Here is a 224714-nt window from a genome sequence, read left to right on the forward strand (position 1 = left end):
GATCGAGCGCTTCTTCTGCAAACTCAAGCAGTTCCGCCGCATCGCCACGCGCTTCGAAAAGCACGCAACCAACTTCCTTGCCGCCGTCGCCCTCGCCTCCGCAAGGATTTGGCTGCGCGCAATTGAGTCCGCGCCCTAGGCGGCCCTTCAAACCCTTGGCGACTGCCATATATCGCGTGGCGGGAACGACGGACTCCACCTCTGAAGGACCCTTCGTGCGACCGGCCGCTACCTCATCTGCTACCCGGACGCACGATCTCGAAAACAGACCCAAGAAAATCAACAGGATCGACAAAGTAAGTGGCGGAGGCGGTGTCCTACGAATATAACTCGTATTTTACTGTATTTATTACATATTTTTCTACTTCACCAACTTGCCCCCACATTTTCCCCCACAGCCGGAAGGTCGTCTTTGTTTCTCTGGACCGGCTTAGATGCTCGCCTCGCGACCGCTGTGCCGCGAGGCTCTGGAGCTGCTACTCTGCTATTCGAAGGGTGGCCCGCCGCATCAAGCAGCGGGCCAAGGTCAGATCAGAGTCTTGAGGTTCGGGTGGAGTTCGTAAGCAAGCTGGCGCGGTGAGCCATCCACAACCGTCCCCGGAGGAAGGAACCTGATCCAGCCGGAGGAGGCCAAGGTGTCCAGCGCAGCCCTACGCACCGCATGATTGCGGAAAGCCGCCGGACCCATCTGCGCGACCTGATTGTCATGATGAGCCGTCTGCCCCGGTTTAAGGTTCCCGTAGAGCCATCGCCCCAGCTCTTCGGCGTGCGCGTTATGGCGGCCTTCTCCGGCTACCCGCGTGATGTGCTCGAAAGACGCAAGATAGAAACGCATCAGTTCGCAGCCATTGCGCGCGGCCGCCTCACATACTTCCGAGGCCGTCTCGTCGTCAAAGAGCGTTCCAATCCCCGCCAGCCGAGTGGCGTTCTCAGTGGCGCGAGATGCGAAAGAACAGATACGATGATACTTCCCGCCATTCCCGATTTCGCTCTCAATCTCATTATAGAACTCGACCAGAACTTCGAGCGCATCCTTGGAAAGGCGCAAAACAGGGCGGGGATGCGCCAAAAAGTCATTTCCAGGCACGAAGGTTTGCCTTGCGAGACCGAAAAATTCCAGCAGTTCAACGCAGCGGAGAGCGAAGGCTTCCACAGTCGCCTTGTCCTTCGGATCGGGTGGAGCGAAGTAGCGGGTGCCCATTGTGGAAGGCGGGAACGCCGGAAGAATGCGGGGAAGAATGCCCTGTTCCAGCAATTCACGATCGCCATAGATCGACGAGAGCATATAAGGCTGGAACATCAGGTGAGCCGCCAAAGGAATGCCCTCGATGTAGTCTCCAGCGCCATTCGCCCGCGGTCGCCCGTATGGAGTCCCACTGAACAAGTGCGCGAAGAAGCTAATTGTTTTCTTGCGGTTCTCGGGTTTCATCGCGTGCCCGCCGAAGAAGCCGGCAGCGTCATCGTTGGCAAGAAAAGCCGTGCCCGGACCGTTCTTCATATGACTGATTAGACCTTCAACGGTCGGCTCAGAGCAGATAATCTTGGCAATCCTATGCGGCTCCTCGGGCTCCTTGCGGCGCTTCCGGGACTTCGGCTCGGGCACCGAATGGAGGACTTCTGCCTCCTCTGCGAGCTGCTTTCCCAGCTTCCGTTCGAAGAACCGGATGCCCCCTGTTGCCCGGTCGTCTGCGGTGCTCTTGCGTTCGCCGCTCAGGGCGATGGTGGACAGCATCACGGCAAGCGGCATCGGGCTGCCCATGATGGTTTCGACGTCTCCACTCAAGGCGCTCACGGCCGACATGGCGCCGAGGGTGCTCTGGGCACAAATGCCCATCGGGGCCTGCGTGAGAGCATGGATCGCCCCGGCCGCAGCCGCGCCGGTGTTTCCGAGAGCATGAACGGGAAACCCAATCGGGCATGAATCCCCCGATTTCAGGAGCTGGAGTTTCTGCCAGCCAATCCGCTGCGCATCATCTAATAACTGGCCGGAGCCAACCGTCTCTTGCTCAATGAGCGTTTCCGCGAACGAGGCGGGCTTCGTGTGCTGAACCATTTTCCGTCCTTTCGGTTTGTAGCGGGTTCGAGAAGGACTTGGAGTTTTTCAGCGGACCTCGGAAACTTTTGAGCAAACTTTTTTTCGCGTCGGGTTGGCCCCATGTTCTCGGGTTTGAGGGTCGCCTGAGTCGCTACCCGCAACCGCCTTCTTGTGCTTCTGCGGGGTGATGGCTTGAAGCTGGTGCTCAAGGTGGTCCAGCACCCCTTCCGACACCTTCACCAATTGAGCGTCAGTGAAGTCTCGTCCGTGGTAAGGTGCGAGCTTGAAGACGCGGATGTGCGTGATCGCCATCATCATCAACATCATTGCTGATCGCTCAATTTCAGATCGTCGGTGCATTTCCCTATCTCCTTTTTGAAGGCGCACAACGGACAAAATAGTGATTTTGTCCTCACTCTCAAATGCGACACATGGCTCTGTTTTCACTGCGACACTCGGTCAGAACATTCTCGGACAAGAGGCGGGCCGAAGAGCGCGCAGCTGTTCCGGGTCAAACAGCGGCACACCTGCGCTAAATCACTCGCAGTTCGGCTGCCCGCGAAGTGCTGCGGAGCCGGATCGTCGGCACCGATGCCGAGGTAGCGCGGGTCGCAGAGGATGCCGCCACGAAGCGCAGGGGGCGGGTCGCAGTACGCTTCATCATCGCCTTGCCCGTTGAGGCCACCCCGGAGCAGCGGGTCGAGCTGACGCGGGCTTTTGCCGAGGCGCTTACCCACGGAACGGCCAGCTATGTCGGAGCGATCCACGACAAGAAAGGCAACGACCGAAGTAATCCTCACTTCCACCTCGTCGCGTTCGACGCCTTCGAGAAGTCAGGGGGACGGGGACGCCCCCGGAGCGTCATGGGCATGGCCCGGAAGGGCGCTGTGGAGGCTGCTGCGGCCCTGTGGGCGCGCATCCACAACGAGAGGATGACTGCCTGGGGCTATGGCGCGTCCTCGCTCATCTCGGAACTGTCCAACGAGGCGCGGGGCATCGACCGCATTCCTACCATCCATGAAGGGCCCGGCGCGCGCCAGATGGCCGCGCGCGGCGCGGTCCCTGCGGCAAAGCCGGCATGGCGCAGGATCGACGCCGGGCAGACCCGAAGCGCCGCAAACAAGATCATCTGCGAGATCAACCAACTGAAAGAGGAGGAGACACATGGCAACCAACCCGATGGATTGGGAAGCCGCGATGACCGCGACCCGCACGAGCGCCGAGAAGGCCGCCCTGTATGCGGATCGGACCGTGGGAGGGGTCGCGCAGATGCTCGACCAGCAGCGCCGCCTTTCGTCGCTGATGGCCGACCTGACGAAGGCGCAGACGAAGGCCGAGTCCCGCCTTTCCGAACTGCTGGAGCGGACCCGGACGGTCCAAGCAGCCCGCCGTTTCGCCAACCCGAGCAGGCTCCTCCTCCTCGCCTGTGGCTCCTCCTTTCTGTGTCGTCGGTCCTGTCCGCCGCCGTCGCGTCCGCCGTCTGCTTGCTGAGTTGATGATGATCCGCGACACCCTTCGCGCCCGGCTGGCCGCGGCGTCGAGGGCCGCGTCGGCCAGGATGGCCGACGCCGACGAGCCGACGCCCGAGAAGGAGCGTCGGCCGCCGGAGCGTGCCAGATAGCAGAATAGCAGTTCCCCGGATCAGGCTGAGACTCGCGCCCCTCTCCGCTTCGGCTTCGGTGCGGCCGTCAGGGGCGCAATCATCTTCTCGTAGAGCCCGAAGAGGTGTTCCGCCCTTTCCCGGTCGCTGGTGAAGCCCTTGGGTGCGTAGAGGCGATCAACCGCTCGGTCGAGCGCCTGATGAGCGCGACGGAGATCAAGCGGCATCAAATCGGGATCATAGAGGTCCGCAAGCGTTGAGTCAGGATACGAGGCGCGCGCGACGAGAACCGCCTCTGCTAATGACGTCAGCTTAGACATGTCAGCGCTCGCAGGCGGTGGCGGGAAGGTATGATAAACAACCCCAATTCCATATTGGTATCTACTTTCCAGACGCCCCCCAATATAGCGGACCCAAGCCATATGCATGGCAGAAGTAAGCAATGCGAATAGCGGCTTTGTTGCGCCCGGGAGGATTTGAATTTTATTGCTCGGGATCGCCGGGGGTTTCAGCCGCGCAATCGGAATGTAATCCCGGCGCTCCGAGCTAACTTCGGGAATCACCAAGAAGGGTTTGTCCGGGATGGTCTCAACATTGAACTTCGTAGGCTTTTCTGCGATGGCAAGCGTGCTCGGCCTCTTGCTTCTCAGGCGGGAGGCCTTCACGGCACGCAACCTTTCGACAACTCGCGGCATGGCCTTCAGCTCAGCCGGCGTCGCGGATTGAAGTGCCAAAATCGAGCGTTCGGAATCGTACAGAAGCTCTTCTGTGCCAATGAATGGGCGCATGTATCGCTTCGCCGCGGGTTCCAGAGCAAGGAAAGCTGTTCTCTCCTCCTTGTTGAATATTAAGAACCCTCCATCAATAGGTTGTGATCCGCTAATGATTGTTGGTAGTGAATTAAGGGGCTTAAAGGCCTCGCGGACCACCAAGTGCGGATCATTAAGCCTGCTTGCGTCGAAAAGATAGGGAGACAAGGCAGAATGGCGGCTTTCGACAGGGTCGCCATTGAGATCATCGTATGAGAATAGCCGCTTTTCTTTTGCAACGCCGCCAGCAGGATCGAGACCGAGAATGACAACATGCACGCGGGCTTTTCCGCGCGCATCGGAGCCCCAAGCGAATGTCCGATGCGCAAAGGCGATTTCTAACCTACATTGGTTGAAAAGGATAGGCCAAAGCTGGGCTACCTGCTCGCCCTGCGTAAGCGAGTTTGTTGAGACAAATCCAATGCGTATTTTTCTTGCCTTCGCATAACGGCCAGCAAGAATAAACCAAGCCGCCACAAAATCAAGAGTCCCTCCCGATTTGCCGAGTGTAGCAATTCTGCGCACCTGTGCGCGCTGCTCATGAGATTGATACTTCGACCCTATGAAGGGCGGATTGCCGAGAATGAACGAGCAGCGCTCAGGCGGCAGCAGAGTCGCCCAATCGGTTTCCAGCGCATCAGCATGGAGGATGTGCGGCGACTGCCGCAATGGAATACGACTGTATGATTGTCCGAACGCCAGACTCAGCCGGGTATTCATGATGTGGTCCATCATCCACATCGCGGTCTCGGCAATACGCGAGGCGAACTCACCAATCTCGATCCCGTAGAACTGGCCTACATCGACCTTGCTCAGGTCGGCCGCGTCCAGCTCCATCGTTCGATCATCCTCCCGGTAGGCGCGCAGCTCCAGAAGAAGCTCCTGTTCAAGCTGGCGCAGCTCGCGGTAGGCGATGACAAGGAAGTTGCCACAACCACAGGCCGGGTCGAAGAAGGTCAGCTTCGACAGCCGGTTATGGAAGGCTTGCAGCTCTACCCGGCGACGGCTGTCCTTTCGCGCTCTGAGCCGCGCGAACTCGGCTCGAAGGTCATCGAGGAACAACGGCTCGATGACCTTCATGATGTTCTTTTCGGTCGTGTAGTGCGCCCCGGAGGCGCGGCGCTCCTTCGCGCTCATGACCGACTGAAATAGCGAGCCAAAGATTGCGGGAGATATGCCAGACCATCGAAGCGGCAGGCTTCAAGCAACCTTTCACGCATTCCGGAGGTGAAGTCTGGAATACGCAGAGGGTCCTTGAATAGATCACAAGATCGCGTCCGATGCTCTTCTGTTCTACGAGCAGGACGCCCTTCCAGAAGAGGTCGATGAAACCGGCCTTATCGCCGAGTTTCCTCACCGGCTCCTCAAACGAGGCGACCTTGCGAATGGGAACCCCAAAAACATCAAAAAAATCGCGATAGAAAAGCTGAGTCTGCCCTTTCTCGTAGCCCTCGCCGGCCCACTCCTCCGCAAACGCAGCAGCGCGGGCGCGAATCTCATTCCAGTTCAACCTCATGGCCGCTCATCCCCATACCTTCAGTGAGAAACAGCCTTAAGCCAGAGCAACACCCTTCACCATCCGGTCCGTCGCCAAACATCTGCCCCGTTGCGCGGCCGCAACCTACGCGCTGGCCGCCTCACCGACCTCCTCAAACCGCTCCTTCCGGAACTGGTTGAGAATATCCGCGTAAGTGCCACTGGCACCCGTGGCCCAGAGCCCCCAGACTTCGATCAGCTCCTCACGTTCGTTCCAGTAGATCGTTCGCAAGTAAGCCGACTCGGTCTTGTTCTGGTTGATATGGGAAAAGGCGTATTCCTTCACCTTGTCCCGAGCCTCAGCGAAAGTCTCTGCCCAGTCTCGGAACGCGCTGCGCATACCATGAACCGTCGCGTCGGGATAGAATCCATGAAGGACCTTCGCCATCGTGTTCTCTGAGATGGGCTGTTTCGGCTTGCTTGGCGAGGCAAACACGAACGGCGAAGCGTCGGACCGCCGCTTTTCAAGTTCCCGGAGAATTTCCATCGCTGCGAGCGGCAGCGGCACCTCAAACACCCGGTCGCCCTTCATGTTCTCCGCCGGGATCGTCCAGCGATCAAGGTCGGGCGAGAACTGTTCCCATGTCGCTTTGCGCACGGGGCCGGAGCGCAGCGCCGTCAGGATCGTGAAGCGAAGAGCAAGCGCGCCAACGCCCGGCACCTGTTCGAGCCGCCGCATCAGGTCGGCGGTTTCTTCCCACGGGATGGCCGCGAAGTTCTTGACGGCTTTCCTCTGGCGCGGAAGCGCAAGGCGAACGCCATCAACTGGGTTCCCTTGCGTCCGATGGCCCTTCACGATGGCCCACTCGAAGACGACCTGGAGGCGTTGAAGGACGCGCCGGGCGGTTTCCTGCTTGGCGATCCAGATCGGCGTCATGACTGTGATGATGTCGTTGCGCGTGATGTCATTGACTCCGAGATCGCCAATCGTCGGGAAGGCATAGGTGGCGAGCGTGTTCAGCCATTGATCGACATGCTTGCCGTTTCGGCTCGTGCTCTTGATGTGAGTCCGATGAACCTCGGCCGCGAGAGCCCGGAAAGGGATGGACTTTGGCTCAACTCGCCGGACGGTCGGATCGCCACCCGTCCGGGCAATCTGGCGGAACTCGTGAGCCTTCGCGCGCGCATCGGCAAGGGAGACTACCGAGGCGGAGCCAAGTCCAAGGTCGCGCCGTCTGCCCTTAATGACGATGCGCAACAGCCAGCGCCTTGCCCCGGTCGGATGGACTTCCAGATACAAGCCGCCACCGTCAGTGTGTCGGCCGGGCGGTGCGCTCTTCACGAACGCGGCCTTGAGCCTCTTCTCGTAGTGGGGCGCGCTGGCCTTTCGTCCGGGAACAGGACTCGGAACATCAGTCATCAGTCATCGTCCCCACATTTATTCAGGGACGAACCGGGGTCGTCAAGCTGCCAACACAGAGTTGAGGCTTGTTTATGCTGATATTTTTCCAGATCAGGGACTGTCGTCGAGCCGTGATCCTAAGAAAATGGCGGAGGCGGTGCCCGCCATTTTTCTTTGCTATCAGGCGCAATCGGTCGCACAAGTGGCTTTCCCTCAAGCGCTTAGGCACAGCTTCCGCTGTGTGGCATTGCAATCACTCGCGTCCTGTCGCATCCTTGTTGGAGGGTATTAGTCAGGGTGTCATATGCCGCGTCTAGCCAAGGAACTCACGGCACTAGACGTGAAGCGGCTGCAGCATCCGGGCAAGGGCCGGAACGTGACATTCAATGTGGGCGGGGTCGCCGGGCTGGTGCTGCAGATTACCCCGAGCGGCGGACGCACATGGCTGTTGCGGGTGCAGGTCGGAGCGAAGCGCCGCGAAATTGGCTTGGGCGGCTATCCCGATGTGACCTTGGCCATGGCCCGCGACCGGGCGCGCGATGCCAAGGACAAGATCCGGAGCGGCATCGACCCCGTGGAGGATCGCAAGGCCGCGAAGGCCGCCCTGGTCGCGGCCCAGCATCGGGGCCTGTCCTTTGCGGAGGCCGTGGAGCGCTATCTTGCCACAAAGCTGGAAGCCTTCCGCAACCCCAAACATCGCCAGCAATGGCGCAACACGCTCAACAGCTACGCGCTGCCGGACCTGGGCCCCATGCTGGTTCAGGACATCGGCACGCAGGACGTACTGCGGGTGCTGGAACCCCTCTGGCAGAGCAAGACCGAAACCGCATCCCGCCTTCGCGGGCGCATTGAGGCGGTCCTGTCCTGGGCCACGGTGGCCGGGCACCGCGCGGGCGATAACCCGGCGCGCTGGGCCGGCAACCTGAAGGAGTTGCTGCCCGCCCCCTCCAAGGTGGCGAAGGTGGGCAATCAACCGGCGGTGCAGATCGACGATGCACCGCGCTGGTTCGCGGCGCTGCGCCAGCGCGAGGGCATGGGCGCGCGGGCGCTGGAGTTTGCCGCCTTGACAGCCGCCCGCTCACAGGAAGTGCGGGGCGCGCTCTGGGATGAGATCGACTTCGAGGCAGGGCTTTGGATTGTCCCGGCGGTACGGATGAAGATGGAACGTGAGCATCGCGTGCCGCTGACGCCGGACGCGGTGGCACTGCTGAACGCCCTGCCGCGCTTTGCAGACAATCCGCAGGTGTTCCCGGCGGCGCGCGGGGGCGAGTTGTCCGACATGACTCTGAGCGCGGCCATGAAGCGGCTGCATCAGGCGGATGTGGACGCTGGTGGCACGGGCTTCGTGGACCGCGTTAGCAAGCGCCCCGCGGTGCCGCATGGGCTGCGCTCGACCTTCCGCGACTGGGTGGCCGAGCGCACGGACTATCCCGGCGACATGGCCGAAGTCGCGCTGGCGCATCGCATGGCAAGCGCGGTGGAGGCCTCCTACAGGCGCGGCGACATGGTGGAAAAACGCCGCGCGATGATGGTGGCATGGGCCGAGTTCTTGAAATCTCGGACCGGCGACTCCCGTGCACCGGGAGAGAGATAATGGCCCGATATAAGCCATGCTCATGTGATCATCCGTATCGTGGATGCTTCTCCTGTGCCGTCGATTACGTGATCAAGCAAGTCCGCACACATCCAGACTGCGAGTGCCTTCCTCAAAGGTCTTTGTCCTGCGAGCTCTGTGGTTGCGCGTTGCTTCCTGATTGGGAAAACGCGTTGGCACTGGCGTCAGCAGCCTATGAGCACTTGCCCAAGGCTCGCGCGCGATCGCGTGGTTTGAAGTTCGAGCGGCTCGGGGAAAGAGCATACATTTCCAACAAGACCGAGATCAGGCGGCGCGGGAGCTTCTGGCGGAGGTAGAAAACGATCCTGTTAGCCATGATGCTGCAATGTGGTTCGTGCTCAGTGTATAGAAGAGCAGACCACCGTCCCCAAACCGCTGCGCGCTTGGGCTGTGAGTGCAATCCGCGGCGAGATCAAGCGACCGCGCTACAAGGGAAAATATCCAGGAGCAACCCGATGGCGGGATGTCCTAATCGTAGGGCTTATTGACACTATGGTTGAAGGCATGGGCCTGAATGCAACCAGCGGTATCCACGACGAACCTCGGAGTGCCTGCCACGCAGTAGCGGCAGCGTTCGTCGCGCTGCGGCAGCACCCGCAGAGTTACGAAGGCGTCGTGAAAATCTGGGCACGTCGGTCGGATCTTAGAGAGCGATCCATTCCGGAGCGTATGTAAGACCACGGGCGAGTTCTTACTAATGAAGGGCGCAATTAGGTGCGCCAATCTAGCACCCAACGCAACCCGTTGGAGTGCATTGCATGTCCCCCATCTACATCGCGGTCGCCCAGATTGCCGCTCGCTATGACGTCCACCCGTCTACCGTGTGGCGCTGGGCCAAGGTCGACCCGAACTTCCCGCAGCCGATTACGCTGACGCCCGGCTGTACCCGCTGGAAGCTCTCTGATCTCGAAGCGTGGGAAGCAGCTCGGGCCGAAGCCATCTGAAACCGAACCGCCGCCCGGCAAAGGGCAGCGGCGCTGGTCGTTTCGGCTGTGTGGATGCTCCGAAGACTAGCGCAAAGCCCTCCCGCCCGAAAGGCTGAAGGAAATTCGCTATGACCGAGCTTCATGGATTGGAGCGGGTTGAGCCCGTCGAGGGCCCCCACCCCACATTACCGTACATCGCGGCCCCACGGGAACTGCCAGCGATCGTTTGCCGCCCTGACTGCGCGGAGTTTCAGGCGCCGAGCGCGGTCAGAGTCGGACCGCCGTCAGTCCTCCAGCTGGGTGGCTGCCGTGACTGATGCGCGCTCCTTGACCGCAGCGCTCGGCGGCAGGTGGCATGGCCGCTACGGACTGACCTGCTGTCCCGCGCATGCCGACCGCAACCCCAGCATGACTTTGGCGGACGGTAGCAACGGACAGCTGTTGCTCCACTGCAAGGCGGGCTGCGCCTTTCGCGACATCGTGGCCGCGCTGCGCCGCCGTGGCCTTCTAGACGCGCGAGATCGCCTCCCGCCGCCGGATCCTCACGAGATTGTTCGCCGCCACGCCGCGGATGAAGCCGCGGCCGCGAAGCGAGAGCGGCAGGCGCAGGCCATCTGGACCGAGGCGGTTCCGGTTACGGGCACGCCTGCAGAGGCCTACCTGCGCGGGCGCGGCATCACTGGCGATCTGCCCAAGACACTGCGCTATCATCCCGAATGCTGGCACGGCGCAACTGCAAGCCGAATGCCGGCTATTGTGGCACGGGTCGATGGGCTCGAGCGGCTGGCCGTGCACCGGACTTACCTGCGCCTGGACGGACGCGGCAAGGCTGACGTGGCGCCGAACAAGGCCATGCTCGGCAGGGTGGCGGGCGGAGCGGTGCGCCTGGCCCACGGCGCAGGGCCGCTCGTGGTCGCCGAAGGCATCGAGACCGCGCTGAGCCTTGCATGTGGCCTGCTTCGCAGTCCGGCGATCGTGTGGGCGGCGCTGTCCGCCGGGGGCATGGCCAGGCTGTGCCTGCCGCATCCTCCGCACGAGTTGCTGATCGCGGCTGATGGCGACGATGCCGGCTGCGCGGCGGCCGAGGCGCTCGGGAAGCGAGCAGCAAGCCTTCGGTGGGTTGTCCGGCTGCGCACCGCGCCGGATGGGCGCGATTTCAACGATGTCCTGCGCGCAAGGAGGGGCTGCTGATGGTGCACGCGATTAACACAACGTCCGAGCGTCCCGAGCTGCCCGACGGGTTTCAGTTCCGGACCGACGGTCTCTATCGCTGCGTCCGCAGCGGCGGTGACGTGAAGTGGGAATGGTTCTGCTCGCCTCTCCAGGTTTTGGGACTGACCCGCGATGCCGGCGGCGGCGGCTGGGGGACTTACGTGAAGGTCATCGACGGCGATGGTCAGGCACACTTCCGCGCCTTCCCTGCCCGCATGCTGGCGGGAGACGGTGCCGAGCTGCGGGGCGAGCTCCTGGACATGGGGCTGGTTCTGGCGCCCGGCCGGGAAAGCCGCGACGCCTTGGCGCGACTACTTTCGGCATGGCGGCCGCCGGTCCGGATCCTGACGACCGAACGGCTGGGCTGGAGCGACGCCTCCTGCACCGCCTTCGTCCTGGGAAATGGGTGTGTGCTCGGTGCGGGTCGTGTCGTGTTCCAGCGCGAGGCGCCCATACCTGCTGCGGCTGCCCTGCGCTCCGCGGGCAGCCTGGATGGCTGGCGCTCGCAGGTGGCGGCGCTCTGCGTGGGCAATCCCCTAATGTTGGTCGCTGTATCTCTGGCCTTCGCGGGTCCCGTGCTCGAGCCACTCGGCGCCGAAGGCGGCGGGTTGCATCTGCGCGGCGCCTCGTCGCGTGGGAAGTCCACCATCCTGCGGGCAGCAGGCTCTGTGTGGGACGACAGCCGGCTCGAGCAGACCTGGCGCGCCACCACCAACGGGCTCGAGGGCATCGCCAGCGCCTGCAACTCTACCCTGCTGCTGCTCGACGAGCTCGGCGAGGCGCACGGGTCCGCCGTCGGCGAGGCGGTCTACATGCTGGCAAACGGGCAGGGAAAAACGCGGGCGAAGCGCACGGGCGTCGCACGTGCGACGCAGCGGTGGCGGCTCATGGCGCTGTCTACGGGCGAGGTGGGCCTCCGCGACAAAATGGCCGAAGCGGACCGGCGGGAGACGGCCGCGGCATGAACGTCTTTGCCACCTTGGGCGCGCAGAGCGCGGCCAACCGCGCCGATATTGGCTTCCGCCCGCAATCCCGCCTCTCCGGCCGGCCCGCCGACCTCGCCCACGCGCTGCGGCCACTGTATAGCCTTCACCCGGTGCTGTCGTCGCGCTACGTGGTCAAGGGCTGGCTGGATCGCGGCGCGCTGTCCGTCCTCTACGGCGAAAGCAACGTCGGCAAGACCTTCCTTGCCTTGGATCTGGCGATGCACGTCGCGGCCGGGATGGACTGGCACGGACATCGCGTCCCCTCAGGGGAGAGATGGGCTGGGCCGGTGATCTACATCGCCGGCGAGGGCGGCACGGGCCTGCACAACCGCGTCGAGGCGATCCGCTGCGAGAACCCTGAGCTGATGGAGCACATCGGAAACGGCGGCGACTTCCTGCTGCTGCCTGTGGCGGTGGACCTCTGCACCAGCGAAGACGCCGACCATCTGCTGCAGGTCATAAAGAGCAGCATGGACACCATGCCTGCGCTGATCGTGGTGGACACGCTGGCACGCACCATGGGCAACGGCGATGAGAATGCCGCGAAGGACATGGGCCAGTTCGTCCGCAGCGTGGACCGACTGCGAGTCGAGACCGGTGCACATGTCATGGTGATCCACCACAGTGGCAAGGATGCATCCAAGGGCGCACGCGGGTCGGGCAGCCTGCGCGCGGCGGCGGACACCGAGATTGAGCTGACGCGCAGCGATGGCGTCGTCATCGCCAGAGCACGCAAGCAGCGCGACATGCCCTGCGACGGCGCCTTTGCCTACCGCCTCAAGAACGTGTTCCTCGGCTTTGATGAGGACGGCGACGCGGTTACGTCGGCAGTGGTCGAGCCCGCTGAGATCGAGAAGGCGGACAAGCGGAGAAGGGCATCCGGACGGACGGAGGCCGCACTGTCCGCGCTGTCCAATGCGCTGGCCGAGGGTGGCAGAATCATCAACTCGCCTGACCTGCCCAGCGTCCCCGTAGTCGAAGTCAAAACGTGGCGGACCTATTGGGCCCGCCTCGGCCTGACAGATAGTGATGACCCGCAGACCAAGGGGCGGACCTTCCGGCGACACCGCGATGCTCTGATAGCCCAGGACCTTGTCCGCGTCTCGGACGACTTCGTCTGGCGATTGGACACACCCCGAACGGACAAGGCAGACACACAGCCGGTAGCCGCTGTCAGAGCGGACAAGGCGGACATGGCCGTAGCCGAGACGCGACATGATGTCTCACCGAACCATGCCCTCAGAGGGCAACTCCCTGCCTACGCGGAACACCAGCAAATGTTGGCAACGGACAAGGCGGACAGGCAACGGACACAGGCGGACATGTCCGCGCCGCAGACGGACGGACACGGACACCCCCTATAAGGGGTGTCCTTGGCCCGTCTGCGACCGCCCGTCCGAGCGGCGCAGAGTCCGGCAACCCGCCACACCCTCCTTCACCTGCAACGGCTCTGCCCAACACGGATGCATTTGACCCGGAGATGTGGCGATGAGCGAAACCTGTCCCGGGACCTGTGAGCTCGTTTCTTCTCTGGAGCGGGCAAGGCTCTGCTCCTCGGCGCTTGAAAGGAGTGCCGAGTTCTTCGCGGAGACCACCCATTGCCGCTCCATCGGCCATCCTCGAGCAGGGCAGACCTACGCCCCCGATCGTGCCCGACGCGTCAATTCCGCTTCCCGACGCGAGCAGCAATACCAGCGCAGTCTGAACTGTCGGAACTGTCCAAGCGATTCTCGACGGAGACCATCATGACGAACAGAGCGCGAGTCCCCAGCGCGACAGCACAAGTACCCACCGCCGCCTTCGCGGAACACACCACCGAGGAGCAGAAGGCCTTCATCTGCAGCATCCTGACCGACTACTTCGGCGAGGAGCCCGCGGAGATGCTGTTCGCCTATCTGGCCCACTGCGGGATTCCGATCCATGCCATCCGCTCGGCGCACGACATCGTCCCGGCATTCCTCGGCCTCTATCGCATCCGCCCCGGCGCCTACGACGTGGATGCGGCCTTCAAGCACCTGCGCTGGTGGCCTCCGATCGCCGCGCGCATCGCCGAGCTGGAGGCGGAAGCCGAAGCAGAGACACAAGCAGACGCGGAACCCGCAGCGGAGACTTTGACACGTGATTTGTGACGGCAAGGCGACCCGCAACATCCGCAGATTCTGGTGCAAGGATATCGGCGCGCTCATCGTCGATGGCGTGCGGATCCCGATCGTGCGCACCTGCGGGCCGCTCGGGGGCATGCGCAACTGGTGGCTCTGCCCGCAGTGCGGGCGCCGCTGCGAACTGCTCTATGGCGAAACCTACATCTGCCGGATCTGCGCCAAGGGCCGCTACCGCTCGGAACTGGCCTCGCCGCGCGAGCGCAAGCTGCTCAAGGCATTCAAGATCCGTGAGCGTCTCGGCCAGACGTCAGGCGGCATTATTGCGCCATTCCCAGCCAAGCCGAAGTACATGCACTGGAACACGTACCTCCGCACCCGAGCCGAAGCCGAGCAGAACGAGCTACGCATCCTTCAGGACGAGCTGGCCGATCTGAAGCGCACATCGAAGGTCAGGCGGTAACTTTGCTCGGCGAAACCACCTGAAGGAGTAGCCTGAAGTGTCAGGCTTCAGATCTAGGAGTGCTTCCCGTCGCGCCGGTCAGAGGAGAGCTCGGCGAGGCTGACGCGGTCGATGGTATTCTCGCTAAGGTCCAGCACGGTGTCGTCGCGGAACTTGTTCACTCCGATTTCCAAGATCGGCACCGGCGCCGCGTGCCGAACCAGACGAATGCAATCGCATCAAAGACGAAGGTTATCGGCGTCGGCGCCGCCGTCAACAGGTCGTCTCGGCCGGATCGATCCGGTCGGCGTCGCCAATTCCTTCGATCCGGTCGCGGCGGCCGGACCTGTAAACCCGCATACGCGCCCTGGCCGACACTTCGTCGTTGACCGACGACCCGTCCGAGACGACCTTTGGACAAGCGCAGGAGGAGGTAGAGGAGCAAGGCGATGACCCTGTTGAGCGTGAAGGCAGCGATCCGCGACCACTGGAAGCAGTATCACCGGAAGGCGGTGAAGGGCTGGAGCCCGGAGGAACTCGACCGGCAGGCGGAAGCGCGGGCACGGATGGTGATGGACGAGGCCGCGACATTCCGGGCGATGGGCCTGGATCCGCTCCAGGCCGAGGGCGAGGCAATGCGGACGACGGGCTACGTCGGCCCGGCGTAACCGATACCCCGCCGCCGGCACCAACCCCGGCAACTTCCACATCGGCCCCAGGTTCGGGCTCGGCAAGGGCAGTTCTTCGTGCCTAGTTTTCATGGTAACGTGGTCAAGACTATCGCCGACATTCTCCATATGGGCGCGTCCCGGTAAGCCGGGACCAGGCTTTAGCTCCAACCGCTGAAGCGGTTTCCACCCTAGCCGCGCGTGCGCGTCTCGGCCCATGCGGGTGACGATCCTTCGCGCGGGAGCTGCGGAACCGGCGCCTGACCGACCAAAGCGTCGACAGGCAACCGCCGTAACCTACCCACCTTGGCATGCAATGTGTAGGACACCGTAGTGCGTGCCCGCTCCGAAGAAGTGCGGCATCAGCGAACGGCTGCCAAGCAACACACCCTGTCATCGCATGCCCAGAGGCCCCGCGAAGCCCGCCGATCGGCGCGTCCTAACTCGACCATAACCACCCATCACCTAAAACCCGGATCCCAAGAGCGAGCATGAGCTTCAACGAATCAACATCATACTATATGCTTCCGGCCACAGCGTGAAAACAAACACGGAAGCCAACGTGCTCGGCAACACCACCAAGGTCTCCGTGACTATGTCTAACTAAGTGTCCGGCCAAAACAGGGATCAGTTCAACCATGACTCACGTGTCAGGACATCTGAGTTAACGCGGGCATGCAGATCTCAGGCCACAGTACGCTTTGGAGGTCATATGACAGTAGAGACATTAGAATGGGCCATCAGGTTAGACAATGCGCCTCTGGTGAGGAGTGACATTGAAAGCGGAACCCCGCTCAATGATTCGCTGATGTGGCGTACTCGTGACGGAGGATGGAGGTGGCCTCGACAGTGCACGCCGCTTGATTATGCACTCTGTTTGAATAGCCTCTCAGCAGCAACCGTTCTTTACGAACTCGGCGCGCTTCCTGATCACCCTAACACTGATCGGCCGGCGCTCCATTCTGCCTTAATTTATCGACATCTAGATTGGGTCAAGCAATTAGTTGCACGAGGCGCTGACGTAAACAAGCCCACCCCATATCGGGGCAATCGCACCCCCCTATCGTATGCGGCATCGCAACTGCCAGAAAGCATTCCCCTTCTGCTCTCAAAAGGCGCTCTTGCTAATGTAACTGACCCTAAGGGACGTACACCTCTCATGTTAGTCGCGGCGCACGCTGATGTCGTTGCGTGGGACGCGCTCATATCGGCTGGCGTTGCGGTAACTCAACCAGATCACACTGGGCATTCTGCACTGCACTATGCCTCTTTTCACTCGGTGCATCGTACTCAGGACTGCGCTGAAATTATCAGCAGTTGCTTAGACCTCGGGCTGGACCCAAATCGTCCCAGTGAAAATGGATTAACTCCCGTTCTTTCGGCTGCTCGATTTGGAGGGCGGTGTGTGGAGCAGTTGCTCGATGCAGACGGAAACCCAAACGCTATTGATGAGCATGGGCAAACTTTTCTTATCCACGCCGCCCGATCAACTTCATACTCCCTTTCAGAAGCCCTGCTAATCGACGACAATGTGTCAGCGACGGATATCGCCGGGAGATCTCCAATATTTTGGGCGGCCTTGTCCAGAACTGATCCAGAAGCACTTGAGAGACTAATCGATGCTGGTAGCGATTTCGAGGAACTAGACGCACTCGACAGAACACCACTTATGTATATCCTTAGGAAGCACGAAAACGGAGGTGCCGAAACGCTAGCACGGTTTTTCTTAGATAAGCTTCCGGATATGTACCGCAAGGATCATCACGGAAACGGATACTGGCATCACCTCACAACGCGAACACGAATACGCAAAAACGCCCTGGCAATCCCGCAGGATTTTTGCTCCGAGCTGATAAATTGGGGTAAATATGTCGAACTCGGGCCGCCGGAGGAATCACTGAATTTCCCAAAGGAGAACGACGCCTTCCCATTGGCCGGCGAGAAGACTAATGCCCCGTCGCTTGCCAGAATACTGCTTTCCTTCAACGGTGGCGACACTGGAATAGACGATCGGAACGGCAGGTCCCAGACGGCATTCCTAAACTGGTGCTCCAGCCAGGACGTGGCAGGTTCTTTTGCACCATCAGATACTGAACTAGTAAAAATCTTTGTCTCTAGAAACGTGGATTTGAATACCGCCGATGAAGAGGGAAATAGTCCGCTCATCCTGTTGTGTCAAAGGCACCCTTTCAGTGAGTCGAATCTAGTCGAGGCGGTCGAAGCCATTTGCCTCAAAGGGGCTGATGTTAACGCTAAGAACTTCGCGGGGGAAACGCCCATAGACTTGGCAATGCGCGGCGGCTTGAGGCTCGTCGCAGCAGCTCTCCGAAGGTATGGCGCTGGAGTTCCGCATGTCGTGATCGAGGATCACGTTAATGACGTGGAGCTGCCTGTGGTCGAGTCGCTGACGTTGCCTAAGCTTTCGGACTCTGGCTCTGTGCCCTTAGTGGCAGAAGAGTTTCAGGAACAATCAACAGCCCCAATTGTAACGCGCTTGGAACCCACAGAGGGGTGCGCTATTGCAGCTTGCAATTCTGAGGTCGGCCCATGGAGACACCCCATAGGCACCGGCGGAGAAGACCCGAAAACAAGTTTGCTCCACTCAGAAGCCTCAGCGATGTATCGCGCCGCCAATACCGCATATCAACAGGACGCCCAAAGGCAGTTTGCCTACATTCAGCTTGAATCCGGCAAGAGGACTATTCAGAGACAAGTCCAATTCTACCGAGACTATATTGAGTACAAGGATTGTGACGGGCCCAAGAAAAACGCTGCAAACTGGCCCGGGAAGTCTTGGCATAATTATGGACTTGCTATTGACGTAATACGGGGCAACGATGAACGAAGGATAAAAACGGCTCTAATCGACGCAGGGTGGGAAGCCAATGTAGACGGCGAGGGATGGCACTTCGAGGCAAAAGGGGCGCACTCTTGGGATACGATAAAGGGCGACATTGCTGAACGAGCTGAGCCTCGAGCAAAGGATTGTGCATTCGCGATAGTAGAGGATGTACTGTATGGATGCTATATCAAGAGAAACGAGGAGAAGTTTCGCGAACAGCAGCGAGAAATCAGTGAATTGCGGCGTGAGCTAGACCAGAAGCGACGAGACCTTGATCGACGTCGAAGAGATCTGCAGTCGAGAGCAGAGTCGTTGAGAAGGGAGCAGGCAGAGATAAACGAAGAGCAAGCATATATCGCATCATTAAGACGTGAATACGATGGGATGGTGTATGACTTATGTCCAAATAACCAATCATACAATGAGTGCACCCACATTGAGTTAAAACAGCGTTGGGACCAGCAACGGCAAGATCTTTGGAGGACCTGTCAGAGTCGCGCGACAGCACTTAGATTGCGGAGGTCACGGCTCCAACGAGAAATAATGACCCTACGGGGAGATGAGAGGGCGTGGCAGCGTGACAAGCAGGTCTTTCAGGACGAAAACCGCGATTATTCACTGAAAGTTCGTGACTACAGGCAGCTTGAGCAACGCATGAATCGTTGGCGGAGACTTCAGAATGAAAGAAGGCGGGCAGTCTCTGCTCTTGCCGCGCAAATTCAAACAATCGCCGATGAAATCGCGAACGGATGATCCGCAACTAACGCCAATTTGATATTTGCTCGCCCTGGATGATGACATGGGCGCGCGCTGGAACGCGTTCTTTATGGCAAGGTCAATCCTGCACGCCGCCTGAGAAGAGCGCCGACCATATTGATTTCTCTGCACCGGAGGCGACCAGGGAGCGTGCCTCGATGGTTGCTGAGCGCTGTAGCATCGCGGAACTCGTTGAGCTGGACTCGGCTCTGCGTCGCGTGATCCATCTCGTTTCGCTTGCACTTCGGAGGTTTGTCAAGCTGCCGATCCTTATGCCAGATGTGGGCGGAGATGGCCTTTTACGACGGATCATCGGATCTCTCGCAAAACGAGGACTGATTGAGCTAACCTCGCGCGAACCCGCTACAGGCGGTCCCTTGCAGTCCGCGGCGGGGAGGGCCGACGTGTCGTCCGTGCGATCGCGTCGGGTATATAGCCGTCTGCGACAGGAAGGCTCGTGCTCCCATCGTCGCGCCCTCTTGTTCCCATAGTACTTTCACGGGCTGGAAACGCAAAGGCCGCTCCGCGCGGCGGCGCACGAGCGCCTGGCAACGTGGAGGGAGTTGATTGCGGGCGCGCAACAACCGTAAGCTATCTCGATTGCAGATAGTACTGTGACAGTGAGCAGCCTTAACGCGAGCGCCGTGACCGCTAGGGGTGTCGTAGGCGCCATCGGCGGAGACGCTGCCGATCTCCTGATCGGGTGGGATCTGGTCGAGCAACTCGGGCAGCATGGGCGCGTCGCCCACGTCGCTGCTGGTGAACTCGACCGCCCTGACCTCCAACGTCTGCTCGTCGATGCCAAGGTGGATCTTGCGCCAGACGCGGCGCTGGGAGCCGCCGTGCTTGCGCGCGTTCCACTCCCCTTCCCCCTCGACCTTGATGCCGGTGCTGTCGATCAGAAGATGCAGCGGGCCTTTTGAGCCGCGGTAAGGGATGCTGACCTTCAGGGTCTTCTGGCGGCGGCAGAGCGTGCTGAAGTCCGGCACGGCCCAGTCCAGCCCGATCAGCCGGAGCAAACTCTCGACGAACCCTGTCGTCTGACGAATCGCCATGCCAAGGAGCACCTTCATCGTCAGGCAGGTCTGGATGGCGGCATCGCTGTAGCACTGCTGTCGGCCACGCCTGCCTGAGGGCGCGGCCTCCCAGGTCATCTCAGGGTCGAACCAGATCGTCAGCGAGCCACGGCGCTTGAGCGCCTCGTTGTAGGCTGGCCTCCAAGTGGGGTGGCCGCCATGCCTGATACCCTCCCCCTTGTCCTGCCGTTCGCCGACTGGCCGAGCGCTGACCAGGCCGCATGGCAGGCGCTCTTCGAGTGCGGCGGCTTTCTTGACGATGATGGACTGGGCGCCCGTTGGGCGCCCGGCACGCGGCAGAAGCGCGCCCAGGGGTATGGCCAGTGGGTGTCCTTCCTGCTGCGGCGCGTCCCGGACGCAATCAAGGAGGAACCGGCGGCACGGATTGGACCGGACCGGGCGAAGGCCTATCTGGACGAATGCCAGGAACGCCTGGCCCCGAGATCCGTCTCCAACCTCTTCACCGATCTCCTCGCCGTTGCGCGCGCCATGGCGCCGACGCGGGACTGGGCCTGGCTCGACCTCGTGACCGGGCGGCTGATCGCCCGGTCCAGCACGATCTCCCTTCCCGCAGCACCCGCCATTTCGGCGCGCAAGGTCTTCGGTTGGAGCCTGAGCCGGATGCAGGTCATTCATGACAGTCATGATGGGACCGAACTCGCCCGGGCCGTCGAGTTCAGGCGCGCGCTCATGATCGGCTTCCTCGTCGCCCGGCCCGTCCGCCGCCGTGCACTCGGCGCCATGCGCGTGGGTCATCACCTCGTCGAGGGCAATCCCGACTTCCTGGTCCGCTTCGACGCTGAGGACATGAAGGACGGCCGCAGCCGGCAGTTCCCTCTGCCCCGTGCACTTACCGAGCCCATGGGGGCCTATCTCAGCACCTACCGTCCCATTCTTCTGGGAGGACGCGACCATGATCGGCTGTGGGTCACGGCGCGCGGCCAGCCCCTAAGCGACGACGGCATTGCCGGCGACGTGGAGACGGTCTCGGCCCGTCACCTCGGGCTGAGGCTGCATCCCCATGCCTTCCGGCACATCGCCGCGACGTCCATCGCCGAGTCCGATCCAGAGCATATCGGCATCATCCGAGACATCCTCGGCCATGCCACGCTCGACATGTCGGAGCGCTATTACAACCGCGCAACCGGCGTCTCCAGTTGCAACATGTTGCAATCGATTGTTGAGGACATCCGCAACGATATGCCTAGAATACGGAGGGCCAAGCCGAACCAGCGGACGCCCCAAGCCAGGAGCGGTCGCCATGTCTAGGACCCGCCCATGCGCGCCGCCATCTACGCCCGCTATTCCTCCGTCCTGCAATCGGCCGCCTCGATCCCGGATCAGGTGCGTCTCTGCCGGGCGCTGTGCGCGGAGCGCGGCTGGGATATCGTGGACGTCTTTGCCGATGAGGCCATGAGCGGGGCCTCCCACTTGCGGCCCGGCTTTCAGGAGTTGCAGCGGGCGGCCATGACCGGGCGGATCGATGTCATCGTGGCCGAGAGCCTGGACCGGCTCAGCCGCGAGATCGTGCCCCGGGGCGTGGTGTAGGAGGGCCGGGCCTTCGGAAAGGTCCGAGCCTGATCAGGACGCCACGGCGGGCAGCCTGACGGTGGGATTGTCTGTGACGCGCGCGAGCGTTTCAAGGCTCATGTATCGGCGCGCCACGGCCCATTCGTCGTTGGTCTCCAGCATCAGCGCGCCGACAAGCCGGACGATGGCTTCGTCATTGGGGAAGATCCCGATGACGTCTGATCTCCGCTTGACCTCTCGGTTGACCCGCTCGAGTGGGTTCGTCGACGCGATCTGCGTCCAGTGCTCGCGCGGGAACGACATGTAGGCCAGGACATCGTCGCGGGAGGCGTCCATGAGAGCGCCGAGCTTCTCGTTCTTCTCGCGTAGGGCGTCGGCTACGGTGTCCCACTGAGCCTCGGCTTCCGTCTTCGTCTCCTGAGCGAAGATCGTCTTCAGCATCGCCGCAACCGCCGTGCGGCTCTTGGCCGGGGCGTGCGCCAGGGCGTTCCGGAGCCAATGAATCCGGCACCTTTGATGCGTGGCGTTGAATACCCGGCGAGCTGCCGCGCGCAGGCCCTTGTGGTCGTCGGCGATGACCAGCTTCACGCCGCGCAGGCCGCGGTCGGCGAGGCTGCGCAGGAAGTCGGTCCAGAAGGTCTCGGCTTCAGAAGGCCCTGTGGCCACGCCAAGAACCTCGCGCTTGCCGTCCTCGTTGACCGCGACAGCGATTATCACGGCACGGCTGACGATGCGCCCGCCCTCGCGGACCTTGAGGTAGGTGGCATCGAGCAAGAGGTAGGGCCAAGCTCCCTCCAGGGGCCGGGAGAGGAACGCGTTCACGCGCTCATCAATCTCGACGCAGAGACGGCTGACCTGGCTCTTCGACATGCCGCCCGCGCCCATGGCCTTGACCAGGTCGTCCACGGACCGGGTCGAGACGCCATGGACGCAGGCTTCTTGAATGACGGCCACGAGCGCCTTCTCGGCCGTTCGACGCGGCTCGAGGAAGCTCGGGAAGTAGCTGCCCTTGCGCAGCTTCGGGATCTCCAGCGCGATCCGTCCGGCGCGGGTGTCCCAATCGCGGTCGCGGTATCCGTTCCGCTGGACTTCGCGCAGAGGCGAACGCGCGCCCTTCGCCGCGCCCGTCCGTGCCTCGACCTCCACATCCATGATCCGCTCGGCCGCGAAGGCCAGCATCTCGCGCACGAGGTCGCAGTCGGCCCGCTTCTCAACCAGCTCGATCAGCGCCATTCTCTCGTCGGTCATCGTCGTCTCCGTTCCGGTTCCAGGTCTTGCAACCCGAACCTTCTCCGAAGACCGGCGATGGCCGCCAGCGTCACCCCGGCCGCGCGCTGCGCTACGCTGGGGCTCCGCGCGCGGCCTCCTACACCATCACCCGGGGCACGGCCCAGCCGCGACCAGGAACATGTCGCCGCGCTCCACAAGCGCATGCGATTTCTCGACGTTCAGATCGTCACCAAGGCCGAGGGCGAGATCAACGAGATGCACATCGGCCTCGGTGGCACCATGTCGGCGCTGTTCCTGAAGAACCTCGCGCAGAAGACGCATCGGGGTCTCGAAGGGCGGGTGCGCGACGGCAAGTCCGCCGGCGGTATCAGCTATGGCTATCGCGCGCTGAGGACCTTGCGAGCGGACGGCACGCTGACCAGGGGGCTGCGGGAGATCATCCCTGCAGAGGCCGATGTCATCCGGCGCATCTTTGCGGACTATGCGGCGGGCCTCTCGGCCCGCAGCATCGCCGCGGCGCTGAACGCCGAGGGCATCCGCAGCCCGGAGAACGGCAAGGGCGCGGGCACCTGGGGACCCTCGACCATCTCCGGCAATGCCGCCCGCGGCACCGGCATCCTGAACAACGAACTCCACGTCGGAAGGCTGGTCTGGAACCGGCAGCGCTTCGTCAAGGATCCAGCATCCGGCAAACGGCAGGCGCGGCTGAACCCACCCGAGGCCTGGATCATCGAAGAGGTGCCGGACCTGCGCATCATTGAGGACGCGCTGTGGCGCCGGGTGAAGGAAAGACAGACCCTCATCCGCCACGACATGAACCCGGCCGGTATTCAGGGTGCCGCGATGCGGCCGGAGCGGGCGAAGCGGCCCGTCTATCTCTTCTCCGGACTTCTGACCTGCGGCTGCTGCGGAGCGGGCTATACGCTGATCAACAAGGCCCGGCACGGCTGTGCGGCGGCGCGGGATAAGGGTGCCTCCGTCTGCACCAACCGGGCCACGATCCGGCGCGAGGAGGTCGAGGCGCGCGTTCTTGAGGGGCTGAAGGCACGGCTCCTTCACCCCGACCTCGTCGCAGCCTTTGTCGAGGAGTACCGCCGCGCCTGGAACAAAGCGCAAGCCGGGGCCAGTGCCGGGCGAACCAGGGCGCAGCGTGAACTGGTGCAGGCCGAGAAGAAGATTGCCGGCCTCTTGCAAGCCATCGAGGACGGCATGTACCACCCGTCGATGAAGGCCAAGATGCAGGACTTGGAGACCACGAGGACCCGCCTGTTGGATGAACTGGCCGAGAACCCCGAGCCCCCTGCCCTGCGCCTGCACCCCAGCCTGACCGAACTCTACCGCGAGAAGATCACCGATCTGGCTGCGGCCCTGTCGGACCCGGCGGTGAAGCTTCAGGCCATCGAGACGCTGCGCAGCCTGATCTCGGAGATCAGGATGATCCCGGACGCCTTGGCACCCGGCGGTCACCGCATCGAACTCGTGGGGGAACTTGCGGCGATCCTGGCCTTGGAGGGTGCAGACATGACAAAGCCCTCGCGAATGGCGAGGGCTGGGTCGGGAACGGTGGTTGCGGGGACCCGAGTTGCATCCGTTATGATCAGACAGGAGAAGCTCGCGCGTACGCGCGCTACTGAGACCTGTTGCCGTGCCGGGGGATCGACGGGCTTTCGCCCGCTCACCCCCGCCCCGACGACCTGGACACCTCCGCTTACCTTCCGAACCTCGGGCAGGGGCCGCAAGAAGCCGCGATCGTCCGGCGTGGCGGGTGGCGGGCGGGTCGTTCTGCCTGCGGAAGTGTCGGCTTCTTGACGGATGGCTGCTGTCAGGCGGCCGCAGCCCGGCCGTTGAGCCAGCGCCAGCGCGTCATGTTGTAAGCCATGTTCGCCAGCGTGATCGCCGCCTCGGCCCGCGCGATGCCAATGGTCCGGATCGTCAGCCGCATGCGCGCTTTCTGGTGCGCGAAGACGTGCTCCACCTTCGAGCGCAGCGCCGACTTTGCGGCATTGGCCCGACTGGTCCGTTTCGGCATCGGACGGCCGCGCGGCTTCTTGCGATGGATGCGGCTCGTCATCCCATGGTCCGCCAGCCAAGCCTCGTTCTCGACTGAGCGGTAGGCACTGTCCGCCCACACGTCCCGCGCAGTGTTGGCACCCTGGATCAGCCCCTCGCGTAGGCGGGCGCCGTCGTGCCTGGCGGCATCGGTCACGACCTGGCGGCGGATGACCCCGTGCATCCGGTCGATGGAGATGTGACTCTTGTAGCCGAAGACGGGGATCGCGATGTCGATCGGCTTCGAGCCGTCGGCACGGAGCTTCGCCTTGGAATACTTGACGGTCCAGCGACCGTCGACATCCTTCTGCCGCGCCCGCGCAGGCTTGTCGGGCCAAATCTCGGCGGCGGTCCGGCCCTCCCTGATCTGCGCCTTCTCCCCGTCGGTGTTGCGCTGCCGCGGGGCGGCGACCAGCGTTGCGTCGAGGATCTGGCCGCCGCGCGGCAGATAGCCCGCCGCCGTGATCGCCCGGTCGAGCCTGGCGAACAGCGCCTCCAGCACCCTCGCCGCGATCAGCCCCTCGCGAAAATCCCAGAGCGTATCCGCATCCGGCACCCGGTCTTCCGGTCCGATCTGGCAGAACCGCATCCACGACAGCCGGTCGCGGACCAGATACTCGGTCTGCTCGAGCGACAACCCGTGCAGCGACTGCAGCACCAGCATCCGGAACTTCAGCACCGGGTCGAACGGTGGCCGACCGCCCTTCCAGCGCGGCGGCCGGCCGAGCGCACCCTCCAGCACCGGCCGGAACATCTCGAAGTCCACCGTCGCTGCCAGCGTCTCGAGCGGATCACCCTGCGCCGAGATCTCCGCCAGCCGCTCCGTGATCGACCAGAACCCCAACTGACCCGCCATGACCATCCCCCGCCGCTGTCAGGCCCAGTGAATCACGATCCGACGCTCAGGGCGAGGTTTCCGGAGGTGTCCACCTTTCTGTTCGTTTGGTCCGCCACGCATCCCCGGCCGGGCCGGTCAAGGGACACGCGCCGCCTTCGGCGTCGTCGTTCAGGCGGGCCGTGTCCTCGCCTGCGGCTGCGGGCCGCACGACCCCGCCTTCCCGACCCGTGACAGTCCCGGCCGCGGCCGCGGGGAAGGCTTGCCCATCGGCGGAACGGGCAAAAGACCCGGCCGCCCCCGTCGCGAAGGAGAGCGCCAAGAACGGCAGCGCCCTGGATACCTATGTCTGCGGCTACTGCGGGTCCGAGCAGTCAGCCGAGGTTCAGCCCTGCACTTGCCCGCGCTGCGGCCATTTCGGCCCGGTGCGCGACTTCCCGACCCGCAAGACCCTCACCATCCGCAAGCAGAACGACAGCTTCCGCGTGGGCATGATCGTCGGCGGAACCCCTTCCCGGGCACCGTGGTCGTGACCTCTGTCAAACGACATCAGGAACTGGACTGGCAGCGACAGCGGGAACTGGACCCCCTTTCGATTTCACGCGGTTTCAGGGTTCTCGGGCGCCGCTCCGGCCTTCTGCAGAAGGCCGGAGCGGCGCTTTTCGCGCAGTCGGAGTATCCCAGCCGGATCGCCTCGCGGCCGAGTCCGACCGCCAGGTGGGTCTTGCCGACGCCCGGCGGCCCGAGCACCAGCAGCGCATCGCCGTTGGCGATCCAGCGGCAGGCGGCGAGGTCGCGGACCTGGCCCGGGTCGAGCGAGGGCTGGGCGGAGAAGTCGAAGCCCTCCAGCGTGCGCACGAAGGGGAACTTGGCGATGCCGGTCGCCATGCGCATGCGCCGCTCCTCGCGGTGGCCGATCTCGGCCGCGAGTAGCCAGGCGAGGGTCTCGCGCAAGCTCATCTCCCGTCGGGCGGCGTGGCCGTGACTTCGAAGACCGACGCATATCTGGCCGCCGCCTTCGACAGCGCCTTCACCGAGGACAACAACCCGTGGGGCACCCACGATTTCGGCACCGTCACCGTGCAGGGCGAACGGCTTTACTGGAAGATCGACTACTACGACGCCGACCGGGAATACGGCTCCGACGATCCCGTCGACCCGGCCCGGACGCACCGCGTCCTGACCATCCTGTTCCCCTCCGAATACTGACCGGGACAGCCGCCTCGCCCCCGCGAGGGGCCGGGCACCCCAACCATAAAAAAACCGTCGCACACAAGGAATACGCCCATGTCCAATGTCACCGCCCTGCCCCGTGAGGCTCGCACCGTTGGTGCCCCCGCCGTCGAGGGCATCCCGCTTGTCGACCTCTACCTGTCCGACATGAACCCGCGTCAGGAGGCCGACCTCGCGGGCATCGCCCTTCTGGCCGACAGCATCGCCATGATCGGCCTGATCCAGCCCGTCGCGGAGTTCCGCGATCCCGAAGGCAAAGTCGGCATCGTGGCGGGTGGCCGCCGCTGGCGCGCGATCAAACTGGCGATCGAGCGCGACCCAGAGCTGATCGCACAGCGCCCGTAACTGGCCTGCGTGCCTGTCCGGCTGGCCCCCGACGAAGCAACCGCCCGCACATGGGCGGCGGTCGAGAACACCGCCCGCGAGGACCTGCACCCCGCCGACGAAATCCGCGCTTAGGCCGGATGCGCGAGGGCGGCGCCGATGTGCCGACCATCGCCCGGACCTTCGGCATCACCGAGGCGCATGTCTACCGCCGCCTCGCGTTCGCGGCCTGCCCTGCCCCGTGCTGGACGCCCTGAAAGCCGGGGAGATCACCCTTGGCACCGCCAAGGCGTTCACCATCGTCGACGACGAGGCCCTTGCCTCACCGTGCTGGACCAGATCAGGGGCCGCGAGATCGGCGAACACCGCGTGAAGCAGATGTTGCAGCCCGAGGCGATAAACGCCGCGACCGACCGTCGCGCCCGCTTCGTGGGCATCGACGCCTACCGCGCCGCAGGCGGCAAGGCGACCGCCGACCTCTTTGCCGATGCGACCCTGCTGCATGACGGGGACTTGCTGGACCGGCTATTCCGCGAGAAGCTGACCACGGACGCCACTGCTGCTGCCGAGGCCGAGGGTTGGGCCTGGGCCGAGACTCTGGATGCGGCGTGGACCGGCTACGAGGGACCGCACGCTTCGGCCGGGTCTATCCGGTGGACGGCGAACTGACCGAGGAACAGGTGGAACGCTACGACGAACTGGCGGAACTGGCCGAGGCCGAGGTTCTGGACGCGGACGGGCAGGCGGAACTGGACGCCTTGCAGGCGATCCTTGATGGTGGATTCACCGCCGAGCAGAAGGCCCATGCCGGGATCATCGCCCATGTGAACAACGAGGGGCACCTGATGCTGCGCTACGGGATGGTCCGGCCCGAGGACATGGCCGCCGCCGTCGAAGCCGGGATCATGCAGGAGAGCCGGCACGCCAACGGCAGCACCGGCAGCGCCGCTGCGGCCGACAAGCCCGGTGCGCTTGCCGAAGACATGCGGGCGATCCGCCTTCATGCCGTCCAAGCCGCATTGCTGGCGAAGCCGGAGCTTGTGCTGGACCTGCTGGCCTTCGGCCTGTCCGGCGAAGCCGGGATCGACCGCGTGTTCGGCATCCGTCCCCAGACGGGCCAGAACACCCCGAGCGTCACCGATGGACTGGACGCGGGCCCGCGCCTGTCAGACCCGGCGCAGAGCGGCGGCGGATGGCTGGACGACGACGAGCTGCTGGCCGCGTTCCGCGCATTCACCGACAAGGGCAAGAAGCACCGCAAGGCCACCATTACGGCAGGGCTCGCGCGCACCCTGCCCTATCCCGGCACCCGCGACGGCTTCTTTGCCGCCATCGAGGACATGGCCGGGGCCGATCTGCGCAAGGTCTGGACGCCCACCGCCGAGAACTTCTTTTCCCGCGTCAGCGCTGGCTATCTCGATGCGCTGATGCTGGACCTCACCGGCACCGACCCGCAGGGGTCCGGCTTCAAGGCGTTCAAGGCGCAGAAGAAGGCCGCCAAGGCCCTGTCGATGGAAAAGCTGTTCAGCGAGGCCGACTATCAGGCCGCGTGGCGCATCGACGCCGAGAAGAAGGCCCGGATCGACGCATGGGAGCCTGACTGCTTCTGACCTCGGCACCAGGGGCGGCGCTGCCGTGTCGCCCCCGGCTTCCCATGAGCGGCACGATCGGAGGGCGGGACCATGACCGACTTCACCGCGTACGAGCATCCCGTTCTCGCCGTCGCCTGCCCAACCTGTCGCGCCAAGGCGGGCGCGTGGTGCCGTCGCCCGAGCGGGCACGCCGCCAGCGATCTTCACAAGGCTCGCCGGATCGAAGCCGACCGGTTGTTTCATAGAGCAGCATGGCGAGCTTGCCGCGATGATCCGCACCGCGCCCGGCTGGCTGATCGACCGCGTGGTCGCGGTCGTGATTGAGGCGCGCAGCCGTGCAGACGTCCAGTCGTGGGGATGCCCTAACTGAGCCCGGACCGTCTGGATTGCCCAGGTGTGGACGCCCGAACATAATCCCCGGCCGCATCCAATATTTCAGGTCACAGTCAAACTCGAGACCGCCGCACTTCGCGGCGCAACGCCGCCCGACACCCCCTTCCTTCAGCGACGAATGACAACTGGCCCCGTCTCGTGCGGGGTCTCTTTTTGCTCCAGGCTTGGTAGTCCCGCCCGCCCACGGGCCGTGCCCGCGGCCGAGCAGGACGTTGCGCTTCGCGCTGAGCCGCTGCGCGGCGCTCGTGCCCATACCCATACGATCGATATGCTGTCGTCGCGGCCGTCAGGTGAGAAGATGCTCAACCGCGAGCGCGGCGAAGCGGCCCGGAGCGCAGTCGAGGGCACGAGCGAGCCGCACTAGGTCCTCGATCCGAGGCTCGGTTGACGCGCCCGCGACGATTGAATCCGTCCAGTCAGGCGGCGTACCTGCCGTCTCTGCGAGCCCCGCCGGGGTGAGCCCGCGGGCCGCGAGGAGGCGCTTGAGCCGGTCCGGGAAAGGGCCGCTTCCCTCGAAGAGGATGCGCTCGGCAATTGCGGCGGGCGGCTCCACGCCGGTGCTGCGGCTCGGGATGAAGCCGCGCCGGCGCGACAGGAAATCGCGCGCCTCGGCGTTGCTAAGCCCGTTGATCTCCGCCGCCTTGCCATCGTCGCTTCGGCCCCGGCCGCCTGACTCCCGAGGCGCCGTCCGCAGGCCCTCCTTGCTGATTGTCGTGCGGACGGTCTCCTCGCCGAGTCCTGAGAGGACCGCGATCTGAGCGATGGTGAGCCAATTGCCCTGGTCGAGATCCCAGCGCGCCTCGAACATGTCGATCACGCGACGGAGCCGGCCAACCTCGCGCTTCATTTCCGGAGGGTCGCTGGGGAAAGGTGAGAGAGGACCCAAGGAGCGGCGCGCCGGCGTCGGAAGGCCATTTACGTCCGATCGGGGCAGATGATCGGTGATCGGGGCGATCTCGTCCCAGATATTTTTGAGGCCCTCCTCGTCGGGCCACTCCCCCTCCTGGAAGGCATAGTCGCGCGCGACACGCAGGACGCGCGTCAGGGGATGCTGCTCGATTGGCATATCCTGCCAGAGATGGTCGTCCGGCCAATCCGTGTAGGTGCCGGGCAGCCAATCTTCCTCGGAGATGTCGACTCCGAGGAACTCGTCCCGCATGGGCTTTGGAAAGTGATAGAGGGCGCCGAGGATGCCGGCCGTCGCCATGATTACATGGCGGATGTCGGCCTCGAGTTCTTCAGGAGAGATATAGTCGGGGTGCTGCTTCATGGTGGCCTCGCTCATGCCCGGCCGAGTTGCGCCACCTGCGCGCCGAGGCGCTCGGCGGCAGCGAGGAGCGGGGCCGCGCGCGTCTGGCGCGATGCGAGATGGGCCGGCTTGCGGCCGAGGAACACCGCCACGCGCTCGGCATTGGCGCCGCTCGGATGCGGCAGCCCCGAGAGTATCCGCGCCGGATCGATCTCGCCCTGGCCGACGAGATGGGCCAGCGCTTTCCCGGCCTGTGGGCCGAGGGGCAGCCAGAGCGCGTCCGGCAGGAGCCGCACCTCCTCGGCGAGATGAGTCTCGATCATGGCGCGCAGCACCGGTGTCCCGAGCATGTCGGGCGTGCCGTTGTAATTCCGCCCGCCCATGAAGACCGGATATCGCAGCGCCGAGGTGAGATGGACCCGAGACGCACCCGGAGCAAAGAGTTCCGCGGCGCTGCCGAGCCCGAGATGGGTGGCGACCCCGATCCGGTCGAGCATCGCGACGAGGTTCGCGCGCATCGCCCCCGAGAAGCTGGCGGTAAGCTTGGCGCGGGCGAGCTGTGCTTCCAAGCCAAGACGGCGCGCCTCATGGGCAGCGCGCAACGCATTCGCGGCCTGGGTGAGGCCTGGAGTGATGCCGAGGATCGCGAGCTTCGCGCCGCGCTCGATATGGTCGAAAGGCGCGTAGACCACGTCGATCTCGCCCTCGCGGCGAATGCGGAGCCGATCGCTCCGGCGCGGGTCCGCGAGAGCGGCGGCATCGACGACGGGCAGAAAGCGACGGGCAATGGCAAGGTGCTGCTGCATGGGCAGGACAAGGCTCCGAGGGCTGCGGGACAGGGTCAGTGAAGGAGTGCGGGTCACAGCGTAGGCTCAGCAGAGCCGATTGCGGCGGCTGCCGCGACCGGACCGGCGCCTGCTGCGAATGACGGTGATGATCACGCCGTCATCGCCCTCGACTACGCGGACGTGACGGTAGCGACGCAGGTCGGCCGCGATGCGGCGGTCGCCATCCGCGGCGAGCGCAATGGCGTCGTCGTCGAGCGAGAGGCAGGTGGCGCCGCGCCGGAAGGACGGGGTGCCGCAATCGATGATGGTCTCGATCACTGCAACCGGCAGGCTGCGCTGCCGGCGGCGGTCTTCGGCGTGTCGGGTGAGTTGCATGGTTGATTCTCCTCTCTACGAATCTACTACACCGTCGTAGACATGGACCGCAAGAAGAAAATACATCTATGCTGTAGTTGTGGATATTTAACCGCTTAAGCCCGAGCGGACGGGTTGCTGCGGCGTGCGTGTATGCCCGTCAGCAGCCATCCTCGGACCCAAAACGTTCATGCGTGCCAGGAGGGCCATTGCGCCCTCGCCATGCCGCCCGTGATGGTCTGGATGAAGCAGCCGGAGCCCCAAGGATCATGTGCAACTTGTACAGCCAGACGCGCGCTCAGGAAGCCATGCGCCAGCTCTTTCAGCACCGGGGCTGGACCGACCGCACAGGAAACCTCGAACCCGGCGACATCTATCCCGATCAACTGGCCCCCATCATCCGCAATGCCGCCGATGGCGGGCTGGAACTCGTCAAGGCCCGCTGGGGGATGCCGACCCCGCCGCAGCACCTCAAGACCCAGCGCGACCCCGGTGTGACAAATATCCGCAACACGGCCTCGCGGCACTGGCGGCGATGGCTGGACCCCGCACACCGCTGCCTCGTGCCGCTGACCGCCTTCGCCGAACCGCTCGGCAAGGGCCGCGGCAATCAGTGGTTCGCACCTGACGACGACGGTCCGGCTTTCTTCGCCGGGATCGAGACGCGCGCTTGGCGCTCCGTCCGCAAGGTCAAGGACGGCGATACAATCGACGACCTGTTCGGCTTCCTGCCCACGAGCCCCAACGCCGAGGTGCGCCGATCCACCCCAAGGCCATGCCCGTGATCCTGACGCGGCCTGACGAATGGGAGGCATGGCTGATCGCACCGTGGACGGAGGCTCGCGCCTTGCAGCGACCTCTGCCGGATGGCGCGCTGCGGTTGATCGACCAGCCGAACTAACGGATTGCGTCCGGCGGCATGTTCCTGCGGGAACAATCCCGGTTCCAACTGCAGTTTCCGCACTTGGGAGTCCGTTTCAGTCCGGCGCCGAGAGCTCCAGTCGTCCCGGCGTCACGTTGAACAGCTCCAGCCGCGCCGGGCCCTTGCCGAGGCGCAGCGCCGTCAGGCTCGCGGGACCCACGGGGATGATCCGTGCCGGGGCAAGCTCCAGGAAATGCTCGATCAGCGCGCGGATCACGCCGCCGTGGCATACCACGAGGAGGTGGTTCGTCCCCTCGGCCGCGCGCTCGACCGCCGCGGCCACGCGGCTGCGGAAGGCGGCCCAGGTCTCGCCGCCCTCAGGGGCGTGGGTGCCGGCACGCCATCCGGCATAGTGCTCGGGCTCGCGGGCAATGATCTGAGTGATCGGCTCGCCGGTCCAGTTGCCGACGTCGATCTCGCGCAGCGCCGGTGTGAGGGCGGCGGTGTCGGCGCCGAGGATGCGCGCGGTCTCGGCCGCGCGGGCGAGGTCGGAGGCGATGACAGCGTCGGGTGCGAGGGCCTCGATCATCGGGCGCAGCAGCCGCGCCTGTTCACGGCCGCGGTCGGAGAGCGCGATGTCGGCCTGCCCCTGCAGGCGGCGGGAGGCGTTCCATTCGGATTCGTCGTGACGGACGAGAAGGATGCGCATCAGCCGATCCTCTCGCCGGTGGGTGCGAACCAGGCCGAGGGGGCCTCGGGCAGCGCTAGATGGATCGTGTCGCCCACGCGCGCCGTGGGAATGGCCTCGGTCACGGCCGTCAGGCGTAGGCCCCCGGCGCCGAGGCCGGTGACCATCGTGCGCCCGGCGATGGTGCTGACTTCGGCCATCTCCAGCGGCAGGGTGCGCGGGCCGGAGGCGGGAGCGAGGCCCAGCGTCTCGGCCCGGAACATGGCGAGCGCGCCGTCCTGCGGCGGCTCGATTGCGATGTGCCGCCCGCCGACCGTCCAGCCGGTGCCGTTGCGGAGGACCGGCACGAGGTTCGAGGGCGGGGTGCCGACGAAGGTGGCGACGAAGGCCGTGGCGGGCCGGTCCACGAGGTCCTGCGGCGTGCCGAACTGCTCGACGCGTCCGGCGTTCATCACCGCGACATGGGTCGCCATCGTCATCGCCTCGATCTGGTCATGCGTCACATAGACGGTCGTGGCGCCCGTTGCGCGGTGCAGCCGCATCAGTTCGGTTCGCATCTCGACCCTGAGCTTGGCGTCGAGGTTCGAGAGCGGCTCGTCGAAGAGGAGCACGCCGGGCTTCGTGACGATGGTCCGGGCGATTGCCACGCGCTGCTGCTGGCCGCCCGAGATCTCGTTGGGGTAGCGCCCGGCGAGGGCGTCGATGCCCAGCATCCGCAGCACTTCGGCGGTGCGGCTTTCGCGCTCCGCCCGCGCCACGCCCGCGACCTTCAGCGGCCATTCGACGTTGCCGCGCACGGTCATGTGCGGCCAAAGGGCGTAGGACTGGAACACCAGCCCCGAGTTGCGCTTCGCCGGGTCGGCCGACCAGCCGCGGTCGCCGTCCGACACTGCCGCCCGCAGGCCCGTGGTGGGATGCCATCAACGCCCATTCGCTGAGGGTCCTTTCGTGGACCGGTCCAGTCCGCGTCCTTCCGGCGCCTATGGAGGCGCTCGTATGGGATGAAGCGGCGGGATGCTGGGCGCAGCGAGAAGGCGTTGGCGGAGATCGGTCATGGCGGAGTCAAGGCGGATCACGTCAGCCGTGGCGAGCACCTGAAGCGAGCGTCGCGCATTGGTGGGGTGGTTGTCCTGCTGACAGAGGAGTGGCGGGACTGGCACCAGCTTGCCGAAGCGCATGGCATTGTGCTTCGCCCGCTCGTGGAGGCACTGCCTGTCGAGGAGGCCGCGAAAGAGTCGGGAAGGTAGTCGAGCTGTCTCTGGAAGAGCGCAAGCGCGTGCGCCGCGTCCATGTCGGCGCGGTGCGTGCCGCCCAACGCGTGAGAGACCGCGCGCGGGTTCAGCAGCGTCTCAACGAGAAGCGTGTCCCAGACGAGGCCAGTCGCGAGCGGGTCGATGCCCTCCTGCCGGAGGACCGCGAGGTCCCAGGCGAGGACGTTCTGGCCGACGACGATCGACCCCTCCGAAAGGCCACAGCTTAGCGCCGCGAACGCCTCCGCCTGCTCCTCGGTCCCGCCCCCGTCGAGCAGCAAGCGGCTGCCGGATACCCTGGCTATGCCGATTTGCCGCGTTCTGCGCCCATCAGTCTCCAGATCGAAGGCGACAGCAGAGCGCCCTAGGAGGTCTGCCGCAAGGTCAGGCCTAAGCGCGACCGCCTCCACACGCGACTTGTCCTTAGCGGCCGCTTCGCACAAAAGAGCGTCCCGCACCTTCTCGGAGAGAAGTTCCGCGTAGCAGAGGGCCTGCACCCCGTCTGCCTCAGCGGCCTCGTCGGCGAAGCCCTCGGGTAGGAGGCCCTCTTTGCGCAACGCCCTGAGCCAACGCACGTGCCCCGCCCCTTGTGGCGGGCCGGACGCTAGCAGGCGCGATGCGGCCTCAGCCTCCCAAGGCGCCCGGCCGGTGAGCATGGCATCGCGCTCCTCCGCATGCGCCTCGGCCCCTCCGGCGCGGACGAACCACGACACGACCTCCGCGCGCCGCGCCTCAGACGCGCGGGCTAGCACGCGCGGTCCGGGGGGTCCGAACAGCGGCAGGCGCTCCGCCGGGACGTGATCGAGCAGGACCACGGCGTCCGGATGCGCCCTATCGAGACATGGCGCGAAGCTGTAGAGCGCGGATCCCGACAGGTTCAGGAGATCGAGCCGCTCGAGCTCGTCAGAGTCCATGCTGGCAATGCGCGCTAGCACGAGCTCGTGCAGAAGATCGTCCTGGAGGTCCGCCGGGGCGGGCTTTGATTCCCACTTATGGACGTACCAGTCCGGACGAAGTATCGAGCCCTGCGGCTGAAGACGCTTCACCAGCCATGCCCGCCGTATCTCGTCCCAGGAGGCCTGATCCTTGGGCGCATCGTCATCCCAGGTGATGCGATCCGACGCGGCCCAGCGGACGATCTCCTTCGAACGCGGCCGCCTTGGGTCGCTTCCCACGATGGCGAGGATCTTGTCGTGACGCTTCAATGCCTCAAAGTGGCTTGGCCGAAGGCCGGCGCTTCTGTGGAAGAAGAGGCGCTGCCCTGCGGCGGACGCAGCGAAGCCGAAGCCGCGGTCGGTCAGCTCGATGACTTCCGTGAACAGCGGCAAGACAGCTGCCTTCCCCAAAGTAAATTTTCTATCCTGCGGCCGACCGGCTGACTGATATTCGCGCAGGCCTGCGTCTCGGCCACCGCGCCCTCGAGCGGGGCTCATCAGCGCGTGAATTTCATCGAAGGATTTGGCCGTGGGGTTTCGCGACGTGGCGTCTTTACTCATCCTGCAACGCTCCGAGTCCCGCCCACTTCGAGTCGAATGGCCTTGCAGCGAACACGCAAACAAAATCGCTCAAACCCAAGAGGCCCTTTCGTGTTTTAGTATTAGACAGAGCTGACGCGCCCTTACAGAACAGCGTGAGCTCGTGCGCGCACTTCGAGGGATTACCCGAGATGCTTGTCGATAAACCCCAATGTTGTCGCGTTTTCCACCAGTGTCCTCACCCTTGCACGGTCCAGACCAGCCGAGACCTCGGCATCGATCTCGAGCTTGATCGTGACATCCGCACCCGGAAGCGTTGTCAGTTGCTCGATGATGGCTTCGACGATCTGGTGTATATCCCGCGCAGGGCGTTCTGGCGAAATCATCACCGTACCGCGGAACCTGGTGGGCTTATGCTCTTCCGGAACCTTGGATGGTGCTCCTGGAGTAGACTGTTTCGTCTCTTCCGGCCCAGAGGTTTCGACAGGTGAGGAGGCCTCGGGAGCGGCAGCCATTTGCTTCTGCCGGCACTGATCCGCAATCTCCGGCCTTATAATGACGGATTCACTGTCGATCACAACGTGAGCGCTCGAAGCACCGGAGATCGCCAAGCCGACGTAGCTTCCCGCTACCTCGTCCCTCCGCTCTGCGTAAGCGAATGGCCCCGGAAGCATGCCGCTGACAGCCGCGTGCACTGCCTTCGACAGAACGGCTCTGTTTTTCACACGTGGAAGATAGGTGTACCGGTTCATATACTCCCACAAATCCTTGAGATGCAGATGCGGCTTGCCGTTCCAGATGTACTTTTCGAGCTGACGGTTGAGGTTGTCCGGTCCGAGCTCGGGCCAGATCCCTTGATCACTGACCAGTTTCTTGCTGGCGCGAGCCAGCAGGCCATCCTGGGCCGGAACCTTGGCTGACGTCCACTCGACGTCGGACTGAGCGCTCTCCTGCACCGGATAGATCAGATAGCACCAAGCTTCCTTCGTCCGCGTCTTCAGGGTCTCGGTGGCCTCGTTGAGTTTGACTTCCGCCATGGCGCTGTCGCTCTGGGTCAGGTTGAGGCGCTTGGTCTCGCGAACGATCTCTGCCCAGGCAAGTGCGGCACGTTGAGCGGACTTCAGATTGTCCAGCTGACGCTGCTCAGCGGCGAGGAATACCAGCATGTTGCGGTAGACGCGGGGTGTGCTGCCGCGCTGCATCATGATGTCCCTGGCCTCCGCTAGAGCTTCTGACCCCTCCCTGCCGGTGTGAGGGTGCGCGACGCCGAGAACCACTGCTCGGACACCGCCGGGCTCGTCGGGGATATCCGCCGAACTGCCAGGGGCGACCTGAACGGTGTCGAAATGCCCGCGATCTGCGAGGCCGTTGATGTAGCTGCCGAGCGCCTTGTCGATCTCGTGGAGGACGAGCGCCTCCTCGAACTGGGCCGCGCGGTCAGCAGCCAGTCGATTGAGGCTGGCAGACATCGAGTACCAGTATCGGCCGAGGTCGCTGTGCATGAACTTGGCCTGGTTCGCGAGCCGGCGCAGCGCGTCGCCGAAGATGGCTGGGCGTTCGCCCGGCTGAACGACACCGAGGTTGATCTGCTTGTCGTCCAGCCCCTTGTTCTCCTGACTGTGCGTCGGGGCGGTCGCCATGAACACCGCGCGCGCAACGCGGCGCGTCGCGGAGTAGCGGTTTAGATTCGGGGCCGACTGGTCGATCTTGTATGGTGTCGACGTCACGCCATCCACGTCGCCTGCGATGATCGATTGCCAGCTGGGGTCGAGATAGTGCAGCAGCTCCGGCTCGACGCGCGCAGAGCTTATTGCGACGCTACCGGGCATGATTATCACGGACGGATCGTTGCCCATCCACAGTTCGTGGATCACCTGCGCCATCAGGCGAAGCACGCCGCGGGTGCGCTGGAATTTCTCGAGCGAGCCCCAGCTGGTGTAGAGCTGGTCGAACAGCTCCGGGTGGATGGGGTAGGCTTTTTCCAGCTTCCGCCGATAGTCCTCATCGGAACAGCCGTTGGGGAAGTCGTTCGCGTTCTCCCGATACAGCTTGGCGAACTGCTTCAACGTGTTGTCGCGATGATGGAACTTGTCGCCCGGGATGTCCTTGAACAGGCGCCGCCGGACAATCTCGTAGCTTTCCTCCTGGCTAGCCGGGCGCCATGACGACTCCACGCGGCTGAAGGTCTGCTTGAGCCGCGCCAGCGCCTCCTGACCGCCTTCGCCGCCGACTTCGATCTGCGAGGCAGGCAGCGAGGCCACCAGCAGCACGCCAGGGCTCGCCTTTACGGCCTCGGTGAGCGACTGGACGAACGACAGGTTCGCGTCGAACGACCCTGACGGCAAACCCTCGACCTTGTAGATCTGGCGCAGGTAGGCGACCCATTCGTCGATCAGGATGAGCGCGGGCGCGTACTTCTTGAACAGCGCCTCGAGCAGGTTCGAGCCCGGCGCGATCCCCCGCTCGTCGTTCTCGGCCACCATCCCGAACGCTTCCGCACCGCCCAGTTGCCACGCCAGCTCGCCCCAGGTCGTGCGGATCTTCCGGCCGCCCTCCAGCGAGATCACGTCCTGTGGCCCGCGAGACGTGCCCACCAAGACCGCGCGATTGACTTTAGCGGGCACCGCAAGCCTGCTGCCCGACATGAGCTGATCCAGCCCCGGCAGGTCCTCAGCCGGCGTGCCGCCCACCATGTGGTAGAGCGCCAGCATCGAGTGCGTCTTGCCGCCGCCGAAGTTCGTCTGCAATTCGACGACCGGATCGCCCCCGCCGCGGCTGAGCCGCTTGGCCGCGCCGATCAGCAGCGTGCTGAGCCCCTCGGTCAGATAGGTGCGGGCGAAGAACTCCCGCGGGTTGCGGTACTCGGAGGGCGCGCTGCCGTTGTGGACCTTGGCGAGGTCGGCGGCGAACTCGGCCTGCTGGAACTCGCCCGTCGCCACGTCCTGGTGCGGCTCCACCACCTCGCGCCAAGGCAACAGCCCGCCGACGGTCTCGACGGAGATGTCCAGCCGCGCTGTCTTCCGCCGCTCCTCGTTCCGGGCCAGCTCGGCATACTTTGTCCGAAGGATCGTGTCGCGCGAGGCGCTGATCTTCTCGGCAGTTTCCTTGGCGCTGATCGACTCCAGCAGCCGCCGCATCGTGTCGAGCGCGCGCTCGGCGTCGTCGTAAGTGAAGGTCTCGTTGTGCGCGATCTTGTTGCGCACCTCGAGCAGCTCGGACACGTAGGACCGCTCCGGATGCCCGAGAACCATCGAGAAGGCTTCCTTCCAGAAGGCCATCATGGTCTTCAGCAGTCCCTGCTGGTCCCATCCGACCTGTCCGGAACTGTTCGGACGCAGCCCCTGGACGCGTTCGATCACCTGCAGCTGCCAGTGACCCTTGAGCGAGCTTTCCAAGCGTTTCTCGACAAAGGGGATCAACGCCTCGGGCAGAAGCTCCATGCCCTCGAACACATGCTGACGGGTAGATTTGGCCATCGAGGGAATCCTTACAGTTCAAATCGCGTTTGCCGGTTCCGCCCTTCAAGCGAAACCGTGGCGGCCATCTGGCTCAGTTCGGACCAGTCGGCAATTAGGGCGTTGTAGACCGTGGCCTCGGAGGCCTCGCGCCGCTTGTTGGCGGCGATGTCGTAGAGGCAATAGGCCAGATCCTTCACCGCCTCGGCCTGGGGCCCGAAGCGTTTGAGCAGCGCCGCGCTGTCGTGCGACAGGCCCGTCCGCTCGTGCAGGCGCACGAGGTGCTGCAGGCATTCCCAGACGGTCAGATGCCCGTCCTCCTCGGGCGCCCAGTCGGGGTCGAGCTCGTTGCGTTTCAATAGCCGCACCTTGCCCGCCGCGCTTTCGACGATGTTGGCATGCTTCACGCTGTCGACCGAGATCCCGCGGGCGCGGGCGAGGTTGTCGGCCACGCCATAGTCGCCCTTGCCCATGCCGTGCTGCTCGAACCAGGTGATGGCGAAGCGGGTGTCAACGTCGAACTCGCCCCGGATGCCGCCGAGATATTCGTCGAGTTCGGCATTGATCAGCTGCAGCGCGGTCTTGACCGTCATCGCGCTGTCGTCGGCCTCGAGCACGGCGCGGTGGCGTGAGAAGACGCCCATGCCGGGGCCGATGGCCGATTGCGGCATGTCGGCCGGGGCGATGTTGGCGGCCTGAAGCTCTGCGATGGCCGGGGGCAGTTCGCGTTTCAGCGCGCGGATGAACTCCGCGCGGGTGACGGTGTCGGCTGTCGCTTCCTTCTTTCGGCAGACAAGGACGACCGAGTTGGCGAGGGCGTTGGTGCCAGCGGCTACCATGCGATTAGACATCTCTGTCCGCATAGGCCACGTTCCCACAATCGAAAATCCCGCCTGAACGACGGCCTGCAAGAAGGTTGCCCATCCAGTAGAGCTTATTCCCTCGCTCTCCATCTCGCTTTGCTTAAAGGCGTAATAGATCGTTGCCGGAAGATGTGGTCCAATCTGACTGGTCATTTTCTCGAGGGCTTTAGTCATTCCATCAAGGAAGAAAATATCTGCTTCGTCTTGCCCGCCATGGCGATACCGGGTTGCGACCAGCTCTTCGCTCTTTGGAGTGGACAAAAATCCAAAGCTATCAGGATATATATCGGCACAATTCTTTTTGAGCCAAACATAGAAAAAATCTGACAAATCAGAATACTCAATGTTGTCATAATAGGGCGGATCAGAAGAAATCACGACCGAGGGGGGGTAAGCGACTGTCTGAGCATCGTGTTGCGTAATGTGGCCGTCCGATGCTGGAACGATGAGCTCAACAGCCCTCGCGACCCAATCTACGTTACTGCTGAAATTTCCACTTGATCCTGAGAACGGGTTGCCTTCTGCAAAATCCCAAGTCATCGGGATAGCTTGGCGTGCGAAGGTATTCCTAAGCGCTTCCATTTTGGGCGACGAGTCCCAAGAACAAATGGTAGAGCCACGGTCAGCGGAGCGATCGATTGCGAAAGCCAAATACACCCTCACGGCTTCCGCATAAGCTTTGGCTCCGCGGCCCCCGTCGGCAAGGGGGATACCGTCATCAGCAATGCCGGCCTTGATACAATCGGCGACCATCTCGGCCTGAAGCTCTCGAAGGACATCGGAGAGAGTCGTTAGACTAGCAAGCTGACGGGGCAGGAAGTAATCCTCGAATGTCTCGAAGCCGTACCTTCGACCTTGAGCGTTACTTGCAAAGGTTCCGCGACAGGGCACCTTCAGGAAAGCTGTATTAAGTTCCCCAATTTCCTCATTCGCGCTTTCAACGGCGGCCAGCTGTTGCGCGGTTGGGCTTAGATAGACCCGCCCCCTTTTCCCTTCCGCGGCGACCGCAAGAAGTACTCGCCCCATCTTCCCTCTCGATGCGGCTGCATCAACATAGGCCCCAGAAATGGGCGCATCAGAAATAATACAGCGGAAATTTGCTTGGCCAGATTTGGTGCCCTTCTTGGCCTGTTTAATTTCCTCCTTTGTCCCTTTCCGCTTGACCTCATACGAGACACTCCGGGCCATTCGGCTCGGTGTGGCCTCTATCCACGCTTCGCGGCCAGGCTTTGTTCCCAATGTAAAACTAGACGTTACAGGAACCTGCACATCTGAAAACGCGGGGTCCGGACTTGGCACCGTCCGCGCCCAAATCCAGGCGATCACCGTCGCCTTGCCGCCGCCATACTCCTTGGGCAGGTCCACCTGCGGGTAGAGATGCCCGATGCGCTCCCACGCCTTCTCGCGCACCCAGTTGCCGTAGTATCTCACGTCCTCGGCCAACCCCTCGGCGTTGCGGTAGAACGACCGCTCCTTGATGCCGGGGTGGATGGGGGGCATGTCCTTGAATTTTGGCGGGATCTCGATCATCGCCTTGCCGATCATCACCGCCACCGGGTTCAGGTCGGACCCATAGGCGGGCAGACCCAGCCGCTGCGCCTCGAGCGGGATCGACCCGCCGCCCGAGAACGGGTCATAGACCGGGGGCAGCACGCCGCCGCAGCTGCGCCGGATCTCGGCCCGCGCACGTTCCAGCACCTCCTCGTTGGTCGAGTTCTCCCACTTCACCAAGTCCTCGATGATGGCAAAGAGCCGTTTGCGCTCGATCTCGACCGCCACATCCTCCAGCGTCGGCTTGGGCGCATTCGCCGCCGCGCCCTTGGCCGCCGCCTTGCTCTTCTCCCAGGCCGCGACCCGCCCGGGCAGCTCCCCCTCGGCCCGCGCCCGCAGTTGCGGGTCGGCCATCAGCTCATCCACGCAGGACGAGGGATCGTCCACCAGCTGCGCGAACAGCACTGCACGGCACGCCGCCAACGGCCGCCGCGCCCACCACAGATGCAGGGTCGAGGGATGCCCATGCCGGATCGACTTCTCCCGCGCCGAGGCCGCGTTGATCGCTTCCAGCGGGATGGCGACTTCGATGAGTTTCTTCTTGTAGGTCTGGGGCATTGTCTCTTTCTGCGGTATGGTTTAGGCGCCGTGCCTAAATGAGGTCATTAGCTCATCATCGGTGACGTCGGAAAAATCGGCTCCTGCAGAACTCGCGACTTCGCGCAAAAGTCGGATGAGATCATCGTTTTCAATCGTCTGACCCTTGGAAATCTTTAGAAGCATGGATTTCCACGAGCTCATCACTCGCTTGTCTCCCGCAAAAGTTGCTGGAATCTCATTCAGAGCGTCGAAAAACGTGTCCTTGAGGGGCACGGAGCGAGAAGCCATGAGACGCGCAAACAAGGCGCGCTTGCTTTGCATCCGGTGCTGCCATCCGGCAATCAGCCACGTCAGGAGTCCCGAGACCGCGGCCGCCAGAACGCCGGAAAAGATGATGTTCCAGATTTCCAATTGCTCTCCTCCGCCGGGGCACGCTGGGCTCACCGCGGAACCTCCGCGCGCTCGAGCAGGCTCCTGATGCTGAACTGAATGGCGTTGTGCTCGAAGGGCGGCTCGCGCGTGTCCAGAGCTCCGCGGACGTAGCGCGGCTCGCGCGCGAAGCCGTCCTCGACCTGGACGACTGCGAGGATGAATTTGTAGGGCTCGTGCAGCGAGGTGATAACCTCCTGCCGCGTGATCATCACGGTGTCGGCCCCGTCGATGCGGCCCTTGACCTCGATGAAGCGCAGATGGTCCGCCTCGGGATCGTAGGAGGCGATGTCGTAGCCGACTTTCTGCGCGGAAACGTCGGTGGGCGCGTTCCCGAGCGCGCGCTCGACTGCCATGACCGCATCCATCGCCGCGATCTCGATATTGCGCCGGGCGACCGGATCCTCGGAGAAGCCGTTCGCCGTTGCGGCAAGCTCGTCCGCCGGTGTGCGAGAGATCAGCAGACCGCGCGGGATGACGACCATGCCACCGCGCACGCGGGGCGGCTGGGCGGAGATGAAGCGTTCCTGATCGAGTGCCTCCAGCCGGCGCTTCAGACGCTCGGCCAGCTCTTCGGCCCGACGCTGGGCATTCTGCCAGTTGAGCCGCGTCTTCTTGCCGGCGCGCTCTTCCTCCTTCAGCTCGAAGGCGCGCGCGTCCCAGTAGTTGATCTCTTTCTTGAGCCGCGCCTTCACCTCCTGTTCGACTTTGTCGATCTCGGGGATGCGGCGCGCCTTCACCTCGGCGACGTGTTTCTGGGCGAGCTCGACTGTGGCGAAACGTACGGCGGTCTTTTCGAGGTCGGTGCGCAGCCAGTCGGCCTGGAGCAGGTCCTCGACGCGCGCGATCTCTTCGGGGCCCGCCGGGCGGAGGTTCAGGTGGGGTGCAATGCCAGCGTTGGTTGCCACACCGTTCCGATCAATCGCGGCGAACTGGAGACGCTCGGAGACGATGTGAGACCCCGTGGCCGTGGGTCGGCCGTCCTGAACGCTATGCTCCAGCAGGAAGATCGCCGCGATCTCCTCGCCCGGATCCGTGTCGTCTACCAGGATGGCCCCGCGCTTCATGAGATGATCGTACTGCTCGCGAACGAGGCTGATCACGGCCTCAAGCAGCGGGTGGCCTGGGCAGATGAAGGCTGCGACGGGTTGCTGGTTGATCTTGCTCTTCTCGAAGCAGATCCGTTCGTACTTCTTCTGGATCGGCGCGCCTATGCCGACCTGGCGATCCCGCTCGCGGATGCTGAGCGGGACGTGGGTGATCTCCCAGCGGCCTTCCTCACGGCGCTTGATCTGGCCACCGAGGTGCTTGAATGCCTCGACAAAGAAGCTCTGGATATGGTGCGGCTGGAGGCGCTGCGCCTCGGCCCGCTCCATCTCGATCCGCAGCTCGTGCACGCGGGCGGCCGGCATGGTGTCGTTGGTGAGAGCCCGGCGCTCCAGAAGCTGAAGAAGGTGCCGCTGATCGACCGCGCCGTCGACCGCCTTAAACAGCCTCGCCTTGACATCCTCTTGCTGGCCGTACCGGATGGCTTCTACCAGTAGATCGCGCAGTGCCGTTCCCTCGAAAAGCTCGCCCAGCACGTCGTAGACGCGGCCGCCGAGGGCTTCCCGCGCCGCCTCGAGCTTCTCGAGGAGACGAGCATAGACCTCTCCTTCACGGGTATCGGCAGCGACAAGGTTCCAGAGATGGCAGACCTCGGCCTGGCCGATCCGGTGAATCCGGCCGAAACGCTGCTCGATCTTGTTCGGGTTCCAGGGCAGGTCGTAATTGACCATCAGATGACCGCGCTGAAGGTTGACACCCTCGCCTGCGGCATCGTTCGCTATCAGGACCAACATGTCCCGATCCTGCATGAAGCGCTCGACGACCTTACGCCGCTCTTCCCGTGTCACGCCCCCATGGATGACCTCGACGGCATCTGGCTTTCCAAGGCGCGCTCGCACTTTTTCGAGCAGGTAGTGCAAGGTGTCCTTGGGCTCGGTGAAGATGATCAGCTTGCGTCGGTGTCCGTCGCTGTCGATCATCAGCTCATCGTCGAGGATGCGATCGAGCTGCGTCCACTTGGTATCCTTGCCCGAGCGGAGGACGTCGAGCGCCATGATCTCCAGCCCCTTCAGGGTCTGCACCTCGATCTCGAGCTGCTCGACCGTTTCAGCGGTTGTGGCGCCGGTCGAGATCAGATCCTCAAGCTCGTCAACCTCGTCCTGACCGTATTCGTCGATGTTCTTCAGCACTTCATCCGGGACGCTCGGCTCGTGAAAATCAGCGCGCCCCTTGCCAGCCAGCCTGGCTTCACCCAACTCAGCCTCCAACCTCTCTCGTCTGCGCTTGAGGGACTGGTAGATTGCGGCAGGCGACGAGGCGAGACGACGCTGGAGGATCTGGAGCGCGAAGCCGACATTGTTCCGTTTCTTGCCATCCTGCTCGGCGAACCGCTGCACCCGGTTCATTTCAGTGCGGACGTACTCCGTGACTGCGCTGTAGAGTGCGGCCTCAGCAGGGGACAGGGCGTATTTCACAGTGTAGGCTCGACGTTCAGGAAACAGCGGCCTGCCGTCGAACTTGAGCAGTTCTTCCTTGGTCAGGCGGCGCATCATGTCGGCGCTGTCGGCGTAATGCACGCCGTCGCGGAAGCGGCCTTCAAAGCGGTCGCCATCCAGCAGCGCCATGAAAAGCTGGAAGTCCTCCTCCTTGCCGTTGTGGGGCGTGGCGGTCATCAGTAGCAGGTGGCGGCAGACCTGCCCGAGTTGTTGGCCCAGCTGGTAGCGCCTGGTGTATTTTACGTCGCCACCGAAGTAGCTCGCCGACATGCGGTGAGCTTCGTCGCAGATGATCAAGTCCCACTCTGGGGCGGATGCCAACTTGTGTTGAAGATCCTCGTTGCGCGCGAGTACATCCAGACGGGCGATCAAGCGGTTTCGATCATTGAAGACGTTGCCGGACCGGGAGGTCTCGATCATGTCGCGGGAAAGGATGTCGAACTCGAGCGAGAACTTCTCCCCGAGTTCGTCCTGCCACTGCTCGACGAGGCTGCCGGGTGCAACGATAAGGCAGCGTTCCAGATCGCTGCGCGCGATCAGCTCCTTGATCAGGAGGCCCGCCATGATGGTCTTGCCGGCTCCCGGGTCGTCGGCAAGCAGGAACCGGAGCGGCTGCCGCGGCAGCATTTCGCCATAGACCGCGGTAATCTGATGCGGAAGCGGATCCACGAGGCTCGTGTGAATTGCCAGATACGGATCGAAGTAATGCGCGAGCTTGATCCGGTTCGCTTCGGTGACCAGCCTCAGAAGGCTCCCCTCGGCATCAAAGGACCATATCCGGCCCCGTTGCTCGACGGCGAGGCGATGCTCGTCATCACGATAGAGTGTGGTTTCCGCAACGCTTCCGCCCGGCACCCGGTAGACGAGGTTGATCGCTTGATCCCCGATCCATTCGACCGAAACCGCTTCGACCATCTGGTTTGGGATGACGCCCGCGACCATTGCCCCACTCCTTAGGTCTTCCAGCTTGCTCACGTGCGGTCCTTTTCGGCTCAGGTTGAAAAAACCGCTAATCGAGAAGCGATTTCCCCGAACGGGTTGCCTCAAACTAGCCGAGATATCGCATGGAGGGGAAGAGACAGACCTGTCGCACCACGCAGCATCCAAGTGCTTTCTGTATGGCGGGGATATTGGTGGGTAGCCGGAAAAGCGATCAAAAAAATACTAATAAGTCAAGGGTACTTGGCGGAGGCGGTGGGATTCGAACCCACGGTGGGCTTTCGCCCACGTCGGTTTTCAAGACCGGTGCAATCAACCACTCTGCCACGCCTCCGGCAGGAGTCAGCCGTACCGTGGCGTTGCCGCTGCTGCAAGGGCGGGATCAGGCGCGCAGGGCGTCTGCGATGGCGGCGAGGGCGCGGTCGACGCCTCCGCCTGTGGTCATGATCCCGGGCGACAGGCGCAGCACGGGACCGCGGGCGTCGGCATGGGTGCCGGCGGCGCGCATCGCCGCCAGCACCGCGGAGGTCCCGTCGTCGGGAATGCGGGCCATGACGCTCCCGCCCCGCGCCTCGGGGTCGGCCGGGCTGACGAGTTGCAGGCCGATCCGGTGCAGCCCGTCGGCCAGTTGCTCCGAAAGCGCCCGGTTCTGCGCCAGCAGCGCGCCCGCCTCCTGCGCGGCGTGCCAGTCGAGCGCCGGCAGCGAGGCGGCGGCGGCCATCACCGAGGGCGTGCCGCTGTCGAAGCGGCGCGTGTCCGAAGCATAGGCGAACCCCTCGAGATCCCAGTTGAAGGGGTCCGGCTGGCTGAACCAACCCCGCACCGCCGGGGTGCAACGGCGTGTCAGGTCCGGCGCGACATGCAGCATCCCGGCGCCCGGCGAGCCGCAGAGCCACTTGAGCGAGGTCGAGACGGTGAAATCCACCGCCGGGGCCATGACGTCGAAGGGCAGCAGCCCGGCGCCCTGGGTAATGTCGACGCCGATGACAGAGCCTCGCGCGCGCCCATGCGCGACCAGCCCTTCCAGGTCGATCCGGTGCGAACTGGTCGAGCTGATCCAGGTCAGAAGCGCCACGCCGACCTCCGGCCCCCAGGCGGCGGCGAAGTCCTCGTCCTCGACCCAGGCGGCCCCCTGGCGCATCGGCACCGTCTCCAGCGTGAAGCCGAGCCGCGGCGCGAGGCCCGAGAGCAGGAAATGGACTGAGGGGAAGCAGTCCGCCGCGACCAGCACCTTGCGGCCGCGCAGGACCTCCTCCGGCAGGCCGAGCATCAGCGCGGCGACGGCGGCGGTGACGTTTTCGGCGGTGGTCAGGCTCGCCTCGGGCGCGCCGATCAGCGCCCGCCAGCGGTCGAGGAACCGCGCCCGGAGCCCGAGAACCGCGGGCCACTGGCCGTCATCGGGCCGGGCCCAGATTTCCGCGAACGCCGCCGTTGCGGCGGCGAGATCGCGGGCCTTTCCCGGATATTGCCCGATCGAGTGGTAGAGGAGATAGCCCGAGCCGTCGTCCATCTCAGTCCTCCCAAGCAAAGGGCGAGGTCCAGTCGGCGAAGGCCGGCGCGGCGCGGTCCTTGTCCGACAGCACCGGCGCCTCGACGCCCCAGTCGATGCCGAGGCTGTCCCAGGCGACCGCCCCGTCCGCGGCGCGGTCGTAATGGGCGGTGCATTTGTAGAGTATCTCGGTGTCGTCCTCGCGCGTCACGAAGCCATGCAGGAAGCCCGCCGGCACCCAGAGCTGGCGGCCGTTCTCGGCCGAGAGCTCCACCCCCACATGCCGCCCGTAGGTGGGCGAGCCGCGCCGCGCATCCACCGCCACGTCCCAGAGCCGCCCGCGCCCGCAGCGCACGAGCTTGCCCTGCGCGTGGGGCGGCGCCTGGTAATGCAGGCCCCGCAGCGTGCCGGCCCGGGCCGAGAGCGACTGGTTGTCCTGCACGAACTCGGGCAGCTCGAGCCCGGCCTCGGCCAGCGTCCGCCGGTTCCAGACCTCGGAGAAGAAGCCGCGGGCGTCGCCGTGGCGGGCGGGGGTCAGGATCACCACCCCGGGAAGGGCGGTCGGCTCGATCTGCATGGCGGCTCCTTCGCGGCGCGGGACGGGACGGGCGCACCCTCGCCAAGCGGCGCGGCCGGCGCAAGCCCTGCGGGAAACGGGGCTTCAACGCTCGGAAGAATCTGCTAGGGCTCGGCGGCCCGTGGCGGAGGCGGGCGACCGGCGCGGCGCGGTTGGGACGGCATGACGGAGACGGCGATGACGGATGGCGGCAGCACGGCGGGCGCGCGGGTGCAGGGCACGGCGGCTCCCGCCGCACAGCGGCTCTGCCTGCTGGTCCTCGGGATGCACCGCTCGGGCACGAGCATGCTGACGCGGGTGCTGAACCTCGCGGGGTTCGGGCTGCCCGAAGATCTGGTGGGCGCCAGCCCCTCGAACCGCCTCGGCCATTGGGAGCCCGAGCGGCTGGTCGCGCTGCATGACGACCTGTTGCACGGCGCGGGCGCGTCGTGGCGCGAGTGGCGGCCGCTGAACCTCGCGCAGATGCGCGAGGGGGCCGGGGACTACGAGGCCGCGATCCGCGACTTCCTCAAGCGCGGAACGAAAGACGAGCCGCGACTGGTCCTCAAGGAGCCGCGAATGTCGCTGACCGCGCCGCTGACGCTTGCCGCGCTCGACGCGGCAGGCTGCGATTCGCGCTGCGTGCTGCCGTTCCGCAACCCGCTCGAAGTCGCGGCCTCGATCGAGCGGCGCAACGGCATTCCGGCCAGCCAGGCGGTGCTGATCTGGCTGCGCTTCACCCTCGAGGCCGAGCGTCACAGCCGCGGGCGGCGCCGCAGCTTCGTCTCCTATGAGGCTCTGCTGTCGGACTGGCGGGGCGAGCTGGCGCGGATCTTCGACCAGCTCGAACTGGGGCCGCCCCCGGGCGCCGAGACAGACGCGGCGGCCGGGATCGCCGCCTTCGTGCGGGCACGCGAGCGCCACGAGCGCGCCGATGCTGCGGCACTCGCCACCGAACCCGCGACCAGTGGCCTCGGGCGGGAGGTCCTGGACGGGCTGCACGCGTTCGCCTCGGCGCCGGACGACCCGGCGCTCATGGCCCGTTTCGATGCGGCCCGCGCCCGCCTTGACGAGATCGCGGCCCTGACCGCCCCGACGATCGCCGCCATCGAGGCCGAGCGCGAGGCCGCGCTCAGCCGTGCGTCCATCCTCGCCAATGATGTGGCGGTCGAGCAGGCCCGCAACCAGCGCCTGCAGTCGGCGGTGGACGGCATCGGTCAGTTGCATCACCAGATCGTCGCCCTCAACAGCAAGAACGACGACTTCATCGCCGAACTCCGCGGCCAGCTGGAGCATGCCCGCGGCGAGGCGGCCGCGCGCGAGGCCGAGCTTGCCGCCCAGCGGCCGCTGGTGGCTCATGTCGCTGCGCTGAACGCCGAACTCGAATCGGTGCGCGCCGAAGCGACACGACTGGAGTCGGAGGCCGCCTCCGGCTGGGATCGGGCCAGCGCCCACGAGGCGGAGCTTGCCGGGCTGCGGTCGCTGGCAGCCGATGTCGCGGCCCTCGGCACCGAGCGCGACAGCGCCCGCGCCCAGGCGCTCCGCCTCGAGGCCGAGCTCGAGACGGTTCGGCAGGACGCCGCCGCCGGCTGGGAGCGCGCCCAGGCGCTCGAGGCCTCGACCTCCTGGCGGGTGACGGCGCCGCTGCGCGCGGTTTCCGGCATGGTCCGCGGCGAGCGTCCGCGGATCGCCTCCGGCGCCGCCGCCCGCGCCCTCTGGCTGGCGCTGCCGATGGGCAACGCGACCCGCGCCCGCGTCAAGTCCACGGTCTTCACGCGCCTCGCACCGATCATGCGCCGCAGCCGCCTCTGGCAACGCTGGGCCGAGTTCAACGCCCTGCCCAACGCCGCGCGGCTGGCACTCCCCGGACACGACCCGCTGGCCGGCGCCGACCCGGTCCTCGGGCCCGCGCCCGCCTTCGAGCCGATGCGGATGGTGGCCGACCTCGCCGCGCCCAAGGCCCGCGCCGTCGCCTTCTACCTGCCGCAGTTCCACCCGATCCCCGAGAACGACGCATGGTGGGGCGAGGGCTTCACCGAATGGACCAATGTCCGCGCCGCCGAGCCGCAGTTCCCCGGCCACGACCAGCCCAAGCTGCCGGGCGAACTCGGCTATTACGACCTGCGCGACCCGGAGGTGATGCGCCGCCAGATCGAGCTCGCCCGCCGCTACGGGATCGGCGGTTTCTGCTTCTACTGGTACTGGTTCGGCGGCCACCGGCTGCTCGAGAAGCCGGTCGAGAACTGGCTCGCCGATCCGACGCTCGACTTCCCCTTCTGCATCGCCTGGGCCAACGAGAACTGGTCGCGCCGCTGGGACGGCAAGGACAGCGACGTGCTGATCGCGCAGGCGCATTCGCCCGAGGACGACCTCGCCTTCATTGCCGAGCTCGCCCCCTACCTGCGCGACCGGCGCTACATCCGCGTCGGCGGCCGGCCGCTGGTCATCGTCTACCGCCCTTCGCTGCTGCCGGACCCGAAGGCCACCGCCGCCCGCTGGCGCGACTGGTGCCGCGAGAACGGCGTGGGCGAGATCCACCTCGCCTACACCCAGTCCTTCGAGAGCGCCGACCCGGCCGCCTACGGCTTCGACGCCGCAATCGAGTTCCCGCCGAACAACGCCAGCCCGCCGGAGCTGTTCGATGAGGTTCAGGGCAAGCGCGAGGGCTTCAGCGCGCATGTCTACGACTGGACCTCCTACGTCGCCCGCAGCCGCGCCTATCCGAGCCCTGGCTACCGCCTTTACCGCTCGGTCAACCCGGCCTGGGACAACACGCCCCGTCGCAAGGGCAACGGCGGCGCGGTCTTCCTGCGTTCCAATCCCGGCCAGTATCGCGAATGGGTCGAGAACGCCGTCGCCCGCACGCGCCGGGACGCGGTGGACGACAGCGACCGGCTGGTCTTCATCAACGCCTGGAACGAATGGGCCGAGGGCGCGATCCTCGAGCCGGACCAGAGCTGGGGCTACGCCTGGCTGCAAGCGACGCGCGATGCGCTCGATCCCGGCGCGCGGCCGCGGCATGTGTTGCTCGTAGGCCACGACGCCCATCCGCATGGTGCGCAGATGCTGCTGCTGGCGCTCGCCCGGACGCTGCGCGCGAACGGCATCTGGGTCACGATCCTGCTGGGCGAGGGCGGCCCGCTGCTGGACGACTACCGCGCGCTCGGCCTGACGCATATCCTCGACCCGGCCAAGAGCGCCGAAGCCCGCATCGCCCGCCTGACGGCGCTGCGCCAGCAGGAGGGGCAGGTCGCGATCGTCAACACCGCGGTCACGGGCGGCCTCCTGCCCGAACTCAAGGCCGCGGGCTACCGCTGCGTGTCGCTGGTCCACGAGATGGCCTCGGTCCTGCGCGACTTCGGCCTCGCCCCGCAGGCCCGCGCGATCCGCGAGCATGCCGATGCGGTCGTCTTCGCGGCGACCGCCGTCCAGCGCGACTTCGAGGCGGCGGCGGGCGGGCCGGTCCCGCAGGCGGTGATCCGGCCGCAGGGCCTCTATCAGCGCCGCGAGGCCCGAACCGCATCCACCGCAGCCGAGGCCCGCCGTGCGGTCCGGGCCGAGTTCGGCGTGCCCGCCTCGGCCCGGCTGCTGCTCGGCGTCGGCTACACCGACCTCCGCAAGGGTGTGGACCTCTTCATCGACGCGGTCGCGGCCATGCATGCCTCGGGCGAGGATATTCATGCGATCTGGCTCGGCCATCACGACGGCTCCACCATCGACGCCCTGCGCGACCGCATCGCCCGCCACGGCCTTGGCGACCGGCTGCACCTGCCCGGCCGCCGCGACGATCCGCGCCCCTTCTACGACGCCGCCGACGCCTACCTTCTGACCTCGCGCGAGGACCCCTACCCCTCGGTGGTGCTCGAAGCGATGGCGGCAGGCGTGCCCGTGGTCCTCTTCGAGGGCGCGACCGGCGCCGGCGACCTCGCCCATCGGGGCCTCGCCGTGGCGGTCCCGCGCGGAGATACGGGCGCCATGGCCGAAGCCGCCACCCGCCTGCTCGCCGCGCCCGAGGCCACCGCCGCCATGACCGCCGCCGCGCGCGATGCGGTCGAGGCCGAATGCGGCTTCACCGACTACGTCTTCGACCTCCTCGCCCTCGCCGGGGCGCCGGTGCCGCGCATCTCGGTGATCGTCCCGAACTACAACTACGCCCGCTACCTGCCCGAGCGGATCGCTTCGATCATCGCCCAGGACTTCCCGATCCTCGAGATCATCGTGCTGGACGACGCCTCGACCGACGACAGCCTCGCCGTGCTCGAGGAACTGGCGGCGGACAGCCCGCGTCCGATCCGCATCGTCCCGGCCGAAGCGAACTCCGGCAACGTCTTCCGCCAGTGGCGGAAGGGCGTGGCCATGGCCCGCGGCGACTACGTCTGGATCGCCGAGGCAGACGACCTCGCCGCGCCCGACTTCCTCACAACGGCCATGGCGGGCTTCGAGGCCGAGGGCACGGTCCTCGCCTACACCGACAGCGCCCAGATCGACGCCGACGGCCGGATGACGGCCGCCGACTACCGCTACTGGGTGGACACGGTGGACCCGCAGAAATGGGCCACGAGCCACGCCAGCACCGGTCCCAAGGAGGTCGCCGCGGCGCTCTATCTCAAGAACACCATCCCCAATGCGAGCGCCGTCGTCATGCGCGCCGACGCGCTGCGCGGGGTGCTTGATGAGCAGGGCGAGGCGATCACCGCGCGGCGCTTCACGGGCGACTGGCTGGTCTATCTGGCGCTGATGCGAAAAGGAGGGGCGGCGTTCATCGCCGCGTCGAAGAACCTGCACCGCCGCCACGGCGGCAGCGTGACGGTCGCCGGCATGGGCGCGGCGCAACTGGCCGAGATCGCCGCGGTGCAGAAGGCCCTGGCGGAGGAATACGGGCTCGACGCGCGGCACCGTCAGGCGGCGCGGGCCTACCGCGCCGAGCTTGCGGCGCAGTTCGGCCTGCCCGGAAACGCCGCCGACTGATCCTCCGCCGCCCCTACGGCACCGGCACCCACTGCACCGCCTCGAGCGACGGCGCCGCCGTCGCCAGCATCACCAGCCGGTCGAAGCCGAGGGCGATCCCGCTCGCCTCCGGCATCGACCCGAGCGCGGCCAGAAAATCCTCGTCCAGCGGATAGCGCGCCGCTTCGCCATAGACCCGCGCCCGCTCGTCCATCTCGGCCTCGAACCGCCGCCGCTGCTCCGCCGGATCGGTCAGCTCGCCGAAACCATTCGCCAGCTCCACCCCGCAGGCATAAAGCTCGAACCGCTCCGCCACCCGCGGATCGTCCGCGGCCCGTCGGGCAAGCGCCGCCTCCGGCGCCGGGTAGCGGTCGAGGATCGTGGCGCGGCCATGCCCCAGATGCGGCTCGACCCGCGCGACCAGCACCCGGCTGAGGATGTCCGACCAACCGTCATCCGCTGCGACCGTCACGCCCGCTGCCTCCGCCTGCCGCGCCAGCCCGTCGCGGTCGGTCGCGCCGTCCGCCGCCACCGTCGCCAGCAGGTCCACCCCCGCGAACCGCGCGAAGGCCTCCGCCACCGACAGCCGCTCGGGCGCCGCGAGCGGATCGCACACCACCTCGCGAAACTGCAGCGCCCGGCTGCCCGCCGCCTCCGCCGCCAGCCGCAGCAGCGCGGCGCAATCCGCCATCAGCGCCTCGTAACCCTCGCCCGCGCGATACCATTCCAGCATCGTGAACTCCGGCTCGTGCAGCACGCCGCGCTCGCGGTTCCTCCAGACATGGGCGAAGGCGGCAATCCGGGTCTCGCCCGCGGCCAGCAGCTTCTTCATCGCGAACTCGGGCGAGGTGTGCAGGAAAAGCCGCCGCCCGACCCCGTCATTGCCAATCGCCTCGGTGGCGAAGGCGTGCAGATGCGCCTCGTTTCCCGGCGAGACGGCGAGCGCCGCCGGATCGACCTCGACGAACCCCTCCTCGGCCAGCCAGCCCCGCACCGCCGCCTGAATCCGGTTGCGCGCCAGCAGCGCCGGGCGGCGGTCGGCGTGGCGGCCTCTGTCCCACCAGGTCATCGGGCTTCCGTCTGGCGATCCGCCGCGCCATGCGCTAGGGCGTGCGGGATTTCATGCCCGCGCGCGCCTATCCCGCGCGCCATCCGACCACAAGGACCGCATCCCGTGAAAGTCATCGCCTCCACCCTCCGCAAGGGCAACGTCGTCGATCTCGACGGCAAGCTCTACGTCGTCCTCACCGCCCAGAACTTCCATCCCGGCAAGGGCACGCCGGTCACGCAGGTGGACATGCGCCGGATCTCGGACGGGGTGAAGGTCTCGGAACGCTGGCGCACCACGGAGCAGGTCGAGCGCGCGCATGTGGACGAGCGCGGCTACGACTTCCTCTACGAGGATGGCGAGGGCTTCCACTTCATGGAGCCCGAGACCTACGAGCAGATCACCGTGGGCGGCGACGTCGTCGGCGACCAAGCCCCCTACCTGACCGAGGGCATCCGCGTCTTCCTGCAGGTCCATGACGGCGTGGCGATCGCCCTGGAGCTGCCGCAGAAGGTGACCGTCGAAGTGACCGAGACCGAGCCGGTGGTGAAGGGTCAGACGGCGTCCTCGTCCTACAAGCCCGCCATGTGCGACAACGGCGTACGCGTCATGGTGCCGCCGCATATCGGCGTCGGCACCCGCATCGTCATCAACACCGCCGACAACACCTATGTGGAGCGGGCGAAGGACTGACCCCCGCCGCCCCCCTGCCCCATGAAGAAGCGCCGCGTCCACCAGGGCCGCGGCGCATCGCTTCGCCTTGACCCAAATATCCTCCGGGGGTCCGGGGGTGGAAAACCCCCGGCAGCCACGCCTCAGCCGCGCCCCGGCTTCAGCGTCAGCACCACCTCGGTCGCCGCCTCCACCGCCTCGCGCGTATAGACCATCGGCACATACTCGCCCTTTGCCCAGATCGCCGCCAGGTCGCGGGCGTGGGGCGAGGTCATGTCGCCCGACTGGCCGGGCGTATTGATCCAGCGGCTCTCGTCCCAGGCGCCGACATCGACCACCATCCGCATCGAAGCGCCGAAGCGGGGCGTGAAATCCGGCGGATCGTAGTCGGTCAGCATCACGGTGGTGCCGCTGCCGCCGACCGGCAGCGCCTCACCGCCGTCGGTCAGGTCCGAGGCGGGGCGGAAGCGGATGCGGTGCGCTTCGCCCCAAGTCCAGTCCTCCGGGTCGCCGTGGCTGACGCGCAGTTCCTCCCAGGCGATGGCGAGGGTGCGGTTCAACAGCAGCGCCTGCGCCTGCGGGCTGTCGAGGCCGCACGCCGCCCCGAGGCGGGGGGCGCGGTTCTCGAACAGCGCCAGCACCGCGCCGATGTCGCCCATGTCGAATTCGGCCCGCAGCGCCCGGGGCGCGCATTCCATCAGCGCCGGGCGCAGCGAGCGCGAGAGCCAGGTCTCAAACAGCAGCGCCGCCGCGCTGTCGGCGTCGAGGCGGAAGTTCCAGCCCCGCAACATCGCCACGGCGGCAGAACCATCCTCGGCGAGGCAGCCGGTCAGCCGCCGTGCGAGGTCGGAGAAGGTGTCGGTCTGCAGCGCGCAGGATTTCTCGACGCTGGTCGGCCCCTCGCCCAGCACCCCGGCGACGCGCGCGGCGCGGCCGTCGTTGTACCACTCGAAGCTGACCGGCCGGGCGTCGTGGTCCCAGCCCTCGGGCAGGTTGAACTGGTTGGCCGAATGGACGAAGCCGCGCGCCGGGTCGGTCTCGCCCGGCAGGTCGGCGGCGGTCATGAAGCCCTCCCATTCGAACCGCCCGTCGCCCGCCACCGGCACGACCCCGCGCCAGCCGGTGCGGCGCGGCACGAAGCCCGCGGGTTGCCAGGCGATGCGGCCCTCGGCATCGGCATAGACCATGTTGACCGTGGGCGCGCCCCAGCCCATCAGCGCCTCGCGGAACGCCTCGGGCGAGGTCGTGCGCGACGTGGCGAGGGCGGCCATGTAGGGCGCGGTGCCCGGCTCGGTCATCACGGTGCGGAGCGCGAGCGCGACGCCGCGGCCTTGCCACAGCACCGGCGCCTCGCCCCCGAAGCGCAGCTCGACGGTCTGGTCGGGATGCCCGGCGCAGGGGACCACCTCCTCGACCACCCGCATCTCGCGCCAGCCGTCGCCGTGGCGGAACTGCGTGCCCTCGGTCTGAAGGACCATCAGGTCCTCCTGATCGGCCGGAAAGATCGTCAGGCTGAAGGCGGCCGTTCCGTTGTGTCCCGCCATGATGCCGGGCGAGGACGGCTCGCCGCCGCCGATCAGGCTCAGCCCCGGCGCCTCCAGATGGACCAGATAGCGCAGCGACGGCGTGCCATAGGCGCGGTGCGGATCCGAGGCCATCAGCGGCCGCCCGCTCTCGGTCCGGTTGCCCGCCACGGCCCAGTTGTTGGAACCCTCGGCCACCACGAGGCCGGACTCGACATCCACGCGGCCCCATCTGCCCGCCTCGGCAAGGGTGGCTTTCAGCCGCTCGGGGTCGAAGCTCACCGGGCAGGTGGCCAGCCGGTAGGCGTCCATGGCGTTCTCGGGCAGGTCAAGGTCCGGGATCAGGTCGAACTCGGCCTCCGGCACCGCGGGCCGCAGCAGCTTCCGCAGCAGGTCCACGTCGCCCGCACCGGCGCGGTGCGCGCGCATCCGCGTGAACTCGGACAGCGCGTTGCGCGACAGGGCATGGCTGCGGATGCGGACCACGTCCTCGGGCGCCCAGCGGGCGGGCCGGGTGCCGAAGCGCGAGAACTCTGCCGGCAGCGGCATCCTGCCCGCCTCCACGAGGTCGATCGCGGCGTTGATCCCCTCGGCGAAGGCGGTGCAGATGGCTTCGGCGTCGGCGCCATAGCTCGCCCATTCCGGGGCCATGTCGCCGCGGTAGAGCAGCAGCCGCGAGGCGCGGTCCTGCATGAGGTAGCCGGGCCCGAAGTCGCCCGCCAGCAGCCCCAGGCCGCGCTTGCGCCAGAGGTCGATCTGCCACAGCCGGTCGCGCGCCGCGTTGAAGCCCTGCAGGAACCATGCGTCGCGGGTCGATGCCGCCTCGATATGCGGGATGCCCCAGCGATCGACCCGGATCACCGCATCATGCTGCAGCCCCGCCACCTCTAGAGTCCCGTCTGGGTTCATCGCCCTTTCCCTCGCAGGTTGTGCCCGATTCAAGCTGCGCATCCTGCATAGACTGCTTGCGTTTGCAATCGAACTGCCGTGCGGGGCCGGTGCCTTCGGCTGCCGCGATTGCGGGGGAGGATAACATCGATAGCCACCCAACGGCACTGACGCTCTCGGGCTGCGGGCTGTGTGCCGCTATCGAACCGCAGTCCCGCGTCCGATCGAACTGGACGCGTCGCCCCGCGCCCGCTTAGGCTCACCGAAAACAAACCTCAGGGAGCCGTCTCGATGAAGACCACGATGCTGACCGCCTCGACCCTCGCCCTCACCCTCGCCCTCGGCGCTGCTGCCGCCTCGGCCGAGACCTGGGACATGCCGGTGGCCTACCCGGCCAGCAACTTCCACACCGAGAACGCGGTCGAGTTCGCCGCCTGCGTGGGCGAGCGCACCGGGGGCGAGCTGGAGGTCGTGGTCCACCCGAACGGCGCCCTCTTCTCGGGCACCGACATCAAGCGCGCGGTGCAGACCGGGCAGGCGCCCATCGGCGAGCGGCTGCTCTCGGCCCATGAGAACGAGAACAAGCTCTTCGGCATCGACGCGGTGCCGTTCCTCGCGACCTCCTTCGAGGCCTCCGACAAGCTCTGGAACGCCGCCCGGCCGAAGCTGGAGGAGGCGCTCGCGGCGCAGGACCTCGTCTATCTCTACGCCGCGCCATGGCCGCCGCAGGGCCTCTACACCAAGAAGCCGGTCGAGAGCGTCGCGGACCTGCAGGGCGTCAAGTTCCGCGCCTACAACGCCGCCACCTCCCGCATCGCAGAGCTTGCCGGCCTGATCCCGGTGCAGATCGAGGCGGCCGAGCTGAGCCAGGCCCTCGCCACCGGCGTGGCCGAGAGCTTCATCTCCTCGGGCTCCACGGGGGTGGACAGCAAGGTCTGGGAGAGCCTGACGCACTGGTATGACGTGCAGGCCTGGCTGCCGCGCAACGTGGTCTTCGCCAACAAGTCGGCCTTCGAGGCCCTCGACGACGCCACCCGTGCGGCGCTGACCGAGTGCGGCGACGAAGCGGCGGCGCGCGGCACGGCGGCTGCGATGGCGATGGCCGACGACATGATCGCCGAGCTTCGCGCCAACGGCATGACGGTCGAGCCGCCCTCGGACCAGCTGCGCGCCGAGCTCGAGGGCTTCGGCCAGACCATGACCGACGAGTTCCTCGCCGAGACCGGAGCCGACGGCCAGGCGATCATCGACGCCTACCGCGCCGAGTGACCGGCACGCATGACGCGAGGTGGGGCGGGCGGTCCGCGCCGCCCGACCCCTGCCCGGCGCGCTTCCGCGAGGACCCACCCGCATGACCCGCCTGCCCCCGCGGCGCCGCGGCCTCGGCCGCGCGCTCGATCTGCTCTATGACGGCGCGGCGGTCCTCTCGGCGCTCTGCATGGTCGCGATGTTCGTCATCATCCTCGCGCAGATGATCGCCCGCTGGTCGAGCGTGATGATGCCGGGCGCCACGGAATACGCGGGCTACCTGATGGCCGCGGGCTCGTTCCTCGCCTTCGCGCATACGCTGAACCGCGGCGCGCATATCCGGGTGGGGCTGCTTCTCGTCGCCCTCGGGCGGCATCGCCGCTGGGCGGAGCTGCTGTGCCTCGTGATCGGCGCCACCGCATCCGCATATGTGGCGTGGTTCGCGGGCCGCCTCGTCTACTGGAGCGGGCGGCTGGGGGATGTCAGCCAGGGTCAGGACGCCACGCCGCTGTGGATCGTGCAGGCGCCGATCGCGATCGGCGCGGCGATCCTCGCCATCGCCTTCATCGACAACCTCGTGACCTTCCTGCGCAGCGGCCACGACAACATCCTGAGCGAAGACCTTGCCGAGCAATCCCATGCCGAGTGATCCGCGATGACCGCCGGGTTCCTGCCGATCATGATCTTCCTGCTGGTCCTCTTCGGCCTTCTGGGCCTCGGCGTCTGGGTCGGCCTCGCGCTTCTCGGCGTGGCCTGGGTCGGGATGGAACTGTTCACCTCGCGGCCGGTGGGCGATGCGATGATGACGGTGCTGTGGCGGTCGTCCTCGTCCTGGACGCTGACGGCGCTGCCGCTGTTCATCTGGATGGGCGAGATCCTCTACCGCACGCGGCTGTCGGAGGACATGTTCCGCGGCCTCGCGCCCTGGATGACGCGCCTGCCGGGGGGGCTGCTGCACGTCAACGTGGTCGGCTGCACGGTCTTCGCCGCCGTCTCCGGCTCCTCGGCCGCGACGCTGACGACCGTCGGCAAGATGTCCATCCCCGAACTGCGCCGCCGCCACTACCCCGAGCGGCACCTGATCGGCACCCTCGCGGGGGCGGCGACCCTCGGGCTGATGATCCCGCCCTCGCTGACGCTGATCGTCTATGGCGTCACGATCAACGAGTCGATCACCAAGCTCTTTATCGCGGGGATCCTGCCGGGGCTGGTCCTCGCCGCGATGTTCATGGTCTATATCGCCATCGTCTCGCGGCTGGACCCCAACTACCGCCCCGACCCCGAGCCGCCGATGAGCTTCCGCGCGAAGCTGCGGAACTCGCGCTTCCTGCTGCCGCTCATGCTGCTGATCGCGCTCGTCATCGGCTCGATGTATCTCGGCTTCGCCACCGCGACCGAGGCCGCCGCCCTCGGCGTCGCCGGCTCGCTGCTGCTGGCTGCGGCGCAGGGATCGCTGACCCTCGCCTCGCTGACCGCGAGCCTCATGGGGGCGGTGCGGACCTCGGCCATGATCGCCTTCATCCTCGCGGGCGCGGCGTTCCTGTCGCTGGCAATGGGCTTCACCGGCCTGCCGCGGCATCTGGCCGAGTGGATCGCCTCGCTCGACCTCTCGCGGTTCCAGCTGCTGATGGCGCTGCTGGTGTTCTACATCATCATCGGCTGCTTCCTCGACGGAATCTCGGCCGTGGTGCTGACCATCGCCGTGGTCGAGCCGATGATCCGGCAGGCCGGCATCGACATCATCTGGTTCGGCATCTTCATCGTCGTGGTGGTCGAGATGGCGCAGATCACGCCGCCGATCGGGTTCAACCTGTTCGTGCTCCAGGGCATGACGCGGCTCGAGATCTCCACGATCGCCCGCTACGCTTTCCCGATGTTTCTCATCATGGTGCTGATGGTGTTCATCCTGATCGCCTTCCCCGGCCTCGCCACCTGGCTGCCGGAGCAGATGCGCCAGCCGTTGAGGTGAAGGGGATGGTCGCCGTCCTCGGCGCCGCGGCGCGATATGGACGGGTGATCCTGGTCCTCGGGCTGCTGGCCGGGATCGCGCTGCCGGGCCTCGCGGCGGTGCTGGCGCGGCACCTGGCCGAGATCGCCGCGCTGCTGATGTTCCTCGCGGCGCTTCGCATCGGCGCGCGGGCGGCGCTCGGCTCGGTGGCCGAGGTCGGCGAGACGCTGCGGATGGTGGCGGTCCAGCAGGTCGCGCTGCCGGTCGGGCTGGCGCTGATGTTCCTCGGGCTCGGCTGGGGCGGGCCGCTCGCCACGGCGCTGATCCTGATGGCCTCGGGCGCGCCGATCTCGGGGGCGCCGAACCTCACGCTCCTCTGCGGCGGCGACCCGGCGCCGTCCTTGCGCCACTACGTCGCCGCGACCGTGGCTCTGCCGCTGACCATCATGCCGGGCTTCTGGCTCTGGCCCGCCTTCGGCGAGATGGGCGAGGTGCTGGCGGCGGCCCTGCGGCTCGTGGCGATCCTCGCCGTGGCGGGCGGCACCGCCTTCTGGCTGCGCGCCCGCTTCCTGCCCGCGCCGCGCCCTGACACCGTGGCCGCGATCGACGGCCTCGCCTCGCTGGCCATGGCCTTCGCCGTCATCGGCCTGATGGCCGCCTTCGTTCCTGCCCTGATCGAGCGGCCCGGCACGCTGCTCCTGACCCTCGCGGCCGCTTTCGCCGCCAATTACGGCCTGCAGGCGGCGACCTACGCCGCGACCGCCCCCGCGCCCGCCGCCACCGCCTTCGCCATCGGCGCGGGCAACCGCAACATCATGCTGTTCCTCGCCGTCCTGCCGCCCGCCGTCACCGACGAGCTGCTGGTCTTCGTCGCCTGCTACCAGATCCCGATGTATCTGACCCCTCTCCTCATGCGCCGCCTCTATGCGCGGCCCGCGCGGGCCTTGGCGCGGCCGTGAGCCCGCGCTACTGCTGGACCGGGCAGGGGAGGAGTTCACCATGCGCGTCCTGACGCGGCCTTGGGGGGCCTTGCACTACCGCGTGGACGGCCCGGCGACCGGCCCGGCGCTGCTGCTGGTCAACTCGCTCGGCACCGACCTGCGCCTGTGGGAGCCGGTGCTGCCGCATCTGCCCGATGCCTGGCGCATCATCCGCTACGACAAGCCCGGCCACGGCCTCTCCGACCGAGGCCGCCCGAAGACCGAGGACGACCTCGCCGCCGACGCGATCGCGCTGATCGAGGCCGAGGCGCCGCAGGGCGCCGTGGTTGCGGGCGTCTCCATCGGCGGGCTGGTCGCGCAGACCGCGGCCGCCTTGCGCCCCGACCTCGTCCGCGCGGTGGTGCTGTCGAACACCGCCCTGACCTTCGGCGATCCGGCGACCTGGGAGGAGCGCATCGCCAAGCTCGAGGCGGGCGGCATGGAGGCTCTGGTGGATGGCGTCATGGAACGCTGGTTCGGCCACGCCTTCCGCGCCACGCCGGAACTGGCGCTGTGGCGCAACATGCTGCGCGCCTGCCAGCCCGAGGGCTATGCCGACTGCTGCCGGGTGCTGTCGCAGGCCGACCGGACCCACGCCTCGGCCGGGCTGACCCTGCCGGTCCTCACCGTCGGCGGCTCCGACGACCAGTCCACCACGCCCGCGATCGTCCGCAAGCTCCACCACGCCATCCCCGGCGCCCGCTGGGCCGAGGTCGACGGCGCGGGCCACCTGCCCATGGTCGAGCGGCCCGAGGCCTGGGCCGAGGCAGTCATCCCCTTCCTGCAGACGCATATGGGATGAGCGAGCTCACCGACACCGGCACCGCCACCCGCCGCCGCATCCTCGGCGACGCCCATGTGGACCGCGCGCAGGCGGCTGCCACGCCCTTCGACGAACCGTTCCAGGCCCTCATCACCGACGCCGCCTGGGGGCACCTCTGGTCGCGCGACACCATCACCCCGCGCGAGCGCTCGATGCTGACCATCGCATTGCTGGCGGCCCTGGGGAACGATGAGGAACTGGCCCTGCACCTGCGCGCCACCGCAAACACCGGCGCCTCGCCCGAGGACATCCGCGAGGCGCTGCTGCATGTGGCGATCTACGCGGGCGTGCCGCGCGCCAACAGCGCCTTCCGCCTCGCCCGCGACATCCTCGGCCTTGCCGGGAAGGAGCCCCAATGACCCCCGCCGAATACCATGCCTGCGACCGGCGCCGTCACCCGCCGGCGCTGACGCCGAACTACAAGACCTCCGTGTCCCGCAGCCCGCGCTTCGCCGCGCTGAGCCTGCAGAACTCGCTCTCCGAGATCACCGGCCCGGTCTTCGGGCACAATGACATCGACCCGATCGACAACGACCTGATCCGCAACTACGCCAAGGAGGGCGAGCCCATCGGCGAGCGGATCATCGTCCACGGCCGGGTGCTGGACGAGAACGCGCGGCCGGTGCCGCAGACGCTCGTGGAGATCTGGCAGGCCAATGCGGGCGGGCGTTACCGGCACCGGAAGGACACCTATCTCGCGCCCATCGACCCGAACTTCGGCGGCTGCGGGCGGACGCTGACGGATGCGGACGGGCACTACTTCTTCCGCACCGTGAAGCCCGGCGCCTATCCGTGGCGCAACTGGGTCAACGACTGGCGCCCGGCGCATATCCACGTCTCGGTGTTCGGCCGCGCCTTCGCGCAGCGGCTCATCACGCAGATGTATTTCGAGGGCGATCCCCTGATCCCGCGCTGCCCAATCGTGCAGACGATCCCCGACCCGGCCGCCATCGACCAGCTGATCGCGCCCTTGGACATGAACGCCGGCGTGCCGCTCGACTGCCTCGCCTACCGCTTCGACATCGTGCTGCGCGGCCGCCGCTCGACCATGTTCGAGAACCGGCTGGAGGGGAACTGATGCCGCAGCCCCTCCACTACCTGCGCGAGACCGCCTCGCAGACCGCCGGGCCCTACGTCCACATCGGCCTCGCGCCGGGCGCGGCGGGTTTCGACATCTACCGCGAGGAACTCGGCTGGGACATCGCCGGGCCGAACGCGGAAGGGCAGCGGATCATCGTCGAGGGCGTGGTGATCGACGGCACCGGCGCGCCGGTGAAGGACGTGCTGCTCGAGGCCTGGCAGGCCGACGCCGAGGGCCGCTACGCGCACCCCGATGACCCGCGCCATGCCGAGGTGGCCGAGGACTTCCGCGGCTGGGGCCGGGTCATCACCGATTTCGAGACCGGCCTCTGGTCCTTCCAGACCGTCAAGCCCGGGCAGGTCCCCGCCCGCCGGCCGCTCGGTCCCGCCGTGAAGGTCCGCCCGCAAAGCGCCGGGGAACGCACCGACGCCCTCGGCCGCGGCCATCAGGGCCCGCGCCGCCAAGCGCCCCACATCAACCTCTGGATCGTCGCCCGCGGCATCAACCTCGGCCTCAACACGCGGATGTATTTCGCGGACGAGGCGGAGGCCAACGCCGCCGACGCGGTCCTGAACCTCGTCGAGCAGGTCCATCGCCGCGAGACCCTGATCGCCCGGCCAGCGGGCGAGCGCGACGGCCTGCCCGTCTGGCGCTTCGACATCCGCCTGCAAGGCGACGGCGAGACCGTCTTCTTCGACATCTGAGGCCCGCATGACCGACCCTGCCAAGAACCCCTGCATCATCTGCGTGGCCATCACCGGCTCGTTGCCGACCAAGGACAACAACTCGGCCATCCCGATCACCATTTCCGAGCAGGTCGAGTCGACGCAGGAAGCCTTCGAGGCCGGCGCCACCATCGCCCATTGCCACGTCCGCGACGACGCCGGAAAGCCCAGCTCCGACCCCGAGCGCTTCGCCCGCCTGCGCGAGGGCATTGCTGCGCATTGCCCCGGCATGATCGTCCAGTTCTCGACCGGCGGCCGCTCCGGCGCGGGCCGCGAGCGCGGGGGGATGCTGGGGTTGCGGCCCGACATGGCCTCGCTCTCGGTCGGGTCGAACAATTTCCCGACCCGCGTCTACGAGAACCCGCCAAACCTCGTGGACTGGCTCGCCGCCGAGATGCTGGCGCATGATATCAAGCCCGAGATCGAGGCCTTCGACCTCAGCCATATCGTCCAGGCCACGCGGATGGCCGCGGGCGGGCAGCTGAAATCGCCGCTCTATGTCCAGTTCGTCATGGGCGTGAAGAACGCGATGCCCGCCGACGAGCCGATCTTCGACTTCTACATCGAAACGCTGAAGCGCCTCGCCCCCGACGCGCAGTGGTGCGGGGCCGGTATCGGGCCCGAGCAGCTGCGCGTCAACGAGTGGTGCATCGCCAAGGGCGGCCACACCCGGACGGGGATGGAGGACAACGTGCGCCTCGATCGCGACACGCTGGCACCGTCCAACGCCGCGCTCGTCAAGCGGGCGGCGGAGCATTGCGCGAAATACGGCCGCCCCGTGGCGACCTCGGCGCGGGCCCGCGCGATCCTCGGCCTGCGCCCCGCCTGATGCCGGCCGCGCCCGCCGACAGCGCGGTCTACCGCCGCCTCTTTGGCGACGAGGAGGTGGCCGCGCTCTTCACCGACAGCGCCGAGATCCGGGCGATGCTGCTGGTCGAGGGCGTGCTCGCGCGGGTGCAGGGGCGCTTGGGGCTGATCCCGCAGGACGCGGCGGCGCTGATCGACCGTGCCAGCCGCGAGGTGCAGATCGACCCGGCCGGACTGGCGGCGCAGGTGGCGCGGGACGGGGTGCCGGTTCCGGCGCTGCGGGCGGCGTTCCGGGCCGCGGTGCCGGGGGACGCGATGGGCTGGGCGCATTGGGGCGCGACCTCGCAGGACATCGCGGACACCGGCCTCGCGCTGCGGCTGCGGCGGGTGCTGGCGATCTGGGAGGGGCGGCTGGCGGCCTTGACCGCGGCGCTGGGCCGGCTGGCGGAGGAACAGGCCGAACTGCCAATGGCGGCGCGGACTTACGGGCAGGTGGCGACACGGACCAGCTTCGGGGCCGTCGCGGCAGGCTGGGGCTGGCCGCTGCTCGAAGCCCGCGACGGACTGGAGGCCCTGCGCCCGCGCCTGCTGCGCGTCTCGCTCGGTGGCGCTGCGGGCACGCTTTCCGCGATGGGGCCGCGTGGACCGGAGGTGCGTGCGGGCGTCGCGGCGGAACTGGGTCTCGCCGATCCGGGGCATGGCTGGCACCCCGACCGCAGCGGCATCGCAGCGCTTGCGGGCTGGGCCGCGGGCCTCGCCGGAACGCTCGGGCGGATGGGCGAGGACATGATCCTGATGACCCAGTCGGGCATCGGCGAGCTTCGCCTGCCGCAGGCCGGCGGCTCCTCCACCATGCCGCAGAAGCAGAACCCGGTCGGCCCCTCGGCCCTCGTGGCGCTCTCGCGGCAGATCATCGGCCTTGCCGCCACGCTGCAGGGCGCGGGCCTCCACCGCCAGCAGCGCGACGGTGCGGCCTGGTTCCAGGAATGGCTGACGCTGCCGCAGCTCTGCCTCTCGACCGGCCGGGCGCTGTCGCTCGCCGCCGAGCTGACCGAAGGCGCGCAGCCCGTCGCCGAAGCGATGGCGGCGGCCCTCGCGGACGGGTTCGCCGATGCCGAGGCGCTGTCCTTCGCGCTGGCTGAAACGATGCCGCGAGACGCGGCGCAGGCCGCCGTGCGCCGCCTCGCCGTGGAGGCCGCAGCCACCGGCACGCCCCTCACCACCCTCGCCGATCGCGACCACCCGATACCCGGCGGCTGGGCCGCGCGGCTGGGAGGGGCGCAGGCCCTCGGCACCGCGCCCGAGGAGGCCCGCGCCTTCGCCGCAGCAGCGGCGGCGAACGGCCTCAGCCTTCGATCAGGATCGCCCGGAAGTCGTTGACATTTGTCAGCGTCGGCCCGGTCACGACCTGCCCGCCCACCGCCGCGAAGAACCCATGCGCGTCATTGCGCGCGAGCGCGGCTTGCGGTTCCAGCCCCGCAGCCCGCGCCGCCGCCAGCGTCCCCGGCCCGATCAGCGCGCCCGCGACCTCGGCCGCGCCATCCACGCCGTCCGTGTCGCAGGCGATCGCATGGACCCCCGGCGCGCCGCCAAGCGCAATCGCGAGCGCGAGCGCATATTCCGCGTTCGGCCCGCCGCAGCCGTCGCCGCGCCGCGTCACCGTCAGCTCGCCCCCCGAGAGGATCACCCGCGGCCCCTTAGCGGCGAGCGCCAGCCGGGCATGCTGCCGCGCCACCTCCCGCGCCTCGCCCTCGAGCCCGTCTCCCAGAAGATCGACCGCATAACCCGCAGCGCGCGCCAGCTCCGCCGCGGCGGCCAGGGACTGCGCGGGGGCGGCGATCACCCGGTTCTCGACCCGCCCGAGCCGCGGATCGCCCGGCGCGATCACGCCGGTCGGCCCGGCCAGCACCCGCGCCACCGCCTCCGGCACGGCGATGTCGCGCCGCGCGAGGATCGCCGCTGCCTGCTCCGCGGTCCCCGCCTCGCCCACGGTCGGCCCCGAGCCGATCACCGCCGGATCGTCCCCCGGCACGTCCGAGATCATCAGCGCCAGCATCCGCGCTGGCCAGGCGGCGGCCGCAAGCTGGCCGCCCTTCACCTGGCTCAGGTGCTTGCGGATCAGGTTCATTTCGCCGATTGGCGCGCCCGACGCGAGAAGCGCCTCGTTCACCGCCTGCTCGTCCGCCAGCGTCAGCCCCTCGGCCGGTGCCGTCAGCAGCGCCGAGGCCCCGCCGGAGATCAGCGCGAGAACGAAATCTCCCTCCCCGAGACCATCTAGCAAGGCGAGCATCCGCCGAGTCGCGGCCTCGCCGGCGGCATCAGGCACCGGATGCGCCGCCTCGACAATCTCAATTCCTTGCGTCGGGCGGCCATGGCCGTAGCGTGTGATCACAAGCCCGTCGCTTGGCCCCCAGACACTCTCCAAAGCCTCGGCCATGCGCGCCGATGCCTTGCCCGCGCCGACCGCCAGCACGCGGCCCGCCGGTCTGGGCGGCAGCAGCGCGGGAAGGCGCCGCATCGGGTCGGCCGCCGCCACCGCCGCGTCGAAGAGCGCGCGCAGCAGCCGCGGCGGGTCTTTTTCCGTTTCCATCGGTCCATCCCCCTCCTGCCGAGGGGTGGCGCGCGCGTGCACTTGCCGTCAAGTCCCGGTTATCGGGCTTGATCTTCGGCGGCCTGGCGGTCAGCAGGGTTGCATGACAGCCGACTGGATCGCCATCGACCGGACCGAGGGCCGGCTGCACGCCTGGGCGCTCGGCGAGGCCGGGATTCTGGCCGAGACCGCCGGGCGCCCGGCGGATGCACCGCTGAATCTGATCGCAGCCTGGCTGCCGGAGGGGCGCGTGACCCCGGTCATCGTCGGCGGCTCACCGGAGGCGCCGCTCCGCGCCGTCCCCTGCCCGCCGCTCGGCCCCCTCGTGCCTGCGCCGCCCGCCGACCCGCGCGTCGAGATTTCCCTGGTCCCCGGCCTCTCGCAACGCCGCCCCTCGCCGGACCTGACGCGCAGCGGCGCGATCCGCATCGCAGGGGTGCTCGCATTGCGGCCCGGCTTCGACGGCACCATCTGCCTGGCGGGCGCTCATTCCGTGTGGGCCGAGGTCTCGGCGGGCGAGGTCGTCAGTTTCCGCGGCTTTCTCACCGGGGAGCTCGACGCGCTGCTCGCGACCCGCTCCACCCTGCGCGACGCCCTGCGCAGCGAAGGGTTTGACGATGCCGCCTTCGACGCCGCGGTAGCCGACGCCATCGCCCGGCCCGAGGCGCTCGCCGCGCGGCTGCATGGGCTGCGGGCCGAGGCGCTGCTGGATGACCTGCCCCCCGACGCCGCCCGCGCCCGCCTCTCGGGGCTGCTGATCGGCGCCGAACTCGCCGCCGCACGGCCGTGGTGGCTGGGGCGCGAGGTCGTCATCCTGGGTGACGAGCCGCGCACCCGCCTCTACATCCGCGCCCTCGCGACGCTGGGCGTTGAGCCCGACTGCCTTGCGGAAAGCGACGCCACGCTGGCCGGCTTCATCGCCGCCCGCGCCCTGCTGCGGGGCGAATGATGCGCAGCCGCGCTCCCCGGCGGAACCGCCGCGCCGCGGCCTTCGTTCGGCCGCAAGCCCCTGACCCTGCTGACGAATGATAAGGATGCCCCGATGCTGAAGCCGCTCGCCTTGTCCGCCGCCGCCCTGGCCCTGCTCGCCGCCTGCGAGCCCGTGCCTTCCGCGACCACGCCGCTGCCCGTCTCCGCACCCGCGATCAATTCCAGCCACCCAGTCGCGCTCGTCGGCACCTCCTGGCACTTCGCCACGATCGGCGGGACGAAGGTCGAGGACCCACTCGTGACCCGGATCACCTTCGGCGACGGCGCCGTCAGCGGCACTTTCGGGTGCAACGAATGGACCGCGCCCTACCAGATCGAGGGCGGCCTGCTGCGGATCGGCATGCCGGGCGGGACGCAATACGACTGCCCCGGCAAGACCGACTTCCAGGAGCGCGAGGGCGTGCGCCGCATCCAGATGCCGATGCAGGTGGTCCAGCAGGGCGGCCGCACGGTGGTCCTGAGCGGACGCGAGGGGCAGAACTTCGTGCTGGAGCTGCGTCAGTAACGCCCGGCGGGGGTGGCCTGCGGCAGGGCGCTGCAGGCAGCCCCGATTGTTCATACGAACAATCGTTGCGAATTTTCGTACGAAAATTTGGCCTAGCGGCGCCGCCTGTCGAGCCAGCCCCGCAGTCCCCGCCGCCGCTCCGCCATCCGCTCGCGCGCGGCATCGGCCCGCGCATCCACCCGGTCCCAGGCCGGCCCGAGCGTCCGCTGCCGGAACTGCGCCCACATCCGCCAGAACAGCAGCAGCAGCAGCCCGAGCAGCGCCAGGATCAGCAGCGCGGCCCAGTTCAGCGGGTCGGAGTCGGGCCCGGCGACCGGGGTGATCGCCACGGCATTGGGATAGATCGTCATCCAGGCCACCCGCCAGCCATAGCTGGTCACGCTGACCCAGCGGGGGTCCCCGGCCGTGGATTGCAGGTCGGTCGCCACCGCCTGCAGGTTCGAGCTGTCGTATTTGAAATAGGGCGGCCAGATCCAGCCGGTGTCCTCGTTGCGATAGACCCGCGGCCGGCCGTTCGGCTTCACCGTGTCGATGAAGCGGATGTCGCGCTGGCCGGCGGCGTTCTCGACCGCGCCGGTGCCGGTGTCGGCATAGAACATCCGGTTCGCCCCGAGATCGGTCAGCCGGTTGTAGGTGTTGGTGATCCTCACCGTCTCGCGCGAGGGCAGCGTGTAGTCGAGAAACAGGAAGACAAGGAGCACGAAGAGCCCCTTCAGCACCAAGCCCGCATAGCGCATCGCAGCCTCCGCTCTCAGTTGTGGTTCACGAGATAGACGATCAGCATCACCGCCACAAAGGGCAGCACCAGCACGAGCGCGACGAGCCGCGCCCTGAGGGTCCGATGGAACCCCTGCATCCGCCGCCCAACGAAGGCTGCTCGCGCTGCTCGAGCCCCGCCGGGATTGTCGCGCTCCCAGACGCCTTCCAGCCGCTCCCGCTCCAGCGAGCGGAGATAGATCGTAAGCGACAGGTAGGAGACCCCCTGAATGACGAGCAGGATCGCGGCGAGGCGCAGCATGGCCATCAGCCGCGGCGCCCGCATCGGCCCGGCTTCCTCCGCCGGAGCGGCCATGCTTTAGTCGCGCCCATGACCGAGTTTCTCACCCAGATCGACAGCCGCCGCAACGCCCTCATCCAGCTCACGCAGGATCTCGTCCGCATTCCGACGCTGAACCCGCCGGGCCGCCATTACCGCGACATCTGCGCGTTCATCGAGGCCCGCCTCGCACCGCAGGGGTGGCGCTGCGAACTGATCCGCGCGCATGGGGCGCCGGGCGACTCGGAGGCGTATCCCCGCTGGAACCTCGTCGCGCGGCTCGAGGGCGCGCGGCCCGGCCAGACGGTACATTTCAACAGCCATCACGACGTGGTCGAGGTCGGCCACGGCTGGACCCGCGACCCCTTCGGATGCGAGCACGACACGGCCGAGGACCGCATTTACGGGCGCGGCACCTGCGACATGAAGGGCGGCCTCGCGGCGTCCATCATCGCGGCCGAGGCCTTCGCCGCCGCGCATCCGGAGTTCGCGGGCGGGATCGAGATCTCGGCCACCGCAGACGAGGAATCCGGCGGCTACGGCGGGGTGGCCTACCTCGCCGAGCAGGGCCGCTTCGCGCATGTGGACGCGGTCCTGATCCCCGAGCCGCTGCACAAGGACCGCATCTGCCTCGGCCACCGCGGCGTCTGGTGGGCCGAGATCGAGACGCAAGGGCGCATCGCCCACGGCTCGATGCCCTTCCTCGGCGACAGCGCCATCCGCCACATGGGCGCGGTGCTGGAGGAGATGGAGCGGACGCTCTGGCCGCTGCTCTCGACCAAGCACACCGCTATGCCGGTGATCCCCGAGGGCGCGCGGACCAGCACGCTCAACATCAACTCGATCCACGGCGGCGAGGCGGAGCGGCAGGCGGGCGACACCGGCCTGCCCGCGCCGAACGTCGCCGACCGCTGCCGCATCGTCATCGACCGCCGCTTCCTGATCGAGGAGGATCTGGCCGAGGTGAAGCGCGAGGTCACGGCGATGCTGGAGCGCGTCCGGGCCGAGCGCCCGAGCTTCCGCTCCGAGGTGCGCGACCTCTTCGAGGTGATCCCCTCGATGACCGAAAAATCCGCGCCCGTGGTGCAGGCGACCGCCGCCGCCATCGCCGAGGTGCTGGGCGTCGAGGCCGCCTATGTCGTCAGCCCCGGCACCTACGACCAGAAGCACATCGACCGCATCGGCAAGCTGAAGAACTGCATCGCCTACGGGCCGGGGGTGCTGGATCTCGCGCATCAGCCGGACGAGTGGATCGGCGTTCAGGACATGGTGGACAGCGCGAAGGTGATGGGCGGGGTGCTCGGGCGGCTGCTGGGGGTTGATGAGCGCGCGCGCCTCATGTCCGGGCCCCGGTAGCGGCCGAAGCCCGACGGCACCCGTAGGGTGCGTGCTCCGCACGCACCATTGGAGGTGGCCCATGACGGTGCGTGGAAACCACGCACCCTACCCGCGGCGCACCAAGCCCGTCCTCAGCGCTTCTGATCCGCGGGCTTGCCGCTGTTCTTGTGGTGCTGGCTCTCCTGGTTCTCGCCCTGCGGCGCCGGGTTGCCGTCCTCGCTCGCGACCGGCGTGGGGTCCTCCGGCAGGTCGGTTTCGTCGATCCGCGCGCGGACGCCCTTCGAGGCGTTCAGATAGGGGCGCGGATTGAAGTCCTTGTCCTCGTTGCTGGTGTCCACGCGGCCCTCGATGATGTCGAGCTGCTGCTGGTGGGTCTTGGTGCCCTGCGGCGGGCCGCCCTTGGTGCTGGCCATTTGGGCCTCCTTACTTGTTGGTGCGCCCGCGCTGGTTCGGGTCGATTCCGCCCTCGGGCGTGGTGTCGTTCATGACGTCGCCCTCGAAGGTGTTCTCGCCCCCGATCGGCGGGTCGTCGGGATCGACGCCCTTGGAGCGGCCGATGCCGGGATCGTTCCGCAAATTGGCGTCAGACGGGGTCTTCGTCTTCGGGTGCTTGCTCATCGGCCTTCCTCCGTCTCCGGCCCGGCTTCGGCGAGGTTGCCGTCGCGCGGCATCCCCTCGCCCACGGCGGGGCGCTCGTCGGCGAGCTTCTCGCGCTTGACGTCGCCGGCGGCGCCCTCACCCGGCGCGTGGCTGCCGACGTGATCGTGGTGCTGCTGCGACTTCACGTGGCGCGAATCGAGACCGCGCTGCTCGGAATGGCGCGAGGTGTCGCGATTCGACAGGATCTCGTTGTCGGGCAGTGCCTCGACATCCGCCGGGCTCATGCCGCCGGTGCCGTCGCCCTTGCCCTGGTCCTGCTGGCCGGGGCCGTACTTCTTGCTGCTTGCGTTTGCCATGAGGGTTCCTCTGCTTGCCCATCCTCGGGGCTGTCGCAGGTCAACGAATGGCAAGGCGCGATGTTCCGTCTGCGGCCCGTCTGCCGGGGATTCCCCCTGCCCGCGCCGCATGGCATGATCCCCGCCGACCCGGCGCATGCGAGGCCCCATGAACCAGAACCGCCTCTCCCTCGGCGCCGTCGTCTTCGTCGCGCTGATGATCCTGCTCGGGCTCTACTTCGCCTTCGCGGCGGTGCAGGGGCCGTCGGGCATCCTGCGCCGGGTGCAGCTCGAGGCCGAGACGCGCACCCTCGAGGCCGAGCGCGACCGGCTGCAGGGCGAGGTGGACCGGATGACGAACCTCACGCAGCGGCTGTCGGACGACTACCTCGACCTCGACCTGCTGGACGAGCGGGCGCGCCAGGTGCTCGGCCTCGCGCGGGCCGACGAGATCGTGCCGCCCTGAAGGCGCGAGGCCTCAGGCCTTGCCGCTCTCGATCAGCCCGCGGGCGAGGCGGGCATAGGCCTCGGCCACCGGACCCTCGCCGCTCGCCACAGGAACGCCGCGGTCGCCGGCGAGGCGCACCTCGAGGGCGAGCGGGATCTCGCCCAGGAACGGCACCCCGATGCGCGCGGCCTCGTCGGCGACGCCGCCATGGCCGAAGGGATGCGCCTCGTGGCCGCAGTTCGGGCAGATATAGGTCGACATATTCTCGACGAGGCCGATGATCGGCGTGTTGAGGCGGCGGAACGCGTCCATCGCCCGGCGCGCGTCGATCAGCGCCACGTCCTGCGGGGTCGAGACGACGATCGCACCGTCCGACTTCGTCTTCTGCCCCAGCGTCAGCTGCACGTCGCCGGTTCCCGGCGGCAGGTCGATCAGCAGCACGTCGAGTGGCGCCCAGTTCACCTGCCCCAGCATCTGCTGCATCGCGCCCATCAGCATCGGCCCACGCCAGATGATCGCCTGCCCTTCCGGCAGCATCAGCCCGAGCGACATCAGCTTGACGCCGTGCGCGGTCAGCGGCTCCAGCGTCTTGCCATCGTTCGAGGGCGGCTTGCCCGAGGCGCCCATCATGCGCGGCTGCGACGGCCCGTAGATATCGGCGTCGAGCAGCCCGACCCGCCGCCCCTGCCGCGCGAGCGCCACGGCGAGGTTCGAGGTCAGCGTGGACTTGCCGACCCCACCCTTGCCCGAGCCGACGAGGATGATCCGGTCCACGCCCGCTACCGGCTCCGGCCCGGCCTGCGGCGTCGGGTGGCGGCCGATCTTGAGGTCGGGGGCAGCGCCGCGGCTTGCCTCGCGGACCGAGGGGGCGGTGGTGGCGATGCTGACCTGCGCGACGCCGGGCAGCGCGCCGATGCGCCGCTTGGCCTCCGCCTCGGCCTCGGACATGGCGGCGGCGGAAGCGGCGTCGGCGGCCTCGATCACGAAGCGCACCACGCCGCCCTCAATGGTCAGCGCCCGCACCATGTCGCGCGAGGCCAGCGTGCCGCCCCCCGGAGCCGGCACTTCGGCAAGGCTCGCCATCACCATGTCTGACGTGAGTGCCATGAAACCACCTCTGCAATCCCGTTCCCGCCCGCTGGCGGCGTCCGGCGAAGACCATGAACCGTGCGGCGGAGAGGGACAAGCAGATGACGGCTCCTCCGGGAAGTCCGGCAGGGCGTCACCGGAGAGCCCGCGGAGGCTCCCCGCGGAGGTTGGTTGCGGCAGGTTGCCGCAGTGCGGCGTTCCTGACGACAACGCTGGTTCCGCACGGAGCCGGGATGACGTTGCGTCAAGCGCATGACTTTGGCGTCATACCCCCGGATTGTGGCCTTGATGAACCGGAAACAACGGACATGGCGGCCACTAAGCATCATAAAAGTGTCACAAACAGGCCTCGCTATGCGCTGTGCACATACCACCAATGAGCGAGCGGCTATTGTGCATCGGCAGCGAATGGGCCATCTCTCCCTCACCGAAGCGCGACACCCCGCTCGGCAGGAAATGAAGGCAGGACCATGACGACGCTCGATTTCGCCCGCAACCAGGATGGCCGCCGCGCCGGGCTCGGCGAGTTCTTCGCTTCCGCTCGTGCTGCGATGCAGCGTCGGGCGCTCTACCGCGCGACCGTGCGCGAGCTGGGCGCCCTGGGCGATCGCGAGCTTGCCGATCTGGGCCTGCACCGGTCGATGATCCACCAGACCGCCCGCGACGCCACGCGCGTCTGAGACATTCCCATCCGGGTCCGTCTCCTCCTCCCTGCGGACCCGGCCAGCGGCGCCCCGACCTCCTCCCCAGGGGCGCCGCTCACCAGACCGCCGGCGTTCGGTCCTCCCCCGAACCCGGTGTAGCCGGCCTCTCCCCTCCTCCCTGAGGGCCGGCTGATTGCGGCGGCGGCCGACTCCTCCCCGAGGGCCGCGCCGCAGAGACCCGCGCTCCGTCCTCCCCGGACGCGCGTCTGGCGGCGGTGCCCCTCCTCCCAGGGGCGCCGCCGCTTTCATTTCCAGCCCCCCTCAGATGTCGATCTGCTGGCCGAGCTCGACCACCCGGTTCGAGGGCAGGCGGTAGAAGCTCGTCGGCTCCGACGCCTGCCGGTAGAGCCCGCCATAGAGCCGCGCCGCCCAGCGGGGCATCAGCCGGCCCCGGCCGATCCGCAGCGTGCGGCGGTTGAGGAAGAACGAAGTCGTCATGGCGTCGAAGCTGTGCCCCTGCGCCTCCGCCCGCGACAGCGCGCGGGGCACGTTCGGCTGCTCCATGTAGCCGAAGCGCAGCCAGACGCGCCAGAAGCGCGGTCCGATCGCCTCGATGCGCAGGCGCTCCTCGGGCGCGACGCGGGGCGTGGTCTGGACCTCCACCGTGACGATGAAGTTGCGCTCGTGCAGCACGTGGTTGTGCTTGAGGTTGTGCATCAAGGCCGGCGGCGCGGTCGTCGGGTCGGCGGTCAGGAACACCGCCGTGCCGCGCACGATCACCGGCGGGCGCGCCGCCAGCCGGTCGGCGACGAACTGCATCGCCACCGCCTCGCCCGAGAGCCGCCGCTGCAGCAGCGTCGTGCCGCGAAGCCAAGTCACCATGAACGTGATCACCGTTCCGGCGAACAGCAGCGGCACCCAGCCGCCGTCCAGCACCTTCAGGACGTTGGCGACGAAGAACACCAGCTCCAGCCCGAGGATCGGCAGCATGACCGCCAGCACCGGCACCCACCGCCACCGCCACGCATGGCGCAGGACGATCACCGCGAGGACCGAGGTGATGACCATGTCGCCGGTCACGGCGATGCCGTAGGCGCTCGCCAGCCGGGCCGAGGAGCCGAAGGACAGGACCAGCGCGCAGACGCCGGCCATCAGGATGAGGTTGACCTTGGGCAGGTAGATCTGCCCGCGCTGCGTCTGCGAGGTGTGCCGGATCTCGAGCCGCGGCAGCAGGCCCAGCTGCACCGCCTGCGCCGCGACCGAGAAGGCGCCCGAGATGACCGACTGGCTGGCGATTACCGTCGCCGCCGTCGCCAGCAGCACCAAGGGCAGCGTGAACCACGGCGGCGCCATCAGGAAGAACGGGTTTGCGGCCGCCTCCGGGTGCGACAGCACCATCGCCCCCTGCCCCAGATAGCTCAGCGTCAGCGCCGGGAAGACGATGGCGAGCCACGAGATGCGAATGGGTCGCCTGCCGAAATGGCCCATGTCGGCATAGAGGGCCTCGGCCCCCGTCACGGCGAGAAACACCGATCCCATGACCGGCAGCGCGCCGAACCCGTTGCCGGCGATGAACCCCGCCGCGCGCAGCGGGTTCAGCGCCTGCAGGATCCGCGCGTCGTCCAGCATGTGCGAGGCGCCCAGGCCCGCCATGACCACGAACCAGACGAGCATGACCGGCCCGAACAGCCGCGAGACCGCCTCGGTCCCGCTCCGCTGCACCCAGAAGAGCGCGATCACGATCAGCAGCGTGACCGGAACCACCCATCCCTCGAAGCCCGGCACGACCAGCGTCATGCCCTCGACCGCCGAGAGGACCGACATCGCCGGGGTGATCATCGAATCGCCGAAGAAGAGCGACACGCCGACGATGCCCGTCAGGTAGAGCCACCACGCGCGGCGTTGCAGCACGCCCTGAGCCATGGCCACCAGCGAGAGCGTGCCGCCCTCGCCATTGTTGTCGGCGCGCAGCATCAGCACGACATATTTCAGCGTGACGATCAGGCAGACGGTCCAGAACAGCAGCGAGACGATGCCGATCACGGCGGTCTCGGCCATGTGGTGCTCATGCGCGTGGACCAGCGACTCGCGCAGCGCGTAGAGCGGCGAGGTGCCGATATCGCCATAGACGACGCCGAGGCAGGCGAGCATCAGCCGCGGATCGGACGTGCGCGGATGGGCGGGATAGGCGGTGGGGGAGTAGCCGGACATGATGCGTCTGCCCTGGGGCGCTGCCGCGGATGCGGGCGCCCGGCGGCGACAACGGCCGAAGGGCGATCCGGTTCCGGCGGGCTTCCGCTTCCGCAGAGCGCAGGATACGTCAGGTCATGCTCTCCTACCAGCACGCCTATCACGCCGGAAACCTGGCCGACCTGCACAAGCACGCGCTGCTGGCGCGGATGCTGGCCTATGTGACCGCCAAGCCCAAGCCGCTGAGCTATCTGGAGACCCATGCGGGCCGGGCGCTCTACGATCTGGGCGCGCCCGAGGCCCGGCGCACCCGAGAGGCCGAAGCGGGGATCGAGCGCGCGCTGGCCGAGGGCTGGCTGCCGCCGGGCGAGCCGCTGCTTCAGGTCCTCGGCCGCGTCCGCAAGCGCGAGGGCGCGCGCGCTTATCCGGGATCACCCCTGATCGCGGCCGAGATGCTGCGGCCGGGCGACCGGATCGACCTCGCCGAACTGCACCCGGCCGAGGCCGAAGCGCTTGAGGCCGCCATGTCCGGCCGAGCCCGCATCCACCGCGAGGACGGATTCGGCATGGCGGGCCGCCTCTGCCCGCCCGAACCGCGCCGGGGGCTCATGCTGGTGGACCCGAGCTGGGAGGTGAAGGCCGATTACGACCGCCTGCCGGCTTTCGTGGCGCGGATCGCGCGCAAGTGGAACGTGGGGGTGATCGCGCTCTGGGTGCCGATCCTTGGCGACCTGCGCCATGCGGGGATGCTGGCGGCGCTGACGGCCGGGCATCCCGAGGCGCTGTGGTCGGAGGTGCGGTTTCCGCCCGCGCGCGAGGGGCACGGGATGGTGGGGTCCGGGATATTCGTGGTGAACCCGCCCTGGGGGACGGCCGAGGCGGCGGCGGCGATCGAGGGGATTTTCCGGGCCAGGGTGTAGGGCGCGCTACACCCCGCGCAGCGCCGCCCGAAGCTCCCGGTCGAGCGCCTGCAGGAACCGCGAGCGGTCCGCCTTCGAGAACCCCCCGCCGCGCCCCTGATGGAACGGATCGGCCGCGCGGATGTCGCGCATCAGGTCGCGGGTGGCGAGGACGCTGCCGATGTTGGCCTGCGTCAGCGCCTCGCCGTCGGGCTTGAGCACCCGCGCGCCGGCCTTCACGCAGCGGTCGGCCAGTGGAATATCCGCCGTCACCACCACATCGCCGGGGCCGCATTCCTCCGCGATCCACAGGTCCGCGACATCCGGCCCCTCGGGCACGATCTTCAGCGTCACGAGCGGGTTCGGCGAGGGCCGGATGCCGCCGTTGCAGACCAGCACCATCGGCACCCCCAGCCGCGTCGCGACGCGCTCGGCCTCGGCGCGGACCGGGCAGGCATCGGCATCGATCAGGAGCCGCGTCACCGGATCACGACCAGCGTTTCGGGCGTGGGGCCTTCGGCGGCGGCGCGCGGAACGGGCGCGAGGGCCGCGCGGCGGGCTTCGCGACGGGCTGCGGCTTCGGCACAGGCACCGCCTCCACCACCACCGGCTTGCCCGTCGCTTTCCCCTCCGCCTTCAGCGCCAGTTCCTTCGCCACGGCAAAGGCGCCCTTGATCCGTTCGGCATCGCTGCCCCAGGCGCGCGAGACGACGATCTTGTTGTCCTTGATCGCCACCTCGCCGCGGTTCTCGTGGATGAACTCCACCAGCCCCTCGGGCCGCGCGAACCTGTCGTTGTGGAACGTCACCGTCGCACCCCTCGGCCCGGCATCGAGCCGCGCGATCCCGGCGCGCTTGGCCATGCCCTTGATCCGCATGACCAGCAGCAGCGTGTTCACCTCGCGCGGCAGCGGCCCGAAGCGGTCGATCAGCTCGGCCGCGAAGCCCTCCATCTCGGTCTTGCCCGAAAGCTCCGCCAGCCGCCGGTAGAGGCCCAGACGCACGTCGAGATCGGGGATGTAGCTCTCGGGGATCGTCACCGGCACGCCGAGGTTCAGCACCGGCGCCCAGTCGTCCTCCGGCGCGGCCTCGAGCTCGCCCGATTTCAGCTTGGCGATCGTCTCCTCCAGCATCGCCTGGTAGAGCTCGAACCCGACCTCCTTGATATGCCCCGACTGCTCCTCGCCCAGCAGGTTGCCGGCGCCGCGCAGGTCGAGGTCCTGGCTGGCGATGTTGAAGCCCGCGCCAAGGCTGTCGATCGCGCCGAGGAACTTCAGCCGCCGTATCGCCTGCGGCGTCAGCGGCGCGCGCGGCTTCGTCGTCAGATAGGCATAGGCGCGGGTCTTCGAGCGGCCCACGCGGCCCCGGATCTGATAGAGTTGCGCCAGCCCGAACTGGTCCGCGCGCCAGACGATCATGGTGTTCGCGGTCGGGATGTCGAGGCCGCTCTCGACGATCGAGGTCGCGAGCAGCACGTCATGGCCGCCGTCGTAGAAGGCGTTCATCCGCTGGTCGAGATCGCCCGCCGCCATCTGCCCATGCGCGACGAGGTAGCTGACCTCCGGCACATGCTCCTTCAGCCAGGCTTCCACCTCGGGCAGGTCGGCGATGCGGGGCACGACGAAGAAGCTCTGCCCGCCGCGGTATTTCTCGCGCAGCAGCGCCTCGCGCACCGTGATGCTGTCGAACTCCGAAACATAGGTGCGGATGGCGAGGCGGTCGACCGGGGGCGTGCCGATCACCGAAAGGTCGCGCACGCCCGAGAGCGACAGTTGCAGCGTCCGCGGGATCGGCGTCGCGGTCAGCGTCAGGACGTGGATTTCCGAGCGCAGCTCCTTCAGCCGCTCCTTGTGGGCGACGCCGAAATGCTGCTCCTCGTCCACGATCAGCAGGCCGAGGTTCTTGAACTTCACCTGTTTTGCCAGAACCGCATGGGTGCCGACCGCGATGTCCACCGTCCCGTCCGCGAGCCCCGCCCGCGTGGCCGCCGCGTCCTTCGCACTGACGAAGCGTGAGAGCGGTCGCACCCGAACGGCGGTCCCTCGGAAACGGTCGGCGAAGCTGCGAAAGTGCTGGCGCGCGAGCAGCGTCGTCGGCGCGACCACGGCCACCTGCTGGCCCTGCGAGGCGGCAATGAAGGCCGCGCGCATCGCCACCTCGGTCTTGCCGAAGCCCACGTCGCCCACGATCAGCCGGTCCATCGGCCGCCCCGCGGCGAGGTCGCCCGCGACATCCTCAATGGCGGCGGCCTGATCGTCGGTCTCGGTCCACGGGAACCGGGCCGAGAACGCCTCCCACTCGTGATGCTCGGGCTCCAGCACCGGGGCGGCGCGCAGCAGCCGCTCGGCCGCGACGCGCATCAGGCGGTCGGCGATCTGACGGATGCGCTCCTTCAGCCGCGCCTTCCGCGCCTGCCACGCCCCGCCGCCCAGCCGGTCAAGAAGGCCCTCCTCATGCCCATAGCGGGTCAGGAGTTCGATGTTCTCGACCGGGACATAGAGCTTGGCGTCGTCGGCATAGAGGAGATGCACATAGTCATGCGGCGGTCCCATCTTCCCGTCCGGGCGCGGCACCTGCATGGTCTCGACGCCCAGGTAGCGGCCGATGCCATGCTCGACATGCACCACGAGGTCGCCCGGGGTGAGGGTTTGGGTGTCCTTGAGGAAGTTCTCTGCCCGCCGTCGCTTTCTCGCGCCGCGGATCAGCCGGTCGCCCAGCACGTCCTGCTCGGAGATGACCGCGATCTTGCCGAGCGCGCGCCCGTCCGCCGTGAACCCCTCCTCCAGCGGCCAGACCGCAAGGCCGAGCGCGCCCTTGCCCTCGGCCAGATCGCCAAGCCGCGCCACCGGCACCGCGCCCTCGACGCCTTCATCAGCGATCAGCCCTGCCAGCCGCTCGCGCGCGCCCTCGGAGAAGGAGGCAACGACGACGCGCCCCTCTTTCCGCAAGGCGCGAAGGTGGTCGGCGAGGGCACCGAAGAGGTTGATCTTCTCGCTCTGCCGCTCGGGCGCGAAGTTACGCCCCGCCCGGCCGCCCGCGTCCAGCACCCCGGGGCCCGGCGGCGCAGGCAGCGCGGCGAGGCGGATGACGCGACGCGGTGCCAGCCATGCAGCCCACTCCGCCTCGTCGGGAAACATCTCGGCAGGCGGGATCGGCTTGTAGACCGTATCCGCCCGATCCTTGCGCGCCAAAGCCTCGCGCCGCGCGTCGTACTGCTCCGTGATCGTCTCCCAGCGGGCGGCGCGGACCTGCTCGATGCGGTCGTCCAGCATCACCGAGGCCTGAGGGAGGTAGTCGAAGAGGCTCCCCATCCCCGCGTGGAACCAGCCCAGCCAGTGCTCCACCCCCTGCGCCTTCTGCCCGGCGCTGACCGCCTCATAGAGCGGGTCGCCTGTGCCTCCGGCGCCGAACTCGGCCCGGTAGGACTGGCGAAAGCGGGTGATGGCGGGCTCGTCGAGGATCACCTCGGACATCGGCGCCAGCTCGATCCGGTCGAGCTTCTCGGTCGTGCGCTGCGTCTCGGGGTCGAACCGGCGGGCGCCGTCCAGCACGTCGCCGAAGAGGTCGAGGCGCACCGGCCCGCCCGCTCCGTCCGGGCCGTAGGGCGGGAAGATGTCGATGATGCCGCCGCGCACGGCGTAGTCGCCGGGTTCCGTCGCGGTCGGCGCCTGCGAGAAGCCCATCCGCACGAGGAAGGCGCGCAGGGCGGCCTCGTCCATCCGGTCGCCCACGCGGGCGGCGAAGCTCGCCCCGGCCACGGTGGCGCGGGGCGGCACCCGCTGCATGGCGGCGTTGAGCGTCGTCAGCACCACGAACGGCCCCTTCAGCACGCCCGAGGCGAGCGCCGCGAGGGTCGCCATCCGCGCCGCCTGCAACCCGGCGGCGGGCGAGACCCGGTCGTAGGGGGTGGTATCCCAGGCCGGAAACTCCAGCACCGGCAGCGAGGGCGCGAGGAAGGCGAGAGCCGCGCGGGTCGCGGCCATGCGGCGGTCGTCGCGAGCGACATGGATGACCGGCGCGGCGCGGGTTTCCGCCTCGCGCGCGATCAGCGCGGCGTCGTAGCCCTCCGGCGCGCCGGAAAGGGTGATCTGGGCGGGACTGTCGGCCATGCGCGGCTCACCTAAACCCGCGCAGGGCGGAGTCAAGGCAGCGCGGCGTCAAGTCAGACCCCGTAGGGATGCATCAGGTTCCACAGCGTCCCCCAGGCGGCGGCGATGGCGACGGCCATGATCGACAACGCCGCGACAATCCGGCGGTGCCGCGTCATCAGCCGCGCGGCCTGCGCCGCGGCTTCGGCGGCCGGAAGCCCGCCGCTCTCGGCCGCGCCCATCACAGCGGCCAGCCGATGCGCCAGCCGCAGCCGCATCAGCAGCAGCAGGCCGAGAGGCGTGAAAAGCAGCACGAGCGCTTGCGCCGTCTCCAGCCCGTAGCCGAAGCCGAGGACGCCGAGCGCGACCAGCACGAAGGCCGTCACCCCCACCAGCACCGCCCCCTCGCCGCGCCCGATGCGCCAGCGCGGCAGCGTCAGCGACAGCCAGTCGAGCAGCAGCAGCCCCTCGGGCCTCTCGGCCTCGCCCGCGGTCTGCCGGGCGCGGATCACGACCTCGACCGGCACGCCCAGCACGCTGCGCGTGGTGATCGCCCAGACCGCGCAGAGCGCGAGCCAGTACCACAGCGACGGGAAGGAGCGGGTGTCGAGAAAGCGCAGCAGGCCGTCGAATGAGGTCACTATCGGGTCGCGTCCGAACGAATGTCGCGCCACCGTAAGGCAAGCCGCGGCAAAGGGAAACGCCTCCCGCGTCCGGCTTCTTCTGTCCCGAAATATCCTCCGGGGGTGCGGGGGTGGAAAACCCCCGCGTCGGAACGCCCCGGACTTGCGACCGCCCCTCCCCCATGCGACCCAAGGCGCAAAGGAGCCCGCCCATGTCCGCCACCCCGATCGTCGCCCCCTTCCCCGCCACCCGCCTGCGCCGGTTGCGCCGGACGGAGCGGCTGCGCGCGCTGACGGCCGAGGTGAACCTGACGCCCGCGAACCTAATCTGGCCGATCTTCGTCACCGAAATTGCCGGCGGCGAGGGCGAGATCGCCTCCATGCCCGGTGTCCACCGCCTGACGCTCGACGGCGCGAAGCGGGCGGCCGAGCGGGCGATGGACCTCGGCATCCCGGCGATCTGCATCTTCCCGCACAGCGACCCGGACCTGAAGACCGACACCTGCGAGCGCGCCTGGGACCCCGAGAACATCGGCAACCGCGCCATCCGCGCGATCAAGGAGGCCGCGCCCGAGCTTGCGGTGATGACCGACATCGCGCTCGACCCCTACAACGCCAACGGCCATGACGGGATCGTGCGGGACGGCGTGATCGTGAACGACGAGAGCGTCGAGTGCCTGGTGAAGATGGCGCTGACGCAGGCCGAGGCCGGGGCGGATATTCTCGGGCCGTCGGACATGATGGACGGCCGCATCGGCCGGCTCCGCGCGGCGCTCGAGGAGGCGGGGCATCAGGACGTGGCGATCCTGAGCTACGCCGCGAAATACGCCTCGGGCTTCTACGGGCCGTTCCGCGATGCGGTCGGCGCGTCGGGGCGGCTCGTGGGGGACAAGAAGACATACCAGATCAACCCCGCCAACCGCGACGAGGCGATGCGCTGCGTGGCCCGCGACCTCGCCGAAGGGGCGGACATGGTGATGGTGAAGCCGGGGATGCCCTACCTGGACATCTGCCGCATGGTCCGCGACCAGTTCGCGGCGCCGACCTTCGCCTACCAGGTCAGCGGCGAATACGCGATGATCGAGGGCGCGGTGCGGCAGGGGTGGCTCGCCCGCGAGGTGGTTATGGAGAGCCTGCTCGCCTTCCGCCGCGCCGGCTGCGACGGGGTGCTGACTTATTTCGCGCCCGAGGTGGCCGAACAACTCGGCTGACTGCCGCCGGTCGTCGCCGCCGTGCTCGCAAGCCGATGCATGGCAACGATCTTTCCGCTACACTCGCGCGCATGAGGGGCCGCGACGAGCCCCGCGAGGGGACAGGAGATCGGGCAGATGGACAGGAACACGCGCGACGGCTGGTCGCGGCGCGGGGTGCTGCTGGCGGGGGGCGCGGCGGCGCTGACCCTCGGCGGGTGCGGGCCGCAGGGCTTCGACGTCCAGAACTTCTACGGCATTGGCTCGCAGTCGGGGATCGACCGGCGGGTGGACGTCACCCGCGACTACCTGCTGGCGAACTATCCCGCCGCCGCGCCGATGGTCCAGGGCGCGCGCGGAGTCCTCTACATGCCGCTCGTGACCGAGATCGCGCTCGGGCCCGGCGCCTCCTATGGCGAGGGGGCGCTCAGGGTGATGGACCAGACGGTGAATTACTACTCGGCCGCGCAGGCGTCCTTCGGCGTGCAGGCCGGCGCGCAGCAGTATTCGCACGCGCTGATCTTCAACAGCGACGAGGCCTTGGCGGCGTTCCAGTCGTCGCCCGGCTGGGTGGCGGGGGCGGATGCCTTCTATGCGCTGCCGAACGGGGGCCTCGCCATGGGCGTGGACACGCTGACGGCGATGCATCCGATCATCGCGATGATCTTCGGCCAGTCGGGGCTGATGGCCGGCGCGGCGATCGAGGGGACGAAGTATACGCGGGTCACTCTGAACCGGCCGTAAAGGTACCCTCAAGTCAACGCGACGTTCACATCCGCTTCCGCGCGAGGGATTGGGGCGCGTGACCCAATCCCGCTCAGTCCGATGACGCAGCGAAACAGAGGGTCCGCGCACGCACGAAGGTGGGCGCGGACGCGCCCGCCTTGGCGGCGTGCGGGAGGTAGCGGGAAGGTCAGGATCGGCCAGACCGCATCCTCACCCCCCCGCGATCACCCGGACATAGTTCCGCGTCTCGCGATAGGGCGGGATGCCCTTGTATTTCGACACCGCCCCCGGCCCCGCGTTGTAGGCCGCGAGCGCCAGACGCCAGTCGCCGAAGGTGTTGTACATCATCCGCAGGTAGCGGGCCCCGCCGTCGAGGTTCTGGACCGGGTCGGCCGGGTTCACGCCCAGCTTCGCGGCGGTGCCGGGCATCAGCTGCGCCAGCCCCCGCGCGCCCTTGTGCGAGACCGCGTTCGGGTTCCAGCCCGATTCCTGCTGCACGAGGCGCAGGAACAGATCCTCGGGGATGCCGTGCTTGCGGGCCGCCTCGCGGGCATGGGGCAGGTAGGTCGAGCGCCGCCCGGTATAGGCCGGGATCGCCGCCGGAGCCGCGGCCTCGATCGCGACCTTGCCGCCGCCGGGCTGATAGCGGGCGCTGCCCTGGTATTGCGCCGCGAGGCGGCTGTCCATCAGGCGCGTCTGCCGCTGGAACTGTGACATGCGGCTGTTGCCGCCGCCCATCGACAGCCCCTGCGCCGCCGCGGGCGCCACCGTCACCGGCGCCGCCACCGCGCCCAGCGCAACCGCCGCCACGGCCGCGCGCACCACGCCAGCCGCCGTCGAAACCGACCGAACCCCCATCACCACTGTCCCCGTCGTCCCCGTTGTTAAGGGGACGATAGCCAAAAAAACCGCCTGTCGCCACATGCCCCTGCGCGGAGAACCGCAGAGATGGCCGATGCGCGGAGTCTCGCCGATCTTGCCGCCCGCCGTCCTCGCGCGCTAGAGCGGGCACAGACAAGCATGGGAGGCGGCCAGAATGGCAGGCAGCGTCAACAAGGTGATCCTGATCGGCAATCTGGGGCAGGACCCGGAGATCCGCAGCTTCCCCAGCGGCGGCAAGGTGGCGAATCTGAGAATCGCGACCTCCGAAAGCTGGCGCGACAAGGCCTCGGGCGAGCGGCGCGAGCGGACCGAGTGGCACAGCGTGGCCATCTATTCCGAGCCGCTGGTCCGGGTGGCCGAGCAGTATCTGAAGAAGGGCGCCAAAATCTACGTCGAAGGCCAGCTCGAAACCCGCAAGTGGCAGGACCAGTCGGGCAACGACCGCTACTCGACCGAGGTGGCGCTGCGCCCGTTCCGCAGCGAGCTGACGATGCTTGATGGGCGGGGCGGCTCGGGTGGCGGAAGCGGCGGTGGTGACTTTGGCGGCGGCGGTGGCTATGGCGGCGGGCGCGGGGACGACCGCGATCAGGGCCGCGGCGGCGGAGGCGCGGCTGGTGGAGGCGGCTCGTCGCGGGCGGATTTCGACGACGACATTCCGTTCTGAGACCCCAACGGCGCCCTTCCACTTCGCCTTGATCCAAATATCCCGCGGGGGTGCGGGGGCGCGAAGCCCCCGCCTCGCCGCCCCTACCGCGCCGCCCTGAGCGTCGCCCGCACCGCCTCCATCGGCACGTCCTGCGCCACGAAGGCCTCCCCGATCCCCCGCGCCAGAACAAACCGCAGCCGGCCGTCCTGCACCTTCTTGTCCTGCCCCATCAGCGCGATCAGCGCCTCGTCGTCCGGCAATCCCGGCACGTCGCCCAGCCGCGAGGGCAGCCCCACCGCCGCGAAATGCGCCGCTACCCGCGAGGGTAGCTCCTGCGCCACCAATCCCAGCCGGGCCGAGAGGTCGAAGGCGAGCGCACAGCCGATCGCCACCCCCTCGCCATGCAGCAGCCGCTGCCCGTCATAGCCGGTCGCGGCCTCCAAGGCGTGCCCGAAGGTGTGGCCGAGATTGAGAAGCGCGCGCTCGCCCTCCTCGGTCTCGTCCCGCGACACGATCCCGGCCTTCATCCCGACCCCGCGGGCGACGGCGTGGACGATCCCCTCGGGATCATCCGCCAGCCCCGGCCCATGCGCCTCGAGCCACTGGAAGAAGCCCGCGTCGCCCAGCAGCCCGTATTTCGCCACCTCGCCATAGCCGGCGCGGAAATCGCGCGGGGCCAGCGTGCCCAGCACCGCCGTATCCGCCAGCACCAGCGACGGCTGATGGAACGCGCCCACGAGGTTCTTCCCTTGAGCCGAGTTGATCCCCGTCTTGCCGCCGACCGAGCTGTCCACCTGCGCCAGCAGCGTCGTCGGGATCTGCACGAACCGCACCCCGCGCCGCAGGATGGCCGCGGCAAAGCCCGCAAGGTCACCGATCACGCCGCCGCCGAAGGCAACGACCACATCGCGCCGCTCGACCTTCCCGGCGACCAGCCACTCCACGACCCGCTCGAGCGCGGCCCAGCTCTTGGTGCCCTCGCCCGGCGGCAGGGCGAGGCTGGACGCCGCGATTCCCTCCGCCTTCAACGCCGCCTCCAGGGCAGGCAGATGCAGCGCCGCCACCGTCTCGTCCGTCACGATCGCGACCCGCGGGCGGGCCAGCAGCGGCGCGATCTCGGCCCCGGCGCGGGCGATCAGGCCCGGCCCGATCCGCACCTCGTAGCTGCGCGCGCCGAGCGCGACGGGCACGATGCGCGCGCTCATGCGAGGAACCCCGGACGATGCGCCTCGACGGCGCGGCGGACGGCGGCGGCGGTGTCCTCGACGCTGTCGGCGGCGCTCACCGGCACGACGATGTCGGCCTCGGCATAGACCGGCCGCCGGGCCTCCAGCAGCGTCTCGAGCGTCCCGCGCGGGTCGTCCGTCGCCAGCAGCGGGCGGTTCGAGCGCATCCGCACCCGCTGCCACAGCACCTCCAGCGGTGCGTCGAGCCACACGACCACCCCCGCGCCGCGAATCGCCTCGCGGTTGCCCGGTCGGAGCCAGGCCCCGCCCCCAACCGACAGCACCGCGGGCGGTCCGGAGAGCAGCCGCGCCAGCACTTCGGCCTCGCGCTCACGGAAGAAACCCTCGCCATCGCGGGTGAAGATCTCGGGGATGGTCATGGCGGCGGCGCGCTCGATCTCGTGGTCGCTGTCGACGGCGGGCACACCGAGGGTGCGCGCCAGTTCCGCGCCGACGGCGCTCTTTCCGGCGCCCATCATGCCGACCAGCGTCAGCGTCCCCTGCATGCCCCCTCCCGTTCGCGCACGACCGCGCGAGCGCGGTCCGCGGCCTGCTTCTGCATTCCGTCATGGGCAGCTATAGTGCCGCGCGAGACCGGCACAAGACCGGGGAAAGGGCAGTGGTGATGCGTCTGTTGAAGGTTCTGGTGGTCCTCGTGGTGCTGGCCGTGGCGGGCCTCGCGGGCTACGCCTATCTGGGCGACATGGCCCCCGAGCGGCGCGAGACGCGGGTGCCGATCACGCTGGGCGAGGGCGGCGCGGTCGCCGGGCGGCCCGTCAGCGTCACCGCCGCGTCCCCCGCGGATGCGCCGCCGACGGAAGATGCGGCAGCCGTGGACGCGCCCCCGCCCGTCGCGGCCGGGGACCCCGATGCGCAACTCGACTGAGCTTCGCCTCGCGTTCGCCGCGGCGCTGATTGCGCTCGGCGGCTCGGGCGCGATGGCCGCACCGCCGCTCTCGGCCAACGAATGGCTCTCCGGCGGCGCCGCGCCGCCTGCCGTGGGGGCATGGCGGCCGGGCGACGCGATCCCCGCCGACGCGGCGCGGGCGCGGGACGCCGGCCGCCGCCCGCCGCAGGCGCCGGCGTCGTGGCGCAGTGCGCCCGGCGATGCGGCGATCGGCGTCACCCGGCTCGAAGCGCCCGATCCGGACCGCGCGGGGCTGCTTTCACCCGCCGCCGCTGGCCTGCCCCCCGGCCTCTGGACCGGCGCCACCGCCGCCGAGGCCACCGCCGCCATTGCGGCCAGCGATCCGCGCCTGCCCGCCAACAACCGCCTGCTGCGCCGCCTGCTGCTGGCGCAGCTCGACCCGCCCGAGGGAACCGAGGGCGCGGCGCTGTTTCTCGCCCGCGTCGACCGGCTCATGGCGCTCGGCGCGGTGGACGCGGCGGCGCGGCTGCTCGACGCCGCCGGGGCGACCGGGCCGGAGGCCATCCGCCGAGGGATCGACGCCGCCCTGCTGCTCGGGCAGGAGGACGAGGCCTGCGCCGCCCTCGCCGCCGCCCCCGGCGCGGCCCTCGACCTCGCACCCCGCATCTACTGCCTCGCCCGCGCGGGCGACTGGGACGCGGCGGCGCTTGCGCTGACCGGCGGCGAGGCCATGGGCGCGCTGGATCCCGGCCTCGCGGCGCGTCTCCACGCCTTCCTCGACGACGCCGCCGTGGACGAGGGCCTCGAGCCGCCGCAGCCCGAGGCGGTCACGCCGCTCGACTACCGGCTGCTCGCCGCCATCGGCCAGCCGGTCCCGACCGCGCCGCTGCCGCTGGCCTTCGCCTGGGCCGACCTCGGCCAGGACAGCGGCTGGAAGGCGCGGGTCGATGCGGCCGAGCGGCTGGCCCGCGCCGGCAGCCTCTCGCCCGCCCGGCTGCGCGCGATCTATGCCGAGGAGCCGCCGGCCGCCTCGGGCGGCGTGTGGGAGCGGGTGGCGGCGGTGCAGGCGCTCGACGCCGGGCTGCGGGCCGAGGACGCCGAAGCGGTCGCCGCCGCCCTGCCGCGCGCCGCGGCGGCGATGGCCGCCGCCGGGCTGACGCCGGCGCTGGGCGAGATGTTCGCCACCGACCTCGCCCGGATGCCGCTGCCGGAGGAGGCCGCGGCGCTCGCGCTCGATCTGTCGCTGACCGCTGCCGACGTGCTGCCACCGCAGGCCTGGGAGGGCCTCGCGGCGCCCGCCGACCCGCTCCGCGCCTGGCAGCTCGCCCTGGCGCGCGGCGAGGCGGTGGCCACCGCCAACGCTCCGCCCGGCGGGCTGGTGGGGGCGCTTGCCGTTGCGCTCTCGGGCGAGGCGCGGGCGCTGCCGGAAGGGCGCGCGACGGGGCTGCTGCTCCTCGAGGCAATGGCGGATGCCGACGCCGGGCTCGAAGGCGACGACGTCCGCGCCGCCCGCGGCATCGCCGCGCTGCGCGCCCTCGGGCTCGAGCGCGAGGCCCGTGGCGCGGCGCTGCAGCTGATGCTGCTGCGCCGCCAGCCCGGCGCCGCGATGCCATGACCCGCGCCGAGGGTCCGTCAGCCGACGACGCCCGCCGCATCTCGGCCTTCCTCGAGGCGCAGGCGGCCGAAGCTGGCTCGGCCCGCAACACGCTGCTGGCCTATGGCCGCGACCTCGCCGACGCCGCCGCCTTCTGCGCCCGGCGCGGCACCACGCTCGGCGCCATCACCCGCGACGAGGTCGAGGCCTGGCTCGCGCAATGCGAGGCCGCGGGCCTGTCGCGGGCGACACGGGCGCGCAGGCTCTCCTCCATGCGCCAGTTCACCCGCTTCGCGCTGTCGGAAGGCTGGCGCGAGGACGACCCGGCGATCCGCATCCGCGGGCCGGGGCGGGCGCAGCGGCTGCCGAAGACGCTGAGTCAAGCCGAGGTGGAGGCGCTGATCGCCGCAACCGGCGCGGTCGGCCGCGACGAGACCGACCGGCTGCGGAACGCCTGCCTGCTGGAACTGCTCTACGCCACCGGCATGCGAGTGAGCGAGCTCGTCGCCCTTCCCGTGGCGGCCGCGCGGGGCGACCCGGAGGCGTTGCTGATCCGCGGCAAGGGCGGGCGCGAGCGAATGGTGCCGCTGACACGTCCTGCCCGCGCGGCACTGAGCGCTTGGCTGGCGCGGCGCGACAGCGCGGCCGAGGCCGAGGCCCTCGGCCGGCTTGTCCGGGGCCGCGGTGGCCGCTGGCTGTTCCCGGCGCCCGGGGCCGAGGGGCACCTGACGCGCCAGGGCTTCTCGTTCATCCTGCGCCAGCTTGCCCTCGCCGCCGGGGTTGCACCCGAGCGCGTCACCCCGCATGTCCTGCGCCACGCCTTCGCCACGCATCTGCTGGAGGGGGGCGCGGACCTGCGCTCGATCCAGGCGCTGCTGGGCCATGCGGACCTCTCGACAACCGAGATCTACACCCATGTCCTCGACGCGCGGCTGCGGGAGCTGGTGCTGACGCGCCACCCGCTCGCGCGCGGACGGGACGAAGCTTGACGCAGCCGACGGCAGCTGCCCGGCGAGCGCGGCTTGAACCCGTCCGCGCGACTGTCTAGGTCGGACCCGTCCGTCAGGAGGCCCTCCCATGACCTATGTCGTCACCGAGAACTGCATCATGTGCAAGTACACGGACTGCGTCGAGGTCTGTCCGGTCGACTGCTTCTACGAGGGCGAGAACACGCTGGTCATCCACCCGGACGAATGCATCGACTGCGGCGTCTGCGAGCCGGAATGCCCCGCCGACGCGATCCGGCCCGACACCGAGCCCGCGATGGAGCAATGGGTGGAGTTCAACCGCAAGTATGCGGAGCAGTGGCCCGTCATCACGCGGAAGAAAGACCCGATGCCCAACTATGCGGAGATGGACGGGCAGACGGGCAAGCTGGAGAAGTACTTTTCCGAGGCGCCCGGCGAGGGGGACTGACCGCGCGCCTCGCGCTGCCGGAGGGGAGGGCAGCGCCCTCCTGCATGACGGCGGTGGATTGCCCCACGCAGGGCTGGCACGGGCATCCGAATCCACTCACCCGAGGTGATTCGCAGCGCCCCTCCCCTGCACCCGCGCAAAGCCGTCCGGCAGCAAGCCCTGCTGGCAGAACAGCACCCTTCTTTCGGGCAAGGTTTTGTGATATGTTCCTGTCACATCGCCGTTTGACCCGGCCCACCCCGTGGGCGATCCGGACAGCGGTAATGCCGTCCGGATCGTCTGCCCGGTCCGGGGAACAATGACAAGACCCCAACGGACCCGAGGCGGAGCTTCCGCGGCGGGGCCGTTTTGCACTCCCGGCCTGGGACGGGGGTAGCCGAGGAAAGTAGAATGACCAAGACCAAGAAATCTGAGTTCCGCCCCGACGATTTCGTCGTCTACCCGGCGCATGGCGTCGGCCGCATCGTCTCGATCGAGGAGCAGGAGGTCGCCGGCCTGCGCCTCGAGATGTTCGTGATCTCCTTCGAGAAGGACAAGATGACCCTGCGCGTGCCGACCGCCCGCGCGACCGAGATCGGGATGCGCCAGCTCAGCTCGCCCGACCTGATCGACCAAGCGCTCGAGACGCTGAAGGGCAAGGCCCGCGTCAAGCGCGCGATGTGGTCGCGCCGCGCGCAGGAATACGAGCAGAAGATCAACTCGGGCGAGCTCATGTCGATCGCCGAGGTCGTGCGCGACCTGCACCGCAACGACGAGCAGCGCGAGCAGTCCTATTCCGAACGTCAGCTCTACGAGGCCGCCCTCGAGCGCCTGACCCGCGAGGTCGCCGCTGTCGGCGGCACCGACGAGGCCACTGCGCAGCGCAAGGTGGACGAGGTCCTGCTGAGCCGCGTCGCCGCGTAAGCGCGCCCGCTTCCCCTCACGGGCGTCCCTCGCGGACGCCCGTTTTCCGTTCCGCCACCTTGCCGCCGCCCGCCGCCCGCCCTAGCCTCCGCGCGATTTCATTCCCCGGAGGCTGAAGCCATGAGCGACGACTGGCATTTCGACACGCAGGCGATCCATGCGGGCGCCGCGCCCGACCCCGCCACCGGCGCACGGCAGGTGCCGATCTACCAGACCACCGCCTACCAGTTCAAAGACGCCGACCACGCTGCCCGGCTCTTCAACCTGCAGGAAGTGGGCTACATCTATTCGCGCCTGACCAACCCGACCGTGCAGGCGCTGCAGACCCGCCTCGCCGCGCTCGAGGGCGGGGCCGGGGCGGTCGCCTGCTCGTCGGGCCACGCGGCGCAGATCATGGCGTTGTTCCCGCTGATGGGGCCGGGGCGCAACCTGATCGCCTCGACCCGCCTCTACGGCGGCACCGTCACGCAGTTCTCGCAGACCATCCGCCGCTTCGGCTGGTCGGCGAAATTCGTCGATCTCGACGACCTCGACGCGCTGCGCGAGGCCATCGACGACGACACCCGCGCGATTTTCTGCGAGTCGATCTCGAACCCCGGCGGCTACGTCACCGACCTCCCCGCCGTGGCCGAGGTCGCCGATGCGGCCGGAATTCCGCTGATCGTGGACAACACGCTCGCCACCCCGGTCCTCTGCCGGCCGCTGGAGATGGGCGCCACGCTGGTCGTGCACTCGCTGACCAAATACCTCACCGGCAACGGCACCGTCATGGGCGGTGCGGTGATCGATTCAGGCAAGTTCGACTGGTCGGCCTCCGACAAGTTCCCCTCGCTCTCGGCCGAGGAGCCCGCCTATCACGGCCTGAAGTTCCACGAGACCTTCGGCCCGGCGGCCTTCACCTTCCACTCCATCGCCATCGGGTTGCGCGACCTCGGCATGACGCTTAACCCGCAAGCGGCCCATTACACGCTGATGGGGACCGAGACGCTTGGCCTCAGGATGCAGCGCCATGTCGAGAACGCCGTGAAGGTGGCGGAATGGCTGGAGGCCGATCCGCGCGTGACCGAGGTCAGCTATGCCGGGCTGAAGTCCTCGCCCTACAACGACCGGGCGCAGCGGCTCTATCCCAGGGGGGCGGGCGCGATCTTCAACTTCAAGGTGAAGGGCGGCTACGAGGCCTGCGTGAAGCTGATCGGGGCGCTGAAGCTCTTCAGCCATGTGGCGAATCTCGGCGACACGCGGTCGCTGGCGATCCACTCGGCCTCGACCACGCACCGGCAGCTGACGCCGGAGCAGCTGGAGGCGGCGGGCGCGCCCCTCGATGCCGTGCGGCTGTCGATCGGGATCGAGAATGTCGAGGACATCATCGCCGATCTGGACCAGGCGCTGAGCACCGCGACGGCCTGATCATCGGAGTTCGGATGAAGGCTCGGGCGTCACGCCCGAGCCTCTTTGCGTTTCACTGGCCGGGCGGCGTGGGGTTCGGCCCGAGCAGCCAGTCGGGCACTTCGATCATCCGCCCCCGCATCGGCATCCCGTCGCCAGGCGGCGGCTCGCCCGTCACCACGGCCGGTCTGTCACCCGCGGCCGCGGAGGCGGGATCGGCCGGCAGCGGCATGGGCTGGCCGCCAAGGTCCGCGCCATCCGGTCCGACCGGGCGCGGCGGCTCGCCGGGGCGGCTGCGGTCGCGGCGCATCGGGATCAACTCCCACACGGCATTGACCTGCGCCTGCACCTGCAACTCGCCCGCGGCGACCGGCGTCGAGGCCTCGGCATCGGCCGCCATCGCGCGCATTATGTAGGGCTGCGGCGGGCCGAAGCCCGGCATCGGCTGGTCGGTGATCGATACGAGCCGCCCGAGCCGCTGCCCCGCCGCCGCAGCGATCGCCTCGGCCCGTTCGCGCGCGCTCTCGACCGCGCGCTGCCGGGCGGTGATCTCGGCCTCCGAGGCGTCCTCGCGCAGGAAGCTGATGCCTTGGATCTCGTTCGCGCCGGCGCCGATCACGCCGTCGATGACCGGCCCGAGGCCGGCGAGGTCGCGCACCCGGACGGTGACGATGTTGCTGGCCTGGTAGCCGGTGATGACCGGCGGGCCGCCCTCGCGCGAGTAGTCCTGGATCGCGTTCAGCGCGAGGCCCGAGGTCTGGACGTCCCGCGCCTCGATCCCGGCGGCCTCGAGGGCGCTGAACACGCCCTGCTGGCGGGCGGCGTTCTGCGCCATCGCCTCGGCTGCCGTCGGCGCCTGCACCATCACGCCGAGGCTGACCACCGCGACATCCGGCGCGATGCTGGCCTGACCCTCGCCGATCACGGTGATCCGGCCGCGCTCAGCCTGCCCGCGCTCGCCGCGCATGGGGGAGGAATGGCCCATCTGCCCGCCGTGATGCATGCCGCCATGTCCGTGCATCCCGTGGCCGCCGTGATGGCCGCCCATGCCGGGCGTGGCCGAAGCCGGAGCGCCGAGCGCGAGAGCAAGCGCTAATCCCGGTGCAAGGAGCCGGGCCGCGGTTGGGCGGAGTGTCAGCTGGGGGCGGGTCATCGGCAGGCTCCTTTGGCGAGGCGGAAACGGCCGGTGCGAACGCGGCGGCACCGGCGGCGGTTTCGGCATCATCCCGCAGGACGGCACGCGAATCCCCTCACGATCTTGTGTTCCGCTTCCCTCGCAGCCGAAAATCCAGTAGGTCTGGGGGCAATAAAGAGCAGCACCCGCGCCCAACGCGACGCACCGAAAGCCCGTCCATGATTGCAGATTCCGCCGCCCGGCTCGCGTCCCCGCCACCGCCTGCGGAGGACCGGCCCCGCCACGCCCTCGCCTTCGACCTGGACGCCGTGCACCTGATGGAGGACGAGGAGGGCGCCTGGGTCTGGCGCGGCGCGGCGCGCTATGACGCGCCCGACCTGCAGCGGCGGCTCGACACCCTGCGGCGCGGGCTCGAGGGTCCGAGCGACGAGGTCGCGCTCCTCATCCCCGAGGATCAGGTCCTCTTCACCAACCTGACGGTGGACCCCGCCAAGCCCCGGCGCGAGGCCGTGGCCCGCGCGCTCGAGGGGGTGACGCCGTATCCGGTGGCCGAGCTCGCCTTCGACTGGGTGGACGACGCGCCCGACCGGGTGCGGGTGGCGACCGTCTGGCGCGGCAGCTTGCGCGAATACACCGATTTTGCCAGCGAACACGGCTTCACTCCGATGGCGGCGCTTGCGGAGGGGGATGGCACCGCCTTCCCGGGCGAGGCGCGGTTCTGGGAGGCGCTCGAGGGGGAAGGCGCGAAGCCGCGGCCGGCTGTTGAGACGGGGAGGGCCGAAGAGGCGACCGCCGAGGCTGCGCCCGAGATTCAGGAATCGCAGGCCGACCTGGCTGCCGCTGCGGATACCCCTGCTGCGGAGGTCTCCGAGGACGCCGCTGCCGATACCCCTGCGGCCGAGGCATCCGAAGCCGCCGCTCCGCCGCCCGAGCCTGCGGCTGTCGCGCCCAGGGTCGAAGCGGCCAGCCCGGCAGCGCCGCGCCCGCGCCGCAGCCTGCGCGCCACCGAAGCGGCAGGTGGGCGTGAGCCGGAGTCCGGGGCCGAGCTGCTCGCGACGGCGATCGCGCGCATCCGCTCGCTCTCGCCCGGCAACGGCGCGGCGGTGAACGATCCCCGCGCGCTGCCCGAGGATGCGGAGGCGGAGGAGCAGGCGGCGCCCGTTGCCCCGGGCGAGGAGGAGGCCGAGGCGCAGCGCGCCCGCGCCCGTGCCCGCCGGGGGGTGGCGAGTCGCGAGCGGCGGCAGGGAGAAGCGCCGGCTGGCCGGCACCCCGCCCCGCTCGTCGCCCACCGCGCGGCGCCGGCTCAGGAGCCTGCCCTCGCCCCTCGCGCCGAGGCCTTCCACGAGCGCGCCCGGGAGGCTCGCGCCTCAACCGCGCCGCGGCCCGATGCGGCTCCTCAGCCCGGCGGGCGGGCGACGGACAGCCGCATGCTGGGCATCATGCTCGTCCTGCTGCTGGCCGGGATCGCCGCCGTGTTCCTGTTCGGGGGCCAGGGAACGCCCCCGGCCCCCGCGACCGAGGCGACCGCCCCCGTGACCGCAGCGGCGCCCGCGGTCGCGGAGCCGGGCGCCGCCGCCCCTTCCGAGCCCGTCGCGCCCGCGCCGATGCCGCCAGCAACCGTTCCGCTGACGGAACCCTCCGCGAGCAGCGCCGCTCCCGCGTCCACAGCGGCAGAAGCCACCGCGCCGCTCCCTTCTGCGTCCACTGCGACGGTTCCGGCCGCGCCGTCCGAGACAACGGAGACCGAGCCCGCCGTGCCGGAAGCCGTCGGGGCCACCGGCCCCATGCGGCCAGCCCCGGTGCCGTCCGAGCCTTCCGCGACGCCCCCGGCCGAAGCCGCCTCGGGCCCGGCAACCGCGCCGCCCGCGGCAGGTCGCGAGAGCGCCATCGAGGCGGCCGTCGCCCTCGCCAATTCCGAGGCGCCCGCCGTGCGGCCCGCGGCGCCTGCCGCCGATGCCGCGCCGGAGCTGCCGCAGGACCCCCTGCCCTTCGACCGCGCGGCCGAGCCTGAGCCCTCACCCGTGACCGGCATCCGCCCGCCGCAGAGGCCTGCCACCTCCGCCCCGGCGAGCGGCGTGTCCGCGCCGCAGGCCGCCGCGCCGGTCCCCACGTCGCAGCGGGCGCCGCCCCCGCCGCTACAGGCCACCCCGCTGGCGCCGCAGGCCGCAACGCCCCCGGCGACGACGCCCGCGCCGACCACTTCACCGCGCCCGCCAGAGCGTCCCGCGACCCTCGGGCAAGCGCCCGCCGCAGCCCCGGCCAGCCCCGCGCCACCGCCCCGGCGCGGGGCGGCGCTGTCCACCGACCGGCGGACCGCGCAGGTGGGGCGGCTGGTTCTCGCCCCAGCCGATCACGCGCTTTTCGCCGCGGCGCCCGCCTCGCTCGCGCGCGGTGCGATTTCCGTCGCGCCGGCGCTCGACCGCGCCATCGTCGCCATGCCCTCGGCGGCCGGGCCGCGCTTCGCGCAAGCCCGTCCGCCGAGCCGGGGCGAGCGGCCGCAGGCCGCGTCCTCGGTCGATGCCGCCGTCGCCGCGGCCGTTGCCAGCCAGTCCGCCTCGACCCCGAACCGCCTGCTCCCCTCCGACCGCCCCTCGCCCCGCCCGCGCAGCGCCGCCGCGTCTGCCGCCCCGGCCTCGACGAGCGCCGTCGAAGGCGCCATCGCGGCCGCGATCCGCGCCTCCCCCGCCGCGCCCGGCGGTGTCGCGCTGACGGCGCTGCGCAGCTCGCCCTTCCCGCAGCCCGCGCCGCGCGACCGCCGCCCCGCAGCGGCCGCGCCTCAACCGCCTGCCGCCGCCGCGCCGCAGGCCGCCGACCAGACCGCCGCCGCGGTCGCCGCCGCAGCCGCCGCACAGGCCGAGCAGCGGCGCCTCGACGAGCAGCTTCAGGCGCAGGCCGAGGAGCGCGCCCGCGCCGCATCCGCCGCGCAGATCGAGGCCCAGCAGCGCGCCGCCGCCGAGGCCCGCGCCCGCGCCCAGGCCGAGGCCGAGATGCGCGCCGCCGCCGCCGCCCGGCAGCCGCTGCGCCATGTCGAGAGCGACAACGAGCCGGAGCTTTCGCGCCCCGTCGGCGGCGGCACGACCTCGGCCACGGTCGCGTCGGGCGCCACGGCGAGCGGGATCGACCTCAACCGCACGACGCTGATCGGGGTGGTGGGCGCGGGCAAGGCCTCGCGCGGGCTGATCCGGCTCCGCAACGGGCGGATCGTCACGGTGCGCCTTGGCGACCGGATCGATGGCGGGCCGATCACCGAGATCGGCAAGGGGGCCGTCACCTATGTCCAGAACGGACGGCCGCAGCAGCTGCGGATTCTGGAAGGGCGGTGAGGGGGCCTTGCGGCCCCCGCAGCCTTACTCCTGACCCTTGTAGATCGAGACCAGCTTGCCCAGCATCTGCAGCGCGTCCTCGCGCGACCGCTGGAAGCTGTTGCGGCCGATGATCGAGCCGTTGCCGCCGCCGTCGCGGATCGCGCGGGCGTCCTCGTAGACCGCGTCCGCGCCCTTCGCGGCGCCGCCCGAGAAGACCACGATCCGCCGCCCGCCGAAGGCCGCCTGCATGCAATGCGCCACGCGCGCGGCCTGGGTCGAGATGTCGATGCCCTGCTCCTGATAGACCTTCTTGGCTTCCTTGTTCTCGAGGAAGTCGGTCGAGAGCTTGATCTTGATGACATGCGCGCCGAGCAGCGCCGCGATCTGCGCGGCATAGGCGGCGATGTCGATGGCGGTCTCGCCGTCCTTGGTGATCGCCTCGCCGCGCGGATAGGACCAGATCACCGTCGGGATGCCGTAGGCCGCGGCCTCGGCCCGCATCTCGGAGATCTCCTCGAACATGTCGAGGGCCATGTCGGAGCCCGGATAGATGGTGAAGCCGATGGCCGAGCAGCCGAGACGCAGCGCGTCCTGCACCGTCGCGGTCACCGCCTGGTTCTTGCCGGCGCTGTCGCTCATCAGGCTGTTGGCGCTGTTGCATTTGAGGATCGTCGGGATCTGCCCGGCGAAGCTGTCGGCGCCGGCCTCGATCATGCCGAGCGGCGCGGCGTAGGCGTTCAGGCCCGCGTCGATGGCGAGCTGGTAGTGGTAATGGGGGTCATAGCCCAGCGGGTTCTTGGCGAAGCTGCGCGCCGGGCCGTGCTCGAAGCCCTGGTCCACGGGCAGGATGATCATCTTGCCGGTGCCCGCCAGTTCGCCGGTCATCAGCATGCGGGCGAGATTGCCCTTCACGCCGGGGTTCTCGCCCTCGTAATTGGCGAGGATCTTGCGGACGGTGTCGGTCATCTTCATGGCGGCGCTACCTCATGCGTGGGGGATCATGCGTGGGTTGACTAGGCCAAGCGCCGCGGGGCGGCAACCGGTTGGCTCACGGCCCCCCGGCTTCCGCGCGACCGGCGAGGTCCTCGTAGAGGGTCTGCGCCTCGGCGGGAGGGCCGCGGCGCGCGCCGGGGGCGACGACGCGCAGCGCCCGCACGCGCGGGCCGGAGCCGACCGTCACCACGTCGCCGGGGCCGACCATCTGCGCGGGCTTCTGGCAGGGCGCGCCGTTCACGCGGATGCCGCCGGCTGCGATGCGGTCGGCGGCGAGCGTGCGGGTCTTGAAGACGCGCGCATGGCAGAGCCAGCGGTCGAGGCGGATGCGTCCGCCCTCCGCCGGCGCATCCTCGTCCCTGTCGCGCCTCACTGCCGGTTCTTGAGCGCGGCGAGGACCGCGAAGGGGCTGTCGGGGTCGATCGGCTTCTCGGTCCGCGGCGGGCGGGCGCTGTAGGCGCGCGAGCCCTCGTTGCGGGGACCCTGGCCGGGCTTGCCCTTTGGGCCGCCCTTGCCGCCGCGCTCGGGCCGTTCGCCACGCTCGCGCGCGGCCTCGCCCTCGTTGCGGCGGGGCTGCCCGTGCTTCTTCGGGCCGCGCTCGCGCTTGCCCTCGCCCTCGTGGCGGCGATCGCCGCCCTGCCGCGCCTCGCCCGCCTGCGTCGCCTCGGCGGCGGGGGCACCCTCGCCCGCCACGGCAGGCTCGGGCGCGCGGCCACGCTGGCCGTCGCGGCGCGGGCCGCGCGGACCGCGGCGCTCGCCCTCGGCCTCGGGGCGCGGGCCGCGGCGGGCCTGGCCACGCGGCTTTGGCGCCCAGGTGAAGGTGTAGAAGACCTCCATCTCGACCGGCTCGGCCTCTGCCGTCTCGGCGGCTTCACCCTCGGGCGCGGCCTCGGGCTCGGTCGCAGCCTCTGCCGCCGCCTTCTCCTCGGCCTCGCGCCTGGCGGCCTGCTCGGCCTCCCAGCGGGCGCGGGTCTCGGCGGCGAGGACGCTCTCCTCCTCGGTCAGCGGGTTCGCCGACTCCGGTGCCTGCTCCTCGCCCTCGGGCGCGGCCTCCGGCACCCCGGCCTCCACCGCCTTCGCGGGCTTCGGCCGCTCGCCGCGCTCGGCCGCGTAGCCCAAGCCCTGCATCAGCGCCGCGAATTGCTCGAGCGTCATTCCGGTGATCGACAGCATCTCCGGGCTCGCCTCGAAGCCCGCGCGGCTGTCCTTCTGCCGCACGAGGTCGGCCAGCCGCTCCAGCATGTCGATGCGGATCGCCCGGTCGCCCGCCGGGTGGTAGCCCGAGAGCGTGTAGTGCTGGCGCGGCACGTCGGGCAGGTTCGGGATCGTCACCAGACCGGGCGGCGGGCTCTCGGGGAACTCGTCCAGCCCGGCGAAAAGGCTCCACAGCACCAGCCGCAGGCGGGTCGGCGCGGGCTTCAGCAGCGCCGGCTGGAAGATCGTGAACTGGCCGAAGCGGACGCCGTGCTTGCGCAGCGCCGAGCGCGCCTCCTGGTCCAGCTCCTTGACCTCGTTCGTCACGCCCGCACGCGGCAGCACGCCCATCGCCTCGACCAGCCGGAAGGCCATGCCGCGGGCGAGCCCGGTCAGCGTCTCGTCGTCGCGGAGCGCCATCAGCGGCTCGAACTGCGCCGCGATGCGGCGGTCCATGAAATGCTGCAAGCGGCGGCGGACCTTCTCGGCGATCTCGGGCCCCGCCTCCTCATCCACGAAGACCTCGATCTTCGGCTTCATCGGATCGTCGCCCTTTGCGAGCTTCCCCACGGCCGAGGAGCCCCACATCAGCCCGCCCTGCTCGGTCAGGTCGAGCTCGGTGTCGGGCGCGTTGTAGAAGCGGTCGGCGCGCAGGTGAAACTCCGGCCGCAGCGCCTCGTAGGCGGCGCGGGTCAGCATCTTGGCCTCGTCGCCCTGCGCCGATGGATCGGTGCGGAACCGGAAACCGTCCAGCCGCCCGGCGAACTCGCCCTCGACGCTGACCTCGCCCTTGTCGTTGACCTCGGCCACGAGGCTCTCCTTCTGCTTCAACCGGCGCAGCAGAACGGAGGTGCGCCGGTCCACGAATCTCTGGGTCAGTGCCGCGTGGAGCGCGTCCGACAGGCGGTCTTCTACAGCGCGGGTCTCGCCGCGCCAATGGTCTTCATCCTGCACCCATCCGCGGCGCTGCGCCACATAGGTCCAGGTGCGGATATACGACAGCCGCTTGCTGATCGCGTCGATGTCGCCGCCGGTCTTGTCGATGCGCGCGACCGACCGGGCGATCCAGTCCGAGGGCACGCCCCCCTCCTGCACGAAGCCGAAGATGCGGGACAGCAGCGTCGTGTGCTCGACCGGCGAGATGCTGCGGAAGTCGGGGATGCGGCAGACGTCCCAGAGGAGGCGCACGTCCTTCGGATGCGTCGCGCGGGCCCGGATCTCGGGCAGGTCGCCAAGCGCCTTGAGCGCCCGGAGGTCGTCGGCCTCGCGTCCTCGGGAAAGCCATTCGCTCGACGGCGCGACCTCGAGCGAGGCTTGCAGCCGGTCGATCGTGCCGAATTCAAGCGCGCCGTTCCTCCACATCAACCGGCTGATCGGCTGGAAGCGGTGGTTCTCGATCGCCGCGATCAGCCCCTCGTCCAGCGCGGAGGCCTCGCCGGTGACGCCGAAGGTGCCGGGCTCGGTGTGCCGCCCTGCCCGGCCGGCGATCTGGCCGAGTTCATGCGGGAACAGCGGCCGCATCCGGCGGCCGTCGAACTTGTGCGTGGCCTCGAAGGCGACGTGGCGGATGTCGAGGTTCAGGCCCATGCCGATGGCGTCGGTTGCGACGAGATAATCGACGTCGCCCGCCTGATACATCGCCACCTGCGCGTTCCGGGTCCGCGGGCTGAGCGCGCCCATCACCACCGCACAGCCGCCCTTCTGGCGCCTGAGCAGCTCGGCCGTGGCATAGACGTCATCGACCGAGAAGCCGACCACGGCCGAGCGCGCGGGCATCCGGCTGAGCTTCTTCGACCCCGCCCATGACAGCGTCGAGAACCGCTCGCGCCGCATGAAGGTGGCGTCCGGGACGAGCGCGGCGATGGCCGGGCGCATGGTGTCCGAGCCGAGGAACAGCGTCTCGTGCAGGCCCCGCGCGTTCAGCAGGCGGTCGGTGAAGACATGGCCGCGCTCAGGGTCGGCGCAGAGCTGGATCTCGTCGATGGCGACAAAATCGGCGCCGATCGCCTCGGGCATCGCCTCGACCGTGGCGACCCAGTATTGCGCCCGGTCGCCGACGATCCGCTCCTCGCCGGTGACCAGCGCCGCGACCGAGGGGCCGCGGGCCTTCACGATGCGGTCATAGACCTCGCGCGCGAGCAGCCGCAGCGGCAGGCCGATGACGCCGGTGCGATGCGCCAGCATCCGGTCGATGGCGTAATGGGTCTTGCCGGTGTTGGTCGGCCCGAGGACGGCCGTGACGCGGGTCATGGCTTCAGATCGCCGTGCCGCCCAGCGCGCGGGTGAGGCGGGCCACGGCGTCAAGGGCCTCCTGCTGGTGCGGGTGGATGGCGAGGCTGACCTCGAAGGCGTCGAGCGCGGCCTCGGTGTTGCCGATCTCCTCCAGCATGGCCCCGAGTTGCGTCAGCGCGAGGAAATTGCGCGGCTCGAGCGTCAGCGCGCGGGCGAGATCGGCGGCGGCGGGGCCGAACTCGCCAGCGAAGGCGTAGGCGGCCGCGCGCAGCTGGAAGCCGGGGGCGTAGTCGGGGGCGTGGTCCGTGAGTGCCGTAAGGTGGCCGATGGCGGCGGCGAGGTCGCCTGCGTCGAGCGCCGCCTCGCCCCGCTGCCGCAGGTAGTCGATGCTGGCCGAGCCCGAGCGCGACCAGGCCCGCAGGATGTCGGCTTCGGCCCCGCGCCAGCCCTCGCCCGGCGCCTTCAGCGCGGCGAAGAGGGCGTCAAGGTCGGTCGTCGCTTCCGCGGGCGGGGTCGCGGGCGCCTCCTGGCCGGCCGCCGGGACGGCCAGACCAAAAGCGCAGAAAATTGCCGCGACGAAAGGCTGGAAGGGGCGCGCGCGGCGGGTCATAGCTGCAATCTAGGGACAGCGGCGGGCCTCCGCCAGCCGCGAGCGAAAGGAAAGACGCATGAGCGACGTGGTCAAGGGTGCCGTCAGCGCGCTGAACGACAAGGTCAAGGGCTTCGACGGCACCGCCAAGTTCGTGATCGAGGGCGAGGGCGCGATCATGCTCGACGCCTCCGGCGCGCGCGAGGGCGACGAGGCGGCGGATGTGACCATGACCGCCAGCCGCGAGACCTTCGAGGGCATCCTCGACGGCTCGGTCAACCCGACCATGGCCTTCATGTCGGGCAAGCTGACGGTGGACGGCGACATGGGCGCCGCGATGCGGCTCGGCTCGGCGCTGAGCTGATGCGCCCGGCGCCGTTCCGGCAGCTGCCGGGCGCGGCGCAACCGCCGGCCGAGGCGTTTCTGACCGAGGCCGCAGACGGGGTGGCGCTGCGGCTCGCGCTGTGGCGGGGGGATGACGCGCGGGGCACGGTGCTGCTGTTCCCCGGCCGCACGGAATACTGCGAGAAATACGCGCCGGTCGCCGCCCGGCTGACGGCGGCGGGCCATGCCGTCCTCGCCATCGACTGGCGCGGTCAGGGCGCGTCGGAACGGCTGATCGACGATCCCCGCCCCGGCCATGTCGAGGATTTCGCGGAGTATCAGCGCGACGTCGCCGCCCTCGCCGCGGCGGCGCGCGACCTGAACCTGCCCCGGCCGTGGCGGCTGCTCGCCCATTCGATGGGCGGCACCATCGGCCTGCGGGCGCTGACCGAGGGGCTGGAGGTCACCGCCTCCGCCTTCTCGGCCCCCATGTGGGGCATCCGCCTCGGCAGCTTCCTCCCAGAGCCGGTGGGCGCCCGCGTGGCCGAGGGCATCACGCTGGCCATCGGCCGCAGCGGGCGCGGCGCGCGGCCGATCCCCGGCGCGTCGAGCGTGCTGGACGTGCCGTTCAACGGCAACCGCCTGACCTCGAACATCGACGAATACACCCGCTTCATGCGCGAGGCGGCGAACTGGCCGGAGCTCGCCCTCGGCCCGGCCAGCTACGACTGGGTCCATGCCGCGATCGAGGAATGCCGCGCGCTCGCCGCCATCCCGGCCGACCGGCTCCCCAGCCTTCCGGTGCTGATCGCGGTCGCGGGCGAGGACCATATCGTCTCGCCCGCCGCGATCCATCACCGCGCCGAGGGGTGGCGGGAGGCGCGCTTGCTGGACCTGCCCGATTCGCGCCACGAGGCGATGTTCGAAGCCCCGCCGATCCGCGAGCGGTTTCTCGCCGCGATCCTGGAACACTTCGCCTGACTTCTTCTGTCTGAAAATATCCGCGGGGGTCCGGGGGCGGCAGCCCCCGGCCTTAAAGGTAATCCCCGCGGCTCAGCCCGTATTTCGCCATCTTCTCGTTCAGCGTCCGGCGCGGCAGGCTCAACTCCTCCATCACCGCGCTGATCGAGCCCTTGTGGCGGCGCATGGTGTTGTCGATCAGCATCTTCTCGAAGCTCTCGACATATTCCTTCAGCGGCTTGCCCTCAGTCGTGGTCGCCTGCTGCCCCTCGTCGCCATCGGCCATCAGCAGCGAGGCGATGGAGCCAGTGCCGCGGCGGTTCTGCAGCACCGCGCGCTCGGCCACGTTGATGAGCTGGCGGACGTTGCCGGGCCAGGGGGCCTGCAGCAGCTGGGCCGCCTCCTGCGCCGTGACCTTGGGGGCCTCGCAGCCGTATTCCTCGGCGAACTGCTCGGTCATGCGGGTGAAGAGGGTGAGGATGTCCTCGCCCCGCTGGCGCAAGGGTGGCACCGTGATCTTCAGCGCGCCGAGGCGGTAGAAGAGATCGGGGCGCAGGATGTCCTCGAGCCGGCGCCCCTCGCCGCGGACGTTGGTGATGGCGATGATGCGGGTCTCGGCCCGGTCGCCCTGGTCGGCAATGAAGGCCAGCAGCCGCGCCTGCAGCGAATCGGACAGCGCCTCGATGTCCTCGAGGACCAGCGTGCCGCCCCGCGCCTCCTCCACCGCGGGCAACCCGTCCTCGACCGGCCCGAAGAGCCGCAGGCCGAGCGCCTCCTCCGAGAAGGCGGCGCAGGAGATCGGCACGAAGCGGCGCGAGGCGCGCGGGCCGACGGCGTGCAGCGCATGGGCCACGAGGGTCTTGCCGGTCCCGGTCTCGCCGTCGATCAGCACATGGCCGTCGGCCTGGCCGAGATCGAGGATATCCTCGCGCAGCCGCTCCATCGCCGGTGAGGCGCCGAGCAGCTTCGACATCACCGGCTGGCCCTCGGAGAGGTCGCGCCGCAAGGCGCGGTTGTCGAGCGTCATGCGCCGCGCCTGCGTGGCCTTCTTGGCCAGTTCGGTCAGGCGGTCCGGGTTGAACGGCTTTTCCATGAAGTCCATGGCGCCCATCCGCATCGCCTCGACTGCGATGGGCACGTCGCCGTGGCCGGTGATCATGATGACCGGCAGCCCGGAATCGATGCCCATCAGGCGCTTGAGGAAGGCCATGCCGTCCATGCCCGGCATCCGCATGTCGGTGATAACCACGCCCGGCCAGTCGGGGACGATCTGCTTCAACGCCTCCTCGGCCGAGGCGTAGGTTTCGGTGTCGAAGCCCGACAGGACCAGCCACTGGCTGATCGACTCGCGCATGTCGGGCTCGTCGTCCACGATCGCGATCTTCATCGGCCGCGTCATCAGGCGCCTCCGTCCATTCTCATTCCGCGGCCCGGATGGGCCGCGCCGTGTCATGCCCGCGCGCCGCGCTGCGCAGGCGCGGCGCGTGGAGCGGCAGCTGAACCTCGAACACGGCGCCCGGGCCGTGCTCGGCATTGTGGGCCGTCAGGCGGCCGCCGAAATCCGCCACGATCTCCGACGAGATCGCAAGCCCGAGGCCGGTGCCCTCGCCAGGCTTCTTGGTGGTGAAGAACGGTTCGAACAATTTGTCCAGATCGGCGATGCCGGGGCCGTTGTCACGCACCGACAGGATCGCGTGAGCGCCCGAGCGGACCTCGATCTCGATCTGCGGCTGCGCCGTCTGGCGGGTCGCGTCGACGGCGTTCGTGAGCAGGTTGATGATGACCTGTTCCAGCCGGATGCGGTCGCAATAGACCATCACCGTGCCGCGCGGGACCATGCGCGTGACCCGGATGCGCCGGGCGCGCAGCTGCGGCTCGACCAGCGTGAGCGCGCTGCTGATCGCGTCGCGGAGGTCGAACGGCTCGAAGGCCTCGCCGCCCTTGCGGGCGAAGCTCTTCAATTGCCGGGTGATGGCGGTCATGCGCTCGATCAGGTCGTCGATCCGCTGGAACGAGGACAGCGCCTCCTCGGGGCGGTTGCGTTGCAGCAGGAGCCGCGCCCCGGCGAGATAGGTCTTCATCGCCGCCAGCGGCTGGTTCAGCTCGTGACTGACGCCCGCCGACATCTCGCCCAAGGCGGCCAGCTTCGAGGACTGCTGCACCGACTGCTCGGCCACGCGCAGCTCGCGCTGCACCCGCTCGCGCTCGGCGATCTCGCTCGTCAGCCGGGCGTTCAGCGCCCGCAGATCGGCGCTCTCGCGGCGGTATTTCTCGGTCCGGTCGAGGGCGCGCCGCGAGGTGAGATAGAAGGCCAGCGCCAGCAGCAGCGCGAACCCCATGATCTCGAGCGCGAGCATCAGGTTCACGCGCTGCCGCACCGAATCATAGGTGGTGAAGGTGATCATCCGCCAGCCGCGGAACGGCACCCGCGTCTCGGTCTGCATCACCGCCTTGCCGCGGATGTAGGCGTCGGCCGGCGAGCTGGTCCAGTCGGCGGTGACCTGGAAGGCGCGCTCGATGGCCGACGGGGCCGAGCGCGCGGCGAGCGCCTCGGGCAGCGTCAGCCCGCGCCAGCGGGGCTCGGTCGCGAGGATGATCCGCCCCTCGCTGTTGGTGACGGCGACCGCGTCCGAGATGCCCGCCCAGCTGCGCTCCAGCCGGCCGAAGTCGCCGGCGACGACGATCACGCCGAGGGTGCGCCCGCCATGGCCGACGACCGCGCGCGAGTGGCTGAAGGCGAAGCCGGTGGCGGAGTTCGGGGTGACGGTGAAGACCGTGTCGCGGCCGCGCACGGCATCGACGTAAAACGGCTCGCCCGCGAAGTTGCTGCCGAGGAGCCGCCGGTCGGTCGCGCCGACGACACGGCCGGAGGCGTCCAGCAGCAGCATGGCCGATGTCTCGATCTCGCGCTGCGCCGCGATCAGGCGGGCGGAGGTGGTGGTGTAGTCCTGCGTCTCGAGCGCCGAGATCAGCGCCGGGTCGCGCGCCAGCAGCAGCGGCACGACGCCGTTGCGCTGCAGTTCCGAATGCAGGTTGCCGGAATAGAGCGCCGAGCGGACCTCCGCCCGCGCCCGCGTAGTCTCGGTGAAACGCTCGGTCAGCCAGATGTTGGTGGCCCAGATCGTGCCCATGGCGAGGCCGAGGATCAGGACGATCAGCACCCGCAGCACCCACCGCTCCGAGCGGTCCCGCTCAGGGGCGCCCTCGGCGATCTCGTCGTCCTGCAGCTCGTCGTCCGCGGCCTGCATCGTCAGGGTTTACGGCCCCGCGGGTTGCGAGGCAACTCCCGCCTCAGGCGGCAACGAGGCTGCCGACCAGCCGGCGCAGCATCCGCGCACCGTCCGCCGGGCCTAGGGCCGGGTCCGCGGCCCGCTCGGGATGGGGCATCAGGCCGAGCGTGCGACGGTTGGCCGAGAGCACTCCCGCGATGTCCCCGGCCGAGCCGTTGAGGGGCGTGGCGTAAGTCAGCGCGATGCGATCCTCGCCCGTGAGCCGCGCGAGGCCCTCCGGGTCGATCTGGTAGTTGCCGTCGTGATGCGCGACCGGCAGCGAGATGCGCGCGCCGCGCGCGTAGCCGCAGGTGAAGGCGCTGTCGTCGGTCTCGACCGTCAGGGCGGCGTCGCGGCAGATGAAGCTGAGGCCCGCGTTCCGCATCAGCGCGCCGGGCAGCAGGCCGAGTTCGGTCAGCACCTGAAAGCCGTTGCAGACGCCCAGCACGTAGCCGCCGCGTCCGGCATGCTCGCGGATCGCGCCCGCGACCGGCGAGCGCGCGGCGATGGCGCCGCAGCGCAGGTAGTCGCCATACGAGAAGCCGCCCGGCACGGCGACGAGGTCGGTGCCCTCCGGCAGCACGGTCTCCTTGTGCCAGACCCGCGCCACCTCAGCGCCGGCGGCCTCAAGCGCGACGGCAAGGTCGCGGTCGCAGTTGGAGCCGGGGAAGGTGATGACGGCAGCTTTCATGGGGCCAGGCCTTCATGCGGGGGATTGCGCCCCAAGTAGTGCCGCCGCGCCGGGCGGGCAAGAGGCGGAACCGATGCCGCGAGGCGTGGTTGTGGTCCCGGATCAATCCCGAAAAGGAGCCCCCTGATGATGACACGACGCGCGACCCTCGCCCTCGCCGCCGCCGGCCTCGCCGCAGCCACCCTGCCCCACCGCGCCGCGGCGCAGGAGGCTTCCTTCGCCGTGCCGGGCGGCCAGATGACCTTGCGGCCGGTCGAGCACGCCTCGTTGGTAATCGAGCTGCCCGAGGCACGAATCGCCGTCGATCCGGTGGGCGCCGCCGACCGCTACGGCGCCACGCCCGACCTCATCCTCGTGACCCATGAGCATGGCGACCATTACAGCGCCGAGACGCTCGCCGCTCTGATGGGCGAGCAGACGCGGCTGATCACCAACCCGGCCGTATTCGAGATGCTGCCGGAAGACCTGAAATCCCGCGCCCTGGCGATGGCCAATGGCGAAAGCCACGAGGACGAACTGGGCCTCACCATCGACGCGGTCCCGGCCTACAACACCACTGAGGACCGCCAGCAGTATCATCCCAAAGGGCGGGACAACGGCTACGTCCTGACGCTCGGCGAGCAGCGCCTCTACATCGCCGGCGACACCGAGGACACGCCCGAGATGCGGGCACTGACCGGCATCACCCTGGCGCTGCTGCCGATGAACCTGCCCTACACCCAGACGCCCGAGCAGGCGGCCTCGGCCGTCGCCGAGTTCCAGCCGCAGATCGCCATTCCGTATCACCACGGCGGCACCGACCCGGCCGAGTTCGCCCGCCTCGTGGAGGAGCAGGGTGGCGGGACCCAGGTGGAGATCCTCGACTGGTATCCCGCGAGCGACGACCCGGCGGGCGGCGACGACTGATGCGCCTCAGGATCGTTGCTCCGCTGGCCGTGGCCGTCGCCCTCGCCGTCCCCGCGCAGGCCGACGAGATCGAGGGCCACGCCACCAACGCGTTCCTCCCAGGCTTCCCCGAGGAGATCGACAGCCTGACCCGCGCCGCGATCGAGAGCGAGCCGGACGAGGGGCGGATCACGGCCGTCTACGGCAACGCCGACGACAGCCGGAACCTGCAGGTGCTGCTCTACCGCCTGTCCGACGACGGCATCGCCGGCAATGTCGAGCGGGCGGAGGCCTTCATGGCCGGCGGCGAGATCCCGGTCGCGCAGGCGAGCGTCGAGAGCCCCGGCGGCGCCGCGATGGAATGCATGGCGACCCGCGTGGGCGAGCTGGCCTACAATCTTTGCATTGCGGAGGTCCGCGGGCGGGCGCTCAACGTGCAGGTCGGGGATGTCATCGACCCGCAAGCGAAGGAACTGCCCGAGGCGGTCGTCACCGCCGCCCGCGATCTCGCGGGCCGCATCGTCGATTCCATCGCCGCCGCGCCCGAAAGCTGAACGACAAAGGGCCGGACATCGCTGCCCGCCCCTCTTCGCCTTGATCCAAATATCCTCGGGGGTCCGGGGGCGGAAAGCCCCCGGCCTTGGCCTCAGCCGGCGAGCGCCTTGCCCAGATACTCGTCCACCTTCTCGAGGTAGCCCATCGTCGTCAGCCACTTCTGCTCCGGCCCGGCCAGGAGCGCGAGGTCCTTGGTCATGAACCCGTCCTCCACCGCCTGCACGGTCACGCGCTCGAGCGTCTCGGCGAAGGTCTTGAGCTGCTCGTTGCCGTCCAGCTTCGCGCGGTGCTTCAGCCCGCCGGTCCAGGCGTAGATCGAGGCGATGGAGTTGGTGGAGGTCTCCTTGCCCTTCTGATGCTCGCGGTAGTGGCGCGTCACCGTGCCATGCGCGGCCTCCGCCTCCACGGTCTTGCCGTCCGGCGTCATCAGCACCGAGGTCATCAGGCCGAGCGATCCGAAGCCCTGCGCCACGGTGTCGGACTGCACGTCGCCGTCATAGTTCTTGCAGGCCCAGACATAGCCGCCCGACCACTTCAGCGAGGCCGCGACCATGTCGTCGATCAGCCGGTGCTCGTAGGTGATCCCGGCGGCCTTGAACTTGTCGGCGAACTCGGCCTCGAACACCTCCTGGAAGATGTCCTTGAAGCGGCCGTCATAGGCCTTGAGGATCGTGTTCTTGGTCGAGAGATAGACCGGATAGCCGCGCTGCAGCCCGTAGTTCATCGAGGCCCGCGCGAAGTCGCGGATCGAGTCGTCGAGGTTGTACATCGCCATCGCGACGCCCGAGCCGGGGGCCTGGAAGACCTCGTGCTCGATCGTCTCGCCGTCCTCGCCGACGAACCGGATCGTCAGCTTGCCCTTGCCGGGGAAGCGGAAGTCGGTGGCCTTGTACTGGTCGCCGAAGGCGTGGCGGCCGACGATGATCGGCTGGGTCCAGTGCGGGACCAGGCGCGGCACGTTCTTGCAGATGATCGGCTCGCGGAAGATCACGCCGCCGAGGATGTTGCGGATCGTCCCGTTGGGCGAGCGCCACATCTTCTTCAGCCCGAACTCCTCCACCCGCGCCTCGTCGGGGGTGATGGTCGCGCATTTGACGCCGACGCCGTATTGCTTGATCGCGTGGGCCGCATCCACCGTGATCTGGTCGTCGGTGCGGTCCCGCTCCTCCATGCCGAGATCGTAGTATTTCAGGTCGATGTCGAGATAGGGCAGGATCAGCTTCTTCTTGATGAAGTCCCAGATGATCCGGGTCATCTCGTCGCCGTCGAGCTCGACGACGGGGTTGTCCACCTTGATCTTGGTCATGGGCGCCCTCTCAAAGCCAGTTTCGCGTGATGGCGGGGGGATAGCCGATGCGGCGGCGATTGGGAAGACGGTATGCAATGGCATACCGAATCCGCCTGTCGCGGACCGTCACGACAGACGGCAGCGTCCGCCCTGGTGGACGCGAAGCGTCCGCCGCGGGGAGGGCGGACGCTGACCGATCCGCGGGGCGGATCGGTCGTCTCACGGCTGACGGTGCGCGCAAATGGGCACAGGGTCCCATTTGCGGACGCGGCACGGCAGGTGCGTGAGGATCACGCACCCTACGACGCGGCGGAGGCGTGGGTGCGGTGCGTTCTATGAACGCACCGCCCCCGGCCCTCACGTCACGCCTCGACCTCGACCCCCAGATGCCGCGCGACCGTGAAGATATCCTTGTCGCCCCGCCCGCAGAGATTCATCACCACCAGCTTGTCCGCCCCCATCCCCGGCGCCATCTTCGCCACCTGCGCGAGCGCATGGGCGGGCTCGAGCGCCGGGATGATGCCTTCCGTCTCGCAAAGGAGCTGGAACGCCGCCAGGGCCCCGTCGTCGGTGATGGCGACGTAATCCGCCCGCCCGCTCTCCTTCAGCCAGGCATGCTCCGGCCCGATGCCGGGATAGTCGAGGCCGGCGCTGATGGAATGCCCCTCGAGGATCTGGCCGTCGCCGTCCTGCAGCAGATACGTCCGGTTGCCATGCAGCACGCCCGGCCGCCCGCCCGAAAGGCTGGCGCAATGCTCCATCCGGTCGTCAACGCCATGCCCACCGGCCTCCACCCCCACGATCCGCACCGAGGCGTCGTCGAGGAACGGGTGGAAGAGGCCCATCGCGTTGCTGCCGCCGCCCACGGCCGCCACCAGCAGGTCCGGCAGCCGGCCCTCGCGCTCCAGCATCTGCGCGCGCGTCTCGCGGCCGATGATCGACTGGAAGTCGCGCACCATCGCCGGATAGGGATGCGGCCCGGCGACCGTCCCGATGCAGTAGAAGGTGTCGCGCACATTCGTGACCCAGTCGCGCAGCGCGTCGTTCATCGCGTCCTTCAGCGTGCCGCGGCCCGAGGTCACAGGGATTACCTCGGCCCCGAGGAGGCGCATGCGGAAGACGTTGGGCGCCTGCCGCTCGACATCGGTCTTGCCCATGTAGACCACGCATTGCAGCCCGAAGCGGGCGCAGACGGTGGCGGTCGCGACGCCGTGCTGGCCCGCCCCGGTTTCGGCGATGATGCGGCGCTTGCCCATGCGGCGGGCGAGCAGGATCTGGCCCAGCACGTTGTTGATCTTGTGGCTGCCGGTGTGGTTCAGCTCGTCGCGCTTGAGGTAGATCTTCGCGCCGCCCAGCCGCTCGGTCAGGCGCGGGGCGAAGTAGAGCGGCGAGGGGCGGCCGACGTAATGGGTCCAGAGGTCATCCATCTCGGCTGCGAAGGCGGGATCGGCCTTGGCGCGGGCGTATTCGGCCTCCAGTTCAAGGATCAGCGGCATCAGCGTCTCGGAGACGAAGCGGCCGCCGAAGATGCCGAAGCGCCCGGCCTCGTCGGGACCGTTGCGGAAGCTGTTGGGGATGTCGTCGGGCATGGTCGCCTCCGCTGTCCCGCAGGCGGGCGCGCAATGAACGGGATGTCAGAGAGGCTTCTTAAAGCCGATGCGGGATGGGGTGAAGCCCGGCCGCTCCGAGATGATCGGGTGATCGTCGTCGCGGGTGGCGGGCCGGCAGCGCGGGGCGGTCACGGCACCGCGGCGCAGAAGGCCCGGATCAGCGCCTCGTCCTTCACGCCGGGGGCCGATTCGACGCCGGAGGAGACGTCCACCGCCGGCGCGAAGGTCAGCCGCACCGCCTCGGCCACGTTGTCGGGCGTCAGCCCCCCGGCCAGAAACCACGGCTTCAGGAGCCGCCGCCCGGCGAGCAGCCGCCAGTCGAAGGACAGACCGTTGCCGCCCGGCAGCACGGCATCGCGCGGGGGCTTGGCGTCCACCAGCAGCAGATCCGCCGCCAGACCGTAGTTCCAGAGCGCGTCGAGGTCCTCCGTCCCGGCCACGCCCACCGCCTTCATCACCGGCAACCCGGTCCGGGCACGCACCTCGGCCACGCGCGCGGGCGTCTCGGCGCCGTGGAGCTGGATGATGTCGAGCGGCACCGTCGCCAGCACCGAATCGAGCATGGCGTCGTCGGGGTTGACGAAGAGGCCCACGCGGGCGCGGCCCGGCGGCACCGCGGCGGTCAGTTCCGCGGCGCGGTCGGGTGACACGGCGCGGGGCGAGCGGGGGAAGAACACGAAGCCAAGATAACCCGCCCCCGCGTCAAGCGCGGCCGCGACCTCGCCGGGGCGCGAGAGGCCGCAGATCTTGATCCCGGTGCGACGCTCGGAGGTCACCGGGCGGGCAGACGATCGGCCGCCGGCGCAGGCAAGCCGGCCTGAGCCTGCGCGGCGGCGGTTGCGGCCGGGAACTGCTCGGCGACGGGTCGCTGCACCGGCCGGTCCACGAGCGCCAGCACGTCGTCGCGCGGCGGGGCGCGATGGGTGACCTCGCGCTCGAGCACGGCGACCTCACGGGCGCGGCGCGCGGCCTCGCGGCGGATATGCGCCTCGCGCAGCCACTCGTAGACAAGGCCGATCACGATCCCGACAAGCAGCGAGATGAGGATGACGAGGTAGAGCGGCACCATGATCGTGGTCGAGCCGAGCCACGGGTCGAGGCCCGCGGGCGTCGCGCTGAGCGCGACCGGCTGACGGTTGGCGAGCGCCACGCCCACCAGCACGAGGGCAAGGAACAGGAGGGCTGCGATCTTGATGTAGCGCATGGTGGTCTCGGCCTTCCCCGTCAGCCGGGACCGTGTGCCCGGCGGAACCGGGTTTGACCTATTCGGCCTGCCCGTTCAAGCGATCGCGCAGAAGCTTGCCGGTCTTGAAGAACGGCACTGCCTTCTCCTCGACCTGCACCGCCTCGCCGGTGCGCGGGTTGCGGCCCACCCGCGCCTCGCGCCGCTTGACCGAAAAGGCCCCGAAGCCGCGCAACTCGACCCGGTCGCCGCGCGCCATGGCGTCGATGATCTCCTCGAACACCGTGTTCACGATCCGCTCGACATCGCGCTGCACGAGATGGGGGTTTTCGTCGGCGATCTTCTGGATCAGCTCGGAGCGGATCATGCGCCTTCCTTACTGCTGACGCGGGTCGAGGACCGGCCCCGGCCCTGAGTAAAACCGAAACAGTGCCAAAGGCCTGCGAACTTGTCAGGCAACGCGGGCGGCCGCGATTGGTTGCAGCGCCGCCCATATTGCCGCGGGCCCGGCTGCACGGGAAAATCCCCGCCCGGAGGGAAACTCCGGGCGGGGATGGTGTCGGCGTCCTGCGGACCGATCAGCCGCGGTTCTTGAGCGCCGCGCCGAGGATATCGCCCAGCGAGGCACCGGAATCCGACGAGCCATACTGCTCGACCGCTTCCTTCTCCTCGGCGATCTCGCGAGCCTTGATCGACAGGCCCAGACGGCGGGTCTTGGCGTCCACGTTGGTCACGCGGGCGTCCACATGGTCGCCGACCTGGAACCGCTCGGGACGCTGGTCCTGACGGTCGCGGGCGAGGTCCGAACGGCGGATGAAGGCCTTCATGCCGTTGTATTCGACCTCGATGCCGCCATCCTCGATCGCGGTGATCGTAGTCGTCACGACCGAGCCGCGCTTCACGCCCTCGACCGCCTCGGCCATGCCCTCGTTCTCGAGCGCCTTGATGGAGAGCGAGATGCGCTCCTTCTCGGAGTCGACGTCCTGCACGACTGCGCGGACGGTGTCGCCCTTGCGGAAGTCCTGGATCGCGTCCTCGCCGCGCTGGTCCCAGCTGATGTCGCTGAGGTGGACCATGCCGTCGATGTCGCCCTCGAGGCCGACGAACAGGCCGAACTCGGTGATGTTCTTGACCTCGCCCTCGATCTGCGTGCCCGGCGGATGGGTCTCGGCAAAGACCTCCCACGGGTTGCGCATGGTCTGCTTGAGACCCAGCGACACGCGGCGCTTCTGCTCGTCGATCTCCAGCACCATCACGTCGACCTCCTGCGAGGTGGACACGATCTTGCCGGGGTGGACGTTCTTCTTGGTCCAGCTCATCTCCGAGACGTGGACGAGGCCCTCGACGCCCGCTTCCAGCTCCACGAAGGCGCCGTAGTCGGTGATGTTCGTCACCCGGCCGCGATGCACGCTGCCGATCGGGAACTTGCGGACGACGGTATCCCACGGGTCGGCCTGCAGCTGCTTCATGCCGAGGCTGATGCGGTGGGTTTCCTTGTTGATCTTGATGACCTGCACCTTCACCGTCTCGCCGATCGAGACGATCTCGGAGGGGTGGTTCACCCGGCGCCAGGCCATGTCAGTGACGTGCAGCAGGCCGTCCACACCGCCGAGGTCCACGAAGGCGCCGTATTCGGTGATGTTCTTGACGACGCCGTCGACCGCCTGCCCCTCATGCAGGTTGGCGATGACCTCGGCGCGCTGCTCGGCCCGGCTCTCCTCGAGGATGGCGCGGCGCGAGACGACGATGTTGCCGCGGCGGCGGTCCATCTTGAGGATCTGGAACGGCTGCTTGAGACCCATCAGCGGGCCGGCGTCGCGCACCGGGCGCACGTCCACCTGCGAGCCGGGCAGGAAGGCCACGGCGCCGCCCAGATCGACGGTGAAGCCGCCCTTGACGCGGCCGAAGATGGCGCCCTCGACCCGCTCCTCGGCGGCGTAGGCTTTCTCGAGACGGTCCCAGGCCTCCTCGCGGCGGGCCTTCTCACGGCTGATCGAGGCTTCGCCGCGGGCGTTCTCGACCCGGTCGAGATAGACCTCGACCTCGTCGCCGACGCTGAGCTTCGCCTCCTCGCCGGGATGGGCGAATTCCTTCAGATCGACGCGGCCTTCCATCTTGTAGCCGACATCGATGATGGCCTGGCCCGCCTCGATGGCGATGACCTTGCCCTTGACGACCGAACCCTCGGAGGGGGTGTCGATCTCGAGGCTCTCGTTGAGCATCGCCTCGAAGTCTTCCATGCTTGCTAGCTTCGCCATGCGGCTGACAAATCCTTCAGTTGGGTTGCTGTTCCGGCCTGGCGGTTGTCTCCGCCGGTCTGTTGTCGGGTCAGGGCAACGACGAAAGGCCGCGGCATGACGCCCGACCTGAGGATGGTGGCCTGTTGTGGCCGTATCGTTGCCGAAAACACACGGCCGGTTCTATAGCGGCCGCGCCCGCGCCTGGCAACCGCCGCGAACAGAAATGCCTGCGCCGCCGTCGAACCCGAGGCCGACCTGCGGGTTGAGAGGCGCCGGGCCAAGCCGGCGCCTCTGAAAGGACATTCATCATGGCGACCAAATCCAGCGAAACCAAGACCCTCGAGGACCTGCTCGAACATGGCCTCAAGGACATGTATTACGCCGAGAACAAGATCGTGAAATCGCTCGAGAAGATGGTGAAGGCGGCGGAGGACGAGGACCTCAAGGCCGCGCTCGAGGAGCACCGCGGGGAGACCGAGGGCCAGATCGCTACGCTGGAAAAGGCCTTCGAGGCGCTTGGCAAGAAAGCCCAGGGCGAGAAATGCGACGCGATGGACGGCATCCTGAAGGAGGGCGACCAGCTCCTCGCCGACTTCAAGGGCTCGCCCGCGGGGGATGCAGCGATCATCTTCTCGGCCCAGGCGGTCGAGCATTACGAGATCGCCCGCTACGGCTCGCTGAGGAACTACGCGGAGCTTCTGGGCGAGGACGAGGTGGCCGAGATGATGCAGCAGATCCTCGACCAGGAGGGCGCCGCGGACGAGAAGCTGACCGACCTCGCCGACGGCGGCATCAACGACGCGGCGGCCGAAGGGATGGAAGAAGACGACGAGGAGGACGACGGGGCCTGACCTGCCCGGTTGTTCGCACGAACAACCGGAGACCGGATTTTCCCGCCCATACGGCGGCTCAGCCCGCGGCCGCCCGCCTCTCGCTGACGAGGGCCACGGCCGCGGCCACCGCCTGCGCGATGGTCATGGCGGTGGTGTCAAGGATCACGGCATCCTCGGCCGGCCGCAGCGGGGCCGCGGCGCGGGCGCCGTCGCGGGTGTCGCGCTCGCGCAGTTGCGCCAGCATCTCGGCGGGGTCCGCGCCAAGTTCGGCCGCACGGCGGGCGGCGCGGGTCTGGTCATCCGCAATCACGTAGATCTTAACCGCCGCATCGGGACAGATCACCGTCCCGATATCGCGCCCGTCCAGCACCGCCCCCGGTTCCTGCGCCGCAAAGCGTCGCTGGAATGTGGTCAACGCGTCGCGCACCTCGGGGATCGCCGCCACGCGCGAGGCCAGCTGACCCGCTTCGGCGCTTCGCAGGTCGCCCCGCTCAAGGTCGGCGGGCGTCAGCCCCGCCGCCGCCGCAGCCGGATCGCCCCCCTTCACGCCCACGGCACGGTAAAGCAGCCCGGTGTCGAGATGGTGGAAACCAAAACGCTCCGCGACGGCGCGGGCGATGGTTCCTTTTCCCGCCGCTGCCGGGCCGTCGATGGCAACGGTGAAACTCATACGATCGCCGCCTCCGCGAAGGGTTGTCCGTCCAGCACCCGCTGCACGCCGAGGGACGACAGGTCCAGCGTCACCCAGTCGCCATGCACGATCTGCTCGGCGATGCCGCGTCCCACCGCCGGGGCCTGTTGCAGCCCGTGCCCGGAAAAGCCGTTGGCGTGGTAAAGGTTCGGCGCCTGCGGGTTGCGGCCGAGGATGGCGTTCTGGTCCAGCGTGTTGAAGGCGTAGTGCCCGGCCCACATGCGGGTGACGCGGGCCTCGGCGAAACCCTCGGCGCGGGTGTAGAGGGCGGGCCAGACCGCATCCTCCCACAGCGCATGGTCAGGGTCGAAGTCGTCCTCGGCGCAGGGACCGTCGGTCGCGGGGACGGTTGCGGCGAGCCACTGGCCATGCTCGGGGCGGAACCAGATGCCGGTCGGGTCGACGATCAGCGGCGCGTCCGGGTGGCGGGCCTTGGGCGCGTCCACGACGAAGACGGTGCGCTTCCTCGGCTCGACCGGGAGGTTCAGCCCGACGCTCCGCATCAGCGCCGCGCAGCGCGGCCCGGCGCAGTTGACGAAGACCTGCGCCTCGCGCCGCCCGCCCTGCTCCAGCAGCGCCGCGGTGATCGGGCCGTCCCCGCGCTCGAACGCCGTCACGCGGTCCCGGAGCCAGACCGCCCCGGCGGCGCGGGCCGCGTTCTTCAGCCCCGCGAGCAGGCCCATGTTGTCGAAGAACCCCTCGTCCCGCGGCCCGAAGCTGCCCGCGCTGATGCCGTCGAGGCTCATCCACGGGAAGCGCGCGCCAAGCCCGGCGGGGTCCAGCACCTCGGTCCCGGCGCCGAGCGAGCGTTGCAATTCCGCGAGGCTCTCCAGGGTCGCCGCGCCGGTCTCCGTCGAGGCGAGGAACAGGTAGCCGTTCTCGCGCAGGCCGAGGTCCGGCACGCCGCCCTCGGGGCCGGTGTAGCGGGCGAAGTCGCGGATGAAGTCGATGCCGAAGCGGCTGATCTCGATGTTCACGGCATTGGTGAACTGCGAGCGGATGCCAGCCGCCGAAAGCGCGGTGGAGGACGTCGCGTAGCCCGGGTCCGGCTCGATCACGGTGACCGACAGAGTTGGGTCGAGGCGCTTGAGCCAGAAGGCGACCGAGGCGCCCATGACGGCGCCGCCGGCGATCAGCACGTCGGTCATTGCCGCCTCGCGGGGGAAAGGGAGTTTGCCATGCTGCCTCGCCAAGCCTCCGGACGCGGCTAGCACGCGCGCGCGGGCTTCGCCAGCAGGCCGCGGGACGCTTCTTTACAGAACCCGACAAAATCGCTCATCTACCTTCCATCGCCGTATCCCGGCGCGAGAGAACCCCGATGCTCCGCATCACCACCGCCCTGCTGCTTGCGGCTACGCCCGCCCTCGCCCAGACCGACGCGGCCGCGCCCCTGCCCATGACCTACGAGATCTTCGAGGGGACGGTCTTGCATGCCGACCTGGCCGAATGCCCCGCCGTGATGGAGGCGGGCGAGGGCGTCTTCTGCCGCCTCGCGGTCGCGGGCGAGAACGTGGCGGTCTTCGTCTTCAGCGAGGCGGGCGACCAGCCGCTGGTCGGAATGCGCAACTGGCCCGCGGACGCGCTGATGCCGCTGCTGAAGTGACGCCCGGCCCGCGCGGGCCGCGTTGACGCGCGGGCCCGCGTCGGGCATGGCCGCGCGATGCTGCGGATCGACGACATCTCCTTTTCCATCGCCGGAAGGCCGCTCTTCGAGAACGCCTCGGCCACGATCCCGACCGGCCACAAGGTCGGCCTCGTCGGCCCGAACGGCGCCGGCAAGACAACGCTCTTCCGTCTGATCCGGGGCGAACTCGCGCTCGACGGCGGCGAGATCGCGCTGCCGCCCCGTGCCCGGATCGGCGGCGTGGCGCAGGAGGCGCCGGCTTCCGGCGTCTCCGTCCTCGACACCACGCTCGCCGCCGACACCGAGCGCGCGGCGCTGATGGCCGAGGCGCAGACCGCGACCGACCCGCACCGCATCGCCGAGGTGCAGACCCGGCTCGCCGACATCGACGCCTGGTCGGCCGAGGGCCGCGCCTCCGCGATCCTGCAGGGCCTCGGCTTCCCGACCGAGGATCAGGCCCGCCCGACCTCGGATTTCTCCGGCGGCTGGCGGATGCGGGTGGCGCTCGCGGGCGTGCTGTTCGCGCAACCGGACCTGCTGCTGCTGGACGAGCCGACGAACTACCTCGACCTCGAGGGCGCGCTGTGGCTCGAGGGCTACCTCGCCCGCTACCCGCACACGGTCATCGTCATCAGCCACGACCGCGACCTGCTGAACCGCGCGGTGGGCGCGATCCTGCATCTCGAAAACCGCAAGCTCACGCTCTACACCGGCACCTACGACGCCTTCGCCCGCGCACGGGCCGAGCGCCGCGCGCTGCAGGCGGCGGAGGCGAAGAAGCAGTCCGCGCGGCGCGAGCATCTGCAGAGCTTCGTGGACCGCTTCCGCGCCAAGGCCACCAAGGCCGCGCAGGCGCAGTCGCGGCTCAAGATGCTGGCGCGGATGGAGCCGATCACCGCGCCCGAGGAGGCGCGGCTGCACCGCTTCACCTTCCCGCAGCCCGACCAGCTCTCGCCCCCCATCGTGTCGATGGAGGGGGTCGCGGTCGGCTATGAGGGGCGCGCGGTGCTGCGGCGGCTGGACCTGCGGATCGACCAGGACGACCGCATCGCGCTGCTGGGCCGCAACGGGCAGGGCAAGTCCACGCTCTCGAAGCTGCTGGCCGGACGACTGGAGCCGATGGAGGGGCGTGTCACCCGCTCGAACAAGCTCCGCGTCGGCTATTTCGCGCAGCATCAGGTGGACGAGCTGGAGCTGGGCGAGACGCCGATCGACCACGTCCGCCGGCTACGGCCGGACGAGGCGCCGGCGCGGCTCAGGGCGCGGCTGGCTGGCTTCGGGCTGATGGAGGCGCAGGCCGGGACGAAGGTCGGCAGCCTTTCGGGCGGGCAGAAGGCGCGGCTCAGCCTGCTGCTCGCGACCATCGACGCCCCGCATCTGCTGATCCTCGACGAGCCGACCAACCACCTCGACATCGAGAGCCGCGAGGCGCTGATGGAGGCGCTGAACGACTATTCCGGCGCCGTGGTGCTGGTCAGCCACGACATGCACCTGCTGGGGCTGGTGGCGGAGCGTCTGTGGCTGGTGCAGGACGGCGCGGTGAAGCCCTGGCAGGGTGACCTCGACGACTACCGCCGGATGCTGCTGGCCGAGCCGGAGGCCCCCTCGCGCGCCGCGGCCGCGCCGAAACGGCCCCCGCGCGAGGCGGTGCTGGACCTGCGAGCCGAGGCGCGGCGGGCCGAGGAGCGGGTCGGCAAGCTGACCGGGATGCTGGAGAAGCTGGACGCCAAGCTCGCCGATCCGGCGGTCTATGGCGACCCGGCCGAGGCCGAGAAATGGGGCCGCAAGCATGCCGAGGCGCGAGAGGCGATGCTGCGGGCCGAGGCGCTGTGGCTGGAAGCCCTCGAGGCGCTCGAAACCGCGGAGGGCTGAGGCCTCGCGGCAATGTGGCCACAGCCCGCGGGCCGCACTGACGCTGCATCTTGCGAGGCCGCCGGGCCGGGTGCAAGAGGGAGTGGAGCGCGCCCTGCGCCGACTCGCCCCTCCCGAGGAATCGCCGATGCCCCTGCCCCGCACCCTCGCCGCCGCGTTCGGCCTCGCCCTCGCGGCGACCCTGCCGGCTGCGGCGCAGGAGGCGGGTGGTCCGGTGCTCAGCTTCGACCTCGGCCTCGGCGTGAACATGGGGCCGACCTATCCCGGCTCGGATGACCACGAGGCGAGCCCGTGGCTGATCCTGCGCGACCTCAGCTTCGGCGCCGACGCCGCGCCGGGTCGCCCGGCCGACGGCTTCTACCTCTCGCCCTCCTTCGACTATCTCGGCGGCCGCGACACCGGCGACGACCCCCGGCTGCGGGGCCTCGACGAGATCGACCCGGCCGTGGAGCTGGGCCTCAGGGGCGGCTACCGCTTCTCGGGCGTGGACGCCTATGCCACGCTGCGCCAGGGCTTCGGCGGGCATTCCGGCATCGTCGGCGAGGTCGGCGCGCGTTACACGACGCCGCTGACCGACCGGCTGTCGCTGACCAGCGGCCTCGCCACCACCTATGGCGACGACGATTACATGGGGACGTATTTCGGCGTCACCCCCGGCGAATCGGCGGCCAGCGGCTATGACGCCTTCGATCCCGACGGCGGCGTGAAATCCGCCATCGCGGGTTTCGAGATGCGCTACCAGGCGACCCCGCGCACCGCGGTCCTCGGCCGGCTCCAAGCCGAGCGCCTCCTCGGCGACGCGGCCGATTCGCCGCTCGTGCGCGACGACACGCAGGTCACGGTCGGCGTCGGCCTCGTCCGCAGCCTCAGCTTCGGCTTCTAGCCCACGGCCACGAGCGCCCGCAGCAGGCGCTTGCGCGCCGGCGGGATGGCCTCGATCTCGAGGCCGGTGAAGACGTGGAACGTGCCGAGCGCGGCGTCGATCACGGCATGATCGCTCACCCAGCCGCCCATCGAGAGATAGCTGCGCAACAGCGGCGGCATCGCCGCCTGCGCCCGCGCGGGGTCCGGGGCGACACCGTCGAGCGCGCAGGCATAGGGGAAGACGTCCGCCGCCTTGATGCCGGGCCGCCAGCGGGCGGGGGCGAGGTGGCGCTCCTTGAGCAGCGCCAGGGCGTCGGCATGGGGGGCGGGATCGGTGCCCGGAAAGGACGAGCAGCCAAAGAGCATGCCGATGCCTTCGGAATCCACCATCGCCGTTAGCCCGGCCCAGGCGGCGCGCAGGATGTCGGGGTCGGCGAGGCCCGGACGGATGCAGAACCGGCCCACCTCGGCCATCGGGCCGGGCCAGTCGTGGAGGCGCGACAGGTCGTAGAACTGGGCCGAGTAGCTGCGCTCGATCCCGGCGCCGGAGGCGAGCGGCAGGACGCGCAGGCAGCACACGAGGGCGCCCGAGTCGCGGTCCTCGACCAGCAGATGGCGGCAGAGCGCGTCGAAGGCGTCGGCATCGACGCCGACCTTGCGGAAGCATGCCCCCCTCAGCCGCTGCGCCGCGAGGAGATCGCCGGGGCTTCGGGCCAGCCGCACGACATGGCGGCCCCTGCTCAGTGGCAGCATCCTCGATCCCCGCTCGATCCGGCGGCCCCGCCGGGTCTTGCAGGGGCGCGTCCTGCCACTCATCTGTGGTGCAAGCGACGAACTGTCCAGAGGAAGCGGAACATGGTGAAAGTGGAGAAGATCGATCAGGAATGGCGCGAGCAGCTCTCGCCCGAGGCCTACCGCGTCACCCGGCAGGGCGGCACCGAGCGGCCCTTTTCGCATCCGGGCTTCCCGAACGGCCCCGGCCACTACACCTGCGTCGGCTGCGGCGCGCGCCTGTTCGAGGGCGACGCCAAGTTCGAGAGCCATTGCGGCTGGCCGAGCTTCGACCGCAAGGGCGGCGCCATCGACGAGTATCGCGACACCAGCCACGGCATGATCCGCACGGAAGTCCGCTGCGAGGCCTGCGACGCGCACCTGGGGCATGTGTTCGACGACGGCCCGACCGCGACGGGGCTGCGGTATTGCATCAACGGGGTGGCGTTGGAGTTCGTGCCGGAGTGAGTGGCGGCGGGTGTTGCGGCAGGCAATTCCTGGCCGTTTTGGGGCATAACCTGGCCATTCTGCAGCCATGAACTGGCCATCTCACCATAACGTCACTTTTCGTGGGGAAATGCCAGCCGGGGTCGGGGTTCGGGGGTTCGTGGACCGTGGACCTGACGTTGTGGGAAAGCGGCGAAAGGGGCCGGGCTCCGCTTCGCACCTTCCCACGGGTGATCAGGGCAGCACTCCGCCGGCCGCAACGATCTTCTGCGTCGCCGGCGGAGTACGACCATTCTCCCCGGTGACGATCCCGCGTGCTGCCGAAGCCGCCGCGCTGCGCACCCAAACGGCCCACATCGCAAGGAGCCGGACGAGGGAGGGCAAGATGCCGGCTACCCGCTCTCAAACCCCTGATCGCGCATACGCCCAAGTGTGCCCAGCGCGTGGCGCGACTGCAGGTCGGAAGGGAGGCGACGCGGCATGGAGGCGCAGACCTCGAGGATCTGCAGGTCCTTCGGCGTGAGGCGCTTCCGTTCGCGCCCCCAGGCGAGGACCTCCTTCCAGAAATCCGGCCCCAGCGTCACGACCTCAGACTGGGCGTTGATGCCCTCTGTCATCGTCCTTTGCGCCTTCTCGTCGCGTCCGGCTGACCGCGCCGTCTCGACCAACGTCAAACAGGTGTCGAAGTCGTCGTCATAGTTCAGCGTACGGCTCTTCATCCCGTTCCAGCACGCCTGCTGCTTGGCCCATTCGGACATGTTCCGAACGCCGGCCGGGGGATCGGTGATGACGTTGTGTGCCTCCGCCGCGGCAAGAAGGAGGGCGCGCTGCAGTGCGTCCGGAACTGACTGCCGCCGCCAGATCGTGTCGAGGTCGATCACCTGCTTCTCGCTCGTGGCGTCGTGAAAGACCTTGGCCATGGCATAGGTCACGATGTTGGCTCTGTAGCCACCTTCGTACCATGGCTGTTTCGGCACCTCCGTCTCGAGCCAGCGAAACACGATCGCCTTCGAGATAAGTCGCTTGTACCAGAGCTCGTCGTATCTGGAATCGCTCTTGGACCATGTCTCGCCGATGTCCTTCGCGAATTCTGCGAAGTTCTTCTGTGCTCCTCGCGAAACGATATGCGGTTTGCCGGACGCCGAGAACTCGAACTTGGCAAGATCGGTCTTGCTGAAGAGCTGCGACTTCGGGAATTCCAGATCGAACTTCTTCTGCTGGGCGGTCGTGAGGCGGGCACGGGCGTTGATGAACTGCCCGCGGGACCGTTCGTAGAACCACTTGCTGTCGTGGCGTTCGCCGGCACGTGCGGTGAAGATCACGTTGCGAGAGAACTGCTCGATCCGGATGTGGAACGGGTGATTCGAGAAGAAGTCGGCCGCGTTGACCTTGTTCTGGGTGTTGGCATACTCCGAGATCTTCGGAACGATGTCCTCTGACCGGTCCGAGGGAACTACCGTCAGCTTCATCTGCACGAACACCCGGGGAAGTTGCTCCCTGGCGGCTTTCAGCGCCGCGTGAATCGAGCCTGTCGTCTGGGCGCCATTGACGATCTGCAGATTGCTGATCGAGTCAATCGCCATGCCGTCGTCCGTCCTGACGCAGGACACGGCGTCGGCCGTGGCCGACAGCCCGTTGTTGTAGGGGAAGAAGAGCTCGGGCTCTTCCTTGATGGTCTTCTGGATGCCCTTGTTGGTCTTGGCTCGTGCCTGCAGGAACGAACGGACATTGGCTTCGAGAAGGCGCGCGCCCCACCTGTCGTAGATTCCGGCCAGCTGCTCGCCTGGAATGATCAGCAGATAGCTTTCGAGGGCCGCCCCCGTCTGTGAGGCCTTCAGCGCGGGAAGCGGTGCGCCGAAATCCTGTGCGAAGTCGATGACCATGTCCTCCCGGGCCTGGCCCGAGCGGTCGAACCGTTCGAAGCGCGCCAGATCCCAGACCGACCAGGTGATCGGCACATCACCGATCTCCGTAAGCTTCACCGTATCCCCGCGGCCGATGTACTGCCGGTTGGAGATAAGGATCAGCTTGACCTTTGTGACCTGTGGCCACGTGGCAATGATCAGGTCCGAGACCTGGAATGCGGGGTTCGCCTCGTTCAGCGAGTCCCGGAACTCTTCGGTTCTGGCCTTCTTGAGAAAACGGATCAGCGGGTTCAGGATCGGGGGAACATCCCCTTTGCCGAAGGTCTGGACCTTGTCGCTGTCCGCGAAGTCGCAGACGATCAGGCCCAGAACACCTTCGCCGTCGCGTGGGTCGCCCGCATAGCCATCGATCCGCAGCCTCTGACCGCCCTCTCCGCCTTGGTAGTAGGCACGATCGGCGACATCCAGTTCGCCTGCCTCGGTCAACCGCTCGGCCATCCGGTCAAAGAAGGCTTCCACAGGGAAGATGCCACTGGCGTCTGCCTCGCGGCGGATATCGGCCATGAGGTTTCGATGGTAATCCTCGAGCTCGTTCAAGCCTGGACCTCCTCGATCAGACCCGCTCGAACGTCGTCCCATTCAGCCCGGAAGGGGGTGCAGGCAGACAGCGCAAGCGCATAGGACACGGACGACACGCCGAGGGGAACCGTGGCGGCGATCCTCGGGAAGACCTCGGGCACGGCATGGAAGTCGGGTGCCGAGACAATCCATCGCCACGCCGAGTAGTCGTGCAGGACGTCATAGCCCGCATCGGCCAGGTGCAGGTCCCAGTCCGTGATGGCGGATGGCTCACGCTGTTCCAGCAGCCCGGTGACCTCCGACACGTACTCAGTCAGCGTTCGGCCATGCGGCGGCTGCACCTGGTCAACGGCCAGCACAGCCAGCCACAAGCGCCGATCCGGCACGTCCGCCAGCTGGTGTTCGTTCGCGATCTTTACGAAGGGCTGCGACGCTCCGCGTCTTGCCTTCACCTCGATGCAGTCGGCTTTGAGCTCGAAGTCCTTGGGTGACCCTGAAGGGCCAGTCCATGCGGTCAGGGCTGGCTTCGCTCCGATCGTCCCGATCAGCAGCTTCAGCACCTCGATTTCGCCGATCAGGCCCTTCTGAGCCTCCTCCGACAGGACTTCCGGCTTTCCGCCGCGCAGCAGGTAGTGCCAGCGGAAGGTGCGGCCGATAGCGCGCTCCAGTACCTCGGCTTCGGTCTCGGCAAGCTCGCCCGCCGCCATCACATCGCGGCAGAGGGTCTCGAACAGCTCACGCTGCGCGTCGTCCTTGAGCCGGATGTAGAGAATCGGTCCCCCGGGCAGAGTCTGGAACCGGATCTCGAGGTTCCGGAGGCTCGGCAGTTCCGGTGCCGGTTCCGGCAGTTCCGTCAGTTGCAGAACCAAGGCAGCATCGGCGCGCGGCATTACCGCCCAGAACCAGTTCCATCGTGCGGAGGCCGCAACCCGGCGTGTGTCCACCTTTCCGGCCTCGAGGCCGGACCATGGCGTGTCATTCGGCATCGCCAAGCGCCTCCTCGTCGATCTCTTCCTCGCCGAACATCTCTCGCATGCGGATCGTGTTGACGACGTATTCCACGGTTCCGCCATCGATTGCGCTTGAAGGGAATGACAATCCCCACGTGAGAATACCCTTCGGCACATGCGGCAAATCCAGCTTGGGCTTGACAAGCCGAAGGATCAGCAACGGGCGTCGGCCGGGAACTTGCCTGTATATCCGCGGGTTGACGGTCTTGGGAAGTCTCTGATCAGGCCGTGAAAGGCGAAATGCTTCCCGTGCATCCGCAATCTGAGTGTCAGTCAACCCTTCACTCTCATCCTCAGCTGAGCCAATCCGGCGGCTGGCGCCGCTGAACGCAAGAACGCCCTCCCTGGCAAGGTCCGGATCCACCGACAGTTCATTAGGCAAGATTTCGAGACCCGCAAAAGGAAGGGGGTGCATGTCCTTTCGTGTAGAACTGGCGATAAAAACGTCCCATTCTGCAAGTTCGCTTTCTGCACGGACGTCGATGTAGTCATTGATCAGCTTCGGATCGGTGAGAGGATTGACAGGCCGAAGACCGGGTTCGGCGCGATATCCGCGCAGGAAATCCATGATCAGCTTCACGGCCACCCCTTGCAGAAGGTGGCCCCTCGGCCGCTCTGCGAGCGAGATGCCTGCCGAGATTGAACGAGACACGAGTTCCTCTCCCGCACGAAGGTTCGCGCTAAGCTGAGCACTGTCCAGAACGATACGGGTGGTCTCGATCAGGTTTTCGGCGAGCCCAACCCTGACGGGCAACTCCTTTCCGGTCCCCATCTTGTTGCGTGCCGTCACGATGAGCGCTTCCGGGTGACTGCGAACCGCCAGACCGAACTGCTCCGGTGTGGCCTTTGCAAGTTCCATGCGCTTCAGCTGGGCTTGAAGGTCGTCCATCGCCTCATGGATGTGGGCATACCAGCCGACCCCGTCCGCCGGCATCCATACTCGACACAGATCCTCGTAGCCCGGCCGGTACCCGAACCAGCGCCCCATCTGCATGAGCGTGTCGTACATCATGGAATTGCGTAGGAAATAGCTGACGGTCAGCCCCTCGAGCGTCAGCCCACGCGAGAGGGAGAAGCCTCCGACGGCGATCACCGTCACACCGTGTTCGCCGTGCTGATCATAGTCGAGCGGCTGCGATCGCCTCGACGCGTTGACCTCGATCACACGGGCAGCGACCAGAACCTCGTGCAGGCGTGCCTGGACAGCAGGCCAGTCAGCACCATCCGCTTCCGCGTATTCGGCCGTCCAGACCTCATGCAGGACCGCAATCTCAGGGTTGCGCAGGGCGGCACGGCCTTTGCCGGCATCGACCGCAACGGCGTCCCGGATGCGGCCAACCACATCCGCCACCCGCGACCGCAATCGTCCTTGGACGTCTGTGAAGCGCGAGGCGTTGATCAGCATCGAGGCATGCGCGGCTTGCTGGCCCCGCGCATTCCGGATGGCACGTGCGATAATGAAGGCTCGAACGGCACGAACAAGGCTTTCTGGCAGCACTTCGACCGGATGGTCGATCTTGTGCTTCATCGGCAGGATATCCTCGTTGTCGTCGATCAGGCGGACGTGCTGATCACGGGCATCGAGGAACACCTTCTGCGCACCGAAATAGTTCGATGGTGCGTCGAGGCCGATGATGAAGTGCCGCGGGAACAGGTCCTGCTTCAGCGTCGCGTCGTCGGTGTCGGGATCGATGAAGATGTTGGCGAAGGGCGTCGCCGTGTAGCCGACATAGCAGCTGCGGTGAAACAGCGAGAGCAACTCGCGGATCTGGCCATTGATGCGCGTGACCTCGTCGCGGGCGTACGCCGTGTTGATCGAGGCGTTGTCGGCCTCGTCGTCGATCAGCAGCATCGGCTGGCTGACCATCTGCGTTCCTTGATGGACGGAATGCTCCCTCAGCCACTCGAGCAGGTTCTTCAGCGTGCTCGAATTCTTCTTGATGACCAACACCACGGGCACGCTGTATGAGCCGATCTGGCTGGTGTTCGTGGTGGCCGTCGCCTTGTTGAAGTCGCGCAGGGTGTTGGTTAGAGAGACCGGGAACTCCCGCTGATCGAACTGGCCGACGCCAATGATCTTCTGGCGCTGTCCCCTGTTGGCATGGGCCAGCCGCCCGGTATCTCGGCCGATGAAACCCTCATCGATCCTCGCTTGAGTCTGGTTGCGCAGGTTGTTGTGGATGCCTGCAATGACGACGATCAGGCGATAGCCTGCATCCGCCGCCTTGCAGATCAGTCCGGTGTAGTTCGCGGTCTTTCCGCTCTGAACATGCCCCACGACCATGCCCCGGCGCCTCCACGGGCTCGAGTCGCGCGGATCACCAAGGCGGTCCAATATTTGATCCGTCACGCCGTCAGTAGCGTCGATCACTGATTTCGGCAGCCCGTTGAGGCTGAGAAGCCTTCGGTAACGGCTCCAGTAGAAGTCACCGACTTCGCCGTTGATCCTGGCGTCCTTTAGCCAAGGCCGAAACTCTTCCGCCACCACGGCGCCAAGGCCCATGCTGATGCCGTGTTTCTCCTCGATCAGGCGAGCGAGTTCCTCAGCGTCGTCATCTTCGACTTTTCCAGCGAACATTGGCAGGACGCGCAGCTGGGCTATGATCTCCCGGATCGACTGTGCGGTATGAGGGCCGGGCTGAGACGCCATGAACACGGATGTCATGCCCTCAAGGCTACTCAGAGTCTGATTCATTTGTCTTCCTTCGTCTCGATCGTCGCCGCGATGATGCGCTCGGTATCCTCCCAAGCCGATCTGAACGGATCGACGTCCTTCATCAGTGAAGTGATTTCCTTCAGGTCCTTGCCCGACGCGAGGAGGACGGAGAGGGTTGCTTGCACGGCCTGAGTCAGCGTGTCCTCATCAACCCGGTCGGGAACGATCTGTTCGGCCGTGCCAGCCATGTCGGCGTGGAGCGTCTCGATTGGTAGCGACGCCCCGACCAGCGCAATGCAGTTGAAGAAGCCGCGCCTCAGGTCCTGCGGCAGCCTTTCGGCAAAGTCGGCGAATGCCGGATGCTCGACATTCGGTCGGTAACGGATCTGTGCGTCGGCCTGTATCCGGTGCCAAATTGGCAGCCGCTCGTGATCAACCAGCCTCTGGCCGCGCTTTCTGTAGGTGCGCTTCGATCCGGCATGGATACGTTCGATGACCTTCTTCAGGCGGTCGCGAACGACAGGCGGGAGCTGTGCCGAGGATTTCTTGACGTCGATCTTCCAGTCGGCATCCATGCTGTTGGGAATGTCGATCCTGACACGCGACAGCTTCGTCAATTCCGATTGTCGGCACAGGCCGAACCAAGTGCCGTGGAGAATCAGCCGCTTGCCTCGATACAGATAGAATCCTTGAGACTTCAGGTGACCCTCCGGCCCGCCGATATCCTCCCAGTTCGCCTTCGCCATCTGCTTGTGATGCGGAAGGGTGAAGCTCTGGATCTCCACATCGCCCCTGATCAGGGTCAGCTTCTCTTCGGGGTCCGCGATGGTGGCCGGGTTCTTTCGCGCGAAGGGATCGAGCGGGCGCAGCAGCCGCCCGTTCAAGAAGATGCGCAGCGGCTTCGGATCCTCCATGAACCGATGGAAGATGAGGCGGAGGTGGCGTTCGGTTTCGGCGATCCGCTGATTGATCACCTCGGCACGCTTGGCAGCATTGTGTGAATAGCCGCCAGTGAGTCGGTCAAGCTTCTGCCAGAGAACAAGGGTGCCGTTCACGCCCAGCCTTTCGATTCCGGGTATCCCCTCGAAGCTGTCGGGCAGTTGCACCGTCCACTGGTTTCGATCGGCAACCTCATCAAGATCCCAGATGGCTGCACTGGTCTGCCCTGATCTTCGCGAGACGACCGTGAGTCGGCGGCACTGGGAGAAGCTTGCGCTCTTCAAGCCCAAGCCGAACCGCCCGAGATCTGGCTCATCGCGTGTCGCCAAAGGGTTCCGGCTGCCCGGGCGCATTGCGGCGACCAGTTCTTCCTCCGTCATACCCCCGCCGTCGTCTATAACTGCGATGTAGGGCTCGTCGGCGTAGGTCTCAGTGACGATGTCGATCTGGTGAGCACCGGCCGTAATCGAGTTGTCGATGATGTCGGAGATGGCCGTTTCAAGGGAATATCCGATATCCCTGAGCCCCTCGATCAATGCCGCCGCGTGAGGGGTGGCATCTGCCCATCTTGAAACAGCGATCTTGTCCATGCGCAACCCTTGCGAGGTTAACTCCATCTACATTGAGACGAAGTGGCTGGTGGTCACAAGGCACCCTGAGGACGAAAGCGAGGCGCTGCGACCTTTTGGCCGTCGTGCGTCAGGGACGCGTGGAGTAGCGCTGCGATCTGGCGTGCCAGGAACGGCGGCACCGCATTTCCGACCTGGACATACTGCTGGGTCCGATTGCCGAGGAACAGGTAGTCGTCGGGGAATGTCTGAAGCCGAGCGGCTTCCCGCACCGTCAGACTTCGGCACTGCCACGGGTCTGGATGGATGAAATAGTGTCCGTCCTTGGAGATGTGGCTGGTCACCGTTGTCGCAGGCTCGTCGGCGAGTTGAACTCGAAAGCGGTCGTTGAAGGCACCACTGTGCCAACTCCTGTGATCGGGGCTGAGCACAGAAGGGAAGTCAGCCGCCTTGGGGCTGTAGCGACGCTCCCGTCCGAACACTGCGGCGAACAGGTAGCGGCCAAGGTCGGTCGCCATGTGACCCCTCGTTCCGTGCTGGGCCAGCCCGCGCAGTTCCGGATGCTCCAGCCAACGCATCAGGCCGTTGTTCGAGGTTCCATAGCCGGCTGGAAGCATCGTGCTCACACGCCCGATGGGCGCGCTGCCCTCCAGGAGTTCAGCAACTTCGCGGAAGGCATCCTGCAAAGCGCCGTGCTCCTCGTTCTTGCTGATCCTGGCGAGGAGTTTCGCGGAACGCACGACCTCCCTGCGCCACGCGGCAGCGCTGTCGGCTGTGCGGCTCATGCCACTGCGCAGAGACGGCATGTTGCCGATGGTCTCCCCGACCGTGCGAGTGGTGTCAGGGACCAGGATGCTGGCACCGGCTGCCCGGGCTGCAACATCCGCCCGAAGCCCGACGATGATGACGCGATGGCGACGTTGCGGGACTCCGAACTCCTCCGCGCGCACGATGAAGTCGGATGGTCTGGCTGCTTCCCGCAATGAGGCCTTTCCATCGGCGATGCGGATCGCGCGGAGCTCGTACAGATTGCCATGCCCCGTGCCGAGCGAGGCGAGGTCTTCCATCAGCATCTCGAAGACCAGTCGGCTCTCGACAGTCGACGACAGCATGCCCTTGACATTTTCCATCACAAAGGCCGCGGGGCGAACCCTGTCCAGTACCCGGATGTATTCCCGAAAGAGAAAGTGACGCGGGTCTTCCTCCGGGACGTAGTGCGCATTGCCACGGGACCGAGCTCGCCCCACCAAAGAGTATGCTTGGCAGGGCGGGCCACCGATCAGGATGGTGTCGTCGAATGTTCGGCTCAGCTTCCCAACAGCCTCGTCGACGACCTCGGCTGCCGGATCGACACCCAGCTCGAGGCGGCGTGCTTCCGCCGTCGCCCGGGCCCAAGAGGCGGCGTCGACCTCGGCCCAGTCAGGCTCGTCCGTCAGCCCGGCATGGTACTCTAAATAGGAGGCCGGCAGGGCACCGTGACGCGAACGATACGAGCGAAGAAAGGCCCGCAGCGTCAGCGTTCGATGGGCCGATGCCTCCTTTTCGACCGAGACGCCCATGTGAAACGGCGCTCGGCCGCCTATATCATGGGAGGCAAACCCCTCACCCAGTCCACCCGGGCCTGCAAACAGATCGACGACGCCGAAAGTGGCTGGCAAGTCAGAAACCCCTCGAATTCAGATCAATGGCTCTATACCAGGTCCATAGGCCGAGGCCAGGCGGCAAGTGCCCGACGTAGTCGACAGTCAGACCCGCTCGCGCATGATGGCCGGGATCCGCGGGAAGGACACCAAGCCGGAGCTGGTCCTCCGCCGAGCCCTGCACGGACTGGGGTTCCGCTACCGCCTGCACGCCAAGGAGATCCCTGGAAAGCCGGATCTCCTGTTGCCGAAGTACCGGGCAGTCATCTTTGTTCACGGTTGCTTCTGGCACCGGCATTCAAAGTGTCGATACTCCACGACGCCAGCGACGCGGCCCGAGTTCTGGGCAGCGAAGTTCAAGGCGAACGTGGCGCGAGACGAGGCAGCGCGATCCGCGCTGCTGAGTGGCGGCTGGCGAGTTGCAACGGTCTGGGAATGCGGATTGAGGAATCAAGAGAGTGTTGCGGCCTCACGGGATATCGTCGCGGCATGGCTTCATGGCAGAGAAGTCGAGCTGGCAGTGGGCGAGGCCGACATCAGGATGGACGAGGTACCCGCCGGGTCGAGCATCCACGCTGTGAAGTTGCCCAAAGCCGGCCCGGCGGGCTGACGCGAAGTGGGTCCACCCCACATCGATGATCCGTTGCCAGCCGCAGGCCTTAGAACCCGAAAAGCGACACGTTTGGCTGTTTACCAAGCGCGATGCTGGAATACCGGTGCGATTTGTCGAACGGCGCCTGCGACATACCGGCTATTCTGAAAGCTCCGTGGCGCGGATCAGCTCATAGTGAAGTCGGGCTGGTTCCGCCCCGCACCTGCCTCGGCGTGTCCCCCAGCCGCACTGCTTGCGGAGCGGGCTTCGAGTGCCACCCGGTACCTGTAGGCGCCGATTTCCTCGACGACGACCGTATCACCTGCGCGGATTTCGTTCCGTTCGAAGAAGTCCCGGATCCAGGCCCGCTTGCGGAAAAAGCGCTTCGGGCCGTCAAGGTCCGTCATCACCATCGTGCTGCCACCCCAATCAACGGCGATCTCGCGCGACGCCGCAATAGCCCGGCTCGATCCCCCAATCGCATCTGCAGGAAACATCTCGAAGAAGCTCCTGAGATAGATGTGGCTGTTATCAATATTGCCTTGGGTGATTACCGTTTCACCGATGCGACGCGAGGCGAGCGCAGGCTGCTCGAAGACTGGGACAGGAGCTGCTGGCGAGGGATGAGCGGGAATCGCTGCCTCCTCAAGATCCTCGATCAGGTCGAGATCGTCGCCGTTGCCAAGCCACGTCGGAGCCGGATGCACCGTCGGCCGAAACCTGACCCGTTGGATATTCTCTGCCCGAATGACCACCTCAGCGCATGCGCGGGCGTCTTCGCCCGCATCATGATGATCGAACACAAGCCCGAGATGCCGCTTGAGGCTTGCGAGTCCATGGCCACCATTGCCTCGCAGCTCGGGCCAGGCGGCGCGGGCCACATGAACACTGTCGCGCCAATCCCACTGCGGAAGCCGAAGGCCGCAGCGCCCACATGCGGCCGCGATCGCGGTGCGATCAAAACCTGAGTGCTGATAAACAATGTGGCCTTCCAAGGCTTCCCGCAGGACCGACAGCACCTCGGGAAAGGTTGGAGCCCCCTGAACCGTGTGGACGCTGATCCCGTGCAGCCAGGTCAGTACCCAGCGGTCCACCTGCGGATCGACATAGGTCAGCCAGGTCTCGATGGAATTGTCGGGCCGCGCGCAGGCGACGCCAATCTGGCAGATGCTGCCGCGGTCGTTGTTGGCTGTCTCCACGTCCAGAGTGAAGAAGCGGAAAGGCCCTTTCGGAAAACTCGGAATGTTCACCTGCAGGACGGCTGCCGGCTTTGGCGCAGGTGCCGTGGCGGCGCTTGGCTTGGCGCCAAGAAAGCGCTCGCGCTGGCGTTCGATGGCCGCCAGTTCGCGCTCACCCCATCTGAGCCGGAACAGCGTGGCTTCGACGAGATCGGCCGGTTCATCGTAGGTCGGCATCTTGCGCCGGTTCCATGCGATGGCGTGATCAGGCGCAAGGGAGAGCACCTCGGCCTCCAGGCGCGGAATGTCCGCCGTATCCGGCAGCGGCAGCCAGACCGCGCGACAGTGATCGACGACAAATTCATTGCGCAGCGCCTTGGCGAGGTCGCCATCGGCCTTCGTCATCGGATCCTTGCGGTCGCGCCACATTCGGCCGGTGTTGTACATCTGCGAGAAGTAGTGGCTCATGCCTTCCGAACCGGTGCGATGGCGCCGGTGGATCCGCTCGTAGAAGGTCTGGGCGGTCGAACTGGTCGAGCCAATGTAACGAAGGTCTCCAAGATGATCGACGAGGCCATAAAGTCCGCGCCCGTCGCGCGGCGCCTGTGCGGTCGGGCGAGGCGTGGTCTCGAGAAGGGCGGCAAGCAGATCCTCTGCAACGAAACGCATCATGAACTCCGAATTACATCAGCATCAGCTGGCGGCGCTCGATTCGCTTCCAGTCGCGCCCCGAGACGATGCCCCAGTTCCCGGCCTCGTTCGGACGGCGCCAGCGCGGCGTAGCCATCTTCTGCAAGGCAGCAAGAGCATCGTCGAAAGACGGACGCTGAACCTCCTCTCCCTTGGCCCCGATCATGAACTTGCCGCCCCGCGCGAGGCCGGGATGGAAGATGCTGCCATCCGCGGCTACCGGCACGAACACCACATCGTCCGAGAAGTCGGCGCTGTGCGCCTCAGGCGCGGCCTCATCAGGCCTCTGCCAAATCGACGCAAAGAACTCCTTGCGCCCCTTCAGCCACCCCGCGGCGCTGACAGCCGTCACGCGCTGCCCAACCTTCTCCAACCCGCCATCGCCGCTGGAAAGGATGTTCCGGATCCGACCTTCCGTAACGCCGCCGAGCAGTGCGAGCGACTGCAGCTCGACATCACCCTCACCAGTGTCAATCGCGTGACGGGAAAGGGCGAGATTGATGATCCTGGCGATCACTCCCTGTGGCTCGGGCTGCGTCACCCGCCGGAACTGATCAAGCTGCTGAGCCAGCGCATCAATCCATGTCGCGCGGCCCTCCATCGGAACATTGGCCGGAGTGACACCGTAAAGGCCATAGATGCCCGCGTTGTCGATCAGCTTGGTGCCGGTCCAGTGCGGCGTCAGGACAGGATCATAGGTTTCAAACGCTTCCTGCCATGTCTCGCCCTCGACGTCAGGCCCGTGCAGCATTGCAAGGAGATGTGGCGCGACTTCCTCTGTTCCGAGAATCAGTTCGATCGCACGAAAACGGGAGGCGAGAAGTTCCAGAATCTCATGTCCGTAGTCCCAGGTGGCAGAGTAATCGCTGTTGGCGGCCAATCCATAGCCGATAAGCTCGCGCTGGAACCAGGCGTCACGGCGGTCCTGCGCCGTCATCATTTGGGGGGTGAGGGCGGGCATGTTCATGGTCTGACCTCACGCCTGCAGACGGCGGATCGCAGCGCACAGACTGTGAGGCGGGCGGTGACGAGAGGGCGCGAAAGCCGCAACAAGGGGCGCCCGTCCGAGATGAAGGGTGCGGTGGCCACCACTCGGAGCGAGGACACGCCCCGCGAATGGCACAGCTGCCGGTGGTCTCGGGGAATCTTACACATGAGGCGAGTTCCGTGAGAAGGTGATTGTTGACGTAACGTTTACTGCCTCAAGATGATACAGTCAAGACGTGAACTCACGATTCACCTGTACCGCCCTTCTCCGGCAGTGCCACTCTGTGCCAGCTGTCCCGTGGCGGGCGGCCGCCCGAGACTGGTTCGCTCTGGGGAGCGGACGAGTGCGTTCCAAGACATGGCGTAGGAGTGTCGGATTGGTCCGCGCCCGATCAGGGTGCCACCTGGGTAACCTGATGTCGGTCCCGTCGATGGATACCCATCGCGTGGCAGGGGTGACCAAACCCGATGCTTCCCCCGCATCACCGACGAACCGCGATGGGTCTCGCTTTGGTCGAGCACCGTCGTCCGGCGAAAACGCCTTCGTCGAGCGCAACGAAACTGGAAGACGAGTACCTCTACCTCCAGTCGTTCAGGCCCTGCCTGAATGTAGGAGTCAAGCCCAAGTTCGCGCGCCATACAGACGCTCATCCAAATTTTCTTTTGCCTTTCGCAAGAAATGCGCTTCGTTCTCCGAACAACCAGCCAATATGAGTTTTAGACATCGACCAACCGCCCGCAGGAAGGAGCGCGAAGGGCAACTTGAAGCTGCCGCACTGGTGCAGCGTATAGAGCAAGAGCGAAGCAATGTTCGACTCTCTCACCACGGAAGACACCCGCGACGTCCTCGGCCGGGTTCGGTCCTTCTTTCTCGATCACGGTCATCAAGTTGCCATGGCGGCATCGATGATCGGGGGCGCGGCCGCCGAGGCGCGGGTCGTCTCCTGCGCCCTCCATCTCGAAGGAGCGACGCGTATCGATCACCGCATCAAGCGGGACCTGGCCGGTTTTCACCGGTTGCTCAGCCTCCACGACGTGCAGGACCTGGATGATTTCGGTATCGGGCTCTTCTCGGAGCTTCATCCGGCTTCGGCGGAGGTCGAGACAATCTGCGTGCTCACGGACCTGCTGGAAGACCTGCTGCGCGAAATCGACACCGCGGCGGATCGGCCGGGACGGAACGACACCACAGGCGCCTCGATCGCGGCCTGATGGCTCTCTCTCTCTCGATCCCGCCAGGGATCGAGCCTTGACGCCCGGCCGCCATTGCCGGGCACTGCTGAGAGGCTGAAATGACGATCACCCCTGCGACCGCCCCCTCGCTCGATGAACTGGCGACCGAGGCCGTCCGTCTTGGACGCGAGCTCAGCGCCATGGCGCACGCCGTCTATGTTGGTGGCAACATCCGCGACTTCGGTTTCGCGAAACGGACCCTGTGCCGGCTGGCCGAGCGGGATCCTTTCGATGTTCGTGACGCGGACTCCTTCGAGGTGCTGCGCGGAATCGTCGAGACTGACCTCGGTCGAGAGATCGTCACTCGCGAGCGGCGCTTCGTGGAGACGCATTACGATGCCGACGGCCAGCAGGGCGAGGTGCGCGACATCCCGGTCTACAGCCCGCGCGGCGAGGCGCTCCTGCGCCTGCAGGAGACGCTCCACGGCTTCCTGCTCGCCCGCGATGCGACGCTGGATCGGGTTGCGGCCGAGCGCGCCCTCACCCGCCTGCTCCGCGAGTAGTCGCACGGCCCGAGACCGCCGGAGCGCGCTCGCCGACGGGTTCAACCGCGCTCTGAGGGAAAAGAAGCAATTCGTAACAAGCGCTTCAAAGAAAGTCGCGCGCTTCCGCTTTGCAGGGCGGCAGATGGCGCAACGTTCTTGGCACGACGACGCAACCCTCACCTCTCCCGCCGGCCCGCAGGACCCAGAAGCCCCCACCGGCTTGGGCCGCAGTACACCTCGAAACGGAAAACGGCCACAATGAACGCCCAATCAGACCAATATTTGCAGCTACCGGAACCCCCCTCCGCCGCCCGCAGGATCGCGATGGGTGCGAAGCACCACTTCTCCGGCACGCTCGTGTTCGGAGAAGGCGCAGGCAGGACGATGCAGGTCGAGAGCCACACCGAGATGCAGGTCGCGCTCGTCATGCTGGCTCGGCCGGAGGTGATCGATCTCGAGAACCAGCTGCCGCATCGATGGACCGACCGGGATGGCGCGTTGCGCACGCATTTCTTCGACTTCCGGGTCTCGCTCCGGAACGGCAGCCGAATCGCGTTGATTGTAAGGTCGGCGCGGAAAGCCGCGAATCTCGACTTCCGTCAGACAGTACGCCTGATCGCGTCACAAGTGCTACCGGAATTCGCGGATCAGGTCGGTGTCATGACCGAGAAGCATCTCGATCCCATCGAAGTTCACAATGCCGAACTCATCCAGTCGGTGCGACAGTCTGACCCGGAGGCAGATGCGGAGGTTCGATCCGTGATCAGCGGAATGGTTGGCGCGGGACGGATCGGTGATTTGGCAGAGCGGACCGGTCTTCGTGGTCGCGGCTTCCGGGCTGTCGTCCGCCTGATCCGCCGGCAGGAGCTCGTGCTCGCCACCCACGAGCGCATTACCCATGACGCACTTGTTCGAAAGAGGGCAGCCTGATGCTCGATATCCTGCCCAGCCCGACCGTCCCGCACTATGCCTTTCGCAGGCACGATGCCGTACACATTCACGGGATCGCGTATCGGCCTGTCACGAAACCGAAAACGGGTACGTCCTGGTGCGCTCAGACGGTCAGGGAGTCGCCGAGAGCTTCACTCGGACTGAAATGGCGCGGCTGGTCGAACGTAACGTTCTGGTGCATGAGAGGAACGCATTCCTTCCCGAGAGCGAGAAGAGGCGCCTCGACTCCCCCAGCAGCCCGCTCTCGACGTTCAGCGACAAGAAACACCGCACGGCGAAGTCTCGCGAAGCAGTAGTACAAGCATTCCTGATGCTTGAGAAGAAAGGCAGGATCAATCGCACCGACGCTTCGATAGTGGCTGCGCTGGCAGAAATCAAGATCGAAGCCGCGAAATTCTATTCACAGCCGAGTGCGTTCGACGAGCACCCGATCATTCGGGGCGCCCAGATTATCCCCATGAACGTCAGCGCTCGATCGGTCAGGCGGTGGGTCAAGGCCTATGAGGAACTCGGGCTTGCCGGCCTCTACGATGCGATCGAGAACCGCGGCAACCGCCAGCGGCGTCTGGGGCCCGACGAGCTGGTGCTCATGTCGCAAGTAGTGAGCCGCTATCTCGATGAGCGGAAGCCTTCGATCTCCAAGATCTACAACGATGTGCGGGCGAGTTTCGAGGCAGAAAACCTGCTGCGCCGGGAACGCGGCGCGCGCGAGCTCGTTCCTCCATCGCGTGAAACCGTGCGGCTGGCAATCCGGGAACTCGACCCGTTCCGGTGCGATCTTGCACGCGAGGGCGTCGCCCGCTGCAGGCGCTCGAAATGATGCTGCGGGACAAGGGTGTCTGGTCCGACGCCGTCGGCGCACTCAGCCCGTGGTCGTACTACGGTCTGCCCGAAAGCGTCGTGACGGACTGCGGCAGCGAGAATATGGCGTACGATGTGCGGCTCGCACTGCGAGACCTCGGTATCGGTGTCGAGCATGCGCCGGCGGGGATTCCGGAGATGCGAGGATATATCGAGCGGTTTTTCCGGACGATCTCGGTCGGCCTCATGCCGCGGCTCACCGGACGGACCTTCAGCAGCATGATCGAGAAAGGTGACTACGATCCGGAGGCGCGCGCCGCGCTGACGGCAGGCGACCTCTGCGCCGCAATCATCCGCTGGGTCGCCGACATCTATCATCGGAGCCCCCACGCGGGGCTTGGCGGCGAGACACCTGCGAATTGCTGGAATCGGCTCACAGACCAGTTCGGCGTGTGTCCGCCTCCCGATCTGGCACGGCGGCGGCTCGCTCTGGGCACACGCTTCAAGCGCACGGTGGGCAAGTCTGGCATCACCGTCTTTGGCGTCCGCTACCATTCGGAAGTGCTGGCGCGGTGGATGCTGCGCGCGAAGAACCGCGAGGTGAACCTGCGCTGGTACAGCGAAGATCTGGGAGCAATCGTGGCTGAGCTCGATGGCCAGTGGTTCGAGGTGCCCGCCGTCTTCGATCGCTTCAAGGGCGTGCGGGCGGAGGTGTGGCTGGCCGCCGCCCGGCAGCTCCGCGACCGCTTCAAGCTCGAGGCCAGCCTCGACGAGCAGGTCGTCTTCGACGCGATCCGGAGCATCGACGAAATCAATGACAACGCGATGAGGCGTCAGAGCCTTCTGGCCAACGATTGGTCGGTGACCCGGATCCAGCACGAGGAGACGGGGGTCTTCATCGGGTTCGAGGTGTCGGAACGTTCCGTGTTGGTGAAGGATCTCGCTGACACTCGCTTTGGGGAGGAGGTGCCGGTCGACGTGATCGCTGCCGATCCTTTCGTCCCCGGCCTTGGGAAGCCTAGCGAACCCGCGAGCCTGAACTCGCAGGTTCCGGTTTCCGGAACCGCAGCATCGACCACAGATCCCGTGGGTAACGGATGCGCGGCGTCGAACAGGGACGCTGACGACGATCCTGGGTTCGAATTCGAGGACAAGTGGTGAAGACGGAACTGCAGGGGGCTCGCAAGGACATCCACGTCGTGATGGAGAGCCTGCGCTCGAAATACGTGAAACTGGCACGCGACGACGAGTTTCGCGTGCACCTTGATCGGCTTCTCAAGTGTGACGCGGCCGGACGCCCGATCCCTGCACCGGCAGTGTTCACGTCGACCGGTGAGACGCGGGGCATCGCGCTGATAGATGGCGCGGGTGGTGGGAAGACCTCGCTCGTCCACCACGCCCTCTGCCGGCACCCAGCGCTTCAGGCAACCGAACCGGACAAGATGCTCTGGATCGGCGTGCGGGTGCCCAGTCCGGCCAGCTTGAAGTCGTTGGGGCTCGAGATCCTCAGGCAGAGCGGCTACCCGGAGGTCGGCGACCGCACGAAGGTTTGGGACATCTTCAACAAGGTTCGGCATCGCTTCCAGCAGCTCGGAACGGTCGTTCTCTGGATCGACGAGGCCCACGATCTGTTTCGTACCGGTTCTGCCGTCGAAGTCGAGACGACTCTGAAGATGTTGAAGTCGCTGATGCAGGGCGAATGGCCCGTTATCGTCGTCCTCACCGGCATCGAAACGCTTTGGGAAATCGCCTCCTGTGATGATCAGGTAAAACGGCGCTATTCCCGGATCGAACTGCCGTCGGTCACACGTGCGGCGGACGGCAAGACACTCTGGAAACTGATCGACAGCTTCTGCGTTCGTGCAGAGCTTGTACCGCCGGAACGGGGCGACCTTGTCGACCGTCTGATCCACGCGGGCCGCGCCCGCTTCGGCCGCTGCATCGAGCAGATTCTCAATGCCATCGAGGTGGCTCTGCACGACGGTGCGACCACGCTGGAGACCGAACACTTCGCTCGCAGTTTCGACATGCAGGAGGGCTGCAGGCCCGGCGAGAACATCTTCCGCTCGCCGCGCTGGTCCCAGATCGACGTCAACGCGCTCGGCCGCGCCTGATCCCCCGTCTTCCAGATCACCCCCGGGAATGCATGCCAATGCCGACTCTCTTTCCCGTCCTTCCCTTCGATCCCGTGGAGACGCCGATCTCTTACGCCACGCGTCTCGCCGCGTTTCATACGGGAGGCCGGCTGCTGCCGTTTCTCCATGACATAGGTGTGAAGCCGAAGGCGTTCGCCGCGGGCGACACTGAGGCAGTCGAGCGTCTCTGTGCTGTAGCCGGCATCCACAGCGCGCCCGTGCTGCACAACACGGCGCGGACCGTCGGAAAGCGACGTTCTGACCTCCGCGGCGAGGAGCTCTCGGCCGAGTTCCTTTCAGGCTCGGACACGGTGTTCTGCCCCCTCTGCCTCGCCGAGGACGATGCCGCCGCGAACGGCAACCCCGGCGGGCGCCGCCAACGACTTTCCTGGGCGCTGCGGGTCGTGCGCACCTGCCCGCAACACCAGATCGCTCTGCTGCGTCGCAAAAGGCAGAGCGAGGACAACCGGTTCCACGAACTGGCCGTTCGTGCCGGAGCGCGGGGAGACCCTGGTCGCGCTCGTGGAGAGTTGCGAACGCCGGCCTGTCTCACCGCTGCAGGATTATGTGATGACGCGGCTCGAGGGTGGAGCTGGGCCTGAATGGCTCGACCAGCATCCGATCGAGCAGGCCGTGCGGGCAACCGAGATGCTCGGGCTTCTGATCGCGTTCGGCCCCGTCGCAATGCCCAGCGAACAGGGAGTATCGGACTGGGATTGTGCCGGTCGAATCGGGTTTAACTACACCAGCGCAGGAGAATCCGGAATCCGCGAAGCCCTCCGACAGGCGCAAGCTGCGTATCGGGGCAAGGGTTTGCCGAAACGGTTCAATGTCTTCGGAAGTTTCTATAGATGGCTCGCGTCGCCGAAAACAAGAAAGGAGGTGGGCGACATCAAGAGGATCATGCGCGAGCACATTCTCGAAACCATGGAGGTTGCGCCCAATGAAATCATCTTGGGCGGGTCGATCCCACAGCGTCGTCTCCACAGCGTGAAGTCGCTCGCCCTCGAGGCCAAACTGCAGCCACGCACCTTGCGCAGACTACTCGCCGCCCGCGGTGTCATACCCTCGGATGAGAAGATCGACGAATATCATGTGTTCGATGCGGAGGTGGGGAGAGCCGTCGCCGCCTCAGCTCACCGGTTGATTGATGTGCAGGCGCTGCCCAAGACGCTGAACTGCACCCGGCCCCAAGCAGGCCAACTCCTTGACGAGCAGCTTCTCGTGCGGGTGGGAGGCGCACCAAGTGATGCACCGGGCCGGAAGCAGAGAGCTGTAGACGGAAGACAAGTGGAAGCGTTTCTCGCGACGTTCGGGAAGGATGCCAGGCGCGTCGACACGCCGCCGGAAGGCTTCCTGACGATCTCGAAAGCGGCCGAGAAGGCGGGCGTGCCTTGCTACGCCATCGTGCACCTCATTCTCGGAGGTTTTCTGGACGGCGTCGCTCGTCTCGCACAGGTCGAAGGCTATTCTGGCATCCTTGTGGATCCGAACGAAGTGCGGGCCCAAGCGCACAGATTTCAGCAGGGTCTGTCGCCTGGGGAAGCGTTCGGCAAGCTCAAGGTACCGAAGGACACGGGCTGGGCCCTGGTCCATCGCGAGGGCGAGGTCGCCCTGAAACCACTCGTGACCATCGGCCCGAGCGGACACCGCTTCTATCGCTTCGACGAAGCTGAGGTTTCGGGGTTCGCTCGCCGGTTTACGACGGAGATCCGGATCGCCAATGGCTTGGAGGTCCAGTGCAACGAGGTCGTCTCACGCCTCAAGAAGGATCGCATCCGGCCAGTGCTCGCCCGTCGTGAGATCGGACTTGATCTCTACCGTACGGCGGACTTGCCGGCCTCGTACTTCCCCTGACAGGCGTTGAACCTGCGCCAACCCGATCTGCACGATCGCTCCTCATGGCCGCCCGCTGGGCGGCTTTTTTCGTTTGGAAATGCGTCGTCCAGGGTCTAATTGTACCATACACAGCGTGCGGCGTGACCGGATAACGGAAAAAGCACGTCGGCTTTGGAATGGACTCGTTATGGCTGCATAATGTCCAAGTTCGCCGCCGATGAGCGTTACAGATCAAAATAAATCAATGCGTTAGATGAGCGAAGCGGCCAAGTTATGCCTGCCGCAACAGTTGCGACGACCCCATCCGTCCCTGCGACTGCGCCAGGCGAGCGGACGATTCCCTTGTTCCGGGTCGCCATGACCTTCCCTCCGACAAATCGTTCAGAATGGCGACGGCGCGGGTGAAGCCGCCGATCCGCCCCTATCGCGCAGTGGGGAACCCGGACGAGCCGGATTCCCCGCGGCGTGTCACTGCTGCCAGCTCTGCACCAGCTCGTCATAGCTGACGGTTTCCGGATGCGGATCCTCGTTCTCCAGCTTCAGCTGGGGTGCGATCGTGCCGTGCTCCTTGGCGTAGGCGTTCCACCATTGGAGGTCATGCTCCTCGGCCAGCTTGGGGCCGATGTCGCCCTGAACGCCGGCACGCTCCAGCCGCTCCATCACCTTCTCCTGCTCGGCGCAGAGGCTGTCCATTGCCTCCTGCGCGGTCTTGGCGCCGGAGGAGGCATCCCCGATCGCCTGCCACCAGAGCTGCGCGAGCTTGGGATAATCCGGCACGTTGGTGCCGGTGGGCGACCATTGCAGGCGGGCGGGCGAGCGGTAGAACTCGATCAGCCCGCCCAGCTTCGGCGCGCGGTCGGTGAAGGACTGGTGGTCCAGCGTGGACTGGCGGATGAAGGTCAGGCCGACGTGGCTCTTCTTCACGTCCACCGTCTTCGAGGTCACGAATTGCGCGTAAAGCCAGGCGGCCTTGGCGCGGTCGTCGGGCGTCGATTTCATCAGCGTCCACGAGCCCACGTCCTGATAGCCGAGCTTCATGCCGTCCTGCCAGTAAGCGCCATGCGGCGAGGGGGCGAAGCGCCATTTCGGGGTGCCGTCCTCGTTCACGACCGGCAGGCCTTCCTTGACGAAATCGGCCGTGAAGGCCGTGTAGGTGAACATCTGCTGCGCAACTTCGCCCTGGCTCGGCACCGGGCCGCTCTCGCTGAAGGTCATGCCTTGCGCCGCGGGGGGCGCAAAGGCCTTGATCCAGTCGAGGTATTTCTGCAGCGCATAGACTGCCGCCGGGCCGTTGGTGTCGCCGCCGCGGGCAACGCAGCTGCCGATGGGACGGCTGTTTTCATCCACGCGGATGCCCCATTCGTCCACCGGGAGGCCGTTCGGGATGCCCTTGTCACCGTTCCCCGCCATCGACAGCCACGCATCGGTGAAACGCCAGCCGAGGCTGGGGTCCTTCTTGCCATAGTCCATGTGGCCATAGACCTTCTTGCCGTCGATCTCGCGCCCGGTGAAGAACTCGGCGATGTCCTCGTAGGCCGACCAAGTGATCGGCACGCCCAGGTCGTACCCGTATTTCGCCTTAAAATCGGCCTTGTTGGTCTCGTCGTCGAACCAGTCGGCGCGGAACCAGTAGAGGTTGGCGAACTGCTGGTCGGGCAACTGATACAGATCCCCGTCCGGCGCGGTCGTGAACGACTTGCCGATGAAATCGTCGATGTCGAGGTTCGGGTTCGTCACCTCCGCCCCGGCATTCGCCATCCAGTCGGTCAGGTTGCGCACCTGCTGATAGCGCCAGTGGGTACCGATCAGGTCGCTGTCGTTGACATAGGCGTCGTAGATGTTCTCGCCCGACTGCATCTGCGTCTGCAGCTTTTCGATCACGTCACCTTCGCCGATCAGGTCATGCGTGACCTTGATCCCGGTGATGGCGGTGAAGGCGGCGGCGAGAGTCTTGGATTCGTAATCGTGGGTGGTGATCGGCTCGGACACCACCTTGATCTCCATCCCGGCGAAGGGCTGGGCGGCGTCGATGAACCACTGCATCTCGGCCTCCTGGGCCGCGCGGTCGAGGCTCGACAGGTCGCCGATCTCGCTGTCGAGGAAGGCCCGCGCCTCCTCCATTCCGGCCTGCGCGCCGGTCGCCATCAGCGCGAGCGCCATCGCCGTGGTCAAGTGCAGTCTCATGTCGTCTCCTCCCCAGGATGGGCCTTGCTGGCCCGGTTTTTACACCCAGCGGAACACCGCCGCGGCGTAGATCAGTGACACGAGCAGACCTCCCCAGAGCGGCTCCCCCCAGAGGCCGAGCCAGGCGAGGTTGATGAAGGCCGAGCCGAGCAGGCTGATGAACAGCCGGTCGCCGCGGGTAGTGCGGATGCCGAGGACACCCCTGCGCGGGGTCTCGGGGAAGCGGATCGCAAGCCAGATGAAGGTGAGCAGCAGGGCGGCGATGATCCAGAAGAACAGGGCGGTCGGGAAGGTCCAGGCCATCCAGCCGCCGGGATCGAGGCTGCCGGTCCATTCGCGGGCGCCGTCCTCGACCGGGACGAGGGCGACGAGCCAGCCGAGCAGACTGAGCGTGAACAGGGCCGCGAGGGCGAAGCCTGCGGAGACGGAGCGCGAGCGCATCACACCCTCCCCAACGCAAAGCCCTTGGCGATGTAGTTCCGCACAAACCAGATCACCAAGGCGCCGGGGATGATCGTCAGCACCCCCGCCGCCGCCAGCACGCCCCAGTCGAGGCCCGACGCGCTGACGGTGCGGGTCATCGTCGCGGCGATGGGCTTGGCGTTGACGCTGGTCAGCGTGCGGCTCAGCAGCAGTTCCACCCACGAGAACATGAAGCAGAAGAACGCCGCCACGCCGATGCCGCTCGCGATCAGCGGCATGAAGATGCGAACGAAGAAACGCGGGAAGGAGTAGCCGTCGATATACGCCGTCTCGTCGATCTCGCGCGGCACGCCCGACATGAAGCCTTCGAGAATCCACACCGCCAGCGGCACGTTGAAGAGGACATGGGCCAGTGCCACGGCGATGTGGGTGTCGAAGAGGCCGACGGCGGAATAAAGCTGGAAGAACGGCAGCGCGAAGACGGCGGGCGGGGCCATGCGGTTCGTCAGCAGCCAGAAGAACAGGTGCTTGTCGCCAAGGAAACGGTAGCGGCTGAAGGCATAGGCGGCAGGCAGCGCGACGGCCAGCGACAGGGCCACGTTCATCGCCACATAGGTCATGCTGTTGACGTAGCCCATGTACCAGCTCGGGTCCGTCAGGATCGTGCGGTAGTTGTTCAGCGTGGGATTCTGCGGCCAGAGGCTGAAGGTGCCGGTGATTTCGGCGTTGGTCTTGAAGCTCATGTTCACGAGCCAGTAGATCGGCAGCAGCAGGAAGGTCAGGTAAAGCACCATCACCACCGCCGAGGTCCGGGAGGCGCGCATCACGGCGCCCTCTCTGCCGTCATCACTGTATAGAAAACCCACGAGATCACCAGGATAACGAGGAAATAGATCAGGCTGAAGGCCGCAGCGGGGCCGAGGTCGAACTGTCCGATGGCCATCTTCACGAGGTCGATGGAGAGGAAGGTGGTCACGTTGCCGGGCCCGCCTCCGGTGACGACGAAGGGCTCGGTATAGATCATGAAGCTGTCCATGAAGCGCAGCAGCACCGCGATCAGCAGCACGCCCCGCATCTTCGGCAGTTCGATGAAGCGGAAGACGCTCCAGCGGCTCGCCTGGTCGATGCGGGCGGCCTGGTAATAGGCGTCGGGGATCGATTGCAGGCCCGCATAGCAGAGCAGCGCCACGAGGCTGGTCCAGTGCCACACGTCCATGACGATGATCGTGGCCCAGGCGTCGATGGGATCGTTGACGTAGTTGTAATCGACGCCCAGAGCCGCCAGCGTATGGCCCAGCAGGCCGATATCGACCCGGCCGAATACCTGCCAGATGGTGCCGACCACGTTCCACGGGATCAGCAGCGGCAGCGCCATGAGGACCAGCACGAGGCTGGCCCAGAAGCCGCGCCGGGCCATGTTCAGCGCGATGAAGATGCCCAGCGGGATCTCGATGGCGAGGATGATGCCCGAGAACAGGAGCTGGCGCCCCAGCGCCGCGTGGACGCGGTCGCTATGCAGCACGTCCTGAAACCAGCCGAGGCCGTTCCAGAAGAACTGGTTGTTGCCGAAAGTGTCCTGCACCGAATAGTTCACCACCGTCATCAACGGGATCACCGCCGAGAAGGCGACCAGCACCAGCACCGGCAGGACGAGAACCCAGGCGCGGTTGTTGACCGGCTTGTCCATCACGCGGCCCGTTCCAGCGGTGCAAGGCGCCAGTCATCGACGAAGACCCCGATGCGGGCGGGGTCCAGCGCGACGCGGTCGAAGCTCGCGGGGATCGGCTGGTCCTCGGAGACGGCGAGGTTGAAGGGAGTGCCCGCAACCTCGCCCCTGAGGATGCGGTGATGGCCCACGTCCTCGGTGCGGATCAGGCGGAAGGGCAGGCCCTCGGTGGCGGGACGGACGGCATCGGGGCGTACGCCGATCTGCACCCGGCCAGCCCCCGGGGCATAGGCGGCGCCCAGCGGGATCGTCGCTCCGGCGACGAGGGCGGCCGCGCCCCGCACCTCGGCGTCCAGCAGGTTCATCCCCGGCGAGCCGATGAAATAGCCCACGAAGGTATGCGCGGGGGCGTCGAACAGCGACTGCGGGGTGCCGGCCTGCACGATGCGGCCCTCGGACATCACCACCACCTCGTCGGCGAAGGTCAGCGCCTCGGTCTGGTCGTGCGTGACGTAAATCATCGTATGGCCGAACTCGCGGTGCAGGGCCTTGAGCTGGGTGCGCAACTCCCACTTCATCTGCGGGTCGATCACCGTCAGCGGCTCGTCGAAGAGGATCGCGTTCACGTCCTGCCGGACCATGCCGCGGCCGAGGCTGATCTTCTGCTTGGCATCCGCCGTCAGCCCGCGCGCGCGGCGGTCGAGCGTCTCCGCCATCCCGATCATGCGCGCGACGGCCTCCACCCGCTCCGCGATCCGCGCCGCCGGAAGGGCGCGGTTCTTCAAGGGAAAGGCGAGGTTCTGGCGGACGGTCATCGTGTCGTAGACGACCGGGAACTGGAACACCTGCGCGATGTTGCGCGCCGCCGTCGGCAGATCGGTCACGTCCTGCCCGCCAAACAGCACCCGTCCCCGCGAGGGGCGCAGGAGCCCCGAGATGATGTTGAGCAGCGTGGTCTTGCCGCAGCCGGAACTGCCCAGCAGCGCATAGGCGCCGCCGTCGTTCCAGGTCAGCGACATCGGCTTCAGCGCCCAGTCGGCCTCCGTCGTCGGATTCGGGCTGTAGCTGTGGGCGAGGCTCTCGAGGCTGATCCGCGCCATCACGCGGCCCGCGAGCGAGGGGCGGCGCGCGCCAGCCGGCCGCCCTCCTCGAACAGATAGACATGCGCCGGGTCGAGCCAGACCGTCAACGCCGCGCCCGCGGGAAGCGGGCGGACGCCCGGGACCAGGCCGATCCAGCGGTCCTCGCCGTGCCGGAGATGCAGAAAGGTCTCGGCCCCGGTGACTTCGGTCGCCTCTAGCCGCGTTTCGAGCGGCACGGCGCCCGGCTGCGGCTCGAGCCGCAGATGCGGCGCGCGAAAGCCCGCGGCATAGCGCCCATCGGCCAGATCGACCGGCCAGCGGGCGCGGTCCAGAACCGCCTTGCCGCCCCGCACCTCGATGCGCTTGAAATTCATCGGCGGGTCGCTGAAGACGCGCGCCGTCACGGCGTCCTTGGGGGCGCGGTAGACCTGCGGCGTCGGGCCGAACTGCGTCACCCGGCCCTGCCACAGCGTCGCGGTATTGTTGCCCAGCAGCAGCGCCTCCTCGGGCTCGGTGGTCGCATAGACGAAGATCGCGCCCGACGCCTCGAAGATGCGCGGGATTTCCGCCCGCAGCTCCTCGCGCAGCTTGTAGTCGAGATTCGCCAGCGGCTCGTCCAGCAACACCAGCCCCGCGCCCTTGACGAGCGCGCGGGCAAGCGCCGTGCGCTGCTGCTGCCCGCCCGACAGCTCCAGCGGCCGGCGGTCGAGCAGCGGCGTCAGCCGCATCATCTCGGCGGTCCCGCGGACGCGGGCGTCGATCTCGGCCCGCGGCACGCGCTGCAGGCGCAGGGGCGAGGCGATGTTCTCGTAGACGCTCATCGAGGGGTAGTTGATGAACTGCTGGTAGACCATCGCCACGCCGCGGTCCTGCACCCGGCGCCCGGTCACGTCCTCGTCCTGCCAGAGGATGCGTCCCGCGTCCGGCTGGTCGAGGCCCGCCATCAGCCGCATCAGCGTCGTCTTGCCTGACAGCGTCGGACCCAGCAGCACGTTCATGCTGCCGGGCGCGAGGGTCATGTCGGTCGGGTGAATCCAGACCTGACCAGCAGCCTGCCTGGCCACGCCCCGAAGCTCCAGCGTCATGTGCCGCGACCTCCCCCCCGAAACACAAAGCCCGCGCGCGCCGCCACCGGCCCGGAGGGGGCGCGCCGCCGTCCCCTCCCGGACCAGCGTCACGCCCGCTCGCGCGCCCTGCGCCCGCTCGCGGCCGATCATCAAGCGCCGTTCGGGTTCCGTCAATGACGCTCACGAGCGGATCAAGCCTCTGACCTTGCGTCCTTGCGCGCCACGGTGACGGCGTCGCCAGCCCGTCAGAGAAGCATCAGCCTTCCTCGGGCGGCATCACCCGCCCGGCGCCTTCGTGATCCCGGCCTGTGGGACGCCAGCTCCGTCCGCATGCTGACGGGGCGGGGTTCGAGGCATCCGCGACCCCGAGCGGGGACTTTCGCGGCGCCGCCGCGCGACCGTCGAGAACGGCGCAGAGCGGCGCGGCCCTTACCCGTCGAAGAACTGATCCGCGCGGAACCGGCCGAAGTTGCCGAGGATCTGGCGCAGCGCGCCGCCGGCGGTCACGCCCGGATCGGTGACGCGGCGCGACAGCACCACCACCCGCCCGCGCTCGAGGCCGAAATGCTCGACATTCGAGACCCGGCCGTCCTCGGCGAAGCTCACCGCGATGATGTCGCGATCGATTTCCTCGGGGCGGCGCGGGCCGTAATGCTCGAAGCGCGACTTGACGTAGAACCAGGCCGAGCCGGTCAGCAGCCCCTCGGCCGAGGGCTGGCCGATCAGCGAGGGCAGCTCGTCGCGCGAGGTCTGGCCGACCTGCACGAGCGACAGCGATTCCGCATCCGGGAGATAGCCGTGGTTGCGGTAGACCGGCACGCAGGCGGCAAGGGCGGCGGCGAGGGTCAGGGCAAGGACGGGTCGCAGAAGGCGGCGGGGGTGGAGCATTGACACCTGTTCTTCCTGCCTTCCGTTGTGCCGGCCCGGGGGCCGCGCGCGCTGGCGGTTGACGCGCCTCGCCTGCCTTAGCAAACTCGGACGGGCCGCTCAAGAATGTCGCCCAAGGCCCCGCGGCCCAGCACCGGAGTCCCCTCATGGCCGCTTCCCCGCCTTCCACGGACCGCCTTCGCGTGTCGCAGCTCTCGCGCCGGACGCCGACGCAGGTGGACCTCGCGCCCGACGCGGCCGCCCGCAAGCGGATCGCCGCCGCCCTCGACCTCGTGGCCCTGCCCCGGCTGCGGCTCGAGGGCCGCATCGCGCCCTCGGAGGGGGACGCCTTCCGCTTCGAGGGGCGGCTGACGGCCGAGGTCGTCCAGCCCTGCGTCGTGACGCTCGCCCCGGTGACCAGCGGCATCGACGAGCCCGTGGCCCGCACCTGGTCGCCCCACGCGGCCCGGCCCGAGGGCGGCGAGGAGGCCGAGATGGGCGACGACGAGCTCGAGCCGCTGGGCCAGGCGATCGACCTCGGCGCTCTGATGGAGGAGGAGCTGTCGCTGGCGCTGCCGCCCTATCCGCGCGCGCCGGGGGTCGAGGCCGAGGAGGAATGGTCAGCGGGCGACGACGCGGAGGAGCCGGAAACGCGGCCCTTCGCCGGGCTTGCGGACCTGCTGAAGAAGGACTGAGCCTGCGCCGACGCGCCGCGGGCGGCGGGGCTTGCCGGGCGACGGGCGCCGGGGCATGCCTCACTGACCCCCGGCAGAAGCCCGCATGACACGACCTGCGTCCTCACCACCGGAAACACCGCCGCCCGAGGCCACCATGCCCGGCGCGGCCACCATCGGCGCCGACCGGCTGCCGCCGCCCGGCGTCCGCCACAGCGCGGCCGAGGACGCGCAGGGCATCGCCTTCGGCGCCGGCATGGCCGCCTTCGGCATCCTGATCCTCACCCATCTTGGCCTCGTTACCGGCCAGACAGCGGGCCTCGCGCTGCTGATCGCCTATGCCACCGGCTGGGGCTTCGCGCCGCTGTTCTTCGTCGTGAACCTGCCGTTCTATGCGCTCGGCTACCTGCGCTTCGGTCTGGGCTTCACGCTGAAGTCCTTCGCCGCCGTCGCCGTCCTCTCGCTGCTGGTCGCCTGGCTCCCCGGCCACCTTTCCTTCGAGCTCCTCGACCCGGCCGTCGGCGCGGTCCTCTACGGCTTCGTCACCGGCGCGGGGCTGCTGGCGCTGTTCCGCCATGGGGCGAGCCTCGGCGGCATCGGCATCGTCGCGCTGATGGTGCAGGACCGCTGGGGCTGGCGTGCGGGCTGGGTGCAGCTCGGTTTTGACGCGGCGCTGTTCGCCGCGGCGCTGACGGTGCGCGAGCCGGTGCAGGTCGCCTGGTCCTTCCTCGGCGCCGCGGTCCTCAACCTCGTGATCGCCGTGAACCACCGCCGCGACCGCTATATCGCCTGAGGGCGGAACCCCGCCCTGCCACGGGCGTTCCCGGATCAGACGCCAAATCACTGGCGGTATTGGTCAAACGGGGAACCCTCTCATGAACTCCATCATCTATCTCGTCGGCCTCGTCGTGGTCGTGCTGTTCATCCTCTCGCTCCTGGGGCTGCGCTGATGGCACAGAGGGAAACCACGGTCATCCGCGCCGGAGAGGGCGTGGGCACGGTCGGCGGCGGGGAGCGCGGCTATGTCGACTGGGGCGCGATCCTCGCGGGCGCAGCCATCGCCGCCGGGGTCTCGGTGGTGCTGACCGGCTTTGCCGCCGGGCTCGGGCTCGGCGCGATCTCGGCCGACCCGGACGAGAACATGATCTCCGGCTGGGGCGTGGCGCTGACGGGCCTCTTCACCGTGATCGGAATGGTCGCCGCCTATATGCTGGGCGGCTATATCGCAGGCCGCATGCGCCGGCCCGCCGGATCGGCCGACCGCGACGAGCTGACGGCGCGTGACGGCATCCACGGCCTGGTGGTCTGGGCGCTCGGCATGATCCTGGGCGGCATCCTCGCGATGGGCGCGGTCACGGGAACGGCGCGGGCGGTCGGCGACGCAGCGGGCACGGCGGTCGAGGCCGCGGGCGCGGCGGTCGGCGGCATCGCACAGGGCGCGGGCCAGCTCGCGGGCGGCATCGCCTCTGGCGTGGGCCAGGCGGCGGCACCGGCGATCGAGCAGGCACAGGCGAGCCCCGGCAATCCGCTCGACTACATTACCGACCGGATGCTGCGCCAGACGCCGCCTCCTGCCGCCGCCACGCCGCAGGGCGCGGCCGATCCTGCCACGATGCGGGCCGAGGTCTCGGCAATCCTCGGCAATGCGCTCGTGACCGGCGAGATGTCGGAAGCCGACCAGGCCTATCTGCGCGACGTGATCGCCGCCCGCACCGGCCTTCCCCCCGCGCAGGTAGAGGCCCGCGCGGCGGAAGCCGTCCAGTCGGCGCAGCAGCTCCGCGCCGAGGGCGAGCAGCGTCTGGCCGAAGCGCAGCAGGCCGCGCAGGAGGTCGCCGACCAGGCGATCGAGGCCGCCGAAGCTGCGCGTCACGCGGCGATCCTGTCCGCCTTCCTGCTCGCCGCAGCGGCGCTCGTGGCGGCAGTCGCGGCCTATATCGGCGCCGTGAAGGGCGGCCGTCACCGCGACGAGGGGCGCCTCTGGGGCGGGCTGCGCTACCACCGCTGAGCGCCATGTTATCGAGGAGGGGCCGGCCGCCGCGCCGGCCCCTTCGCATGTCCTCGCCTTGCATCCGCGCGCGCCGGTGGCCAAGTCCTGCCTCGACACCGAAAATTCCGAGGAGCCCCCGATGACCGACGCGCCGCGCAACCTTCCCGACCTCGGCACGCTGCCGGAATGGGACCTCTCCGCCCTCTACGCCGCGCCCGACGACCCGGCGCTCGGCGAGGACGTGCGCCGCGTGACGGAAGCCGCGGCCGCGTTCGCCGGCCGCTACGAGGGCAAGCTGGCGGAGCTGTCGCCCGTCGAAATGCTGGAGGCGATCCGCGCCTATGAGGAGATCGACATCCTCGCCGGGCGGATCATGTCCTATGCCGGACTGCGCTACTACCAGAACACGACCGACGCCGGTCGCGCGAAGATGCTGGGCGACCTGCAGCAGAAGATCACCGACGCGACCACGCCGCTCGTGTTCTTCAGCCTCGAGTTCAACCGCATCCCCGACGACCGCTATCAGGCCGTGTTCACCGCCGAGGACGGCCCGGCGCGCTACAAGCCGGTGTTCGACCGCATGCGGGCGCTGAAGCCCTACCAGCTCTCGGACGAGCTGGAGCGGTTCCTGCACGACAACAGCGTCGTCGGCGCGGCGGCCTGGAACCGGCTCTTCGACGAGACCACGGCCGGGCTGACCTTCGAGGTCGGGGGCGAGACCCTCGGCCTCGAGGCTACGCTGGACCGGCTGACCGACCACGACCGCGCCCGGCGCGAGACGGCGGCGCGGGCGCTGGCCGAGGTCTTCACCCGCAACGTCAAGCTCTTCTCGCGCATCCACAACACGCTGGCCAAGGAGAAGGCGGTCGAGGACGGCTGGCGCAAGATGCCGACGCCGCAGACCGCGCGGCACCTGTCGAACGATGTCGAGCCGGAGGTGGTGGAGGCGCTGCAGAACGCCGTGACCGCCGCCTATCCGCGGCTGTCGCATCGGTATTATCGCCTGAAGGCGAAGTGGCTGGGGCTTGAGAAGCTGGAAGTCTGGGACCGCAACGCGCCGCTGCCGACCGCCGCGCCGCGGCTGATCGGCTGGGACGAGGCCCGCGCCACGGTCGAGGAGGCCTATGCCGGCTTCGACCCGCGGCTGAAGGAACTGGCGCGGCCCTTCTTCGAGGACGGCTGGACTGATGCCGCAGTGAAACCCGGCAAGGCGCCCGGCGCCTTCGCGCATCCGACCGTGACCACGGCGCATCCGTTCGTGATGCTGAACTACCTTGGCAAGCCGCGCGACGTGATGACGCTCGCGCATGAACTCGGCCACGGCGTCCACCAGCGGCTCGCGGCGGCGCAGGGCGAGCTGCTGGCCTCGACGCCGCTCACGCTGGCCGAGACGGCGAGCGTCTTCGGCGAGATGCTGACCTTCCGCGCGCTGCTGGAAAAGACCACCGACCCGGCGCAGCGCAAGGCCCTGCTGGCCGGCAAGGTCGAGGACATGATCAACACCGTGGTCCGGCAGATCGCGTTCTACGACTTCGAATGCCGCCTGCACGCTGCCCGCGCCGAAGGCGAACTCACGCCCGAGGACATCAACGCCCTCTGGATGGCCGTCCAGACCGAGAGCCTCGGCGACGCCTTCGCCTTCATGCCGGGCTACGAGACCTTCTGGACCTATGTGCCCCACTTCGTGCACTCGCCCTTCTACGTCTACGCCTATGCCTTCGGCGACGGCCTCGTGAACGCGCTCTATGCCGCCTACGAGGACGGCTTGCCGGACTTCCAGGAGAAGTATTTCGACATGCTGAAGGCCGGCGGCTCGAAGCACCACAAGGAGCTGCTGGCGCCCTTCGGGCTCGACGCGGCGGACCCGGCGTTCTGGGACAAGGGGCTGTCGATGATCGAGGGGTTCATTGACGAGCTGGAGGCGATGGAGGGCTGAGTCCTCCCTCTGACACGGCGCGTCCGCTACATCCCGCCGTCCGCCAAAGCGGACGGGTCCGCGCCCGCCCGCCCCACAGGCGGGCGCGATTGCGCCCACATTCGTGCGGGCGCGGACCCTCTGTTTTGCTCCGTCGCCGTATCGAGCGGGATTGGTTCACGCGCCCCAATCCCTCGCGCGGAAGCGCTGCTATCCGGCGATCCGGTTCACATGCCCCATCTTCCGCCCCGGCCGGGTTTCGGCCTTGCCGTAGAGGTGGAGCTGGCATCCCGGCGTGGCCAGCAGCTCCGGCACCCGGTCCATGTCGTCGCCGATCAGGTTCTCCATCACCACATCCGCATGCCGCCGCCCGTCGCCCAGCGGCAGGCCCGCGACACAGCGGATATGCTGCTCGAACTGGTCCACCACGCAGCCCGCTTGCGTCCAGTGGCCCGAATTGTGGACCCGCGGCGCGATCTCGTTCACGACCAGCCCCTGCCGCGTCACGAACAGCTCCACCCCCATCACGCCCACATAGTCGAGCGCATTGACGATCCGCCCGGCCAGCAGCACCGCGTCGGTCGTCACCCGCTCCGGCAACCCGCAGGGCACGGTCGTGGTCCGCAGGATGCCGCCCTCGTGCAGGTTAAGCCCCGGATCATAGGCCGCCACCCGCCCGTCCGCGCCGCGCGCCACGATCACGCTGATCTCGCCGGAGAAGCGGACCAGCCCCTCGAACACGGCGGGGACGCCCATCTGCCCCCAGGCCGCCACCGGATCGTCGCCCGGCGCGAGGCGCAGCTGGCCCTTGCCGTCATAGCCGAACCGGCGGGTCTTGAGGATGCCCTCGCCATGATGCGCCAAAGCCGCTGCGAGGTCTTCCGCCCCATCCACGCGCGCATAGGGCGCCACGGCAAGGCCCAGCCCCGAGAGAAAATCCTTCTCGTCCAGCCGATCCTGACTGACCACGAGCGCGCGGCGGCCGGGGCGCACCGGAGCAACCGTCTCGATCAGGTCGAGCGCCGCGGCGGGGACGTTCTCGAACTCGTAGGTGACGACATCGACGCTCGCCGCGAAGGCGCGCATGGCGCCCTCGTCCTCCCAGGGGGCGGTGGTCAGTCGGTGCGCCACGTCGCCTGCGGGCGCAGGCCCCGGCTCGTAGATGTGGCAGCGGTAGCCGAGCCGGCTCGCCGCGACCGAAAGCATCCGGCCGAGCTGGCCGCCGCCGAGGATGCCGATCACCGAGCCGGGGGGCAGCGCCTCAGTCATCGGCAGGCACCTCCGGGATCGAGGCCGAGAGCGCCGCGCGCCAGTCATCCAGCCGCCGCGCCAGCCCCTCGTCCGAGAGCGCCAGGATCGACGCCGCCATCAGTCCGGCATTGGCCGCCCCCGCCGCCCCGATCGCCATGGTGGCAACTGGAAACCCCTTCGGCATCTGGACGATGGAATAAAGGCTGTCGAGCCCGCCGAGCGCCTTCGTCTGCACCGGCACCCCGATCACCGGCAGCCGCGTCTTGGACGCCATCATCCCCGGCAGATGCGCCGCCCCGCCCGCGCCCGCGATGATGACCTTCAGCCCCCGCCCTACCGCCTGCCGCCCGTAGTCCCACAGCCGGTCCGGCGTGCGATGCGCGCTGACGATCCGCGCCTCCCAGGCCACGCCCAGTTCGTCCAGCACCGCCGCCGCTTCGCGCAGCGTCGGCCAGTCGGACTGGCTGCCCATGATGATGCCGACCGGGGGTGTCTCGGGCATCGCGGCCTCCTCGCGCGGGAAACCCGGCCCTTATAGCCGTGCCCCCACGCCCCGCAACCGCGCGTCTCAGGCGATGATGTCCGGCGTCAGCCGATCCTCGAGCCGCGCGATGCGGTCCTTCAACCGCAGCTTCTCGCGTTTCAGCCGGCCCAGCGTGAAGCTGCAGACCGGCAACCCCTCGACGCCGAGCGCGGCGATGCGGGCGTCGAGACGGCGGTGGTCGTCGCGCAGGCGTGCGAGTTCGGCGCCGGCGACTTCCTCGGGGGACATGACGTGGTCGGTGGGCATGGGCGTTCCGCAACTGGTCAGGCGCCCGTCGGCGATTCGCCGCGGGGGGCCTGCGCGCCCATACTGCCGTCAACCCGGCCACCTGACAAACAAGGCTTGAGGAGTTGGCGCTTCGTTCCCATATCTGGTGCCGGAGATTGCCGCTTGAGGGATCTCCGGCAGTCGCTTGTGATCGAGGACGCACGCCAGAGATGACCAGACCCGGTTTCGGCACCCATCCGTTCCTTCTGGGCTTCGACCAGATCGAACGCCTGGCCGAACGTGCCGCCCGCGGTGCCGAGGGCTACCCGCCCTGCAACATCGAGCATCGCGCGCCCGACGGCTTCCGCGTCACCCTCGCCGTCGCCGGCTTTGCCGAGGACGAGCTGTCGGTGACGATGGAGGCGCGGGAACTGGTGATCCGCGGCCGCCGCTCCGAGACCGGGGCCGAGGAGCGCGTGTTCCTCCACCGCGGCATCGCCGCCCGCGCCTTCCAGCGCAGCTTCGTGCTGGGCGAGGGGCTGGAGGTGACGGGGGCGCGGCTCGAACACGGGCTGCTGCATGTGGATCTGGAACGGCATGCGCCGGACCAGATCGTCCAGACCATACCGATCAGCCGCAGATGAAGGGGATCGACGCCATGAACATGAAACACGATTTCGCGCCCGAAGAGATGGGCAACACCGTCTATGTCCGCCCGGTGGCGGTCGACACGCTTCCCCAAGAGGTGCAGCAGCAGTTGGTCGGGCTGGAGACGCTTTACGCGGTTCACGGCGCCGATGGCGAGCGGCTTGCATTGGTCCGCGACAGGGGGCTGGCGTTTGTGCTGGCGCGGCAGAACGATTTGGCGCCGGTCAGCGTGCATTGACCGCGGGTTGAGAGGGTTGTGTAGCCCCGGCTGCGGCCGGGGCTTTTTTGCGACGGCCGACTATCGATCTGCGTGCTTCCGCCACCCCGTTTCTGCCGCACTCATGAAAAAGGCACGCGCCCCGGCCAGAGCGCGTGCCTTCAACTGTTCGCCTCTTGGGCGTCCCTCAATTCAACCCGATCAATCCCATCCCCTCCAGCTTCAGCAGCACCTGATGCGCGGCGTTGTCCACGTCCACGCCCTCGGTATCCACCCGAAGCTCCGGGGTCTTCGGCTCCTCATACGGGTCCGAAATGCCGGTGAATTCCTTGATCTTGCCCTCGCGCGCCAGCTTGTAGAGGCCCTTGCGGTCGCGGCGTTCGCATTCCTCCAGCGAGGTGGCGACGTGGATCTCCACGAAGGCGCCGTATTGCTCGATCATCTCGCGCACCGAGCGCCGGGTGGCGGTATAGGGCGCGATCGGGGCACAGATGGCGATGCCGCCGTTCTTGGTGATCTCGGAGGCGACATAGCCGATGCGCTTGATGTTGATGTCGCGGTGCTCCTTGGAGAAGCCCAGCTCCGAGGACAGGTGCTTGCGCACCACGTCGCCGTCGAGCAGCGTGACCGGGCGCCCGCCCATCTCCATCAGCTTGACCATCAGCGCGTTGGCGATCGTCGATTTGCCCGACCCTGAAAGCCCGGTGAAGAACACCGTGAACCCCTGCTGCGAGCGCGGGGGCGAGGTGCGGCGGAGTTCGCCCACGACCTCGGGGAAGCTGAACCACTCGGGGATTTCCAGCCCCTCGCGCAGGCGGCGGCGGAGTTCGGTGCCGGAGATATTGAGGACGGTCACGCCCTCCTCGATCTCGTCGGCGGGCTCGTATTGGGCGCGCTCCTGCACATAGACCATGTGCTTGAAGTCCACCATCTCGAGGCCGATCTCGGCCTCGTGCTCGCGGAACAGGTCCTGCGCGTCATAGGGGCCGTAGAAATCCTCGCCCTGGCTGTTCTTGCCCGGCCCGGCATGGTCGCGGCCGACGATGAAATGCGTGCAGCCGTGGTTCTTGCGGATCAGCCCGTGCCACACGGCCTCGCGCGGCCCGGCCATGCGCATGGCGAGGTTCAGCAGGCTCAGCGTGGTGGTCGAGGATGGGTATTTGTCCAGCACCGCCTCGTAGCAGCGCACGCGGGTGAAGTGGTCCACGTCGCCGGGCTTCGTCAGGCCCACGACCGGGTGGATCAGCAGGTTCGCCTGCGCCTCGCGGGCGGCGCGGAAGGTCAGCTCCTGATGCGCGCGGTGCAGCGGGTTGCGGGTCTGGAACGCCACCACCCGGCGCCAGCCGAGCTTGCGGAAGAGCGCGCGCATCTCGTTCGGCGTGTCGCGGCGGCCGCGGAAATCGTAATGCATGGGCGGCTGCAGCCCGGTGACGGGACCGCCGAGATAAACCGGCCCGGCGGAGTGGTGCAGGTAGTTGACCGACGGATGCGCCAGGTCGTCGGCGCCGAAGACCTTGGCGGCCTCGTTCGACTTGTCGGGCGTCCACTTGTCCGTGACCGACAGGATTGCGAGGATCACGCCCTCGGCATCGCGCAGCGCGATGTCGGTGCCTTCCTCGATCTTCTCGGCGAAGGCTTCGCTCACGTCGAGCGTGATCGGCATCGGCCAGAGGGTGCCGTCCGCGAGGCGCATGTTCTCGACCACGCCCTCGTAATCCTCGCGCCCAAGGAAGCCCTTCAGCGGGTTGAAGCCGCCGTTCATCAGCAGCTCGAGGTCGCAGACCTGGCGCGGGGTCAGGTCCCAGCTCGGCATCGAGCCGGCCTGGACCTTGAGCTTCTGCGCCGAGTCGGGGCTGACATAAAGCTCGGGGATGGGCGTCAGGATCTGCATGTTCATCGGGTCATCCGGGAATGGAGGGCAAGCGCGGGCGCCATACGCGCCCCACCGTCGGGATACAACCCGAGGCCGTCACTCGGCCGCGGCGATCGCGTCCGGGGCCACGGCGGCAAGGAACCGCTCGGCGTCGAGCGCGGCCATGCAGCCCATGCCCGCGCTCGTGACCGCCTGGCGGTACACATCGTCGGTCAGGTCGCCCGCGGCAAAGACGCCGCGGATGGCAGTGCGGGTGGAGCCGGGCTCGACCTCGACATAGCCGCCCTCGCGGAGCGGCAGCTGGCCGCGGACGAGTTCCGAGGCGGGGACGTGGCCGATGGCGATGAAGACGCCGTCGGCGGGCAGCACGCGCAGGCCGCCGTCGGTGGTCGAGCGCAGCCGCACCCCCGTCACCCCGCGCGGGCTGTCGGTGCCGAGGATCTCATCCACCTCGGCATTCCAGGCGAGTTCGATCTTCGGGTTGCGGAACAGGCGGTCCTGCAGGATGCGCTCGGCCCGCAGGCTGTCGCGGCGGTGGACCAGCGTCACCTTGCTGGCGAAGTTGGTCAGGAACAGCGCCTCCTCGACCGCGGTGTTGCCGCCGCCGACCACGACCACTTCCTTGCCGCGGAAGAAGAAGCCGTCGCAGGTGGCGCAGGCGCTGACGCCGAAGCCCTGGAACAGGCCCTCGGACGCGATCCCGAGCCAGCGGGCCTGCGCCCCGGTGGCGAGGATCACCGCATCTGCCGTGTAGCGCGCGCCCGAGTCGCAGACCGCCGTGAAGGGCCGCCGCGACAGGTCGAGCGCGGTCACGATGTCCGAGACGATCTCGGTCCCCATCTCGCGCGCATGGGCCTCCATCCGCAGCATCAGGTCGGGGCCTTGCACGGTGGTGTCGCCGATCCAGTTCTCGACGTCCGTTGTGATGGTCAACTGCCCGCCGGGCTGGCCACCCTGGATCAGCACCGGCCGCAGCATGGCGCGCGCGGCATAGACGGCGGCGGTGTAGCCGGCCGGGCCGGAGCCGATGATGAGCACATGGGCGTGACGGGGGGCGTCGGTCTCGGGCATCGCGGGTCTCCTGACGGGTCGCGCATCTGCTAGCGGAGGCAGGCGCAAGCCGCAACGCAGGCGCCGGGTCGAGGACGGACCGCGAAAGAATGTTGCGCGGAGCGCGCCCCTGGGATAGCGTCCGGCATCTTCCTGCACCGGGGACGCACCGAATGGCTGCCGCCAAGCTCGACGACATCGACCGCCGCATCCTCAGCGAGTTGCAGGACGACGGGCGCATGACCAATGTCGAACTGGCCCGCCGCGTCGGGATCTCGGCCCCGCCCTGCTTGCGCCGCGTCCGCGCGCTCGAGGAGATGGGGCTGATCCGCGGCTACCACGCCGACATCGACCCGCGCGCCCTCGGCTTCGAGGTCGAGGTCTTCGCCATGGTCCGCCTCGTCAGCCAGTCCGAGCGCGACCTCTCGGCCTTCGAGGCCAGGGCCCGCGCCTGGCCGCTTGTCCGCGAATGCCGGATGCTGAACGGCGAGATCGACTTCATCCTGAAATGCGTCGCCCCTGACCTCGGCACCTTCCAGCGGTTCCTGACCGACGAGCTGACCGCCGCCGACAACGTGGCCAGCGTCAAGACCAGCCTCGTGATCCGCTGCGCCAAGGACGAGCCGGGCGTGCCCTTCGAGATCGTCGAGACCCGCGCCCGCGCCGTGGGGTGAGGCCTCAGAGCGCGATGGCCGAGATCAGGCGGCCGTAATCCGGCTCCTCCCGGTGGGTCGAGCGGCGATAGCTGAAGAACCGCTCCGGGTCGCCATAGGTGCAATGCCGCGACCACTCGGCTTCCACCCCCGCCGCGCGCAGCCGCGCGACGCCGAGGCCGGGCAGGTCGAACATCGGCCGCCCGTTCGGCCCGCCCGCGAAGAAACGGGCAAGGTCGGGGTCGTCGTCGGTGAACTGCTCCATCAGTTCGTGGCCGACCTCATAGGCCCGCTGGCTGATCGTCGGCCCGACCACCGCGCCGATGTCGCGCGCGCCGAGCGCGCGCATGGCCTCCACCGCCGCCTCGATCACCCCGCCAAGCGTCCCCTTCCAGCCCGCATGGACCGCCCCGATCACCCCGGCCCGCCTGTCCGCCAGCAGGATCGGCTGGCAGTCGGCGGTCAGCACCGCGAGCGCGATGCCCGGCTCGGCCGTGACGAGGGCGTCGGCCGGGGTCCCGCGCAGCGCGGCGAGGTCGGTGTCGGGTCCGACCGTGACCACATTGGCCGTATGGCTCTGATGCAGGTTCACCAGCCGCTCCGGCGCCACGCCCATCGCCTCGGCCACCCGGGCGCGGTTGACGGCCACCGCCTCGCTCTGGTCCGACGACCCGCGGCCGCAGTTCAGCCCGGCATAGAGGCCCGACGACGCCCCGCCCTTGCGGGTGAAGAACCCGTGTCGCACGCCGTCCAGCAGCGGATGCGTCAGGATCTCAAGCATCACCTGCATCTAGGGTCCCCTCGTCCGGCCGGCGGAGCGGCGTGAAGCCCGGAGGCGGCGGCGCGGCACCCGGCCAGACGGCGAGCGCCTTGAACAACTCACCCATCTGCGCGGGATCGGTCAAGCGGTGAACGGCGGCCTCGATGGTCGCGGGCTGCGCCGCGGCGAGGCGCGCGGCGCGCTCGGCGATGCCGAGGGAGGCCAGAAGCGCGCCCTGCCCGACGGGGGCGGAGACCGCCGCACCTGCCTCGAGCGCGGCGACGGCGAGGGGGGCGAAATCGACATGGCTGGTCAGGTCGGCCTCGCCGGGGCGGGCCAGCGGGTCCTCCGGCGCATGGCCGCGCAGCGCCTGAAAACTGTCGCCGCGCCCGTCCCAGGTGCCGTAGTCCACCACGATCGCCGCCCCGCCATGCCGGGCGATGCGCCCGGCCAGTTCGGCCATGATCGGCGGCGCGGCGTCGCGAACCTCCCAGACCTCGCCCAAGGTGGCCTCACGCGGCATCGGCAGCGGGGTGCCGAGGCCAAGGCGCAGCCCGCCGGTCTTGGGATCGAGCCCGATGAGCCGCTCGGCCCAGCCGCCTGCCACGCGCTCGAACTGCCGGATCGGCAGCGCGTCGAAAAACTCGTTCGCCAGCAGGAACAACGGTCTCTGCGGCAAACCTGCGACGCTGTCGAGATGCGTTACATCGCCAAGCCGCTGCCTCTGCACCCCGCGCAGATGCGGCGAGGCCTCGACCAGCACCACCTCCGGCCGCCAGCCGAGCGCCCGCCTGAGCACGCGGCGCACATCCGCCATCAGCGTCCCGCGCCCCGGCCCAAGCTCGGCCAGCACCGCGCCCTCGGGCCGGCCCTGATCCAGCCACGCCTGCCCGAGCGCGAGGCCCAGCATCTCGCCGAAAAGCTGGCTGATCTCCGGCGCCGTGGTGAAATCGCCCGCGCGTCCGAAGGGATCGCGGGTGGCGTAGTAGCCGTGCTCGGGGTCGAGCAGGCAGGCCTCCATGTAGTCGGCGAGCGTCAGCGGCCCGGTCATGCGGATGCGCGCCGCGAGGCGGCGGGCGAGCGGCGTCACCCGCGAACGGGGCGGCGGAGCGCCCACCATGCGACCAGCAGCCCGACGACGATCATCGGCAACGACAGCAGCTGCCCCATCGAGGCGCCCCAGACCGGCCCGCCGATGACATGGCCCAGCGGGTTCTCGGGCGTGATGAACTGCGCGTCGGCCTCGCGGAAGAACTCGACGAAGAACCGCGCAATGCCGTAGCCCGCGAGGAACACCGCGCCCGCAAGGCCCGGCCGCGCCAGCCCGCCGCGGCGGACCAGCAGCCACATGACGAGGCCCAGCAGCAGCCCCTCAAGGCCCGCCTCGTAGAGCTGGCTCGGATGGCGGGCGCAGAGGCCCTCGACGCCGGGGCAGTCCTGCGCCGCGGGGCCAGGGAAGACCACGCCCCAGGGCGCATCGGTCGGCCGCCCCCAGAGCTCGGCGTTGATGAAGTTGGCGAGGCGGCCGAAGAACAGGCCAAGCGGCGAGACCACGGCGATGGCGTCGATCACGCGGAGCGCCTCGATCCCGGTCCGGCGGCACCACAGGAGGGTGGCGAGGAGGACGCCGAGAAAGCCGCCGTGAAAGCTCATCCCCCCCTGCCAGACCTTCAGGATGTCGAGCGGATTGGCGAGGTAGTAGCCGGGCTGGTAGAACAGCACGAAGCCCAGCCGGCCGCCGAGGACGACGCCCGCGACGACCCAGGTCAGCAGCTCCTCCACCTGTCCGGGCCGCATCGGCGCGCCGTCGCCCCAGAGGCCCTCGCGCCGCATCAGCCGCGCCATCAGCCACCAGCCCCCGGCGAGCCCGGCGAGATAGGCGAGCGCATACCAGCGGATCGGCAACCCGGCCCCGCCCGGCAGCGGGATGGTGACGGCGACCGGGTCGATGGCGGGAAAGGGGATCATGGCCGGGTGGTGGCCCGCGCGTGCAGGGCTGTCAACCGGCGGGCGGGGCCGCCAACGGCTCCGTGACTACTGCGCCCAAGCAGGCGGGCGCTTCTCGAAGAAGGCGGCGATGCCCTCGGCGGCCTCCTCGCCCTCCCAGACGGCGATCAGGCGGCCGATGGAATGGGCGATCACCTCCGCGTCGATGCGGGGCCCGAGGGCGCGGGCGAGGCGCTTGGCCTCCGCCACTGCGCCGGGCGCGACGGAGAGATACGGCGCGACCTCGTCCTCCACCGCGGCGTCGAGATCCCCGGCGTTCACGACGGCGGCCAGCAGGTTCAGCCGCACCGCCTCCGCGGCGTCGAAGAGCCGGGCCGACATGAACACCCGCCGCGCCTTGTCCTCGCCCATGCGCGCGAGGACATAGGGGCCGATGGTCGCCGGGATCAGGCCGAGCTTCGTCTCGGTGAAGCCGAAGCGGGCGCCATGCACGCCCACCGCCACGTCGCAGACCGACATCATGCCGACGCCGCCGCCGAAGGCGTTGCCGTGGACGCGCCCGATCAGGGGCTTCGGCATCTCGTTAAGCGCATTCAGCATCCCCGCCAGCCGCTCCGCCCCCGCGCGCCTCGTGGCGGCGTCGGCGCGCATCTGCTCCTGCATCCAGCCGAGATCGCCCCCGGCGCAGAAGCTCTTTCCCTCGGCCGCCAGCACCACCACGCGCACCGCCGGATCGGCGCCGAGTGTGGCGGCCGCCTCGGTCAGCTCGTCCATCATGGCCGCCGAGAGCGCGTTGTGCTTGTCGGCGCGCGCGAGCCAGAGCGTCGCCACGCCGCGGGCGTCGGTGTCGATGCGGATCGTTTCCATATGTCCTCTCACCCGCGCATCCCCCGCGCCATCGCCGCCGCCTCGGCCAGCACGCCCGCGTCCAGCCCGGTCTCATACCCCGCCGCCGCCAGATGCGCGGCCACCGCCTCGGTCGCCACGTTCCCCGCCGCGCCCGGCGCGTAGGGGCAACCGCCGAGCCCCCCCACCGCCGCGTCGAAGACCCGCAGCCCGCGGGCAATCGCCGCATCGATATTGGCGAGCGCCCGGCCCCCGGTGTCGTGGAAATGCCCGGCCAGCCGCTCGGGCGGCAGTTCGTCCAGCACCGCGGCCAGCATCGCGTCCACCGCCTCGGGCGTGCCGCGGCCGATGGTGTCGCTGGGCACGACCTCGTGGCAGCCGAGGTCGCGCAGCGCCGCCGCCACGCGCGCGACCGAGGCGGGCGGGGTCGGGCCGTCGAAGTGGCAGTCGGTCGCCACGCTGATGTAGCCGCGCACGGGGATGCCGTCGCGCCGCGCGGCCTCGGCCACCGGGGCGAAACGCTCGAGGCTCTCGGCGATGGAGGCGTTGAGGTTGGCGCGGCTGAAGCCCTCGGAGGCCGAGGCGAAGACCGCGACCTGATCGACGCCCGCCGCGCGCGCCGCCTCGTAGCCCTTCAGGTTCGGCGTCAAGGCTGCATAGGCAACGCCGCCGCGCCGCGCGATTCCGGCCATGACCTCGGCTGCATCCGCCATCTGCGGCACCCATTTCGGGCTGACGAAACTCGTGACCTCGATGCGGCGGAAGCCCGCCCGGCTCAGCAGGTCCACGAGGGCGATCTTCTCGGCTGCAGGGATCTGCCGGGCCTCGTTCTGAAGCCCGTCGCGCGGACCCGTCTCGAAGATCTCGACGAACTCAGCCATCCGGCAACTCGTAGAAATCGCGGTCGTAGAGCACCGGCTGATCCGCCCCCGGCAGCGAGGCCCGGAAGGCAGGGCGTTCGGCGCAGCGGGCGACATAGGCCACCAGCGGCTCGCTCAGCCGCACGAAGCGGCCGGCGGTCCAGACCGACCAGCCGACCGCGCAATCCACGCCCGAAAAGCCGCCGGCCATCAGCCAGTCCTGCCCCTCGACCGTCTGCTCGACCAGCCGCAGCGTGCGCCCCAGCCGCGCCGTCTCCAGCTTCATCACCGTGAGCGAGCGCGTGGCGGGATCGCGCAGCATCAGGTGACTCTGCGTCAGGGCGGCGATGTGCTGGCCGATGGTTTCCGCGAAATGCAGCCAGTCGAGCCAGCCGAGCCGCCCCTCCTCCCCCGGCGCGCGCCAGAGGTGCTGCCCCCGCGTCTCGCAGAGATATTCGATCATGGCGCCGGATTCGTGGATGATGGTGCCGTCCACCTTCAGCGCCGGGGCGCGGCCGACCGGGTGGATGGCGGCGTATTCCGCCTCGCGCATCTGCTTGCTCGTGATGTCGAGCAGCTTCACTGCGAACGGCAGTTCCAACTCGTTCAGCAGCCACATGACCCGCATCGAGCGCGACAGCGGGACGTGCCAGAGGGTGATGCCGCCGTCGTCCTCGACTTGGCCGCCCTCGGGGGATGCGTCACTCATCCTCGTCCTCCAGCCGGATCAGCGGCGCGCCTGCCTCGACCTGCGCGCCCGCCTCCGCCAGCACCTCGGCCACGGTACCGTCGCGGGCGGCGGTCAGCGTGTGCTCCATCTTCATCGCTTCGAGGATCGCCAGCCGGTCGCCCGCCGCCACCTGCTGCCCGGCTGCGACGAAGACCGCCTTGACCAGCCCCGGCATCGGCGAGAGCGTGAGCGCAGCCCCCGCGGCCTCGGTATGGCGGTCGAGCGGGTCCTGCGGCACCAGCGTCAGGCTGCGGCCGCCGAAGACGCTGACGCCCGCGTCATGGGTCACGATCCGCGAGCGGCGCGGGCTGCCATCCACCCACCAGCGGCCGCCCTCCCAGGCGATCTCATGCGCGGCGCGGTCGAGCGTCACGCGGGCGCGACCGGGGCCGAGAACCTCGACCACGCCCTCGCCGCCCTCCCATGTCACCGTGCGTCTGAGCGGTGCCCAGAGCGTGACGCCACCCCGCACCTCCGGCGCGTGCAGCCCCGCGACGCCCAGCAACGCGAGCGCCTGCGTCTCGGGCGGCGGCTCGGCCTGATCCAGCAGCGCGTCGAGGTCGCGGGCGATGAGGCCGGTGTCCACCTCGCCGCGGCGGAAGCCGTCGTGTCGGGTGAGGGCGATGAGGAAGTCGAGGTTGGTGACGGTGCCCGCGACCTCGGTGTCGGTCAGCGCGGTTTCGAGCGCGCGCAACGCGATGGCGCGGGTCGGGCCGTGGGTGATGACCTTGGCGATCATCGGATCGTACCACGGGCTGATGCTGTCGCCCTGCCGCACGCCGGTCTCGTTGCGGGCGTTCTCGGCGAAGCGCAGATGCGCGAGGCGGCCGGTCGCGGGGAGGAAGCCCGCGGGCACGTCCTCGGCATAGAGCCGCGCCTCGAAGGCGTGGCCGGTGATCGTCAGCTCGTCCTGGCGCTTCGGCAGCGGCTCGCCCGAGGCGACGCGGAGTTGCCATTCCACAAGGTCGATGCCGGTGATCGCCTCGGTCACGGGGTGCTCGACCTGCAGGCGGGTGTTCATCTCCATGAACCAGAAGCCGTCCGGCCGGAGGCCGCGCGAGCCGTCCACGATGAACTCGATCGTCCCCGCGCCGCTGTAGCCAATCGCCTCCGCCGCGCGGACGGCGGCCTGCCCCATCGCGGCGCGCATTTCGGGCGTCATGCCCGGCGCGGGCGCTTCCTCGATCACCTTCTGGTGGCGGCGCTGCAGGGAACAGTCACGCTCGAACATGTGGACGGCGCGGGTGCCGTCGCCGAAGACCTGCACCTCGATATGGCGCGGCTGCTCGATGTATTTCTCGATCAGCACGGCGGGGTTGCCGAAGGCGGTCGTGGCCTCGCCCCGGGCCGAGGCGAGGGCGTCGGTGAAATCCGCCGGCCGGTCTACGCGGCGCATGCCCTTGCCGCCGCCGCCCGCCACGGCCTTGATGAGGACCGGCCAGCCGATCCGCGCGGCCTCTTGCGCGAGCCGGCCGGCGTCCTGATCCGCGCCGTGGTAGCCGGGGACCACCGGAACGCCTGCCTCCTCCATCAGCGCCTTGGCGGCGTCCTTCAGCCCCATGGCCCGGATCGCGGCGGCCGAGGGACCGATGAAGACCAGCCCGGCGACGGTCACGGCATCCACGAAATCCGGGTTCTCGCTGAGGAAACCGTAGCCCGGATGGATCGCCTCCGCGCCGGTCGCCTGCGCCGCGGCGATGATCGCCTCGCCGCGCAGGTAGCTGTCCTTCGGCGCGGGGCCGCCGATATGTACCGCCTCGTCGGCCAGCGCGACATGCCGCGCGGCGCGGTCGGCGTCGGAATAGACGGCGACCGTCGGCACGCCGAGGCGGCGGCAGGTGTCGATCACCCGGCAGGCGATCTCGCCGCGGTTGGCGATCAGGATCTTGCTGAACATGCGGCGCCTCTCTCGTGGAAAGGCCGGGGGCTGCGCGCCCCCGGACCCCGCGGGATATTTTCGGACAGAAGAAGGGGCACGGGCGTCACATCCTGAAGACGCCGAAGCGCGTCGGCTCGATCGGGGCGTTGAGGCTCGCTCGCAGGCTCAGCGCCAGCACGTCGCGGGTCTTGCGCGGGTCCACCACGCCGTCGTCCCAGAGGCGGGCGGAGGCGTAGAGCGGATGCGACTGGCGCTCGAACATCTCGATCGTGGGGCGCTTGAATGCGGCCTCCTCCTCGGCGGACCAAGTGCCGCCCTTGCGCTCGATCCCCTCGCGGCGGACGGTGGCGAGCACGCCCGCCGCCTGCTCGCCGCCCATGACGCTGATGCGCGAGTTGGGCCAGGTCCAGAGGAAGCGCGGCGAATAGGCGCGGCCGGCCATGCCGTAGTTGCCGGCGCCGAAGCTGCCGCCGACCAGCATGGTGATCTTCGGGACCGAGGTGGTGGCGACCGCCGTCACCATCTTGGCGCCGTGGCGGGCGATGCCCTCGTTCTCGTATCTGCGGCCCACCATGAAGCCGGTGATGTTCTGGAGAAACACCAAGGGAATGCCGCGCTGCGAGCAGAGCTCGATGAAATGCGCGCCCTTCACGGCGGATTCGCTGAAGAGGACGCCGTTGTTGGCGACGATGCCGACGGGGCAGCCCTCGACATGGGCGAAGCCGGTGACGAGGGTCTCGCCGAAGCGCGCCTTGAACTCGTCGAAGCGCGAGCCGTCCACGACGCGGACGATGACCTCGCGGATGTCGTAGGGGGTGCGGAGGTCGGCGGGAACGATGCCGAGGATGTCATCGGGGTCGAGCGCGGGCGGCTCGGGCGATTGCCACACCACCGTCTGCGGCATGCGGCGGTTGAGATGCTCGACGGCCCGCCGCGCGAGGGCGAGCGCATGGGCGTCGTCCTCGGCCAGATAATCGGCCACGCCCGAGAGCCGCGTGTGGACGTCGCCGCCGCCGAGGTCCTCGGCGCTGACGACCTCGCCGGTGGCGGCGCGCACCAGCGGCGGGCCGGCGAGGAAGATCGTGCCCTGCTCGCGCACGATGATGGTCACGTCCGACATGGCCGGAACATAGGCCCCGCCCGCGGTGCATGACCCCATCACGACGGCGATCTGCGGGATGCCCTTCGCGGACATATTGGCCTGGTTGTAGAAGATGCGGCCGAAATGGTCGCGGTCGGGGAAGACCTCGTCCTGCTGCGGCAGGTTCGCGCCGCCCGAGTCCACCAGATAGATGCAGGGCAGGTGGCAGGTTTCGGCGATCTCCTGCGCGCGGAGGTGCTTCTTCACCGTCATCGGGTAGTAGGTGCCGCCCTTCACGGTGGCGTCGTTGGCGACCACCATGACGTCGAGGCCATGCACCCGCCCCACCCCGGCGATGATCCCCGCGCCGGGGGCATCGCCGTCATACATGCCATGCGCCGCCGTCGCGCCGATCTCGAGGAAGGGCGAGCCAGGGTCGAGCAGGTTCGCCACCCGCTCGCGCGGGGGCATCTTGCCGCGGGCGGTGTGGCGGGCGGTGGCCTGCGCGCCGCCCCCGGCCGCGGCGGCGTCCACGGCCTCCCGGATGGTGGCCAGCATTGCCAGATGCGCCTCGCGGTTCTGGCGGAAGGCGTCGGAGGACGGCAGGGCGGCGGAGCGGAGTTTCATCGCGGGAACCTCATGGATGCGGTCACGGCCCCTGCTCCGCCATGCGCGCGGCGTCGAGCGAGAGCGCGCGGCGGGCGGTCGCCTCCATCGCGCATTCGGCCTCCGCCGCGGCGGAGGCCTCGCCGTGGAAGCCCTGCGCGAACCAGGCGCATTCCGCTTCGCGCCAGGCGGCCCAGGAGGATTGCGCCGTCTCGAGGGCATCGGCGCGGCGCGGCCCCTCGGGCGCGGCGTCGTCGGTCGCGGCGGCGGAGGCGCGCAGAGCGGCCAGGGCCTCGTCGAGGCGAGCCTGCCATTGCGCCCCCTCGGCCGCGTAGCAGGCGGCGACGGCCACCGCGGTGCCGTTCAGCGCGCCCTCGAGGCAGAGCGAGGCGGCGATGCCGATGCAGTCGGCGCGCGCCTCCCCGTCGCGGGCGGCGTGGCAGGCGTCGAGGACGCGCGGGTCGTAGCCGTCCGGGGCGGGTGCGTCCTGCGCCGCCGCAGGACCGGCGAGCGCCGCGGCCAGCAGGGCCATTCGCACGACCGCCATCACCCGCCTCCCCCGGCAACCCGGCGCTCGGTCTCCGCGCCTTCGTCCGGCCCGCGCTCCAGCGATCTGCGGACGCCCTCCAGCTCGCGCTCGAGGAAGAACGAGATGACCGAGCGGACCACGACGAGCAGTCCCAGGAACACCAGATCGGCCATCGCCAGGCTGATCGCGGTGTGGATGATGTCGGCCACGATCAGGATTTCGAGCCCGGCGAGGATGTAGCGCCCAAGCCCGATCCTTGCGGCGTTGACCCCGCGCACCCGCGCCTCGGGGCCGCCGATCTCGGCCTTGAGGAAGCCCGCGACGAAGCGCAGCGCCCCGACCAGCAGGACCGCGACCGCGAAGAGGTTGATCCCTGTGGCGGCCCATTCCAGAGCCTCGACCAGCCAGTCGAAGCGCTGATGCAGGATGCTGCCCTCGCGCACATAGTCGAAGAAGCCGGTGGTCTCGCGCTCCATCAGGCTGCCGCCGCGCCGATCATCCGGCCGCCATCATTTCGCGCCCGATCAGCATCCGACGGATTTCCGAGGTGCCGGCGCCGATCTCCATCAGCTTGGCATCGCGGAACAGGCGGCTGACCGCGCTGTCGTTGAGGAACCCCGCGCCCCCGAGCGCCTGCACCGCCTGATGCGCCTGCACCATCGCCTGCTCGGAGGCGTAGAGGACCGCCGCCGCCGCATCCATCCGCGTCACCCGCCCGGCGTCGCACTGGCGCGCGACCGCATAGACGAAGGCCCGCGCGGTCTGGAGCGCGGTATACATGTCGGCGATCTTGCCCTGCATCAGCTGGAAGCTGCCGATCGGCTGGCCGAACTGCAGCCGCTCGCGCAGGTAGGGCATCACCTCGTCGAGGCAGGCTGCCATGATGCCGGTGCCGATGCCCGAGAGGACCAGCCGCTCATAGTCGAGGCCGGACATGAGGACGCGGACGCCGCGCCCCTCCTCGCCCAGCACGTTCTCGATCGGGACCTCGGCCTCCTCGAAGATCAACTCGCCGGTGTTCGAGCCGCGCATGCCGAGCTTGTCGAGATGCGGTCCTTGCGTGAAGCCGGTCGTTCCCTTCTCGACCAGGAAGGCGGTGATGCCGCGGCTGCCCGCCTCCGGGTCGGTCTTGGCATAGACCACCAGCACATCGGCGTCAGGCCCGTTGGTGATCCAGTATTTGGAGCCGTTGAGGATGTAGCGGTCGTTGCGCTTCTCGGCCCTGAGCTTCATGCCGACCACGTCCGACCCGGCGCCGGTCTCGGACATCGCCAGCGCGCCGACATGCTCGCCCGAGCAGAGGCCGGGCAGATACCGGCGCTTCTGCTCCTCGGTGCCGTTCAGCTTGATCTGGTTCACGCACAAGTTGGAATGGGCGCCGTAGCTGAGGCTGACGGAGGCCGAGGCGCGGGCGATCTCCTCGGTGGCGATCACATGGGCGAGGTAGCCCATGCCGCTGCCGTCGTATTCCTCAGGGACGGTCATTCCGAGGAGGCCGAGCTCGCCCATCTCGCGCCAGAGTTCATGGGGAAAGACGTTTCCGGCATCGATGGCTGCGGCCAGGGGCTTCACGCGCTCCTGCGCCCAGCGGTGGACCATGTCGCGCAGCGCCGTGACATCCTCGCCCAGATCGAAGTCCATCGCCGGCGTGAACATGCAGCCCCTCCCAGGGTAATTGAACGCCCGTTCAGTTCCTCGGGCTTATGCCGCGCATGCCGCCGCCGCGTCAAGCGAGTCGCTCGGGAGCTTAACGGCCCCACCGGCGCCGGTCATCTCTCCGGCAGCATCCGCCCGAGGCGCCGGCCGCCGAGGATGTGCAGATGCAGATGCGGCACCTCCTGCACGCCGTTTGTCCCGGCGTTCGAAATGACGCGGAACCCCTCCTCGGCCACCCCCGCCTCGCGCGCCACGCGGCCGGCGGTGCGGATGAAATCGACGATCTCGGCCTCGCTCGCGTTCTCGGCGAAGTCGGTGAAGTCGCGATACGCCCCTTTGGGGATCACCAGCACATGCGTCGGCGCCTGCGGCCGGATATCGCGGAACGCGAGGCTGTGCTCGGTCTCGGCGGCGGTGTCGTTGGGGATCTCGCCGCGCAGGATGCGGGCGAACACGTTCTCGTCGTCATAGCTCTCGGGCATCGGTCTCTCCGGTCAGTCGGCGAACAGGGCGGGCGCCGCGTCCAGCACATTCTGCGCGGCTTTCGGCGCAATATCGAGGAAGGCGGCGAGGGCGGCGGCGTTTTCCGCGGCACCGGCATCGCGGCCGATGGTGTGGAAATGCGCAAGGTCAAGGTCGCGCAGCCGCTCGACCTCGAGTTCCAGCTCCGTCCGCGCAGCGGCTATGAGGCCGTCCATCACCTCGCGCGGCGCATCAGCGGCGGCGAGGCCCGCGCGCACGATATGCCCGCGGAGATAGGCGTCATCGAAGGGCGTCTCGATCAGCAGCAGCCGAGTCTCGACGCGGTCGGCGGCGAGGTCGGTCACGACGCCATAGGCATGGGGATCAAGGCAGATCACCAGCCGCTTGCGGCCGAACCGCTCGAACAGCAGCCGGATCAGCGCCCGCCGGTGCCGCTCGCGCTTGGGCAGGCTGGTCTCGATCCCGCCAAGGTCGGGCAGATGCGCGTCGAGTTCGTTGAAGAGGTAATCGACGGCGGGCAACCGGGTCTCGGCCCGGATCGCCGCCGCCAGGCGCTTGGCAATGTGCCATTGCTTGCAGACCACGATCAGCAGCCGATGGCTGCGTCGCAGGTTGTCGGCCCGCTCCCAGAAGCGCGGGGCGAAGCGACGCCCCTCGCGGCCCCGGCGGGTGAGAAAGCGGTAGAGCGCCGGTCCCTCGCCCGAGATCGGGAGGCTGCGCCCGGTCTCGGTCCAGAGCGCGCCGAGACGCGCCCGCAGGTCCTCGGCCTCGGGGCTGATCTTGCGGGCGAAGAGGTAGTCCTGTCCCAGCAGCAGGTCGTGGTGGTCGTCGTGGAAGACCACGGGCATGCCGTAGTCGGTGAACATGAGGAACGTCAGCGTCCGCCGCCGGATCTCCTCGCGCGGGACGAGGTGGTTCACGAGGCTCTGGAAGAAGGTCTCGTCGGGGATCCAGGTGGTACGAAAGAAGCGCGGGATGTCGGGCCGTTCGGCGCAGAGGGCGAGGATCTTCTCCACCGTCGCGCGGCGCAGGCACCACCATTGCGAGCCGATCATCATCCTGAGCCCCTGCGGCAGCGGCCGGGTCAGGCCGAGGCGGCGCTGAACCTCGTAGAAGAGGTAGAACAGCCGCTTGTTGGTGCGCTCGTTGAAGGGATGGCGGTAGATCAGCCGCTCCTCGCGGAAGCCGGTCTTGATCCAGCCCGAGGTGAAGAAGTCGAAGCTCTCGATGAAGTCGGCGTCCTCGCGGTCGAGCCAGGCATGGACGTATTCGGCCGGCTTGATCGGCATGCAGTCGCCGGAGAGCATGTAGAAATGCGTCGCCGCCGGAAAACCCGTCAGCGCCGCGCGCAAGGCCGCGAGGGTGGCCGCGACCAGCGACCACTGGCCCCAGCCGCAACGGTGGCGGCGGGCGGCGAAGGCGACGTTGGGGTTGTCACCAAGCGCGCCGCGGATCGCGGCGAAGTCCTCGGGTCTCGCACGGCGATCGAAATGGATCGCGACGAAGTCTCCCGTCGCGGTCAGCCGCTGCGCCTGCGCGATCACGCCGCGGGGGTCCTTGTGGGCGAGGAGCAGGAAGGCGATCTTCGCCATGAGAAATCCCGGAGGAGGCGGTCGCACTGCGTCTTGGCCGATTTCCGGCGGCGCGGCAAGCCGGCGGGCTGGACCGGGGCCGGGTCAAGACCTATATGATCGGTCGGATATTGCGAAGGAGCGGCAGATGCAGCCTCAGACCGCCGCGGCGCCCGCCGAGGGCAAGCCGCTCATCGAACCCTCGACCGTGGACCATCCGCTCTACGACAGCGTGGTGGAAGCCTGCCGGTCGGTTTACGACCCCGAGATCCCGGTCAACATCTATGACCTCGGCCTGATCTACACGATCACCATCGACGACGCGAACGAGGTCACGATCCGCATGAGCCTCACGGCGCCGGGCTGCCCGGTCGCGGGCGAGATGCCCGGCTGGGTCGCGGATGCGGTGAACGCGATTCCCGGCGTGAGGCAGGTGGACGTGCACATGACCTTCGACCCGCCCTGGGGGATGGACATGATGTCGGACGAGGCGCGGCTGGAACTCGGGTTCATCTGACCGCGGGGCGTCAAGGCGTGAGCGCCGCCTCCCCCGCCAGGATCAGCCCCGCGGTGAACTGAGGCGCTTCCATGGGCAGGAAATGCGTGTGCTGCGGCAGCGGCAGGTCGCGGCCGTAGGGCAGCGCCGCCGCGAGGTCGGGATCGGTCGGCGAGAAGCGGAAATCGCGGCTGTCGGCCTCCGTTTGCGGCGGCATGGCGCGGATGACCAGCGCGGGCTGACCCACCTGTGGCAGCAGTTCGTGGACATGCGCAAAGCCCAGCATCGTGTCATAGACCCGCGCCTCCCATTCCGGCGCGCAGGCGAGGGTGACGCCGCCGTCCTTGGCCGGGCGGGTGCCGTGGGTGCAGTAGTCCCTGAGGACGGCGCGATCGAACAGCGCATAGGGCACCCGCGCGCCCAGCGCGGCCTGCATCGCGGCGGCGTCCTCGAAGCGGGCGCGGCGGCGGGCGATGGGGTGGGTGCCGCCGGGAGGGGTCGCCATCGGGTTGATGCCTTCGCGATAGTGGCGGATCGGGGGCACCACCGGGTCGATCAGGATCAGCCGGCCGATGCGCTCCGCCGCCCGCCCCGCGGCGGCGATCAGCGCCGCCGCGCCGCCCATCGAGTGACCGACCACCGTCGCATCCCCAAGGTCCAGCCGCTCCAGCACCGCGGCAAGGTCGTCCGCGAAGTCGCGCCAGTCGGTGAGTGGCGGCGCGTCGCTGCCGCCGTGGCCGCGCTGATCGACCGCGATGACGCGGCGCTGCCCCAGCCCCGCGACCACGCGGTCCCAAATGCGGCCGTGAAAGCCAGTGGCATGGAGCAGCACCAGCGGCGGCCCGGCCTGCGCCGCGCCCCATTCATGCAGCGCGAGGGTCACGTCGCCGCGTGCCAGCCGCGTGCTGACCGGCCCCTTCTCCGTTCCGGTCATGCGAGTCCCTCCTGCGAAACCGACGCGACTAGCAACGCGAGCGCGCCGCAAGTCAACCATGCCCGGCTTGCGGCAGAGGCCCGCCACCCCTACCTTGAGCCCAAAGGAGCGCGTCCATGTTCTCGATCCCCGGCAAGTCGCCCGTCACCATGACCCCCGCCGCCGAGGCGCGCATCGCCGCGCTGATGGCGTCGAAGGGGGCCTTCGGTCTGCGCATCGGCCTCAAGAAGGGCGGCTGCGCGGGCATGGAATACACCATGGAACTGGCCGAGACGGCGAACCCCTCCGAGGAGGTGATCGAGCAGGGCGCCGCCCGCGTCCTCGTCGCGCCGATGGCGCAGATGTTCCTCTTCGGGACCGAGATCGACTTCGAGACGGGCCTGCTCGACTCTGGCTTCCGCTTCCGCAACCCCAATGTCACCGACGCCTGCGGCTGCGGCGAGTCGGTGGCCTTTTCGGTCGAGGGCAGCCGAGCGCCGGCGTGACGCCGCGCCCTTGATCCCCGCCTCACGCTCGCCTACCCCCGGTCCCGCACCAGACAGGAGGGCGACATGGCGCCGCGGAAACTTGCAGCCGGCAACTGGAAGATGAACGGCACCACGGCCTCGCTGGCCGAGGTTGATGCCCTCACCGCGCCCGAGGGCTGCGGCGTGCTGATCTGCCCGCCCGCGACCCTGATCGCCGCCATGGCCGCGCAGGTGCAGGGCGGCGTCATGGTTGGCGGACAGGACTGCCACGCGAAGGCGTCCGGCGCGCATACCGGCGACATCTCGGCCGCGCAGCTGAAGGACGCGGGCGCAAGCCATGTGATCCTCGGCCATTCCGAGCGCCGCGCCGATCACGGCGAGACCGACGCCCAGGTCGCCGCCAAGGCCGGGGCGGCGCATGGGATGGGCCTGACCGCGATCATCTGCGTGGGCGAGACCGACGCGCAGCGTGACGCCGGCGAGACGCTGGACGTGATCGCGCGCCAGCTTGCCGGATCGGTTCCGGAAGGGGCCAGCGCCGGCAACACGGTGATCGCCTATGAGCCGGTCTGGGCCATCGGCTCGGGCCGCACGCCGACCGCCGAGCAGATCGCCGAGGTTCACGCGCTGATGCGCGAGAGGCTTTCCGCGCGCTTCGAGGATGGCGCCGACATGACACTGCTCTACGGCGGCTCGGTGAAAGCCTCGAACGCCAGGGAAATCTTCGCCATTGCCCATGTGAACGGCGCGCTCGTCGGCGGGGCCAGCCTCAAGGCGGCGGACTTCGCCCCGATCGTGGCGGCGCTCGCGGCCGCCTGACGCTAGAGGTCCGACATCATCCGCCGGGCGGCCTCCAGCCGCTCCTTCGGGGCGAGCGGGAAGACCCGGCCGTCGTTCACCTCGACCATGCGCCGCAGGACGGTATCGTGCTCGAGCAGACGACCCAGCACCTCGCGGGTGAATGGCGCCGCCGCGGCCTTCATCGTCAGGACCGCGTTGGCGCGGTCGAGCAGGTTGGCGATCATGTCGCCCTTGCCGACCCAGTAGCAGATCACCCCGTCAAACAGCGGCCCGCCAGCGACGAAGGCCCGCTCCGGCGGCCAGGGGCGCGGGGCGGTGAACATCCGGCGCTCGGTCTCGGCCAGCTTGACGAAGTTGGCGATCAGCGTGCCGGACAGCCCGATGGCCCGGTCGCGCGGCGTGCCGAAATCGCAGAAGGTGTCGCAGACGGAGGTGAGCCAGCGCAGGTTCATCTCGGGCGCGACCACCGGCCCGTGCTCGGCGGTGATGCGGTGGAAGAGGGTCAGTGCGGCGCGGCTTTTCGGCTGACGGCGCAGGGCGACGATGCAGCAGGCGAGCAGATGCGCGATCCGCAGGCGGCCCGCGAACTCGGGCTGCAGATCGCGGAAATGCCGCGCGAGGTCGCGGCGGCGACCGGCCCAGGTCGGACCCTCGGGCCCGGGGATGCGGGCCTCGAGGAACGGCGCGAGGTCGGCATCGGGCGGGGGCAGCGCAGCCGCCGACGACTTCGGCGGCGTGGTCGCGGAGAGCCCGGGCCAGACCGCGCGCACCGCCTCCTCTGGGGCGTCGCTCATGCGCCGGTCCAGTCGATCGCCGGGGGGCGATGCTCTGCCAGCCAGGCATTCACCCGGCTGAACGGGCGCGAGCCGAAGAAGCCGCGCCGGGCCGAGAGCGGCGAGGGATGCGGGCTCGCGGCCACGAAGTCGGCGGCGCGCGGCAGGCCCTCGACGGCTTTCGCCGCCTGGGCGCCCCAGAGGACGAAGGCCAGCGGCCCGTGGCGCTGCGTCTCGGCCACGGCCTCGCGCGCGAGCGGCTGCCAGCCGAGGCGCGCATGGCCGCCGGCGGCGCCGGCCGGCACCGAGAGGCAGGTGTTGAGAAGCAGCACCCCTTGCCGGGCGAGATGGCCGAGATGGCCGTCGCGGGGGCGCGTCCCGAGGTCGGCCTCCATCTCGGCGAAGATGTTGGCCAGCGAGCGGGGCGGCGCGATCCCCGGCGCGACCGAGAAGGCGAGGCCGTCCGCATGGCCGGGCGTCGGATAGGGGTCCTGCCCGAGGATCACCACGCGAACCGCAGACGGCGGAACAGCCTCGAACGCGGCAAAAACCCGCGCGGGGCCGGGAAGCCAGGCACCCTCCCCCGCCAGCCGCCGGGAAAGCGCGGGCCAGGTGTCGTGGAAGAACGGCAGATGCGCCCATGCCGCGGGCGGGATCGGCGCGCTCGCCCGCGAGGGCGCATCCCCTTGCGACACGGCGGCTCGTCCGGCCTGCATCAATCCTCGCGCGGCGCAGGCTGCGCCGTTGCGAGCGCCCGGAGCCGCGCGAGCGCCGCGCCGGAATCGAGGCTCTCGGCCGCCCGCGCCGCGCCCTCGCGCAGGTCTGCCGCCACGCCCGCCACCACCAGCGCACCGGCCGCATTCAGCAGCACCGCGTCGCGATAGGCGCCGCGCTCGCCGTCGAGCAGGCGGCGCAGGGCGGCGGCGTTCTCGGCCGGGTTGCCCCCGACGATCCGCTCGAACGGATGCTCGGGCAGGCCCGCATCGGCGGGCGTCACCTCGAACTCCGTCACCGCGCCGTCCTTCAGCGCCGCCACCTGCGAGGGGCCCGCGATCGACAGCTCGTCGGTGCCGTCGCGGCCGTGGACCAGCCAGGCGGCCTCGGAGCCGAGCGCATCCAGCACCTCGGCCATCGGCCGGATCCAGTCGGCCGAGAACACGCCCGTCAGCTGCCGCCGCACGCCTGCGGGGTTGGTGAGCGGGCCGAGGATGTTGAAGATCGTGCGCGTTCCCAGTTCGGTTCGCGCCGGGCCGACATGGCGCATGGCGGGATGGTGGCTGGTCGCCATCATGAAGCAGATGCCGCAATCGGCGAGGACCTGCGCCGCGGCCGAGACGGGCGCGGCGATGTCGATGCCGAGATGGCTCAGCGCATCGGCCGAGCCGGATTTCGAGCTGAGATTGCGGTTGCCGTGCTTGGCGACCGGCACGCCCGCGCCCGCGACCACGAAGGCCGCGGCGGTCGAGATGTTCAGCGTGCCCTTGCCGTCGCCGCCGGTGCCGACGATGTCGATGGCCCCCTGCGGCGCTTTGACGCGGTGCATCCGGGCGCGCATCGCGCGGGAGGCCGCGGCGATCTCCTCCACCGTCTCGCCGCGCACGCGCATGGCCATCAGGAGGCCGCCGATCTGGGCCGGGGTCGCGGCGCCGTCGAAGAGGGCGCCGAAGGCCGCCTCCGCCTCGTCGCCCGTAAGGGGCCGGGCGGCGGCAAGCCCGATGAGCGGGCGGATGTCGGTCATGCGGCGGCCCTCTCGGGGCCGTTGCAGCGGGACAGGAAGGTCTCGATCATGGCGCGGCCGTGCTGGCTGGCGATGCTCTCGGGGTGGAACTGCAGGCCCTCGACGGGGAGGCTGCGGTGGATCAGGCCCATGATGGTGCCGTCGTCTGCGGTGGCGGTCACGCGCAGGCAGTCGGGCAGGCTTCCCGGTTCGACGCAGAGGGAATGGTAGCGCGTCGCCTCGAGGGGCGAGGGCAGGCCCGCGAAGACGCCGCTGCCGTCATGGGCGATGCGGTCGGTCTTGCCGTGGACCGGGCGGACCGCCGGGACCACGCGGCCGCCGAAGGCCTCGCCGATGGCCTGATGGCCGAGGCAGACGCCGAGCACGGGCAGCCCCGCCTCGGCGGCGGCGCGGATCAGCGGCACGCAGATGCCGGCGCGGGCCGGGTTGCACGGGCCGGGCGAGATGACCAGCCCGGATGCGCCGAGGGCCAGCGCCTGCTCGACGGTCAGGCTGTCGTTGCGGTGGACGGCGACCTCGGCCCGGGCCGCGCCCAGCAGGTGGACGAGGTTCCAGGTGAAGCTGTCGTAATTGTCGATCAGCAGGATCATGACGGATGTCCGGTCGCGGGTTGTTACCCCGGCGGGGCGATCGCTATAGATGTGCCGGAACGCGCCGGAGGGTCAACCCGGCGCCACCGGGAGGGCAGGATGGCGGGCGGCTTCGGCACGGGTCTGGTGCACGGGATCGTGCTGTGCGGCGCAACGCTTGCCGCGGTGTCGCTGGCAGCGCCGCAGCCGGAGCGGGCGGTGGCCGAAGCGGCGCCGGTGGGGGTCGTGGCGGAGTCCGAGGCGACCGCTGCGGAGAATGCAAGGCTGGTGGAGGCGGAGAGCGAGGCTGCGGAGGCTGTGCCAGCCGCGACCGAGGTCGTGGAGGCAGAGCCGCCAGACGCCGAGCCGGAGGCGGTCGCGCCGCCCGCCGCTCCCGAGACTGCGGCCGCCGATGCGGAGGCGGATGCCCCCGCGCCGGCGCCTGACACCGGAGCCGAGCCGTCGGAAGCCCCAGCAACCACTCCCGAGGCAACCACACCGACTGACGCCGCCGGTCAGGCAATCCAGCCAGAGACAACGGACAACGGCGCGGGAGCAGGCGATCCACCTGGCGAAGCTGTTGAGGACCTAACGGACGCACCGCAGGCCCCTGCCCCAGCGGCCGAGCCGGGCGAACCGTCCACGGCTTCGGACGTGGCACCGTCCACTCCGGCAGCCGCCACATCCTCGGCCTCGGAACCGAGGCTGACGACACCAGAGCCCGCCGTGTCTCCGACCGCAAACGAGCCTGCGACCTTCACCGATCCAACCGCAGCCGCAGAACCCCCGGCGCTCGCCCCAATCGACCGCCTCGCCCCGGCCCCCGGCGGCCTGCCCGAAGCGGCCCCCGTGCCGCGGGGCGGCCATCCCGCCCCCGACCTCGCCATCCCTGCCGACCTCGCGCGGCCCGCGGCCCGATGACGACCGCGCCGCTCAACCCCGCCCTCGCCGCGACCTTCCGCCCGCCGGTGATGGAGGCCCGCCGCTGGCTCGCGGCCACGCCGCCGGACCTGACGCGCCCCCTGCTCAACGTCAGCCAGGCCGCCCCGGTCGAGCCCCCGCCCGAGCCGCTGCGGCAGGCCATCGCCGAGGCCGCCCTCACCCGCCCCGAGGCGCATCTCTACGGCCCGGTCCTCGGCAACCCCGACCTGCGCGAGACCGTCGCCGCCGAGTGGTCGCGCGCCTATGCCGCCGACATCCGCCCCGCCAACGTCGCCATCTCGCAGGGCTGCAACCAGGCCTTCTGCGCCGCCATCGCCACGCTCGCCGGGCCGGGCGACGAGGTGATCCTGCCGGTGCCGTGGTATTTCAACCACAAGATGTGGCTCGACATGCAGGGGATCCGGGCGGTGCCGCTCGCCTGCGGGCCGGGCATGGTGCCCGAGGCCGAGGCAGCCGCGCGGCTCGTGACCGGCCGCACCCGCGCCATCGTGCTGGTGACGCCCAACAACCCCGCCGGGGCCGAATACCCGGCCGCGACGCTGTCCGCCTTCCACCGCCTCGCCCGCGCCCGCGGGCTGGCGCTGGTCCTCGACGAGACCTATCGCGACTTCGACAGCCGCAGCGGCGGCCCCGTCCACGACCTGCTCCGCGATCCCGACTGGGGCCGGGATGTGATCCAGCTCTACAGCTTCTCCAAGGCTTACCGCCTCACCGGCCACCGCGTCGGCGCGCTCGTCGCCTCCGAGGCGCGGCTGGTCGAGGTAGAGAAGTTCCTCGACACCGTCGCCATCTCGACCTCGCAACTGGGCCAGATCGGCGCCCTCTGGGGAATGCGGAACCTCGGCGACTGGCTCGCGGGCGAGCGGCGCGAGATTCTAGCGCGGGCGGAGGCCACGCGGCGGGTCATGGCGGCGCTGTCCGGCTGGCGCGTCAAGGGCTGCGGCGCCTATTTCGCCTGGGTGGAACACCCCTTCGCCGAGAGCGCGGCCGACCTCGCGCCCCGTCTCGTGCGCGATGCGGGCGTGTTGCTGCTGCCGGGCACGATGTTCATGCCCGTGGACGACCCCGCCGCCGCGCGCCATCTGCGCATCGCCTTCGCCAATATCGACGCGCAAGGCATCGAGGAACTCGGCCGCCGCCTCGCAACGGTGCCGGGCGCGAGGGTTGCCGCGGCGGGGGCCGCTGGCTAGGACGGCGGCGGAAACGAGGAAGGAACGGCAGGCATGGTCAGGCGCCGCGGAAAGTCGCTCATCAACTGGATCCTCGTGGGCCTGCTGCTGCTCGGCCTCGGCGGCTGGGGCGTCACCAGCTTCACCGGCGGCTCGCGCCAGGCGATCGGCAGCGTCGGCAGCGTGGACATCACCGCGGGCGAATACGCCCGCGCGCTCGGGGCCGAGATCGACGCCATCACCGCGCAGACCGGGGAGCGCCTGACGGGCGAGGAGGCGCGCGGCTTCGGGCTGCCGCAGGCCGTGCAGTCGCGGCTGATCGCCTCGGCCGCGCTCGAGGCGGAGGCGCGCGAGATCGGCCTCTCGGTCGGCGATGCGCGCGTGGCCGCGCAGATCATGCAGGCCCCGGCCTTCAGCGGCTTCGGCAGCTTCGACCCGGCGGTCTATGCCGACGTGCTGCGCCGCCAGGGAATGACCGTGGCGGATTTCGAGCAGAACCTGCGGATGGACGAGGCCGGGCAGTTGCTCCAGCAGGCCATCGCGGGCGGCGTCGCGGCCCCCACGGGCGCGGTCGAGGCAGCGACGGGCTGGCTGACCGAGACCCGCGACCTGTCCTGGATGGAGATCACCCCCGCGCTGCTGACCGAGGCCGTGGCGCCCCCCGACGAGGCCGCGCTGCAAGCCTGGTGGCAGGCCAACCCCGAGCGCTTCACCGCATCCGAGACCCGGACCATCACCTATGCCTGGGTGACCCCCGAGATGCTGGAGCCGACGGTGCAGCTGGACGAGGAGGCGCTGCGGCAGGTCTATGAGACCAACCGGGCCGAGTTCCAGCAGCCCGCGCGGCGCATGGTGGACCGGCTGGTCTATCCCTCCGCCGAGGCCGCGGCCGAGGCGAAGGCGCGGCTCGACGCGGGCGAGGTCGATTTCGACGGTCTCGTGGCCGAGCGCGGCCTCACCCGCGCCGACATCGACCTTGGCGAAGTCACCGAAGCCCAGCTTGGCGCGGCCGGTCCGGCGGTCTTCGCCGCGCCCGACAACGGCGTCATCGGACCGGTCGAGACCCCGCTCGGGCCGGCGCTGATCTCGATCAACGCGATTCTTGACCCGATCGACATCCCCTTCGAGGCCGCTCGCGACGACCTGCGCACCGAGGCCGCCGCCGACCGCGCGCGCCGCGACATCGTGGCCCTCGCCTCCGAGGTGAGCGACCATCTGGCCGGCGGCGCGACCCTCGAGCAGCTGGCCGAGGAGACGCCGATGGAACTCGGCACCATCGAATGGCAGGCCGATGCGGCGCCGGAGGCCGGCAGCATCGCGGCCTATCCCTCGTTCCGCACCGCCGCGGCGGCGGTGACCGAGGGGGACTATGCCGAGGCGATGGAGCTCGAGGACGGCGGCATCTTCGCCCTGCGCCTGGACGCGCTGACGCCGCCCGCGGTGATCCCCTTCGAGGAGGCTCGCGAGCAGGTGCTGGCCGACTGGACCGCCGCCGAGACGAAGAAGCGGCTGCTGGCCATCGGCGACGAGCTGCGCCTTGAGGCGATCAGCGCCCATGCTTTGCCCCAGGCGCAGCAGGCGACCGGCCTCGGCCGTGACGGGGTGATCGAGGGCCTGCCCGGCGCGGTCGTGACCCGCGCCTTCGCGCTCGACGAGCCTGGCGAGATCGCGCTCGTGGACGAGGGCGAGCGGGTGTTCCTCGTCATGCTCGACGCCATCCACGGCGCCGACGAGACCGCGCCCGAGACCGGCATGGTCCGCGCCGCGGTCGAGCGGACGCTCTCGCGCTCGATCGCCGAGGACGTGTTCACCTATCACACGCAGGCGCTGACGCAGGCGCACGGCCTGCGGCTGAACCCGCAGGTCGCGGCGGCGGTGGACGCGCAGCTCTGATGGAACTCGCGCCCGCCTTCGAGGCCTTCGAGGCGGCCTGGGCGCGGGGCCAGAACCAGCTCGTCACCGCGCGGCTCGCCGCCGACCTCGACACGCCGGTCAGCCTGATGCTGAAGCTGGCCGACGCCGGGCCGATGAGCGTGATGCTGGAGAGCGTGACCGGCGGCGAGGTCCGCGGCCGCTATTCCATCGTGGCGATGAAGCCCGATCTGGTCTGGCACTGCCGGGGCGAGACGGCCGAGATCAACCGCAACGCCCGCTGGGAGGACCGCTTCGAGGCGGACAGCCGGGCGCCGCTCGACAGCCTCCGCGCGCTGCTGGCCGAGAGCCGGATCGAGATGCCCGAGGGCATCCCGCCGGTCGCGGCGGGCCTCTTCGGCTATCTCGGCTACGACATGATCCGGCAGGTCGAGCACCTGCCCGACTGCCCGCCCGACACGCTGGGCGTGCCCGACGCAATGCTGATGCGGCCCTCGGTCGTGGCGGTGCTGGACGGGGTGAAAGGCGAGGTGACGCTCTGTGCGCCTGCATGGCACGATCCGGGCGTGCCCGCCCGGGCGGCCTACGCGCAGGCGGCCGAGCGGGTGATGGAGGCGCTCCGGTCGCTCGACCGGCTCCCGACCGAGCCGCGGATGCTGGGGGATCGCGCGGAACTCGGCGCGCCGCGGTCTAACTTCGCACGGGCGGATTATCTCGCGGCGGTGGAGACGGCCAAGGCCTACATCCGCGCCGGCGACATCTTCCAGGTCGTGCCCTCGCAACGCTGGGCGATGGATTTCCCGCTGCCGCCCTTCGCGCTCTACCGCAGCCTGCGCCGCACCAACCCCTCGCCCTTCATGTTCTACCTCAACCTCGGCGGCTTCCACATCGTCGGCGCCTCGCCCGAGATCCTCGTGCGGCTGCGCGACGGCGAGGTGACGATCCGCCCCATCGCCGGCACCCGCCCGCGCGGCGCGACCCCGGAGGAGGACCGCGCCCTTGAGGCGGAGCTTCTGGCCGACGAGAAGGAGCGGGCCGAGCACCTCATGCTGCTCGACCTCGGCCGCAACGACGTCGGCCGGGTGGCGAAGATCGGCACGGTGCGGCCGACCGAGAGCTTCGTGATCGAGCGCTACAGCCACGTCATGCATATCGTGTCGAACGTGGTGGGCGAGCTTCGCGGGGGCGAGGACGCGCTCTCGGCGCTACTGGCGGGGCTGCCGGCGGGGACCGTCTCGGGCGCGCCGAAGGTCCGGGCGATGGAGATCATCGACGAGCTGGAGCCGGAAAAGCGCGGCGTCTATGGCGGCGCGGTCGGCTATTTCGCGGCGAATGGCGAGATGGACATGTGCATCGCGCTCAGGACCGGGGTGGTGAAGCACGGCGTGCTGTATGTCCAGGCCGGCGGCGGCGTGGTGCTGGACAGCGACCCCGAGGCCGAGTTCGCCGAGACCGAGAACAAGGCGCGGGCGTTGATGCGCGCGGCCGAGGGCGCGGCGCGGTTCGTGCGGGGGAACGGGTAGCGCCGGAACCCCCACCGCACCCTGTCCGTTGATCCACGACAGGAGGACATCCCATGACCCGCATCAACCCCGCCCATGTGAACCCGCCGGAGGAGACCACCCCGGAGGAGGCCGAGCGCAACAAGCGCATCGAGGGCAAGAACCGCGCCGCGCGGGAGCGCAAGCAGCCCGATGACGTGCCGGGGACCGACAAGTCGGTCAATACGCCAGATCCCGGCAAGACCACCGCCTGAGCCCGGAGGACAGGATGGCCCGCAACCCGGTCCAGCCCGAGCGCGACCCGCGGGAACGCCGCCCGGAGGAGCCACGCGACGACCGCATTCCCGGCACCGAGGATGACGGTCCCAATCCATTGGACACGCCGCCGCGGATGCCGCCAGACTGAGGGGGCCAGAGGACGCGAGTCGCCCGCGCGAAGGAAGGGAGAGCCATGCACCAGAACCTGCGCGCCTACGAGATGGTCGAGACCAGTTCGCCTGACGAGATTTCCGCGATGAAGCAGCGGGCGCGCGTCGAGCACGCGCAGCGCCTGCGCCGCGAGAAGAAGGCGGCCGAGGCCTTGCGCGCAATGGCGGCGGCGAAGGAGCCTGCAGCCCCTCGCCGGTGAACCGATCCGCTCCGCCCGAGGGAACCGGCATGACGGTACCCGGCCGCGTGGCCGTCTGGTCCGTCCCCGCGCTGCTGGTCCTGCTCCCCGCCCTCCTGTCGGGCGTGGTTCCCGGCATGGACTGGGGCGCCGAGGACTACCTCGCCGCCCTCGCGCTCGGCGTCGCCTTTGTGCTTGCGGCGGAGGCGGTGCTACGACGCGCGCGGCGCACCATCAGGCGTGTTGCAGGTGTCGCCGCCTGCGTCCTCGTCCTGGCGGTCGTCTGGGGTGTCCTCGCGACCGCCTGAGCCGGGCTCAGAACGGGTAGTGCTGCGCCGGGTCCTCGATCGTGACCCAGCGGAGACTGGTGAACTCGGCGATCCCGGCCCCCCCGCCGAAGCGCCCGAAGCCTGAGCCTTTCACCCCGCCGAACGGCATCTGCGGCTCGTCATTCACGGTCGGGCCGTTGATATGGACGATGCCGCTCTCGATGCGCTCGGCCACCCTCATGGCGCGGCGCACATCCTGGCTGAAGACGGCGGCGGAGAGGCCGTATTCGGTGTCGTTGGCCACACGGACCGCCTCGTCCTCGTCGCGCACCCGGATGATCGGCTTGACCGGCCCGAAGGATTCCTCGGCATAGCCGGACTTCGCATCCATGATGTCGGCGGTGCGGTTGAGCAGCCTGCGCCGCTCGGTCGGGGGCGTCGCGGCCCAGGCGGGAAAGGCGGCCTCGGCCGCGGCCACCGCGGCGAGCGCATCGGCCACGCTCGCAGCGGCGGCCTTGCCGGCCGGCTGGCCGTTGGCGGGGTTCTCGCGCGCGGTAATGTGCCCACTGCTGGCCGGGCGGGCCTCGCCCTCGATGAGCAGTTCGGTCAGCCTTCCGTTCTCCGTCCTTGCAGTCAATCGCTGCCCCGGTAGGGCTCGACATATTGCAGCGCCATGTCCCAGGGGAAGAATATCCAAGTGTCCTGGCTCACCTCGGTCACATAGGTCTGGACCATCGGCTTGCCCTTGGGCTTGGCGTAGACGGTCGCGAAATGCGCCTTGGGATAGAGGCTGCGGACCAGCTCCAGCGTGCGGCCGCTGTCCACGAGGTCATCCACCACGAGAATCCCCTCGCCGTCGCCCATCAGCCCGGCGTCCGGGGCCTTCAGCACGCGAAGCTCGCCCTGCTCGCCCTTGAGGTAAGACTTCACGCTGATCGTGTCGATCGTGCGGATGTCGATCTCGCGCGCCACGATCATCGCCGGGACCATGCCGCCACGCGTGATCGCCACCACCGCGCGCCAGCTGCCGCCCTCGCCCGGCCCCTCGCCGTCGAGCCGCCAGGCGAGCGCGCGGGCGTCGCGGTGGAGCTGGTCCCAGCTGACATGAAAGCCCTTCTCATGCGGCAGGCGGTCGGGGCGGGGTCGGGCCATCGGGTGCTCCTTGTGTCAGTGGCGGAGGATCAGCGTCACGCCGAGGGCGCCGATCAGCCCCGCGGCGATGCGGTCGATCCAGGTCTTGGCGCCGAAATAGCGCCGCCGCATCGGGCCGGTGGACATCAGCAGCGTGACGAGAACGTAGAACACAAGCTCGCAGGTCAGCGACACGAGGTAGATCAGCGCCGGCCCGGCAAAGCCGTGAAGGCCGGGGAAGATCGACAGCAGCACCGCCCCGTAGAAGAGCGCGGGCTTGGGGTTCGACAGGTTCAGCGCCATGCCCGAGAGGAAACCCGGACCGCCCTGCACCGCCGCCAGGTCGGGCAGCGGATCGGCCGCGTGGCGCCACATCTTCCAGGCGACCCAGAGCAGGTAGACCCCGCCCGCGATCTTCATCAGAACGAGAAGCTGCGGCACCAGCCGGAACAGCACCGACAGCCCAAACAGCGCCAACAGTCCCCAGAGCGACGCGCCGAAGGCGAGGCCGAGGGCGAAGGGCATCGCCCGCTCGCGACCCCGTGACATGGCGGCCTGCGCGCAGGCGATGATGCCCGGCCCCGGCGACAGGATCGCAAGCGCGAGGGTGCCCGCAAACAGCGTCAGTTGCGCGAGGCTGATCGCGTCCATGTCAGTCGGGCCGCGTCACTCGTCCTTGCCGCCAGGCGCGGCGATGTCGGGCGCGTCCACGGCCTTCATGCCGACCACGTGATAGCCCGCATCGACGTGATGCACCTCGCCGGTCACGCCCGAGCCGAGGTCCGAGAGCAGGTAGAGCGCCGACTTGCCGACATCGGCCTGCGTCACGTTGCGGCGCAGCGGCGAGTTCAGCTCGTTCCACTTCATGATGTAGCGGAAATCGCCGATGCCCGACGCGGCCAGCGTCTTGATGGGCCCGGCGCTGATGGCGTTCACGCGGATCCCGTCCTTGCCGAGGTCCTCGGCCAGATAACGCACGCTCGCCTCGAGCGCCGCCTTGGCCACGCCCATCACGTTGTAATGCGGCATCACCCGCTCGGCCCCATAATAGGTGAGCGTCAGGATGCTGCCGCCCTCAGGCATCAGCGCGGCGGCGCGGCGGGTGACGGCGGCGAGGCTGTAGACCGAGATGTCCATCGTGATACGGAAGTTCTCGCGGCTCGTATCGGCGTAGCGGCCGCGCAGCTGCTCCTTGTCGGAATAGGCGATGCCGTGGACGATGAAGTCGAGGCCGCCCCACTCCTCCTGCAGCCGCGCGAACAGCGCGTCCATCGAGGCGTCGTCGCCGACGTCACAGGGCAGGACCAGCGGCACGCCCAGCGAGGCGGCCAGCGGCTCGACCCGCTTCTGCAGATGCTCGCCCACATAGGAGAAGGCCAGGGTCGCGCCCTCGGCCGCGAGGGCCTGCGCGATCCCCCAGGCGATCGAGCGCTCGTTGGCGACGCCCATGACGAGGCCGCGCTTGCCCTGCATCAGCGGGGTCCGTTGCCCGCCCCCCCCGTCGCTTGACATGCCCTGCCCTCGCTGATCCTTCAGGTTCGGCACGATTAGGCGAAAGGCCGGGAGGCATCAAGCAATGTCCGAACGCAGCGGGATTTTCGCGGGCGACGACCCGTTTGCGATTGCGCAGGCCTGGCTAACCGAGGCCGAGATCGCGGAGGTGAACGATCCCTCGGCCATGGCCCTCGCGACGGTGGATGCGGACGGCATGCCGAACGTCCGCATGGTGCTGCTGAAGGAGATCGAGCAGCCGCGCGGCGGGCGCGAGGGCGGCTTCGTCTTCTACACCAACTACGAGAGCGCGAAGACCATCGAGATCACCGCCACCGGCAAAGCCGCCTTCGTGCTGCACTGGAAGTCGCTGCGCCGCCAGGTCCGCGTGCGCGGGACCGTCACCCGCGAGGAAGGCCCGCAGGCCGACGCCTATTACGCCTCGCGCGCGCTCGAGAGCCGGATCGGCGCCTGGGCCTCGGACCAGAGCCGCCCGCTCGAGAGCCGCACCGCGCTGATGGCCCGCGTCGCGCGGGAGGGGCTGCGGCACGGGCTGGCCCCGTCGCGGCCGCCGCACTGGGGCGGGTTCCGCATCCGCCCGGTCGAGATCGAGTTCTGGGCCGATGGCGCCTTCCGGTTGCACGACCGGTTTCGCTGGTCGCGCGCTGCGGGCGACGCATCGGCGGAAGCTGGCGAGCGGGTCGACTCGGGTGCGGGCGCCTGGAGGATTCAGCGGCTTAACCCTTGAAACCCGGCCCCGCCTCCCGCAGAGCTTGAGAAATGTTACCGCCGAGTGACGATTGCAGCGGGTTGGGGAAATGGAAGCCGTCGGCGAGCCTTGTGAGATAACCGGGCAGATCAAGTGGTTTGACCCGGACAAGGGCTTCGGCTTCATCCTCGACGCCGCGGGCGGGCCCGACATCCTGCTGCACGCCAACGTCCTGCGGAACTTCGGCCAGAGCTCGGTTACCGATGGCGCCCGCATCCGCGCGACCGTGGTGCCGACCCGGCGCGGGCGGCAGGCGGTGGCGGTGCTGGAGATCACGGCGCCAGCCCCCGACGCGCAGCCCGCGATCGCCGATCTCGCGGGCTGTGATCAGGCGGCGCTTGCGCTGCTGCCCTGGCGTGCGGCGCGGGTGAAATGGTTCGACAAGGCCAAGGGCTTCGGCTTCGCCACCCTGTTCGGCGAGACCGGCGACGTGTTCCTGCATGTCGAGGTGCTGCGCCACGGCGGCTTCTCCGACCTCGCCGTGGGCGAGGCGGTGGCGCTGCGGGTGGTGAGCGGCCAGCGCGGGCCGATGGCGGCGCAAATCGGCGCCTGGGACCGCCCGGCGGCAACGGCCGGGGACGCTCCTCTGCCCGTGGCCGATGACGCCGCGCATCTGGACGGGCGCCCGCGCCTCGTGGCGGGATCGGCATGAGACGCCCGCTCTGCCTCGCGCTCGCGCTGCTCGCCGCCCCGGCCGCCGTCGCGGCGACGGAGCCCCCCGCAGCCGTCGCCTGCGCCGAGGATCGCGCGGTCTTCGCCCTGCCCGGTGGCGAGCGCATCGAGGTCGCGGTCGAACTCGCCGACACGCCCGAGACGCGTGCCCGCGGGCTGATGTTCCGCGAGCATCTCGACCCCGGCACCGGGATGCTCTTCATCTACGAGACGCCGCAGCCGGTCGCCTTCTGGATGCGCAACACGCTGATCCCGCTCGACATGGTCTTCATCGACGCGAGGGGCGAGGTGCGGCACGTCCATGAGGGCGCCGTCCCGCATGACGAGACCCCGGTGCCCGGCGCCCTGCCCGGCGACCCGGAGCCCGCGCGGCTGATGGTGCTGGAGGTCGCCGCCGGCGAGGCCGACCGCCTCGGCCTCGCGCCCGGCAGCCGCCTCGCCCATCCGCGCTTGCCGCAACAGGACGCCACCCTCCCCTGCGAATGAGGCTTCCGGCGCGGCGGCCCTTGGGCTAGAGCGGGACCCGGTCCGGGGCGTAGCGCAGCCTGGTAGCGCGACGGCTTTGGGTGCCGTAGGCCGCGAGTTCGAATCTCGCCGCCCCGACCATGCCGTCCCGTGCCCAACTATGTCAGCCCCGCCGAACCGCGCCACGCCCGGAGGGTTGCACTGCCGTAACGGCGGCCCGCGGCGGGCCGCCCCAAGCGACAGGAGCGACCCATGGCCGTCATCAGCCAGGACATCCAGACTCTCGACGAACTCTTCCTCCACACGCTGCAGGACGTCTATTACGCCGAGAACCAGATCCTGAAGGCGCTCCCGAAGATGAGCGCCAAGGCCTCCGATCCCGACCTCAAGGCCGCGTTCGACTCGCATCTGCACGAGACCGACGGTCATGTCCGCCGCCTCGAGCAGGTGTTCGGCATGCTGGGCCTCGCGCCCAGGGGCGTGGACTGCCCCGCGATGGACGGCATCATCCGCGAGGCCGACGAGATCGCGGCCGAGATCTCGGACAAGTCGGTCCTCGACGGCGCGCTCGCGGCCTCGGCACAGACGGTCGAACATTACGAGATCGCCCGTTACGGCACGCTGATCGCCTGGGCGCGCGAGCTCGGACGCGAGGACGCGGCCGCGGTGCTGCAGCAGAACCTCGACGAGGAATACGCCGCCGACCGGAAGCTCACCCAGATTGCCGAGGCTCGGGTCAACCGGCGGGCGCGATGACGGAGAGGGGGCGGGCGGATGGCCCGCCCGCCCCCCAATGGCGAAAATCCGCCGAGACAGAATGAATAAAATGCACAGGCTAAAAGGGCTTGAAATCAAATCTATTCTTTATCCGCCCGTGCAAGATTGAGGTAGCACACAACTCTGGACAGGCCTGCCTGTCCTTTCCGACAGGTTTGAAGAGCCTCATACGCGAGTAGCACCGCCTAGATACAACCTACCCGCTCAAGCCGTTGAATTAGCGACATTCCGCCGACGGCTTGGCGGGACTCCGCTCGCCTCTTCGAGACTGCCATGGACGCTGCGTCACGGGAAGGTGTGACAGCTGACGCGTCGAATCGGCCGTCAGGGAACCGGCTGCTCGTCCTCGCGCATCGGCTTGGCCGGCCGCCCGCTCGGCGGCGCCTTGCCCGGATCGCGGCGATAGGCCGCACGGCCGAGGAGCAGCAGCGCGATCGGCATGGTCACCATCACGAAGACGCCGATCGCCAGCTCGTGGACGACCAGCCGGCTGCCGAGCGAACTGAAGATCAGCGCCGATGCGATGATCGTCGAGGCGGTGCCCCAGCTGGTGCCGAGGGTGGGCGCGTGCAGCCGCTCGTAGAAGCTGCGCAGCCGCACGAGGCCGAGGTTGCCGATCACCGTCAGCGTGGCGCCGATGATCAGCAGTACGGCCGCGATCAGCGCGATGGCGGGGTGGAGGCTGTCGAGATGTGTCATTCGATCACCTCGCCGCGCAGCAGGAACTTGCCCAGCGCCGCGGTGGTGGCGAAGCCGAGGATGGCGATGACCGCCGCCGCCTCGAAGAAGAACGGGCTGCCGCTGCGGATGCCGATGACCAGCGTCAGCAGCATGATGTTCATGTAGAGCGTGTCGATCCCGAGGACGCGGTCATGCGCCCGCGGGCCGCGGATCAGCCGCCAGCTCGCCAGCACCGAGCCGAGGCCGAGGGCGACCGACGCGTAGTCGAGCGCGAAGACGAGCAAGGCATGGATCATTCGAATGTCTCCCGCAGCAGCCGCTCGTAACGCCCCTTGATGATGCCGCGCCATTCCTCCGGCGAGGTGAGGTCGAGGACGTGGAGCAGAAGCCGGTTTTGCACCGGATCATAGTCGATCCAGGCGGTTCCGGGCGTCGAGGTCACGATGATCGCCAGCAGCGCGAGGGCGTTCGGATCGCGCAGCTCGAGGTCGAGGTCGAGAAAACCGGACCGCTGCGAGGCCGAGTCCGGCCCGGCGAGGATCACCTGCGCCACGCCGATGTTGGACTTGATGATGTCCACGAAGACGACGCCGATGAGGCGGATGAAGGGCCGCCAGCGGCGGATCGGGCTCAGCGGTAGCTCCAGCGGGCGCATCGCGAGGGTCGCGAGCCAGGCGATCAGGACGCCGAGGATCAGGTGGCCGATGCTGAAGCCGGCCAGCACCAGCCACAGCACCACGAGGCCGAGGGAGATCAGCGGGCGGCGCAGAAGCTCGTTCATGGCGCCACGTCCCGGCTGTCATCCTCGGGCGCGGCGGCGGGATCGACCGGGCGCACGGCCATCACCGTGGCCGCGTAGCGCCCCTCGAGCAGCCCGTCCGCGGCCGTCAGCGTCAGCGTCATCGCCCGGTCGGCCAGCAGCGTCATCATCAACAGCCCGGCCAGCAGGATCGCCACGGGCGCGATCTCCAGCACGAGGATCCGCGGGCGATCCTCGATCGCGACCCAGAACCGCGCCATGCCGAAGCGCAGCAGCGCCAGCAGCACCGCGAAGCCCGAGGCGAAGAGGACGAACACGAAGATCCACGCCACCGGCGGCACGCTCGTCGCCTCGCTCGCGCCGCCGATCAGGCCCGAGACCATCGCGAACTTGCCGATGAAGCCCGCGAAGGGCGGAATCCCCGCCAGCACGGCGGCGAGGGCGGCGAACAGCGTCCCGACCGTCACCAGCGATCCCGGCAACGCCACCGCCGGGGCGTCGTCGTCCTCGACCGCGCCGAGGCCCATCGGCCCCCATTCCAGCTCCTCGGCCGCGGCGATGCGGGCGGCGTCCTCGGCCTCCTCGCGCGCGGCATCCTCGGGATCGGCCTCGTTGCTGCGTGTCACCATCTCGTCGATCAGGAACAGCGCGCTCACCGCCATGGTCGATCCGGCGAGATAGAAGAGCGCGCCGCCCAGCATCCGCGGCCCGCCGCCCAGCAGCGCCACCCCGGTCGCCGCGATCAGCGTTCCCGACGAGATCAGCGCGATATGGCCCGCCTTGCGCGCCAGCCCGTCCACCGCCAGCACCCCCGCCGCGCCATAGACCATGGTCGCCATGCCGAAGGTCAGCAGGACCGGCCCGCCGAATCCCGCCGAGGCCCCGCCCTGCGGCGCGAAGAACAGCAGCGCCAGCCGCAGGACCGCATAGACGCCCACTTTCGACATCAGCGCCAGGATCGCCGCCACCGGGGGCGATGCCGCGGTATAGGTCCGCGGCAGCCAGAAGCAGAGCGGCCAGATCGCCGCCTTGGTCACGAAGGCCATGCCGAGGATCGCGGCGCCCACATGGAACAGCGGCCGCTCGGCCGTGGTCAGGTGCGGGACCAGCTGCGACAGCTCGGCCATGTTCAGCGTGCCGGTCACGCCGTAGATCAGCGCGACGCCGATCAGGAACATCAGCGAGGCGGTCAGGTTGATGGCGATGTAGTGCAGCCCTGCGCGAATGCGCGCCGCGCCCGAGCCGTGCAGGACGAGGCCGTAGGAGGCCGCGAGCATCACCTCGAAGAACACGAACAGGTTGAAGATGTCGCCGGTCAGGAAGGCGCCGTTCATGCCGAAGAGCAGGAACTGGAACAGCGAGTGGAAATGCTGCCCCTTCCCCTGCCAGCCGGCGGCGGCATAGATCAGCGCCGGCAACGCCAGGAACGCCGTCAGCATCACCATCATGGCCGAGAGCCGGTCGAGGACCAGCACGATCCCCATCGGCACCGGCCAGTTGCCGAGCAGGTAGACGCGCAGCAGCGCGTCCTCGCCCGCGCGGCCCAGCAGTTGCCAGGAAACCGCCCCCATCGCCAGCACCGAGATGAGGCCGAGGCCGAACTTCATCCAGCGGCGGCGGTCGTCGTAGAACAGCATGAACGCGCCCGCGATCAGCGGGATCAGCAGTGGCGCGATCAGCAGATGCTCGGGGGTGAGCTGGACGGAACGGATCATGGCCGACGCTCCCGGCCGTCGACGTGGTCAGTGCCGGTGGCGCCGCGGGCGGCGAGCAGCACGACCAGAAACAGCGCCGTGGTGGCGAAGCTGATGACGATCGCGGTCAGCACCAGCGCCTGCGGCACCGGGTCGGCATAGGCGGAAGGATCGACGAAGCCCGCCTTCTGCATCACCGGCGGCGCGCCGACGACCGGGCGGCCGACGCCGAAGATGAACAGGTTGACCCCGTAGGACAGCAGCTGCAGCCCGCAGATCACCTGAAAGGTCCGCGGCCGGAGCAGCAGCCACAGGCCCGAGCCGATGAGGACGCCGATGGCGAGGGCGAGGATCAGGGTCATGCCGCCGGCTCCGCCTCCTGCTTCGCGGCGGCCCGCGCGGCGGCGATATCGGCCGCCTGGGCGGCCGCGATGTCGGCCGGCGGGCGCGAGCGGTGGCCGCCGACGCGCAGCGACTGGTGGGCGATGGAGATCACGATCAGCGTCACCGACCCCAGCACCACCGCGAAGACCCCGAGGTCGAAGACCATCGCCGTCGCCGCCGGCACCCGGCCGACGATGGGGAAGGTGACGTATTGCGCATGCGCGGTCAGGAACGGGTAGCCGAACAGCCACGAGCCGCAGCCGACCACCGCCGCGAGGCAGACGCCGAAAGCGATCCAGCGGATCGGCAGCACGACCATGCGCGCCTCGATCCAGCGCACGTCGGTGGCGATGTATTGCAGCGTCAGCCCGATGGCGAGGGTCACGCCCGCCGCAAAGCCGCCACCCGGCAGGTCATGCCCGCGCAGGAAGAAATAGGCCGCGAGCATCACCGTCACCGGGAACATCCAGCGCATCAGCAGCGCCGGGACGAAGATCATGTCCTCGAGGCTGACATCGCCCTCCTGCGGCTTGGGCGGATGCGCGCTCTCGGGCGCCGGGCGGAAGCGGCGCAGCAACGCGAAGACGGTCAGCGCGACGATCCCGAGGACGACGATCTCGCCCAGCGTGTCGAAGGCGCGGAAGTCGGTCAGGATCACGTTGACGACGTTGGTCCCGCCGCCCTCGCCATAGGCGTTCCTGAGGAACCAGTCGCCGACGCTCGGGACTGATGGCGCGGCCATCACGGCGTAGGAGATCGCGGCCATGCCGCCGCCGCCGATGATCGCGATCACCAGATCGCGGCTGCGCCGCGCGCGCGAGGGCCAGTCGTTGTCGCCGGGGATGTCGGCGTTCCTCTGCGGCAGCCAGCGCAAGCCCAGCAGCAGCAGGATCGTGGTCGTGATCTCGACCACCAGCTGCGTCACCGCGAGGTCGGGGGCCGAGAGCCAAGCGAAGCTCATCACCGTCATCAGCCCGACCCCGCTCAGCATGACGAGCGCGGCGAAGCGGTGATACTTGGCCTGCCAGGCGGTGCCCACGGCGCAAAGCGCGCCCAACCCCCAGAGCATCGCGAAGACGCTCTCCGGCAGGCCGAAGACCGGGCTCGAAGGCCACCAGACGGTGCCGGGAATGACCGCCACCGCGGCAGCGATGGCTATCAGCACCACCGCGAGCAGCTGCCCCTGGAGGCTGGTCGCGGTGGTCAGCGCATGCAGCCGCCGCGGCATGGTGACGGTCACGGCCTGGATCACCCATTCATAGGCCAGCAGCGCCTCGAACCGCCCGGGCCCGGCCTCGTCGCCGGCCCGGCTGTTCAGCCACGAGCGGCCGAGGACATAGATCAGCGTCCCGGCGATGAAGGCCGCGAGGCTCATCATCAGCGGCACGTTGAACCCGTGCCAGAGCTTGAGGCTGAACTCGGGCGTGGCCTCGCCCAGCACGGCAAGCGCGGCATCGCGCAGCACGCCGCCCAGGAGCAACTGCGGGAAGATGCCGACGCCGAGGCAGATCAGCACCAGCAGCTCCAGCGGCCGGCGCATCGCGGCGGGCGGCTCGTGCGGGGGCATCTTCGGCAGGTCCGTGGCCCTGGGGCCGAAGAAGACCGTGTGGATGAAGCGCAGCGAATAGGCGACCGAGAACATGCTGGCGAAGGTGGCGATATAGGGCAGCGCCGCGTCGAGCAGGCTGTCGTTGTTCCAGGCCGTCGCGGCCTCGAAGAACATCTCCTTGGACAGGAAGCCGTTGAGCAGCGGCACCCCGGCCATGGCGGCGGCCGCGACCACCGCCAGGACCGTCGTCTCCGGCATCCAGTGGCGCAGCCCCGAGAGGCGGCGCATGTCGCGAGTGCCGGTCTCGTGGTCGACGATCCCCGCGGCCATGAAGAGCGAGGCCTTGAAGACGGCATGGTTCACGATGTGGAAGATCGCCGCGACGATCGCGGCCGGACTGCCGATCCCCGCAAGCGCCGTGATCAGCCCCAGATGGCTGATGGTGGAATAGGCCAGCAGGCCCTTCAGGTCCTGCTTGATCAGCGCCACGATGCCGCCGAGGGTCATGGTGATCATGCCAGTGCCGACGACGACAATGAACCACGGCTCGGTGCCGCCGAGGACCGGGAAGAAGCGCACCAGCAGGAAGACGCCCGCCTTCACCATGGTCGCCGAATGCAGATAGGCCGAGACCGGCGTCGGCGCCGCCATCGCGTTCGGCAGCCAGAAGTGGAACGGCACCTGCGCCGACTTGGTGAAGGCGGCCAGGAGCGTCAGCGTCAGGATCGTCGGGTAGAGCGGGTGCGCCTGCACCTGCGCGCCGGAGGCGAGCACCACGTCGAGTTCGTAGCTGCCCGCGACATGGCCGAGCATCAGCATGGCGACGAGCAGGCAGAGGCCGCCGGCAACGGTGACGCTCAGCGCCACGCGGGCGCCGCGCCGCGCCTCCGGCCTCTGGTGCCAGTAGGAAATCAGCAGGAACGAGACCACGCTGGTCAGTTCCCAGGACACCGCCAGCAGGATGATATTGCCTGACATCAGGACGCCCGACATGGCGCCGGTGAAGGCCAGGATCAGGGCATAGAAGCGCGAGAAGGCCTCCTGCGGGCCCATGTAGTAGCGCGCATAGATCACCACCATCAGCCCGATCCCGGCGACGATGACCATCATCAGCCAGGAGAAGCCGTCGATGCGGAAGCGCAGGTTCAGGCCGAGGCTGTCGAGCCAGCGGACGCTGGATGCGACGGTGCCGCCCTCCGCGACCCAGCCTTGCAGCGCGAAGAGGACGCCCAGCATGGCGAGCATCGTCATCGCAGCGGCGGCGGCGAGGGCGTCGCGGGCCTCGTCGGGCATGGTCGCCGCCAGCACCGCGCCGAGGAATGGCAGGACGACCAGCAGCGTTAGGAGGTTCTCGGCGATCATTCCGGTCGTCGTCCCCCTCTCAGGCGCGCAAGGGCCGGCCGGGCCGGCGGTCGGGCCGCAGCAGACCGCGTCGGCGCGCAGACCGGAGCGGGCGCCCCCCGGCCGGATTCCGGCGTCGGGGGGGCCGCGGCGTCGGACACTCGGGCGTGCGGGCGGTGTTTCGCAGCGTGGTTGAGGGTTCGTTTAAGCGAAGCCCGGCGGCGCGACAAGCGCACTGCCGGGCAAAAACGCGTCCTTCGACGATCACGTCACAGGCAGCGGCCACGTCACAGGGGCCGGCGGATCCACTTGGCGATGATGCCGACGATCCCCTCGCGGAACAGAAGCACGCCGATCACGAAGATCACGCCCTGGATGATCGTGACCCAGGCCCCGAAGCTCGCGAAGTAGTTCTGCAGCGTCACCACCAGGCCGGCGCCGACCAGCGGTCCGAAGACTGTGCCCATGCCGCCCAGAAGCGTCATCAGCACCACCTCGCCCGACATGGTCCAGTAGACGTCGGTCAGCGAGGCGAGCTGGAAGACCAGCGCCTTGGTCGCGCCCGCGACCCCCGCCAGCGTCGCCGACATGACGAACACCGCCAGCTTGTAGCGCTGCACCCGGTAGCCGAGCGAGATGGCCCGCGCCTCGTTCTCGCGGATCGCCTTCAGCACCTGGCCGAAGGGCGAGTGCACGATGCGGTAGATCAGCAGCACCGCGGCGAAGACGACGATCAGCACGAAGTAGTAGAAGGTGCGGTCCGGGCTGATGGCCAGGACGCCGAACAGCGCCCGCCGCGGCACCGACTGGATGCCGTCCTCGCCGCCTGTGAAGGGCGCCTGCAGGGCCACGAAATAGACCATCTGCGCGAGCGCGAGCGTGATCATGGTCATGTAGATCCCGGTCCGCCGGATCGCCAGCGAGCCGACGATCACGCCGAGGATCATTGCCGTGATCGCGCCGAGGATGACCGAGACCTCGGGCGTTACGCCCCAGACCTTGGCGGTATAGGCGCTGATGTAGCTGGCCGAGCCGAAGAACGCGGCATGGCCGAAGGACAGCAGGCCGCCGTAGCCCAGCAACAGGTTGAAGGCGGCCGCGAAGAGCGCGAAGCACAGCACCTTCATCAGGAACACGGGGTAGAAGAACATCGGCGCAATCGCGAAGAGCACGAGCAGCACCGCGAAGAGCGCCATGTGCAGGCGGCCGGCGCCCTGGTCGTCATGCGGGATGGCCGCGGTCGAGCCCGCGGGGACGTCCTCTCGAAGTTCCATCAGGCTTCCCTCCCGAACAGGCCGGCAGGCTTCACCAGCAGAACAATGGCCATGATGACGAAGATGACGACCGAGGAAGCCTCGGGGTAGAAGACCCGCGTCAGCCCCTCGACCAGGCCGAGGCCGAAGCCGGTGATGATGGCGCCCATGATCGAGCCCATGCCGCCGATCACCACCACCGCAAAGACGACGATGATGAGGTCGGCGCCCATGTTCGGGTTGACGGAGTAGATCGGCGCCGCCAGCACCCCGGCCAGGGCCGCCAGCGCCACGCCGAAGCCGTAGGTCAGCGTGATCATCCGCGGCACGTTGACGCCGAAGGCGCCGACCAGCGTCGGGTTCTCGGTCGCGGCGCGGAGATAGGCGCCGAGCCGCGTGCGCTCGATCACGTACCAGGTGGAGAGGCAGATGACGAGCGAGGCGACCACGACCCAGCCGCGGTAATTCGGCAGGAACATGAAGCCCAGGTTCTGCCCGCCGGCCAGCTGCGACGGAATCTGGTAGGGCAGGCCCGAGATGCCGTACTGGTCGCGGAACAGGCCCTGGATGATGAGCGCGAGGCCGAAGGTCAGCAGCAGCCCGTAGAGGTGGTCGAGCTTGTAGAGCCGCGAGATCATCAACCGCTCGATGATGACCCCCGTGGCACCGACGATCAGCGGCGACAGGATGAGCGCCCACCAGTAGCCGATGCCGATGTAGTTCAGCAGCATCCAGGCCACGAAGGCGCCCATCATGTACTGCGCGCCGTGGGCGAAGTTGATGATGTTCAGCAGCCCGAAGATCACCGCCAGCCCGAGGCTGAGCAGGGCGTAGAACGAGCCGTTGATCAGCCCCAGCAGGAGCTGGCCGAACAGCGCTTGTGGCGGGATTCCGAGAAGCTCGAACATGGTGCGGACCTTTTCAGCCGGGGGCGGAGCCATGCCCGCCCCCTGCATTCACGGGCTCAGTTGACCAGCGGGCAGCCCGACTCGGCCACCGGCTTGAAGGCCTCGGCGGCCGGGATCGTGGCGACGGTCTCGTAATAGTCCCACGGCCCTTCCGACGCGTCCGGGGCCTTGACCCGGAACAGGTACATGTCGTGGATCTTGCGGCCGTTGGCCTGGATCTCGCCGGGACCGAGCAGCGGATCGTCGGCCGGAATCTCGCGCATGGAGCCCAGCAGCGCCTCGGTCTCCTTGCCGCCGGTCGCCTCGACCGCCTTCAGGTAGTGCGTGACCGCGGAATAGACGCCGGCATGGTCGGCGGTCGGCATGGCGCCGCCGTGACGCTCGCCGAAGCGCTGCGCGAACTCGCGGGTGCCGTCGTTCAGGTTCCAGTAGAAGGGCTCGGTCAGCACCAGACCCTGCGCGGTCTGCAGGCCGAGGGCGTGAATGTCGGTGATGAAGATCAGCAGCGCGGCGAGGTCCTGACCGCCCTGGGTGATGCCGAACTCCGACGCCTGCTTGACGGCGTTGATGGTGTCGCCGCCCGCGTTGGCGAGGCCGATCACATCGGCGCCCGAGGACTGCGCCTGCAGCAGGAAGGACGAGAAGTCCTGGCCCGGGAACGGATGGCGGACGGAGCCCAGAACCTCGCCGCCGGCCTTGGTCACGACGTTGCTCGCCTCCTGTTCCAGCGAGTGGCCGAAGGCGTAGTCGGCGGTGATGAAGAACCAGGTCTGGCCACCCTCGGCGACCATGGCCGAGCCGGTCCCGTAGGCCAGCGCGTAGGTGTCGTAGAGCCAGTGGATGGTGTTCGGCGAGCACTGCGGCCCGGTCAGCTCGGTGGTGCCGGCGCCGGTGTTCATGTGGATCTTGTTCTTCTCGCGGGTGATCTCGCTGACCGCCAGCGCCACCGACGAAGTCGGCACGTCCACGATCATGTCCACGCCTTCCTGGTCGTACCACTGCCGGGTGATGGTCGAGCCGACGTCGGGCTTGTTCTGGTGGTCGGCCGAGACGATCTCGACGTTGATGCCCTTCTCGGCCGCGCCGAAGTCCTCGACCGCCATCTGCGCGGCGACGACAGAGCCCATCCCGGAAATGTCGGCATAGACGCCTGACATGTCGTTCAGCACGCCGATCTTGACGTCCGTCGCCATCGCGGTGCCGCCCATCAGCATGGCGGTCGCCGAAAGCGCGAGTGCAAGCTTGATATTCATGTGGTCTTCTCTCCCGTTGAATCGGCCTGGGCCGACGCCTTCTTGACCGGCAACCTCAGACCCCGAGGTAGCCGTGAAGCTTGTCCATGTTTCTTTCCAGTTCCGCGTTGGCGATCTCGTCGATCACCCGCCCCTGCTCGACGACATAGTGGCGGTCGGCCACCGACGCCGCGAAGCGGAAGTTCTGCTCGACCAGCACGATGGTGAAACCCTGCTCCTTCAGCCGCGAGATGGTGCGGCCGATCTGCTGGACGATCACCGGGGCGAGACCCTCGGTCGGCTCGTCCATGAGGATCATCCGCGAGCCGGTCCTGAGGACGCGGGCGATCGCCAGCATCTGCTGCTCGCCGCCCGAGAGCTTGGTGCCCTGGCTGGTCAGCCGCTCGCGCAGGTTCGGGAACAGCTCGAAGATCTGCTCGACGCCGATGCCGCCCGGCTTGATCGTCGGCGGCAGCATCAGGTTCTCCTCCACCGAGAGCGAGGCGAAGATGCCCCGCTCCTCCGGGACGATCGCCATCCCGAGGCGCGCGATCTGGCGCGCGGCGAGGCCGATCGTCTCGGTCCCGGCGAAGCGGATCGAGCCGGTGCGCTTGGCGAGGATGCCCATCAGCGCGAGGATCGTGGTGGTCTTGCCGGCGCCGTTGCGGCCCAGCAGCGTCACCACCTCGCCCTCGCGGACGTGCAGGTTCATACCGTGCAGGACATGGCTCTCGCCATACCAGCCCTGCAGGTTCTCGACCGTCAGGAGCGACCCGGATGCGTCAGTCATGGGTGGCCCCGATATAGGCCTCGACGACCCGCGGGTCCTTCGAGACGGTCGCGTAGTCGCCCTCGGCCAGCACCCGGCCGCGGGCAAGGACGGTGATATGGTCCGACAGCGAGGCCACGACCGAGAGGTTGTGCTCGACCATCAGGATGGTGCGATTCCTGGAGATGCGCTTGACCAGTTCGGCGATGCGGTCGACGTCCTCATGCGCCATGCCGGCCATCGGCTCGTCCAGCAGCAGCATGTCGGGGTCGAGCGCCAGCGTCGTCGCAATCTCCAGCGCGCGCTTGCGGCCGTAGGACATCTCGACCGCCGGGGTGCGCGCGAACGCGGTCAGGCCGACATCCTCCAGCAACTCCAGCGCGCGGCCGTTGAGGCTGCGCAGCACCCGGTCGGAGCGCCAGAAGTCCATGCTCTCGCCCCGCCGGCGCTGCAGCGCGATGCGGACGTTCTCGAGCGCGGTCATGTGTGGGAACACGGCCGAGATCTGGAACGAGCGGATCACGCCCAGCCGCGCGATCTCGGCCGGGGGCAGCCCGGTGATGTCGCGGCCGAGATAGGTGATCGTCCCGCGGGTCGGCTGCAGGAACTTGGTCAGCAGGTTGAAGCAGGTGGTCTTGCCGGCGCCGTTGGGACCGATCAGGGCGTGGATCGTGCCGCGGCGAACGTCGAGATCGACATCGCTCACCGCTGCAAATCCACGAAATTCCTTGGTCAGCCCACGCGCGCTCAGCACGATTTCGGGGTCGGTGGAAACGACGCTCAAGCAGGCCCCATCAGCTTAGGTTGGTCTGGGCCCACAGGCGGGGCGTTGGAAATGACGCTAGGCAATCGCCCGGTCTCCTGTCAACCGGTTTGGCAGGCGGGGCGGGCCGCGAATGCCCTCCGTTTCCAGACAATTCGCCGCACACGTTGCCGTATAATATGGCTTCACCGCAGTGACGCGACGTTCTGTCGGCGGTCCCGGGCGTTCTGGCTGCCGGTCATGCGAACGTATCCCGCGCGTCCCGTTTCCCGGCCCGCCACGGGGGCGGCAATCCCCGGCATTGTGAGGGGTGCTGCGCGGCGCGGCGACAATCGGTGACACTCCTTTGTCTCGACATTCGGCCCGCCGCTGCCAACATTGCGCCGATCCATCATGAGCCGGGGTCTGATGCCGTTTTTCCCGCCCGTTCGACGCATCTGCGCGCCTGCCCTCCTGCTTTCCGCGGGGCTGGCGCTGGCCGCGCCGCTCGCCGCGCAGCCCCGGGGCGGGCCGCAGGCCGGGCCGCGCGAGGTCGGCGTCATCGAGGCCGCCGTGTCGGAGGTGCCGCAATCGGTCACCCTGCCCGGCCGCGCCACCGCCTTCGAGACCGCCGCCGTGCGCCCGCGCATCGGCGGCGTCATCGACGAGATCACGTTCCGCGCGGGCGAGCATGTCGAGGCCGGGCAGCCGATGTTCCGGCTGGAGATCGGCAGCCTCGATGCCGCGCTGGCCGCCGCGGAGGCGCGGGTGGCCGGGGCGCAGGCCGCGCTCGACGGCGCGTCGGCGACCGTAACCCGCTATCGCCAGATCGAGGGGCGCGGGGTCTCGGTCGCCGATCTCGAGGCGGCGGAGGTGGCGCTCTCGGCCGCCGAGGCGAACCTGCGCGGGGCCGAGGCCGAAGTGCAGGCCGCGCGCCTCGAGCGCGACCGCGCCACCATCCGCGCGCCGATCGAGGGCGAGGCCACCCGCCCCGCCGTGACCGTGGGCGCCCTCGTCACCGCCAACCAGGCCGAGCCCCTGGCGATGGTCACGCGGCTAGACCCGATCTACGTCGACGTGGCCGCCTCCAGCAGCCGCCTTACCGAGGCCCGCCAGCAGATCGCCGCGGGCGAGATCCGGGCGCTCGATCCGCCCGAGGTCAGCCTGACGCTCGACACCGGGCGGCGCTACGAGGCCGAGGGCCGGATCGTGGATGCGGGCGCCGCGGTCTCGACCAGCACCGGCACGGTCGAGATGCGGCTGCAGTTCCCGAACCCGGACCACCTGCTGCTGCCGGGCCAGTTCCTGCGCGTCGAGATGACCTTCGCCACCATCGACGCGGTCCTCGTGCCGCAGCGCGCGACCAGCCGCCTCGCCGACGGCAGCCTCAGCGCCTTCGTCGCCCGCGAGGGCCGGGCCGTCAGGGTCGAACTGACCGAGGCCGGGGTTTTCAACAACGCCTGGGCCGTGACCAGCGGCGTCGAACCCGGCGAGGCGGTGATCGTGGACGGCCTCTCGAACCTGCGCGACGGGGCCGAGGTGATCCCGGTGCCGGTCACGCTGGACGAGCGCGGCGTGGTGGTCACGGACGAGCCGGAGGGGCGCCCCGCGCGCCCTGCCCCGCCGGTCGCCGCCGCGGCCGAGGCACCCGTCGCGGAGGGCTTGGGCGAGCGTGTCCGGCGCTTCATCGGCCTCGCCCCCGGCGAGACCTTCGCCGAGGGCGCGCAGCGCCGCTGGCAGCGGCTCATGGGCCTCATCAACGGCGCGGAGGCGCAGGGCTGAGATGGCGCGGTTCTTCGTCGACCGTCCGGTCTTCGCCTGGGTCCTGGCGCTTGCCGCCATGCTCATCGGCGCGGTGAGCTTCGTCTCGATGCCGGTGTCGCAGTATCCCGACATCGCGCCGACCACGATCCGGGTCTCGGCCGGCTATCCGGGCGCCACCGCCGAAGCTGTCGAGAACTCGGTCACGCGGGTGATCGAGGACGGGCTGACGGCGCTCGAGGGGCTGCTCTACACCACCTCCAACTCGAACCGCGGCTCGGCCTTCCTGACGCTCGTCTTCGACGGCTCGATCGAGCCGCAGGACGCGCTGGCCGAGGTGCAGACGCGGGTGCGCGCGATCGAGGGGGCGCTGCCCGACGCCGTCCAGGACCGCGGCGTGAACGTCACCCGCTCGAGTTCGTCGATCCTGATGGTCGGCGCCGTCGTCTCGACCGACGGGCGTTACGACACCATCCGCCTCGGCGACATCCTCGAGGCGACGGTGCGCGGGCCGGTGCAGCGGGTCGAGGGGGTCGGCGCGCTCGACATCTTCGGCTCCGGCTACGCCATGCGGATCTGGCTCGATCCGCTGAGGCTGGTGCAATTTCAGCTGACCCCGACCGACGTGACGAACGCCGTGCGGGCGCAGAACACGACCGTCTCGGTCGGCAGCCTCGGCACCTCGCCCACGGTCGACGGCCAGCAGTTCACCGCCACCGTGACCGCGCAATCCACGCTGACCGGCGTCGACGAGTTCGAGCAGATCCTGCTCAAGACCGAGGCCGACGGCGCCACGGTGCGTCTCGCGGACGTGGCCCGGGTCGAGATCGGCCAGCAGAGCTACGGCGCGGACTCGCGCTACAACGGCCTGCCCGCGGCGGGGTTCGCCGTGAACCTCGCCTCGGGCGCGAACGCGGTGGACGTGGCGCAGGACGTGCGCGCGGCGCTCGACAGTCTCGCCCCGGCCCTGCCCGAGGGGGTGGAGTTCCGCGTCGCCTTCGACACCTCGCCCTTCGTCGAGCAGTCGATCCAGAAGGTCTATCTGACGCTGGCCGAAGCCGTGGTCCTCGTCGTGCTGGTGATCCTCGTCTTCCTGCAGAGCTGGCGCGCGACCCTGATCCCGCTGGTGGCCGTGCCGGTGGTCCTCGCGGGCACGCTCGCGGTCCTCGCGGCGATGGGCTACTCGATCAACACCATCACCATGTTCGCCCTCGTCCTCGCCATCGGCCTGCTGGTGGACGACGCCATCGTCGTGGTCGAGAACGTCGAGCGCATCATCCACGACGAGCACCTGCCCCCGCGCGAGGCGACCATCATCTCGATGAACCAGATCACCGGCGCGCTGATCGGCATCGCCGTGGTGCTGGTGGCGGTGATGCTGCCGATGGCCTTCGTCGGCGGCTCGGCCGGGGTGATCTACCGCCAGTTCTCGGTCACGATCGTCACCGCCATGATCCTGTCGGTGCTGGTCGCGCTGATCCTGTCGCCGGCCATGGCAGCGACGATGCTGAAGCCCGCCACCGGCCGCCCCAACGCGCTCGCGCGGGGGTTCAACGCCGCCTATGACCGGCTGGCAGCCCTGTATCTGCGCATCGCGGCGTTCTTCGCACGGCGTCCCGCGTTCGCCGTCATCGCCATTCTCGCCATCTCGCTGGTCGCGTGGCAGGCTTGGCAGCGCATCACGCCGTCCTTCATCCCGCCCGAGGATCAGGGCGTGCTGATGACCTCCATCCGCCTCCCCGAAGGCTCCACCGCCGAGCAGACGCTGGCGCTGGCCAACCGGGTCGAGACCTATCTGCTGGAGGAGGAGGCCGATGCCGTGGCCTCGGTCTATGCCGCGGCGGGCTTCGGCTTTCAGGGCAGCAGCGCCAACAGCGCGACCCTCTTCGTGCGGCTCAAGGACTTCTCCGAGCGCAAGGGCGACGCCCTGTCAGCCTCCGCCGTTGCCACCCGCGCCAACGCCGCCTTCCCGGGCGACCGCGCGGGCACCGTGACGGTGAACGAGCCGCCTGCGATCCAGGGCCTCGGCAACACCTCGGGCTTCCAGATGTATCTGCTGGATCAGGCAGGGCAGGGCAACGAGGCGCTGTCCGAGGCGACAGAGGCGCTCGTCGGGCTGGCTGAGGCCGACCCGATGCTGACCACGATCAACGCCCGCGGGGCCGAGGCCGAGGCGGCGCTCAGGATCGACCTCGACCGCCAGAAGGCCGAAAGCCTCGGGCTGCCGATCGCCGAGGTCAACGCCATGCTCGCGACGATCTTTTCCGGCACGAACGTCAACGACTTCATCCTCAACGACCAGATCAGGCCCGTAATCGTGCAGGCCGATGCCCCCTTCCGCATGCAGGAGGCCGACATCGACGGCTGGTATGCGCGCAACCGCCAGGGCGAGATGGTGCCCTTCTCGGCCTTCGCCTCGACCGGCTGGGTGGCGGTCCAGCCGCGGCTGTCGCGGATGGACGGGGCAGCGGCGCAGCAGATCTCGGGCGCCCCGGCGCCGGGCGTCAGCTCCGGCCAGGCGATGGCGCGGATGGAGGAGCTGGTGGCGCAGGTCCCCGGCGGCTGGGGCGCGGCCTGGACGGGCATCTCCTATCAGGAGCGGCAGTCGAGCGCGCAGGCGCCGATGCTCTACGCGCTTTCGGTGCTGGTGGTCTATCTCGGCCTCGCCGCCCTCTATGAAAGCTGGGCGCTGCCGGTGTCGGTGATGCTGTCGGTGCCGATCGGCGTGCTGGGCGCGCTGCTGGCGGCGCTCTGGGCCGGGCAGGCCAACGACGTCTATTTCAAGGTCGGCATCCTCACGACCATCGGCCTCGCGGCGCGCAACGCCATCCTGATCGTCGAATTCGCCCGCGCGCTCGAACGCGAGGGCCGCAGCCCCCGCGCCGCGGTGATGGAGGCCGCGCGCCTGCGCCTGCGCCCGATCCTGATGACCAGCTTCGCCTTCATGCTGGGCGTGCTGCCCTTGGCGCGGGCCACCGGCGTCGGCGCGAACGCGCAGAACGCGATCGGGGTGGTGGTGCTGGGCGGCATGGCGATGGCCACGCTGCTGGGTGGGCTGCTGGTCCCGGCGCTCTATCTGGCGGTGCGGCGGCTGACGGGCCGGCGCGATCTGGACGCGCCGGGACGTGTCGAGGCGGCCGGCCGAGGCACCGGCAGTTCCATGCCGGCACCGGCCGAGTAGCGGGCGGCTTCAGCCGCCGCTGCCGATCTCGACGGAGGCATCGCCGCGGTCCGCCGGTCTGGCGTTCCCCCGCCCTGCCCGCCGTGCCGCTGCCGCCCGCTCGCGGCGCATCGCCTGCCACGCCTCGCGATGCGACCGCAGCCGCCGCCGCACATGCTCATAGAGCGCCACGTCGACGGCGTTCAGCTCCTTGATCCGGCGTTCCAGCGCCGGCGTCATCTCGACCCGCGTGTCGTCGGTGTCCGGGGTCTTGCGCCGGTGCTCCTCCGGCTGCTTTCCGTCCACGCCCATGAGCGAGAACAGCAGGTTGAACGACATCGGATACATTTCCAGCAAGCCGATGAAGGCGTAATCCTCGTCCACGATCCGCAGCGTCTCCTCGATCGACGGCTGCCGCAGGCCGGTGAGGAACTTCGCCATCTTGTTCTGGACGCCAGCCGACCCGATCCAGTCCTCGATGGAGGCGAAGCGGTCGATGAACTCACGATAGGAGGGATGGGCCGGGGTGCGCTGATAGCGGTAGTCCGACACGACCCGCGCGACCGGCGCGCGCAGGATCGAGAAATACTGCGTATCCGGCCGCGTCTCGCGGAGGCAGGCGGAGACGTTGAACGGCATGTGGCCGGAGGCCGATCGCGCCGAGGCGATGCGGTCGCCCGCGATGAAGGCCTGAAGCGCCGCCTCGCGCGCCTCGCGCGCGACGCCCGCCTTCTCGCCATAGGTCACATGCACGTTGGTGTAGGGCCGCATGTCGCGGGCCAGTTCGGCCGAGAAGGACGATCCCGCGGTCTTCGGCACATGCACGAAGAACCACAGCGCCTCCTGCGGCGCCGAGGCCACGAACTCCGCCAGCGGCATGTGGTCGAGATCGCCGAACCGCATCTGCGCGTCCTCCTTGAACCGGTGGCGCCTGCCTGCCCCGGCCGCCTCCGATCCGCAACCGCAAACTGCCGCGCTTCTTATCCGCCCGGCCTCGGACGCCCGGTCATCTCCAGATAGCCGCGGCCCGTCGCGCTGCCCCTCACCCGCAGCGGCCCCTCCCAGTAAGGCACCGAGGTCGTCATCCAGGCCTCGGGGTTCACCGCCTCGGCGGTGACGTCGATACCGGCCCCTGGCACCGTCACGCGGAAGCGGGCCGGCACCCGGCCCGGCCCGGCCTCGATCCCGAGATCGCTGCCGTCGAGCGACGCGACGCTGCCATCCGCCCCGATCAGGCTGCCGAAGACGAAAGGCCGCAGGCCGCGCACCTCCGCCGCCATCAGCCGCCGCCCGTCGTCGAAGCTCAGCGCCAGCCAGTCCCAACCGGTCTGGCTGCGGTCGAGCGGCTGGCTGGACCACTCGCGGTCGAGCCAGGCGGTGCCGGTGACGGCGACCTCGCCCGCGGGCAGCGAGAGCGTCCCGGTGACGGTGTAGAACGGCTGGCTGTAGTAATGGCTCGCCTGCCCGCCCTGCCCCTTGACCGAGTAGCCCCCGGCCCCATGCAGAACCAGCGGCCCCTGCGCCTCGGCCTCCAGCCGGTAGGCGAAGCCTTCGCCGCGGGCGCTGACCTCGAGCCGGTCGATGCCGGTGCCGCCCTCGGCCGCGGCCATGCGCCACTCGTCGATCCATGCGGCGAAGGGCGCCGCCTCCACCCCAGCCTGCCCGACGCCGCCGCGGGCGAAGCGCTCGGCCACGTGCTGCGAGCCGGCGGTCGTCACCGCCGCATGAGCCATCCAGACCTGCGGCGTGGCCCAGCCCTTGCCGGGTCCCTCGGGCGCGAGGGCCGAGCGGAACAGGGTCCATTGCACGCCGTAATCCTGCCCGTCGGCGCCGGTCAGGTTGGCGGTGAGATACCACCATTCGATGCGAAAGGAGGGATGCGCCCCGTGATCGCGCGGGAATTCCAGTGTGGCCGCCGGGTCGGGCAGCGCGAAACCCTCGACCTCCGTGCCGAGGCCCGCGAACCCGCTGCCCTCCTGCGCAAAGGCGGGCGCGGCGGCGAGCAACAGGACAAGCGCCAGCATTTCTTCTGTCCAAAAATATCCCGCGGGGGTCCGGGGGCGCGAAGCCCCCGGCGTCGCAGCGGCTGCCCTAACGCTCATCGGCAAACACCCTCAGCAGCCGCGCCGGTGTCAGCCGCGCGAGCTGGAACGCGGGCCAGGCCCCCGCCAGCAGCGCCGTCAGCAGCGCCGCCAGCCCCAGTTGCAGGATCAGCCCCGGCTGCAGCTGCATCGGCAGCCGCCATCCGAAGGCCGCGACGTTGATCACCGAGAGCAGCATCCAGGCCAGCCCCAGCCCCACCGGCACCGCATAGACCGCCGTCCCCGCCGCCAGCAGCAGCGTCCGGCCAAGCTCCATCCGCGCCAGCCGCGCCCGCGGCAGGCCCGAGGCCCAGACCGGCGCCAGCTGCCCCAGCCGCATGGCGGCGAGCGTCGTCAGCCCGGCCCAGAGCGCGATCCCCGCCACGCCCAGCGTCAGCAGGTTCAGCGCCCCGGTGACGGCGAAGGTGCGCTCGAAGATCTGCAGCGAGACGGATTTGGCACGGGCCTGATCGACGATCGCGCCGGGCGGCAGGTCGAAGCGCTCGATCAGCGCGTCGGTGAGGGCGGGGGCGCGCGCGGGGGCGATGCGGACGGCCTGATAAAGCCGCGGCGCCGCGGGGAAGCGGGCGAGGAAATCCTCCATGCCCAGCATCGCCTGCGGGCGCGGATTGCCGTAGTCGGAATAGACGCCGAGAATTGGCTGCGCCCCGCCGGGGAGGTCCACGGGATCGCCCAGGGCGAGGCCCTGCCTGCGCGCCATCTGCTCGTTGACGAGCACCCCCTGCCCTGCCGCGAGGCGGTCCCAGACCCCCGGCACGGCGTCGAGCAGGGGCCAGTTGTCGCGGTAGGTGGCATGGTCCACGATGCCGTAGACCCGGCCGGGCACGCCGCCGAGGGGGGCGTCCACGCTCCAGATCGGCAGGACGGCGTCGGCTTCCTCCGCAAGGAAGGCGCGGACCGCGGCGGCCTCGTCCTCGGTGCGCGCGGTGACATAGAGCTCGGCCGCGAGCCGCTGGTCGAGCCAGCCGGTGAAGGTCGCGCGGAAGCTGCCGACCATGGTGCCGACGCCGATATTGGCGGCCAGCGCCAGCATCAGCGCCATGAGCGCGAGCGTGAGGCCCGAGAGCTGCTGGCGCGTGTCGGCGACGAACCACTCGCCCAGAACCCCGCGGACGCGGCGCCCGGCAAGGCGCAGCGCGGCGTCGAGGACCACCGGCAGCATCAACGCTGCGGCGAGCAGCGCGCAGGCCATCGCGGCGAAGCCGGCGACCAGCCCGCCCCAGGCCAGCGCCAGCGGCATCGCGGCGAGCAGCGCCAGCGCCGCGATCCCCTGCCAGCGCAAGGCCTGCGCCGCCGCGACCGCCCATGCCGCCGCCTGCCCCCCGGCGAGGAGCGGCAGCCGCGCGGTCCCGACCAGCCCGCGCGCGCCGGCGATGCCGGTTCCCAGCAGCGCCATGCCGAGGCCTGAGGCGATCCAGCCGGGGCGCAGCGCCAGCCCGGCGCCCACCTCGGCGCCGTAAAGGCCCGAAAGCGTCGCCGCGACCCCCGGCATCAGCGCCGCCGCCATCGCCCAGCCGAGCAGGACACCCAACGCGCCGGCCACCAGCGCCATCAGCGCCAGTTCCGCCGCCATGACGCCCAGCACCGTGCCGAGGCCGACCCCGATGCCGCGCAGGGTGCGGACCAGCCCGCGGCGCTGCTCGAAGGCGAGGCCGACGGCGGACTGGGTGATGAAGAGGCCGACGATGAAGCTCAGCAGCGCGAAGGCGGTGAGGTTGAGGTGGAAACTCGCGGTCAACGCCGCCGGGTCGGCATCGCCGCCGCCCGGCGGGTGGCGCAGGAGGCCGGGGATCAGGTCGGTCAAGGGCACGAGGCCCGGCATCGAATCGGGGGCGAGGGTCATGGCCGTGAGCCGCCCCTCCATCCCCAGCAGCGCCTGCGCGATCCCCACATCCACCACCAGCGTGTTCCGCGGCGCGTCGGGGTCGGCCACGAGGTCCAGGGGCGCGTCGGGGCCGAGCCCGGCGATGGTCTCGGGCGTGGCCCAGCCGCGGCCCGGCGGGGTGATGAAGGCCCGGAGCGCGCCGGGGCCGGCGAGGTCGCCGAGGTCCTCGCCGGTGTCGCCCGGCCCGCCGTCGCGGGTGACCGGCTCGACGCCCAGGACCGAGACCCGCACCTCGCCGAGGCGCAGCCGGCCCTCGACCAGCGGCGAGACGTCCCAGCCCGCCCGGCGCGCCGCGGCCCAGTCGGCATCGGTCAGCGCGGCGCCGGGCGGCGGCTCCAGCCGCTCCAGCCGGCCCCGGCCCAGCGTGTCGGCGGCTTGCGCATAGCTCGCCCGCGCCTCGGCATTGATCGCCTGCACCCCGGACCAGAGCGCCGTGGCAAGCGTCAGCCCCGTCAGCAGCAGCACGAGTTGCAGCGGCCGCCGCCGCCAGTGCGACATCAGCGCGCCGAGAACGGGGCCGAGCGGCGTCCTCATGCCAGCCGCCCCGCGTGAAGATGCAGCCGCCGGTCGCAGAGCGCCGCCAGCCGCCGCGAATGGGTGACGAGGATCAAGGTGGTGCCGCGCTCGCGCACCAGCGCCGTCAGCAGCGCCGCCACCGCGTCGCCCGTTGCCTCGTCGAGGTTGCCGGTGGGCTCGTCGGCCAGCACCAGGGCTGGGTCGGAGGCCAGCGCCCGCCCGATGGCCACGCGCTGCTGCTGCCCGCCGGAGAGCTGCTCGGGCCAGCGGTCCATCAACCCGGCGAGGCCGAGCGCCGAAGCCAGCTCCGCCACCCGCGCCGGGTCATGGCGGCGCGCGAGTCGGGCCTGAAAGGCAAGGTTCGCGCCGACGCTGAGGGACGGAATCAGGTTGAACTGCTGAAACACCAGGCCGACCCGTTCCCGCCGCAGCGCCGCCCGCGCGCGATCGTCGGCAGCGCCGAGATCCAGCCCCGCCACCCGCAGCCGTCCGGCATCGGGCCGCTCGAGCCCCGCGATCAGATGCAGCAGCGTGCTCTTGCCGCTGCCCGACTCGCCGGTGACGGCCACGCTCTCGCCCGGCGCGATGGCGAGGTCGATGCCGGAGAGCACCGGCACCACCCCCTCGGGCGTGCGATAGGACTTGACCAGCGCCTCGGCCACGACCAGCGACCCGTTTCCGTCCATCGCCCCACCTCGCCTTATCCGGGCGAGCCTCGTCGTCCCGCAGGCCGGGCGCAACCCGCCTCAGGCTGGCACGGTATAATCGTCGCCCGGCAGGCGGGTCATGAAGCGCTCGGCGATCTCGGTCACGACAATGTCGGGGCGGAGCGCGTCGATGAAGCCCGTGTCGCAGTTGGTGGACCAGACGAAATGGACCTCGCGGAAGGTCTCGGCCAGCATGCCCGTCAGGCCGACGGGGCGGTATTCCGAGAAGGAGTCGCCGAACAGAACCACGCGGCGCGGGTCTGCCGCGGGGCTGTCGTTGCGGAAGGCGACATGGGTGCCGACCAGCTTCAGCGGCAGGACGCCGCGGTCGTTGTCCTCAGCCTGCGCGTTCGCCGCGATCCGTGCGGCATCGCGCAGCAGGCGCGGGAAACGCGGCAGTTCCGTCACCTGCGGATCGAGCTTGCGCCCGAGATCGAAGGCCATCGGCCGAACGCCGCGATGGCCCCGTTCCTCCAGCGGCGGCGGCGTGACGCCGAGGCTTGCGCAGAGCGCCCGGAACGCGACCAGCGCCCCCTCGAAGGTCCAGTGGCTGTCGGTGCGGTAGTAAAGGAGCGGCTCTCCCGTATCCGGCACGTCCCCCTCCAGCGCCGCCTGCCTGCGTGCCGCGACCGTCGCGAGCGACCCGCGCAGCGGCTCCAGCACATCGACCAGGATTGGGTCGCCCTGAAGCCTTCGGGCGAGTTGCAGCGCCGGGTGGCGCCCGAAATACGGCATGGCCGCCGGGACATGTTCGGGAAAGATCGAAAGCTTGTCGGGCGCGATCAGGTGCCGATACTGGGCCCCCATGGCCTCGAAGCGGCGCCGCCGCGCGCCGAGCAGCGCCACCCAGCCGTCCGCCGCGTCGGTGCCGAAAGCATGCGGCGTGGTGTAGAGCTGGTGGACGTCGTTAGTCCCGGTCCACAGGAACAGCCAGCCGTCGCGGCCATGCAGCACCACGTTCTCGATACGCGCGGGACCGGGCAGCGGAATCGCGAAAGCCGGATGTCCCGCATCACGCGCGGCACCACCGAGGCGCGCGCGCAGAGCATCGGCCACGCTCCGCAGGCGGCGGCCGCCCCGGTGTTGCCATAAGCGTTTTCTGGCAATCGCAGGCAGGTCAGTCATTGTTTTCCGCTTGACGGCCCTCTGGGTTGGCGGCGAACCTCGACTCCATGTACCCCTGTCGAAGTCTGAATGGCGCCTGCTTCCATGTAAGGCAACAAACGCGACTTCGGCAAACGGAAAGCGCCGCCTGCGGGCAGTTATTCGAAATCTGCAACAGCAATGAAGCCGGGCACGGTCGCCTCAGGATCGGAGGAAGTTTGGCAGGTCTGCGGTTCGGCAGAGGTCGATTCCGCTTCCCGGCGAGGAATCGCCGGACGCACGAACCCGATCTTCAACCGGCGGACGACCTCCTGGTGCTCGATCGCCTGACAAAGGGCGCTCAGATGCACCGTAGTGACCCGTTGCATGAAGTCGGAAACACCGTCCCGGTCGAAGCGGCGGAACGTGGCCGGAAAGGCCCCTCCATTAGGCTTCAACCCGGCAACCTGCATGAGCAGATCGCCAACCCTATCGTTTCAGCATCAGTTTGCATCAGCTAGGCCAACTAACGCGGTCGTTAGTGTTTGATTTCGGACCCGGGATCCTACAGGCCGTTTCCTCTAATCACCCCAGCCGATAGTTCGGGCTTTCCCGCGTGATCTGAACGTCGTGGACATGGCTCTCCTTCAGCCCCGCGCCCGTGATGCGCACGAACTCGCAGCCGCCGCGCATCGCCTCGATCGTGGCTTTGCCGGTGTAGCCCATCGCTGCCCGCAGGCCGCCCACGAGCTGATGGATCACCGCCGCGGCGCTGCCTTTGTAGGCGACCTGACCCTCGATGCCTTCGGGCACCAGCTTGTCCGAAGCGGCGTCCTTCTGGAAGTAGCGGTCGGCCGAGCCGCGGGCCATGGCGCCCAGCGAGCCCATGCCGCGGTAGGATTTGAACGAGCGGCCCTGATAGAGGATCATCTCGCCCGGCGCCTCGTCGGTGCCGGCGATGGCGGAGCCGACCATCGCGCAGGAGGCGCCCGCGGCGATAGCCTTGGCGAAGTCGCCGGAGAACTTGATGCCGCCATCGGCGATGATCGGGATGTCCCCGGCCGCGCCCGCGGCATCCATGATCGCGGTCAGCTGCGGCACGCCGACGCCCGCCACGATCCGCGTGGTGCAGATCGAGCCGGGGCCGATCCCGACCTTCACCGCATCCGCGCCGGCGTCGATCAGCGCACGGGTCGCCGCCGCGGTCGCGACGTTGCCGGCAACCACCTGCACCTCGTTCGACAGCGCCTTGATCCGCTCGACCGCGCGCGCCACGCCCTCTGAATGGCCATGCGCGGTGTCGATCACCACCATGTCGGCGCCGGCCTCGATCAGCGCCTGGCTGCGTTCGAACCCCTCGTCGCCCACCGTCGAGGCCGCCGCCACCCGCAGCCGCCCGAGGTCGTCCTTGCAGGCGAGCGGGTTCAGCACCGCCTTCTCGGTGTCCTTCAGCGTCAGCAGGCCCGTCAGCCGCCCCTCCGCATCCGTGACCAGCAGCTTCTCGATCCGCCGCGCGCGCATCAGGCTTTTCGCCTCGTCGAGGTCGGCGGGCTCGTGCAGCAGCGCGAGGTTGTCGGCGGTCATCATCGCCCGCACCGGGGTGCGGTCGTCCGACGCGAAGCGCATGTCGCGGTTGGTCACGATCCCCACTACGCGCCCGCCCTCGCCCACCACCGGGAACCCGGTGACGTGATAACGCTCCTGCAGCGCCTTGGCGTCGGCGAGCGTCTGGTCAGGGGTCAGCGTGATCGGGCTATAGACGATGCCGCTCTCGAAGCGCTTGACGCGGCGGACCTCGTCGGCCTGCTGCTCGATGTCGAGGTTGCGGTGGATCACGCCCATGCCGCCCGCCTGCGCCATGGCGATGGCCATGCGGCTCTCGGTCACGGTGTCCATGGCCGAGGACAGCAGCGGGATGTTCAGCCGGATGGCGCGGGTGACGTTCGTGGTCACGTCCGCGGTCGCCGGCAGGACGGAGGACGCGGCGGGGACGAGGAGGACGTCGTCGAAGGTCAGGGCCTCGCGAATCTGCATGGGGAGGGGCTCCGTGCGCGGGTTCGATTGGCGGTTCCCTGTTTCACGCCGCCGGGCCGAAGTCCAGTGTCAGGCGATGGCGGCGTTGGTGATGACGGGCAGGCGTCCCTGATGCCACAAGCGCAGGATGCGGAAGGCGAGCGGCACCACGACGAGGGTCGTAGCGACCAGCAGCACGGCGGCCACCAGTTGGTCCGCCGCGCCGCCGCCGAGGCCGAGCAGCGCCACCCATTGCCCCGCCGTGGCGGCGAGCGGGAAGACTGTCACCCCCCAGAGGGGCGAGAATCCCGCCGCGAGCAGCCACCGCACACCCACGACCCCGGCGATCAGCAGCGCGAGCGCGGCGAGGCCGAAGGCCCAGGCAGCCGCCTCCCAGCCGAGGCCCGCCGCGACGGTGCCGAAGAGCGCCAGCGGCGCGAGATGGATCGCCAGCATCGGCCGCAGCGGCGCGGGCACCCGCGCGCGCAGGACCTGGCGCATGCTCACCGCGTAGATTGCCGCCGCCATCAGCAGCATCGGCCAGAACAGCGCCGCAGCCAGTCCCGGCCAGCCGAGGATCAGCGCCGCGGGCCCCGCGACGATGAAGCCCGCGAAGCTCAGGTGCCAGACCGGCGAGACGCGGCGCTGCTCCTCGGGGCCGGTCCGCAGCACGCGGATCAGCGCCGCGACCAGCACGAGGTGCAGCGCGAGGCCGAGGACCAGCAGCCCGCGCCCGGCGGCGGCGGAATAGAGGCCGGTCACCCCGGCAAGCGGATAGAAGGATAGCGCCGCCGCGGCGAGCCCGGCGCGGCCGGGCAGGATCGCCAGATCCTCGAGCAGCACGGCAGGCCGCCGCAGGAGCTTGCCCGCATAGGCGACCCAGGCAAACAGCGCAAGCCCGGCGACGGCGCCCGACGGCAGCCCCGCGGGACCGGGCGGCAGGCCGAGCAGGCGGCTCGCCTCCTCCCAGACCAGCGCGAGGCCGCCGAGGCCCAGCACGACCGGGAAGATCGCCGGCGGCACCCGGCGCCAGAGGCCGCGCGGGGCGGGTTTCAGGGGCGCGAAACGCAGGCGGGCCATGCGGCGGCGGCTCCTCTTCATCGCCGCGGAGGCATAGCCGCGGCGGCCCGCGCCCGCCACCCGGACGGCCCGCGGCGCCCAGCCGCGGCCCGCGCGTTGCAGCCGTGCAACGTTCTCCCTGCGCGTGCGGCGTCAACGTTGCGTCACGCGGATGTCACGATTGACCGGTTGCGCGGCGCAGGCGACCGTCAAAGGCGAGACCCGCGGCCATCCCCTCGCCGCGGGCGCGAGGGAGAGAGGCCATGACCCGCACGCTCTGCAGCACCGCCGCACTGCTTCTGACGACCACCGCCGCCTCGGCCGGCGGCATCGAACGCAGCCCGCAAGCCCTCAACATCCTGTTCGAGCCGGGCCGCGTGGTCGAACTGGGCTTCACCCATGTCCGGCCCGACATCCGCGGCACCGACGCCCGGTCTTCGGCGGCAGCGCCACCGGCGACACCTCGGCCAGCTACACGGTCCCGAACCTGTCCTACAAGCAGGACTTCACGAACAACATCTCGGCCGCAATCATCATCGACACGCCCTTCGGCCTTGATCTCGCCTATCCCGGCAGTTCAGTCGCCTTCGGCGGCACGAACGCGACCGTGGATACCGCCGCGATCACCGGCGTGCTGCGCTACAAGATGGACAGCGGCTTCGGCGCCCATGCGGGCCTTCGCTACCAGACCGCCGAGGCCGACCTCGAACTGACCGGCGCGGCTTACGGCGGCCTCAGCGGCTACAGCGCGAACTTCGATTCCGACTCCGCCGTGGGCTGGCTCGCCGGTATCAGCTGGGAGCGTCCCGACATCGCGGCGCGCGTGTCGCTGACCTTCAACTCCGCCATCGAGCATGATTTCGACACGACCGAGGCCGGCCTGCCCGTAGGCAATGGCGAGTCGGCCACCGCGGTCAAGACGCCGCGGTCCTGGAACCTCGAGTTCCAGACCGGCGTCGCGCAGGACACCTTGGTCTTTGGCTCGGTCCGCTGGGTGAAGTGGAGCGAGTTCCGCGTGAACCCGGTCGGCTTCACCTCTTTCGTTCCCGACGGCATCGTTCAACTGGAAGACACCACGACCTTCAACCTCGGCGTCGGCCGCCGCTTCACCGAGAACTGGTCGGGCCTGGCCTCGGTCCTGTACGAGACCGACAGCGACGGCCTCGTCTCGCCGCTCGCGCCTTACAGCGGGCGCAAGGGGATCACGCTGGGGGCGGTCTACACTCAGGGCAACGTGAGGGTGACGGGCGGCATCTCCTATGTGAAGCTCGGCGACACCGACACCCGGCCGGAGGTCCCGCCGGGGGTCGGCGCGGCGCAGATGCGCGACAACGAGGCGATCGCGATCGGCTTGCGCACCGCCTTCACCTTCTGACATCACCTTCTGACATCGGCCGGGAGGCGGCCCCAAGCCGCCTCCCACCCTCAAGCCGCCCGCCACGGCGGCGTGCCCGGCGGCAGCCGCCGCCCCAGGCGATCCGCGATCAGCGCGAGCACGCTCACCGCGGCGAGCGTCAGCACCGAGAGCGCCGCGGCGCCGGTCGAGTTGCCCTCTTACTGCAGCGACAATATCTGCACGCCGACGGTCTCGTTCCCCGCCGCCCCCAGGAGCGCCGCGACCGTCAGCTCGTTGATCGCCCTCATGAAGACCACGAGCGCGCGGGCAGCGCCGCGGGGCCGCGGCGAAGGCGAGGCGGCGCAGGCGCGAGACGCCGCGGGCGCGGGCGGCCTCGCCGAGCGCCGGGTCGGCCGCCGAGAGCGCGGGCTCGACCGGGCGCGGGACCTGCTGCAGGAAGCGCCCGAGATAGGCCACGAGCAGAATTCAGCCGGTGCCGTAGATCGAGACGCCGATCAGCGGCAGCGGCCGCAGATAGGCGAGGATCATGCCGATGGCGAGGACGGTGCCGGGCACGACCTAGGCCAGTCCACCGGCTTGAATATTTCGTGACAACGCCAGCCGCTGGCCAGTCATCGGTCCTCCTGACCGCCGCGCATGACGGATTCATGGCAACGAGACGGCGTCAGACCCACCACGGCCCCAGCTTCCGCAGCCGCGCCCAGTGCCCCTCGGCCGCCTCCATCGCCCGGTCCACGCGGCGCTGAAGCTCGGTGCCCAGGGGGGCGTCGCCGGCATGGACGAAGATGTCGTTGAGTTCGCCCAGGTCGTCCTGCAGCGCCTCCATCCGCCTGAGAAACCTTCGGGGCTTCGCGCCTTCGATGGAACCGGCAAAGAACTCCGTCAGGTAGCGCAGCGACTTCATGTCCTTGCGGAACTCGTGGCGCGGCTCGTCCTCGAGGCTGTGGAGCGCGGGGCCGTAGACCAGCGCCTCGGTCCAGGCGCGCTGCAGCGCGAGGGCCGCCAGCAGCCCCGCATCCGCCGCCGCCATGCGCCGGGCGGCGGCGTCGCCGCCCATCAGCCTGCCGCTGTCGAGCGCCGCCTCGACCTCGGCCGCGAAATCCGCCGCCCGCGCGGAGACGAGCGCCTCGCGCGTCCCGTCCCTGACCGCGCCCGCACGGGCGACAAACGCCTCGCGGTCGTCGCCCGTGCCGAAGGACAGGACCGCCACGTCGGCGTCGCGCAGCGGCCCGAGGATGCGGAAGAGCCCCCTCGCCCGCCGCGAGAGTTTGCGCGCCTGCTTGGCATCGAGGATCGGCGCGAAGCCGTCGAGCGCGCTCCGCAGCCGCCGCAGCGCCACCCGCGCCCGGTGCGGGTTCTCGGGCGCGTCGTCCTGCTGCAGGGCCGCGTGGCGGCGGGCAAAGACGTCCGCCTGCTCGCGCAGGATGCGGTCGAAAAGCGCCGCGGCGCTGAGGCGCGCGGGATCATTGCCGGTCTCGCGGTCCATGTCGTCACCTCGCCTCGGGGTCGGGCCCAGATTTGGTCCGCGCGGGCGGCAGGATCAAGTCAGATCGGCGCGCGCCCGCCGCTCTCCTCCAGCACCACCACGGCCTCCGGGTCAACCGCGAGGCTCACCGCCGCCCCCGGCTCCAGCATCGGCCGGGTGGCGATGTGGAGTGTGTCCACGACAAGCTGCGTGTCGGCGGCGTCCACGAAGTAGCGCACCTGGCTGCCGAGAAACTCGCGGTGGCGGACGACGCCGGGCAGGCGGTCCCGGCTGGCGGGCTCGACCGGGCCGATGCGGATCGCCTGCGGGCGCAGGACGATGTCGCGGGGGCCGGGAGGCGCCGTCAGCGCCAAGGTCGCGCCGCCGGGCAAACGAAAACCCTCGCGCGTGCCCTCGCCCTGCAGGATGTTCGCGGTGCCGAGGAAGCGCGCGACGAAGCGGTTCACGGGGCGGTCGTAAAGCGCCTGCGGCGTGCCGATCTGCTGGATCACGCCCGCGTCGAGCACCGCCATGCGGTCGGAGGTGGTATTCGCCTCCTCCTGGTCGTGGGTCACGAAGATCGTCGTCAGGCCGAGCTTCCGCTGCAGCGCCAGAAGCTCGCGCCGGGTCTGGACCCGCAGCCCCGCGTCGAGGTTCGAGAGCGGCTCGTCGAGCAGCAGCACCTTCGGCTCGATCGCCACGGTGCGCGCGAGCGCCACGCGCTGCTGCTGTCCGCCCGAAAGCTGCGAGGGCATTCGGTCGGCGAGCGGCAGCAGCCCCACGAGGTCGAGCGCGGCCTCGACCTTCGGGCCGATCTGGCGGCGGGGCACGCGCCGCTCCTCCAGCCCGAAGGCCACGTTGCGGCGCACCGAGAGATGCGGCCAGAGGGCGTAGGACTGGAACACCATGCCCACGTCGCGCTTCCACGGCGGCAGGCCCGCCACGTCGCGCCCGCCGATCAGGATGCGCCCGCGCGGCGCCGGGCCGAAGCCCGCGATGGCGCGCAGCAGCGTCGATTTGCCCGAGCCGGAGGGGCCGAGGAAGGCGAAGAACTCGCCCGCGCGGATCTCCATGTCGATGCCGGTGAGGACCTTGGTGTCGCCGAAACTCAGGTGCAGGTCCTCGATGCGGATGCCCACGGATTGCTCGTTCATTCGGGTTCCTCAATGGCTTCCGGTCGGGCGGGCACCGCGCAGGTGGCTGTCACGCTCGATCACGCGCTGCGAGATGTAGGTGGCGAGCGCCACGATGATGACCGCGATGATGCCGAGCGCCGCGCCCGCCCCCCGGCCCGAGGGCGACTGCATGAAGAGGTAGATGCCGTAGGAGAGCGGCGCGTCACGCTCGCCGCTGACGAGCATGATGGTGGCCGAGAGCTCCACCGCGGCGGTGGCGAAGCTGGTGACGAAGCCCGCGAGGATGCCGCCGGTCATCAGCGGCACGACGATCCGGCGAATGCTGCGCGCCTTCGAGGCGCCGAGGTTCTCGGCCGCCTCCTCGAGCGAGAGGCTCACCTGCTGCAGCGCCGCCATGCAGGCGCGCAGCGCATAGGGCAGCCGCCGGATCGCCAGCGCGATCATGATCATCACCCACCAGCTCGCCAGCGGGCCGACGCCCGGCAGATGGACGCCGTGGAACATCCGCAGGTAGCCGATCCCCAGCACCACCCCCGGCACCGCGAGCGCCGCGGTCGAGAGGTAGTCGAGCCAGCGCCGGCCCGGCAGCCCGGTCCGCAGCACGATATAGGCGACCGCGGTGCCGATCAGGATGTCGATCAGCGCCGCGCCCCCGGCATAGAGCAGCGTGTTGGTGATGTATTGCCCGGCCTGGCTGAAGACGGTGCCGTAATGCTTCAGCGTGAAGGCGTCGGGCAGCGGGCTGAAGGACCAGATGGTGCCGAAGGAGAGCAGCATGAGCCCGATATGCGGCGCGAGGACGAGGCCGAGGATCACGAGGATCACCACCCATGCCGCCACCCGCTCCCACGGCGAGAGCTGGCGCCGCGCAAGCCCGCCGCCGCCCTTCTGCACCGTCGCATAGTCGCGCCCGCGCATGACGAGGAACGACAGCCACAGCGACAGCACCGAAAAGGCGATCAGAATGAACGAAATCACGTAGCCCATCGGGTCGTTGATGCCGACGCCGGTGATCCGCATGTAGGCCTGCGGCGCCAGCATCGCCTTCACGTTCAGCATCAGGGGCGTGCCGAGGTCGTCGAAGACCTTGATGAAGACCAGCGCCGCACCGGCGATGTAGCCCGGCATCGCCAGCGGGAAGACGATCCGCCGGAACAGCCGCATCCCCGAGGCGCCGAGGTTCTGCGCCGCCTCCTCCATCGAGCGATCGATATTTCGCAGCGACGCCGAGAGGTTGATGAGGATGAAGGGGAAGTAGTGGATCGACTCGACGAAGATGACGCCGTTCAGCCCCTCCATGAAGGGGATCTTGAAACCGAACCAGTCGTTCAGCAGCAGGTTCACCGTGCCGTTGCGCCCGAACAGCAGCTGCATCGCCACCGCGCCGACGAAGGGCGGCATGATGAGCGGGATGATCCCGAGGCTCTGGATCACCGCGGAGCCTGCGAAGTCGAAGCGCGTGGTCAGATAGGCCAGCGGCAGCGCGATGAGGGTGGCGAAGACCACGGACATCGCGGCGACGTAAAGCGAGTTCCAGAAGCTCTCGCGGAACAAGGGGCTGGCGAAGAAGTCGCTGAAGTTGTCGAGCGTCAGCGCGCCGCTGCGGGGGTCGAGGAAGGCGACGTAGATGACCTGAATGACCGGCAGGATCAGGAACATCATCAGGAAGGCCGCGATCAGAATGCCGATCACGGCCAGCGCGCTGGGGCGGGACAGCCGCGGCAGCCGCGGCCGGATGCTGACGGTGGTGACGGTCATCGCCGCTCCTTCGCGTGCCGCGCGCCGGGCGGGCGCGCGGCGTCAGGCCGGGCTCAGTTCAGCGCGGCGGCCTGGTCGGCGAGTTCCCTGGCCCGGGCGTAGTTGGCGACGACCGCCGCGTCCCAGTCGCGCTCGACCTCGGCCTGGCGGCCGACGACCTCCACGTCCTCGGCGTCGCGGACGATGGTGAAAACGCCGGCGAAGGCGGGATCGGCGGCCTGCTCCTCGGTGATGGGCGTGGCCTCGATCAGCGCGCGGGCCTCGTCGATCAGCGCCTGCGCCTGGGGATTCGCGCCCTCGGGATGCGCCGCCTCGGCCGCCTGCACGGCGGCGACGGCCTCGCGCAGCTCGTTGAGGCGGTAGGTGATCATCACGTCGAAGAGCGAGTTCACGAGGTTGTAGCGCGCGCCCGACTTGTCCACGTCGAAGGCGATCGCGTCAGGGGCGAAATCCTCGGCGAAGGGATTCGGGAATCCCTCCGGCGCGTCGGCATAGACGGCCTCGTTCACCGGCAGGCGCATGATCGCGGGCTCGAGCAGCACCTGCTGGCCCTCGGGCGAGAGGACGAAATCCACGAAGGCCGCGGCCCCCTCCGGGTTCGGTGCGTTGGCGACCATGCCCACGTTGGCCGGCACGATGGCGGTGACGGAGGGATAGACCAACTCCACGGGGAAGCCGGTCGCCTTGGAGGACAGGCCGAAGAAGTCGATCACGATGCCGTAGCCGGCGGCGCCGGAGTTCACCGCCTCGGGCACCCCGAAGCTGCGCTCGGTCACGGTGTTCATGTTGCCCGCGATCCACTTCCACTTGGCCCAGCCCTCGTCCCAGCCGTCGCCCTGCAGCACGGTCTCGACCGTCAGATGCGTGGTGCCCGAGCGCGAGGGCGAGGACATGGCGACATGCCCGTTCATCTCGGGCGCCATCAGGTCTTCCCACTCGGCCGGGACGGGCAGGTCGTTGGCCTCGATGTAGCGGGTGTTGTACATGATGCCGTAGCCCGAGGCGGCGAAACCGAAATAGTGGCCCTCGGGGTCGTTCATCGGATAGCCGCCGATCTCGTCGGGGATGCCCTCGCGGTTCGGCTCGATCGGCGCCAGCAGCCCGTCGTTCTTCAGCACCTCGAAGGCGTCGGGGGCCGAGGCCCAGAAGATGTCGGTGGTGTTCGAGCCGCGCGTCTCCTGCAGGAATGACACGCCCGCATTGGTGTTGCGGTTGACGATCTCGAGCGTGTGGTCGGACTGCGCCGCCTCGAAGGCCGCCTTGAAGGGGTCGGTCATGTCCTTGGGGAAGGAGGTCACCACCGTCACCGGCGCCGCCCCCGCGGCCCCCGCCATCAAGCCGAGCACCGGCAGCAATAGGGCAGTCCTGAGCATTGCATCCCTCCCTTGTTCCTGCCGGGAAGGTTAGTGGGGGGAGGGGTGGATGCAACAGTTTTTCTGACGGTTGCGTGTCGCGCGAGAGTGACAGCGCGAGGGATCGGGGCGCGTGACCCGATCCCGCCTGAAGGGTGGCACTGGCGAAACAGAGGGGCCGCGCCTGCACGAAGGTGGGCGCGGACCCGTCCGCTTGGGCGGACGGGCGGGCGATAACGGCGACGCCTTGACCGGAGAGGGGCGCGCGGCCGTTCCCTTACTCCTGTGCCGCCATCCAGCGGTCCAGCCCCGCCTGCGCCACCGCCTGATCCTGCGCCGGCGTGCCCGACGAGATGCCGATGCCGCCCACGACCTCGCCCTTCCAGACCACCGGCAACCCGCCGCCCACGACCATCAGCCGCCCGCCGATGGCGGAGTTGATGCCGTAGGCGGGGGCGCCGGGCTGGCTTGCGGTGCCGTAGTCATGCGTGGCCTTCTTGGCCGCGGCGGCGGTGAAGGCCTTGTCGATGGCGATGGTGGTGGAGGTGACCTTGCCGCCCTCCATCCGCTCGAAGGCGATC

209 protein-coding genes, 2 tRNA genes and 3 pseudogenes (1 of these 214 running past the window's edge) are annotated in these 224714 nt (G+C 68.8%); 94 read left to right on the top strand and 120 right to left on the bottom strand.

What is annotated here, in order from left to right; translation table 11 throughout:
- Positions 1 to 139, top strand: a pseudogene (locus tag GI374_RS06870) (IS5/IS1182 family transposase); the annotation flags it as partial.
- A gap of 387 nt (positions 140 to 526) precedes the next feature.
- On the opposite strand, the gene GI374_RS06875 reads toward GI374_RS06870, so the two are convergent.
- Both GI374_RS06875 and GI374_RS06880 read right to left on the bottom strand, forming a co-directional pair.
- On the bottom strand, positions 527 to 2053 hold the full coding sequence (locus GI374_RS06875) for a DUF3987 domain-containing protein (protein ID WP_154336299.1): 1527 nt from the start codon (positions 2051 to 2053) through the stop codon (positions 527 to 529).
- Between the two features lie 48 nt (positions 2054 to 2101).
- Positions 2102 to 2395, bottom strand: coding sequence for a hypothetical protein (locus GI374_RS06880; protein WP_154336300.1), 294 nt, complete (start codon positions 2393 to 2395; stop codon positions 2102 to 2104).
- Between the two features lie 203 nt (positions 2396 to 2598).
- Between GI374_RS06880 and GI374_RS19765 the strand changes: the two are divergent.
- Positions 2599 to 3075: pseudogene (locus GI374_RS19765) on the top strand (MobA/MobL family protein); the annotation flags it as partial.
- Between the two features lie 124 nt (positions 3076 to 3199).
- A complete protein-coding gene (locus GI374_RS19095) occupies positions 3200 to 3526 on the top strand; it encodes a hypothetical protein (protein ID WP_229582882.1) in 327 nt (108 codons plus the stop codon).
- A gap of 150 nt (positions 3527 to 3676) precedes the next feature.
- On the opposite strand, the gene GI374_RS06890 is transcribed toward GI374_RS19095, so the two are convergent.
- From GI374_RS06890 to GI374_RS06895, 3 genes are all read right to left on the bottom strand, one after another.
- The gene (locus tag GI374_RS06890; RefSeq protein WP_229582885.1) at positions 3677 to 5581 is read right to left on the bottom strand and encodes a DNA methyltransferase; all 1905 of its coding nucleotides are present in this window, start codon (positions 5579 to 5581) and stop codon (positions 3677 to 3679) included.
- Complete coding sequence (locus GI374_RS19100) at positions 5493 to 5960, bottom strand: type IIL restriction-modification enzyme MmeI (protein WP_229582887.1); 468 nt, start codon at positions 5958 to 5960, stop codon at positions 5493 to 5495. Before GI374_RS19100 ends, GI374_RS06890 begins: the two co-directional genes overlap by 89 nt.
- A 105-nt stretch (positions 5961 to 6065) precedes the next feature.
- The gene (locus GI374_RS06895) at positions 6066 to 7340 is read right to left on the bottom strand and encodes a site-specific integrase (protein ID WP_154336302.1); all 1275 of its coding nucleotides are present in this window, start codon (positions 7338 to 7340) and stop codon (positions 6066 to 6068) included.
- A 286-nt stretch (positions 7341 to 7626) separates the two neighbouring features.
- Between GI374_RS06895 and GI374_RS06900 the strand changes: the two genes are divergently transcribed.
- From GI374_RS06900 to GI374_RS06940, 9 genes are all read left to right on the top strand, one after another.
- Complete coding sequence (locus GI374_RS06900; RefSeq protein ID WP_154336303.1) at positions 7627 to 8916, top strand: integrase arm-type DNA-binding domain-containing protein; 1290 nt, start codon at positions 7627 to 7629, stop codon at positions 8914 to 8916.
- 779 nt (positions 8917 to 9695) lie between these two features.
- Positions 9696 to 9881 (top strand): AlpA family transcriptional regulator, encoded by a 186-nt coding sequence (locus GI374_RS06905; RefSeq protein WP_154336304.1) that lies wholly within the window; start codon positions 9696 to 9698, stop codon positions 9879 to 9881.
- A 309-nt stretch (positions 9882 to 10190) separates the two neighbouring features.
- Positions 10191 to 11054 carry a toprim domain-containing protein gene (locus tag GI374_RS06910; protein WP_229582889.1) on the top strand — a complete coding sequence of 288 codons (864 nt, stop codon included), beginning with the start codon at positions 10191 to 10193 and terminating at the stop codon, positions 11052 to 11054.
- Positions 11054 to 12040, top strand: a complete 987-nt coding sequence (locus tag GI374_RS06915; RefSeq protein ID WP_154336306.1) for a DUF927 domain-containing protein — start codon at positions 11054 to 11056, stop codon at positions 12038 to 12040. Before GI374_RS06910 ends, GI374_RS06915 begins: the two co-directional genes overlap by 1 nt.
- Positions 12037 to 13425 carry a helicase RepA family protein gene (locus tag GI374_RS06920; RefSeq protein WP_154336307.1) on the top strand — a complete coding sequence of 463 codons (1389 nt, stop codon included), beginning with the start codon at positions 12037 to 12039 and terminating at the stop codon, positions 13423 to 13425. The genes GI374_RS06915 and GI374_RS06920 overlap by 4 nt, the downstream gene beginning before the upstream one ends.
- Before the next feature lie 381 nt (positions 13426 to 13806).
- The gene (locus GI374_RS06925; RefSeq protein WP_154336308.1) at positions 13807 to 14190 is read left to right on the top strand and encodes a hypothetical protein; all 384 of its coding nucleotides are present in this window, start codon (positions 13807 to 13809) and stop codon (positions 14188 to 14190) included.
- Positions 14180 to 14623, top strand: coding sequence for a hypothetical protein (locus tag GI374_RS06930; RefSeq protein ID WP_154336309.1), 444 nt, complete (start codon positions 14180 to 14182; stop codon positions 14621 to 14623). Before GI374_RS06925 ends, GI374_RS06930 begins: the two co-directional genes overlap by 11 nt.
- Positions 14624 to 15051: 428 nt before the next feature.
- Complete coding sequence (locus GI374_RS06935) at positions 15052 to 15270, top strand: hypothetical protein (RefSeq protein WP_154336310.1); 219 nt, start codon at positions 15052 to 15054, stop codon at positions 15268 to 15270.
- 808 nt (positions 15271 to 16078) lie between these two features.
- Positions 16079 to 18865 carry an ankyrin repeat domain-containing protein gene (locus tag GI374_RS06940; RefSeq protein WP_370515227.1) on the top strand — a complete coding sequence of 929 codons (2787 nt, stop codon included), beginning with the start codon at positions 16079 to 16081 and terminating at the stop codon, positions 18863 to 18865.
- Between the two features lie 545 nt (positions 18866 to 19410).
- On the opposite strand, the pseudogene GI374_RS06945 reads toward GI374_RS06940, so the two are convergent.
- Positions 19411 to 20112, bottom strand: a pseudogene (locus GI374_RS06945) (IS5 family transposase); the annotation flags it as partial.
- On the opposite strand from GI374_RS06945, the gene GI374_RS19105 reads away from it, so the two are divergent.
- Entirely contained in the window at positions 20104 to 21213 is a 1110-nt protein-coding gene (locus GI374_RS19105; RefSeq protein ID WP_154336312.1) for a tyrosine-type recombinase/integrase, read from the top strand. The pseudogene GI374_RS06945 and the gene GI374_RS19105 sit on opposite strands and share 9 nt — an antisense overlap.
- A gap of 9 nt (positions 21214 to 21222) precedes the next feature.
- On the top strand, positions 21223 to 21492 hold the full coding sequence (locus GI374_RS06955) for a recombinase family protein (RefSeq protein ID WP_154336313.1): 270 nt from the start codon (positions 21223 to 21225) through the stop codon (positions 21490 to 21492).
- A 33-nt stretch (positions 21493 to 21525) separates the two neighbouring features.
- On the opposite strand, the gene GI374_RS06960 is transcribed toward GI374_RS06955, so the two are convergent.
- Entirely contained in the window at positions 21526 to 22722 is a 1197-nt protein-coding gene (locus tag GI374_RS06960; RefSeq protein WP_154336314.1) for an IS256 family transposase, read from the bottom strand.
- 183 nt (positions 22723 to 22905) lie between these two features.
- On the opposite strand from GI374_RS06960, the gene GI374_RS06965 reads away from it, so the two are divergent.
- Positions 22906 to 24513, top strand: coding sequence for a recombinase family protein (locus GI374_RS06965; RefSeq protein ID WP_229582893.1), 1608 nt, complete (start codon positions 22906 to 22908; stop codon positions 24511 to 24513).
- A 13-nt stretch (positions 24514 to 24526) separates the two neighbouring features.
- Here the strand turns inward: GI374_RS06965 and GI374_RS06970 are convergent, their stop codons facing one another.
- Positions 24527 to 25609 carry an IS5 family transposase gene (locus GI374_RS06970; protein WP_154336316.1) on the bottom strand — a complete coding sequence of 361 codons (1083 nt, stop codon included), beginning with the start codon at positions 25607 to 25609 and terminating at the stop codon, positions 24527 to 24529.
- A 209-nt stretch (positions 25610 to 25818) separates the two neighbouring features.
- On the opposite strand from GI374_RS06970, the gene GI374_RS06975 reads away from it, so the two are divergent.
- Entirely contained in the window at positions 25819 to 26121 is a 303-nt protein-coding gene (locus tag GI374_RS06975) for a hypothetical protein (RefSeq protein WP_154336317.1), read from the top strand.
- A gap of 16 nt (positions 26122 to 26137) precedes the next feature.
- Here the strand turns inward: GI374_RS06975 and GI374_RS19715 are convergent, their stop codons facing one another.
- The gene (locus tag GI374_RS19715) at positions 26138 to 26650 is read right to left on the bottom strand and encodes an ATP-binding protein (protein WP_370515192.1); all 513 of its coding nucleotides are present in this window, start codon (positions 26648 to 26650) and stop codon (positions 26138 to 26140) included.
- Here GI374_RS19715 and GI374_RS06985 point away from each other — a divergent pair.
- The 4 genes from GI374_RS06985 (at position 26570) to GI374_RS07000 (ending at position 28755) form a co-directional block, all read left to right on the top strand.
- Entirely contained in the window at positions 26570 to 26797 is a 228-nt protein-coding gene (locus GI374_RS06985; RefSeq protein WP_370515193.1) for a DUF3768 domain-containing protein, read from the top strand. The genes GI374_RS19715 and GI374_RS06985 overlap by 81 nt on opposite strands.
- Before the next feature lie 78 nt (positions 26798 to 26875).
- Complete coding sequence (locus GI374_RS06990) at positions 26876 to 27166, top strand: ParB N-terminal domain-containing protein (protein WP_154336319.1); 291 nt, start codon at positions 26876 to 26878, stop codon at positions 27164 to 27166.
- Positions 27167 to 27472: 306 nt separating this feature from the next.
- Positions 27473 to 27814, top strand: coding sequence for a hypothetical protein (locus GI374_RS06995; RefSeq protein WP_154336320.1), 342 nt, complete (start codon positions 27473 to 27475; stop codon positions 27812 to 27814).
- Positions 27754 to 28755 carry a hypothetical protein gene (locus tag GI374_RS07000; RefSeq protein ID WP_154336321.1) on the top strand — a complete coding sequence of 334 codons (1002 nt, stop codon included), beginning with the start codon at positions 27754 to 27756 and terminating at the stop codon, positions 28753 to 28755. The genes GI374_RS06995 and GI374_RS07000 overlap by 61 nt, the downstream gene beginning before the upstream one ends.
- Before the next feature lie 661 nt (positions 28756 to 29416).
- On the opposite strand, the gene GI374_RS07010 is transcribed toward GI374_RS07000, so the two are convergent.
- Entirely contained in the window at positions 29417 to 30415 is a 999-nt protein-coding gene (locus GI374_RS07010) for a helix-turn-helix transcriptional regulator (protein WP_154336322.1), read from the bottom strand.
- Positions 30412 to 30948: a hypothetical protein gene (locus tag GI374_RS07015; protein ID WP_229582896.1), complete on the bottom strand. Its 537-nt coding sequence runs from the start codon at positions 30946 to 30948 to the stop codon at positions 30412 to 30414. Before GI374_RS07015 ends, GI374_RS07010 begins: the two co-directional genes overlap by 4 nt.
- Positions 30949 to 30966: 18 nt before the next feature.
- Between GI374_RS07015 and GI374_RS19110 the strand changes: the two genes are divergently transcribed.
- Positions 30967 to 31227, top strand: a complete 261-nt coding sequence (locus GI374_RS19110; RefSeq protein WP_229582898.1) for a hypothetical protein — start codon at positions 30967 to 30969, stop codon at positions 31225 to 31227.
- Between the two features lie 24 nt (positions 31228 to 31251).
- On the opposite strand, the gene GI374_RS07020 is transcribed toward GI374_RS19110, so the two are convergent.
- Positions 31252 to 31542: a hypothetical protein gene (locus GI374_RS07020; protein ID WP_154336324.1), complete on the bottom strand. Its 291-nt coding sequence runs from the start codon at positions 31540 to 31542 to the stop codon at positions 31252 to 31254.
- 188 nt (positions 31543 to 31730) lie between these two features.
- On the opposite strand from GI374_RS07020, the gene GI374_RS07025 reads away from it, so the two are divergent.
- Positions 31731 to 32306 carry an SOS response-associated peptidase family protein gene (locus GI374_RS07025; protein WP_229582900.1) on the top strand — a complete coding sequence of 192 codons (576 nt, stop codon included), beginning with the start codon at positions 31731 to 31733 and terminating at the stop codon, positions 32304 to 32306.
- Between the two features lie 192 nt (positions 32307 to 32498).
- Here the strand turns inward: GI374_RS07025 and GI374_RS07030 are convergent, their stop codons facing one another.
- From GI374_RS07030 to rfbC, 10 genes are all read right to left on the bottom strand, one after another.
- On the bottom strand, positions 32499 to 33092 hold the full coding sequence (locus tag GI374_RS07030; RefSeq protein WP_229582902.1) for a histidine phosphatase family protein: 594 nt from the start codon (positions 33090 to 33092) through the stop codon (positions 32499 to 32501).
- Positions 33092 to 33961 carry an ABC transporter ATP-binding protein gene (locus tag GI374_RS07035; RefSeq protein ID WP_370515195.1) on the bottom strand — a complete coding sequence of 290 codons (870 nt, stop codon included), beginning with the start codon at positions 33959 to 33961 and terminating at the stop codon, positions 33092 to 33094. Before GI374_RS07035 ends, GI374_RS07030 begins: the two co-directional genes overlap by 1 nt.
- 182 nt (positions 33962 to 34143) lie before the next feature.
- Complete coding sequence (locus tag GI374_RS07040; protein WP_154336327.1) at positions 34144 to 35649, bottom strand: hypothetical protein; 1506 nt, start codon at positions 35647 to 35649, stop codon at positions 34144 to 34146.
- Between the two features lie 329 nt (positions 35650 to 35978).
- On the bottom strand, positions 35979 to 39272 hold the full coding sequence (locus GI374_RS07045; RefSeq protein ID WP_154336328.1) for a DUF499 domain-containing protein: 3294 nt from the start codon (positions 39270 to 39272) through the stop codon (positions 35979 to 35981).
- 11 nt (positions 39273 to 39283) lie between these two features.
- The gene (locus GI374_RS07050) at positions 39284 to 42223 is read right to left on the bottom strand and encodes a DUF1156 domain-containing protein (protein ID WP_154336329.1); all 2940 of its coding nucleotides are present in this window, start codon (positions 42221 to 42223) and stop codon (positions 39284 to 39286) included.
- 21 nt (positions 42224 to 42244) lie between these two features.
- Positions 42245 to 42616: a DUF6680 family protein gene (locus GI374_RS07055; RefSeq protein ID WP_154336330.1), complete on the bottom strand. Its 372-nt coding sequence runs from the start codon at positions 42614 to 42616 to the stop codon at positions 42245 to 42247.
- A gap of 29 nt (positions 42617 to 42645) precedes the next feature.
- The gene (locus tag GI374_RS07060; protein WP_370515196.1) at positions 42646 to 46152 is read right to left on the bottom strand and encodes a helicase-related protein; all 3507 of its coding nucleotides are present in this window, start codon (positions 46150 to 46152) and stop codon (positions 42646 to 42648) included.
- Positions 46153 to 46360: 208 nt separating this feature from the next.
- A tRNA-Ser gene (locus GI374_RS07065) sits at positions 46361 to 46450 on the bottom strand.
- A 48-nt stretch (positions 46451 to 46498) separates the two neighbouring features.
- The gene (locus tag GI374_RS07070) at positions 46499 to 47626 is read right to left on the bottom strand and encodes an aminotransferase class V-fold PLP-dependent enzyme (RefSeq protein ID WP_154336331.1); all 1128 of its coding nucleotides are present in this window, start codon (positions 47624 to 47626) and stop codon (positions 46499 to 46501) included.
- Between the two features lies 1 nt (position 47627).
- On the bottom strand, positions 47628 to 48182 hold the full coding sequence (gene rfbC / locus GI374_RS07075) for a dTDP-4-dehydrorhamnose 3,5-epimerase (protein WP_154336332.1): 555 nt from the start codon (positions 48180 to 48182) through the stop codon (positions 47628 to 47630).
- A gap of 162 nt (positions 48183 to 48344) precedes the next feature.
- Between rfbC and GI374_RS07080 the strand changes: the two genes are divergently transcribed.
- Entirely contained in the window at positions 48345 to 53129 is a 4785-nt protein-coding gene (locus tag GI374_RS07080; RefSeq protein WP_154336333.1) for a glycoside hydrolase family 99-like domain-containing protein, read from the top strand.
- A gap of 13 nt (positions 53130 to 53142) precedes the next feature.
- On the opposite strand, the gene epmA is transcribed toward GI374_RS07080, so the two are convergent.
- Entirely contained in the window at positions 53143 to 54177 is a 1035-nt protein-coding gene (gene epmA, locus GI374_RS07085) for an EF-P lysine aminoacylase EpmA (RefSeq protein WP_154336334.1), read from the bottom strand.
- A 105-nt stretch (positions 54178 to 54282) separates the two neighbouring features.
- Here epmA and efp point away from each other — a divergent pair, with 105 nt between their 5' ends.
- Positions 54283 to 54849: an elongation factor P gene (efp, locus tag GI374_RS07090; protein WP_370515197.1), complete on the top strand. Its 567-nt coding sequence runs from the start codon at positions 54283 to 54285 to the stop codon at positions 54847 to 54849.
- Between the two features lie 122 nt (positions 54850 to 54971).
- Here efp and GI374_RS07095 read toward each other — a convergent pair whose 3' ends face one another.
- Positions 54972 to 57260 carry a penicillin acylase family protein gene (locus tag GI374_RS07095; protein ID WP_154336335.1) on the bottom strand — a complete coding sequence of 763 codons (2289 nt, stop codon included), beginning with the start codon at positions 57258 to 57260 and terminating at the stop codon, positions 54972 to 54974.
- A 270-nt stretch (positions 57261 to 57530) separates the two neighbouring features.
- Between GI374_RS07095 and GI374_RS07100 the strand changes: the two genes are divergently transcribed.
- The 10 genes from GI374_RS07100 to GI374_RS07145 all read left to right on the top strand — a co-directional run bounded on the left by GI374_RS07100 (position 57531) and on the right by GI374_RS07145 (position 66231).
- The gene (locus tag GI374_RS07100) at positions 57531 to 58508 is read left to right on the top strand and encodes a TRAP transporter substrate-binding protein (RefSeq protein ID WP_229582905.1); all 978 of its coding nucleotides are present in this window, start codon (positions 57531 to 57533) and stop codon (positions 58506 to 58508) included.
- An 82-nt stretch (positions 58509 to 58590) separates the two neighbouring features.
- Positions 58591 to 59136, top strand: coding sequence for a TRAP transporter small permease (locus GI374_RS07105; RefSeq protein ID WP_154336336.1), 546 nt, complete (start codon positions 58591 to 58593; stop codon positions 59134 to 59136).
- Positions 59137 to 59142: 6 nt separating this feature from the next.
- Positions 59143 to 60456: a TRAP transporter large permease gene (locus tag GI374_RS07110; RefSeq protein WP_154336337.1), complete on the top strand. Its 1314-nt coding sequence runs from the start codon at positions 59143 to 59145 to the stop codon at positions 60454 to 60456.
- A 5-nt stretch (positions 60457 to 60461) separates the two neighbouring features.
- A complete protein-coding gene (locus tag GI374_RS07115; RefSeq protein ID WP_154336338.1) occupies positions 60462 to 61394 on the top strand; it encodes a hypothetical protein in 933 nt (310 codons plus the stop codon).
- A gap of 40 nt (positions 61395 to 61434) precedes the next feature.
- Entirely contained in the window at positions 61435 to 62217 is a 783-nt protein-coding gene (pcaD, locus tag GI374_RS07120; protein WP_154336339.1) for a 3-oxoadipate enol-lactonase, read from the top strand.
- Positions 62214 to 62597, top strand: coding sequence for a 4-carboxymuconolactone decarboxylase (gene pcaC / locus GI374_RS07125; RefSeq protein ID WP_154336340.1), 384 nt, complete (start codon positions 62214 to 62216; stop codon positions 62595 to 62597). The genes pcaD and pcaC overlap by 4 nt, the downstream gene beginning before the upstream one ends.
- A complete protein-coding gene (pcaH, locus tag GI374_RS07130; RefSeq protein ID WP_154336341.1) occupies positions 62594 to 63316 on the top strand; it encodes a protocatechuate 3,4-dioxygenase subunit beta in 723 nt (240 codons plus the stop codon). The genes pcaC and pcaH overlap by 4 nt, the downstream gene beginning before the upstream one ends.
- Positions 63316 to 64023 (top strand): protocatechuate 3,4-dioxygenase subunit alpha, encoded by a 708-nt coding sequence (gene pcaG, locus GI374_RS07135; protein WP_154336342.1) that lies wholly within the window; start codon positions 63316 to 63318, stop codon positions 64021 to 64023. Before pcaH ends, pcaG begins: the two co-directional genes overlap by 1 nt.
- A 7-nt stretch (positions 64024 to 64030) precedes the next feature.
- The gene (locus GI374_RS07140) at positions 64031 to 64873 is read left to right on the top strand and encodes a 3-keto-5-aminohexanoate cleavage protein (protein WP_154336343.1); all 843 of its coding nucleotides are present in this window, start codon (positions 64031 to 64033) and stop codon (positions 64871 to 64873) included.
- Entirely contained in the window at positions 64873 to 66231 is a 1359-nt protein-coding gene (locus GI374_RS07145) for a lyase family protein (protein ID WP_154336344.1), read from the top strand. The genes GI374_RS07140 and GI374_RS07145 overlap by 1 nt, the downstream gene beginning before the upstream one ends.
- Here GI374_RS07145 and GI374_RS07150 read toward each other — a convergent pair.
- Positions 66197 to 67441: a glycerate kinase gene (locus GI374_RS07150; RefSeq protein WP_154336345.1), complete on the bottom strand. Its 1245-nt coding sequence runs from the start codon at positions 67439 to 67441 to the stop codon at positions 66197 to 66199. The two genes, GI374_RS07145 and GI374_RS07150, sit on opposite strands and share 35 nt — an antisense overlap.
- Positions 67442 to 67544: 103 nt before the next feature.
- Here GI374_RS07150 and GI374_RS07155 point away from each other — a divergent pair, with 103 nt between their 5' ends.
- Together GI374_RS07155 and GI374_RS07160 are read left to right on the top strand one after the other, a co-directional pair.
- Positions 67545 to 68390 (top strand): 2-dehydro-3-deoxygalactonokinase, encoded by an 846-nt coding sequence (locus tag GI374_RS07155; RefSeq protein ID WP_154336346.1) that lies wholly within the window; start codon positions 67545 to 67547, stop codon positions 68388 to 68390.
- Positions 68391 to 68483: 93 nt separating this feature from the next.
- Positions 68484 to 68936: an META domain-containing protein gene (locus GI374_RS07160; RefSeq protein WP_154336347.1), complete on the top strand. Its 453-nt coding sequence runs from the start codon at positions 68484 to 68486 to the stop codon at positions 68934 to 68936.
- 92 nt (positions 68937 to 69028) lie between these two features.
- Here GI374_RS07160 and GI374_RS07165 read toward each other — a convergent pair whose 3' ends face one another.
- Entirely contained in the window at positions 69029 to 69673 is a 645-nt protein-coding gene (locus GI374_RS07165) for a DUF1523 family protein (protein WP_154336348.1), read from the bottom strand.
- A 14-nt stretch (positions 69674 to 69687) separates the two neighbouring features.
- Positions 69688 to 70008: a hypothetical protein gene (locus tag GI374_RS07170; RefSeq protein WP_229582907.1), complete on the bottom strand. Its 321-nt coding sequence runs from the start codon at positions 70006 to 70008 to the stop codon at positions 69688 to 69690.
- 15 nt (positions 70009 to 70023) lie between these two features.
- Between GI374_RS07170 and GI374_RS07175 the strand changes: the two genes are divergently transcribed.
- Complete coding sequence (locus GI374_RS07175; RefSeq protein ID WP_154336349.1) at positions 70024 to 71328, top strand: acetylornithine deacetylase/succinyl-diaminopimelate desuccinylase family protein; 1305 nt, start codon at positions 70024 to 70026, stop codon at positions 71326 to 71328.
- 113 nt (positions 71329 to 71441) lie between these two features.
- Here the strand turns inward: GI374_RS07175 and GI374_RS07180 are convergent, their stop codons facing one another.
- From GI374_RS07180 to GI374_RS18860, 3 genes are read right to left on the bottom strand one after another with little or no spacing between them, the layout of a single operon-like run.
- Positions 71442 to 71723, bottom strand: a complete 282-nt coding sequence (locus GI374_RS07180) for a hypothetical protein (protein ID WP_154336350.1) — start codon at positions 71721 to 71723, stop codon at positions 71442 to 71444.
- Between the two features lie 10 nt (positions 71724 to 71733).
- Complete coding sequence (locus tag GI374_RS07185; RefSeq protein WP_154336351.1) at positions 71734 to 71928, bottom strand: hypothetical protein; 195 nt, start codon at positions 71926 to 71928, stop codon at positions 71734 to 71736.
- Complete coding sequence (locus GI374_RS18860) at positions 71925 to 72266, bottom strand: hypothetical protein (RefSeq protein WP_195759867.1); 342 nt, start codon at positions 72264 to 72266, stop codon at positions 71925 to 71927. The genes GI374_RS07185 and GI374_RS18860 overlap by 4 nt, the downstream gene beginning before the upstream one ends.
- Before the next feature lie 148 nt (positions 72267 to 72414).
- Here GI374_RS18860 and GI374_RS07195 point away from each other — a divergent pair, with 148 nt between their 5' ends.
- Positions 72415 to 72711 (top strand): septum formation initiator family protein, encoded by a 297-nt coding sequence (locus GI374_RS07195; protein ID WP_154336352.1) that lies wholly within the window; start codon positions 72415 to 72417, stop codon positions 72709 to 72711.
- 12 nt (positions 72712 to 72723) lie between these two features.
- On the opposite strand, the gene GI374_RS07200 is transcribed toward GI374_RS07195, so the two are convergent.
- Positions 72724 to 73800: an Mrp/NBP35 family ATP-binding protein gene (locus GI374_RS07200; protein ID WP_154336353.1), complete on the bottom strand. Its 1077-nt coding sequence runs from the start codon at positions 73798 to 73800 to the stop codon at positions 72724 to 72726.
- A 452-nt stretch (positions 73801 to 74252) separates the two neighbouring features.
- Here GI374_RS07200 and GI374_RS07205 point away from each other — a divergent pair, with 452 nt between their 5' ends.
- A complete protein-coding gene (locus tag GI374_RS07205; protein ID WP_154336354.1) occupies positions 74253 to 74462 on the top strand; it encodes a DUF1127 domain-containing protein in 210 nt (69 codons plus the stop codon).
- A 285-nt stretch (positions 74463 to 74747) separates the two neighbouring features.
- Here the strand turns inward: GI374_RS07205 and GI374_RS07210 are convergent, their stop codons facing one another.
- The gene (locus GI374_RS07210; protein WP_154336355.1) at positions 74748 to 76637 is read right to left on the bottom strand and encodes a potassium transporter Kup; all 1890 of its coding nucleotides are present in this window, start codon (positions 76635 to 76637) and stop codon (positions 74748 to 74750) included.
- A gap of 116 nt (positions 76638 to 76753) precedes the next feature.
- Between GI374_RS07210 and rlmJ the strand changes: the two genes are divergently transcribed.
- On the top strand, positions 76754 to 77536 hold the full coding sequence (gene rlmJ / locus GI374_RS07215) for a 23S rRNA (adenine(2030)-N(6))-methyltransferase RlmJ (RefSeq protein WP_154336356.1): 783 nt from the start codon (positions 76754 to 76756) through the stop codon (positions 77534 to 77536).
- 6 nt (positions 77537 to 77542) lie between these two features.
- Here the strand turns inward: rlmJ and GI374_RS07220 are convergent, their stop codons facing one another.
- The 3 genes from GI374_RS07220 to GI374_RS07230 are packed head-to-tail and all read right to left on the bottom strand — an operon-like array spanning position 77543 to position 82243.
- On the bottom strand, positions 77543 to 77998 hold the full coding sequence (locus GI374_RS07220; RefSeq protein ID WP_370515199.1) for a YaiI/YqxD family protein: 456 nt from the start codon (positions 77996 to 77998) through the stop codon (positions 77543 to 77545).
- 4 nt (positions 77999 to 78002) lie between these two features.
- The gene (gene mfd, locus GI374_RS07225; protein WP_154336357.1) at positions 78003 to 81623 is read right to left on the bottom strand and encodes a transcription-repair coupling factor; all 3621 of its coding nucleotides are present in this window, start codon (positions 81621 to 81623) and stop codon (positions 78003 to 78005) included.
- A gap of 53 nt (positions 81624 to 81676) precedes the next feature.
- Complete coding sequence (locus GI374_RS07230; protein WP_370515201.1) at positions 81677 to 82243, bottom strand: hypothetical protein; 567 nt, start codon at positions 82241 to 82243, stop codon at positions 81677 to 81679.
- A gap of 194 nt (positions 82244 to 82437) precedes the next feature.
- Here GI374_RS07230 and hemB point away from each other — a divergent pair, with 194 nt between their 5' ends.
- Both hemB and GI374_RS07240 read left to right on the top strand, forming a co-directional pair.
- Complete coding sequence (gene hemB, locus GI374_RS07235; protein ID WP_154336358.1) at positions 82438 to 83436, top strand: porphobilinogen synthase; 999 nt, start codon at positions 82438 to 82440, stop codon at positions 83434 to 83436.
- A gap of 117 nt (positions 83437 to 83553) precedes the next feature.
- Positions 83554 to 84159: a YSC84-related protein gene (locus GI374_RS07240; protein WP_154336359.1), complete on the top strand. Its 606-nt coding sequence runs from the start codon at positions 83554 to 83556 to the stop codon at positions 84157 to 84159.
- Positions 84160 to 84351: 192 nt separating this feature from the next.
- On the opposite strand, the gene GI374_RS07245 is transcribed toward GI374_RS07240, so the two are convergent.
- Entirely contained in the window at positions 84352 to 84999 is a 648-nt protein-coding gene (locus tag GI374_RS07245; protein ID WP_154336360.1) for a lytic transglycosylase domain-containing protein, read from the bottom strand.
- Positions 85000 to 85177: 178 nt separating this feature from the next.
- Here GI374_RS07245 and ssb point away from each other — a divergent pair, with 178 nt between their 5' ends.
- Positions 85178 to 85687, top strand: a complete 510-nt coding sequence (gene ssb / locus GI374_RS07250) for a single-stranded DNA-binding protein (protein WP_154336361.1) — start codon at positions 85178 to 85180, stop codon at positions 85685 to 85687.
- Positions 85688 to 85770: 83 nt separating this feature from the next.
- Here ssb and aroB read toward each other — a convergent pair whose 3' ends face one another.
- Together aroB and GI374_RS07260 are read right to left on the bottom strand one after the other, a co-directional pair.
- Complete coding sequence (gene aroB, locus GI374_RS07255; RefSeq protein ID WP_154336362.1) at positions 85771 to 86874, bottom strand: 3-dehydroquinate synthase; 1104 nt, start codon at positions 86872 to 86874, stop codon at positions 85771 to 85773.
- Positions 86871 to 87401: a shikimate kinase gene (locus tag GI374_RS07260; RefSeq protein WP_154336363.1), complete on the bottom strand. Its 531-nt coding sequence runs from the start codon at positions 87399 to 87401 to the stop codon at positions 86871 to 86873. The genes aroB and GI374_RS07260 overlap by 4 nt, the downstream gene beginning before the upstream one ends.
- 119 nt (positions 87402 to 87520) lie before the next feature.
- Between GI374_RS07260 and GI374_RS07265 the strand changes: the two genes are divergently transcribed.
- From GI374_RS07265 to GI374_RS07290, 6 genes are all read left to right on the top strand, one after another.
- The gene (locus tag GI374_RS07265; protein ID WP_195759868.1) at positions 87521 to 87781 is read left to right on the top strand and encodes a hypothetical protein; all 261 of its coding nucleotides are present in this window, start codon (positions 87521 to 87523) and stop codon (positions 87779 to 87781) included.
- Complete coding sequence (locus GI374_RS07270; protein ID WP_154336365.1) at positions 87765 to 89378, top strand: hypothetical protein; 1614 nt, start codon at positions 87765 to 87767, stop codon at positions 89376 to 89378. The genes GI374_RS07265 and GI374_RS07270 overlap by 17 nt, the downstream gene beginning before the upstream one ends.
- Positions 89375 to 90346 carry a tyrosine recombinase gene (locus GI374_RS07275; protein ID WP_154336366.1) on the top strand — a complete coding sequence of 324 codons (972 nt, stop codon included), beginning with the start codon at positions 89375 to 89377 and terminating at the stop codon, positions 90344 to 90346. Before GI374_RS07270 ends, GI374_RS07275 begins: the two co-directional genes overlap by 4 nt.
- Positions 90347 to 90434: 88 nt before the next feature.
- Positions 90435 to 90773, top strand: a complete 339-nt coding sequence (gene fdxA, locus GI374_RS07280) for a ferredoxin FdxA (protein WP_154336367.1) — start codon at positions 90435 to 90437, stop codon at positions 90771 to 90773.
- A gap of 390 nt (positions 90774 to 91163) precedes the next feature.
- Entirely contained in the window at positions 91164 to 91676 is a 513-nt protein-coding gene (locus GI374_RS07285) for a CarD family transcriptional regulator (protein WP_154336368.1), read from the top strand.
- Positions 91677 to 91796: 120 nt separating this feature from the next.
- The gene (locus GI374_RS07290; RefSeq protein WP_154336369.1) at positions 91797 to 93083 is read left to right on the top strand and encodes an O-acetylhomoserine aminocarboxypropyltransferase/cysteine synthase family protein; all 1287 of its coding nucleotides are present in this window, start codon (positions 91797 to 91799) and stop codon (positions 93081 to 93083) included.
- A 52-nt stretch (positions 93084 to 93135) separates the two neighbouring features.
- Here the strand turns inward: GI374_RS07290 and GI374_RS07295 are convergent, their stop codons facing one another.
- Complete coding sequence (locus GI374_RS07295; protein WP_195759869.1) at positions 93136 to 94215, bottom strand: SIMPL domain-containing protein; 1080 nt, start codon at positions 94213 to 94215, stop codon at positions 93136 to 93138.
- 200 nt (positions 94216 to 94415) lie between these two features.
- On the opposite strand from GI374_RS07295, the gene GI374_RS07300 reads away from it, so the two are divergent.
- The gene (locus GI374_RS07300; protein WP_154336371.1) at positions 94416 to 97520 is read left to right on the top strand and encodes a hypothetical protein; all 3105 of its coding nucleotides are present in this window, start codon (positions 94416 to 94418) and stop codon (positions 97518 to 97520) included.
- A gap of 24 nt (positions 97521 to 97544) precedes the next feature.
- Here the strand turns inward: GI374_RS07300 and GI374_RS07305 are convergent, their stop codons facing one another.
- From GI374_RS07305 to GI374_RS07320, 4 genes are all read right to left on the bottom strand, one after another.
- The gene (locus tag GI374_RS07305) at positions 97545 to 98474 is read right to left on the bottom strand and encodes a class I fructose-bisphosphate aldolase (RefSeq protein ID WP_154336372.1); all 930 of its coding nucleotides are present in this window, start codon (positions 98472 to 98474) and stop codon (positions 97545 to 97547) included.
- 76 nt (positions 98475 to 98550) lie between these two features.
- Positions 98551 to 98868: an RNA-binding S4 domain-containing protein gene (locus GI374_RS07310; RefSeq protein WP_370515204.1), complete on the bottom strand. Its 318-nt coding sequence runs from the start codon at positions 98866 to 98868 to the stop codon at positions 98551 to 98553.
- Positions 98865 to 101939, bottom strand: a complete 3075-nt coding sequence (locus GI374_RS07315; RefSeq protein ID WP_154336373.1) for a helicase-related protein — start codon at positions 101937 to 101939, stop codon at positions 98865 to 98867. Before GI374_RS07315 ends, GI374_RS07310 begins: the two co-directional genes overlap by 4 nt.
- A gap of 4 nt (positions 101940 to 101943) precedes the next feature.
- Positions 101944 to 102531 carry a hypothetical protein gene (locus tag GI374_RS07320; protein WP_154336374.1) on the bottom strand — a complete coding sequence of 196 codons (588 nt, stop codon included), beginning with the start codon at positions 102529 to 102531 and terminating at the stop codon, positions 101944 to 101946.
- Between the two features lie 58 nt (positions 102532 to 102589).
- Here GI374_RS07320 and GI374_RS07325 point away from each other — a divergent pair, with 58 nt between their 5' ends.
- On the top strand, positions 102590 to 102874 hold the full coding sequence (locus GI374_RS07325; protein WP_154336375.1) for an SCP2 sterol-binding domain-containing protein: 285 nt from the start codon (positions 102590 to 102592) through the stop codon (positions 102872 to 102874).
- Positions 102874 to 103815 carry an alpha/beta fold hydrolase gene (locus GI374_RS07330; RefSeq protein ID WP_154336376.1) on the top strand — a complete coding sequence of 314 codons (942 nt, stop codon included), beginning with the start codon at positions 102874 to 102876 and terminating at the stop codon, positions 103813 to 103815. The genes GI374_RS07325 and GI374_RS07330 overlap by 1 nt, the downstream gene beginning before the upstream one ends.
- A gap of 52 nt (positions 103816 to 103867) precedes the next feature.
- On the opposite strand, the gene GI374_RS07335 is transcribed toward GI374_RS07330, so the two are convergent.
- Genes GI374_RS07335 through purQ form a run of 3 tightly spaced genes read right to left on the bottom strand, consistent with a single transcriptional unit; the run spans position 103868 to position 107754 of the window.
- A complete protein-coding gene (locus GI374_RS07335; protein WP_154336377.1) occupies positions 103868 to 105193 on the bottom strand; it encodes a sigma-54 dependent transcriptional regulator in 1326 nt (441 codons plus the stop codon).
- Positions 105194 to 105212: 19 nt separating this feature from the next.
- Positions 105213 to 107042, bottom strand: coding sequence for an ATP-binding protein (locus GI374_RS07340; protein WP_154336378.1), 1830 nt, complete (start codon positions 107040 to 107042; stop codon positions 105213 to 105215).
- Positions 107043 to 107085: 43 nt separating this feature from the next.
- Positions 107086 to 107754: a phosphoribosylformylglycinamidine synthase subunit PurQ gene (gene purQ, locus GI374_RS07345; protein ID WP_154336379.1), complete on the bottom strand. Its 669-nt coding sequence runs from the start codon at positions 107752 to 107754 to the stop codon at positions 107086 to 107088.
- Positions 107755 to 107880: 126 nt separating this feature from the next.
- Here purQ and GI374_RS07350 point away from each other — a divergent pair, with 126 nt between their 5' ends.
- Positions 107881 to 108660, top strand: coding sequence for an MBL fold metallo-hydrolase (locus GI374_RS07350; protein WP_229582910.1), 780 nt, complete (start codon positions 107881 to 107883; stop codon positions 108658 to 108660).
- Positions 108660 to 109193, top strand: coding sequence for a hypothetical protein (locus GI374_RS07355; protein WP_154336381.1), 534 nt, complete (start codon positions 108660 to 108662; stop codon positions 109191 to 109193). The genes GI374_RS07350 and GI374_RS07355 overlap by 1 nt, the downstream gene beginning before the upstream one ends.
- Before the next feature lie 92 nt (positions 109194 to 109285).
- On the opposite strand, the gene GI374_RS07360 is transcribed toward GI374_RS07355, so the two are convergent.
- The 6 genes from GI374_RS07360 to rpsA all read right to left on the bottom strand — a co-directional run bounded on the left by GI374_RS07360 (position 109286) and on the right by rpsA (position 115533).
- Entirely contained in the window at positions 109286 to 110500 is a 1215-nt protein-coding gene (locus GI374_RS07360) for an NADP-dependent isocitrate dehydrogenase (RefSeq protein ID WP_154336382.1), read from the bottom strand.
- A gap of 344 nt (positions 110501 to 110844) precedes the next feature.
- A complete protein-coding gene (gene trpB, locus GI374_RS07365) occupies positions 110845 to 112071 on the bottom strand; it encodes a tryptophan synthase subunit beta (protein ID WP_154336383.1) in 1227 nt (408 codons plus the stop codon).
- 149 nt (positions 112072 to 112220) lie between these two features.
- Entirely contained in the window at positions 112221 to 112868 is a 648-nt protein-coding gene (locus tag GI374_RS07370; RefSeq protein WP_370515209.1) for a phosphoribosylanthranilate isomerase, read from the bottom strand.
- On the bottom strand, positions 112865 to 113296 hold the full coding sequence (locus GI374_RS07375) for a lipopolysaccharide assembly protein LapA domain-containing protein (protein WP_154336384.1): 432 nt from the start codon (positions 113294 to 113296) through the stop codon (positions 112865 to 112867). Before GI374_RS07375 ends, GI374_RS07370 begins: the two co-directional genes overlap by 4 nt.
- A gap of 58 nt (positions 113297 to 113354) precedes the next feature.
- Complete coding sequence (gene ihfB / locus GI374_RS07380) at positions 113355 to 113642, bottom strand: integration host factor subunit beta (protein WP_154336385.1); 288 nt, start codon at positions 113640 to 113642, stop codon at positions 113355 to 113357.
- A gap of 211 nt (positions 113643 to 113853) precedes the next feature.
- A complete protein-coding gene (gene rpsA, locus GI374_RS07385; protein ID WP_154336386.1) occupies positions 113854 to 115533 on the bottom strand; it encodes a 30S ribosomal protein S1 in 1680 nt (559 codons plus the stop codon).
- 290 nt (positions 115534 to 115823) lie between these two features.
- On the opposite strand from rpsA, the gene GI374_RS07390 reads away from it, so the two are divergent.
- Positions 115824 to 116366 (top strand): ferritin-like domain-containing protein, encoded by a 543-nt coding sequence (locus GI374_RS07390; protein ID WP_154336387.1) that lies wholly within the window; start codon positions 115824 to 115826, stop codon positions 116364 to 116366.
- Positions 116367 to 116424: 58 nt separating this feature from the next.
- Here the strand turns inward: GI374_RS07390 and GI374_RS07395 are convergent, their stop codons facing one another.
- Complete coding sequence (locus GI374_RS07395; RefSeq protein ID WP_154336388.1) at positions 116425 to 117018, bottom strand: d(CMP) kinase; 594 nt, start codon at positions 117016 to 117018, stop codon at positions 116425 to 116427.
- Positions 117015 to 118187: an FAD-binding oxidoreductase gene (locus GI374_RS07400; RefSeq protein WP_154336389.1), complete on the bottom strand. Its 1173-nt coding sequence runs from the start codon at positions 118185 to 118187 to the stop codon at positions 117015 to 117017. Before GI374_RS07400 ends, GI374_RS07395 begins: the two co-directional genes overlap by 4 nt.
- Before the next feature lie 170 nt (positions 118188 to 118357).
- Here GI374_RS07400 and GI374_RS07405 point away from each other — a divergent pair, with 170 nt between their 5' ends.
- From GI374_RS07405 to GI374_RS07415, 3 genes are all read left to right on the top strand, one after another.
- Positions 118358 to 118642 (top strand): hypothetical protein, encoded by a 285-nt coding sequence (locus GI374_RS07405; RefSeq protein WP_154336390.1) that lies wholly within the window; start codon positions 118358 to 118360, stop codon positions 118640 to 118642.
- 57 nt (positions 118643 to 118699) lie between these two features.
- Entirely contained in the window at positions 118700 to 120535 is a 1836-nt protein-coding gene (locus GI374_RS07410; protein ID WP_154336391.1) for an ABC-F family ATP-binding cassette domain-containing protein, read from the top strand.
- A gap of 127 nt (positions 120536 to 120662) precedes the next feature.
- Entirely contained in the window at positions 120663 to 121418 is a 756-nt protein-coding gene (locus tag GI374_RS07415; RefSeq protein ID WP_195759870.1) for a MipA/OmpV family protein, read from the top strand.
- On the opposite strand, the gene GI374_RS07420 is transcribed toward GI374_RS07415, so the two are convergent.
- Positions 121415 to 122152 carry a GNAT family N-acetyltransferase gene (locus GI374_RS07420; RefSeq protein WP_154336393.1) on the bottom strand — a complete coding sequence of 246 codons (738 nt, stop codon included), beginning with the start codon at positions 122150 to 122152 and terminating at the stop codon, positions 121415 to 121417. The two genes, GI374_RS07415 and GI374_RS07420, sit on opposite strands and share 4 nt — an antisense overlap.
- A gap of 102 nt (positions 122153 to 122254) precedes the next feature.
- On the opposite strand from GI374_RS07420, the gene msrB reads away from it, so the two are divergent.
- Positions 122255 to 122638 carry a peptide-methionine (R)-S-oxide reductase MsrB gene (msrB, locus tag GI374_RS07425; protein WP_154336394.1) on the top strand — a complete coding sequence of 128 codons (384 nt, stop codon included), beginning with the start codon at positions 122255 to 122257 and terminating at the stop codon, positions 122636 to 122638.
- 371 nt (positions 122639 to 123009) lie between these two features.
- On the opposite strand, the gene GI374_RS07430 is transcribed toward msrB, so the two are convergent.
- From GI374_RS07430 to GI374_RS07450, 5 genes are read right to left on the bottom strand one after another with little or no spacing between them, the layout of a single operon-like run.
- The gene (locus GI374_RS07430; protein ID WP_154336395.1) at positions 123010 to 125079 is read right to left on the bottom strand and encodes an AIPR family protein; all 2070 of its coding nucleotides are present in this window, start codon (positions 125077 to 125079) and stop codon (positions 123010 to 123012) included.
- A complete protein-coding gene (locus GI374_RS07435; protein WP_229582912.1) occupies positions 125076 to 126047 on the bottom strand; it encodes a PD-(D/E)XK motif protein in 972 nt (323 codons plus the stop codon). Before GI374_RS07435 ends, GI374_RS07430 begins: the two co-directional genes overlap by 4 nt.
- Positions 126037 to 128736, bottom strand: a complete 2700-nt coding sequence (locus GI374_RS07440; RefSeq protein ID WP_229582914.1) for a Z1 domain-containing protein — start codon at positions 128734 to 128736, stop codon at positions 126037 to 126039. Before GI374_RS07440 ends, GI374_RS07435 begins: the two co-directional genes overlap by 11 nt.
- A gap of 26 nt (positions 128737 to 128762) precedes the next feature.
- Entirely contained in the window at positions 128763 to 130256 is a 1494-nt protein-coding gene (locus GI374_RS07445) for an ATP-binding protein (protein ID WP_154336397.1), read from the bottom strand.
- Between the two features lie 53 nt (positions 130257 to 130309).
- On the bottom strand, positions 130310 to 131893 hold the full coding sequence (locus GI374_RS07450) for a DNA cytosine methyltransferase (RefSeq protein ID WP_154336398.1): 1584 nt from the start codon (positions 131891 to 131893) through the stop codon (positions 130310 to 130312).
- A gap of 106 nt (positions 131894 to 131999) precedes the next feature.
- Here GI374_RS07450 and GI374_RS07455 point away from each other — a divergent pair, with 106 nt between their 5' ends.
- A complete protein-coding gene (locus tag GI374_RS07455) occupies positions 132000 to 132485 on the top strand; it encodes a very short patch repair endonuclease (RefSeq protein WP_370515211.1) in 486 nt (161 codons plus the stop codon).
- A gap of 167 nt (positions 132486 to 132652) precedes the next feature.
- Here the strand turns inward: GI374_RS07455 and GI374_RS07460 are convergent, their stop codons facing one another.
- Together GI374_RS07460 and GI374_RS07465 are read right to left on the bottom strand one after the other, a co-directional pair.
- Positions 132653 to 134314: an exonuclease domain-containing protein gene (locus tag GI374_RS07460; RefSeq protein WP_154336400.1), complete on the bottom strand. Its 1662-nt coding sequence runs from the start codon at positions 134312 to 134314 to the stop codon at positions 132653 to 132655.
- A gap of 13 nt (positions 134315 to 134327) precedes the next feature.
- Complete coding sequence (locus tag GI374_RS07465) at positions 134328 to 135302, bottom strand: hypothetical protein (RefSeq protein WP_154336401.1); 975 nt, start codon at positions 135300 to 135302, stop codon at positions 134328 to 134330.
- Between the two features lie 827 nt (positions 135303 to 136129).
- Between GI374_RS07465 and GI374_RS07470 the strand changes: the two genes are divergently transcribed.
- The 8 genes from GI374_RS07470 to GI374_RS07505 all read left to right on the top strand — a co-directional run bounded on the left by GI374_RS07470 (position 136130) and on the right by GI374_RS07505 (position 142784).
- Positions 136130 to 136534: a hypothetical protein gene (locus GI374_RS07470; protein WP_154336402.1), complete on the top strand. Its 405-nt coding sequence runs from the start codon at positions 136130 to 136132 to the stop codon at positions 136532 to 136534.
- Between the two features lie 80 nt (positions 136535 to 136614).
- Complete coding sequence (locus GI374_RS07475; RefSeq protein ID WP_154336403.1) at positions 136615 to 137058, top strand: hypothetical protein; 444 nt, start codon at positions 136615 to 136617, stop codon at positions 137056 to 137058.
- A 240-nt stretch (positions 137059 to 137298) separates the two neighbouring features.
- On the top strand, positions 137299 to 137970 hold the full coding sequence (locus tag GI374_RS07480; RefSeq protein WP_154336404.1) for a hypothetical protein: 672 nt from the start codon (positions 137299 to 137301) through the stop codon (positions 137968 to 137970).
- Between the two features lie 166 nt (positions 137971 to 138136).
- Entirely contained in the window at positions 138137 to 138811 is a 675-nt protein-coding gene (locus GI374_RS07485) for a helix-turn-helix domain-containing protein (protein WP_195759872.1), read from the top strand.
- Positions 138811 to 139953 carry a Mu transposase C-terminal domain-containing protein gene (locus GI374_RS07490; protein ID WP_229582916.1) on the top strand — a complete coding sequence of 381 codons (1143 nt, stop codon included), beginning with the start codon at positions 138811 to 138813 and terminating at the stop codon, positions 139951 to 139953. The genes GI374_RS07485 and GI374_RS07490 overlap by 1 nt, the downstream gene beginning before the upstream one ends.
- Complete coding sequence (locus GI374_RS07495; RefSeq protein WP_154336407.1) at positions 139950 to 140906, top strand: TniB family NTP-binding protein; 957 nt, start codon at positions 139950 to 139952, stop codon at positions 140904 to 140906. The genes GI374_RS07490 and GI374_RS07495 overlap by 4 nt, the downstream gene beginning before the upstream one ends.
- Before the next feature lie 74 nt (positions 140907 to 140980).
- Entirely contained in the window at positions 140981 to 141529 is a 549-nt protein-coding gene (locus tag GI374_RS07500) for a TniQ family protein (RefSeq protein WP_195759873.1), read from the top strand.
- Positions 141498 to 142784, top strand: coding sequence for a hypothetical protein (locus tag GI374_RS07505; RefSeq protein ID WP_154336409.1), 1287 nt, complete (start codon positions 141498 to 141500; stop codon positions 142782 to 142784). The genes GI374_RS07500 and GI374_RS07505 overlap by 32 nt, the downstream gene beginning before the upstream one ends.
- 450 nt (positions 142785 to 143234) lie before the next feature.
- On the opposite strand, the gene GI374_RS07510 is transcribed toward GI374_RS07505, so the two are convergent.
- The 7 genes from GI374_RS07510 to GI374_RS07540 all read right to left on the bottom strand — a co-directional run bounded on the left by GI374_RS07510 (position 143235) and on the right by GI374_RS07540 (position 150076).
- Positions 143235 to 144950: an ABC transporter substrate-binding protein gene (locus tag GI374_RS07510; protein WP_154336410.1), complete on the bottom strand. Its 1716-nt coding sequence runs from the start codon at positions 144948 to 144950 to the stop codon at positions 143235 to 143237.
- Between the two features lie 39 nt (positions 144951 to 144989).
- Entirely contained in the window at positions 144990 to 145391 is a 402-nt protein-coding gene (locus GI374_RS07515) for a DUF2160 domain-containing protein (protein WP_195759874.1), read from the bottom strand.
- Positions 145391 to 146197 carry a carbohydrate ABC transporter permease gene (locus GI374_RS07520; RefSeq protein WP_154336411.1) on the bottom strand — a complete coding sequence of 269 codons (807 nt, stop codon included), beginning with the start codon at positions 146195 to 146197 and terminating at the stop codon, positions 145391 to 145393. The genes GI374_RS07515 and GI374_RS07520 overlap by 1 nt, the downstream gene beginning before the upstream one ends.
- Complete coding sequence (locus tag GI374_RS07525) at positions 146197 to 147060, bottom strand: carbohydrate ABC transporter permease (RefSeq protein WP_154336412.1); 864 nt, start codon at positions 147058 to 147060, stop codon at positions 146197 to 146199. The genes GI374_RS07520 and GI374_RS07525 overlap by 1 nt, the downstream gene beginning before the upstream one ends.
- Positions 147060 to 148139: an ABC transporter ATP-binding protein gene (locus GI374_RS07530; protein WP_154336413.1), complete on the bottom strand. Its 1080-nt coding sequence runs from the start codon at positions 148137 to 148139 to the stop codon at positions 147060 to 147062. Before GI374_RS07530 ends, GI374_RS07525 begins: the two co-directional genes overlap by 1 nt.
- Positions 148139 to 149206: an ABC transporter ATP-binding protein gene (locus GI374_RS07535; protein ID WP_154336414.1), complete on the bottom strand. Its 1068-nt coding sequence runs from the start codon at positions 149204 to 149206 to the stop codon at positions 148139 to 148141. The genes GI374_RS07530 and GI374_RS07535 overlap by 1 nt, the downstream gene beginning before the upstream one ends.
- A 411-nt stretch (positions 149207 to 149617) precedes the next feature.
- Positions 149618 to 150076 (bottom strand): outer membrane protein assembly factor BamE, encoded by a 459-nt coding sequence (locus GI374_RS07540; protein WP_154336532.1) that lies wholly within the window; start codon positions 150074 to 150076, stop codon positions 149618 to 149620.
- 182 nt (positions 150077 to 150258) lie between these two features.
- Here GI374_RS07540 and GI374_RS07545 point away from each other — a divergent pair, with 182 nt between their 5' ends.
- From GI374_RS07545 to GI374_RS07560, 4 genes are all read left to right on the top strand, one after another.
- Positions 150259 to 150750: a DUF177 domain-containing protein gene (locus GI374_RS07545; RefSeq protein ID WP_370515215.1), complete on the top strand. Its 492-nt coding sequence runs from the start codon at positions 150259 to 150261 to the stop codon at positions 150748 to 150750.
- Positions 150751 to 150886: 136 nt separating this feature from the next.
- Positions 150887 to 151522: a YitT family protein gene (locus GI374_RS07550; RefSeq protein WP_154336533.1), complete on the top strand. Its 636-nt coding sequence runs from the start codon at positions 150887 to 150889 to the stop codon at positions 151520 to 151522.
- Positions 151523 to 151678: 156 nt separating this feature from the next.
- A complete protein-coding gene (locus GI374_RS07555) occupies positions 151679 to 152734 on the top strand; it encodes a hypothetical protein (protein ID WP_229582923.1) in 1056 nt (351 codons plus the stop codon).
- Between the two features lie 121 nt (positions 152735 to 152855).
- Positions 152856 to 154652: a M3 family oligoendopeptidase gene (locus tag GI374_RS07560; protein WP_154336416.1), complete on the top strand. Its 1797-nt coding sequence runs from the start codon at positions 152856 to 152858 to the stop codon at positions 154650 to 154652.
- Positions 154653 to 154841: 189 nt separating this feature from the next.
- On the opposite strand, the gene GI374_RS07565 is transcribed toward GI374_RS07560, so the two are convergent.
- From GI374_RS07565 to GI374_RS07575, 3 genes are all read right to left on the bottom strand, one after another.
- Positions 154842 to 155900 carry a 5-(carboxyamino)imidazole ribonucleotide synthase gene (locus GI374_RS07565; RefSeq protein WP_154336417.1) on the bottom strand — a complete coding sequence of 353 codons (1059 nt, stop codon included), beginning with the start codon at positions 155898 to 155900 and terminating at the stop codon, positions 154842 to 154844.
- Positions 155893 to 156384 carry a 5-(carboxyamino)imidazole ribonucleotide mutase gene (gene purE / locus GI374_RS07570; RefSeq protein WP_154336418.1) on the bottom strand — a complete coding sequence of 164 codons (492 nt, stop codon included), beginning with the start codon at positions 156382 to 156384 and terminating at the stop codon, positions 155893 to 155895. Before purE ends, GI374_RS07565 begins: the two co-directional genes overlap by 8 nt.
- A 66-nt stretch (positions 156385 to 156450) precedes the next feature.
- Entirely contained in the window at positions 156451 to 156672 is a 222-nt protein-coding gene (locus GI374_RS07575; RefSeq protein ID WP_154336419.1) for a YdcH family protein, read from the bottom strand.
- 191 nt (positions 156673 to 156863) lie between these two features.
- On the opposite strand from GI374_RS07575, the gene GI374_RS07580 reads away from it, so the two are divergent.
- A complete protein-coding gene (locus GI374_RS07580) occupies positions 156864 to 157277 on the top strand; it encodes an Hsp20 family protein (protein ID WP_154336420.1) in 414 nt (137 codons plus the stop codon).
- A 14-nt stretch (positions 157278 to 157291) separates the two neighbouring features.
- Positions 157292 to 157519 (top strand): DUF1150 family protein, encoded by a 228-nt coding sequence (locus GI374_RS07585; protein WP_154336535.1) that lies wholly within the window; start codon positions 157292 to 157294, stop codon positions 157517 to 157519.
- Positions 157520 to 157685: 166 nt separating this feature from the next.
- Here the strand turns inward: GI374_RS07585 and GI374_RS07590 are convergent, their stop codons facing one another.
- A complete protein-coding gene (locus GI374_RS07590) occupies positions 157686 to 159395 on the bottom strand; it encodes a bifunctional sulfate adenylyltransferase/adenylylsulfate kinase (protein ID WP_370515217.1) in 1710 nt (569 codons plus the stop codon).
- Between the two features lie 72 nt (positions 159396 to 159467).
- A complete protein-coding gene (gene trxB, locus GI374_RS07595) occupies positions 159468 to 160442 on the bottom strand; it encodes a thioredoxin-disulfide reductase (RefSeq protein ID WP_154336421.1) in 975 nt (324 codons plus the stop codon).
- Between the two features lie 152 nt (positions 160443 to 160594).
- Between trxB and GI374_RS07600 the strand changes: the two genes are divergently transcribed.
- Positions 160595 to 161095: an Lrp/AsnC family transcriptional regulator gene (locus tag GI374_RS07600; RefSeq protein ID WP_154336422.1), complete on the top strand. Its 501-nt coding sequence runs from the start codon at positions 160595 to 160597 to the stop codon at positions 161093 to 161095.
- A 4-nt stretch (positions 161096 to 161099) separates the two neighbouring features.
- Here the strand turns inward: GI374_RS07600 and pgeF are convergent, their stop codons facing one another.
- From pgeF to GI374_RS07665, 13 genes are all read right to left on the bottom strand, one after another.
- A complete protein-coding gene (pgeF, locus tag GI374_RS07605; RefSeq protein ID WP_195759878.1) occupies positions 161100 to 161855 on the bottom strand; it encodes a peptidoglycan editing factor PgeF in 756 nt (251 codons plus the stop codon).
- Positions 161848 to 162924, bottom strand: a complete 1077-nt coding sequence (locus tag GI374_RS07610; protein ID WP_370515228.1) for a class I SAM-dependent methyltransferase — start codon at positions 162922 to 162924, stop codon at positions 161848 to 161850. The genes pgeF and GI374_RS07610 overlap by 8 nt, the downstream gene beginning before the upstream one ends.
- Positions 162921 to 163802, bottom strand: a complete 882-nt coding sequence (lgt, locus tag GI374_RS07615; RefSeq protein ID WP_154336425.1) for a prolipoprotein diacylglyceryl transferase — start codon at positions 163800 to 163802, stop codon at positions 162921 to 162923. Before lgt ends, GI374_RS07610 begins: the two co-directional genes overlap by 4 nt.
- A gap of 66 nt (positions 163803 to 163868) precedes the next feature.
- Positions 163869 to 164648, bottom strand: a complete 780-nt coding sequence (locus GI374_RS07620; RefSeq protein WP_154336426.1) for a crotonase/enoyl-CoA hydratase family protein — start codon at positions 164646 to 164648, stop codon at positions 163869 to 163871.
- An 8-nt stretch (positions 164649 to 164656) separates the two neighbouring features.
- Complete coding sequence (locus GI374_RS07625; RefSeq protein WP_154336427.1) at positions 164657 to 165508, bottom strand: hydroxymethylglutaryl-CoA lyase; 852 nt, start codon at positions 165506 to 165508, stop codon at positions 164657 to 164659.
- Positions 165501 to 166196: a glutathione S-transferase family protein gene (locus tag GI374_RS07630; RefSeq protein ID WP_154336428.1), complete on the bottom strand. Its 696-nt coding sequence runs from the start codon at positions 166194 to 166196 to the stop codon at positions 165501 to 165503. Before GI374_RS07630 ends, GI374_RS07625 begins: the two co-directional genes overlap by 8 nt.
- Positions 166189 to 168114 carry an acetyl/propionyl/methylcrotonyl-CoA carboxylase subunit alpha gene (locus GI374_RS07635; protein WP_154336429.1) on the bottom strand — a complete coding sequence of 642 codons (1926 nt, stop codon included), beginning with the start codon at positions 168112 to 168114 and terminating at the stop codon, positions 166189 to 166191. The genes GI374_RS07630 and GI374_RS07635 overlap by 8 nt, the downstream gene beginning before the upstream one ends.
- An 85-nt stretch (positions 168115 to 168199) precedes the next feature.
- Positions 168200 to 169804 carry a carboxyl transferase domain-containing protein gene (locus GI374_RS07640; RefSeq protein WP_154336430.1) on the bottom strand — a complete coding sequence of 535 codons (1605 nt, stop codon included), beginning with the start codon at positions 169802 to 169804 and terminating at the stop codon, positions 168200 to 168202.
- A gap of 22 nt (positions 169805 to 169826) precedes the next feature.
- Positions 169827 to 170330, bottom strand: coding sequence for a lysozyme inhibitor LprI family protein (locus tag GI374_RS07645; protein WP_154336431.1), 504 nt, complete (start codon positions 170328 to 170330; stop codon positions 169827 to 169829).
- Entirely contained in the window at positions 170330 to 170788 is a 459-nt protein-coding gene (locus tag GI374_RS07650; protein WP_154336432.1) for a DUF1622 domain-containing protein, read from the bottom strand. The genes GI374_RS07645 and GI374_RS07650 overlap by 1 nt, the downstream gene beginning before the upstream one ends.
- 19 nt (positions 170789 to 170807) lie before the next feature.
- Positions 170808 to 171968: an isovaleryl-CoA dehydrogenase gene (locus tag GI374_RS07655; protein WP_154336433.1), complete on the bottom strand. Its 1161-nt coding sequence runs from the start codon at positions 171966 to 171968 to the stop codon at positions 170808 to 170810.
- 113 nt (positions 171969 to 172081) lie between these two features.
- Positions 172082 to 172450: a histidine triad nucleotide-binding protein gene (locus GI374_RS07660; protein ID WP_154336434.1), complete on the bottom strand. Its 369-nt coding sequence runs from the start codon at positions 172448 to 172450 to the stop codon at positions 172082 to 172084.
- Between the two features lie 12 nt (positions 172451 to 172462).
- On the bottom strand, positions 172463 to 174043 hold the full coding sequence (locus GI374_RS07665; RefSeq protein ID WP_154336435.1) for a DUF5928 domain-containing protein: 1581 nt from the start codon (positions 174041 to 174043) through the stop codon (positions 172463 to 172465).
- Between the two features lie 127 nt (positions 174044 to 174170).
- On the opposite strand from GI374_RS07665, the gene GI374_RS07670 reads away from it, so the two are divergent.
- The gene (locus GI374_RS07670) at positions 174171 to 174539 is read left to right on the top strand and encodes an SUF system Fe-S cluster assembly protein (RefSeq protein ID WP_154336436.1); all 369 of its coding nucleotides are present in this window, start codon (positions 174171 to 174173) and stop codon (positions 174537 to 174539) included.
- 10 nt (positions 174540 to 174549) lie between these two features.
- Here GI374_RS07670 and GI374_RS07675 read toward each other — a convergent pair whose 3' ends face one another.
- Complete coding sequence (locus GI374_RS07675; RefSeq protein WP_195759875.1) at positions 174550 to 175452, bottom strand: alpha/beta fold hydrolase; 903 nt, start codon at positions 175450 to 175452, stop codon at positions 174550 to 174552.
- A gap of 116 nt (positions 175453 to 175568) precedes the next feature.
- Here GI374_RS07675 and GI374_RS07680 point away from each other — a divergent pair, with 116 nt between their 5' ends.
- Together GI374_RS07680 and tpiA are read left to right on the top strand one after the other, a co-directional pair.
- Positions 175569 to 175937, top strand: coding sequence for an iron-sulfur cluster assembly accessory protein (locus GI374_RS07680; protein ID WP_154336438.1), 369 nt, complete (start codon positions 175569 to 175571; stop codon positions 175935 to 175937).
- 66 nt (positions 175938 to 176003) lie between these two features.
- A complete protein-coding gene (gene tpiA / locus GI374_RS07685; RefSeq protein ID WP_154336439.1) occupies positions 176004 to 176738 on the top strand; it encodes a triose-phosphate isomerase in 735 nt (244 codons plus the stop codon).
- 2 nt (positions 176739 to 176740) lie between these two features.
- On the opposite strand, the gene GI374_RS07690 is transcribed toward tpiA, so the two are convergent.
- The 4 genes from GI374_RS07690 to GI374_RS07705 are packed head-to-tail and all read right to left on the bottom strand — an operon-like array spanning position 176741 to position 179821.
- The gene (locus GI374_RS07690) at positions 176741 to 177514 is read right to left on the bottom strand and encodes a hypothetical protein (protein ID WP_154336440.1); all 774 of its coding nucleotides are present in this window, start codon (positions 177512 to 177514) and stop codon (positions 176741 to 176743) included.
- Positions 177511 to 178209 (bottom strand): uracil-DNA glycosylase, encoded by a 699-nt coding sequence (locus tag GI374_RS07695; protein ID WP_154336441.1) that lies wholly within the window; start codon positions 178207 to 178209, stop codon positions 177511 to 177513. Before GI374_RS07695 ends, GI374_RS07690 begins: the two co-directional genes overlap by 4 nt.
- On the bottom strand, positions 178209 to 179231 hold the full coding sequence (trpD, locus tag GI374_RS07700) for an anthranilate phosphoribosyltransferase (RefSeq protein ID WP_154336442.1): 1023 nt from the start codon (positions 179229 to 179231) through the stop codon (positions 178209 to 178211). The genes GI374_RS07695 and trpD overlap by 1 nt, the downstream gene beginning before the upstream one ends.
- Entirely contained in the window at positions 179228 to 179821 is a 594-nt protein-coding gene (locus GI374_RS07705; protein WP_154336443.1) for an aminodeoxychorismate/anthranilate synthase component II, read from the bottom strand. Before GI374_RS07705 ends, trpD begins: the two co-directional genes overlap by 4 nt.
- A gap of 99 nt (positions 179822 to 179920) precedes the next feature.
- Between GI374_RS07705 and GI374_RS07710 the strand changes: the two genes are divergently transcribed.
- The 8 genes from GI374_RS07710 to GI374_RS07745 are packed head-to-tail and all read left to right on the top strand — an operon-like array spanning position 179921 to position 186200.
- Positions 179921 to 180721 carry a hypothetical protein gene (locus tag GI374_RS07710; RefSeq protein WP_154336444.1) on the top strand — a complete coding sequence of 267 codons (801 nt, stop codon included), beginning with the start codon at positions 179921 to 179923 and terminating at the stop codon, positions 180719 to 180721.
- Positions 180718 to 181932, top strand: a complete 1215-nt coding sequence (locus tag GI374_RS07715) for an aminotransferase (RefSeq protein WP_154336445.1) — start codon at positions 180718 to 180720, stop codon at positions 181930 to 181932. The genes GI374_RS07710 and GI374_RS07715 overlap by 4 nt, the downstream gene beginning before the upstream one ends.
- Positions 181933 to 181965: 33 nt before the next feature.
- Positions 181966 to 183804 (top strand): peptidylprolyl isomerase, encoded by a 1839-nt coding sequence (locus tag GI374_RS07720; RefSeq protein WP_154336446.1) that lies wholly within the window; start codon positions 181966 to 181968, stop codon positions 183802 to 183804.
- On the top strand, positions 183804 to 185306 hold the full coding sequence (gene trpE / locus GI374_RS07725; RefSeq protein ID WP_154336447.1) for an anthranilate synthase component I: 1503 nt from the start codon (positions 183804 to 183806) through the stop codon (positions 185304 to 185306). Before GI374_RS07720 ends, trpE begins: the two co-directional genes overlap by 1 nt.
- A 53-nt stretch (positions 185307 to 185359) precedes the next feature.
- Entirely contained in the window at positions 185360 to 185539 is a 180-nt protein-coding gene (locus tag GI374_RS07730) for a hypothetical protein (RefSeq protein ID WP_154336448.1), read from the top strand.
- Positions 185540 to 185553: 14 nt separating this feature from the next.
- Entirely contained in the window at positions 185554 to 185691 is a 138-nt protein-coding gene (locus GI374_RS07735; RefSeq protein ID WP_154336449.1) for a hypothetical protein, read from the top strand.
- A 45-nt stretch (positions 185692 to 185736) separates the two neighbouring features.
- Positions 185737 to 185913, top strand: coding sequence for a hypothetical protein (locus tag GI374_RS07740; protein ID WP_154336450.1), 177 nt, complete (start codon positions 185737 to 185739; stop codon positions 185911 to 185913).
- 29 nt (positions 185914 to 185942) lie between these two features.
- A complete protein-coding gene (locus tag GI374_RS07745) occupies positions 185943 to 186200 on the top strand; it encodes a hypothetical protein (RefSeq protein ID WP_154336451.1) in 258 nt (85 codons plus the stop codon).
- Positions 186201 to 186207: 7 nt separating this feature from the next.
- On the opposite strand, the gene GI374_RS19770 is transcribed toward GI374_RS07745, so the two are convergent.
- The 4 genes from GI374_RS19770 to fabI are packed head-to-tail and all read right to left on the bottom strand — an operon-like array spanning position 186208 to position 188765.
- Positions 186208 to 186798 (bottom strand): aldehyde dehydrogenase family protein, encoded by a 591-nt coding sequence (locus GI374_RS19770; protein ID WP_195759876.1) that lies wholly within the window; start codon positions 186796 to 186798, stop codon positions 186208 to 186210.
- Positions 186795 to 187313 carry a xanthine phosphoribosyltransferase gene (gene gpt, locus GI374_RS07755; protein WP_154336453.1) on the bottom strand — a complete coding sequence of 173 codons (519 nt, stop codon included), beginning with the start codon at positions 187311 to 187313 and terminating at the stop codon, positions 186795 to 186797. Before gpt ends, GI374_RS19770 begins: the two co-directional genes overlap by 4 nt.
- A gap of 15 nt (positions 187314 to 187328) precedes the next feature.
- Positions 187329 to 187943 (bottom strand): LysE family translocator, encoded by a 615-nt coding sequence (locus GI374_RS07760; protein ID WP_154336454.1) that lies wholly within the window; start codon positions 187941 to 187943, stop codon positions 187329 to 187331.
- A 15-nt stretch (positions 187944 to 187958) separates the two neighbouring features.
- Complete coding sequence (gene fabI / locus GI374_RS07765) at positions 187959 to 188765, bottom strand: enoyl-ACP reductase FabI (protein ID WP_370515223.1); 807 nt, start codon at positions 188763 to 188765, stop codon at positions 187959 to 187961.
- A gap of 103 nt (positions 188766 to 188868) precedes the next feature.
- On the opposite strand from fabI, the gene pdxH reads away from it, so the two are divergent.
- The 5 genes from pdxH (at position 188869) to GI374_RS07790 (ending at position 191445) form a co-directional block, all read left to right on the top strand.
- On the top strand, positions 188869 to 189531 hold the full coding sequence (gene pdxH, locus GI374_RS07770) for a pyridoxamine 5'-phosphate oxidase (RefSeq protein WP_154336456.1): 663 nt from the start codon (positions 188869 to 188871) through the stop codon (positions 189529 to 189531).
- 70 nt (positions 189532 to 189601) lie between these two features.
- Positions 189602 to 190204 (top strand): cold-shock protein, encoded by a 603-nt coding sequence (locus GI374_RS07775; RefSeq protein ID WP_154336457.1) that lies wholly within the window; start codon positions 189602 to 189604, stop codon positions 190202 to 190204.
- Positions 190201 to 190710, top strand: coding sequence for a DUF192 domain-containing protein (locus tag GI374_RS07780; RefSeq protein WP_154336458.1), 510 nt, complete (start codon positions 190201 to 190203; stop codon positions 190708 to 190710). Before GI374_RS07775 ends, GI374_RS07780 begins: the two co-directional genes overlap by 4 nt.
- Positions 190711 to 190753: 43 nt before the next feature.
- A tRNA-Pro gene (locus tag GI374_RS07785) sits at positions 190754 to 190830 on the top strand.
- Positions 190831 to 190941: 111 nt separating this feature from the next.
- Positions 190942 to 191445 carry a ferritin-like domain-containing protein gene (locus tag GI374_RS07790; protein ID WP_154336459.1) on the top strand — a complete coding sequence of 168 codons (504 nt, stop codon included), beginning with the start codon at positions 190942 to 190944 and terminating at the stop codon, positions 191443 to 191445.
- 345 nt (positions 191446 to 191790) lie between these two features.
- On the opposite strand, the gene mnhG is transcribed toward GI374_RS07790, so the two are convergent.
- From mnhG to GI374_RS07845, 11 genes are all read right to left on the bottom strand, one after another.
- Positions 191791 to 192165, bottom strand: a complete 375-nt coding sequence (gene mnhG / locus GI374_RS07795) for a monovalent cation/H(+) antiporter subunit G (RefSeq protein ID WP_154336460.1) — start codon at positions 192163 to 192165, stop codon at positions 191791 to 191793.
- Positions 192162 to 192443 carry a K+/H+ antiporter subunit F gene (locus GI374_RS07800; protein WP_154336461.1) on the bottom strand — a complete coding sequence of 94 codons (282 nt, stop codon included), beginning with the start codon at positions 192441 to 192443 and terminating at the stop codon, positions 192162 to 192164. Before GI374_RS07800 ends, mnhG begins: the two co-directional genes overlap by 4 nt.
- On the bottom strand, positions 192440 to 192928 hold the full coding sequence (locus GI374_RS07805; RefSeq protein WP_154336462.1) for a Na+/H+ antiporter subunit E: 489 nt from the start codon (positions 192926 to 192928) through the stop codon (positions 192440 to 192442). The genes GI374_RS07800 and GI374_RS07805 overlap by 4 nt, the downstream gene beginning before the upstream one ends.
- A complete protein-coding gene (locus GI374_RS07810) occupies positions 192925 to 194622 on the bottom strand; it encodes a monovalent cation/H+ antiporter subunit D (RefSeq protein ID WP_154336463.1) in 1698 nt (565 codons plus the stop codon). Before GI374_RS07810 ends, GI374_RS07805 begins: the two co-directional genes overlap by 4 nt.
- Positions 194619 to 194963, bottom strand: coding sequence for a Na+/H+ antiporter subunit C (locus tag GI374_RS07815; protein WP_154336464.1), 345 nt, complete (start codon positions 194961 to 194963; stop codon positions 194619 to 194621). Before GI374_RS07815 ends, GI374_RS07810 begins: the two co-directional genes overlap by 4 nt.
- Positions 194960 to 197896 carry a monovalent cation/H+ antiporter subunit A gene (locus GI374_RS07820; RefSeq protein WP_154336465.1) on the bottom strand — a complete coding sequence of 979 codons (2937 nt, stop codon included), beginning with the start codon at positions 197894 to 197896 and terminating at the stop codon, positions 194960 to 194962. The genes GI374_RS07815 and GI374_RS07820 overlap by 4 nt, the downstream gene beginning before the upstream one ends.
- A 266-nt stretch (positions 197897 to 198162) precedes the next feature.
- On the bottom strand, positions 198163 to 199149 hold the full coding sequence (locus tag GI374_RS07825; RefSeq protein WP_154336466.1) for a branched-chain amino acid ABC transporter permease: 987 nt from the start codon (positions 199147 to 199149) through the stop codon (positions 198163 to 198165).
- Positions 199149 to 200036 carry a branched-chain amino acid ABC transporter permease gene (locus GI374_RS07830; protein WP_154336467.1) on the bottom strand — a complete coding sequence of 296 codons (888 nt, stop codon included), beginning with the start codon at positions 200034 to 200036 and terminating at the stop codon, positions 199149 to 199151. The genes GI374_RS07825 and GI374_RS07830 overlap by 1 nt, the downstream gene beginning before the upstream one ends.
- 56 nt (positions 200037 to 200092) lie before the next feature.
- Complete coding sequence (locus GI374_RS07835) at positions 200093 to 201289, bottom strand: ABC transporter substrate-binding protein (RefSeq protein WP_154336468.1); 1197 nt, start codon at positions 201287 to 201289, stop codon at positions 200093 to 200095.
- A gap of 55 nt (positions 201290 to 201344) precedes the next feature.
- A complete protein-coding gene (locus tag GI374_RS07840; protein ID WP_154336469.1) occupies positions 201345 to 202058 on the bottom strand; it encodes an ABC transporter ATP-binding protein in 714 nt (237 codons plus the stop codon).
- Positions 202051 to 202821, bottom strand: a complete 771-nt coding sequence (locus tag GI374_RS07845; protein ID WP_229582925.1) for an ABC transporter ATP-binding protein — start codon at positions 202819 to 202821, stop codon at positions 202051 to 202053. Before GI374_RS07845 ends, GI374_RS07840 begins: the two co-directional genes overlap by 8 nt.
- Before the next feature lie 387 nt (positions 202822 to 203208).
- Between GI374_RS07845 and GI374_RS07850 the strand changes: the two genes are divergently transcribed.
- Both GI374_RS07850 and GI374_RS07855 read left to right on the top strand, forming a co-directional pair.
- A complete protein-coding gene (locus GI374_RS07850) occupies positions 203209 to 204561 on the top strand; it encodes an efflux RND transporter periplasmic adaptor subunit (RefSeq protein WP_154336470.1) in 1353 nt (450 codons plus the stop codon).
- A 1-nt stretch (position 204562) separates the two neighbouring features.
- Positions 204563 to 207721 carry a multidrug efflux RND transporter permease subunit gene (locus tag GI374_RS07855; RefSeq protein WP_154336471.1) on the top strand — a complete coding sequence of 1053 codons (3159 nt, stop codon included), beginning with the start codon at positions 204563 to 204565 and terminating at the stop codon, positions 207719 to 207721.
- A 9-nt stretch (positions 207722 to 207730) separates the two neighbouring features.
- Here GI374_RS07855 and GI374_RS07860 read toward each other — a convergent pair whose 3' ends face one another.
- From GI374_RS07860 to GI374_RS07895, 8 genes are all read right to left on the bottom strand, one after another.
- Positions 207731 to 208603 (bottom strand): sulfotransferase family 2 domain-containing protein, encoded by an 873-nt coding sequence (locus GI374_RS07860; RefSeq protein ID WP_154336472.1) that lies wholly within the window; start codon positions 208601 to 208603, stop codon positions 207731 to 207733.
- A 77-nt stretch (positions 208604 to 208680) separates the two neighbouring features.
- Positions 208681 to 209724, bottom strand: a complete 1044-nt coding sequence (locus tag GI374_RS07865; RefSeq protein WP_154336473.1) for a lipocalin-like domain-containing protein — start codon at positions 209722 to 209724, stop codon at positions 208681 to 208683.
- Positions 209725 to 209791: 67 nt separating this feature from the next.
- Entirely contained in the window at positions 209792 to 212221 is a 2430-nt protein-coding gene (locus GI374_RS07870; protein ID WP_154336474.1) for an FtsX-like permease family protein, read from the bottom strand.
- Positions 212218 to 212889 carry an ABC transporter ATP-binding protein gene (locus tag GI374_RS07875; RefSeq protein ID WP_154336475.1) on the bottom strand — a complete coding sequence of 224 codons (672 nt, stop codon included), beginning with the start codon at positions 212887 to 212889 and terminating at the stop codon, positions 212218 to 212220. Before GI374_RS07875 ends, GI374_RS07870 begins: the two co-directional genes overlap by 4 nt.
- Positions 212890 to 212949: 60 nt before the next feature.
- Positions 212950 to 213966 (bottom strand): hypothetical protein, encoded by a 1017-nt coding sequence (locus GI374_RS07880; protein WP_370515224.1) that lies wholly within the window; start codon positions 213964 to 213966, stop codon positions 212950 to 212952.
- Positions 213967 to 214172: 206 nt separating this feature from the next.
- A complete protein-coding gene (locus tag GI374_RS07885; protein WP_154336477.1) occupies positions 214173 to 214466 on the bottom strand; it encodes a hypothetical protein in 294 nt (97 codons plus the stop codon).
- 112 nt (positions 214467 to 214578) lie between these two features.
- On the bottom strand, positions 214579 to 216027 hold the full coding sequence (gene guaB, locus GI374_RS07890) for an IMP dehydrogenase (protein WP_154336478.1): 1449 nt from the start codon (positions 216025 to 216027) through the stop codon (positions 214579 to 214581).
- A 69-nt stretch (positions 216028 to 216096) separates the two neighbouring features.
- Entirely contained in the window at positions 216097 to 217086 is a 990-nt protein-coding gene (locus tag GI374_RS07895) for a tellurium resistance protein (RefSeq protein ID WP_195759877.1), read from the bottom strand.
- 151 nt (positions 217087 to 217237) lie between these two features.
- Between GI374_RS07895 and GI374_RS07900 the strand changes: the two genes are divergently transcribed.
- On the top strand, positions 217238 to 218440 hold the full coding sequence (locus tag GI374_RS07900) for an OmpP1/FadL family transporter (RefSeq protein WP_229582927.1): 1203 nt from the start codon (positions 217238 to 217240) through the stop codon (positions 218438 to 218440).
- A gap of 646 nt (positions 218441 to 219086) precedes the next feature.
- Here the strand turns inward: GI374_RS07900 and GI374_RS07905 are convergent.
- The 5 genes from GI374_RS07905 to GI374_RS07925 form a co-directional block, all read right to left on the bottom strand.
- On the bottom strand, positions 219087 to 219908 hold the full coding sequence (locus tag GI374_RS07905) for a CHAD domain-containing protein (protein WP_154336480.1): 822 nt from the start codon (positions 219906 to 219908) through the stop codon (positions 219087 to 219089).
- A gap of 59 nt (positions 219909 to 219967) precedes the next feature.
- Positions 219968 to 221041, bottom strand: coding sequence for an ABC transporter ATP-binding protein (locus GI374_RS07910; RefSeq protein WP_154336481.1), 1074 nt, complete (start codon positions 221039 to 221041; stop codon positions 219968 to 219970).
- Between the two features lie 9 nt (positions 221042 to 221050).
- Complete coding sequence (locus GI374_RS07915; protein ID WP_154336482.1) at positions 221051 to 222781, bottom strand: iron ABC transporter permease; 1731 nt, start codon at positions 222779 to 222781, stop codon at positions 221051 to 221053.
- A gap of 53 nt (positions 222782 to 222834) precedes the next feature.
- Positions 222835 to 224154: an ABC transporter substrate-binding protein gene (locus tag GI374_RS07920; RefSeq protein WP_154336483.1), complete on the bottom strand. Its 1320-nt coding sequence runs from the start codon at positions 224152 to 224154 to the stop codon at positions 222835 to 222837.
- A gap of 256 nt (positions 224155 to 224410) precedes the next feature.
- Positions 224411 to 224714: the 3' portion of a heme-binding protein gene (locus GI374_RS07925; RefSeq protein WP_154336484.1), read on the bottom strand. The gene runs 122 nt beyond the window's last position; 304 of the gene's 426 nt are visible here — the last part of the coding sequence; its start codon lies beyond the right edge, outside the window; it ends in the stop codon at positions 224411 to 224413.

Source organism: Paracoccus sp. S-4012, assembly GCF_009674885.1.
GTDB lineage: Bacteria > Pseudomonadota > Alphaproteobacteria > Rhodobacterales > Rhodobacteraceae > Paracoccus.

What these genes read in the sequence shown, in the direction of transcription:
- GI374_RS06875 (WP_154336299.1), bottom strand. Translation starts at nt 2,053, where the DNA reads ATGGTTCAGCACACGAAGCCCGCCTCGTTCGCGGAAACGCTCATTGAG.
- GI374_RS06880 (WP_154336300.1), bottom strand. Translation starts at nt 2,395, where the DNA reads ATGCACCGACGATCTGAAATTGAGCGATCAGCAATGATGTTGATGATG.
- GI374_RS19095 (WP_229582882.1), top strand. Translation starts at nt 3,200, where the DNA reads ATGGCAACCAACCCGATGGATTGGGAAGCCGCGATGACCGCGACCCGC.
- GI374_RS06890 (WP_229582885.1), bottom strand. Translation starts at nt 5,581, where the DNA reads ATGAGCGCGAAGGAGCGCCGCGCCTCCGGGGCGCACTACACGACCGAA.
- GI374_RS19100 (WP_229582887.1), bottom strand. Translation starts at nt 5,960, where the DNA reads ATGAGGTTGAACTGGAATGAGATTCGCGCCCGCGCTGCTGCGTTTGCG.
- GI374_RS06895 (WP_154336302.1), bottom strand. Translation starts at nt 7,340, where the DNA reads ATGACTGATGTTCCGAGTCCTGTTCCCGGACGAAAGGCCAGCGCGCCC.
- GI374_RS06900 (WP_154336303.1), top strand. Translation starts at nt 7,627, where the DNA reads ATGCCGCGTCTAGCCAAGGAACTCACGGCACTAGACGTGAAGCGGCTG.
- GI374_RS06905 (WP_154336304.1), top strand. Translation starts at nt 9,696, where the DNA reads ATGTCCCCCATCTACATCGCGGTCGCCCAGATTGCCGCTCGCTATGAC.
- GI374_RS06915 (WP_154336306.1), top strand. Translation starts at nt 11,054, where the DNA reads ATGGTGCACGCGATTAACACAACGTCCGAGCGTCCCGAGCTGCCCGAC.
- GI374_RS06920 (WP_154336307.1), top strand. Translation starts at nt 12,037, where the DNA reads ATGAACGTCTTTGCCACCTTGGGCGCGCAGAGCGCGGCCAACCGCGCC.
- GI374_RS06925 (WP_154336308.1), top strand. Translation starts at nt 13,807, where the DNA reads ATGACGAACAGAGCGCGAGTCCCCAGCGCGACAGCACAAGTACCCACC.
- GI374_RS06935 (WP_154336310.1), top strand. Translation starts at nt 15,052, where the DNA reads ATGACCCTGTTGAGCGTGAAGGCAGCGATCCGCGACCACTGGAAGCAG.
- GI374_RS06940 (WP_370515227.1), top strand. Translation starts at nt 16,079, where the DNA reads ATGTGGCGTACTCGTGACGGAGGATGGAGGTGGCCTCGACAGTGCACG.
- GI374_RS19105 (WP_154336312.1), top strand. Translation starts at nt 20,104, where the DNA reads ATGCCTGATACCCTCCCCCTTGTCCTGCCGTTCGCCGACTGGCCGAGC.
- GI374_RS06955 (WP_154336313.1), top strand. Translation starts at nt 21,223, where the DNA reads ATGCGCGCCGCCATCTACGCCCGCTATTCCTCCGTCCTGCAATCGGCC.
- GI374_RS06960 (WP_154336314.1), bottom strand. Translation starts at nt 22,722, where the DNA reads ATGACCGACGAGAGAATGGCGCTGATCGAGCTGGTTGAGAAGCGGGCC.
- GI374_RS06965 (WP_229582893.1), top strand. Translation starts at nt 22,906, where the DNA reads ATGCGATTTCTCGACGTTCAGATCGTCACCAAGGCCGAGGGCGAGATC.
- GI374_RS06970 (WP_154336316.1), bottom strand. Translation starts at nt 25,609, where the DNA reads ATGGCGGGTCAGTTGGGGTTCTGGTCGATCACGGAGCGGCTGGCGGAG.
- GI374_RS06990 (WP_154336319.1), top strand. Translation starts at nt 26,876, where the DNA reads ATGTCCAATGTCACCGCCCTGCCCCGTGAGGCTCGCACCGTTGGTGCC.
- GI374_RS07010 (WP_154336322.1), bottom strand. Translation starts at nt 30,415, where the DNA reads ATGAGCGAGGCCACCATGAAGCAGCACCCCGACTATATCTCTCCTGAA.
- GI374_RS19110 (WP_229582898.1), top strand. Translation starts at nt 30,967, where the DNA reads ATGGGCAGCGCGCAACGCATTCGCGGCCTGGGTGAGGCCTGGAGTGAT.
- GI374_RS07020 (WP_154336324.1), bottom strand. Translation starts at nt 31,542, where the DNA reads ATGCAACTCACCCGACACGCCGAAGACCGCCGCCGGCAGCGCAGCCTG.
- GI374_RS07030 (WP_229582902.1), bottom strand. Translation starts at nt 33,092, where the DNA reads ATGCGCATCCTTCTCGTCCGTCACGACGAATCCGAATGGAACGCCTCC.
- GI374_RS07045 (WP_154336328.1), bottom strand. Translation starts at nt 39,272, where the DNA reads ATGGCCAAATCTACCCGTCAGCATGTGTTCGAGGGCATGGAGCTTCTG.
- GI374_RS07050 (WP_154336329.1), bottom strand. Translation starts at nt 42,223, where the DNA reads ATGCCCCAGACCTACAAGAAGAAACTCATCGAAGTCGCCATCCCGCTG.
- GI374_RS07070 (WP_154336331.1), bottom strand. Translation starts at nt 47,626, where the DNA reads ATGGACGACGGCTCGGGCTATCTCCTCTACCACTCGATCGGGCAATAT.
- rfbC (WP_154336332.1), bottom strand. Translation starts at nt 48,182, where the DNA reads ATGCAGATCGAGCCGACCGCCCTTCCCGGGGTGGTGATCCTGACCCCC.
- GI374_RS07080 (WP_154336333.1), top strand. Translation starts at nt 48,345, where the DNA reads ATGACGGAGACGGCGATGACGGATGGCGGCAGCACGGCGGGCGCGCGG.
- epmA (WP_154336334.1), bottom strand. Translation starts at nt 54,177, where the DNA reads ATGACCTGGTGGGACAGAGGCCGCCACGCCGACCGCCGCCCGGCGCTG.
- GI374_RS07095 (WP_154336335.1), bottom strand. Translation starts at nt 57,260, where the DNA reads ATGAACCCAGACGGGACTCTAGAGGTGGCGGGGCTGCAGCATGATGCG.
- GI374_RS07100 (WP_229582905.1), top strand. Translation starts at nt 57,531, where the DNA reads ATGAAGACCACGATGCTGACCGCCTCGACCCTCGCCCTCACCCTCGCC.
- GI374_RS07105 (WP_154336336.1), top strand. Translation starts at nt 58,591, where the DNA reads ATGACCCGCCTGCCCCCGCGGCGCCGCGGCCTCGGCCGCGCGCTCGAT.
- GI374_RS07110 (WP_154336337.1), top strand. Translation starts at nt 59,143, where the DNA reads ATGACCGCCGGGTTCCTGCCGATCATGATCTTCCTGCTGGTCCTCTTC.
- GI374_RS07115 (WP_154336338.1), top strand. Translation starts at nt 60,462, where the DNA reads ATGGTCGCCGTCCTCGGCGCCGCGGCGCGATATGGACGGGTGATCCTG.
- pcaD (WP_154336339.1), top strand. Translation starts at nt 61,435, where the DNA reads ATGCGCGTCCTGACGCGGCCTTGGGGGGCCTTGCACTACCGCGTGGAC.
- pcaC (WP_154336340.1), top strand. Translation starts at nt 62,214, where the DNA reads ATGAGCGAGCTCACCGACACCGGCACCGCCACCCGCCGCCGCATCCTC.
- pcaH (WP_154336341.1), top strand. Translation starts at nt 62,594, where the DNA reads ATGACCCCCGCCGAATACCATGCCTGCGACCGGCGCCGTCACCCGCCG.
- pcaG (WP_154336342.1), top strand. Translation starts at nt 63,316, where the DNA reads ATGCCGCAGCCCCTCCACTACCTGCGCGAGACCGCCTCGCAGACCGCC.
- GI374_RS07140 (WP_154336343.1), top strand. Translation starts at nt 64,031, where the DNA reads ATGACCGACCCTGCCAAGAACCCCTGCATCATCTGCGTGGCCATCACC.
- GI374_RS07145 (WP_154336344.1), top strand. Translation starts at nt 64,873, where the DNA reads ATGCCGGCCGCGCCCGCCGACAGCGCGGTCTACCGCCGCCTCTTTGGC.
- GI374_RS07150 (WP_154336345.1), bottom strand. Translation starts at nt 67,441, where the DNA reads ATGGAAACGGAAAAAGACCCGCCGCGGCTGCTGCGCGCGCTCTTCGAC.
- GI374_RS07155 (WP_154336346.1), top strand. Translation starts at nt 67,545, where the DNA reads ATGACAGCCGACTGGATCGCCATCGACCGGACCGAGGGCCGGCTGCAC.
- GI374_RS07160 (WP_154336347.1), top strand. Translation starts at nt 68,484, where the DNA reads ATGCTGAAGCCGCTCGCCTTGTCCGCCGCCGCCCTGGCCCTGCTCGCC.
- GI374_RS07165 (WP_154336348.1), bottom strand. Translation starts at nt 69,673, where the DNA reads ATGCGCTATGCGGGCTTGGTGCTGAAGGGGCTCTTCGTGCTCCTTGTC.
- GI374_RS07170 (WP_229582907.1), bottom strand. Translation starts at nt 70,008, where the DNA reads ATGGCCGCTCCGGCGGAGGAAGCCGGGCCGATGCGGGCGCCGCGGCTG.
- GI374_RS07175 (WP_154336349.1), top strand. Translation starts at nt 70,024, where the DNA reads ATGACCGAGTTTCTCACCCAGATCGACAGCCGCCGCAACGCCCTCATC.
- GI374_RS07180 (WP_154336350.1), bottom strand. Translation starts at nt 71,723, where the DNA reads ATGGCCAGCACCAAGGGCGGCCCGCCGCAGGGCACCAAGACCCACCAG.
- GI374_RS07185 (WP_154336351.1), bottom strand. Translation starts at nt 71,928, where the DNA reads ATGAGCAAGCACCCGAAGACGAAGACCCCGTCTGACGCCAATTTGCGG.
- GI374_RS18860 (WP_195759867.1), bottom strand. Translation starts at nt 72,266, where the DNA reads ATGGCAAACGCAAGCAGCAAGAAGTACGGCCCCGGCCAGCAGGACCAG.
- GI374_RS07195 (WP_154336352.1), top strand. Translation starts at nt 72,415, where the DNA reads ATGAACCAGAACCGCCTCTCCCTCGGCGCCGTCGTCTTCGTCGCGCTG.
- GI374_RS07200 (WP_154336353.1), bottom strand. Translation starts at nt 73,800, where the DNA reads ATGGCACTCACGTCAGACATGGTGATGGCGAGCCTTGCCGAAGTGCCG.
- GI374_RS07205 (WP_154336354.1), top strand. Translation starts at nt 74,253, where the DNA reads ATGACGACGCTCGATTTCGCCCGCAACCAGGATGGCCGCCGCGCCGGG.
- GI374_RS07210 (WP_154336355.1), bottom strand. Translation starts at nt 76,637, where the DNA reads ATGTCCGGCTACTCCCCCACCGCCTATCCCGCCCATCCGCGCACGTCC.
- rlmJ (WP_154336356.1), top strand. Translation starts at nt 76,754, where the DNA reads ATGCTCTCCTACCAGCACGCCTATCACGCCGGAAACCTGGCCGACCTG.
- mfd (WP_154336357.1), bottom strand. Translation starts at nt 81,623, where the DNA reads ATGGCCGACAGTCCCGCCCAGATCACCCTTTCCGGCGCGCCGGAGGGC.
- hemB (WP_154336358.1), top strand. Translation starts at nt 82,438, where the DNA reads ATGTCCGCCACCCCGATCGTCGCCCCCTTCCCCGCCACCCGCCTGCGC.
- GI374_RS07240 (WP_154336359.1), top strand. Translation starts at nt 83,554, where the DNA reads ATGGACAGGAACACGCGCGACGGCTGGTCGCGGCGCGGGGTGCTGCTG.
- GI374_RS07245 (WP_154336360.1), bottom strand. Translation starts at nt 84,999, where the DNA reads ATGGGGGTTCGGTCGGTTTCGACGGCGGCTGGCGTGGTGCGCGCGGCC.
- ssb (WP_154336361.1), top strand. Translation starts at nt 85,178, where the DNA reads ATGGCAGGCAGCGTCAACAAGGTGATCCTGATCGGCAATCTGGGGCAG.
- aroB (WP_154336362.1), bottom strand. Translation starts at nt 86,874, where the DNA reads ATGAGCGCGCGCATCGTGCCCGTCGCGCTCGGCGCGCGCAGCTACGAG.
- GI374_RS07260 (WP_154336363.1), bottom strand. Translation starts at nt 87,401, where the DNA reads ATGCAGGGGACGCTGACGCTGGTCGGCATGATGGGCGCCGGAAAGAGC.
- GI374_RS07265 (WP_195759868.1), top strand. Translation starts at nt 87,521, where the DNA reads ATGCGTCTGTTGAAGGTTCTGGTGGTCCTCGTGGTGCTGGCCGTGGCG.
- GI374_RS07270 (WP_154336365.1), top strand. Translation starts at nt 87,765, where the DNA reads ATGCGCAACTCGACTGAGCTTCGCCTCGCGTTCGCCGCGGCGCTGATT.
- GI374_RS07275 (WP_154336366.1), top strand. Translation starts at nt 89,375, where the DNA reads ATGACCCGCGCCGAGGGTCCGTCAGCCGACGACGCCCGCCGCATCTCG.
- fdxA (WP_154336367.1), top strand. Translation starts at nt 90,435, where the DNA reads ATGACCTATGTCGTCACCGAGAACTGCATCATGTGCAAGTACACGGAC.
- GI374_RS07285 (WP_154336368.1), top strand. Translation starts at nt 91,164, where the DNA reads ATGACCAAGACCAAGAAATCTGAGTTCCGCCCCGACGATTTCGTCGTC.
- GI374_RS07290 (WP_154336369.1), top strand. Translation starts at nt 91,797, where the DNA reads ATGAGCGACGACTGGCATTTCGACACGCAGGCGATCCATGCGGGCGCC.
- GI374_RS07295 (WP_195759869.1), bottom strand. Translation starts at nt 94,215, where the DNA reads ATGACCCGCCCCCAGCTGACACTCCGCCCAACCGCGGCCCGGCTCCTT.
- GI374_RS07300 (WP_154336371.1), top strand. Translation starts at nt 94,416, where the DNA reads ATGATTGCAGATTCCGCCGCCCGGCTCGCGTCCCCGCCACCGCCTGCG.
- GI374_RS07305 (WP_154336372.1), bottom strand. Translation starts at nt 98,474, where the DNA reads ATGAAGATGACCGACACCGTCCGCAAGATCCTCGCCAATTACGAGGGC.
- GI374_RS07315 (WP_154336373.1), bottom strand. Translation starts at nt 101,939, where the DNA reads ATGACCCGCGTCACGGCCGTCCTCGGGCCGACCAACACCGGCAAGACC.
- GI374_RS07320 (WP_154336374.1), bottom strand. Translation starts at nt 102,531, where the DNA reads ATGACCCGCCGCGCGCGCCCCTTCCAGCCTTTCGTCGCGGCAATTTTC.
- GI374_RS07325 (WP_154336375.1), top strand. Translation starts at nt 102,590, where the DNA reads ATGAGCGACGTGGTCAAGGGTGCCGTCAGCGCGCTGAACGACAAGGTC.
- GI374_RS07330 (WP_154336376.1), top strand. Translation starts at nt 102,874, where the DNA reads ATGCGCCCGGCGCCGTTCCGGCAGCTGCCGGGCGCGGCGCAACCGCCG.
- GI374_RS07335 (WP_154336377.1), bottom strand. Translation starts at nt 105,193, where the DNA reads ATGACGCGGCCGATGAAGATCGCGATCGTGGACGACGAGCCCGACATG.
- GI374_RS07340 (WP_154336378.1), bottom strand. Translation starts at nt 107,042, where the DNA reads ATGCAGGCCGCGGACGACGAGCTGCAGGACGACGAGATCGCCGAGGGC.
- purQ (WP_154336379.1), bottom strand. Translation starts at nt 107,754, where the DNA reads ATGAAAGCTGCCGTCATCACCTTCCCCGGCTCCAACTGCGACCGCGAC.
- GI374_RS07350 (WP_229582910.1), top strand. Translation starts at nt 107,881, where the DNA reads ATGATGACACGACGCGCGACCCTCGCCCTCGCCGCCGCCGGCCTCGCC.
- GI374_RS07355 (WP_154336381.1), top strand. Translation starts at nt 108,660, where the DNA reads ATGCGCCTCAGGATCGTTGCTCCGCTGGCCGTGGCCGTCGCCCTCGCC.
- GI374_RS07360 (WP_154336382.1), bottom strand. Translation starts at nt 110,500, where the DNA reads ATGACCAAGATCAAGGTGGACAACCCCGTCGTCGAGCTCGACGGCGAC.
- trpB (WP_154336383.1), bottom strand. Translation starts at nt 112,071, where the DNA reads ATGCCCGACGACATCCCCAACAGCTTCCGCAACGGTCCCGACGAGGCC.
- GI374_RS07375 (WP_154336384.1), bottom strand. Translation starts at nt 113,296, where the DNA reads ATGCGCTACATCAAGATCGCAGCCCTCCTGTTCCTTGCCCTCGTGCTG.
- ihfB (WP_154336385.1), bottom strand. Translation starts at nt 113,642, where the DNA reads ATGATCCGCTCCGAGCTGATCCAGAAGATCGCCGACGAAAACCCCCAT.
- rpsA (WP_154336386.1), bottom strand. Translation starts at nt 115,533, where the DNA reads ATGGCGAAGCTAGCAAGCATGGAAGACTTCGAGGCGATGCTCAACGAG.
- GI374_RS07390 (WP_154336387.1), top strand. Translation starts at nt 115,824, where the DNA reads ATGGCGACCAAATCCAGCGAAACCAAGACCCTCGAGGACCTGCTCGAA.
- GI374_RS07395 (WP_154336388.1), bottom strand. Translation starts at nt 117,018, where the DNA reads ATGAGTTTCACCGTTGCCATCGACGGCCCGGCAGCGGCGGGAAAAGGA.
- GI374_RS07400 (WP_154336389.1), bottom strand. Translation starts at nt 118,187, where the DNA reads ATGACCGACGTGCTGATCGCCGGCGGCGCCGTCATGGGCGCCTCGGTC.
- GI374_RS07405 (WP_154336390.1), top strand. Translation starts at nt 118,358, where the DNA reads ATGCTCCGCATCACCACCGCCCTGCTGCTTGCGGCTACGCCCGCCCTC.
- GI374_RS07410 (WP_154336391.1), top strand. Translation starts at nt 118,700, where the DNA reads ATGCTGCGGATCGACGACATCTCCTTTTCCATCGCCGGAAGGCCGCTC.
- GI374_RS07415 (WP_195759870.1), top strand. Translation starts at nt 120,663, where the DNA reads ATGCCCCTGCCCCGCACCCTCGCCGCCGCGTTCGGCCTCGCCCTCGCG.
- GI374_RS07420 (WP_154336393.1), bottom strand. Translation starts at nt 122,152, where the DNA reads ATGCTGCCACTGAGCAGGGGCCGCCATGTCGTGCGGCTGGCCCGAAGC.
- msrB (WP_154336394.1), top strand. Translation starts at nt 122,255, where the DNA reads ATGGTGAAAGTGGAGAAGATCGATCAGGAATGGCGCGAGCAGCTCTCG.
- GI374_RS07435 (WP_229582912.1), bottom strand. Translation starts at nt 126,047, where the DNA reads ATGCCGAATGACACGCCATGGTCCGGCCTCGAGGCCGGAAAGGTGGAC.
- GI374_RS07440 (WP_229582914.1), bottom strand. Translation starts at nt 128,736, where the DNA reads ATGACATCCGTGTTCATGGCGTCTCAGCCCGGCCCTCATACCGCACAG.
- GI374_RS07445 (WP_154336397.1), bottom strand. Translation starts at nt 130,256, where the DNA reads ATGGACAAGATCGCTGTTTCAAGATGGGCAGATGCCACCCCTCACGCG.
- GI374_RS07455 (WP_370515211.1), top strand. Translation starts at nt 132,000, where the DNA reads ATGGCCGGGATCCGCGGGAAGGACACCAAGCCGGAGCTGGTCCTCCGC.
- GI374_RS07460 (WP_154336400.1), bottom strand. Translation starts at nt 134,314, where the DNA reads ATGCGTTTCGTTGCAGAGGATCTGCTTGCCGCCCTTCTCGAGACCACG.
- GI374_RS07465 (WP_154336401.1), bottom strand. Translation starts at nt 135,302, where the DNA reads ATGAACATGCCCGCCCTCACCCCCCAAATGATGACGGCGCAGGACCGC.
- GI374_RS07470 (WP_154336402.1), top strand. Translation starts at nt 136,130, where the DNA reads ATGTTCGACTCTCTCACCACGGAAGACACCCGCGACGTCCTCGGCCGG.
- GI374_RS07475 (WP_154336403.1), top strand. Translation starts at nt 136,615, where the DNA reads ATGACGATCACCCCTGCGACCGCCCCCTCGCTCGATGAACTGGCGACC.
- GI374_RS07480 (WP_154336404.1), top strand. Translation starts at nt 137,299, where the DNA reads ATGAACGCCCAATCAGACCAATATTTGCAGCTACCGGAACCCCCCTCC.
- GI374_RS07485 (WP_195759872.1), top strand. Translation starts at nt 138,137, where the DNA reads ATGGCGCGGCTGGTCGAACGTAACGTTCTGGTGCATGAGAGGAACGCA.
- GI374_RS07490 (WP_229582916.1), top strand. Translation starts at nt 138,811, where the DNA reads ATGCTGCGGGACAAGGGTGTCTGGTCCGACGCCGTCGGCGCACTCAGC.
- GI374_RS07505 (WP_154336409.1), top strand. Translation starts at nt 141,498, where the DNA reads ATGACGCGGCTCGAGGGTGGAGCTGGGCCTGAATGGCTCGACCAGCAT.
- GI374_RS07510 (WP_154336410.1), bottom strand. Translation starts at nt 144,950, where the DNA reads ATGAGACTGCACTTGACCACGGCGATGGCGCTCGCGCTGATGGCGACC.
- GI374_RS07515 (WP_195759874.1), bottom strand. Translation starts at nt 145,391, where the DNA reads ATGCGCTCGCGCTCCGTCTCCGCAGGCTTCGCCCTCGCGGCCCTGTTC.
- GI374_RS07520 (WP_154336411.1), bottom strand. Translation starts at nt 146,197, where the DNA reads ATGCGCGCCTCCCGGACCTCGGCGGTGGTGATGGTGCTTTACCTGACC.
- GI374_RS07525 (WP_154336412.1), bottom strand. Translation starts at nt 147,060, where the DNA reads ATGGACAAGCCGGTCAACAACCGCGCCTGGGTTCTCGTCCTGCCGGTG.
- GI374_RS07530 (WP_154336413.1), bottom strand. Translation starts at nt 148,139, where the DNA reads ATGGCGCGGATCAGCCTCGAGAGCCTCGCCCACAGCTACAGCCCGAAT.
- GI374_RS07535 (WP_154336414.1), bottom strand. Translation starts at nt 149,206, where the DNA reads ATGACGCTGGAGCTTCGGGGCGTGGCCAGGCAGGCTGCTGGTCAGGTC.
- GI374_RS07540 (WP_154336532.1), bottom strand. Translation starts at nt 150,076, where the DNA reads ATGCTCCACCCCCGCCGCCTTCTGCGACCCGTCCTTGCCCTGACCCTC.
- GI374_RS07550 (WP_154336533.1), top strand. Translation starts at nt 150,887, where the DNA reads ATGCCCGGCGCGGCCACCATCGGCGCCGACCGGCTGCCGCCGCCCGGC.
- GI374_RS07555 (WP_229582923.1), top strand. Translation starts at nt 151,679, where the DNA reads ATGGCACAGAGGGAAACCACGGTCATCCGCGCCGGAGAGGGCGTGGGC.
- GI374_RS07560 (WP_154336416.1), top strand. Translation starts at nt 152,856, where the DNA reads ATGACCGACGCGCCGCGCAACCTTCCCGACCTCGGCACGCTGCCGGAA.
- GI374_RS07565 (WP_154336417.1), bottom strand. Translation starts at nt 155,900, where the DNA reads ATGACTGAGGCGCTGCCCCCCGGCTCGGTGATCGGCATCCTCGGCGGC.
- purE (WP_154336418.1), bottom strand. Translation starts at nt 156,384, where the DNA reads ATGCCCGAGACACCCCCGGTCGGCATCATCATGGGCAGCCAGTCCGAC.
- GI374_RS07575 (WP_154336419.1), bottom strand. Translation starts at nt 156,672, where the DNA reads ATGCCCACCGACCACGTCATGTCCCCCGAGGAAGTCGCCGGCGCCGAA.
- GI374_RS07580 (WP_154336420.1), top strand. Translation starts at nt 156,864, where the DNA reads ATGACCAGACCCGGTTTCGGCACCCATCCGTTCCTTCTGGGCTTCGAC.
- GI374_RS07585 (WP_154336535.1), top strand. Translation starts at nt 157,292, where the DNA reads ATGAACATGAAACACGATTTCGCGCCCGAAGAGATGGGCAACACCGTC.
- GI374_RS07590 (WP_370515217.1), bottom strand. Translation starts at nt 159,395, where the DNA reads ATGAACATGCAGATCCTGACGCCCATCCCCGAGCTTTATGTCAGCCCC.
- trxB (WP_154336421.1), bottom strand. Translation starts at nt 160,442, where the DNA reads ATGCCCGAGACCGACGCCCCCCGTCACGCCCATGTGCTCATCATCGGC.
- GI374_RS07600 (WP_154336422.1), top strand. Translation starts at nt 160,595, where the DNA reads ATGGCTGCCGCCAAGCTCGACGACATCGACCGCCGCATCCTCAGCGAG.
- pgeF (WP_195759878.1), bottom strand. Translation starts at nt 161,855, where the DNA reads ATGCTTGAGATCCTGACGCATCCGCTGCTGGACGGCGTGCGACACGGG.
- lgt (WP_154336425.1), bottom strand. Translation starts at nt 163,802, where the DNA reads ATGATCCCCTTTCCCGCCATCGACCCGGTCGCCGTCACCATCCCGCTG.
- GI374_RS07620 (WP_154336426.1), bottom strand. Translation starts at nt 164,648, where the DNA reads ATGGAAACGATCCGCATCGACACCGACGCCCGCGGCGTGGCGACGCTC.
- GI374_RS07625 (WP_154336427.1), bottom strand. Translation starts at nt 165,508, where the DNA reads ATGGCTGAGTTCGTCGAGATCTTCGAGACGGGTCCGCGCGACGGGCTT.
- GI374_RS07630 (WP_154336428.1), bottom strand. Translation starts at nt 166,196, where the DNA reads ATGAGTGACGCATCCCCCGAGGGCGGCCAAGTCGAGGACGACGGCGGC.
- GI374_RS07635 (WP_154336429.1), bottom strand. Translation starts at nt 168,114, where the DNA reads ATGTTCAGCAAGATCCTGATCGCCAACCGCGGCGAGATCGCCTGCCGG.
- GI374_RS07640 (WP_154336430.1), bottom strand. Translation starts at nt 169,804, where the DNA reads ATGAAACTCCGCTCCGCCGCCCTGCCGTCCTCCGACGCCTTCCGCCAG.
- GI374_RS07645 (WP_154336431.1), bottom strand. Translation starts at nt 170,330, where the DNA reads ATGGCGGTCGTGCGAATGGCCCTGCTGGCCGCGGCGCTCGCCGGTCCT.
- GI374_RS07650 (WP_154336432.1), bottom strand. Translation starts at nt 170,788, where the DNA reads ATGGAGCGCGAGACCACCGGCTTCTTCGACTATGTGCGCGAGGGCAGC.
- GI374_RS07655 (WP_154336433.1), bottom strand. Translation starts at nt 171,968, where the DNA reads ATGTTCACGCCGGCGATGGACTTCGATCTGGGCGAGGATGTCACGGCG.
- GI374_RS07660 (WP_154336434.1), bottom strand. Translation starts at nt 172,450, where the DNA reads ATGCCCGAGAGCTATGACGACGAGAACGTGTTCGCCCGCATCCTGCGC.
- GI374_RS07665 (WP_154336435.1), bottom strand. Translation starts at nt 174,043, where the DNA reads ATGGCGAAGATCGCCTTCCTGCTCCTCGCCCACAAGGACCCCCGCGGC.
- GI374_RS07670 (WP_154336436.1), top strand. Translation starts at nt 174,171, where the DNA reads ATGCAGCCTCAGACCGCCGCGGCGCCCGCCGAGGGCAAGCCGCTCATC.
- GI374_RS07675 (WP_195759875.1), bottom strand. Translation starts at nt 175,452, where the DNA reads ATGACCGGAACGGAGAAGGGGCCGGTCAGCACGCGGCTGGCACGCGGC.
- GI374_RS07680 (WP_154336438.1), top strand. Translation starts at nt 175,569, where the DNA reads ATGTTCTCGATCCCCGGCAAGTCGCCCGTCACCATGACCCCCGCCGCC.
- tpiA (WP_154336439.1), top strand. Translation starts at nt 176,004, where the DNA reads ATGGCGCCGCGGAAACTTGCAGCCGGCAACTGGAAGATGAACGGCACC.
- GI374_RS07690 (WP_154336440.1), bottom strand. Translation starts at nt 177,514, where the DNA reads ATGAGCGACGCCCCAGAGGAGGCGGTGCGCGCGGTCTGGCCCGGGCTC.
- GI374_RS07695 (WP_154336441.1), bottom strand. Translation starts at nt 178,209, where the DNA reads ATGCAGGCCGGACGAGCCGCCGTGTCGCAAGGGGATGCGCCCTCGCGG.
- trpD (WP_154336442.1), bottom strand. Translation starts at nt 179,231, where the DNA reads ATGACCGACATCCGCCCGCTCATCGGGCTTGCCGCCGCCCGGCCCCTT.
- GI374_RS07705 (WP_154336443.1), bottom strand. Translation starts at nt 179,821, where the DNA reads ATGATCCTGCTGATCGACAATTACGACAGCTTCACCTGGAACCTCGTC.
- GI374_RS07710 (WP_154336444.1), top strand. Translation starts at nt 179,921, where the DNA reads ATGGCGGGCGGCTTCGGCACGGGTCTGGTGCACGGGATCGTGCTGTGC.
- GI374_RS07715 (WP_154336445.1), top strand. Translation starts at nt 180,718, where the DNA reads ATGACGACCGCGCCGCTCAACCCCGCCCTCGCCGCGACCTTCCGCCCG.
- GI374_RS07720 (WP_154336446.1), top strand. Translation starts at nt 181,966, where the DNA reads ATGGTCAGGCGCCGCGGAAAGTCGCTCATCAACTGGATCCTCGTGGGC.
- trpE (WP_154336447.1), top strand. Translation starts at nt 183,804, where the DNA reads ATGGAACTCGCGCCCGCCTTCGAGGCCTTCGAGGCGGCCTGGGCGCGG.
- GI374_RS07730 (WP_154336448.1), top strand. Translation starts at nt 185,360, where the DNA reads ATGACCCGCATCAACCCCGCCCATGTGAACCCGCCGGAGGAGACCACC.
- GI374_RS07735 (WP_154336449.1), top strand. Translation starts at nt 185,554, where the DNA reads ATGGCCCGCAACCCGGTCCAGCCCGAGCGCGACCCGCGGGAACGCCGC.
- GI374_RS07740 (WP_154336450.1), top strand. Translation starts at nt 185,737, where the DNA reads ATGCACCAGAACCTGCGCGCCTACGAGATGGTCGAGACCAGTTCGCCT.
- GI374_RS07745 (WP_154336451.1), top strand. Translation starts at nt 185,943, where the DNA reads ATGACGGTACCCGGCCGCGTGGCCGTCTGGTCCGTCCCCGCGCTGCTG.
- gpt (WP_154336453.1), bottom strand. Translation starts at nt 187,313, where the DNA reads ATGGCCCGACCCCGCCCCGACCGCCTGCCGCATGAGAAGGGCTTTCAT.
- GI374_RS07760 (WP_154336454.1), bottom strand. Translation starts at nt 187,943, where the DNA reads ATGGACGCGATCAGCCTCGCGCAACTGACGCTGTTTGCGGGCACCCTC.
- fabI (WP_370515223.1), bottom strand. Translation starts at nt 188,765, where the DNA reads ATGCAGGGCAAGCGCGGCCTCGTCATGGGCGTCGCCAACGAGCGCTCG.
- pdxH (WP_154336456.1), top strand. Translation starts at nt 188,869, where the DNA reads ATGTCCGAACGCAGCGGGATTTTCGCGGGCGACGACCCGTTTGCGATT.
- GI374_RS07775 (WP_154336457.1), top strand. Translation starts at nt 189,602, where the DNA reads ATGGAAGCCGTCGGCGAGCCTTGTGAGATAACCGGGCAGATCAAGTGG.
- GI374_RS07780 (WP_154336458.1), top strand. Translation starts at nt 190,201, where the DNA reads ATGAGACGCCCGCTCTGCCTCGCGCTCGCGCTGCTCGCCGCCCCGGCC.
- GI374_RS07790 (WP_154336459.1), top strand. Translation starts at nt 190,942, where the DNA reads ATGGCCGTCATCAGCCAGGACATCCAGACTCTCGACGAACTCTTCCTC.
- mnhG (WP_154336460.1), bottom strand. Translation starts at nt 192,165, where the DNA reads ATGACACATCTCGACAGCCTCCACCCCGCCATCGCGCTGATCGCGGCC.
- GI374_RS07800 (WP_154336461.1), bottom strand. Translation starts at nt 192,443, where the DNA reads ATGATCCATGCCTTGCTCGTCTTCGCGCTCGACTACGCGTCGGTCGCC.
- GI374_RS07805 (WP_154336462.1), bottom strand. Translation starts at nt 192,928, where the DNA reads ATGAACGAGCTTCTGCGCCGCCCGCTGATCTCCCTCGGCCTCGTGGTG.
- GI374_RS07810 (WP_154336463.1), bottom strand. Translation starts at nt 194,622, where the DNA reads ATGATCCGTTCCGTCCAGCTCACCCCCGAGCATCTGCTGATCGCGCCA.
- GI374_RS07815 (WP_154336464.1), bottom strand. Translation starts at nt 194,963, where the DNA reads ATGACCCTGATCCTCGCCCTCGCCATCGGCGTCCTCATCGGCTCGGGC.
- GI374_RS07820 (WP_154336465.1), bottom strand. Translation starts at nt 197,896, where the DNA reads ATGATCGCCGAGAACCTCCTAACGCTGCTGGTCGTCCTGCCATTCCTC.
- GI374_RS07825 (WP_154336466.1), bottom strand. Translation starts at nt 199,149, where the DNA reads ATGGAACTTCGAGAGGACGTCCCCGCGGGCTCGACCGCGGCCATCCCG.
- GI374_RS07830 (WP_154336467.1), bottom strand. Translation starts at nt 200,036, where the DNA reads ATGTTCGAGCTTCTCGGAATCCCGCCACAAGCGCTGTTCGGCCAGCTC.
- GI374_RS07835 (WP_154336468.1), bottom strand. Translation starts at nt 201,289, where the DNA reads ATGAATATCAAGCTTGCACTCGCGCTTTCGGCGACCGCCATGCTGATG.
- GI374_RS07840 (WP_154336469.1), bottom strand. Translation starts at nt 202,058, where the DNA reads ATGACTGACGCATCCGGGTCGCTCCTGACGGTCGAGAACCTGCAGGGC.
- GI374_RS07850 (WP_154336470.1), top strand. Translation starts at nt 203,209, where the DNA reads ATGCCGTTTTTCCCGCCCGTTCGACGCATCTGCGCGCCTGCCCTCCTG.
- GI374_RS07855 (WP_154336471.1), top strand. Translation starts at nt 204,563, where the DNA reads ATGGCGCGGTTCTTCGTCGACCGTCCGGTCTTCGCCTGGGTCCTGGCG.
- GI374_RS07860 (WP_154336472.1), bottom strand. Translation starts at nt 208,603, where the DNA reads ATGCGGTTCGGCGATCTCGACCACATGCCGCTGGCGGAGTTCGTGGCC.
- GI374_RS07865 (WP_154336473.1), bottom strand. Translation starts at nt 209,724, where the DNA reads ATGCTGGCGCTTGTCCTGTTGCTCGCCGCCGCGCCCGCCTTTGCGCAG.
- GI374_RS07870 (WP_154336474.1), bottom strand. Translation starts at nt 212,221, where the DNA reads ATGAGGACGCCGCTCGGCCCCGTTCTCGGCGCGCTGATGTCGCACTGG.
- GI374_RS07875 (WP_154336475.1), bottom strand. Translation starts at nt 212,889, where the DNA reads ATGGACGGAAACGGGTCGCTGGTCGTGGCCGAGGCGCTGGTCAAGTCC.
- GI374_RS07885 (WP_154336477.1), bottom strand. Translation starts at nt 214,466, where the DNA reads ATGCAGGTTGCCGGGTTGAAGCCTAATGGAGGGGCCTTTCCGGCCACG.
- guaB (WP_154336478.1), bottom strand. Translation starts at nt 216,027, where the DNA reads ATGCAGATTCGCGAGGCCCTGACCTTCGACGACGTCCTCCTCGTCCCC.
- GI374_RS07895 (WP_195759877.1), bottom strand. Translation starts at nt 217,086, where the DNA reads ATGGCCCGCCTGCGTTTCGCGCCCCTGAAACCCGCCCCGCGCGGCCTC.
- GI374_RS07900 (WP_229582927.1), top strand. Translation starts at nt 217,238, where the DNA reads ATGTCACGATTGACCGGTTGCGCGGCGCAGGCGACCGTCAAAGGCGAG.
- GI374_RS07905 (WP_154336480.1), bottom strand. Translation starts at nt 219,908, where the DNA reads ATGGACCGCGAGACCGGCAATGATCCCGCGCGCCTCAGCGCCGCGGCG.
- GI374_RS07910 (WP_154336481.1), bottom strand. Translation starts at nt 221,041, where the DNA reads ATGAACGAGCAATCCGTGGGCATCCGCATCGAGGACCTGCACCTGAGT.
- GI374_RS07915 (WP_154336482.1), bottom strand. Translation starts at nt 222,781, where the DNA reads ATGACCGTCACCACCGTCAGCATCCGGCCGCGGCTGCCGCGGCTGTCC.
- GI374_RS07920 (WP_154336483.1), bottom strand. Translation starts at nt 224,154, where the DNA reads ATGCTCAGGACTGCCCTATTGCTGCCGGTGCTCGGCTTGATGGCGGGG.